The organism is Streptomyces sp. LaBMicrA B280 (assembly GCF_049222185.1).
GTDB classification, from domain to species: domain Bacteria; phylum Actinomycetota; class Actinomycetes; order Streptomycetales; family Streptomycetaceae; genus Streptomyces; species Streptomyces murinus.
Window position 1 is genome coordinate 115344 of the sequence record NZ_JBMJCT010000011.1, and the last position, 223893, is coordinate 339236.

The following is a 223893-nucleotide window of genomic DNA, read 5'->3' on the forward strand; positions in this document are numbered from 1 at the left end:
CGCCGACGGCAACGCCGTGACCGTACTGACCGCCGAGGTCCCGGACGCCACCGGGTACGGCCGGATCGTGCGGGACGAGGCGTCGGGCGCGGTGACCGCGATCGTGGAGCACAAGGACGCGAGCGCGGAGCAGCGGGCGATCCGGGAGATCAACAGCGGGGTGTTCGCGTTCGACGGCCGGTTGCTGGCGGACGCGCTGACGAAGGTGCGCAAGAACAACAGCCAGGGTGAGGAGTACCTGACCGACGTGCTGGGGATCCTGCGGGAGGCCGGGCACCGGGTCGGGGCGTCGGTCGCGGGTGATCACCGCGAGATCGCGGGGATCAACAACCAGGTGCAGCTGGCGCAGGCGCGCCGGATCCTGAACGACCGGCTGCTGACGCTGGCGATGCTGGACGGTGTCACCGTGGTGGACCCGGCGACCACGTGGGTGGACGTGACCGTGTCGTTCGAGCGGGACGCGGTGGTGCACCCGGGTACGCAGCTGACGGGTGCCACGCATCTCGCGGAGGGCGCGGAGGTCGGCCCCAACAGCCGGCTGAAGGACACCAAGGTGGGCGCGGGGGCGCGGGTGGACAACACGGTGTCGGACGGGGCCGTGGTGGGTGCGGGGGCGAGCGTGGGGCCGTACGCGTATCTGCGTCCGGGGACGCGGCTCGGTGCGAAGGGCAAGATCGGGACGTACGTCGAGACGAAGAACGCGCGGATCGGTGAGGGCACGAAGGTGCCGCATCTGTCGTACGTGGGTGATGCGACGATCGGTGAGCACACGAACATCGGCGCGGCGAGTGTGTTCGTCAACTATGACGGGCAGGACAAGCACCACACGACGATCGGGTCGCATTGCCGTACGGGTTCGGACAACATGTTTGTGGCGCCTGTCACGGTCGGGGACGGTGCGTACACCGCCGCCGGGTCCGTGATCACGAAGGATGTGCCGCCCGGTTCGCTGGCCGTGGCCCGTGGTCAGCAGCGGAATATCGAGGGCTGGGTGGCCCGGAAGCGGCCGGGGAGTGCGGCGGCGAAGGCTGCTGAGGATGCCTCCCGGCAGGTCGGTGGCGAGGACTGACCGGAAACGGGTGCGTCAAAGTCGGCGTACCGTGATAAGTGCACATCCGCACGTGTGCACCCGCACCCCTACCAGCTGATTCGGCCTCTCACGCTCGGACGGGAGGCCGGTCGAGACGTCGGCTGGGTTGAGACAACCTCTGAGGAGACAGTGCTGTGACCGGGATCAAGACGACCGGCGAGAAGAAGATGATGTTCTTCTCCGGCCGCGCCCACCCCGAGCTTGCCGAGGAGGTCGCCCAGCAGTTGGGTGTCGGGGTCGTCCCGACGAAGGCCTTCGATTTCGCCAACGGTGAGATCTATGTTCGTTATCAGGAGTCGGCCCGTGGTGCGGACTGCTTCCTGATCCAGAGCCACACGGCTCCGATCAACAAGTGGATCATGGAGCAGTTGATCATGATCGACGCGTTGAAGCGCGCGTCGGCCCGCTCCATCACGGTGATCGTGCCGTTCTACGGTTACGCCCGTCAGGACAAGAAGCACCGGGGTCGTGAACCGATCTCGGCGCGTCTGATCGCGGATCTGATGAAGACGGCGGGTGCCGACCGGATTCTGACCGTGGATCTGCACACGGATCAGATCCAGGGCTTCTTCGACGGTCCGGTGGATCACCTCTTCGCGCTGCCGCTGCTGGCGGACTACGTGGGCGAGCAGGTGGACCGGAACAAGCTGACGGTGGTGTCGCCGGACGCGGGCCGGGTGCGGGTGGCGGACCGTTGGTGCGACCGGCTGGGCGCGCCGCTGGCGATCGTGCACAAGCGGCGTGACAAGGACGTGGCGAACCAGGTGACCGTCCACGAGGTCGTGGGTGAGGTCAAGGGCCGGGTCTGTGTGCTGGTGGACGACATGATCGACACCGGTGGCACGATCTGCGCGGCCGCGGACGCGTTGTTCGCGCACGGTGCGGAGGATGTCATCGTGACGGCGACGCACGGTGTGCTGTCGGGTCCGGCGGCGGATCGGCTGAAGAACTCCCGGGTGAGCGAGTTCGTGTTCACGAACACGCTGCCGACGCCGGCGGAGCTGGGCCGTGAGCAGGACAAGATCACGGTGCTGTCGATCGCTCCGACGATCGCGCGTGCGGTGCGTGAGGTGTTCGAGGATGGTTCGGTGACCAGCCTCTTCGACGAGCAGTGAGGTTTCTTCAGGTCGGCCGTCCCGGCTAGCTGAAGATCCTTTTGGTACGGCCTCCGGGTCCGGGTAAGCTTCTGGAGTTGCTCGGCGAGGGAGGCCGTACGCGTGCGTACGGCGGTCCGTTATCGACGCGCTCTTCGTAGCAGGCCGTTCGTGGCCGGGTGACCACGTCCGTTCCTAGTACTACGAGGAGTGATCCCTATGTCCGAGGTGAAGATCGCCGCCGAGTCCCGCACCGAGTTCGGCAAGGGTGCGGCCCGCCGCATCCGCCGTGAGAACAAGGTCCCGGGTGTCCTGTACGGCCACGGTTCCGACCCGGTGCACCTGACCCTGCCGGGCCACGAGCTGCTGCTGGCGCTGCGTACGCCGAACGTCCTGATCTCCCTGGACATCGACGGCAAGACCAACGAGCTGGCGATCCCGAAGTCGGTCGTGCGCGACCCGCTGAAGGGCTTCCTGGAGCACGTCGACCTGCTGCTGGTCAAGCGCGGCGAGAAGGTCAACGTCGAGATCCCGGTGCACACCGAGGGCGAGCTGGCCCCGGGTGGCAACCTGCTCGAGCACGTCCTGGCCGCGCTGCCGGTCGAGGCCGAGGCCACGCACATCCCGGAGTCGGTCACCGTCTCCGTGGAGGGCCTGGAGGCCGGTGCCTCCGTCCACGCCAAGGACATCAAGCTCCCCAGCGGTGTCTCGCTGGCCGTCGAGGAGGACGCCGTCGTTCTCCAGGTGCTCCAGGCCCAGGCCGAGGAGACCGAGGGCGAAGAGGCCGCGGCCGAGGGCGACGAGGCTGCCGAGGCCTGATCCTCGCCCCTCATCATCTGTTCAGCCGCCGCTCTCCCTCGCGGGGAGCGGCGGCTGGCGCGTATCAAGGAGACATGGACGTGACCACCCCCGCCAGTGACCCCTGGTTGGTTGTCGGGCTCGGGAATCCCGGGCCGGAGTACGCGATGAACCGGCACAACGTCGGTTTCATGGTGGTGGACCTGCTCGCGCGGCGGATCGGGGGGAAGTTCAAGCGGGCGGGGAAGGCGCAGGCGCAGGTCCTTGAGGGCCGGATCGGTCCCGCGGGTCCCGCGAATCGCCGGGTGATCCTGGCGAAGCCGATGTCGTACATGAATCTGTCCGGTGGCCCGGTGAACGCGCTGAAGGACTTCTACAAGGTGCCGGTGGCGAACATCGTGGCCGTGCACGACGAGCTGGACATCGACTACGGCACGCTGCGGCTGAAGCTGGGCGGCGGGGACAACGGGCACAACGGTCTGAAGTCGATGACGAAGGCGATGGGCGCGGAGTACCACCGGGTGCGGTTCGGGATCGGTCGTCCGCCGGGCCGGATGCAGGTGGCGGACTTCGTGCTGAAGGACTTCTCGTCCGGTGAGCGCAAGGAGCTGGACTACTTCGTGGACCGTGCGGCGGACGCGGTGGAGGCGCTGGTGACCGAGGGCCTGGAGCGGGCGCAGGGCACGTACAACTCCTGACTTGTACGGCTTTGCCGCCGGGCCGAGTTGACCGGCCGCAGGGGTATGGCCAATGATCCCGGCCATGTCCCCCACCGCCAGCCGTTCCGCTCGTCAGGCGTCCGTGTCCGCGTTGCGGTTCGGGCGGGTCGCGACGATGGGCGCGATCGCCGCGTTGATCGTGTTCGCGGGGGTGTGGGGTTCCTGGGGGAACGCCCAGCATGTGCTGCTGACCAAGGGCCGCGAGCAGGGCACGGTGAAGGTGACCGCGTGTGCGGACGGTACGTGCAGTGGTGCGTTCACGCCGACGTCGGCGGGGGCGCGGGCCCGTGCGCGGGTGGAGATCGCGGAGGCGGTCGCGGTGCGCAAGGGGCGGACGTACGACGTGGTGCTGAAGCCGGGCGGTTCAAACGCGCTGCGTTCGGGTGCGGCGGGGATCCTGTACGCCTGGGTGCCGCTGGGCGGCGCGTTGCTGCTGGCGTCGGTGGTGGTCGCGGGCGGGATGCGGCTGCGGCGGGTGGCGTGGGGGCTGGGCCTGGCGGGGATCGGGCTGCTGACGGCGGCGTTCATCGCGGTGCAGTGAGGCCCTGACAGGGGGGTGCCCCCGGGGTCGTACGACTCCGGGGGCACCCTCATGTGGTGGGTCAGCCGGTGTTGCGCAGGCCCGCCGCCACGCCGTTGACGGTGAGGAGCAGGGCGCGGGAGAGCAGCGGGTCGGGTTCGCCGCCGGTGGCCGCCTCGTCGCGCTGGCGCTTGAGCAGGGCGACCTGGAGGTAGGAGATGGGGTCCAGGTAGGCGTCGCGGATGGTGAAGGTCTGCTTGAGGACGGGCTGGGCGTCGAGGAGTTCGGCGCCGCCGGTGATGCGCAGGACCTCGCGGACGGTGAGTTCGTGTTCGGCCTTGATGGTGTCGAACACGTGCTTGAGTTCGTCGGGGACGAGGGTGTCGACGTAGTGCTGGGCGATCCGCAGGTCGGTCTTGGCGAGGGTCATCTCGACGTTGGAGACGAAGTTGCGGAAGAAGTGCCACTGTTCGTGCATCTCGTCGAGGACGCCGTCCAGGCCCGCCTCGCGCAGGGCCTTGAGTCCGGAGCCGACGCCGAACCAGCCGGGGACGATCTGCCGGGACTGGGTCCAGCCGAACACCCAGGGGATGGCGCGCAGTCCGTCGAGGGAGACGCCGGAGCCGGGGCGGCGGGAGGGCCGTGAGCCCAGGTGCAGGTCGGCGAGCTGGTCGACCGGTGTGGAGGCGAGGAAGTACGTCGGCAGGTCGGGGTCCTCGACGAGCCGGCGGTAGGCGGCGTGGGCGGCGTCGGAGACGACGTCCATGGCCGCGTCCCAGCGGGCGAGGGCCTCGTCGGACTGGCGGGGCGCGGTGTGCAGGGCGGAGGCCTGGAGGGTGGCGGCGACCGTCAGCTCCAGGTTCTCCCGGGCCAGGGACGGGATCAGGTACTTGTCGGAGATGACCTCGCCCTGTTCGGTGACCTTGATCTCGCCTTCGAGGGTGCCCCAGGGCTGGGCGAGGATGGCGTCGTGGGAGGGGCCGCCGCCGCGGCCGACGGTGCCGCCGCGGCCGTGGAAGAGGCGCAGGCGCACGCCGTAGCGGTGGGCGACGTCGCGCAGTCGGCGCTGGGCGCGGTGGATCTCCCACTGGCTGGTGGTGATGCCGCCGAACTTGGAGGAGTCGGAGTAGCCGAGCATGACCTCCTGGACGTCGCCGCGCAGCGCGACCAGGCGCCGGTAGGACGGGTCGGAGAGCATGTCCTCCAGGATGGTGTCGGCGGCGCGCAGTTCGTCGGTGGTCTCCAGGAGGGGGACGATGCCGATCTTGGCCCAGCCGGCGTGCAGGTCGATGAGTCCGGCCTCGCGGGCGAGGACGGCGGCGGCGAAGACGTCGTCGGCGCCCTGGCACATGGAGATGATGTAGGACTCGATGACCTCGGGTCCGAAGACGTCGAGGGCCTTCGTCACGGTGCTGAAGACGCCGAGGGTCTTGGCGCCGGCGGCGTCGACGGGGGCCGGGGTGGGGGCGAGCGGCCGGCGGGAGCGCAGTTCCTTGGCGAGGAGCTTGGTGCGGTACTCGCGGGGCATGTCGGCGTAGCGCCAGGATTCCTCGCCGAGCCGGTCGAAGAGCTGGCCGAGGGCGTGGTGGTGGGCGTCGGCGTGTTCGCGGACGTCCATGGTGGCGAGCTGGAGGCCGAAGGCGGCGAGGGTGCGGATGGTGCGGGCGAGCCGGCCGTCGGCGAACAGGGCGCCGCGGTGGCGGCGCAGGGATTCCTGGATGAGGCGCAGGTCGGCGAGGAGTTCGGCGGTGCCGAGGTAGTCGCGGCCGTCCTCGTGGGCGGTGCTCCGGGCGAGGCGCTGCTTGGTGTTCTCCAGCTTCTGCCGGATGCAGGTGGCCTTGAGGCGGTAGGGCTCCTCGGCGTTGAGGCGCTTGTAGCGGGGGCTGATCTCGGGCAGCCGGTCGAGGTCGGCGCGCAGGGAGTCGAGGAGTTCCTCGGTGGCTCCGGTGTAGCGGATGGAGTTGGAGAGGAGTCCGCGCAGTTCGTCGATCATCTCCAGGGCGTCATTGATGCCGTGTTCGTGCTGGAGGATGAGGACGTCCCAGGTGACCTGGGGGGTGACGTTGGGGTTGCCGTCGCGGTCGCCGCCGATCCAGGTGCCGAAGGTGAGGGGGCGGGTGTCGTCGGGCAGGTGGACGCCGACGCGCTCCAGTTCGGCGGTGAGGTCCTCCAGGACGTCGCCGACGGCGTCGGCGTGCAGTTCGTCCAGGTAGTAGATGGCGTTGCGGGCCTCGTCGGCGGGTTCGGGGCGGACGACGCGCAGCTCGTCGGTCTGCCACACCAGGTCGATGTTCTCGGCGAGGCGGATGTCGTGGCGGCGGCGGTCGGAGTCCAGGACGGGGGTGTCCAGGAGGGCGGCGATGCGCCGGAGCTTGTTGAGGACGGACCGGCGGGCGGCCTCGGTGGGGTGGGCCGTGAAGACGGGGCGGACGTTGAGGTGGTGGACGGTGGACCGCAGGTGTTCGGGGTCGGCGTCCTTGAGGCGATCGGCCGTACGGGCGATGAGGCCGCCCTCGGCGGCGCGCCTGGCGCGCAGTTCGCGGCCCCGGTGCACCTGTTCGGTGATGTTGGCGAGGTGGAAGTAGGTGGAGAAGGCGCGTACGAGCTTGGCGGCGGTCTCCAGTTCGGTGCCGCGCAGCAGCTCGGCGGCGGCCTCGCCGTCCTCGCGGGTGAGGCGGCGGACCTTCTCGACCAGTTCGAGGAGTTCAGGGCCTTCCTGCCGTACGAGGGTCTCGCCGAGGAGATCACCCAGGCGGCGGATGTCGGCGCGCAGCTCGGTGCTCGTCGTGGTGGTCTGGTCGTCGGCACTGCTCACAGGTGCGGCTCCTTGCAGTGTTGAAGCGTCTCGGGGAGGTACCCGGCCGTCTGCCGCGCGGCCTGTGCCGCATACGGGCCGGAGCGTCCGGGAAGGAAACTTCAGCGGACCGCGCTGTCCGACCGATTCCAAGGATAGGTGTCGATGAGGACGCGCAGGCTCTCAGGGCTCTTGCCGCCGCTCGACTCACTGCCATACTTACGACGCCGTAGGTTACGGAACCGTAGGGATGTACGGACTCCCCGCGTCCGGTTCCGCCGGCCCGGCACACCCACCCCCGACCCTCGACCCCACAGGGGACGCGCATGACCTCACATTCCGATGTGATCGAAGAAGCCCGTAAGGCCACCGACACTTCCCCTCCGCTGGCCACGCTGGGCGGTGAGAAGAAGCGGTCGATCGAGCAGATCACGCTGCTGCTGTTCATCACCGTTCCGTTCCTGGCGCTGGTGGCCGCGGTGCCGCTGGCCTGGGGCTGGGGGGTGAGCTGGCTCGATGTGGGCCTGCTGGTGTTCTTCTACTACCTGGGGTGCCACGGCATCACCATCGGTTTCCACCGCTATTTCACCCATGGTTCGTTCAAGGCGAAGCGGCCGCTGCGGATCGCGCTGGCGATCATGGGGTCGCTGGCGGTGGAGGGGCCGCTGGTGCGCTGGGTGGCCGATCACCGCAAGCACCACAAGTTCTCCGACGCGGAGGGCGATCCGCACTCCCCGTGGAAGTACGGCGAGACGGTTCCGGCGCTGCTCAAGGGCCTGTGGTGGGCGCATATCGGCTGGATGTTCGACGAGGAGCAGACCTCGCAGGAGAAGTACGCGCCGGATCTGGTCAAGGACCCGGCGCTGCGGGCGATCTCCCGGCAGTTCGTGCTGTGGACGGCGCTGTCCCTCGCGCTGCCCGCGCTGATCGGTGGCCTGGTGACGATGTCCTGGTGGGGCGCGTTCACCGGGTTCTTCTGGGGTTCACTCGTGCGGGTGGCGCTGCTGCATCATGTGACGTGGTCGATCAACTCGATCTGTCACGCGGTGGGCAAGCGGCCGTTCAAGTCGCGGGACCGTTCGGGCAATGTGTGGTGGCTGGCGGTGCTGTCCTGCGGCGAGTCCTGGCACAACCTGCACCATGCCGACCCGACGTCGGCGCGGCACGGGGTGATGCGCGGGCAGCTCGACTCCTCGGCCCGGTTCATCCGGATCTTCGAGCGGCTGGGCTGGGCGTACGACGTGCGCTGGCCGTCACGCTCGCGTATCGATTCGCGCCGTAACGACGCGGATGGCGGCTCCCGGCGCCGGAAGGAGGCCGCTGAGGCGGCATGATTGACGCCGTGGCGACCGATTCCAGCAGCAATCCAGGAACTGACAAAGACAACAAGCAGCGGCGGACCCGCCGGACCCGTATGACCGGTGCCGAGCGCCGCCAGCAGTTGCTGGAGATCGGTCGCACGCTCTTCGCGGCGAAGGGGTTCGAGGGCACCTCGGTGGAGGAGATCGCGGCGAAGGCGGGGGTCTCCAAGCCGGTGGTGTACGAGCACTTCGGCGGCAAGGAGGGGCTGTACGCGGTGGTGGTCGACCGGGAGATGCGGCGCCTGCTCGACATGGTGACCGGGTCGCTGACGGCCGGCCATCCGCGTGAGCTGTGCGAGCAGGCAGCGTTCGCGCTGCTCGACTACATCGAGGAGTACACGGACGGTTTCCGGATCCTCGTGCGCGATTCGCCGATCCCGCAGTCGACGGGGTCCTTCGCGTCGCTGATCTCCGACATCGCCACGCAGGTGGAGGACATCCTGGGCCGCGAGTTCAAGTCCCGCGGCTTTGACCCCAAACTCGCCCCCCTCTATGCCCAGGCCCTGGTCGGCATGGTCGCGCTGACCGGCCAGTGGTGGCTGGACGTGCGCCGCCCGAAGAAGGCGGAGGTGGCGGCGCATCTGGTGAACCTGGCCTGGCACGGCCTGGACGGGCTGGAGCAGCGCCCGCGGCTGATAGGCCACCGGAAGAGCTGAGGTTCACCGGAAGGGGGGAGACTGCTGGGCTCGGCAGGCACGATACGGAATCCTGCCGACATGACTCGGATCGCGATCGCTGCCGCCCGTTCGCAGCGGAGGTCCGGCGCATTCTGGGGTTGCACCGGTGACCTATCGCAGTACCCAGGAGCCGGGCACCACGGACCGGGCCGCGCAGTGATTACCCACCTCGGCCGGACCGTCTGACCGGTTCCAGGAATTCCAGCCGGTTGCCGACCGGGTCCTCGGAGTAGCAGCGGAGATGGCCGGGGAGGTTGTCGTCCCAGGTCACGGGGGCGCCGTGGGTGGTGAGCCGGGCGGCGTAGGACGCGATGTCGCGGACCCGGAGGCCCGGGTGGGCCTTCTTCGCGGGGTGGAAGGCGGGGTCGACGCCGAGGTGGAGGCGGACGGGGCCGGCCTCGAACCAGCAGCCGCCGCGGGCCGCGAGCACCGGCGGTTTGGCGACCTCGGTCATGCCGAGGACGTCGACGTAGTACGAGCGCAGCGCGTCCTCCGATCCGGGTGGCGCCGTGAGCTGTACGTGGTCGAGGGCCACCAGCACGGTCAGGCTCCCTTCACGGCGACGGCGAACAGGCGGCGGAAGGGCAGCACGGTGCCGTAGGGGGCCCGCGGGTAGGCCGCGCGGAGCAGGTCGCGGTATTCGGCGAGGAACGCGTCCCGGGCCTCCGGGTCGTCGGCGAGCGCGGTGAGCACGGGCCGCAGACCGGTGCCCTTCACCCAGTCGAGGACCGCGTCCTCGCCCTGGAGGACATGGAGGTACGTGGTCTGCCAGATGTCGGTGGCGCAGCCGAGGCGGGCGAGGCGGTCCAGATAGGTGCCGGGGGTGTGCAGGCGGTCGGAGCCGCGCAGCATGTCGGCGAGCCGGCTCCGCCAGCGCGGGGACGTGCCCAGGTCGCGCATGAGGGCGTGCAGCGGGGCGTCGGCGTTGTCCGGCACCTGGAAGGCGAAGGTCCCGCCGGGCGTCAGGGCGGCGGTCCAGTCGGCGAAGCGGTCGAGGTGCCCCGGCACCCACTGGAGGGCCGCGTTGGTGATGATCAGGTCGTACGACTCCTCGGGCACCCAGACGGCGGCGTCGGCGTGGGCGAAGTCCAGGTGCCCGCCGCCGGGCGTGGGGCCCTCGTGTCCGGTGTGGGCCGCGTCGAGCATCTCCTGCGAGTTGTCGTAGCCCGTGATGCGCGCCGTGGGCCAGCGTTCGGCCAGCGTGGCGGTGACGTTGCCGGGGCCGCAGCCGAGGTCGGCGATGCGCGGCCGGGCGCCCGGCAGGGCGGGGACGCGGACGAGAAGGTCGGCGAAGGGGCGGGCGCGGTGGCCGGCGTGCCGGAGGTACTGCGCGGGGTCCCAGGTCGTTGTCGTCATGTCCTCCACCTTCCCGCTCAATTTATCTCGACGTCAAGAGGCTTGATAAAAAGATACTCGGTTCCAAGAGACTTCACGTCGACACAACCACTACACTGATCTCATGGAGGACGAGGTCGATCGGCTGGTCGCAGCATGGCGCCGGGAGCGCCCGGACCTCGACGTGGAGCCGCTGGAAGTACTCAGCCGGGTGAGTCGGCTCGCCCGGCACCTGGACCGCGCCCGTCGGCTCGCGTTCGCGGAACATCAGCTGGAGCCCTGGGAGTTCGACGTGCTGACCGCGCTGCGGCGCGCGGGCACGCCGTATCAGCTCTCCCCCGGGCAGTTGCTGACGCAGACCCTGGTCACCTCGGGCACCATGACCAACCGGATCGACCGCCTGGCGAAGAAGGGCCTGGTCGAACGGCTCCCCGACCCGAGCGACCGGCGCGGTGTGCTGGTGCGGCTCACCGACACCGGCCGGGACCGCGCCGACCAGTCCCTCGCGGGGCTGCTGGCCCAGGAGCGGGCCATCCTCGGCGAGCTGTCCCCGGCGCAGCGGGCGGAACTGGCGGGTCTGCTACGCCAGTTGACCGCCCCGTTCGACAACATTCCCGGCTAGGTCCACCGGGCCCACCCCGGCCCGGCGGGCGAGGGCGACGGCGGCCAGGGTGGAGTGGACGCCGAGTTTGCCGAGGACGTTCTGCATATGGGTGCGGACGGTGTGCGGGGAGAGGTACAGCCGCTCGGCGACGGCCTTGCGGCCCAGGCCCGCGACCATGCAGCGCAGCACCTCGCGCTCTCTCGGCGTGAGGGACTCCACCAGGCGTTCGCTCTCGCTGCGGTGTCTGCGGGCGGCGGTCAGCTCCTTGAGCACGCCGGTCAGCAGGGCGGGCGGCAGATGCGTCTCGTCGCGCAGCACACCCCGGATCACCGCGAGCAGCCGCGACAGCGAGCAGTCCTTGGCGACCCAGCCGCAGGCACCGGCGCCGAGCGCGAGGGCGGCGCGGCGCGGGTCGTCCTTCCCGGCGAGGACCACGGTGCGGACGGCGGGCTGGGCGGCGCGCACCCCCGCGACCAGCGAGAGCCCGTCGACCAGCCCCTCTTCCTCCGCGTCCCGCACGGGTACCGGCGAGCGCCCGCCGGTCGGCCTGCCGCCCAGGTCGGCGTCCACGAGCAGCACGTCGTAGCGGCGGCCCTCGGCGACGGCCCGCTCCAGACAGCGCAGTGCGGCCGGGCCGCTGCCGGCGGCGGCGACCTCGACATCGGGCTCGGCGGCCAGGGCGGCGGCGAGCGACTCGGCGAAGATGCGGTGGTCGTCCACGACCAGGACTCGGATACGAACCACAGAACCCCCTGAACGGCACCGGCCCCCAACCGGTCGCTGGTATCTCAGCGTACGGATACCGGCACGCAGCGGAAGGAGATTTACAGAACTGGCCGTCCGGCGCGTTTATGGTGTGCCGCATGTTTCGTATCGAGGCGGAAGTCGACAAGGCACGACAGGAACTGCTCCGCAACCGGCTGCTGGACACCAACACGGCGGCCTCCCCGGTCCTCGCGGCCCTGCGCGGCACCCCCGCCGAACGCGAAGTCCCCCTGCACGTCTGGGCCCTCGATCCCGCCGGAGCTCTCGCGGGCGGCCTGGTGGGCCACACCTGGACCGCCTGGCTGCACGTCACCTACCTCTGGGTGGACGCCGCGCACCGCGGCACGGGCCTCGGCTCCCACCTGCTGGCCCGCGCCGAGCACCTCGCCACCGACCGCGCCTGCACCGCCGCCCGCCTGGAGACCTGGGACTTCCAGGCCCCGGCCTTCTACCGCAGACAGGGTTATGAGGTGGTGTGCGAGATCCCCGACTATCCGCCGGGGATCACGGAGTACACGCTGGTGAAGCGGCTGCGCTGACCTCAGACCAGGCGCCGCGCACCCGCCGACGGAACCGCCTCGAACACCCGGGGAGCCTTGAACTCCGCTGCGATGAATGCCGTTTCCAGGGACTCGGTCAGGGCGGGGACCTCGGCGGTGTCGGTGAGGACGATCGCCGAGCCGCCGAAGCCGCCGCCGGTCATACGGGCGCCCAGGGCGCCGTGGGCGAGGGCCGTGTCCACGACCAGGTCGAGTTCCGGGCAGGAGATGCGGAAGTCGTCGCGCAGCGAGGCATGGCCCTCGGTGAGGACCGGGCCGATGGCGCGGGGGGTCCCGGCGCGCAGCAGGGCGACCGTGCGTTCGACGCGCTCGTCCTCCGTGACGACATGGCGGACCAGCCGGCGGATCTCCTCCTCCTCGCCCAGCCGGGCCAGCGCCGCGTCCAGGTCGGCACGGGCGATGTCGCGCAGGGCGTCGACGCCGAGCAGGGCCGCGCCCTTCTCGCAGCCGACCCGGCGCTTGCCGTACTCGCCGCCGCTGTGCGCGTGCTTGACCTGGGTGTCGACCACGAGGAGGCGCAGGCCCTCGGCCGCGAGGTCGAAGGGGATCTGCCGCTGGGACAGGTCGCGGGTGTCGAGGAAGAGCGCGTGGCCCGGCTCGCAGCACGCGGCCGCGGTCTGGTCCATGATCCCGGTCGGCGCGCCGACGTAGACGTTCTCGGCGCGCTGGCACAGCCGGGCGAGCTGCCACTGGGCGAGGTCGAGGCCGTACAGATCGCGCAGCGCGAGGGCGATCACGACCTCCAGGGCGGCGGAGGAGGACAGGCCGGCGCCGGTGGGCACGGTCGAGGAGAGGTGGATGTCCGCGCCGGTGACCGGGTGGCCCGCCTCGCGCAGGGCCCAGACGACGCCCGCCGGGTAGGCCGTCCACGCGGGGTCGGTGCCCGGCGCGAGCGCGTCGAGGCGCAGCTGCACGACGCCTGTGGCCATGTCCGCGGAATGCAGGCGCAGCAGGCCGTCGTCCCGGCGGGAGACCGCCGCGAGCGCCTGGTGGGGCAGTGCGAACGGCATGACGAAGCCGTCGTTGTAGTCGGTGTGCTCGCCGATCAGGTTGACCCGTCCCGGCGCCGCCCACACTCCCTCCGGGCGCGCTCCGTACAGCTCGGTGAAGCGCTCGGCGACCTGCTGTGCCCCCACTAGTTCTCCTTCGACGCGTTCTGCGCGGACTCCGACAGGTGCTGCGCGAACTCCCAGGCGTCCGCGACGATGCCCGCGAGATCCGCGCGGGCCGGGTTCCAGCCCAGCTTCTCGCGGGCGGTGTCCGCGGCGGCGACCAGGACGGCCGGGTCGCCGCCCCGGCGCGGCGCGACGACCTCGGGGATCGGGTGCCCGGTGACCTCGCGGACGGTCTCGACGACCTCGCGGACGGAGAATCCGTTGCCGTTGCCGAGGTTGCAGATCAGGTGTTCGCCGGGGCGCGCGGCCGTCAGTGCCAGCAGGTGGGCGTCGGCGAGGTCGGCCACGTGGATGTAGTCGCGCACACAGGTGCCGTCGGGCGTCGGGTAGTCGTCGCCGTAGACGGAGATGGCGTCGCGGCGGCCCTGGGCGACCTGGAGGACGAGCGGGATGAGGTGCGACTCGGGGTCATGGCGCTCGCCGTACGCGCCGTACGCGCCCGCCACGTTGAAGTAGCGCAGCGAGACCGCCGCGAGGCCGTGGGCGTTCGCCTCGCTGGTGATCATGTGGTCGACGGCGAGCTTGGACGCCCCGTAGGGGTTGGTCGGGCGGGTCGGGGCGCTCTCGGTGATCGGGACCTGCTCGGGCTCGCCGTAGGTGGCGGCCGTGGAGGAGAAGACGAGGGTGCGCACGCCCGCCTCGCGCATCGCGCCGAGCAGCGCGAGGGTGCCGGCGACGTTGTTGTCCCAGTACTTCTCGGGCTTCACCACGGACTCGCCGACCTGGGAGAACGCGGCGAAGTGCAGCACGCCGTGGTACGAGGCGTCGAGCCACTTGGCGGCGTCGCGAATGTCGCCCTCGACGAAGGCGGCACCGGCCGGGACGCCTTCGCGAAAGCCGGTGGAGAGGTTGTCGAGGACGGTGACCTCGTGTCCGGCCTCCAGCAGATGCTGGGCCACCACGCTGCCGACGTATCCCGCGCCACCCGTCACCAGGTACTTCATGAAGTCGCTACCTCTCGCAGTCGCTCGGCCGCGCGTTCCGGCGGCACGTCGTTGATGAACACGTTCATGCCGGACTCGGAACCCGCGAGAAACTTCAGCTTGCCGGAAGTGCGGCGGATGGTGAAAAGCTCCAGATGGAGCGCGAAGTCGTCCCGTGCCACCCCGTCGAGACCGGCCGGCACGGTGAACGGCGCCTGGTGCCAGGCGGCGATGTACGGCGTCGGCGGCTCGCCGGTCCCGAAGATCCGGTCGAAGCGCCTCAAGAGTTCCAGATACACCTGGGGGAATTCTGTGCGCGCGGCCTCGTCCAGGGCGAGCAGATCGGGGACGCGGCGCCTCGGGTACAGGTGGACCTCGTAGGGCCAGTGCGCCGCGTACGGCACGAAGGCCACCCAGTGTTCACCCGCCAGGACGACCCGCTCGTCGGCGAGTTCACGCTCCAGGACGGCGTCGAAGAGGTTCTCCCCGGCGTGGGCCGCCTTGTGGTCGGCGAGCGAGCGGAGCATCAGCGCGGTGCGCGGGGTGGTGAAGGGGTAGGCGTAGATCTGTCCGTGCGGGTGACCGAGGGTCACACCGATCTCGGCGCCGCGGTTCTCGAAGCAGAACACCTGCTCGACACCGGGCAGCTGCGACAGCTCCGCCGTGCGGTCGGTCCACGCGTCCAGCACCAGGCGCCCCTGCTCGGGGGTCAGATCGGCGAAGGAGGCGTCATGGTCGGAGGTGAAGCAGACGACCTCGCAGCGGCCGGAGTCACCGGCGAGCGAGGGGAAGCGGTTCTCGAAGACGACGACGTCGTACGAGGAGTCCGGGATCTCGCTGAGCCGCTCGCCCTCGGTCGGGCACAGCGGGCACTGGTCGGCCGGCGGGTGGTAGGTGCGGCCCTGCCGGTGGGAGGCGACGGCGACCCGGTCGCCGAGCAGCGGATCGCGGCGGATCTCGGAGGTGGTGGCCGTGCGGTCCAGCGGGCGGCGGTCGACGGCGTCGCGCACGGTGTCGTCCCGCAGGTCGTAGTAGATCAGCTCGCGACCGTCGGCCAGCAGGGTCGGGGTCTTCTTCACGCCGGACTCCTCTCAACAGAATCAAACATAACAGACCACAACCCGACACAGAATCAGATCATCACAATCGAACAAAGATCACCATCAGAAGTGTTCATTTTCTAAACACACAGGCGTAGGTTCCGCTCTGATCAGTTCGCGCAACGAAGCGAGTTCTTATGCAAACCACCACATACGCGCATACGTATCTGGCGGCGGCCGGGCTACGGCTCCCGACCAACTGGCTGGATTACACGATCCTGGCGATCTACTTCGTCGTGGTGCTCGGGATCGGTTTCGCCGCCCGCCGCTCGGTCAAGACCAGCCTCGACTTCTTCCTGTCCGGACGCTCGCTGCCCGCCTGGATCACCGGCCTCGCCTTCATCTCGGCGAACCTGGCGGCCACCGAGATCCTCGGCATGGCCGCCAACAGCGCCCAGTACGGCGCCTACACCGTGCACTGGTACTGGATCGGCGCCATCCCCGCCATGGTCTTCCTCGGCCTGGTGATGATGCCCTTCTACTACGGCAGCAAGGTCCGCTCGGTCCCGGAGTTCCTGCTGCTGCGCTTCGACAAGGCAGCCCATCTGCTCAGTTCGATCCTGTTCGCCTTCGCCGCGATCCTGATCGCCGGCGTCAACCTGTACGCCCTCGCGATCGTGGTCGAGGCCCTGCTGGGCTGGCCCCAGTGGGTGGCCATCGTGGTCGCCGGTGCCTTCGTCCTCGCGTACATCACCCTGGGCGGCCTGTCCTCGGCGATCTACAACGAGGTGCTCCAGTTCTTCGTGATCCTGGCCGCGCTCATCCCGCTCACCATCCTCGGGCTGCGCAAGGTCGGCGGCTGGGGCGGGCTGACCCACAAGCTCGCCGAGACCCACGGGCACAACTTCACCACCGCGTGGGGCGGCACCGGGATCGGCAGCACCAACCCGCTCGGCGCGAACTGGCTGACGATCGTGCTCGGCCTCGGATTCGTGCTCTCCTTCGGCTACTGGACCACCAACTTCGCCGAGGTCCAGCGCGCCCTGTCCGCGAAGAACCTCTCGGCGGGGCGGCGCACCCCGCTGATCGCCGCGTACCCGAAGATCTTCATCGTCTTCCTGGTGATGATCCCGGGCCTGGTCGCGGCCGCGCTCGTGCCCAACATCGGCACCAGCGGCTCCGGCCTCCAGTACAACGACGCCATCCCCTACCTGATGCAGGAGCTGCTGCCCAACGGTGTGCTCGGCATCGCGGTCACCGGTCTGCTCGCCGCGTTCATGGCCGGCATGGCGGCCAACGTGTCGTCCTTCAACACCGTGTTCACCACGGACATCTGGGCGAAGTACGTGGTGCGCGGGCGGGAGGACGCGTACTACGTGCGGTTCGGCCGGTGGATCACCGTGATCGGCGTCTGCGCGTCGGTGGGCACGGCGTTCCTCGCGTCGTCGTTCTCGAACATCATGTCCTACCTCCAGACGCTGTTCTCCTTCTTCAACGTGCCGATGTTCGTCGTCTTCATCATCGGCATGTTCTGGAAGCGGGCGTCGGTCAAGTCCGGCTTCTGGGGCCTGCTCGCGGGCACCGTCACCGCGATGGTCAACTACTTCGTCCTCTACAAGAGGGGGATCATCTCCATCCCGTCCGACCAGGGCGCCAACTTCGTCTCGGCGATCGCCGGGTTCGTCGCCGGTGCGGTCGTGATGGTCCTGGTGACCCTGTTCACCGAGCCGAAGCCGGCCCGGGAGCTCCAGGGCCTGGTCTACGGCACCCGGTCGCCGGGGATGTCCGAGCCGCCGGCCCCCGGTGACGACGCGTGGTACCGCAAGCCGGCGCTGCTGGGCTGGGGCGCGGTCGTGCTGGCCGCCGTCTGCTACATCCCGTTCTCGTTCTGACGCGGGAGGATCGAGGGAACATGTCCGAGAACTCCGAACACCATTACACCGAGGGCGAGATCGCGCGCGAGGTCACCGAGCTGGAGAGCAAGTCGGCGACGGCGTCCCGCATCTTCGATCTGCGGCGCATCATCGGCGGGCTCTTCGTGCTCTACGGCGTGATCGTCACGATCACCGGCATCACGGATCCGCAGTCCGCGATCGACAAGGCGCAGGGGGTCAACATCAACCTGTGGACCGGGATCGGGATGCTGCTGCTGGGCGTCTTCTTCCTGGTCTGGCTGAAGCTCCGGCCGGTGGCGCCTCCGCAGGAGGATTAGCGCCGTCGGGGGGGGGCGGCCCGTCCGCCGGGTGCGGCCGCGTCGTGGCTGATCGCGCAGTTCCCCGCGCCCCTTGCGGGGCGCTGCGGCGGGGCCGGGAGCTAGGCTCCCGCCCCCCCGGGAGCTAGGCTCCCGGCCCCGCCGCGCGGTCCAGCAGGCCCGTGCGCGCGGCCAGCGCCGCCGCCTCCAGACGTGAGCCCACGCCCAGTTTCATCAGCACCCGCTGCACATGGGTGCGGGCCGTGCTCGGGGCTATGCGCATGCCGGAGGCGATGACACGGGTGTCCTCGCCGTCGGCGACGCGCACCAGGACCTCGACCTCGCGCGGGGTCAGGACGCCGAGCAGGCGCTGGGCCTCGTCGTCGGGCTGGGCGGTGGGGTTCAGCAGCTCCTCGAACGCCTCCTGGAGAAGCCCGGGGGCCACCGCCGACTCACCCGCGCGGGCCTTCAGGATCGCCCGCTCGACCCCCTCGATGCGCTCGTCGTGCCGTACGTACCCCGACGCCCCGGCGGCGAACGCCGCGGCGATCCCCCGCGGCGAGGGCACCGGGCCCAGCACCACGACCGCCACCTGCGGCCGCTCCCGCTTGATCTTGGCCACCGGGTCGAAGGCGCCCGGCTCGGCCGGGGCGGCCGTACCCAGCAGGCACACCTCGGGCGCCCGCGCGATCACCAGATCGGCGGCGCCCGCGGCGGGCGCGGCCGAGGCGAGCACCCGGTGCCCGCGCAGTTTCAGCGCCGATGCGAGCGCCTCCGCGAGCAGGCGATGGTCGTCCACGACCATGAGCCGTACTCCCATTGAGAAACCCCCCAGTCCCGCCCATGGATGCCCCACTATGGACGTCCACCGGCCCGAAGGACAGAGGGCCCCCCGGCGCCCCGCCCCTGTGCATGCCCCCGGAAGCTACCCGCTTGTTCGAGGCCACGCCGCCCCTGGACAGCAGAAGTGCCCCGGACCGATGACATCCGGGGCACCGCTGACTAAGTCACCCGTTCGGGTGATTGTGTGGCGGCGGTCAGCCGTCCGTGCCGAAGGCCAGCACCAGATACGACTTGTCGTCGTTCGGGTCCGCCTTGTCGACGAAGACGTCGGACATGTACAGCCGGCCGTTCGCGAAGAGGATCTCCGCGTAGTCCGGCAGCATGCTGCCCTCCGCGCGCCGGACGCTCTCCGTGGAGGGGTTCTCCAGGAGCTTGGTCTCCTTGAAGGTGGAGCCGTCGATGCTGACGATCTGGCCGCCCTTGTCGTACGGCGGCTTCTTGTAGGCGATCAGGTTGGCGCCGTCCATGCGCAGCGGCGACAGCAGATAGCCGTCCCCGGCCTCGGCGCGCTGGCCCGTGGGCTTGCCGGTGGCCAGGTCGAAGGCGACGACCTCGTTGGTGGTGCTGTAGGAGGTCCCGCTGCCGTCGTGCTCCTCGGTCGGCACGAACAGCTTGCCGCCGCCGACGACGACCTCGTGGCAGTCCTCGATCCGGGTGATGCCGTCGCAGCGGCCGCCGTAGGTCTTGCCGGGCGCGGAGATCCGGGCGAGCAGCTTGCCGGTCTTGTTGTCGATGGAGAAGTAGTCCGAGATGCCGCTGCCGTCGCCCGCGCTGTCGCCGACGTCGGCGGCCACCACCAGCGGATCGGTGGAGACGACCGAGGCGTACTCGATGCCCGGGTCCATCTTGTACTCGGAGAGGACCTTGCCCGACTTCGGGTCGATGGTCTGGATGGACAGCTGGGTGTTGTCCGAGTCGCCGCAGCTGCGCACCGCGACCAGCTTGGCGCCGCCGCCGTAGCCGGAGTCGTAGCAGTCCTCGCCCGGCTTCGGCTGCCACAGCGGCTTGCCGGAGTCGATGTCGAAGGCCGCGCCGCCGTTGCTGTCGCCGAGCGCGACGGTGTGCTGGGCGACGGTCACATTCTGGTAATTGACCGGGTAGTCACCGACGTTGACGGTCTTCGTCCACAGCTTCTTGCCCGCGTCCAGGTCGATCGCCGCGATGTCGGAGCAGCCCTGGTACTTCTTGTTCGTCGGCTGGTACGTGATCGCGGTCTTGTCGTCGGCGGTGATGTGCCGGCTGGCCGCGCAGACCGGGCCGGGCAGCTTGACCGTCCACAGCTTGCCGCCCTTGACCGGGTCGTAGCCGACGATCTCGTCGACACCGGTCTTGGCGTACACCTTGTCGGTCAGCCAGGAGCCGGAGGTGCTCACCGTGTCCTTGACCGAGGGCGAGGGGACCTGGAAGAGGACCTTGGCCGCCGTGTTCGCGGGCACCTTCTCCTTGCCGCCGGTCGAACCGCCCGAACCCTTGTCCTGGCCGCCGCCGTTGCCGCCGCCGGAGGACGCGGTGTCCTGCTTGGTGCCGCCGTCACCGGAGCCCGCGTACCAGATGCCGCCGACGACGATCAGCGCGATGACGACGACCGCCGCGATGACGATGTACAGCGCGGTGTTGTTCCGCCCGCCACCGGCGCCGCCGCCCTGCTGCCGCATCGGCATGGTCGGGAGCTGGCCCGGATAGCCGTAGCCCGGCTGCCCGGACTGCTGCATGGGCTGGGTGGGCATGGCGTACGGGTTCTGGGGCGGCGCCCCGTAGGGGGCGGGGGGCTGCTGGCCGTACGGGTTCTGGGGCGCGGCGGGGTAGCCGTAACCGGGCGGCGGGGGCGTCGGCTGCGGGTAGCCGTAGCCGGGCGCCGGCTGCTGCGGGGGTCCGGGCGGCGGGGTCTGCTGGGGCGGCTGCGGGGGCTGCTGGCCCGGGGCGCCCGGTGGGGGCGGCGGGGTCGGCGGGCCGAACCCCCCTTGCTGCGGGGGCTGGTTCGGCGGGGGCGGGGGCGGCTGGGTCATGGCTCGGGTACCTCGGTGACACTCGGGAGGCCGGACGGCGGCCGGAACGGGAGAAGGGCGGGGAAGCGGGCCGGGCTCAGTTGCCGAAGGCCATGATCAGCTTCTCCTTCGACTCGTCGTTGCCGTTCAGCCGGCCGGCCGAGATGATGAAGCGCCCGTCGGCCCAGTCGATGACGCCGTTGTAGAAGGTGTCCTCGATCTGCGCGGTGCCCCGCGGGTTCTGGAGCAGCTTCGTCGGGGTGTGGGTGGCGCCGCCGGTCGGGATGGAGACCACCTGGCCGCCCGCGTCGTACGACGGCTGCACATACGCGATGAGCTTGCCGCCCTCGGTCCTCATCGGGGCCATCGGCTCGGCCACCGGGGACTTGACCCGCCACTTCGCGGTGCCGGTGGAGAGGCTGATCGCGACGATCTCGTTGGCGTCGGCGGTCGCGGACGTGGGCAGGTAGAGCGTGTCGGCGTCGGCCGCGACACCCTGGCAGCCCTGGAGGTCGCGCTCCAGGATCGCCCAGCCGCAGCTCGGGGAGAACTTCTCGTCCACCTTGACCTGGGAGCGGAACTTGCCGTCCGAGGTGAAGGTGGAGATGTTCCACGTCTTCTTGTCCTCGTTGGTCAGATAGACCACGAGCGGGTTCATCGAGTACACCCGGCTGACCTGCCAGCCCTTCTTGAGGGGCTGGGTCCACTTCACCTTGCCGGTGGCCGGGTCGAGTTCCTGGAGCTCGTCGTGCTCGGTGCTGGTCGAGGCGGCGCAGGACGCCACCTGGACGAGCTTGCCCGCGCCGCCCGCGTACCCGGCGGGGAAGCAGGCGTTGCCGTAGCGCTTCTTGTCGTACAGCTTCTTGCCGCTGTCGATGTCGTAGGCGGTGCCCGACTCGGAGCGGCCCACCATCAACGTGCGCCCGGCCACGCTCAGTTCGACGTTGAGGGCGCTGTCGAACAGCCCGCCGTCGGCGACCTGGGCGTTCCAGCCCTTCTTGCCGGTGGCGAGGTCGAGCTGGGTGAGCTGGTTGCACTTGGCGTTGTCGCCCGCGCCGTTCATGTACGCCACGACGACCTTGCCGTCGTCCGACTTCTGCGGGGTGACCGCGCAGATCTTCTGCGGGAAGGCGATGGGGCCCCAGGGGGAGGAGCCGTTGCCGGTGTCGTAGGCGAAGACCTGCTTGTACGCCGCCTTCACCACGGTGTTCCCGGCGACCCACATGCCGGGGGCGTCGGCGCCCGAGCCGGGGGCGTCCGGTGCCGACTTGTACCAGAGCACCTTCGCCTCGCCGGACGCGCGGCCCTTGTTGAGGTCCTCGGGGTCGTCGCCGCCGGTGGCGGACGAGGAGGCCGAGGGGGCGCCGGACGAGGTCGGCGCGCCGCTGCCGCTCTGCTCGGCCACGGGCTTCTTCTTGCCGTCGTCGCCGCTGGTGACGGCGTAGACGGTGCCGGCTATGACGAGCAACGCGGCCGCCGCGGCGCCCACGATCAGCACCGTCTTCTTCTTGCTGCCGCCGCCCTGGGGCGGGAAGGGGCCGCCGGGGGCGGTGCCGGGGGCGCCGGGGTACGGCGGCTGCGGCGGGAAGCCGTGACCGGGCTGGGGCTGCTGCCCGTAGGGGCCCGGCTGCTGGGGCTGCGGGTAGCCGTAGGGGCCGGGGGCGGCGGGCGCGCCGTAAGGGGCGGGGGCTCCGTAGGGGCCGGGGGCGCCGGGGGCCGCAGGGGCGGCGCCGTAGGGGCCGGGCTGCTGGGGGTGGGCGGGACCGGGGTCGCGGGCGGGACCGGGGTCGCGGGCGGCTTGGAGAGGACCGTCGGCGGCGGGGCGGCCGGGGCCGCGGGAGCCGTCGGCGGCTGGGCCGGGACCGGCGGCTGATTCCCCGGGTCCCTCGGGTCCCGTGGGTCCCGTGGGTCCCTGGGATCTCTCGGGTCCTGCGGTGCTCCGAAGCCGCCGCTGGGCGACTGGTCGGGCGGCTGAGTCATCAGCGCTCTTCCCCCTCGTTCACTGATTTTTAGCCACGCCCTGAGGTTCTTGACGGACCCAAGGTCGTTGTGGAGACAGTTTTCAGACGGCTCTTTCTATCACCCGGTACGGACAGCACAGCGGGCCGGATCCGCCCTGTTCCCAAGGGAGAACCGGCCCGTGATGCCTCCGTTACGCGCCTTCACGCCCCCTTCACGCGGCGCACGCGCGGCCCGTCGCGCGCCGGGGAGGAGCCGTCCGCCGCACTGGCTGATTCGCGGCGGCGAAGTGCTACGCGTCCTCCGCCAGTTCCAGCCAGCGCAGCTCCAGCTCCTCGCGCTCACCGGCCAGCTCCCGCAGCTGGGCGTCCAGTTCGGCCACCTTCGCGAAGTCCGTCGCGTTGTCGGCGATCCGCGCGTGCAGCTTGGTCTCCTTCTCGGAGACCTTGTCCAACTGCCGCTCGATCTTCTGGAGTTCCTTCTTGGCGGCGCGCTGGTCGGCGGCGCTCTTCTCCTGCGTGGCCGGCTTGGGCGCCGCGGCGGCGTTGCGCTCGGCGACGGCCTCCTCCATGCGCTGCCGCCGCTCCAGGTACTCGTCGATGCCGCGCGGCAGCATCCGCAGCGCGCCATCGCCGAGCAGGGCGAACACCCGGTCCGTGGTGCGCTCCACGAAGAACCGGTCGTGGGAGATGACGATCATCGAGCCGGGCCAGCCGTCGAGGACATCCTCCAGCTGGGTCAGGGTCTCGATGTCGAGGTCGTTGGTGGGCTCGTCGAGGAAGAGAACGTTGGGCTCGTCCATCAGCAGCCGCAGCAGCTGGAGGCGGCGGCGCTCACCGCCGGAGAGGTCGCCGACCGGCGTCCACTGCTTCTCCTTGGTGAACCCGAAGGTCTCGCAGAGCTGACCCGCGGTCATCTCGCGCCCCTTGCCGAGGTCGACGCGCTCACGCACCTGCTGCACGGCCTCCAGGACCCGGCAGGCGGGGTCGAGTTCGGCGACCTCCTGGGAGAGGTAGGCGAGCTTGACCGTCCGGCCGACGGCGACCCGCCCACCGGCCGGCTGCGCCTCGCCCTCGGTGCGGGCGGCCTCGGCCATGGCGCGCAGCAGCGAGGTCTTGCCCGCGCCGTTCACACCGACCAGGCCGATCCGGTCGCCGGGGCCGAGCTGCCAGGTGACGTGCTTGAGCAGCACCTTCGGGCCGGCCTGGACGGTGACGTCCTCCAGGTCGAAGACCGTCTTGCCGAGCCGGGAGGAGGCGAACTTCATCAGCTCACCGCTGTCGCGGGGCGGCGGCACGTCCGCGATCAGCTCGTTGGCGGCTTCGACCCGGAAGCGGGGCTTGGAGGTACGGGCGGGCGCGCCGCGGCGCAGCCAGGCCAGCTCCTTGCGGATCAGGTTCTGCCGCTTGGCCTCTTCGGTGGCGGCGATGCGCTCGCGTTCGGCACGGGCGAAGACGTAGTCGGAGTAGCCGCCCTCGTACTCGTAGACGTCACCACGCTGCACGTCCCACATGCGGGTGCAGACCTGGTCCAGGAACCAGCGGTCGTGGGTCACGCAGACGAGCGCCGAGCGGCGGTTCTGGAGGTGCCGGGCGAGCCAGGAGATGCCCTCCACGTCAAGGTGGTTGGTGGGCTCGTCCAGGACGAGCAGGCCCTGCTCCTCGATCAGCAGCTTGGCCAGCGCGATGCGGCGCCGCTCGCCACCGGACAGCGGGCCGATGACCGTGTCGAGCCCCTTGGGGAAGCCCGGCAGGTCCAGGCCGCCGAACAGGCCGGTCAGTACGTCCCTGACCTTGGCGTTGCCCGCCCACTCGTGGTCCGCCATGTCGCCGATCACCTCATGGCGGACGGTGGCGGCGGGGTCGAGCGAGTCGTGCTGGGTGAGCACGCCGAGGCGCAGCCCGCCGGAGTGGGTGACGCGGCCGGTGTCGGCGTCCTCCAGCTTGGCCAGCATCCGGATCAGGGTGGTCTTCCCGTCGCCGTTGCGGCCGACGACCCCGATCCTGTCCCCTTCCGACACACCGAGCGAGACGCCGTCCAGCAGGGCACGGGTGCCGTACACCTTGCTGACGTTCTCGACATTGACCAGGTTGACGGCCATTTCACTCCTGCTCGCGTGGGTCGGTCAGCCTTCTAGCGTAGGGCCTCGGGGGCGGGGGTGACGCGCGAGGGGATGGTCACTCTTCGTGATGACGTGATCGGGAACGGGCCGCTACCGTAGAGGGCCTTGGCCGGCATCTACCACGATCACGTCGAGATCACCGCCCCCTACGGCATCGGCATCGACCTGACCGCCGTCGACGCCCTCTGAGCCCTACAACACCGTCGCCCCCGCCACCGGTCCCGCCGCCGTCCGTACCGTGCGGCAGGTGCCGGAGGCGGTCAGGGCCGCCGCGACCTTCTCGGCCGTGGCGGCGTCCGGGGTGAGGAAGGCCGTCGTGGGGCCCGAGCCGGAGACCAGGGAGGCGAGGGCGCCCGCGTCGCGGCCCGCCGCCAGGGTGGCCGCCAGTTCCGGGAAGAGGGACAGGGCGGGCGGCTGGAGGTCGTTGGTGACGGCCGCCGCCAGCGCGTCGGCGTCGCCCTTGGCCAGCGCGTCCAGCAGGACCCGCGAGGCCACCGGCTCCGGGATCCGGCGGCCCTCGGCCAGCCGGTCGAACTCGCGGAAGACCGCCGGCGTGGACAGCCCCCGCTCGGCCATCGCGAACACCCAGTGGAACGTGCCGCCGACGTCGAGGCCGGTGAGCCGCTCCCCGCGGCCGACGCCCAGCGCGGCGCCGCCGACCAGGCTGAACGGCACATCGCTGCCCAACTCGGCGCAGATCGCGAGGAGTTCGGCCCGCGAGGCGCCCGTGCCCCACAGCCGGTCGCAGGCGAGCAGCGCGCCCGCGCCGTCCGCGCTGCCGCCCGCCATGCCACCGGCGACGGGGATGTCCTTGTCGATGTGGAGGTGCACGTTCGGCTCGATGCCCCGGCGCGCGGCGAGCGCGAGGGCGGCGCGGGCGGCGAGGTTGGTGCGGTCCAGCGGGACCTGGGCGGCGTCCGGGCCCGCGCAGGTGACGCGCAGTTCGTCGGCGGGGGTGACCGTGACCTCGTCGTACAGGCCGACGGCGAGGAAGACGTTGGCGAGGTCGTGGAACCCGTCGGGGCGGGCGGCGCCCACCGCGAGCTGGACGTTGACCTTGGCGGGGACGCGGACCGTGACGCTCACTGCGCTCCTTGGGCTGTGCGGGCGGCCGGCGTCAGGCGCCGGTCTGGGCGTGCTCGGCGATGCGGGCGAACTCCTCGACCGTCAGCGACTCGCCGCGGGCCTGCGGGGAGATCCCGGCGGCGACCAGGGCGGCCTCGGCGGCGGCCGCGGAACCGGCCCACCCGGCGAGCGCGGCCCGCAGGGTCTTGCGGCGCTGCGCGAAGGCCGCGTCGACCACCGCGAAGACCTGCCGCTTCGTGGCCGTCGTCGCGATCGGCTCGGTGCGCCGCACCAGGGAGACGAGCCCGCTGTCGACGTTCGGCGCGGGCCAGAAGACATTGCGCCCGATGGCGCCGGCCCGCTTGACCTCGGCGTACCAGTTGGCCTTCACGGACGGGACGCCGTACACCTTCGAGCCGGGCGCGGCGGCGAGCCGGTCGGCGACCTCGGCCTGCACCATCACCAGGGTGCGCTCGATGCTCGGGAAGGTGGCGAGCATGTGCAGCAGCACGGGGACGGCGACGTTGTACGGCAGGTTCGCGACGAGCGCGGTCGGGGCGGGGCCCGGCAGCTCGGTGACGTCCATCGCGTCGGAGTGGACGAGGGCGAAGCGGTCGGCGCGGGCGGGCATGCGGGCGGCGACGGTCGCGGGGAGGGCGGCGGCGAGCACGTCGTCGATCTCCACGGCGGTGACGCGGTCGGCGGCCTCCAGCAGCGCCAGGGTGAGCGAGCCGAGCCCGGGGCCGACCTCCACGACGGTGTCGTCGGGGCGGACCTCGGCGGTGCGCACGATACGGCGGACCGTGTTCGCGTCGATCACGAAGTTCTGGCCGCGCTGCTTGGTGGGGCGGACACCGAGCGCGGTCGCGAGCTCGCGGATGTCGGCGGGGCCGAGGAGGGCGTCGGGGGCGGGGCTACTCACGGGACAAGGGTACGGGGCGCCGGTGGGCGCCCCTGACAAGCGCCCCCTGACCTACCCGTGCAGCCGCTCCCCGCAGTGCGGCCAGGGGCTCTCCCCGCGCCGCGCGTACAGCTTCTTCGCCCGGTACGTCTGCTCCGACTCCGACGCGTCCTGGGGCAGTCCCGTACCCCCCAGCGTGTGCCAGGTGTGCGCGTCGAACTGGTACAGACCCCCGTAGGTCCCCGAGGCGTCCACCGCGTGCGGGTCGCCCCCGGACTCGCACACCGCGAGGCCGTGCCAGTTCAGCGCGTCGACCCCCGCGGCCGAGCGCGGCGCCGCCTTCGTGCCGACCTTCACCACCTGCCGCCGCGGCCTGCGCACCACTTCCGTCCCCTCCCGGCGCGGCTCCTGGCGCACCCCGTTGACCGTGCGCAGCAGATACGTGATCCGCCGCAGCCCGGGGCGCCCGGGGCTGGCGACGACCTCGGTGCCCTTGAGCAGCGTGGGGTCGTACGTCCGCTCGGTGCGGAACGGGATCTCCTCCTCGCGCACCTCCCGCCCCCCGGTCACCCGCAGCACGGTGACGGTCTGCCCGTCGCGCGGGAAGCTGTCGGCCGGTACGGAGAGCATGTCGTCGGCGCCCAGGGTGACCCCGGCCTCCGCCACGGCCTCCCCGACCGTCGCCGCGTTGGTGCGGATCGTGCGGGCCCGCCCGTCGGCCATGACCGTGACCGCCCGCTCGGTGCGCACATCGAGGGCGAGCCCGGCGCGGCCGATGCTCTGGGAGCGCGAGGCCGACAGATACGCGCCCTCCGCGCGCACCCCCAGCTCCCGCAGCGCCCCGTCCACGGTCCCCGCCGTCGTCCACACCTGGTGCGGCCGGCCGTCCAGGGTGAGCCGCACGGGGCGGCCGTGGCGCACCGCGATCGCGTCGCCGCCGGAGAGCGGGGTGTCGGGGGCGGGCGCGACCAGATCGTGCTCGCCCACCTGGACGCCCTCCTCGGCGAGCAGCGCGTGCACGTCGTCGGCGAAGGTGTGCAGCGCCCGCGGCCGGCCGTCGACATCGAGCCGGATCGCCCGGTCCTGGGCGACGAACGCGGTGGTGCCACCGGCCAGGAAGGCCACCACCAGCGCCTGCGGCAGCAGCCGGCGCACCACGGAGTCCGGCCGTTCGGCCGCCCGCGCCCCGCGCCGGCGCGCACGCCGGCCACCGCGCCGCTCCGGCGACGCGCATGTCTCCAACCGCCGTTTACCGCTCACGCCGACACGCTCCACAGGGGCCGAAAGGTCCGGATCGGGGGCAGAACCTAGCGGAGCATCGGTCACTCTCCAAAGCGACGCGACTACGGAACGCTACGAAAGTGGGGCTATGCCGGGTAGTCGAAGGCGCGGGCCGTGTTCGTGTTCAGGGCCGTCGCCAGCGCGTCTTCGCCGATGCCGCGTACGGCGGCCATGGCGCGCACGGTGACCGGAACGAGGTACGGCGCGTTGGGCCGTCCGCGGTACGGCGCCGGGGTGAGGAAGGGCGCGTCGGTCTCCACGAGGACCAGTTCCAGCGGGGCGACGGCGAGGGCGTCGCGCAGATTCTGGGCGTTCTTGAAGGTGACGTTGCCCGCGAAGGACATGAAGTAGCCCTCGCGGGCGCAGATCTCCGCCATCTCGGCGTCGCCGGAGTAGCAGTGGAAGACGGTGCGCTCGGGGGCACCCTCCTCCTTGAGCACGCGCAGCACGTCGGCGTGGGCCTCGCGGTCGTGGATGACGAGCGCCTTGCCGTGCCGCTTGGCGATCTCGATGTGCGCGCGGAAGGACCGCTCCTGGGCGTCCTTGCCCTCGGGGCCGGTGCGGAAGTGGTCGAGGCCGGTCTCGCCGACGCCCCGGACGTGGGGCAGCGCGGCGAGCCGGTCGATCTCGGCGAGCGCCTCGTCCAGCGCAGCCTGCCCGCCCGGCTCCCTGGCCCCCTTGCGCGACCAGCCGTCGGGGTCGCCGTGGACGATCCGCGGTGCCTCGTTCGGGTGCAGGGCGACGGCGGCGTGCACGTTCTCGTACGTCCGCGCGGTCTCCGCCGCCCACCGGGAGCCGTCGATGTCGCAGCCGACCTGGACGACCGTGGTGACCCCGACCGACGCGGCCTTCGCCAGGCCCTCCTCGACGGTGCCGGACTGCATGTCGAGGTGGGTGTGGGAGTCGGCGACGGGCACCCGCAGGGGTGCGGGCAGCGGCGGCGCCGCGGTCTTGTCGTCCGGGGAACCGTTCCGGCCGGTGTTCGAAGGCATGTCCCGATCCTACGAAAGGGACGCGGCCCCGGGCTCCGGCGCCCGGGGCCGGGCGGCGGTCAGCTCGCCCTGCGCTGGAAGGGGTGCAGCAGGTCCGACAGATGCCAGTGGTGCGGCGTCCCGGTCGCGGCCCCCGCGCTCTCACCGGCGGCCGGCACCTGCGGCACCTCCACCGGCCCGGCGAGCGGCGCCCCGCGCCGGGTGCCCGTGCCCCGTACCGACGAGACCTGTCCGGCGCGCATGATCCGCAGCACGTGACCATCGCAGTTCTGGCAGCTGGGGCTGCGCAGCGGCGACGGCACGACGTGCCCGTCGGCCACGTACCGCACGTACTGCTGCCCGTCGGCGTCCGTGTGGTGCTCTATCTCGTACGACTGCTCCCAGCCGTGCCCGCAGCGCATGCAGGCGAATGAATACGACTCGTGAACAACGGCTGTGGCCGTACCGCGGAGGCCGGTCCGCCCTGCGATCTCACTCATGCCAGCTCCTCGTTTCCGCTGGACGAGCACCCCTGAGCGGGGTCCCTTCGACCAGTGGACGCCTTCGCCGACGCGAATGCACCAGGGCTGTCGAGTGTTGGAGCCGATTTGAGTCTTCCTTGCCGAAAAGCCCCTGCGGACCGCCCGTGCGCTTTGCCAACGGCGACAGCCTTTTGCCGCCCGTTGGCCGATGCGCTCATCCGAGAAGATCCCTGCTCAGAGGGGGTGTGACGGACGTCCCGAAAGGGGCGCGGGAAACTGCGCGACCGGCCCCGACGCACCCGCACCCCGCAGCGCATCGCACCCCCACGGCGCTGTCGGAACTCCGCCCTCACCCAGCGGAGCGCTTCGCTGCCACAACGGCGTCGAACACGACCCTCTTCGGCAGCCCCGCCTCCACCGCCACCGCCGCGATCGCCTCCTTGCGCCGCTCCCCGGCCTCCTCACGCACCCGCACCCGGCGCACCAGTTCCGCCGCGTCCAGCTCCTCCGGGCCGGTCTCGGGCGCGCCCTCGACCACGACCGTGATCTCGCCGCGCACCCCCTCCGCGGCCCAGCGCGCCAGCTCGGCCAGCGGACCCCGGCGCACCTCCTCGTACGTCTTCGTCAGCTCCCGGCAGACCGCGGCCCGCCGCTCGGCGCCGAAGACCTCGGCCATCGCGGCGAGGGTGTCGTCGAGGCGGTGCGGGGCCTCGAAGTAGACCAGCGTGCGCCGCTCGCCCTCGACCTCGCGCAGCCGGGAGAGCCGTTCGCCCGCCTTGCGCGGCAGGAAGCCCTCGAAGCAGAACCGGTCCACGGGCAGCCCGGACAGGGCGAGCGCGGTGAGCACGGCGGACGGCCCGGGTACGGCGGTGACCCTGATGTCCTTCTCGACGGCCGCCGCGACCAGCCGGTACCCGGGGTCGGACACCGACGGCATGCCCGCGTCCGTGACGAGCAGCACCCGCGCCCCGCCGGTCAGCTCCTCGACCAGTTCGGGCGTGCGCGCCGACTCGTTGCCCTCGAAGTACGACAGCACCCGGCCGCCCGGGGTGACGCCGAGCGCCTGGGTGAGCCGGCGCAGCCGCCGGGTGTCCTCGGCGGCGATGACGTCCGCGGTCTCCAGCTCCTTCACCAGCCGGGGCGGGGCGTCCGCGATGTCGCCGATGGGGGTACCTGCGAGGACAAGGGTTCCAGTCACGCCCCCATCCTCGCAGGGGTCCGCGAGCCGGAGGAAAACGACCGCTTCGCGGCCCGCGCCGCGCATGCGCGGGACTCGCACAGCACCGTTCCCTACGATGGCGCGGTGACCAGTACCGCGTCCTCCATGGATCTGAGGCAGGGCCAGGCGCCGCACGACCGGCGGCCGCCGTGGCAGCAGCGGCTGCGCCGGTTCGGGTACGCGCCGGCGAAGGACACGCCTGAGGGCGATGTCCGGGACCGGCTGGTGCCGCCGTACACGCAGCCCGGTCCCCGGCTGTGGCGGGCGCTCGGCGCCCCGCCCGTCCTGGCCGACCGGATCAACCGCTGGTCGGGCTGGGTGGGGCCGCTGCTGGTGACGCTGGTCGCGGGCCTGCTGCGGTTCTGGAACCTGGGCAGTCCGCGGGCGGTGATATTCGACGAGACGTACTACGCCAAGGACGCATGGGCGCTGGTCCACCGCGGCTTCGAGGTCAACTGGGACAAGAACGCCAACGACGTGGTCCTGCAGACGCACGGGCATCTCGCGATCCCGGCGGACGCGGCGTACGTGGTGCATCCGCCGGTCGGGAAGTACGTGATCGGGCTCGGCGAGCTGATGTTCGGGTTCAACCCGTTCGGCTGGCGGTTCATGACCGCGCTGCTGGGCACGCTGAGCGTGCTGATGATCTGCCGGATCGGGCGCAGGATGTTCCGCTCGACGTTCCTGGGCTGTCTGGCGGGCGCCCTGCTCGCGGTGGACGGGCTGCACTTCGTGATGAGCCGCACCTCGCTGCTCGACGGTGTGCTGATGTTCTTCGTGGTGGCCGCGTTCGGCTGTCTGCTCATCGACCGGGACCGGTCACGGGCGAGACTGGCCGCCGCGCTGCCCGTCGGACCGGACGGCATGGTCCGCCCGGACGCGCGGGTCGCGGACTCCGTCCGGCTCGGCTGGCGCCCCTGGCGCTGGGCGGCCGGGCTGATGCTGGGCCTGGCCATCGGCACCAAGTGGAACGGCCTGTACATCCTGATCGCCTTCTGTGTGATGGCGGTGCTGTGGGACGTCGGCGCGCGCCGGGTGGCCGGTGCCCGCCATCCGCGCCGTGCGGTCCTCAAGCACGACCTCGGCATCACCTTCCTGGCGACGGTCCCGGTGTCCGTCGCCGTCTACCTGCTGTCCTGGCTGGGCTGGATCCTCTCCCCCACGGACGGCACCGGCGGTTACTTCCGCAACTGGGCGATCACCGACGGCCGGGGCGGCGCCTGGTCCTTCCTGCCGGACTGGCTGCGCAGCCTGTGGCACTACGAGCACGAGGTGTACGAGTTCCATCTGCACCTGGACTCCCCGCACACCTACCAGTCCAACCCGTGGAGCTGGCTGGTGCTGGGCCGCCCGGTGTCGTACTTCTACGAGTCCCCCTCCCCCGGCACCGACGGCTGCCCGGCGGACGCGGGCCAGAAGTGCGCCCGCGAGGTGCTGGCCCTCGGCACCCCGCTGCTGTGGTGGGCGGCCTGCTTCGCGATCGTGTACATCCTGTGGCGCTGGGCGTTCCGCCGCGACTGGCGGGCCGGTGCCATCGCCTGCGCGATCGCGGCCGGCTATCTGCCCTGGTTCCTGTACCAGGAGCGGACGATCTTCTTCTTCTACGCGGTCGTCTTCGTGCCGTTCCTGTGCCTGGCCGTGGCCATGATGATCGGCGCGATCATCGGCCCACCGGGCTCCAGCGACACCCGCCGCGTGGCCGGCGCCACCTCGGCGGGCGTCCTGGTCCTGCTGATCGCCTGGAACTTCATCTACTTCTGGCCCCTGTTCACCGGCACGGCGATCCCGATCGACAGCTGGCGGGCGAGGATGTGGCTGGATACCTGGGTCTAGCTGGGCAGACACCACGAGGGCGCGGTCATCGGGCCGCGCCCTCGTGGTCGTTGACGGGTGCTGGTGTGCGCTACTGGCCGCCCTTGGACGGCCCAGAGACGGCCTGCGGCAGATCTGCAGCGGGCTCCCGGGGGATACCGGGGGAGCCCGAGTCTGCGCGGGGATGCACGGGGCGGACAGTAAGCATCACTTCAGTCTGCGTCATCGAGTGAGAACAGAACGTCGGTCGCGGCGATGGACAGTGTGTTCGCTCCCACTACCAGGTCGTATCTGGGACTCAGCGGCATGGAGAAGTTGTTCTTGGATCCCGTGATCATCATGCGCATGGTCTCCAACATGGGTTGCGGCACCACCAGTCGCTCAGGCTGGTCAGGCAACGTGAACGTCTCCGGTCCGCTACGACGGGCAGAGCCGCCACCACGGCTAGTCACCCGAGGCTTGCGCACACCCGGGTACAGGGCAGCGTAGAGCCCGGCGAACAGGTTGACGTGGTTACTGCCTGCGGCGGAGAGGCGACAGATCGCGATGTCGTTGAGATGGCGCTGCTCGACCAGACGTGTGGGCAACATCTGATGGTCCTTGCACAGCAGTCTGGTGACCGTCCAGGTGCCAGCGTCCGAACGCACCGTGGCGTCGACGTTGTGGAGATCGACCAAGAGTTGCCAGAGGTCCGACGGCTGCGCTGAGCGGTGAAATCGTTCCAAGCGCTGGGGTATGCGGGCCAGGTCTCTGTCGTAAATCTCGTTCCAGCGACTCTGGGCGTGGCTCGCACTGGCTTGCCGTGCCCGGTCGGTGTCGTAGTCTGCGATGACCCGCTCACGTTGGGCCCGCACCTGGCTCTGCCGCAGCTCCCCCAACTCGTAGGTGAGGACACGCCGTATGCGTTGAACTGGCCGACCATAGGAGGCGGCCAGTTCAATCAGATTCGGGTCTTCGGGTGACGGCCCCCGCCATGGCCCCGCCTTGGGTACGTAGTACTCAGCCATGGCGACGACCAACTCGAAGGCGCGGGCCTGGCGTCGTCGTACGGCGGGCGTGCGGTCGATGGCGATCTCGATGACGTTGCTCGGCAGCCCCAGGGCGTCGGCGACCTCATCCAGGAACTGCGGGCGACGGCTGGGCACGATGCCCTCGTTCTCGAACCTGCGGTAGTTCTTGACGGAGATGCCGAGGCGATCCACCACGTCCTGCGCCCTCATTCCGTAGGCCCGCCGGAAGTCCGCGAGGGTCCAGGACTTGTATGCGTCATGGTTCATCAACTGCCACGGGTGCACCTTCAGCGCCCGAGCAAGGGCCCGCAGGCGTGGCGGGTCTGGCACTCTGTGCCCATTCTCGTAGGCCAGAATCTGCGCCTTGGTCGCCCCGACAGCGGCTGCCAGCTCCTCGGCCGTCATCGACGACATGTGCGGACGCGCGTAGACATTCATCCGGAGCGCCCGTAGCTCAGAGGGGTTGAAGTCGGCCAGACCTCGTGCCATGCGTGTGCTCTTTCTCGTCGCGGGGACCAGTTTAGAGGTACCATCCGTACGCCACGACCGGATCACAGTGGCGACTATCGTGGCGCCCTGAACTGCACTGCTGTGTTTTTTAGCGGCAGAACTGGTGGAGGCCAACGCGGAAGTGCGCGAAGTTAGTGACCATCGACCGCGCGGTTTGGAGACCGCGGTCCATGTGTTAGCGGTTATGAAAGTGGCCCTGCACCTCCACGGATAGCTACGCCGTTGGCGGAGGCACAGGGCCGGCGTAAGGGAGCGAGCTCCCGGAAGGCTCTCTGTTGGCGCAGGGGGCCTTTCGCCGTTAGAGGTGGCTTTCGATCAGGTGACGTAGCCAGGCACCCAGTGCCTGGAGTATCAGCCAACCCGCCACCTTTTTGGCGATCTTCCGGTTGTCACGCTTCCCGCCATTCGGCGGGTTTTCCATACGCAGCATCTCCTCTCGGCCGTGGAGCCGATCGGCCCCGATCGGGTCGCCCGATCGACGGATTACGCCGCGAGAGAAGATGTTGGGATGAGCTTACCGGGTCCCACATACAACACCGGTCCCTGAGCGAGCACTCCTGTGCCAACTACCGCCGACAATCGCTCCTTGACGGTTAATTGACACCCGACATTCCGCTTCTTGGTCGAGAGCAACCCTTGAACGTACGGTCGAATGAGGGCTGTTGGGGTGCCACTTCATGGGCCTTGACGTTGCGTGCAGTTCAGGGACGAGGGGGCGTCTACAGCATCTGGCCCAGTTACTCGCACTGTGCGATCCACCAAAACTGCCGTCTGTGCGATGCGTCACTATCCGTGTGTCATCGTGTCGCGCTCGCTGCAACCTTGGTTGCGCGAACATTGTGCGGCGCGCCGAGGGTGCAGCGGGCTGTGGTGCGCCCCCTGCGCAGGGCCCTGTCCTGCATAGGCGTTGCCCGGTGCCGGAGGTTAGGGCCGAGGAACACTGGAACGCAGTTGGCGGGAAGGGCGGACCCCTGATCGCCCACCAGGCCCCGAACGGCGACTGGACGGCCCACGACGCCGTACCGGCACGCGCGGACGAGCTCGTGCTCAGCTGTCATGATGCCTGACACGCCCGGAACGACTTCTTCCGCGCGCACTCGGGCGCACTTCCACACGCAGCACGGCATGGCGCTCCCCGACGATCCGGGCGGGAATGTGGAGAGCGGCCGGAGGTGGCGCGGCAACGTGGAGCAGGACCGGCACCGAGGCTCCTTGCGCACCGTGGTGGACAGGCGGAGCCTCCAGAACTGCACAGCGGGCTCACCATCCAGGAGGATCCTGCGATCGCCACCCCGGTGACCGGTGGCTACGACGCGGAGCTCAGTCCCTGGGACAGAGAACCCCGCTGTCATCCACGTCGCCTCGCTGACCAGCCCGCAACTCACGGGTCATTCCATCATGTTCGGCAGGAACGTACTGCTCAGCGACATCCTGACCCGCGACATGGGCGAGGTGCACTTCGTCGCCTGCCGCTTCCTCAAGACCAACCGGCCCGGTACCCGTAACCAAGGCCGACTCCAGGACCACGACTACCCGGGCGAGGGCGGCGACCTCTACATCCCTCGGTACAGCTCTCCTCAAGCGACGCGTCCAAGTTCCGGGCACCCCATATGATCATGGGCATGTCCGAACTGCGTGAGCGTGCCGTGCGCAATCAGCTGGCGTTGGGGGAACAGCTCCTGGCGTACGCCTCCGTCGTGCCCGCGGCCGGTGCCAAGGGTGTCGGTGTGAACCTCGGCGGTGTGCTCGCGAACGATCTGATGAGCCAGGTCGGCGCGCGGGGCGGGATGGCGGGCGGCATCGCGTCACAGATGCCGGGGACGTCCGGGGCGCTGCTGCTGCGCGTCACCGACCAACGGGTCGGGCTGGTGAAGCCGTTGGACGGCACACCGGTGTGGGAGGTGCCCAGGGCGTGGGTGGCGCGGGTCGAACGGCGGCCCCGGCTCCAGCTGATGGCGCGGTTCCGGGTGCACTACGCCGACGGCTCCTGGCTCGCGTTCCTCACCATGCGCCGCCGGAACATCGAGCGGTTCCGCGCTCTCCTGGGCTGATTTTCCGGTCCGATTGTCGCAACCGTGCTACGGAATGACCGGGGACGTCACCCGCCCCGCTCGGGACTTTAGGGTGAGTGCCGTCGTTGGGGAGACGAGGGGCGGGGGACCCTGGGAAGCGCGGAGGAACAGAGGCTGTGGGGAAGAGAAGACGGGCCGCCGAACGGCGCACTGCGCCGCCCGGCGTGATAGGCGGAGTCATCGCCCTGGTCGTGTGCGGCGCCGGACTCACCGCGTACGCGCTGTACGACGGCGGTTCGGCGGCCGGTGAGACGAGCGCCACCGCGCACCACCAGCAGGTCAAGTCCGGCCCCCTCAGCGCGGCCGAGGTGCACACCGCCGCCACCGCCTTCCTCACCTCCTGGCAGCACGGCCGGATCGCCGACGCGGCGGCCGCGACCGACGACGCCTCGGCCGCGACCGCCCTGCTCACCGGCTACGGCAAGGACGCCCACCTCACCGGCCTCACGCTCACCCCGGGCACCGCCACGGGCGCCAAGGTGCCCTTCTCCGTCAAGGCGACGCTGGCCTACAAGGGCGTCTCCAGGCCGCTGGCGTACGGCAGTTCGCTCACCGTCGTACGGCGGGCGAGCGACGGCAAGCCGCTGGTCGGCTGGCACTCCTCCGTCGTCCAGCCCGATCTGCGGGACGGCGACACGCTGGTCACCGGCCATGCCGGCACCCCGCCGGTCAAGGCGCTGGACCGCGACGGCGGCGAGGTGACGGCCGCCAAGTACCCGTCGCTGGGCACCGTGCTGGACGGGCTGCGCGAGAAGTACGGCAAGAAGGCGGGCGGCACGGCGGGCGTGGAGCTGCGCGTGGTGCGCGGCAAGGCGTCGCAGCAGGCGAAGCTGTCCGACAAGACGCTGGTGACGCTGAGCCAGGGCACCCCGGGCACGGTGAGGACGACCCTGGACCCGGCCCTCCAGGCGGAGGCCGAGGGGCAGGTCGGCAAGCGGCCGCACGCCTCCGTGGTCGTCCTGCGGCCCTCCACCGGCGAGATCCTCGCGGTCGCCAACAGCGAGCACGGCTTCAACGTCGGCTTCCAGGGCTCGCTGGCGCCGGGCTCCACGATGAAGATCGTGACGTCGACCATGCTGTTCGAGAAGAAGCTCATCACCCCGGACGCCTCGCACCCCTGCCCCAAGACGTACAAGCTCGCGGGCTGGACGTTCCACAACGACGACGACTCCGAGATCAAGAAGGGCACCTTCAAGACCGCCTTCGGCGCCTCCTGCAACAACGCCTTCATCAACTTCGCGCCCAAGCTGTCGAACAGCGATCTGACCGAGGAGGCCCAGCAGGTCTACGGCCTCGGCAGGGACAACTGGGCCATCGGTGTGCCCACCTTCGACGGCTCCGTCCCGGTGCAGAGCGGCGCGCAGATGGGCGCCTCGCTGATCGGGCAGGGCGGGGTGCGCATGAACCCGCTGAACATGGCCTCCGTCGCGGCCACCGTGCAGTCGGGCCGCTTCCGCCAGCCCTATCTGGTCTCCCCCGACGTGGACCACCGCACCCTGGCGACGGCCGCCCGGACCATGTCCGCGACGACGCGGTCCCAGCTCAAAGAGGTCATGAAGTTCACCGCCGACTACGGCACGGCCGCCAAGGCGATGGCCGGCCTCGGCCCGGACTACGGCGCGAAGACCGGTTCGGCCGAGGTCGACGGGCAGAAGAAGCCGAACGGCTGGTTCACCGCCTACCGGGGCGACCTGGTGGCCGCGGGCGTGGTGCAGGCCGGCGGGCACGGCGGTGACACCGCCGGCCCGATCGTGGCGGACCTGCTCAGGAAGGGCGGCTGACCGGACCGGTCAGCTGTGCACGGGCACGGCCGTGTAGGTCCGGCGCAGGAAGCGGATCAGCGCCTTGGAGTCGAACTGGAGCACGTCGACGCCCTGGTCGGAGTGGAACTCCACGACCGCCTGGACCCGGCCGCACGGCCACACCCGCACCGAGCCGCTCTCGGCCGGTGCCCGCAGCCCGCGCTCCAGCAGGGAGCGGGAGAAGGTCCACTCATGGGCGCCCGGGAGATCGATCCGCACCGAGCGCGGATCGTCCTCGGGGTCGTACCGCAGCCGTACCGGGACGGCCCCCGGGTCCTCGTCATCCGTGACGACATGGGCGCGCGCGTACTGCTCGATCACAGACATGGGAACGCCCTTTCACGCTGAGTAACCCTCACGAAAGCCATTTCGTCCGCTTTCATCCAGTTCCTCTCCAATGTCGCACATTTCGCTCGGCCCGCCCCCGGAGGGAAGAGGCGAGTACCCAGTACTTGCAAAGGGTTCGCAACAAGTGTCTAAAATCGAACGGTGCATGTACCTGACGGATTCATCGACGCCCCCACCTCCGCCGTCACCGCAGTGGTCGCCGCCGGCGCCCTCGCGGTGAGCCTGCGCGGTGCCCGACGGGAACTGGACGAGAAAACCGCACCACTGGCGGGACTGGTCGCCGCCTTCATCTTCGCGGTGCAGATGCTGAACTTCCCCGTGGCGGCCGGCACCAGCGGCCATCTGCTGGGCGGGGCGCTGGCCGCGATACTCGTCGGCCCTTACACCGGTGTGCTCTGTGTGTCCGTGGTGCTGCTGATGCAGGGCGTGCTGTTCGCGGACGGCGGGCTGACCGCGCTCGGCGTCAACATCACGGACATGGCGCTGGTCACCACCGTGGTGTCGTACGCCGTCTTCCGCGGTCTGCTCGCCGTGCTGCCCTGGGGGCGCCGCTCGGTGACCGTGGCCTCCTTCCTGGCCGCGCTCGTCTCCGTGCCGGCCGCGGCCTGCGCCTTCACCCTGATCTACGCGGTCGGCGGCACCACCGACGTCTCGATCGGCAAGGTCGCCACCGCGATGATCGGCGTCCATGTGCTGATCGGCGTGGGCGAGGCGGTCATCACCGCGCTGACGGTCGGCGCCGTGATCGCCGTACGCCCGGACCTGGTGCACGGCGCGCGCGGGCTGCGGCAGCGGCTCCGGCTGCGGGTGGACGGCGAGCTGGTCGACGCGCCCGCCTCGCCCGTCTCCCCCGCGACGGCGCCCGCCTCGCGGCGCAAGGTGTGGGTGACCGGCCTCGTCGCCTCCCTCGTGCTCGCCGGTTTCGTCAGCTTCTACGCCTCCGCGAGCCCCGACGGCCTGGAGAAGGTCGCGCACGACAAGGGGATCGACACCCGGGCGAAGGAGCACGCCTCGGCCGGCTCCCCGCTCGCCGACTACGGCGTCAAGGACGTCTCCGACGCGCGCCTGTCCGGCGGGCTCGCGGGCGTGATCGGGGTCGGGGTCACGGTGGTCGCGGGCAGCGCGGTGTTCTGGGCGGTGCGCAGGCGCCGCGACACCGACGTCCCGCCCGTGAGCCACGGTCTCTGACATGGGTGCGGGCCACGCCCATCGCCTCTACCGGCACGCGGACTCGCCCGTGCACGCGCTCCCGCCGCACACCAAGCTCGCGGCCGTCCTCCTCTTCGTGCTGGTCGTGGTCTCGACCCCGCGCGAGGCGATGTGGGCGTTCGGGGCGTACGCCGTCCTGCTCGCGGCGGTGGCGCGCGGCGCCCGGGTGCCCGCCGGGTTCCTGCTGCGGCGGCTGCTGATCGAGGTGCCCTTCGTGGCGTTCGCGGTGCTGATGCCGTTCGTCGCGGAGGGCGAGCGGGTGCACGTCCTCGGCCTCTCGCTGAGCGTCGACGGGCTGTGGGGCGCCTGGAACGTGCTCGCCAAGGGCACCCTCGGCGTCGCCGCCTCCGTGCTCCTCGCGGCCACCACCGAGCTGCGCCAACTCCTTCTGGGCCTTGAGCGGTTGAAGCTGCCGCCGCTGCTGGTGCAGATCGCCTCCTTCATGCTCCGCTACGGCGATGTGATCACCGACGAGATGCGCCGGATGCGGATCGCCCGCGCCTCCCGCGGCTTCGAGGCACGGGGCGTACGGCACTGGGGGGTGCTCGCCAAGTCGGCCGGCGCGCTGTTCATCCGCTCCTACGAGCGCGGGGAGCGCGTGCATCTGGCCATGGTGAGCCGGGGGTACGCCGGTTCGATGCCGGTCATCGAGGAGGCGACCGCGTCCCCCGCGCAGTGGCGCCGCGCCCTCGCGCTCCCCTGCTCGGCCCTCATCGTCTGCCTGTTGGGATGGACCCTGTGAGTACGACCAGTACGGCCAGTACGACGGGTACGGCCACCGCCTCGCTGGAGGTCTCCGGCCTCGCCTTCGCCTACCCCGACGGCCATCAGGCCCTGTTCGGCGTCGACTTCACCGTCGGACGCGGCGAGCGGGTCGCGCTGCTCGGCCCCAACGGCGCCGGCAAGACCACCCTGGTGCTGCATCTCAACGGCATCCTCGGCGGCGGCGCCGGGACGGTCACCGTGGCCGGGCTGCCGGTCGGCAAGCGGCACATGGCGACGATCCGGCAGAAGGTCGGCATCGTCTTCCAGGACCCGGACGACCAGTTGTTCATGCCGACGGTGCGCGAGGACGTGGCGTTCGGCCCGGCGGCGGCCGGGATCAGGGGCGCGGCCCTGGAGGAGCGCGTACGGGGCGCCCTGGACCGGGTCGGCATGGGGGACTTCGCGGACCGGCCCCCGCACCATCTCTCCTTCGGGCAGCGGCGGCGCGTCGCGGTGGCCACCGTGCTGGCGATGGAGCCGGAGATCCTGGTCCTGGACGAGCCCTCCTCCAACCTCGACCCGGCCTCCCGCCGCGAGCTGGCCGACATCCTGCGCTCGCTCGACGTCACGGTCCTGATGGTCACGCACGACCTGCCGTACGCCCTGGAGCTGTGCCCGCGCTCGCTGATCCTCAGCGACGGCGTGATCGCGGCCGACGGGCCGACGGCGGAGCTGCTGTCCGACGAGGAGCTGATGCGGGCGCACCGCCTGGAACTGCCGTTCGGCTTCGACCCGCGAGCCACGGAGCCCCGGGTGACAGGACCTCGGGTGACGGAACCTCGGGCGACAAAGGTAACGAAAACGGACGCCTGATCTCGCCGAGGAATCGCAGGCCCACACCCGCTGTTGCACCCACTGTCGCAGGCGAGCGGAAGGGAATGCGGGACATGGAGGGCGCGGACGTGGTCGTGAACGGCACGGTGGCCGAGGGCTTCGAGCCGGTCAGGGAGGCGTTCGCAGCGAACTTCGCCCTGCTCGGGGAGCGCGGCGCGGCGGTCGCCGTGTACCGCGACGGACGGCGGGTGGCCGACCTGTGGGCGGGCGCCAAGGACGTGGACGGTACGGCCCCCTGGGAGCCCGGCACCGCCCAGATCGTGCGCTCCGCCACCAAGGGCGTCGTCGCCGCCGGGCTTCTGCTGCTGCACCAGCGCGGGGAGCTGGACCTGGACGCGCCGGTCGGCACGTACTGGCCCGAGTACAAGGCGGCGGGCAAGGAGCGGACCCTCGTACGCCATCTGCTCGCGCACCGCGCGGGCGTGCCCGTCCTGGACCGCCCGCTGACCCCGGCCGAGGCGGCCGACCCGGACCTCGGCGCGGCCGCCGTCGCCGCGCAGGCCCCGGTGTGGGAGCCGGGCACGGACCACGGGTACCACGCGCAGACGTACAGCTGGCTCACCGGGGAACTGGTCCGGCGGGTCACCGGGCGCCCGGTGGGCGAGTGGCTGGCCGCCGAGATCGCCGGGCCGGTGGGCGCCGATCTGTGGCTCGGGCTGCCCGCGGCCGAACAGGGGCGCGTCGGACGGGTCGGGGACATCGAGGCGCCGCGGTCGGCGGGCGCGCTGAAGCTGCGTCCCAAGCGCTCGGTGTCCGCGGCCTACGCCGACCCGGACTCGCTCACCCGCCGCGCCTTCGCCGCGATCACCCCGCTCCCGGACGAGAACGACCCCGCGTACCGCGCCGCCGCCCTGCCCGCCTCCAACGGCATCGCGACGGCCGACGGACTGGCCCGCGTCTACGCGTCGCTGATCGGTGAAGTGGACGGCGGGGTACGGCTGTTCACGCCCGAGACGATGGACCTGGCCCGCGCGGAGCGGTCGGCGGGGCCCGACCGGGTGCTCGTGGTGAACACCCGCTTCGGCCTCGGCCACATGCTGCACGGCAGCGCGTCCCCGCTGCTCGCCCCCGGCTCCTTCGGCCACCCGGGCCGCGGCGGCGCGCTCGCGTTCGCCGACCCGGAGTCGGGCATCGCGTTCGGTTATGTCACCAACGGCTTCCGCAAGAGCGTGACGGCGGACCCGCGGGCGCAGGCGCTGGTACGGGCGCTGAAGGTGGCGCTGGGGGCGTGAACCGGCCGGGCTCGGGGCTCAGACGTGGATCGGGTGCGAGGTGCGCCCCGAATCCGCGTCGATCTCCGTGTGCGCCTTGTTCAGCAGTTCCATGGCGATCTGGTTGAGGGCGCGGGCCCCGGCGATCTCCTCGCCGACCCTGGGCTGGTCGTTGTCGATGTGATGGCGGCTGGCGTGTCCGTGCCCCCGGACCTCGCTGCCGTCGGGCAACCGGACCAGGGCCGCCGCGCGCGTGTGCTGACCGTCCTCCTCGAACTCCAGCTCGACATGCCACCCGACAGCGGTGTGCATCATGGTCTGCGTCTGCTGCATGGTCTGCGTCATGTCGGCCACCTCCGGGCAACGCACGTTCCGGCTGTCTCCAGGGTGCTCCCGGCCGCGGCGCACGTCATCTCGGCGGCCGGGCTCAGTTCCCGTCCGTCTCCTCGAAGCTGGCGAAGTACGCGGCGGCCATGTCCTCCTGGCCGTGCCCCTGGGCGGCGGCGCGGGCGAACCGTTCGGCGGTGGCCTCGGCCACGTCGAGGCGTACGCCGTTCCCCTGGCCCGCGGCCACGATGAGCCGGGCGTCCTTCTCGGCGGTGGTCACCGCGAACGACGCCGGGGTCAGCCTGTCCTCCAGCAGCACCTGGGACTTGGCCCGCAGGTACCCCATGTCGAGCGGGCCGCCGCCGATCAGCTCGAAGAACTTCCCCGGGTCGACGCCGAGGCCCTTGGCGAGGGCCAGCGTCTCGCCGGTGGCCGCGGTGACGGCGAGCACCCAGCTGTTGGCGACCAGCTTCAGCCGACTGGCGCTGCCCTCGGCCCCGTCCGTGCCGGTCCACAGGGTCTTGGCGCCGACCGCGTCGAACACCGGTGTGACCGCCGCGCGCCCCGCCTCGGGCCCGGCCGCGAGCACGGTGAGCTTCCCGGCCTCGGCGGGCTCCTTGGTGCCGAGCACGGGGGCGTCGTAGAAGAGCAGTCCGTGCGCGTCGGCGAAGGCCGCCAGGTCGCCGATCAGCTCGGACCCGGCGGTGGTGGACTGCGCCCAGGCGGCGCCGCGGCGCAGTGCGGGGGCGGCCTCCCGCATGACCTCGAGGACGGTGTTGCCGTCGTAGAGCATCGTCAGGACGACATCGGCGCCCTCGACGGCCGCCCCGGGGGTGTCGGCGATCCGGGCTCCGTCGGCGGCCAGCGGCTCGGCCTTGTCCCGGGTGCGGTTCCAGGCGCGCACCTCCAGCCCCGCCCGGCACAGATTGCGGGCCATGGCGGCGCCCATGATGCCGGTGCCCAGGACGCTGACGATCGGCTTGTCGCTCATGACGCTCCCTGAAGTCATAGTGTGTCGTCTCCAGCTTCCCGTACCACGGGAGGCGCCGCAGGAACCGGAGGACAGATGCGACGCTGCGGACCCGTGTGGCCCGTGTGGCTTCTCGGCGGTGCCGTGGCACCGGCGCTCCTGCTCACCGCCTGCGCCTCGAAGGGCGACCCCGCGCCCCCTTCACCCGCGCCCCCTCACCCGCGGCCACGCACCGAAGCGGCGCGGCGCAGACCGAGAAGAAGCTCACCGACCAGGCGCGGTCCGCGCTCGACGCGGTCACCGACCGGGGCGGTTCCATGGTCGAGTCGGGCGTCGAGCGCGTCGCGGACGGCGTGCACACCCGGCCCGGGCTGACCCATGGCACGGCCTACAAGCTGACCGTGGTGTGCGCCGGGAAGGGGATCGCGCGGATCGTCGTGGCACCGTCCGGGGCGGGCGGGGAGAAGACGGTTCCCTGCGACGGGTCCGTGGTCTTCGAGCGTTTGGCGGCCGAGGGCGCGCTCAAGGTCGATGTGCGGGGGGAGCCCGGCGCGGCGGGCATGATCGCCTGGCGGATCAACGCGGCCTAGCCGTGCGTGGCCGCGCGGGGTAGGGCGGGGTGGGGCAGGTGGCGTCGGGGACCGCCGTCCAGGCGCACGGCGACCAGTTCGGACGCGGGAGTGATACCCACACCGCTGAGGAGCCTCTCATCGCTCTCCGTGCCGTTCCTCCGGGCCCAGTCGGAGCCCAGATCCCTGAGCTGCCGCTTGCTGCGCTGGTCGACCAGCACCCAGTCCCGGCCGTATCTGAACGGCCGGACGAAGCCGTCGAGGGCGTCCGCCCACAGGGCGTCGAGGAAGCCGCTCACCGTCTGGGTGCTGAAGAGCGTGCAGCGGAACGTGTCCCCGGGGGCCTTCGTGATGGGACTGATGTCGACGGTCAGAACGCGCTCGGCGAGGGCCTGTTCGGCGCTGGCCATCGCCTCCTCCAGCACGTCGGAGGCGTCCGAGGGACTCTCCAGAGCCGCCGGCAGCACCACCCGCAGCGTGTCGTTGACGACCGCCTGGATGATGTCGGGATCCTGCGCGGCCCGTCGGCGCATGCCGTCCACGTAGGTGCTGACCGGGACGTGCTCGGGGAAGTCCCCGGGTGCGTACAGCACCTCCGGCCGCTGCCACAGGATGAGGAAGAACACGGCGGACACCAGGACGGGGAACGAGACCGCGAACACCGCGAGCAGCCCCTGCACCCAACCGCTCGACTGGGCGGCGGCGATACCTACCGTGGTCTCCGAGAGCCCCAGGAACAGCGCGATGATCCACAGCGGGTTGAGTACGCGCGGAGGGTGCCCCGGCGGGGGTTCGCTTGCCATCGCACCAGGGTGGCAGGGAGGCACCCCCGAGGGGACCGCTCCATCCGGCGCTGACGCGAACGACTCGCTCACGGCGCGATCACACCCCGTCGGCGGGCCGCTCACGCACATCCACGAGGGTGGCCCGTGCGTGGGTGACGAGTTCCTTCGGTTCGATCGGGAAGACGGCGTACGGCGTCCCCGCGGCGGCCCACAGCACGTCGTGCGCGAGCAGCGAGCGGTCGGCGAGCACCCGGGTGCTGGTGCGGTGCCCGAAGGGCGGCACGCCCCCGATGGCGTAGCCGGTGACCTCCCGCACCACCTGCGCGTCGGCCCGCCCCACCTTCTTGACCCCCAGCTCTTCCCGGACCCGCTCCACATCCACCCGGGACGCCCCGTCCATGAGCACGAGCACCGGCACCCCGTCGGCGGCGAACACCAACGACTTGCAGATCTGGCCGAGTTCACATCCCACGGCCGCGGCTGCCTCCACGGCGGTCCGGGTCCCCTCGGGAAACCTCCGGGCCCGCCCGAGCACCTCCTCCAGGCCCAGTTCCCTCAGCGCTCGCGCGAAACGCGGGTGCGCTCCCGATCCGTCGGCGTCGGTGGCGGCTGTCGTCATAGGGGGCACGCTAGCGCCGAGCGGGGGGCGGAGCGACCGATTTCGCTTCGGCGGGGCCTGTGGCTCACCAGTCGGTGAGATCCACCCGATACCGGCAGTGCGGGTCGTCCACGGCGGCGGTTGTCCGCCATTCCTCGCCGGCTCGAAGCGGGATCTCCTACGCGGTGAGCCGGCCCGGCGCGCACTCCCCTTGTCACCGATGACGACCCGCACCGCGGGGGCACCCAATGGCGCGGGCAGCACCCCGCGTACATGCTGGTCCTCCAGCAGCGGCGCGTAGACGAAGTCCAGCAGAAGAGCGGCCACTTCCACCTGGAGGCCTTCGATCTCGCGGTCGCCCCCGCTCACGAGGTCACGATGCCGCGACAGCGCACTTCAGGAAACCCGACCAGGCGGCCGGGGTGACCGTCAGCCGTGCGACGCCCGAAGTCTTCGAGTCGCGGACGTGCACCATGGCGGGGGTGACAGCTACCTCGACGCAGTCGCCGGGTTCGCCACTGCTGCTGTAGCTGCTCTTGAACCAGTGCAGCTCCGCGGTGCTCATGGTCCTAGCGATGCCCACCGACCTGGGCGACGAAATCCACCCAGGCGGAGGGGGCGACGGTCAGGTGCGCGGTGTGGGGGGTCTTCGAGTCACGGACGTGGACCGTGGCGGGGGTGGCGGCCACCTCGACGCAGTCGCCGGGCTCGTTGCCGTCGCTGTAGGTGCTCTTGAACCAGTGGAGTTCCGGCGTGCTCATAGCCCTAAAGATGCTCGCCGACCAGAACGAGGAAACTCGTCCAGGCAGAAGAGGCCACAGTCAGCTGCGCGGTGTGCGGGCTCTTGGAGTCACGGACGTGGACCGTGGCGCGGGTGGTGGCCACCTCAACGCAGTCGCCGGGCTCGTTGCTGCTGCTGTAGCTGCTCTTGAACCAGTGGAGTTCCGGCGTGCTCATAGTCTCCCCAGCGCGTGCTCGATGAAGGCCCGTGACTCCCTTGGCGGGAGCGCCTGCGTGCGGATCATCCCATAGCGCAGCTCAAGGATCCGAAGGTCTCGGGGGCTTTCGACCGGGCGACCGTTGAAGGCTCCGTCGGACCGGCCGATCGCGGTGCCGTCGGCGAATTTCAGCACCTCCAGCAGGCCGTGCATCCCGGCATGATCCTCCCGTTCGGTAGGCATGACCTGGACCGATACGTTGCGCAACCGGCTGATCTCCAGCAGGTGTTCAAGCTGGTGACGCAGCACCATTTTCCCACCGATCGGGCGCTCCAGCGTGACCTGTTCCTGAACAAAGCTGAGGGAGGGAGCCGGTTCCCGGTCGAAGACCGACTGGCGTCCCGTGCGCCCGGCGACCTCGCGTTCGATGACGTCCCGCGCGAGCGGCGGTTGCCGTACCTCGTAGAGCGCGGTCATGTACTCGGCCGTCTGCAACAACCCATGGATGTTGTGGTTGCTGTACAGCAGCATCTCCACGGCCCGGTCCTCCAGCTCCTTCAGCCGGCGTACCTTCTTCGGGTACCGGGCCCGTCTCATGTCCTCCATGAAGGCCCGGAGATGGCCGTTCGCGTGCAGGACATGGTCGGCCTTGTCCAGGAACTCCGGGCGTGGAATGCGCTGTCCCCGCTCGATCTTCCTGATCAGGTCCTCGCCGTACCCGAGCACTTCCGCCAGCTCACCGGGGCGCAGCCCCGCCGCCTCCCGGCACACCCTCAGCAGCCGCCCCACCGCCTGCACCACCGGTTCGATCTCGTCACCGGGTTCGACGTCCCAACCGGCCTCGTCCACACCGTCGTTCACGTGCCACCTCCCGTCGTCGCCGTACCCGTACAACGCAGCGCAGCGCAGAGCCAGGACAGCACGGGACAGACCCCGGACAAGAAAGAAGCCGGTGAGGGTGCAGCCCCGTCCCCACGGGCACCCTCACCGGCCGTCACAGGCGGCAGTCGTACGTCAGACGCGTACCAGCTCCCGCTCGTCCTCCTTGCCGTCCGCGGCCTGGGCGCGCAGGCCCTCGCCCTCGACGTCCACGTTGGGCAGGATCCGGTCCAGCCACTTCGGCAGCCACCAGGCGCGCTTGCCCAGCAGGGCGAGGACGGCCGGGACGATCGCCATGCGGACGACGAACGCGTCGAAGAAGACGGCGATGGCGAGGCCGAAGCCGATCATCTTGACCATGGACTCGCTGGAGCCGATGAAGCCGGAGAAGACGGCGATCATGATGACGGCGGCGGCGGTGACGACCCGGGCGCCGTGCCGGAAGCCCGTCACCACGGCCTGGGTCGGCTTCTCGCCGTGGACGTACGCCTCCCGCATCCGGGTGACGAGGAAGACCTCGTAGTCCATCGCGAGCCCGAACACCACGCCCACCATGAAGATCGGCATCATCGACATGACCGGGCCGGTCTGCTGGACGTTCATCAGGCCGGACAGCCAGCCCCACTGGAAGACCGCGACGACCGCGCCGAGCGCCGCGAGCACGCTGAGCAGGAAGCCGAGGGCCGCCTTCAGCGGGACGAGGACCGAGCGGAAGACCACGATCAGCAGCAGGAAGGCCAGGCCCACGACCAGGGCCAGGTAGGGCAGGAGCGCGTCGTTCAGGCGCTGGGAGACGTCGATGTTCATCGCCGTCGAGCCGGTCACCAGCAGCTTGGCGTCCGTCTTCGCGGTGATGTCCGCGCCCTTGTCGCGGATCGCGTGCACCAGGTCCTCGGTGGACTTGGAGGACGGCTTGGACTTGGGGACGACCGTGATGATCGCCGTGTCGCCCGCCTTGTTGGGCGTGGCCGGGGTGACCGCGACGACGTCCTTGAGACCCTTGATCTCCTTGCCGACCTCGCTGAAGGCCGTCTTGGGATGGGCGCTGCCCTTGGCGTCGACGACGACCATCAGGGGGCCGTTGAAGCCCGCGCCGAAGCCCTCGGACAGCAGGTCGTAGGCGCGGCGCTGGGTGGTGGAGGTGGGCTGGGAGCCGTCGTCGGGCAGGCCCAGTTCCAGGGAGGAGACCGGGACGGCCGCCGCGCCGAGGCCGATCACGCCGAGGAGGAGGACCGCGACGGGGCGTCGTACGACGAAACTCGCCCAGCGGGTGCCCATGTTGGGGCGGGCTGGCCGCTTCGCCGCGCGCCCGCCGCCGAGCAGCTTGCTCTTCTCACCGGCCGGCTTGACCCTGCGGCCGGCGTAGCCGAGCAGCGCGGGGATCATCGTGAGCGCGATCAGCACGGCGATGGCGACCGTGCCCGCCGCCGCGATGCCCATCTTGGTCAGCATCGGGATGTTGACGACGGACAGGCCGACCAGCGCGATGACGACGGTCAGACCGGCGAAGACCACCGCGGAGCCCGCCGTGCCGACGGCGCGGCCCGCCGCCTCCTCGCGCTCGCGGCCCTCGGCGAGTTCGGCGCGGTAGCGGGAGACGATGAACAGGGCGTAGTCGATGCCGACCGCGAGGCCGATCATCATCGCCAGGGTGGAGGTGGTGGAGCCCAGGTCGAGGGCGGAGGCCAGCGCGGTGATGGAGGAGACGCCGATGCCCACGCCGATGAGCGCGGTCAGCAGCGGCAGCCCGGCCGCGAGCAGCGAGCCGAAGGTGATGACGAGGACGACGGCGGCGATGCCGATGCCGATCAGCTCACCGGCGCCCTCCTCGGGCATCGCGGTGAGCGCGTCACCGCCGATCTCGACGGTCAGCCCGGCGTCCCGTGCCTGCTGCGCGGCCCCCTTCAGCGCGTCGCGCGAGGAGTCCTTCAGCTCCATGCCGGAGACCTTGTACTTCACCGAGGCGTAGGCGATGGAGCCGTCCCGGCTGACGGTGTGCCCGGTGTACGGGTCGGCGACCGAGGCGACCTCGGAGCCGTGGCCCAGCTCGCGCACCGCCTTGTCGACGGTGGCCTTGTTGAGCTTGTCGGTCATCTTCTCGCCGGCCGGCGCCTTGAAGACGACCCGGGCGGTGGCGCCGTCGGCGCTCATCCCGGGGAAGCGCTGCTCCAGCAGGTCGAAGGCCTTCTGGGCCTCGGTGCCGGGGATCGAGAAGGAGGAGTTGCCGGCGGGCGGCGCGGAGGCGGCGCCCACCCCGGCGAGGGTGAGCAGCGCGACCCATATCAGGGCGACGAAGTGCCGTCGCCGGAAGGCGAGCCGGCCGATTCGGTACAGGAATGTGGCCACGGAGGCGTACTCCCGGTCAGGTCGTGGGGTTCATCAGGGCAGGGGTGATCAGCCCGACGACGTGAGCGGTGACGTCAGATGGTGGGCTTGATGGGGGGTGCGAGGAGGGTCAGACGCCGAGGGCGGGGAGGACCACGGCGTCGATGTACGAGGTGAGGAATGCCTGGGTGGGCGGCTGGTCCTCCAGGAGGGTCCTGGTGGCGAAGCCGCCGACCATCATGTGCACCATGAAGTCGATCGCCGGGCAGTCCGGGCGGACCTCGCCCCGGTCCACGGCCCGCTGGAGCATCTGCCGGCCGGTGACGATCTCCGTGTCGACGATCTGCGCCCGGAACGTCTCGCGCAGATCCTCGTTGTGGTGCATCGCCATGGCGATCCCCCGCATCAGGGCGGAGTTCTGCGCCATGGTGCAGTCGTCCTCCATCGCCACGAGGGCGTGCAGGTCGCCCCGGAGGGACCCGGTGTCGATGTCGCCGATGTGGCCGCGCTTGTTGTGCCGCAGCGCCTTGACCACCAGCTCGGCCTTGCCGCCCCACTGGCGGTAGAGCGTGGCCTTGCTGGACCGGGTGCGGGCGGCGACGGCGTCCATGGTCAGGGCGTCGTAGCCGACCTCCCGGAGCAGGTCGAGCACGGCCTCGTACAGCTCGGCCTCGCGCTCGGGGGTGATCCGACTGCGACGTGCAGCCGCGACGGCCTCGGTCATGTCGCCCACCCTTCCGCACCGGGACTTGTCTCCGGGACCTGTTTCCAGGACTTCTTTCCGGAACTTCCTTGCGTACGTCCATCTTCGTACGTCCATGAAGATACCCCTCCCCCTGTACGAAACGAAACCGTTTCGTACGTGGGCTCCATCACGAACGTGAGGAACGTATAAGAACGGCACATAAGTTGCCCGCCCCCAGCGGGCGGAAAAGCATGGGGAGGGTGAGCTATCTGCGCTTCCCCCACCTCAACGGCGATCTGCTGTGCTTCGTGTCCGAGGACGACCTGTGGCTGGCCCCCCTCGACGCCCCCGGCCGCGCCTGGCGGCTCACGGCGGACCGCACCAAGACCGGGCACCCGCGCTTCTCCCCCGACGGGAGCCGGATCGCCTACACGAGCTGGCGCAGTCTGGTCCCCGAGATCCATCTGGTGGACGTCACCGGCGGACCCGCGCGCCAGCTGACGTACTGGGGCAGCACCGACACCCAGGTGTGCGGCTGGTCCCCGGACGACGACATCCTCGCGGTGGCCTCGCACGGGCAGCCGTTCTCGTACTTCACCTGGGCCTACAAGGTGACCCCCGACGGCGACCCGGGCGGCCGGCTGCCCTGGGGCCCGGTCAGCGAGCTCCAGGTCGCCGACCTCGACGGCGAGCGCAAGACCCTGCTGCTCACCGGCACCCCGCCGCACGAACCCGCCTCCTGGAAGCGCTACCGGGGCGGCGCCACGGGCCGGCTGTGGCTGCACGGCGAGCGCCTGCTGCCCGGCATCGACGGCCATCTGGCCAGCCCCATGTACGTCGCCGGGCGGATCGCCTTCCTCTCCGACCACGAGGGCGTCGGCAACCTGTACTCCTGCGCCTACGACGGCACCGATCTGCGCCGCCACACCGACCACGACGCCTTCTACGCCCGGCACGCTTCCAGCGACGGCACCCGGGTGGTCTACCAGTGCGCGGGCGACCTCTGGCTCGTCGACGACTTCTCGCCCCGGGGCACCCCGCGCAGGCTCGACGTCCGCCTCGCCGGGCCCGCCGCGGGACGGCGCCGCTACCAGGTGCCGGCCGCGCAGAACGTCGACGGCATCTCCGTGGACGAGACCGGCCGGGCCAGCGCGGTCGTGGTGCGCGGCAGCCTGTACTGGCTCACCCACCGCGACGGCCCCGCCCGCACCATCGCGGACACCCCCGGGGTCCGGGTCCGGCTGCCGGAGATGCTGGGCTCCATGGGGCAGATCGCCTATGTGACCGACGCCGAGGGCGAGGACGCGGTGGAGATCGCCCAGCTGCCCCGCGCCACCGGCGACCGCCCGCCCCGCAGGCTCGCCCAGGGCTCCCTCGGCCGGGTCCTGGAGATGATCTCCGACCCGGACGGCGAGCGCCTGGCCGTCGCCTCCCACGACGGCCGGCTGCTGCTGATCGACGTGCCCGAGGAGCCCGGCGCCGGGGTCCCGGAGGCGCCCGGCACCGGGGTCGGCCCGGAGTCCGAGGAGGGCGCCGTCACCGAGCTGATCCGCTCCGTCAACGGCCCCGTGCGCGACCTCGCCTTCTCCCCCGACGGCGGCTGGCTCACCTGGTCCCATCCCGGCATCGGCCGCTCCCTGCGCCAGATCAAGCTGGCCCGCATCAAGGACCGGCTGATCGTGGACGTCACCGACGGCCGCTTCGAGGACGAGACCCCCGTCTTCACCCGCGACGGCCGCTACCTCGCCTTCCTGTCCTGGCGCGGCTTCGACCCGGTGTACGACGTGCACACCGGCGACCTGTCCTTCCCGCTCGGCAGCCGCCCCTATCTGGTCCCGCTGTCCTCGGCGACCCCCTCGCCGTTCGCCCTGAACCCCGAGGGGCGCCCGGCGGCGGGCGGGCTGGACCCTTTGGAGGACGAGGAGACCGGGGAGGCGGGCACGGTGCTGGTCGAGGTGGAGGGCCTGGCCAGCCGGGTCACCCCGTTCCCGGTGATCGCCTCCAAGTACTCCTCGCTGTGCCCGGTCGCGGGCGGCGGGCTGGTCTGGCTGCGCTGGCCGATCTCCGGCGCGCTCGGCGAGACCTTCGCCAACCCGGCCGACACCAGCGGCCGCCCCACCCTGGAGTACTTCAACATCACCAAGGCGAAAAAGTCCGAACTCGTCGGCCACCTCGACTGGTTCGCGATGAGCGGCGACGGCACCCGGCTGGTCGTGGTGGACGAGGGCGAGCTGCGCGCGGTGCCCTCCACCGAGGTCGGTGACGCCGACAGCACCGTCTGGATCGATCTGCGCCGCATCCTGCACGAGGTGGACCCGCCCGCCGAGTGGCGCCAGGCGTACGACGAGGCGGGCCGCATCATCCGCGCCTACTTCTGGGACCCGGGCATGAGCGGCATCGACTGGGACGCGGTGCTCGACCAGTACCGCCCGCTCGTCGAACGGGTCGCCGCCCCCGACGAGTTCGCGGATCTGCTGCGCGAGGTCCTCGGCGAACTCGGCACCTCCCACGCCTATGTCACCGCCGCCCGCCGCAACGAGGGCCCGCCCCACTACCAGCGCTGGCAGGGCCTGCTCGGCGCCGATCTGGTGCACCGGGAGGGCGGCTGGACCCTGCGGCGGATCCTGCCCGGCGACTCCTCGGACTCCAAGGCCCGCTCACCGCTGGCCGGTACGGGCATCCGCGAGGGCGCGGTCCTCACCCATGTCGACGGCCGCCCGGTCGACCCCGTCAGGGGCCCCTTCCCGCTGCTGGCCGGCGCGGGCGGTACGACGGTGGAGCTGACCTTCACGCCCGCCGAGGGCACCGGCCGGGCCCGCCGGGTCGCCGTCGTCCCGCTGGTCGACGACCGGCCGCTGCGCTACCAGCACTGGGTGGCCAAACGCCGGGACGTGGTACGGGAGTTGAGCGGCGGCACGTGCGGCTATCTGCACATCCCCGACATGGGCGGCTCGGGCTGGGCCCAGTTCAACCGCGATCTGCGCATGGAGGTGTCCCGGCCCGCGCTGATCGTGGACGTGCGCGGCAACGCGGGCGGCCACATCAGCGAGCTGGTCATCGAGAAGCTGACCCGGACCATCCTGGGCTGGGACCTGACACGCGACGCCCAGCCGGTGTCGTACACCTCGAACGCGCCCCGGGGCCCGGTGGTGGCGCTGGCCGACGAGGCGACCTCCTCCGACGGCGACATGATCACGGCCGCCTTCAAACTCCTCGCGCTGGGACCGGTGGTGGGGCAGCGCACCTGGGGCGGGGTCGTCGGCATGACCGGCCGCCACCGGCTCGGCGACGGCACCGTCATCACCGTGCCCATGAACGCCGCCTGGTTCGACGCCTACGGCTGGTCCATCGAGAACCGCGGTGTCACCCCGGACCTGGAGATCCTCCGCACCCCGCTGGACTGGGCCGAGGGCCGGCACGCCCAGATGGACGACGCGATCCGACTCGCCCTGAAACTCCTCGAATCCGACCCGGCCGCGATCCCCCCGGACTACTCGGACGTCCCGGACCGCTCCCGCCCGAAGCTGCCACCGAGGGCAACTTCCTGAGAAGGGCCGCGTACCGAAGGGGCGCGGGGAACTGCGCGACAAGCCCCGACGCACCCGCACCCGACCACCCGGCGGAGCCACCCCGACAACCGAACGCGGGGCACCCCTCGAAGCGAAGGGCGCCCCGCGTACCCGGCTGAAGCCGAGCGCCGCGGCTACGCGTCGTAGTCGTGGTCCATCCGGTCCTGCATCTCCGTGTCGTCGATGTCCTGACGACCACGGCTGGGCTGCTGCCCCTGCGGGCCCTGCTGACCACGCTGGCCGCGCTGGGGCTGGCCCGGCTGGCCGGGCTGGCCGGCGCGCTCCCGCGCCTGGTCCATCTTGCCCTTGCCCTTCTGCTGCCACTGGCCCTGGTCCTGGTGCTGCTGGTCCTTCGTACCCATGTGGGTTCACTCCTGTGGTGAGTGAGAGTGGGGAGGTCGGCCCCTCAGCGGGGCCACGACCAGATTCACACGGCCCACCACGCCCCGCATGTGGATCAGTTACGTTCCGTGACCCGGGCCGCCTCGTCCGCCGCCCCACCCGCGCCGACCAGCCCCGACCGCATCCCTTCGAGCCGCGGCCCGAACCGCTTCATCTCCCGCTGCCCCACCGACCCGATGAGCCCCGGGAGATACCCGCGCACGCTCTGCATGCCCCGCAGCCACCACTGCGCGTACACATGCGAGGAACGCCGCTCGATGCCCGCGACGATCCGGTCCACCGCGGGCCCCAGCGGATACGTCTTGTTCGACGGCCACGGCAGCCGCTGCCGCAACTCCCGCATGACGTCGTCCTGATCGGCCCCGCGCACCATGTCGGTGTCGGTCCACGACAGATACCCGACGCCGACCCGCACCCCCTGGTAGCCGACCTCGGCCCGCAGGCTATGCGCGTACGCCTCCACCCCGGACTTGGAGGCGCAGTACGCCGTCATCATCGGCGCCGGGGTGATCGCCGCGAGGGAGGCGATCTGGAGCAGATAGCCCCGGCTCTCGACCAGCACCGGCAGGAACGCGCGGGCGGTCACCGCCGAGCCGATGAGGTTGACCTCGATCACCCGCCGCCAGGCGGCCGGGTCGGAGTCGATGAACGGACCGCCCGTCGCCACACCGGCGTTGGCGACCACGATGTCGACCTTCCCGAACCGCTCCTTCACCTCCCGCGCCACCCGGGCCATCACCTCGTGGTCGGTGACATCGGCGTACCAGTGGGCGCTCTCGCTGTGCAGCCGCCCGGAGACCTCCTTGAGGGCCTCCTCCTCCAGCCCGACCAGCGCCACCTTCGCCCCGCGCGCGGAGAGCTTGCGGGCGAGCAACTCGCCGACGCCGCGCGCCGCTCCGGTGACGACCGCGACCTGTCCCTCCAGATCGACCCTGCTCATGCGCCCTCCTTGATCGGCTGGGGAGCGGGCTCGCCGGCCCCCGTGACATACGTGCTGACGAGGTCCCGGATCCGGCCGGTGACCCGCTCGGGCTCCTCGACCGGGGTCATATGTCCGGCGCCGGGCAGCTCGGTGAGTCCCGCGCACCGCGGCAGTTCGGCGACCAGGGCGTGCGCGTGCACCGGGGGCACGAGGCGGTCGGCCGTGCCGTGCAGGACCGCGGTGGGCATGTCCAGCCGCCGTACGCCGTGGTCGAGATCGAGCGAGGCGAGCACCTGGGACCAGGCGTGCCGGGCGCCGGTCGGGCAGCCGTGCACGATCCGCGCGCACGCCTCCACCATCTCCGGTGTCGAACGGGCGCCCATCGTGCCGTACTTGAGGATCCGCCTGGCGAGCGGTGTGACCGGCCCGAGCGGGGCGCGCGAGCCGAGGACACCGGCGCTGAGCCGGGTGCGCAGCGGCCCCTCGCGCAGCGGCAGCACCCGGGCCTCGGCGACCAGCCGTGAACTGCCGGTGCTGGCCAGCAGGACGGCGGCCGCGTGGGCGCGGAAGCGGGGCCGCTCGGCCGCCGCCATGACCGTCATGCCGCCCATGGAGTGCCCGACGACCAGGGCCTGTTCGCCGTCCACGAGCGTCGCGGCGAGCACCGCCTCCAGGTCGTCCGCGAGCGCGCGGGTGGTGCACACGGGGCTCGCGGGACTGCGCCCGTGCCCCCGCTGGTCGTACACGATCACCCGGTGGTCCCCGGCCAGTTCCCGGATCTGCGCCGCCCAGAAGGCGGTCGAGCAGGTCCAGCCGTGGGAGAGGACGACGGCGGGCGCGTCCTGCGGCCCGTGCACCTCGACGTACAGCCGCGCGTCGTCGGTGGAGGGGACGGTGAGTTCCCTGGCCGGGACGGGCGGGGCGTAGACGCCGGAGGTCATGTGGGTGGCGCGGGGGCGGCTCATGCGGCGACCTCGTCGGCCTGGGAATCCTGCGAAGCCTGCGCGTTCGTACGGGATTGGGGGGCCTCGGTGTCCTCGGGGGCCTCCCGTGTCCCGGCCCTGCGGATCACCTCGTACTCCCCGAGGTCCACCTGCCGGGTGGCGCGCCGGAACTCGGTCGTCGTGCCGGGCCACACGGTGGTGTTGCGCCCGCTGGCGTCGAGGTACCAGCTCGTGCAGCCGCCGGTGTTCCACACGGTCCGCTTCATGCGCTCCTGGACCTTGTGGTTCCAGGCCGCGACGGCGCCGGGCCGGGCGTCGAGGGCGGTACGGCCGCCGAGGACGTCGAGCTGGCGCAGATAGTCGGCCATGTAGTTCAGCTGGGACTCGATCATCAGGATCATGGAGGAGTTGCCGAGGCCGGTGTTGGGCCCGATGACCGTCATGAAGTTCGGGAACCCGGCGGCGGTGGCGCCGCGCAGCGCCTGCATGCCGCCCTTCCACGACTCGGCGAGCGTGACGCCCTCCGCGCCGACCACGCGTTCGGCGATCGGCATGTCCGTGACGTGGAAGCCCGTGCCGAAGACGATCGCGTCGACCTCGGCCTCGGTGCCGTCGGCGGCGACCAGGGTCGAGCCCCGCACCTCGCTGAGCCCGCTCGCGACGACGTCGACATGGGGCCGGGCCAGCGCCGGGTAGTAGGTGTTGGACAGCAGGATCCGCTTGCAGCCGATGCGGTAGTCGGGGGTGAGCCGGGCGCGCAGGGCCGGATCCTTGATCGCGCGGGCGATGTTGCGCTTGGCGAGCTGCTCGACCAGGCCGAGTTCGTCGGGGCGCTTGGTGAACGCCTGCACCTGGAGCTCCCGGATGCCCCACAGCAGGCCGCGGCGCAGCTGGGTGGTCAGCGGCAGGGCACGGTGCAGCCAGCGCTCGGCGGGGCTGATCGCCCGGTCCACCCGGGGCATCACCCAGGGCGGGGTGCGCTGGAAGAGGGTGAGCCGGCCGACCTGGGACTGGATGGCGGGCACGATCTGGATGGCGGAGGCGCCGGTGCCGACCATGGCCACGCGCTTGCCGCGCAGGTCGTAGTCGTGGTCCCAGCGGGCGGAGTGGAACACCTTGCCGGGGAAGGAGTCCAGGCCCGGGATGTCGGGCACCTTGGGGTCGGACAGCGGTCCGGTGGCGGAGACGACGACGTCGGCGGTCAGCGCTCCGCGCGTGGTCTCGATGTGCCAGCGCAGATTCTCCCGGTCCCAGCTGAGCAGCTCGACCTCGGCGCCGAAGCGGATCTGCGGGCGCAGTCCGAAGACGTCGGTGACGTGCTCCAGGTAGGCGCGGATGTGCCGCTGCCCGGAGAAGGTGCGCGGCCACTCGGGGTTGGGCGCGAAGGAGAAGGAGTACAGATGGGAGGGCACGTCGCAGGCGCACCCGGGGTAGCTGTTGTCCCGCCAGGTGCCGCCGACGTCCTCGGCCCGTTCCAGTACGACGAAGTCGGTGATCCCCTCGCGGCGCAGCCGCACGGCGGCGCCCAGCCCGCCGAAGCCGGACCCGATCACCGCCACCCTCACATGCTCGTGCTCGGCCATCCCGGAGCCTCCACGCCTCGCCTTGAAATGCCGCCCGTCAATGCTGCCAGTGAACACTGGCACGATGGGACTGTAGAGCAGCTCCGTACCGAGCGGTAGGGGGTGCGGGAAGGAAAGTTACCGGCGGTACACCATAGGCTTCGGGCGTGGCAGCAGACACCGAACACCCGGAGGCAGCCCGTCGGGGCCCGCGCGAGTACCGCACGGAGGAGCTGGCGCGACGGGCCGGCATCACCGTGCGCACCCTGCGCTTCTACCGCGAACGCAAGCTGCTGCCGCCGCCCCGCCGCGAGGGCCGTATCGCCTGGTACGACGACCACCACCTGGCCCGGCTGCGCACCATCGGCGCCCTGCTGGAGCGCGGCCACACCCTGACCGGCATCGCGGAGCTGGCCGAGGCCCTGGACCAGGGCCGGGACGTCGCCGACCTGCTCGGCGTCGGCACCCCCACCGAGGAGGAGCCGATCCGCCTCACCCCGGAGGAACTGGCCGCCCGCTTCGAGGGCGAGGTCACCCCGGAGAACCTGGCCGCCGCGATGGAGCTGGGCTATCTGGGCACCGACGGCGACAAGATCGTGCACATCAGCCGGCGGCTGCTGGACGTCTCCTCCGCCCTGGTCCGCGAGGGCATCCCGCTCGCCGAGGTCCTGGCGGCCGGCGCCCGCGTCCGCGCCCACGCCGAGGCCCTGGCCACCCTCTTCTCCGACCTGATCCTGCGCCACGCCCCCGAAGAGGACCTCCACCGCCTGCGCCCCCTGGCGCGCAGCGTGGTGGAGGCGGAACTGTCCCTGGCGATGGACAGGCAGCTCAACAAGGGGGAATAAAGGGGAGTAGGGGAAGTACGGGGATTGAAGGGATGAAGGGGACTAAGCGCCGTAGGTCACGGTCACCGGTGCGTGGTCGGACCAGCGCTCGGCGTGCGAGGCCGCCCGCTCGACCCGCGCCTTGAGGGCCCGCGCGGCAAGGCCCGGCGTGGCCATCTGGTAGTCGATGCGCCAGCCGGAGTCGTTGTCGAACGCCCGCCCCCGGTACGACCACCATGTGTACGGGCCGTCGACGTCCGGGTGCAGGGCCCGTACGACATCGACGTAGCCGCCCTCCGCCGGGGCGAGGACCCGGCCGAGCCAGGAACGCTCCTCGGGCAGGAAGCCGGAGTTCTTGGTGTTGCCGCGCCAGTTCTTGAGGTCGGCCTCGCGGTGGGCGATGTTCCAGTCGCCGCAGACCACCACCTCGCGCCCCTCGGCGGCGGCGCGTTCGCGCAGCGCCCCGAGGTGGTCGAGGAACTCCGCCATGAAGCGGATCTTCTCGTCCTGCCGCTCGGTGCCGACCTCGCCGGAGGGGAGGTAGAGGGAGGCGACGGTCACACCGGGCAGGTCGGCCTCGACATAGCGCCCGCTGCCGTCGAACTCGGCCGACCCGAAGCCGATCCGCACCCGGTCGGGCTCGCGCCGGGTGTACAGGGAGACGCCCGCGCGCCCCTTGGCGGCCGCCGGGGCGTGCACGACATGCCAGCCTTCGGGCTCGCGCACCTCCTCGGGCAGCTGGTGCGGTTCGGCGCGCACCTCCTGGAGGCAGACGACGTCCGCCTCCGTCCCGGCCAGCCACGGCACGAAGCCCTTCTTGGCGGCGGCCCGCAGCCCATTCACGTTCACCGAGGTCACAGTCAGCACCGGAGCACGATACCGGCACACTGGACGAAGCCCTCACGAGCGAGGGGTCCCTCCCGCACGGAAGCGCGATGCCCAGATGAACATTCGCCGCGTAGGTTTCGACCACCCCGACGCCATAAAGCTCAACGACGCGGTGCAGGCCGAATACGTCCTCCGTTACGGCGACAACGGCGACGAAACCTTCCTCACCCCCCAGGACTTCCTGCCGCCCCGGGGCGTCTACCTGATCGCGTACGACGAGTTTGACCGCCCGGTGGCCACCGGCGGCTGGCGCAGCCAGGAGCGCAACGAAGAGAACTACTCGGACGGCGACGCCGAGCTGAAGCGCATGTACGTGACCGAGGAGGTGCGCGGCCGGGGCCTGGCCCGCCGGATCCTGGCCGCCCTGGAGGAGGACGCCCGCGCGGCCGGTCGCCTGCGGATGGTCCTGGAGACGGGCACCAAGCAGCCGGAGGCCATCGCCCTGTACACCTCCAGCGGCTACACCCTCTGCCCCAAGTTCGGTTTCTACCGCTTCCACGAGGAGAGCCGCTGCTTCGCGAAGGACCTGTAGGCCGGGGCCGAGACCATGGCCCGGGCGGGGCCGGGGCGACGAACACGAAGGCCCCGCCACGGCCGCAGGGCAGCGCGTCCGGCGAAACGGCCCGACAACATGTCAAAGCCCCGGTCGGTTTCCCGACCGGGGCTTTGAGCTGCGTGGACCTGAGGGGATTCGAACCCCTGGCCCCCTCGATGCGAACGAGGTGCGCTACCGGACTGCGCCACAGGCCCTTGCAACGAGTGAAACTCTAGCACCCTGATCGGGGTGCTTGGAAATCCGTTCCCGAACTGGTCAGAGGCGGCTTCCCGGATGCGACGGCCGTCACTCGTTGGCGGCGCGCGGACGGTCGCCGTCCTCGTACTGGTCGAAGAGCGGCGTGCGACCGCGCTCACGGGAGCGGCGGGCGGAGGCGGCGCGGCGCGCGCCACCGCGGCCGTCGGCCGGCCGGTCGCGCCACCGCGGCCGTCGGCCGGCCGGTCCGCCGCGGCGGACGCCTGCCCGCTCTCCTCGGCCACGGGCGCCTGGCCCGTCTCCTCCGGGGCGACCGAGCTGGACCGCGCCGAGCTCCAGGTGTCCGGCCCGCCCAGATCGACGCCGGAGGTGGCCCGCGGCGCGACCGGCGCGGTCACGTACGTGGGCAGGGGCACCGGCACCGGGTCCCAGCTGTCGCCGTGTCCGGGCCGCCGCTGCCGCTCGCGCTGCTGGTCGACCCACTCGGCGTGATCGGTCTGCTCGACCAGGGCGCGCCGGTCGGCGGCGAGCGTGGAGAGGCCGGGGTCCGTGTCGGTCCCTGTGGCCTCCTCCGGTTCGTCGGCGGCGCGGGCGGCCTCCGGGGTCGCGCGGCGGCGCGGCTGGCGCTCACGCAGTCGCTGGGCGGCGGCCTCGGCGTGGCGGCGGTCCATCTGGAAGGCGAAGCGGCGGCGTTCCTGGGTGCGCAGATAGGCGATGTACGCGCTGAGGAGCACGGCGGGCGCGGCGGGCGCCCACAGGAAGGCGAGGCCACCGACGGCGGCGACGATCGCGCCGACGGTGAAGGCGAGGAAGAGCAGCACGGTGGTGCGCCGGCGGCGCGCGAGCACCTTCGTGCGCCGGGCGCGCGCTGCGGCCGCCTGCGCCGAAGGCGCCGAGGGGGGGCGCGCGCTGCGGCCGCCTGCGCCGAAGGCGCCGAGGGGGCGCGCCGGGGTGCCGGTGCGTGCTGCTGTGCCGGGACCGCGGGGGCGTGGCCCCGGTCGGGTTCCGGGCTCCGGGACGCCTCGGGCTCGCCCTCCACCGGGATCTGACGGCGGGTCGGAGGCACGGCGAAGGCCCGGACGTCCACCGAATCGGTGACGGCGTCCGGATCGACGGCGCCCTGCTCCCCCTCGTCGGTGGAGCGCGCCCGCAGGTCCTTGGCGTACCGGCGCTCCATCCCCGCCCGTCCGGAAAGCAGCCGGATGGCGGTGCTGAAGCGTTCCGTCGGACGGGCTTCGTTCAGCTCGTCCTGCCTACGGAGCCACATCGGCACCAAGTAGGCGGCCCAGGCCCCGACAATGACTGCGTAGATGAGGCCGCTGCTGCTCACGCCTCACACGGTAGAGGGGTTTGACCGAAGGGATCCGCCAATTGAGCCGGTGTGTCGCACGATCTGGCTGATATTTCCAGCATTTTTTGCGACCCTTAGGATCAGAATTTCGAACGTATATTCAATTCCTCGGTCCTTGTGCCGCCGACCGCGCCCGCCGCCACCGTCCGATCAGCCCGTCCGGCACCTCCTCGGCGGTCAGCGCGAAGACCAGATGGTCGCGCCAGGCGCCGTCGATGTGCAGATAGCGGGGCCGGGGCCCCTCCTCGCGGAATCCGAGCTTCTCCACCACCCGGCGGCTGGGCCGGTTCTCGGGGCGGATGCACACTTCGATGCGGTGCAGTCCGACGGTGCGGAAGCAGTGGTCCACCACCAGCGCGACGGCCGTCGGCATCACCCCGCGCCCGGCCACCGACTCGTCCACCCAGTAGCCGATGTGCCCGGAGCACATCGACCCCCAGGTGATCCCGGCGACCGTCAACTGCCCGACCAGGCGCCCCTGGTACTCGATGACGAACGGCAGCATCCGGCCCCCGTGCGCCTCCCGGCGCAGATGCCGGACCATCTGCCGGTACGTCGGCCGGTGCGCGACCGGGCCGCTCGGGGTGGGCGGCGGGATCGTGGCCTCCCAGGGGCGCAGCCAGTCCCGGTTGCGGCGGTTCACCTCGCGCCACTCGCGCTGGTCGCGCAGCTTTATCGGCCGCAGGACGACATCGCCGTCCACCAGCACGACCGGCCAGGTCGACCCGTTCAGTTCGCACCCCCCGAGCTGGGTCTGGCGTGGTCGCCGCCGCGGATCTGGTCGACGGCGTGGGCCAGCAGGGGCGCGAGGACGGTCAGTCCGTCCTTCACCCCGCCCGTGGACCCCGGCAGGTTGACGATCAGGGTCCGGCCGGCGACCCCGGCCAGACCCCGGGACAGCGCGGCGGTCGGCACCTTCGCCATGCCGAACGCCCGGATGGCCTCGGCGATGCCCGGCACCTCGTGATCGATGACGGCGCGGGTCGCCTCGGGGGTGCGGTCGGTCGGGGTGAGGCCGGTGCCGCCGGTGGTGACGATCGCGTCGTACCCGGCGGCGACGCCCGCGCGCAGGGCGGCCTCGACCGGCTCCCCGTCGGGCACCACCCGGGGGCCGTCCACGGCGAAGCCGAGGCGCGTGAGGCCGTCGGCGATCAGCGGGCCGCCCCGGTCCTCGTAGACGCCCGCCGCGGCCCGGTTGGAGGCGGTGATCACCAGGGCGCGGTAGCTCATGCCCGGCTCCAGTCGCCCGACTTGCCGCCCGTCTTCTCCAGCACGCGTACGTCCGTGATGACCGCTCCCTTGTCGACCGCCTTGACCATGTCGATCACGGTGAGCGCGGCGACCGTCACCGCGGTGAGGGCCTCCATCTCGACGCCCGTGCGGTCCGTGGTCTTCACGGTGGCCGTGATCTCCACGGCGTCGTCCGCGACCGACAGATCCAGTTTCACACCGGACACCGACAACGGGTGACAGAGCGGGATCAGGTCCGGGGTGCGCTTGGCGCCCATGATGCCCGCGATCCGGGCGGTGGCCAGCGCGTCTCCCTTGGGCACCCCCTCGCCGCGCAGCAGTTCGATCACGCGGGGCGAGACCAGGACACGGCCGCCGGCGCGTGCGGTGCGCGCGGTGACGTCCTTGCCGGAGACGTCGACCATGCGGGCCGCGCCGGCCGCGTCGAGGTGCGTGAGGTGGTCCTGGGCGGGGGATCCGGGGGTCTGCCCCCGGGACGGTTCGGTCATGCTGTGCGGCGCTCCCGGTCCGGGCCCGCGCCGTGCGGTGCGCGGGCCTGCTGTGCGCGACACGGTACCGCCAAGTAGCCTCGCGCAGCCGCCCCGGACGTGCCTCAGCCGAGCGGTACGACCTCCACCTCGGTGCCGGGCTCCACGGACTCCATGTCCTCGGGTACGACGATCAGCGCGTCCGCGTGCGCCAGCGCCGCCACCAGGTGGGAACCGGCGCCGCCGACCGGGGTGACCTCCCCGTCGGCGTACCGGCCGCGCAGGAACTGGCGGCGGCCCTTCGGGGAGCGCAGCGCCTTGTCCGCGGTGAGCGTGGCCCGCACCACCGGCCGGTGCAGATCGGTGAGGCCCATGAGGGCGCGGATCGCGGGACGGACGAACAGTTCGAAGGAGACGTACGACGACACGGGGTTGCCCGGCAGCGCGAGCAGCGGCGTGTGGTCGGGGCCGATGGAGCCGAAGCCCTGGGGCTTGCCGGGCTGCATGGCCAGCTTGCGGAACTCGATGCCGCTGCCCGGCACGTCCTCGTCGCCGATGTCCGCCAGCGCCTCCTTGACCACGTCGTACGCCCCGACGCTCACCCCGCCCGTGGTGACCAGCAGGTCGGCGCGGATCAGCTGGTCCTCGATGGTCGAGCGCAGGGTCTCGGCGTCGTCGGCGACGGCGCCCACCCGGTAGGCGATGGCGCCCGCGTCCCGCGCGGCGGCGGTGAGGGCGAAGCTGTTGGAGTCGTAGATCCGGCCGTGGCCCAGCTGCTCGCCGGGCTGGACGAGTTCGCTGCCGGTGGAGACGACGACCACGCGCGGGCGCGGGCACACCTTCACCGTGCCCCGGCCGATCGCGGCGAGCAGCGCGATCTGCGGCGGCCCGAGGATCGTGCCCGCCTCCAGGGCGCGGTCGCCCGCCTTCACATCGCTGCCCTCGGCCCGTACGTGCGCGCGTGCCTCGACGGGCCGGTGCACGCGCACCTGGCCCTCGGCGTCCTCGGGGGCGAGGCTGCGGGCCCGCATGCCGCCGGCCGGGCCCTCGCCGAGCCCGCCGTCGGTCCACTCGACGGGGACGACCGCCTCGGCGCCGGGCGGCAGCGGGGCGCCGGTCATGATGCGGGCGGCCTGGCCCGGTCCGACGCGCACCGGGTCGTCGGCGCCTGCCGCGACGTCCCCGACGACCTCCAGGGCGGCCGGGAACTCTTCACTGGCGCCCGCGACATCGGCGACCCGTACCGCGTACCCGTCCATCGAGCTGTTGTCGAACGGCGGCAGCGACACCGGCACCGTGACGTCCTCGACCAGGACACAGCCCTGGGCGTCGAGCAGTTGGAGTTCGATGGGCTCCAGGGGCTGGACCGTGGCGAGGATGTCCGCCAGGTGCTGGTCCACCGACCACAGGTCGTCTTCGCCGGTCGGGCGGGTCGCGGCGCTGCTCAACTCTGCTGCATCTCCTCGGCTACGTAACTGCGGAGCCAGGTCCGGAAGTCCGGGCCCAGGTCTTCACGTTCGCATGCGAGTCTGACAATGGCACGCAGATAGTCGCCGCGGTCGCCGGTGTCGTAGCGGCGGCCCTGGAAGACGACGCCGTGCACCGGGCCGCCGGCCTTCTCGTCGTCGGCGAGTTGCTGGAGCGCGTCGGTCAGCTGGATCTCGCCGCCGCGGCCCGGTTCCGTCGTGCGCAGTATGTCGAAGACGTGCGGGTCGAGGACATAGCGGCCGATGATCGCGTAGTGGGAGGGGGCGTCGGCCGGGTCGGGCTTCTCGACCAGTCCGCTGATCTTGACGACGTCGCCCTCGGCGGTGGCCTCGACGGCGGCGCAGCCGTAGAGGTGGATCTGCTCGGGCGCGACCTCCATGAGGGCGATCACGCTGCCGCCGTGCCGCTCCTGGACCTCGATCATGCGCTGGAGCAGGGGGTCGCGGGGGTCGATCAGGTCGTCGCCGAGCAGGACCGCGAAGGGCTCGTGGCCGACGTGCGGGGCCGCGCACAGCACGGCGTGACCGAGACCCCTCGGGTCGCCCTGGCGGACGTAGTGCATGGTCGCCAGGTCACTGGACTCCTGCACCTTGGCGAGCCGGCTCGCGTCGCCCTTCTTCTGAAGGGCCGACTCCAGCTCGTAGTTGCGGTCGAAGTGGTCCTCCAGGGGACGCTTGTTACGACCGGTGATCATGAGAACGTCGTCGAGCCCCGCGGACACGGCCTCCTCGACCACGTACTGGATCGCGGGCTTGTCGACGACCGGGAGCATCTCCTTGGGAGTGGCCTTGGTCGCCGGCAGGAACCGGGTGCCAAGACCCGCCGCCGGAATGACAGCCTTGCTGATCCTGGGGTGCGACTGAGTCATGCCCGCCACCTTAACCGGCGACCCTTGGCGCGACCTGGGGCTGCGCTTGGCCCACCCTTTGACGACGACCATGACGACCATGACGACAGGGACGCCGTGAACGGCGGACGAAACGGCGGACGGAAAGGGTGCGGGAACGACCCGTGGAACACGACGGACGCGTGGACGAGCCTGACAAGAGGACGTTGCGGCGAGGCCTCCTCGCGATGAGGAACGGGCTGCCGGACGATGACGTACGGGAGTCGGCCCGTGCGCTGGCCGCGCGCGCCCTGGAGCTGCCCGAACTGGCGGGGGCGCGCACGGTCGCCGCGTACGTCTCCGTCGGCGCGGAACCCGGCACCGGCGCACTCCTGGACGCCTTGTGCGCGCGGGGCGCCCGGGTCCTGCTCCCGGCGCTGCTGGCGGACAACGACCTGGACTGGGGGGAGTACACCGGGCCCGGCTCGCTGACAAAGGTGCGGCACGGCTCGAAGATGGCCCTCCTGGAGCCCTCGGGCCCCCGGCTCGGCCCGGACGCCGTGACGGGCGCGGACGTGGTCCTGCTGCCCGGACTCGCGGTGGACACGCGCGGGATGCGGCTGGGGCGCGGCGGCGGCTCCTACGACCGGGTCCTGGCCCGGCTGGAGCGCGCGGGCGCGCGTCCCCGCCTCGTGGTGCTGCTCTACGACACGGAGGTCGTCGCGCGGGTCCCCGTGGAGGCGCACGACCGGCCGGTGCACGCGGTGGTGACGCCGTCCGGGGCTCGCCGCTTCACCTGAGCCCGCCGCTTCACCTGAGCCCGCCGGATACGCGGAACGGCCCTCCACGCGCGTGTGGAGGGCCGTTCCGCGTACCGGGTGCGGTGGTTACGGCTTGAGGACGAGGGTGTCGCTCGTGCTCTTGTCGACCGCCTTGGAGGAGTACGACCAGGGCAGCAGCTCGCCCTTGGCCCACTTGTCCGTCTGGTCCGTGTAGTGCGCGCTGAACGCGTGCCCGGAGGCGCCGGTCAGGTTGATCCACTTGGACTTGTCGAGGTCGGCGAGGTTGACGACCATCCGCATCGAGGGCACCCAGACCACGTTGTAGCCGCCCGCGGCGTTCCAGCCGGTCGCGTCCACGGCCGCCTCACCGCCGTTGAGCTTCCAGGGGCCGCGGTTGAGCAGGTACTGAAGCACCTTGGGGCCGTCGGTGCCGAGCGTCTGGTTCTTCAGGAACAGGCGGTGCAGCCGGCCCCAGCTCCAGGTGTCGATGTCCTTGCCGAGCTTGGCGGTCAGCTCCCAGCGGGCGTCGATCATGGCGCGCGCGAAGAGCTGGTCCATGTTGTTCGCCGCCGGGCGGGTGCCCTGCTTGGGCGTCTTCCACCAGTCGCTGTCCGGCTTGTTCATCAGGTTGCGCACGACCTCGAACCAGCGGTCGCCGCCGTCCGGCTGCGCCTGGTCCGCGGGGCGCATGCCGCACTCGCGCACCTTGGTGTTGTCGTCGTCCACCGGGCCGGTGCTGTCGATCTTGTCGACCCACAGGCACTGCCCCTGGACGCGCAGCTCCTTGGGGAGCTTGTTGCCGAAGGCGAGCTTGAGGACGTTGCGCCAGACGGCGTTGAAGTACGCGGCGGCCGCGGAGTCGGAGTCCTGGGTGTAGTCCCAGCCCTCCAGCAGCTTCTGCGCGTCCCGTACGTGCTTGTCGGACAGGTTGATCTTCAGCAGCTTCGGCACCATGAGCTTGGCGATCTCGCTGCTGTCGTCCAGCTGCATCTGCCGCATGTCGTCGGTGGAGATCTTGCCGCCGCCCTTGATCTTGGACTCGATCAGGTCGGTGATCCGCTGGCTGCGGGTGCCGTAGCCCCAGTCCGTCGTCAGGGTGTACGGGTACTTGTCCTTGTCGACCACGGCCTGGTTGGCGGTGACGATGTAGCCGCGCTTGGGGTCGAACTCGTACGGCAGCTCGTCCTGCTGGATGTAGCCGGTCCAGCGGTACTTGGGGTCCCAGCCGGGCGCGGGGACGGATCCGTCGTCCGCGGCGGAGCGCGTCGGGATCTTGCCCGGCAGGGTGTAGCCGATGTGGTTGTGCGTGTCGGCGTAGACCAGGTTCTGCGAGGGCACGTCGAACTTGGCGGCCGCCGCGCGGAAGTCCTTCCAGTCGCCGGCCTTGTCGAGCGCGAAGACGGCGTCCATGGAGGTGCCCGCTTCGAGCGCGGTCCACTTCAGGGCGATGCCGTAGCCGTCGCCGCGATCGGGGGCGGCGGTGGTGACGGTGGCCTTCTTGCCGACCTGGACCAGCTCGTCGTCGCGGTCCGACAGGAGCGGCATCCCGTCCTGGGTCTCGCGCACGACGATCGTCTTGGAGGCGCCGCCTGCGACCTTGATGGTCTCCTGGCGGGTCTTGAAGGGCCGCACCTTGCCGTCGTACAGATAGCCGCCGGCGGTGACCTTCTCCAGGTAGAGGTCGCTGACGTCGACCCCGGAGTTGGTCATGCCCCAGGCGATGTCGGCGTTGTGGCCGATGATCACACCGGGCATCCCGGCAAACGTGTAACCCGTGACGTCGTACTGGCACTTGGCCGAGACGGTCCGGCAGTGCAGGCCCATCTGGTACCAGACGCCCGGCAGGGACGCCTCCAGGTGCGGGTCGTTGGCGAGCAGCGGCTTGCCGGAGATGGTGTGCTGCCCGCCGACCACCCAGGAGTTGGAGCCGATGCCCTGGCCGTTCACGCCGACGGCGGCCGGGAGGTTGTCCAGGGAGCTGTAGAGGCCCCCCAGTTGGCTCGTGAGGCCCGAACCGGAGGTGCCCGAGGGTCCGGAGCCGGTGGCGCCCGTCGTGCCCGCAGACGAGCCCGTGGCGCCGGTGGCACCCGTCGTGCCGGTGGTGCCCGTGGTCCCCGTCGTGCCGGTGCTCGTGCCGGTGCCCGTGCTCGTGCCGCTCGTCGTGCCCGTGCCCACGGGCGTGCCCGCGGCGGCGCTCTGCTCGAAGCTCTTGGTCAGCGCGTCGTACTGACCCTCCTGCACGATCGGCTTGTTCCGGCTGTACGGGTACTCCGGGTACAGGTCCTGGATCTGCTGCGGGCCGAGCCTGCTCGTCATCAGGGCGCGGTCGATCTCGTCCTGCATGTTGCCGCGCAGGTCCCAGGCCATCGCCTTCAGCCAGGAGATCGAGTCGACCGGGGTCCACTGCTGCGGCTTGTAGTCGTTGGTCAGGTTGAGGGCGGCGTACTCCAGGGAGATGTCCTTGCCGCTCTTGCCCTTCAGGTACGCGTTGACGCCCTTGGAGTAGGCGATCAGGTAGCTCTTCGCGGAGGCCGACAGCTTGGTGTCGTACTCCTGCTTCGCGACCCGCTCCCAGCCGAGGGTGCGCAGGAGCTCGTCGTTCTTGACCTGGCTCTTGCCGAACATCTCCGACAGGCGCCCCGCCGTCATGTGCCGGCGCACGTCCATCTCGTAGAACCGGTCCTGTGCCTGGACGTAGCCCTGCGCCATGAACAGGTCCGCGTCGGAGGACGCGTAGATCTGCGGGATGCCGTTGCCGTCCCGCTTGACGTCGACCGGGCCGGACAGCCCGTCGAGCGTGATCGAGCCCGTGGTCTGCGGGAGGGAGGCGCGCACGGTGCTGACCGACCAGTAGCCGCCGTAGGCGATACCCGCGATGACGGCCAGGACCAGCAGCAGGACGAGCAGTCGGGCTTTGCGCCCCTTCTTCCTGCCTGACTTGGCGGGCGCGGCACCGGTGGTGGCGGTGTCACCCGTTGTGGCGGTGGTGTTCGGGGGCATCGCTGTCCTTGCTGTCCTAACGCGAGCGGCAGGTCGGGCCATGACTTTGAATGAGCGCTGGAGCAACCATAGGCGCAGGACCCTGTGCGCCTTGACGCGGAGTCGGGAACCAGCGCGCACGAGCGTTCGATCTTCTCCCCCTAACGTCAAGAAAGCGTCAAGAATTAGGTAAGGTAACGAAGTACTGGATGCGGTGCGCCGCAGCCTCGGATCTTGTGTTCGCGCGTCCGCGCGCCCCGCGCTCGGGCCAAGGAAGGGAACCGCCGCTGACTGTTCACCACCTCAACCAGCTCCTGCTCGTCTGCTCCCTGGTCCTGCTGGTCGCCGTCGCGGCCGTGCGGATCTCCTCGCGCAGCGGGCTCCCCAGCCTGCTCGTCTACCTGGGGATCGGCATCGTCATGGGCCAGGACGGCCTGGGCCACATCCACTTCGACAGCGCCGCCGTGACGCAGGTCATGGGCTATGCGGCCCTGGTCGTGATCCTCGCCGAGGGCGGCCTCGGCACCAAGTGGAAGGAGGTCCGGCCGGTCCTGTCCTCCGCCGCCGTCCTCGCGACCGCGGGCGTCGCGGTCAGCGTCGGCATCACCGCGGCGGGCGCGCACTATCTGGTCGGGCTGGACTGGCGGCAGTCGCTCATCATCGGCGCGGTGGTGTCCTCGACGGACGCGGCGGCCGTCTTCTCCGTACTGCGAAGAATCCCCCTGCCCGCACGGGTGACGGGCACCCTGGAGGCGGAATCGGGGTTCAACGACGCCCCGGTCGTCATCCTGGTCGTCGCCTTCTCCACGGCGGGACCGGTCGAGCACTGGTACATGCTGATCGGCGAGATAGCCCTGGAGCTGGCCATCGGCGCCGCCGTGGGACTCGCGGTGGGCCTGGTCGGCTCCTGGGGACTCAAGCACGTGGCGCTGCCCGCCTCCGGCCTCTACCCGATCGCCGTCCTCGCGATCGCCATCTCCGCGTACGCGGCCGGCGCCCTGGGGCACGGCAGCGGCTTCCTCGCGGTCTATCTGGCCTCCATGGTGCTCGGCAACGCCAAGCTGCCGCACTGGCCGGCCACCCGCGGCTTCGCCGAGGGGCTCGGCTGGATCGCCCAGATCGGCATGTTCGTCCTGCTCGGCCTCCTGGTCACCCCGCACGAACTGGGCGACGACATCGTGCCCGCCCTGGTCATCGGCCTGATCCTGACCATGGTGGCCCGCCCGCTCAGCGTGGTGCTCAGCCTGACCCCGTTCCGGGTGCCCTGGCAGGAGCAGACCCTGATGTCCTGGGCGGGACTGCGCGGCGCCGTGCCCATCATCCTGGCGACGATCCCCATGGTGAACGGCGTGGACGGCAGCCGGAGAATCTTCAACCTCGTCTTCGTCCTGGTCGTCGTCTACACCCTCGTCCAGGGGCCGACGCTGCCCTGGCTGGCGCGCAAGCTGCGCCTGGGCGAGAAGGGCGAGGCGGCCGACCTCGGCATCGAGTCGGCGCCCCTGGAGCGGCTGCGCGGGCATCTGCTGTCCGTGACCATCCCCGAGGAGTCGCGGATGCACGGCGTCGAGATCGCCGAGCTGCGGCTGCCCTCCGGGTCCGCCGTGACGCTCGTCGTGCGCGAGGGGAAGTCCTTCGTGCCGCTGCCCAGCACGGTGCTGCGGCGGGGCGACGAACTCCTGGTGGTCGCCACCGACCCGGTCCGCGACTCGGCGGAGGCGCGGCTGCGCGCGGTCGCCCACGGCGGCAAGCTGGCGAGCTGGCTGGGCACGGACGGGGCGGACGCCGGGGGCGCGCAGGCCGGGGGCCCGAAGCCGGGGAGCGCGCGGTCCGGGGGGTCGCGGTCCGGGGGCTTGCGTTAAGAGCGGGTTTCATACGGTTCACACCTGGCGTACGCGCCGCGGAATCCCAGGCGACCGACCCGATGGTGCTCGCTTTCACAGCCCGCGCGGGGGTGGCCCCTGTACGATGAAGGGGCACCCTGATCGAACCAACTCTGCCTGACGCAGAGCTGGCGCGACCGTATGGCGGCCGCGACGCCCCCCACCTTGCCGTGGGCGCCGGTATCTACCGCAGTCCGCGCAAGAGGACAGCTCTCGGCGCCCGGACCCCACACGGGACGCGCGCTACCAGGCGGCAGAAAGGCACGGGCCGTGGGATCCACGGTCACCGACGACTCGGCGAAGACCTCGACGGCCTCCTCCCGCCCCGGATACGGAGCACTGCTGCGCACCCGCGGCGCCTGGACCTTCCTGCTCCCCGGCTTCGCGGCACGCCAGCCGTTCGCGATGCTCACCCTCTCCATCGTGCTGCTGGTGCAGCACACCACCGGCTCGTACGGCGCCGCCGGCGCCGCCGCGGCCGTCACCGGCGTCTCCATGGCGCTGTTCGCGCCCTACAGCGGGCGCCTGGCGGACCGCTACGGCCAGCGCGCCGTGCTGCTTCCCGGCGTCCTGGTGCACACCCTGTCGGGTCTGTCCCTGACGGCGCTCGCCCTCGCGCACGCCCCGCTGTGGGCGCTGTTCCTGGCGGCCGTGCCGACCGGTGCCTCGGTTCCGCAGGTCGGGCCCATGGTGCGGGCGCGCTGGGGCGTGAAGCTCCAGGGCTCGCCCCTGATGGGCACCGCGACCGCGTTCGAGTCGGTCACGGACGAGCTGACCTTCGTCTTCGGGCCCCTGCTGGCGACCGCCCTGTGCACCACCGTCACCCCGGCGGCCGGTCTGCTCACGGAGGCGGCGCTCACCCTCGTGGGCGGTTTGCTGTTCGCCGCGCAGAAGAGCACGCAGCCCGCGGTGACGGCCACGGGCGGGCCCGCGCACGTGGAGCACGGCTCCGCGCTCCGGGTCCCCGGTGTGCGCGTGCTGATCGTGACCTTCCTCGGCATCGGCTCGGTCTTCGGCGGCATGCAGGTCTCCCTGGCCGCCTTCACCGAGTCGATCGGGGAGCCCGGCCTGAACGGCGTCCTGTACGGCGTCTTCGCCGCGGGAAACATGTTGTCCGGCATCGTCTGCGGCGCGATCGTCTGGAAGACGGCGCCCCAGCGGCGCCTGGTCGTCGGCTACGCCGCGCTCGCGCTGACCGCGTCCGCGCTGTGGACGGCGCACTCGGTGCTGCTGCTCGCCGCGCTCGGCCTGTTGGTCGGCATGTGCATCGCGCCGTCGCTGATCACCGGCTACACGCTGGTCGAGGCCCTGGTCCCGGTCCGGGCCCGCACCGAGGCGTTCACCTGGCTGACCGGCGCGGTCGCGCTCGGCCAGGCCGCCGCGGTCACCGTCGCGGGACAGCTGGAGGACCGGCTGTGGGACGGCTCGGGGTTCCTGGTCCCGATGGGCGGTACGGTGCTCGCTCTGCTGACCCTGGTGGCGCTGCGATCCGCGCTGATCACACGCCAGGAGACGCAGACCGTGGCACGTGGCGTCGGTCACCGCTCGCCGGTGACGGTGGACTGATCCCCGGGAATACGTCACTATGGAGCGTCGTTAGCACTCAATGAGTGAGAGTGCCAGGAGGAAGACAGTGCCGACCTACCAGTACCAGTGCACCGAGTGCGGCGAGGGCCTCGAGGCGGTGCAGAAGTTCACCGACGACGCCCTGACCGAGTGCCCCAGCTGCAACGGGCGCCTGAAGAAGGTGTTCTCCGCGGTCGGCATTGTCTTCAAGGGCTCCGGCTTCTACCGCAACGATTCGCGCGGCTCCACGTCGAGCAGCAGCCCGGCCACGAAGGCGTCCGGCTCCTCGTCGTCCGGCTCGACCTCGACCTCGGCGTCGTCCGACTCGAAGTCGTCGTCGACGTCCACGTCGAGCTCGGCCGGCACGTCCGCCGCCTGAGGCCGTACGCCCCGTCCCTCTTGACGCCCGCCCTGCCGTCCCCCGACGGCGGGGCATTCGGCGTTCTCCGGCAAGGTCTCCTGCCCGGCGTCACGGCCAGCTAATGTCTTGGCCATGGCGAACGCAGAGATCGGCGTAATCGGCGGCTCGGGTTTCTACTCGTTCCTCGACGACGTGACCGAGGTACAAGTGGACACCCCCTACGGGCCGCCCAGCGACTCCCTGTTCTTCGGCGAGATCGCCGGCCGGCGGGTCGCCTTCCTGCCCCGGCACGGCCGCGGCCACCATCTGCCGCCGCACCGCATCAACTACCGCGCCAATCTGTGGGCGCTGCGTTCCGTCGGCGTCCGCCAGGTCCTCGGCCCCTCCGCGGTGGGCGGTCTGCGCGCCGAGTACGGCCCCGGCACGCTGCTGGTGCCGGACCAGTTCGTGGACCGTACGAAGTCCCGGGCCCAGTCCTACTTCGACGGGCTGCCGCTGCCCGACGGCACGGTGCCGAACGTGGTGCATGTGTCCCTGGCCGACCCCTACTGCCCGACCGGACGGGCCGTCGCGCTGAAGGCCGCCCGCGGCCGGGACTGGGAGCCGGTCGACGGCGGCACGCTGGTCGTGGTCGAGGGGCCCCGCTTCTCCACCCGCGCCGAGTCGCTGTGGCACCAGGCGCAGGGCTGGTCGGTGGTGGGCATGACCGGCCACCCCGAGGCGGCGCTCGCCCGCGAACTGGAGCTGTGCTACACCAACCTGAGCCTGGTCACCGACCTCGACGCGGGCGCCGAGACCGGCGAGGGCGTCTCCCACGAGGAGGTCCTCCAGGTGTTCGCGGCCAATGTGGAGCGGCTGCGCGAGGTGCTCTTCGACGCGGTCGCCGCGCTGCCGGTGACCGGGGAGCGGGACTGCCTGTGCGTGAACGCGCTCGGCGGGATGGACCCGGGGTTCGAACTGCCGTAGCCGCCACAGCGGGGCGGGCGGAGAGCCAGGAGGCTGTGGACAAGTCGCCGTGACAGGCGCGGAACCACCCGTTCGGGTGGGCGAGTTGTCCACAACCGGGCGGTGGTCCACCGGCCCCGGCGGGATCCGGCGCGAGCCGTCATCGTAGGCATCGCAAGCCGACGTCCCTCGTCACAGGCGGTGACCCCGATGCCTCTCCCCTCCTTCCCCGCGCCCGCTCCCCGCTCCGCGGCCGCCCCGCGCACCGCGTTCCCCCCTCCGCCGCGCCTGCCCCGCCCCCTCGGCACGGACGCGCCCGCGATCTGCGAGGTACCGCCGTTCCCACCCGTGCGGGTGCGCGGCGGGCGGTACCGGGTGCAGCGGCTCGTCCGGCACCGGGGGCGGGCGGTGACGGCCGGCCTCGCGGTGACGGCGGCCGCGCTGGTGGCCGCGGGCCCCGGGACCTCGGGGAGGGCCTGGTCGCGGCGCCGGTGCGGATCGCCGACGCGGCCACGGTCCGGCTGCTGCGCCCCGGCGACCGGGTCGATGTGGTCGCCGCGCAGGATCCCTCGACCGGGGGCGGCGCCCGGGTGCTCGCGCGCGGAGTGCGGGTGACCCGGGTACCGGAGCCGCTCGACGGCGCGGCGGAGAGCGGCGCGCTGGTCGTGCTGGCGGTGCCGCGCGCCCTGGCGGCCGGGCTCGTCGGTGCGGGTGCCACGGCGCGGCTGGCGGTGACGCTGTGCTGAACCGAGCCGGACTTTTTCCCGGCGGCGCGCTGTCAAGTCGCTCCTTCGGGGGACGGGATTGGACACTATGGCCGTACCGTGCCGTAGGTTGCGGAGCGTTTTGTTCCACAACCTGTCCATGCGAGGAGCGTCCCCGAGGTGAGCGCGAAGAAGGAACCGAGCGTCCTGCAAGGCTTCAAGGCCTTCCTGATGCGCGGCAATGTCATCGACCTGGCAGTGGCGGTCGTCATCGGCGCCGCCTTCACCAACATCGTCAACGCGCTGGTGAAGGGGATCATCAACCCGCTGGTCGGCGCGATCGGCACCCAGAACCTGGACAACTACAGCACGTGTCTGAGCGACTCGTGCCACGGCACGCACGGCATCCAGCTGATGTGGGGTTCCGTCCTCGGCGCCGCGCTGTCCTTCCTGATCACCGCCACGGTGGTGTACTTCCTGATGGTCCTGCCGATGTCGAAGTACCTGGCCCGGCAGACGGCCCGCAGGGAAGCGCGGGAGGGCACCAAGGAGGTCATCGAGGTGTCCGAGCTGGAGGTGCTCAAGGAGATCCGCGACGCCCTGGTCGCCCAGCGCGGCACCGGCCAGGGCGAGCGCTAGCGGTTCAGATGTGGTGGGGCGGCTTCTCGTCGAGGAAGCGCTTGAGGTCGGCGGCGCTGTCGCCGGTCGGCCGCTCGCCCCAGCCGCGGTCGGTGTCGTCCGAGGACTGCTGGTCCAGCGGATCGTCGAAGACCAGCGCGGGCTTCGGGTCACGCGGTCCGGGTGCGGGGGCATCGCTCATGCGTCCAGGGTACGGCCCCCGTCCCGGGGGACCGCCGGCCGCCGGTGAGCGCCCGCGCACGCCTTCGGCCCGGTTTTCTGCTGTGCTGAGAGGCATGACACCGAGTTCCACCCCGGCGCCCGCTGATCCGGGCGCATCCCACCCCGCATCCCACCCCTCCGGCCCCGTGCGACGGCTCACCGCGCGCGGGCGGGACGAGGCCCATCGGGTCTCCTCCCCGCTGGAGCTGCTCTTCGACCTGTGTTTCGTCGTGGCGGTCTCCCAGGCGGGTGTGCAACTGGTGCACGCCGTCTCCGCGGGCCACCCCGGCACCGGGGTCCTCAATTACGCGATGGTGTTCTTCGCCATCTGGTGGGCCTGGATGAACTTCTCCTGGTTCGCCTCGGCGTACGACAACGACGACGTGCTCTACCGGGTCGTCACCCTGGTGCAGATCGCCGGTGTCCTGGTGCTGGCCGCCGGGGTCTCCCGGGCCTTCGAGCAGCACGACTACATGACGGTCTGGCTCGGCTATGTGATCATGCGCCTCGCGATGGCCACCCAGTGGCTGAGAGCCGCGCGGACCGCCGAGGGCACCGAACGCAGGGCGGCGCTGCGCTACGCGGGCGGGGTGCTGCTGTGCCAGGTCGGCTGGGCCGGTCTGGTGGTGCTGCCGCAGCCCGCGCGGCCCTGGGTGTTCCTGGTGATGGCCGTCGCGGAGATGTGCGTACCGCTGTTCGCCGAGCGGGACTACGAGACCTCGTGGCATCCGCACCACATCGCCGAGCGGTACGGACTGTTCACGATCATCGTGCTCGGCGAGACGATCGCCTCCGCCACGGTCGCCGTGAAGTCGGCCGTGGACGAGCACTCGGCGCTGGGCGAGCTGCTGCCGATCGCGGCGGGCGGGCTCCTGATCGTCTTCTCCGCCTGGTGGATCTACTTCGTGGTGCCCATCCACGGCCATCTGCGCTCCAGCGGACGGGCGTTCCTGTGGGGGTACGGCCACTATCTGATCTTCTCCTCGGCGGCGGCGATCGGCGCGGGCCTGGAGGTGGCCGTGGAGGAGACGGTCGGTGCGGCGCACATCTCCACGGCGGCCGCGTCGGCGGCGGTGACCCTGCCGACGGCGCTGTATCTGCTGACCGTCTGGGCCCTGCACGCACGGCACTTCAAGGTGGGCGTCGCCCAGCAGCTGGTGCTGCCGGTCACCGCGCTGCTGGTGCTCTGCTGCACCTTCCTGGGCGGCTGGTCGGTGCTCGCGGCGGGCCTGGTCTGCGCGGCGGCGGTGGCGACCGGGGTGACCCTGACGGCCCGCATGGTCCGAAGGGAGCGCAGGGCGAGCGCCCCGGCCGGCTGAGCCCGGCGGCGGGCGGCCGGGCCCTTCGGCGGCGGGCGGGGCTCGGGCAGACTGGCGGCCATGACAGTTGACGCGCTGACAGATGTCGCCGGGGTGCGGGTCGGACACGCCACCCGGACCGGGGGCGGCCGGCTCACCGGGACCACCGTCGTACTGGCACCGGAGGGCGGGGCCGTGGCCGCCGTGGATGTGCGCGGGGGCGGGCCCGGCACCAAGGAGACCGACGCGCTCGATCCGCGCAATGTGGTCCAGCGGGTCGACGCGATCGTGCTCACCGGCGGCAGCGCCTACGGACTCGACGCGGCGTCCGGGGTGATGGCCTGGCTGGAGGAGCGGGGGCGGGGCGTGCGGGTGGGACCCGACCCGGCGCATGTCGTGCCGGTGGTGCCCGCGGCCTGCGTCTTCGACCTGGGGCGCGGCGGTGACTTCCGGGCCCGTCCGGACGCCGGGACGGGCCGCGCGGCGGTGGAGGCGGCGGCCGCGAGCGCGCCGTGCCGGTTGAAGGTGCGGTGGTCGTTCGCGGCGGTGGAGGCGGCGGCCGCGAGCGCGCCGGGCACCCCGGTGCCGCAGGGCTGTGTGGGAGCCGGTACGGGCGCGGCGACCGGCCGGCTCAAGGGCGGCATCGGCACCGCGAGCACGGTCCTCGCGTCGGGGATCACGGTCGCCGCCCTGGTGGTCGCGAACGCGGCGGGATCGGTGCTGGATCCGGAGACGGGGGTGCTGTACGGCGAGTTGTACGACGGCCGGGTCGCGTACCCGGAGAAGAAGGTGCACGAGGCCGCGCTGCGGCGGCTGGAGGAGTCGGGCGCGGGCCGTACGCCGCCGCCGCTGAACACGACGCTGGCGGTGGTCGCCACCGACGCCGAACTGACCAAGGCCCAGGCCCAGAAGCTGGCCGGTACCGCGCACGACGGCATCGCCCGCGCCGTCCGCCCGGTCCATCTGCTGCACGACGGCGACACGGTCTTCACCCTGGCCACCGGCAGCCGTCAGCTCGCCGCTGACCCCCTCGCCCTCAACGAGCTGCTCGCCGCGGGCGCGGACCTGGTGACCCGGGCGATCGTCCGGGCGGTGCGCGCGGCCGAGCCGGTCGACGGGCCGGGCGGGGCGTGGCCGTCGTACGGGGAGTTGTACGGGCGGTCGTAGGGGGAGCGTGTCGCCGCCGGACGCGGATTGTCGCGGTTCTGTCACGTCGTGGTCTTACGAGGTCTTGGGGGGAACCTCAGGGACTGTTTGCACGCTCTTTCATGACGCATGGGAACGGACCACGCACACCACACGAACCTGGAGCAGCCCGTGACAACGCCGGACATTGCAGCGCGGCGCGCACTGGTGGCCTGTGTCGCCCTGATGGTCGGCACCCTCACCCTGACCGCCTGCGGCGGCGACGCCGACGCCTCGGACAAGGGCGGCGGCAAGGACTCCCCGAAGACCTCGACGGCGAAGATAGCGATCTCGGCGAAGGACGGCGCGACGGACGCGTCCGTCAACGCGACCGGGGTGAAGGTCAGCGACGGCACGCTGACTGACGTGAAGATGACCGTGTCGGGGTCGGCGCAGGCCGTGCCGGGGGCGATATCGGCGGACGGCCACAGCTGGAAGCCGAAGCAGCGCCTGGAGCTCGGCACCAAGTACCAGATAGCCGCGCGGGCGAAGGACGCCGAGGGTCGCCCGGCGGCGGCCAACGCCATCTTCAGCACCGTCAGTTCGGCCAGCAGCTTCATCGGCACCTACACACCGGACAACGGCAGCACGGTCGGTGTGGGCATGCCGGTGTCGTTCACCTTCAACAAGTCGATCAGCGACAAGAAGGCCGTGCAGTCGCACATCACGGTCAACTCCAGCAGTGGCCAGCAGGTGGTCGGGCACTGGTTCGGCGACCGGCGCCTGGACTTCCGGCCGCGGGAGTACTGGAAGGCCGGTTCCAAGGTCACGATGAAGATCGACCTGGACCATGTGCAGGGCGCGCAGGGCCTCTACGGTGTGCAGAAGAAGACCGTCTCCTTCACCGTCGGGCGCTCGCAGGTCTCCACGGTCGACGCCAACACGCAGACGATGACCGTGGTGCGCGACGGCCAGACGCTCAAGTCGGTGCCGATCTCCGCGGGCAGCCCGGAGCACACCACGTACAACGGGCAGATGGTGATCTCCGAGAAGTTCACCCAGACCCGGATGAACGGTTCGACGGTCGGCTTCGGCGGGGAGTACGACATCCCGGACGTGCCGCACGCGATGCGCCTGACGGCCTCGGGCACCTTCATCCACGGTAACTACTGGTACAACAAGGGCAATCCGCCCTTCGGTCGACAGGGCACCAGCCACGGCTGCGTCGGCCTCGCCGATGTGCAGGGCGCGCAGGGCGACACCTCGGCGAAGTGGTTCTTCGACAACACGCTCATCGGCGACGTGGTGATCGTGAAGAACTCCCCCGACACCACCGTCTCCCCGGACAACGGCCTCAATGGCTGGAACATGTCCTGGAGTGCCTGGACCGCCGGAAGCGCCGTCTGAGCGACGGGTTTTGACGGGTTTTGGGGCCGCGCGGGAACATCTCGCGCGGCCCGCACGTTTTTCCGGTGTTCGTTTTCCCCATTCCCGGACATGATGTCCGATCGAGGGGCTACGGTATGCACCCACAAGGTGACATGCAGCAACGCCGGGAGATGCCTTGAGCGTTCCGTACGAGACGGCAGCGCCCGAACCAGCCGAGTCGCCCGAGTCGCCCGAGGAGCACCTCGCGCGACTCCTCGGCCGTGCCCTGAACTCCTTCGAACTGCCCGACGAGGTGATCCGACGGCTCGACTGCGCGCTGGCGTACGACAGTTCGCTGCACTCCGCGCACCACAGCGCCGGGCTGCACCGGGAGACGTACCGGCACACCTGGCTGCTCGCCGACGGCTCGGCGGTCACGCTGTGGGAGCTGGCGCACAACGCCACCCCGGGCGGCGCCCCGGATCATGAGGTGTACACGGACGAGGAGGAGCTCCAGACGGCCACCTCGCGGCTCGGATTACCCCCGGACGCGCCCGAACTGGAGCTGCCCGCGCCGACCTGGCTGTGGGCGGTCCCCGCGCCCCGGCATGTGTTCGCCTGCGGCGACTCCGCCGACCACGCCCGCCGGCTGCTGCGCCGCGCGGAGAACGCGGACCATCCCGGCGACCGCACCGCCACCCTGCTGGCCACAGCGACGGCGCACGAGATCACCCAGGCCTTCGGCCGTCCGGGCCGGGCGGGCCGCTCGGGGCCGAGTTATGTGCTGTACGAGCACGCGTTCCTGCTGCCGGACGACAGCGAGATCTCCCTGTGGGAGGTCGAGCACACGGCGACGCCGGACGGCCGCCACATGTGCGAGGTGTACCTGTCGGAGGACGCGGCCCGTTCCGCGATGGAGCGACGCGCGACGCGCCGGAGCTGACGGGCGGACCGAAGGCGGGGCGGGCGGCGGACAGGCGGGCCGGCCGGGTCGGTCAGCGGTGGCCGAGCTGTCGTATCAGCCCGGCGAAGGCGTCCTGTTCGGCCGGGGTCAGCTCCACCGACTCCCGCAGCGGGCCGGTCCGCTGGGCGGGGAGGAACGGCAGGCGGGCGGCCGCGAGTTCGCGAAGCGCCTGTGCGCGGAACCGGCGCAGCAGACGCAGCACACCGATCGCCCAGACCACGCCGGCCAGGGTGAGGAAGACCGCGGCGACCAGCTGGAGAGTCGACAGATGCTCGGGCATACCCACCAGTACACACCACGGCGGGGCGCTTCGGACCCGGACCGTGACGTATCTCGCAGGTGCCGTGAACAACACACACGGGATCAATCGGACCAAAGGGGCGAGCGGCGGCGGTGCGGCGAGCGCCCGCCTCGACTGGGCCAGGATCTGACCTGGCCGTACGGCATTCTCGTACGCATGACGACCGCCACCCCGGCACGGCTGCTCCAGTTGCTCTCCCTTCTCCAGACGCCCCGTGAATGGCCCGGCGCCGAGCTGGCCGAGCGGCTCGCGGTGTCGCGTCGTACCGTGCGGCGGGACATCGACCGGCTGCGTGGGCTGGGTTATCCGGTGGAGGCGACGAAGGGTTCGGACGGCGGGTACCGGCTGGTCGCGGGCAAGGCGATGCCGCCGCTGGTGCTGGACGACGAGGAGGCCGTCGCCATCGCGGTCGGGCTGCGGGCCGGTGCGGGGCACGCGGTGGCGGGCGTGGACGAGGCGTCGGTACGGGCCCTCGCCAAGCTGGAGCAGGTCCTGCCGGCCCGGCTGCGGCACCGGGTGTCCACCCTGCACGCGGCGACGACCCCGCTGACCCTCGGGGACGGTGCGAGCATCCCGGCGCAGACGCTGACCCTGCTGGCCTCGACCGTGGCGGGCCGGGAGCGGCTGCGGTTCGCCTATCGCGACAAGGAGGGCGGCGCGTCCCGTCGGCTGACCGAGCCGCATCGGCTGGTGTCGACGGGGCGGCGCTGGTACCTGGTCGCGTACGACCTCGATCGCGCGGACTGGCGCACGTTCCGGGTGGACCGGGTGAGCGAGCCGTTCGCCACCGGAGTCCGGTTCGAGCAGCGGGAGTTGCCGACGGGCGGCGCGGCGGAGTATCTGCGGCAGTCGATCGAGCAGTGGCAGGAGGCGTACGCGTTCGAGGTGCGGTTCGCGGCGTCGGCCGCGGAGGTCGCCGAACGGCTCCCGGCGGGGCTCGGGACGCTCACGGACGACGGCGAGGGCGGCTGCGTCCTGGCGGGCGGCACCGGCGATCCCGTGGAGTGGCTGACGGTCCGGCTGGCGCTTGCGGGGTACGAGTTCGCCGTGCGGGGGCCGGATGAACTGGTGGTGTGCGTACGCGAGTTGGGGGGACGGCTGAGCCGGGCCGGGGGTGCCCGGGGGCATCTCGGAAGCCCCTAGCGGGCGCCGTCCCAGTCGAAGCCGCCCAGGGCCTTGAGGTTGCGCAGGGCCAGCGCGGCCGGGCCGTCCGGGCCGGTGGACGGGGCGGCGGTGGCGGCCCAGGACCGCACGGCGACGCGTACGGCACTCCCGGCGACGGCGGCGGCGAAGCGCAGGTCGGGGGTGATCACGGGGACGGCGAGCGGGGGCTCGGCCGGCTCCGTCTCGCCGGCGCCGACGGCTCCCGGCCCGCCCGCGAACGGCGAACCCATATGCTCCCCGCCCCCGGTCGGCCCACTCACGTAAGGCTCCCCCACCAACGGCTCTCCCGCCGAGGCATCACCCTCGTACGGCTCCCCCGCAGGCGCCTCCCCCGCCGCCCCTTCCCCCGCCGCGCCCGCGCCCTCCGCGCACGCCACCCCCCAACCCGGGGTCGCCAGCCGCCGCGCCAGGATCTCCGCCAGCGCCTCCTCCGAGGTCTGGCCCACCTCGGCCCAGACCTTGCGCAGGCCGGGGCTGGTGTCGGTCAGGCGGATCAGGGTGCGGACCCATTCCCAGGAGGCCGCCGAGACCCCGGCGCCGGGGGTGAGGGTGTGCTCGACGGCGTGTTCCAGGGCCTGCGGGACGGTGAGGCGGTCCGGGGCGGTGCGGACGGCCTCGGCCCAGCGCTGCGCGCCCGCGGCGTAGAGGGGCGCGACCGCCTCCTCCTTGGTGGCGAAGTAGCGGTAGAAGGTGCGCGGTGCGATGCCCGCCCGCTGGGCGATGTCCTCGGCGCGGGTGGCCCGCAGTCCCTGGCGGACGAACAGGGCGGCCGCGGCCCGGGCGATCTCCATCCGGGTCTCGGCCTTGCGGCGCTCGGTGAGGGAGGGGGCCGACGCGGCGCCGGAAGGTGACTGCGGGGTGGTGCCGGGGGTGGAGCGGGGGGTAGGACTGGGGGTGGTGCTCATCTCGGCAGGCTATGCCCGTGTGGCAGAATCTGCCATCCGGCGGTTCACCCCGGGGTTCAGGTACGGGGTGGGCCGCCCCTTGCCGCGTTCGCACCGCTTCCCAGCGTCACACGGCCGGGCCGCTCCCGCAGGAGGAGACCGCGCCGGGTCCGCGCCGAGCCGCCAACCGCCTTGCGGGGAACGGCTGGTGTGCCATCCCGCCCTCAAGTGTCCCGGACCGGCCAGGGGTTCGGGCCGCGTGGCGTGGAAATGCCGTTTCGAACCGGTGGGCGGGGTACCCGGGAGCCCGGGAGCGCCCCGGCAAAGGCGCCCTGCCCTCGCGACAGCTGAGCCCCGGACCACCGCCCCGTCCGGGGAAAAGAAGCCGGACTCCGGCGCCCGGGGGGGGTGGGCGCCGAAGCCCGGCTCTGGGAAGTCCCGGCGCCGGGGGGGGATGTGCGCAGGGACATGGCTCGCGTGGGATCGGCCGCTGATGCGTGGGGTCGGCCGGGTGCGGGTCGGTGTGTCGGCTGTGACGAGCAGGTCGACGAGCTGGTTCGGCTGGTCTGCGGGTGACGCGGTGTGGGGAGTGCGGCGTTCGCAGGGCCCCGCTGGCGGGCCCGGAAAGGTTGTTCCCTCGGGCCCGGCGGTTGAAGCGGTCCCGGGGGGCCATGTTTGCGCCGTCTTTCGCCACCCGGCGTACGCGGCCCCGGCCCCCTATGTCACCGACCCCGACGCGCCTCTGTGCCACCGGCCCGGACGCCCCCCTGTGCCACCGCCCCGGACGGCGACGGCCCCCTGTGCGCCACCGGCCCGGAACCCCGTGCCCCTCTCCGCCCCCAGCCCCCGGCCTCTCCCCGGATCCCTTACGCCGCCTTACGCCGCCGCGTCGAACCCGGTGTCCCGCGCCAGCTTCTTCAGCTCCAGCAGGGCGTGCTTCTCGATCTGCCGGATGCGCTCGCGGGTCAGACCGTGCTCCTTGCCGACCTCGGTCAGGGTGCGCTCGCGGCCGTCCTCGATGCCGTACCGCATCTTGATGATGGACGCCGTGCGCTGGTCCAGGCGGCCGATCAGGTCGTCCAGTTCCTCGCTGCGCAGCAGGGTCATCACGGACTGCTCGGGGCTGACCGCGGAGGTGTCCTCCAGCAGGTCGCCGAACTGGGTCTCGCCCTGGTCGTCCACCGCCATGTTCAGCGAGACCGGGTCGCGGGCCCAGTCGAGGACGTCGGTGACGCGCTCCGGCGTGGAGCCCAGCTCCGCCGCGATCTCCGTGGGCTCCGGCTCACGGCCGTGCTCGCGGTTGAACTCGCGCTGCACCCGGCGGATGCGGCCCAGCTCCTCCACCAGGTGGACGGGAAGGCGGATGGTGCGCGACTGGTCGGCGATGGAGCGGGTGATGGCCTGGCGGATCCACCAGGTGGCGTACGTGGAGAACTTGAAGCCCTTGCGGTAGTCGAACTTCTCGACGGCGCGCACCAGGCCCGCGTTGCCCTCTTGGATCAGGTCGAGCAGGGGCAGACCGCTGCGCGGATAGCGCCGGGCGACCGCGACGACCAGGCGGAGGTTGGAGCGGATGAAGACGTCCTTGGCCCGCTCGCCCGCGGCGACCAGGAACTCCAGCTCCTCGCGGGTGGCGTCCGAGGCGGTGTCCTCGAACCCTTCGAGAACCTGTCGCGCGAACACACCCGCCTCGATGGTCTGGGACAGCTCGACCTCCTTGGCCGCGTCGAGCAGCGGTGTGCGCGCTATCTCGTCGAGGTACATGCCGACCAGGTCGCGGTCCGCGATCTCGCCGCCATGAGCGCGAACACTGCTTGCCGAGTCGGCCGTCTCGCCGGAGACGGCGGACTTACGACGGGCGACGGCACGGGTTGCCATGCGTGCTCCCTTGCGATGGTGGGCTGGCGGGTGGTCCTGCTGAACGCTCGGCTCTCCGGGGTGTCCTTGCGGACTCTCCTCTGAGTGCCCTGCATCCGATGGAAACAACGACTGGAATCAGGACAGAATTCCCAACCTGCCCCTCAATTTTTCTGATCATGCAGTACCCTGTTCCGCCGCATGGGAGGCGAGAGGATGCCCGAGCCCACAGAGGCGCAGGTCAGGCCGGGAGTCGAGGGGGATCTCGATGTGCTCACGGAGATCTACGACCACTATGTGCGCGAGACGGCCATCACGTTCGACACCGTCCCTCTCACCCCGCGTGAGCGCCTGCCCTGGCTGCTCTCCCACCCGGAAGACGGCCCGCACCGCCTGATGGTTGCCACCCGGACCGACCCGGACACCGGCGCCGAGCGGATCCTCGGGTACGCCACCTCCGGCCGAGGTGCGGCAGGGTGCCGGTGCCGCACGGCGACCACCCCGGACTACCCCGGCCCACCCGGGACCACCCGGGACCACCCGGGACCACCCGGAACTACCCCGGACTACCCGAACTGCACCGACCGCTTCGCCAGCCCCATCCAGAACCCGTCGATCACCGACGTCTGCGCGTCCAGCTCGCCGCCCGCCTCCGCCGCGCCCATGGCGACGAAGAGCGGGGCGAAGTGCTCGGTGCGCGGATGGGCGTAGCGCCCGGCCGGGGCCTTGCCCAGGAAGTCGAGCAGGGCGTCCCAGTCGCGGTCCGCGAGCGCGCGCCGGCCCCAGTCGTCGAACTCGGCGGACCAGCTCGGCACGCCCCCGCCCGGGTGGCGCAGGGCGGCGAGGTTGTGGGTGAAGAAGCCGGAGCCGACGATCAGCACGCCCTCGTCGCGCAGCGGGGCGAGCCTGCGGCCGATCTCCATGAGCCGCACCGGGTCGAGGGTGGGCATGGAGACCTGGAGGACGGGGATGTCGGCGTCCGGGTACATCTCGACGAGCGGGACGTAGGCGCCGTGGTCCAGGCCGCGGTCGGGGATGTCCTGGACGGGCGTCCCGGGGGCGCGCAGCAGCTTGCGGACCGACTCGGCCAGCTCCGGCGCGCCGGGGGCGTCGTAGCGGACCCGGTAGTAGTGCTCGGGGAAGCCCCAGAAGTCGTACACGAGCGGGACGGTCTCGGTCGCGCCGAGGGCGAGCGGGGCCTCCTCCCAGTGGGCGGAGACCATGAGGACGGCCTTGGGGCGGGGCAGCGTCGCGGCCCAGGCGGCGAGCTGGCCGGGCCACAGCGGGTCGTCGGCGAGCGGCGGGGCGCCGTGGCTGAGGTAGAGGGCGGGCATGCGGTCCTTGGCGGCGGCGAGGGACATGGCGGCGACTCCCGGATGCTTTAACTCTCAAGCTCTACGAGAAACACCGTACGCGCAACTAGTTCAAGTTTCAAAAAGACCTTTCGTAAAGTGGACCCATGAACACGGCACCGGACTCCGCCGCACCGCACCGCTGGCTCACCCCCGAGGAACAGCGCGTCTGGCGCGCGTACCTGCACGCCACCACCCTGCTGGAGGACCACCTCGACCGGCAGCTGCAACGCGACGCGGGCATGCCGCACATCTACTACGGCCTGCTCGTCACGCTCGCCGAGGCACCCAAGCGCCGGCTGCGGATGACCGAACTGGCGATGAAGGCGAAGATCACCCGCTCCCGGCTCTCGCACGCGATCGCCCGGCTGGAGAAGAACGGCTGGGTGCGCCGCGAGAACTGCCCCTCCGACAAGCGCGGTCAGTTCGCGGTGCTCACCGAGGAGGGCGCGGCCGTGCTCGGCCGTACCGCCCCGGGCCATGTCACCGCCGTACGCCAGGCCCTGTTCGACCGGCTCAGCCCGGAACAGCAGAAGGCCCTCGGCGAGATCATGGAGATCGTCGCCGAGGGCCTGCAGCCGGACGAGGAGGGCGCGGACCTCCCCTGGCTCCGCTAGCTCACCGAAGAGGTCAGTGGGCCACCACCGGCACCGGCAGCTCGTCCTCGACACCCGCGCCGGAGGCCACGTGAGTGGTGCCCGGACGGCCGGCGTTGACGAAGGTGAAGGCGATCAGCGACGCGACGCCCAGGATGCCGACGGCGAAGGCGATCGCCGTGCTGTAGCCGTGCACCATGCTCTGGAGCCCAACCAGCTGCTGCTGCGGCTTGGTGGCGGCACCGGCGATGTGGTCCTTGAGGTACGACGTCTTCGCGGACGCGGCGATGGTGTTCAGCAGCGCCGTGCCGATCGCGCCGCCCACCTGCTGCGAGGTGTTGACCATCGCGGAGGCGACACCGGCGTCCCGGGGCTCGACGCCCGTGGTGGCCAGGGACATGGCCGGCATGAACGCGCTGCCCATGCCGAGGCCCAGCAGCACCATCGCGGGCAGCAGCAGGGTGGTGTACGACGAACCGATCTCCAGCTGGGTCAGCAGCAGCATGCCGAGACCCGCGACCAGGAAGCCGGGGCCCATCAGGAACCGGGCCCGCACCCGGGTCATCAGCCGGGCGCCGATCTGGGTGGAGCCGGTGATCATGCCGGCCACCATCGGCAGGAAGGCGAAGCCGGTCTTGACCGGGGAGTAGCCCTGCACGATCTGGAGGTAGTAGGTCAGGAAGAGGAACAGGCCGAACATGCCGATGATGGCGAGGCCGAGCGAGAGGTAGATGCCACCGCGGTTGCGGTCGCGGACCACGCGCAGCGGCAGCAGCGGGGCCTTGACCCGGGACTCGACCAGCACGAACGACACCAGCAGCACCGCGGACGCCACGAACATCGAGACGGTCAGGGCGTCGCTCCAGCCGTTGGACTCGGCGCGCGTGAAGCCGTACACCAGCGCGACCAGGCCGAGGGTGGACAGCAGGACGCCGGGAATGTCGAGCGGGGCGCGGTTGCGGCCGCCCTCCGGCTCGCGGATGACCAGGGTGGCGCCGAGCGCGGCGACGATGGCGAACGGCACGTTCACGAAGAACGTCCAGCGCCAGTCCAGGTACTCGGTGAGGAAGCCGCCGAGGATCAGGCCGACCGCGCCGCCGCCGCCCGCGATGGCGCCGTAGATGCCGAACGCCTTGGCGCGCTCCTTGGCGTCCGTGAACATCACGGCCAGCAGGGACAGCGCGGCGGGCGCGAGCAGCGCGCCGAAGACGCCCTGGAGGGCGCGGGCGCCGAACATCATCGGGCCCGAGACGGCGAGACCGCCGAGCGCGGAGGCCAGCGCGAAGCCGATCAGACCGGCGAGGAAGGCGCGCCGGCGGCCCCACTTGTCGGCGATCCGGCCGCCGAACAGCAGCAGGCCACCGAAGGCGAGGGCGTAGGCCGTGACGACCCACTGCCGGTTGCCGTCGGATATGCCGAGGTCCTTCTGGGCCGAGGGCAGGGCGATGTTCACGATGGTCGAGTCGAGGACGACCATCAGCTGGGCGAGCGCGATGAAGACGAGCGCTTTCCAGCGGTTGGCGTCGCCGGATGGCGCGGCGACGCGGGGGGCCTTGAGGGCGTCGGACATGGGGGTACCCACTTCGGGACTTCGGGAGTTCACGAGTGCGGAGCTTCGTGACCAGGTGACGGAAAAATGACGAGAAAACGGCAGTGAACGGAACGCGTCAGGAAAACGGACGACAAGCGCGTCAGGAAAACGGACGACAAGAGCGGGAACGGCGGAAGCGGCTGGTGTGGCGGGCGGGAGCGGTTCGGACTATGCGGCCGTACCGCACTGACGGAGTTCCCCGACGGTGACGGCGGTGCCCGGCAGCACGGAGCGCGCGGGGGCCCGCAGGCCGTCGAGGAGAAGCTGGAGGTGGCGGTGGACGAACCGGTCGCCCTGCGGGCAGCCGGTGCCGGCCGGGGGCCGGCTCAGCTGGGCCACCGCGATCATCAGGTCCCCCACCCCGACGTCGGGCCGCAGCTGACCGGCCGTCACGGCCCGTTCCATGACCTCCCCCACGAGGCTCTCGACGCGCTCGCGGGCGGCCTCCAGGTCGGGGTGGTGCCGGTCGAAGGTGCTGGAGACCATCGGGCACAGCGCGCTGATCCGCTCGTCGGCGCAGGCGTGCACGAAGTGCTCCAGCGCGGCGAAGGCGTCCCCGGTCTCCGCGAGGGCCCCTTCGGCCGCCTCGGCCGTACGGTCCATCACGGAGCAGACGACCTCGCGGACGAGGGCGTCGCGGTCGGGGAAGTTGCGGTACAGCGTGGCATTGCCGACGCCGGCCCGGCGGGCGATCTCGTCCAGCGGCACGTCCGGGCCGTGCTCGGTGAACATCTCCCGGGCGGCGGTGACGATCCGCTCCCGGTTGCGCAGGGCGTCGGCGCGGGGCCGGGTCACCTTGCGCGGCGCGGGCTTGGTGGCGGTCGTCACGGCGTGCTCCTCGGTCGGTTTCGGTCGGTGTGATGTCGGTGCGATGCCGGTGGGCCCTGATGATCCGGGGACCGGGTCCCCGTTTCGGGCGGACACAGTTCCAAACGGGGAGAGGGTCCCCACTTATTTCCCGTCCGCGGAAGAAGGACCTGTGAGCTGAGCCACATGTGCCGGGGACCCGAATTCACCCTCCCGCCCCCGCACTTCCCACGTTCGGACCCGCCATTCGCACGATCGGTCTCGCCCAGCGCGCGCCCGCCGGGGCCCCGGCACAGGGTGATCGCAAGGGCGCAGCCAGGAGTCCGGCGGCTGCCGTGGAGCGAAGGGTCCGTGCATGCAGCCGCAGCCGCAGTCGCCCCGCCGCATATCCCCCGACCAGGACCCCAGCGGTATATCCGCGCGCCGCATACCCTCGCGCCGGATGGCTCTCGCCGCGGTGACCGCGCTGACCCTCGCGATCAGCACGTCCGCCGGGACCGCCCGCCTCTCGGCGCCCTCCACCGCCGGGCCGACCGGACTCGCCCGCTCCGCCGCCCTCTCCCCCTGCATGATCCGCGGGGGCCCCGAAGTCCAGATGACCGAGGGCGTGCCCACCCCGCACGGCTACGCCCGCTCCACCGGCACCGTGCACGCCCTGACCCTGATGGTCGACTTCTCCGACGCGCCCGGAGAGGGCAGCGCGATGGACCGCTTCCACGAGTTCTTCCCGCGCACCCAGGACTGGTTCCGCGCCTCCTCGTACGGCCGCCTGGACTACCGGCCCGAGACACCGGTGACCGACTGGCTGCGGATGCCGAAGCCGTTCAAGGCGTACGGCATAGAACGCGGCGCGCCCTTCGACCCCGGGTACCGGCAGCTGGTCCAGGACATCGTGGCCGCGGCCGATCCCAAGGTCGACTTCCGCTCGTACGACCTGCTGAACATATTGGTCACTCCGAACGCGGGGCCGTCCGCGCTGGACACGGTGCTGTCGGTGACCTTCGCGGGGAACGCGGACGCGCCGGTGGCCGACGGGGTGCCGGTCGCCAACGCCTCCTTCATCTACTCCCGCCAGGACGACGGCTCCGGCTCCTTCCCGCACACCGGCTACCGGGTGCTGCCGCACGAGAACGGCCACACCTTCGGCCTGCCCGACCTGTACACCCAGGACGGCGGGGGCACGGTCGGGCACTGGGACATCATGAGCGAGGACTGGGGCGCCAACAACGACATGCTCGCCTGGGACAAGTGGAAACTGGGCTGGCTGGACGGCTCCCAGGTGGGCTGCGCGGCGAAAGGCGGCAGCGTCGAGTACTCCCTGACCCCGCTGTACAGGTCGGGCGGCGGCAAACTGGTGATCATCCCGGTGAACGGCCATACGGCGTACGCCCTGGAGGTCCGCGCGCAGGGCGGCAACGACGAGGCGATCTGCTGCCCCGGCGTCCTCATCTACAAGGTGGACGCCACCGTCGACACCGGCCGGGGCCCCATCACCGTCTACGACGCCCACCGCGACAGCGGCGGCTGCACCCGCAGCCCCAATGTCCAGGCCGAACTCTCCGACGCCCCCTTCACCCCGGGCCAGACCTTCAAGGACCCGCGGCACGGGATCGTGGTGCGAGTGGCGGGGGAGGACGACGGGACGTACCGGGTACGGGTGACGCGCACCTGACCTGACCCTGTTCCCCGGGGCCGGGCCCGCGCTGTAGGGTCCAGCGGCTCGCACGCGGCGGGCCGGAGCAGGAGGACCCATGGCGTTCGCCGACTACCAGAACGAGATCTACCTCGAAGGCCTGCGCGGGGTGACACCGCGGCTGCCGATGACCTTCGCCGAGTTGGAGCCGCCCGCGCTGGCCGCGCTGCCGCCCTCGGTACGGTCGTACGTCGCGGGCGGCGCCGGGGACGAGCACACCCAGCGCGCCAACGTCACCGCGTTCGAGGAGTGGGGTCTGGTGCCGCGCATGCTGGTGGGGGCGAAGGACCGCGATCTGTCCGTCGACCTGTTCGGGATGCGGCTGCCCTCCCCCCTGTTCATGGCCCCGGTCGGGGTGATCGGCCTGTGCGCCCAGGACGGGCACGGGGATCTGGCCACCGCCCGCGCCGCCGCCCGTACCGGTGTGCCGATGATCGCCTCCACCCTGACCGTGGACCCGATGGAGGAGGTGGCCGCGGAGTTCGGCGACACCCCGGGCTTCTTCCAGCTCTACACGCCCACCGACCGGGAGTTGGCGGAGAGCCTGGTCCACCGGGCCGAGGCGGCCGGGTTCAAGGGGATCGTGGTCACCCTGGACACCTGGATCACCGGCTGGCGCCCCCGCGATCTGGCCGCGAGCAACTTCCCCCAGCTGCGCGGCCATTGCCTGGCCAACTACACCAGCGACCCGGTCTTCCGCTCCCGCCTCGCCACGTCTCCCGAGGACGACCCCTCGGCCGCCGTCCTGCACTGGGCGCTGACCTTCGGCAACCCCCTCACCTGGGACGACCTGCCCTGGCTGCGCTCGCTCACCGATCTGCCGCTGATCCTCAAGGGCATCTGCCACCCGGACGACGCCCGCCGCGCCAAGGACGCGGGCGCCGACGGCATCTACTGCTCCAACCACGGCGGCCGCCAGGCCAACGGCGGTCTGCCGGCCCTGCACTGCCTGCCCGGCGTGGTCGAGGCCGCCGGCGACCTGCCCGTCCTCTTCGACTCCGGGGTCCGCTCCGGCTCCGACGCCGTCAAGGCGCTCGCCCTGGGCGCGCGGGCCGTCGGCATCGGCCGCCCCTACGCCTACGGCCTCGCCCTGGACGGCACCGACGGCATCGTGCACGTCCTGCGCACCCTGCTCGCCGAGGCCGACCTCCTGATGGCCGTCGACGGCTACCCCACCCTGGCCGCCCTGACCCCGGACGCGCTGCGCCACCTGCGCTGAACCTCTGCCACCCGCCCCGCCCCCCGATCCCGGCATCCACCCAAGCCCCGATCCGGTACCCTGTGGGTCGAGCCCCGCCTTCGTAGCTCAGGGGATAGAGCACCGCTCTCCTAAAGCGGGTGTCGCAGGTTCGAATCCTGCCGGGGGCACCAGGCAAAGGGCCCCGGACCGATCATGGGTCCGGGGCCCTTTGGTGTCTGCTTCTGGCATCAACGGGAACGGTCAGCCACGCACTGCCATGCTAAAAGCGACGTTCCGCCCAGGCCTCTGGCGCGAGTGCTGGATGCACAACATGGACGACCCGCAACCGCCGGAACTCATGGGCTCCTACGACACGTACTCCGAAGCCAAGGCGCACAGCTGGGTGCCCACGGCCCTGCGCACCATCTCGCCAACGCTCGACACGGACGACACCGTGCAAGCCTGGACCCAACTCCACGACCATCGCGCCGACACTCGTCGAGCTCTACTGCGTCGCGAGCTCCGTGCCGTGTCCATCGCCCACGTTCGCACGCGCATCGCAGGTCACGCCCGCGAACGCATACGACTTCATCCCCCACACACCCCGCCAGGACGAGTGAGTTACAACTTTCTCTACTGGTTCAAGGCGGCTCGCTCCAGTCTCCACCCTGCTCCAGCCCGGCCGGCGCCCGTACCGCGCTCATGGAAAGAAGCCGCTTAAGGTGAGAGAAGAGGTACGTCGTGGCTTTGGGCGGTCGGCTCCACGGCTTTAGGCGGCCACTTTGGCGCGAGCCTCGAAGGTCATGGCCTCAACGTCGCGCTTTAGCAGGCAGGTCCACAGACCCGCCCGACGCGGGAGCTTACGGGGCCGTGATCGCTCGCGCCAAAGCAGCTCCAGTTGCTACCACCTCATCGACAGCACAGACCTGGTTGCCCCCGATTGGGGCACTGGCAGGCATACCTGCACTCCCTGGTCGAGTCAGACGGTGTGCCGAGCAAGATTGTCCTTAATCAACGAGCCCTTCGGATTCCTGCATTCCATGACAGAACAAAAGATCTTCGACGCGCGCGCTCTTGGAACTCGCTGACCGAGGCTTCCAGATGATCGTCACCTCGACGCAAATCAGCTGGACCGCTCTCTCCGTGGTTCGCGTCATCAAGATCGACCGAACCGCCCCTCGCACCGTGGCCTTCGATCCAACAAATCTCCCCAAAGGCCCAACGCTGTCGATCTAGATCGTTCGCAAAAGTGGTTCCCAGGACAAACCTTGGTGCCGCTCGTCCCCAAACGAAGGACCCGACCGCGCTGAGCGGTCGGGTCCTTCCTCGATCGAGAGTTGCAGTTGCCGTGATCAGGCGTCGGACGCCGCGTCGTGCTGTCGGCCGTCGCGGGTGCCCGCCACCTTGGGGAGGGCCTTCCACTGGTGGTGGTCGGTGTTCAGGTTGTTCCCCTCGCCCGTGGGCGAGGGGAAGACGTATCCCTTCTTCCCCTACAGGTCTGCAGCTGCCTGCCGCTCCCGTTCCTGCTCCGACCGGTGCCGCGTGGGAAGCGCAAACAGCGGCTGGGAACGCCGATGGCCTAGCCGCCCGCACGGGACTTGGTGTCCTTTGTCTATGGCCGCGTGTTTATCTCCCGTGGGCAGTAGCCGGGCTTGCGTCCGCAGCGGTCCCCCTAGCCGTGCTGGTGGCAGCGCCGGAGTCGCCTACAGCGGACTACCAGGGTGCCGAGGTCGAAGTCGATGCCGGTCCACTTCAGCTGAGCACCTCGCCCTGCGCCGCCTTGTTCAGCCGGATGGCGGCGGCGCAGGTGGGGCGAGGGCTTCTAGGGGCGAGTCGATCGCGCGGCTCACCCGGCCGACGGTTGGGCGGCGCGGGTGACCTCGGCAGCCGTCGCCGAGGCCACCGGCCGCGCGGTCAGATGAGCTCGCGGGCCCGGCGCTCCCAGTCGGCGATCCGGGTCATCGCGGCACTCACCTGCTTAACCGCGGCCGAGATGTCCCGGCCGGGCACCCGCAGCTCCCGGCTCATCTTCGCCACCCATCGCATGCAGACCTCGACCTCACCGAGCACGCTGACCACCTCGTGGGTGGACTCGGCAATGCCGACCATCTGCTCCAGAAACCCGGTCGGCGGCCCGGTGCGCTGCTCGGGCGGCATCGCCGCGATGACGTCGAACGCTGTTTGGGCTGCCGCGTCCATCTCCACCATCTGCCCGGCGAAACGGGTGCACGCCTCCCGGAGACCGGAAGCCGGCTCAGCCATCGCCTTCCCCAACTCGGTCATGGCCGGCAGCCACGCGCCCATCGGCGCCCCTGGCTGGGAGGCCCGATCCATCACGGGACCGATCTGCACCACGGCATCGGTAATCACCGTCATGAACCCGGCGATCGCCTCCGTGGTCTCGGTCACCGCCTCCATCTGCTCCTCCACTCGGGCGAACTGGTCGATCAGCCCGGGCGCCTCTGGATCGTCCGGCTCCGCCTCGACCACAGTCGGCAGCGCCGCTGGCAGCCCGAACAGGATCCGGGCCGGGGTGAGGGGCTCGAACCCGTTGTGCAGAGCACCCTCCAGCGCACTCTCCAGGTCCCGCCGCGCCCTGACCAGCCCGCTCCGGCTGCGCTTGAACATGATCGTCCGGATCAGCGAGAGATCGAGCGGCAGCTGCCCGTTCTCGCCAATGTGGATGATGGGCTTGCCGGTCAGGTGCCGGATCCCGAGCTCATAAGCGACATTGGCATTGCCCCCGGTGAGGTCGGCGATCACGAGGTCGTCCTGCAGGATGTGCCGGCAGACCTGTTCGGTGATCTCGCCCGGGTCGGCGATCCCGTCCGCCCGGACCGGAACGATGCCCTTCTTGGCGCAGGCGGGCAGGATCACCTTCTCGTAGATCTCCAGGTTCTCCTCGAACGCCAGCAGCTCCGGACTCCCATCCGGGGCGTGCTCGTTGCCGATGGGCGCGATGACGAAGCAGGTCGTCATCGGCGCCTCGTCGGGCTCCGGACCAGCGACGGCCACGATGCTCATGCGTAGTCCTCCGTTTCGAACCGCGTTGCTTGGTGGTGCTGTTCCGCGAACTCGACGCCAGCTCGTAGATCGGCCGGGTAGACGGGGCGCTCCTCGATCCCAAGCGCCCGCAGCAGGTCAGCGGTGGGGACCCGGTACTGCCGTCCGAGGCGCAACACCGAACAGGGAAAGCCGCCCTGATGGATGAGCTTGTACGCGGTGGCGGGGCAGAGCCCGAGCGCGCGTGCGGCGGTGCGCAGATCGACGACCAACGGCAGATCGAACGCCTCGCTGAACGACAGCCAGGTGCCGGAGCGTGGGATCATCGCCGCCCTCCGACCGGACGCAGCGACAGGGCGCCGATCCGGCTGCCCTCGCTCGGGCGCCGCGCCCGGTGCACGATCTGCCCGAGGCCCAAGTGCCCTGCCAGTTCACCCAGTCGAAAGCTCTCCAGCCGCTCGGATGAGACGCTGAACCGCACTGTCGCCGACAGGCCGTCAGGCCGGGCAGGCGGCGACACCCGCAGCTCCCAGCCATCCCGCCAGTCGCCGACCGGCGACTCCACGGGTGCCTCCACGGCCAGGTGGGCGGCTGCCAGCGCTGCGATGTCCGCCACCGGTCGCTCCCGGATGCAGGCCTGGGCGAACGCCCACACTCGATTGCCGGCGGGGTTCAGCAGTGCGAGGCCAACCTCCTGGGCTTGCAGATCCACGTCCGCGAGCACTGCCAACAGGGCGAACAGTGACTCGGATTCGAGCTCCCGCCGGTCGATCGGCCACCGGATTGCGACCCGGTAGAGGGTGCCCCGCATCGCGGGCAGGGCCAGCCAAAGCACCAGCAGCCGGTCAGCTCCGGCCGCGTCGGTGTCGCGCTGCGCGGCGCCGATGGCCTCGCGCCAGATCTCCTCGCGGAGCTGCGGGTCCGCCGACCTGCCGTACAGCGCCCGCCGGGCCGCCAGGGCGGAGATCTGGGCCGGACCGTCGGCCGTGGTGACCGGGAAGGGCAGGTCGGCGGTCCGGAACAAGTGCTCCAGCACGTCGAACACCCGGTTGTAGGGGATCAGTCCCATGGCGAAACTCCCGAATCGTCGGTGTCGTCACGCAGGTCGTCCACGATGCGTGAGCAGGCCCGGACGACCCGGTGCAACTCCTCGCGCAGCGTCTCGTAAGGGACCGGCGAGAAGCCGGCCGTGCTCCGCCGCGCGCTCGCGGCGGGATGGTGGCCGCAGGCAGCGGCGTAGTAGTGCACATCGCCGGTCCGGCCCTGGACAGAGAGGCCCCGGGTGGCCTGCTGACGGTTGTGGCCCGCCGCGTTCTCGCACGATGTGCAATCTCCGGCGGACGGGTCGTCGCTCACCGGCCTGCCCCGCCAGGCACCGCCCCGTGGACGATGGATCCATGGATCACGCCCTGGATGGCGGTGCCGTGAACGTCGTGCTGCACGAAGCTCGACTGCCCCCGCTCCTCCACTCGTGCCGGGGCTCGCGGCCCGTCATCGGGCGCACCCGGCCGGAGGCCCCGCGCGCCCTGGGGGTCCACTCCAGGCAACCGGAGCCAGCCATACCCGGCGAACTCCTTCTGTCGCACGTGGATGCGGCGGTACTGCTCCGGGGCGAGTCCGTGGAACCCCGAGCGCACCACGTCCTGGTAGAGCCGGTCGGAGACCACCACGGCCAGGCTCGCCGACCCAGCGGTCGCCAGAGCCTCCTTCACCTCGGGTGCGTTCAGGTAGCGGGCCACCGCGATCGGGGCGGGGCCGGAGAAGCCCAGGGCTGCCGTGGTAGCCACGCCGGTGTCGATAGCCAGACGAAGCCGCATCCGCTCGGCAGGCTGGCGGGTGGCGTTGTAGCCACCGAGCTCGGCCGCCAGGTGCGTGACGTATGCACCCAACACCAGCTGCTCGGGGGTGCCGGGAGGGAGAACCGCGAACTCCAGGTCGCCCTGCGGCTGGGTGGACCACCTGCCGTGGTCCAGTCCGCTGCGGTCGGCCGCCATCCGCAGTACCCGGGCGAGTTGGGCCTGCGCGGTCCGCTGGTCCGGAGTGTCGAAGCGGCTGTACTGCTCGATGTCCGCCGCCAGGCAGAGGCGGCTGGTGACGTCCGGCCGGTGCTTGCCCCAGGGACGGACGGTCGGGTGCGACGTCATGTGAACCATCACCTGCTCAATGAGAGTGGACAGTTGTTTGCGTTGCACGCCCACTGTGCGGCCGGTGGGCCGGTACCTCCGAGCAGACCGCAAAAATGCGGTCCCAATGCCCCGTCAACGACCGGTCATCGACAGGAGTCCGATCGCCCGGAGGCGGTCCAGCTTGATCACCCCCATCTCGCCACCACCGGTGCGGACGATCCCCTGGTCGCGAAAAGACGCCAGCGCCTTCTGTACCGCCCTCAGCTTCGCTCCGATGAGCGCGGCGAGTTCGATCTGCGTGAGGTAGAGACAGATCACGGTGTCCGAGCCGACACGTCGGCCGTAGTTCTCGGCAAGTTCAGCGAGCGCACGGGCCAACCGCACTCGAACGGGGAACTCACCGAACGCGATGCGCCAGGAATTCGCTGTGCGCAGGCGGCGGTTGCTGAGCCGCACGATCTGAATGGCGGCCTCGGGACACTTCTCGAGAAAGCTCCGCATCGCTCGGCCTTGGACGACGTGCGCGGCGACGTCGTCGCACGCCGTCACCGTGGCCGACCTGGGCATGTCGTCGAGCACGGCCATCTCCCCGACCACGTCTCCGCCGACCCGGATGGCGATCAGGGTTTCATGCCCGTTGCCGAGCGTGCCAGTGACCTTCACACAGCCAGCCCTGAGGAGCACCAGATGATCGCCCGCCTCCCCTTCCACCAGGATCTTCTTCCCGGGCGAATACTGCGTTGGGGAACCGATACTCAGCAGTTCCTCCCGGACCGGCCGTGACAGGGTCCAGAGGAAGCGGACAGGACGCCGCTCGCCGATGCCATCCGTGCAACTCCGTGCTGCGCCATGGGTCGCGCGTTCCATGCCCCACCTCGTGGTCGAACCCAAGAGCCGTCCCGTTCAGGGAATCAGAGCCGGATCCGAGCAGGTAGAGCGTGTGCACGGACAGTTACTGCATCAGCGGCTCACGTGATCTCCGAAGCCTCCTCGGTATGAGCGATGCGTGAGCTGGCGGTCCGGCACAGGGTGTTATGAGCGAGACCGGTTCACAAAGCCGAGTGCCGCTGATCAGGTAGAACAGCACCGCGCGACATCGTCGAAAAGCCCTGGCAGGGATTCGTCTCACTCCTAAAGCGGATGTCGCACGTTCGAATCCTGCCGAGGGCACCGGTTCAGAGGGGCCTCACCTACCAATTTTGGTAGGTGAGGCCCCTCTGACATCTACAGCTGGCATCAAGGCGGCCCATGTGGCTCATGGCTTGGCTCTGGGTGTCCTGGGCGACGTGCATGTACACGTCCATGGTGATGCCGATCTGGGAGAGCCCGAGGTTCTCCATCACGACGCGGGGCGCGACTGCCGGCGCCGTGGGGGGGGGAGTGGCAGTGCCGTGGCGGGCATCGTGCCACTGGATGATGCGGAGGCTGGCGGGCTCGGCGGCGAACTTCAGCGGCCGGTCCAGAGTTCCCGTCGCGGTCTCGGCTCGCCGAGCAGGATGCAGCACGCCGAGCTCGGCAGGGCCTGGTATTGAAAACCCCGGGACCACGAAAGGGCCCGTGCTGTCCGTACGGACCGTCCCTCCGGTGGCGCGGTACGCGCTGATGCCGGACGAGACCCGGTGGGTAGGCCGTCCCTTGGGCGGGCAAGCTGCACCCACGCCCGGGAATCCGGCGCTCGTACGGGCCGACGCAGAGGAGCAGACACCATGTCGACCACCACTTCGACCCCGGACCCGTTACAGGTCGGCGAGGCCGGCCCGCATGTCGACACCGCGATTGCGCTCCTGCGCGGGGAGGTGGGCCGCAGCGACGGCAAGGCGGCGCTGCTGTTGGCGTTGACCGGTGCGGCGCTCGCCGCGCTTGTCTCCCTGGGCGCCAGCGGGCACATTCCGTCCCCCGCCCTGGCGGTAGGCGCGGTCGGCGCGGTCGCGCTGCTGGCCGCCACCGTGGTCCTGCTGCTTGCCGTACGCCCTCAGCTGCGCGATACAGGGTGGCCGCAGTGGTCGTCTCTCACCGACGAAGAGCTGCTACGAGAGTTGGCTGCCGGTCAGCAACTGACGTTGGTGAAGGTGCTCGCGGCCTCGGCCCGGACCAAATACGTCCGGATTCGCCTCGCCGTCGACCTCGTGCTGTCCGGGCTGGGATTCCTGACCGTGGCAGCCGTGATCATCGCCGTCACCGCTTGATCGCCGGGCGCGGCTGTCCGGTTGTCGCTTCGCCACCAAACCGCGGACACCAGTGGTCAGACACCGTTCGAGCAGATCAGCGCTGCGGTCGCCCGCGTCTGCTGGTCGCCATGGGCTCCGGCGGTAGCGACGAGGCAGCCGTCCATCTCGGAGGCCCCGGGGCCAGCGGAGGACTTCTTCGAGACCGCCTGATCAGGCAAGACGTGGGCCTTGCCTATCTCCTGCCCCCCGCGGCCTTCGGTCCCACCCGCGCAGGCGGGAGCAACTGCTCCACCAGAGATGACCGGTGAAGCGGCCCGCGAAGTCGGTGGTGGGGATCATGCTCGCCGAACTGCGGCGCGGGACTGAGTACTTGGTTCTGGAGCGACAGGAGAAGGTTCTGCGAGCGCTTCTCGGCTGGATGCTCGACAGGTCCGGTTGGCGAGAGGAGTTCATGTGGAGCAGCGTCGGCGGCTGATCGGACGGGTCAGGTGGCGGGTGGCTCCGGGTGGGTGGGTGCGGCGACGATCCCGTAGGGGCGGGAGCCGAGGGTGAACTCGCCCAGGGGGACCATGCCGAAGCCGTTCACGTGGACTCGCCAGGAGGTCTGGTTGGAGAGTTCGATGAAGGCGATCAGCAGGTCGGCTCGGGCCGCGGCTGACTGGAGGGCTGCGGTGAACAGGCCTCGGGCCACTCCCCTGCCCCGGTAGGCGGCGGCGACCACCACGGGGCCGTAGAGGAGGAAGGGGATGGAGCGGAGGGGCCGGCCCTGCCATCGCAGGGTGTCCTGGGCGGCCAGTAGTGCCTGGACCGGTGGGGGTGGGCTGGTGACGTTGTCCGGGGAGGCCAGGCCCAGGAGGCCGGCCAGGTGGCCGTCGTCGTCCGCGACGAGCAGGGTTCCTTGCCCGGCCATCGAGCGCAGTGACTCCGTGTCGAAGCCGCCCTGTACGAAGCCCCGTTCCGCGCGTTCCCGTTCCGTGAGCGCGTCGTAGTGGTTGGCCGCGAAGAGTTCTGCCATGGCCGGGGCGTCGGCGGCGACGGCATGTCGGTAGTCCATGGTGCTGATCCTGCCCTCCGGGTGGCGGGTCCTCCAGAGGTCCTGGGCTCACGGCGGGGGGTGACGGGCCCTGACCGCAACCGTTCGCGCGAGCGGGGAGTCGTATCCGCCATGGCCGAACCACGCGCGACGCGCACGGAGAGATGGGCGCCCGCTGTCCGCACGGCGGTGGGTGTCGGGGGGATCTGCCTTGCCGCTGTGGCGAGTTGGAGCAGCATGCTGCTGGTGGTGCGGGGGCGGGTGGTTCCCGGGTGGGGGGTCAGCGCGGTGCTGGTCGCCCTGGCGGTTGTTCTCCGGTGGGGGCTCTCCCGGGCGGGGGGCGCCTCGCGGAGCAGGTGGGTGCGGGTCGGGAGTCGGGTGCTGGTCGGCGTGGCCGTGTGCGGCACGGTCTGGGGTGCGGTGGACGACCTCGTCTCGGACGCGAGGTACCACGTGCTGCGGCCCGTGGGACCGGGGGGTTGTACGGCGGTGGTGCGGGAGACGTCCTTTCTCGTGATCGGGAACGGGGAGGCGTACGCGGTGGGGCGTACGGGGCTGGCGCTGGGTGAGGCGGGGTCCTGGACGGTCGACGACGGGTACCGGCCCGTCGCCGGGGGGACGTACACGTTGGACTGGGGGCCGGACGGGGGGTTTCTGCAGGTCAGAGGTACGAGCACCGATCCGGTCGTGCACGGGGGGACGGCGGACATCGACTGCGGGTGACAGCGGCGAGGTATCTGGCAGCCGGCCCGGACGCGGACCTGGGCGGCGGCGGGGCCCGGGGCGCTGAAGAGCACTTCCGAGGGCCGGCCCCGGAAGTAGAGGGCGGCGCCGGTCTCGTGGCCGCCGGGGGCCGGGGCGAGGGTGGCCACCCCTCCGGGAACGGGCGGACGAAGTTCGCCTGCGCCGGGTTCGCTCAGTACCGCTCCGCCTTCGCCACCTCCGGCTTCAGGATCGGCTGTGGCGGCTGGTGGCTGATGGCGTAGGGGTGGACCGTCTGGCCGGGGCGGACGTCCTGCGCGCCGACGTAGCGGGTCTCGACGACCTTGCCGTTCGGGTCGCGGAAGTCGACCTGGACGGCGAAGTTCGCCGTCTTGTCCGTGGAGTTGTGGATGTTGACGTGGGCGGCCTGGAGGTCGTTCACCTGGGCGCGGGGGATGCCGCTCAGCGAGACGTCGGAGGCGGCGTTGCCCCGGCCCTGGACGTTCGCCAGCCGCTTGTGGGCCTCCTGGTTCGCCCGTTCGGCCGCCGCCGAGACCGAGGCCTCGAACTCGTCGGCCCGCGCGGAGGCGGAGGAGGCCGCGGCGGAGGCGGACGCGCGGGCCGAGGCGACGGCGGAGGAGGCGGCCGAGGAGAGGGGGGACGGCGGGGTGCCCGTGAAGGACTCCGTGGCGGGGGGTGTGGGGCGGGGGCTGACGGTCGTACCGCCGCCGTTGCTGTTGCCGCCGCCGCAGGCCGTGAGGGTCAGGGTGCCCGCGGTGGCCAGCACCGCGACGGCCACGCTCGCGCTCCGGACCCGCCGGACCCGCCGGACCCGCAGCAGTCGTCCGCCCCTCGACACGCCGCTACCCATGGCATCCGTTCCCTTCCGGCCGACCCGTCGATGTCCGGTTGATCCGTGATCGCCCGGTTACGGCCTCATGCTGCCCCACGGGGAACGCACCCGCGACCGGGGCGTGGAGGGCGGGGGACGGAAGGGATGGGGAGAAGAGGGGGAGGGGAGGAGTGGAAGAAGAGAGCGCCACCCGTCGGCCGTCCCTGTATTTGCACGCCGGCCACCCCCGCGTTGGAATCGAATGTGAGGCTTTTCGGGAGCAGGGGTGTGTCCGGGGGGCGGCCCGCTCCGGGTTCCGGGGTGGGGCGGAAGGGGCTTCGCGGGGACGCGCTGGGGATGTTCTCCTCGGTCGTCATGGCGCTGGCGTCGACCGGACCGGCGTACAGTCTGGCCGCCACGCTGGGGATCATCGTGGCGGGGGTCGGGCTCCAGGCGCCGATCGTGACCATGCTGGCGTTCGTGCCGATGCTGCTGATCGCGTACGCCTTCCGGGAGCTGAACGCGAGCGACGCGGACTGCGGGACGACCTTCACCTGGGCGACCCGGGCGTTCGGGCCGCGGACCGGGTGGATGGGCGGCTGGGGGCTGATCGTCGCCAACATCATCGTCATGGCGAACCTCGCCACCGTCGCCGGCACCTACGGGTTCCGGCTGGTGGGTCTCGACTCGCTGAGCCAGAGCCGGCCGTGGGTCGCGGTCGCCGGGGTCGTCTGGATCGGGCTGCTCACCGCGATCTGCTACGTCGGCATCACGGTCTCCGCGGCCGTACAGCGCTGGCTGCTGTGTCTGGAGGTCGCCGTCCTGCTGCTGTTCGCCGTCGCCGCGCTGGTCCGCGTCTACACCGATCCGCCCCCGACCGCGATCCATGTCTCCGCGTCCTGGTTCAACCCCTTCGAGGTGTCCTCCGTACGGGCCCTGACCTCGGGCGTCCTCGCGGGCGTCTTCATCTACTGGGGCTGGGACACCGCGGTGTCCGTCAACGAGGAGACCGTCGACAGCACCCGCGTCCCCGGGCGGGCCGCCGTGCTCTCCCCCGTGCTGCTGCTGGTCATGTACGGGCTGGTGGCCACCGCCGCGCAGTCCTTCGCGGGCGTCGGCACCACCGGTGTCGGGCTCGGCAACGCCGATCACCACGACGATGTGTTCTCGGGGCTGGGGGAAGCGGTCTTCGGCACCGGCGACACCGGGCTGTTCCTGTCCCGGCTGCTGATCCTGATGGTGCTGACCTCGGCGCTGGCCTCCGCGCAGACCACCATCCTGCCGCTGGCCAGGACCGTCTTCTCGATGGCCGTGCACAAGGCGGTGCCCGCCCGGTTCGCCCGGGTGCACCGCAGGTTCCTCACCCCGACCTGGGCCACCCTCGGCATGGGTGTGGCCTCCGTCGCGCTGCTCGTCCTGCTGTCGTCGTTCAGCCGCAACGTCCTCGCCGACTCGGTCGACTCCGTCGGCCTCGCGATCGCCTTCCAGTACGGCCTGACCGGCTTCGCCTGCCTCTGGTACCACCGCAAGGTCCTCCTGCGCGGCCCCCGCGACCTGATCTGCAAGGGCCTGATGCCGGGGCTCGGCGGGCTGCTCATGGTGCTGCTGTTCGGGTACGCCGCCTTCGTCGTCTACGCCGAACCGGGGTACGGCGCGAGCACCGTGGACCTCCCCGTGGTCGGGCGGGTCGGCGGGGTGACCGTCCTCGGGCTCGGCACCCTCGCGATCGGTTTCCTGCTGCTGCCGGTCGTCACCCGGGGGCACAGCACGGCGCTCAAGCTCCAGCGCAGCCTGCTGCCGGGCCGGCTGCCCCCGCAGACCGGGTGCGAGACGGCGAGCCGCTATCTGCCCGCCGACAACGGGTCCGGGGTGGGCGGCGACTGGTACGACGTGATCCCGCTGTCCGGCACCCGGGTGGGCCTGGTCGTCGGGGACGTGCTCGGGCACGGGCTGCCCGCCGCCGCGACCATGGGCCGGCTGCGCACCGGGCTGCGGGTCCTCGCCCGCCTCGACCTGGCCCCGGACGAGGTCCTCACCCGGCTCGACGACCTCGCCGAGCAGACCGCCCAGGAGCGCGCACCCGCCCCGAGCGGCACCGCCCCCGTCCCCGGCCATGCCCCGCCCCCCGCCGACGAGGCGATGGTGACCTGCCTGTACGCGGTGTACGACCCGGTCTCCGGATGGTGCAGCATGGCGCGCGCGGGCGGCCCGCCGCCGGTGCTGGTGGCCGGGGACACGGGCCTCGCCCGGAGCCTCGACGTGCCGCCGGGGCCGCCGCTCGGGGTCGGCGGTCCGCCGTATCAGAGCACCGAGCTGCGGCTCGCCCCGGGCAGCGTCCTCGCGCTGTTCACCGCCGGGCTGCTCCAGGCGGCCGATCGGCAGGACGCGGGGCTGCGCCGGCTCGCCGACTCCCTCACCGGCCGTCACGGGTCGCTGACCGAGCTGTGCGAGCAGACGGTGACCGCGATGCTGACCGGCGCGGTGGACGAGGACGCGACCCTGCTGCTGGCCCGCACCCGGCTGCTCGACCGGACCCGGCTCGCCCAGTGGGAACCGGCCGCCGATCCGGCCGCGGTCGCCGCCCTGCGCGGCAGCGTCAGCAAGCAGCTGGACGACTGGGGTCTTGACGAGCTGGCGTTCACCACCGAGGTCATCGTCAGCGAGCTCGTCACCAACGCCATCCGCTATGTCGGCGGTCCCATCCAGGTGCGCCTGATCCGGGACCGCACCCTGACCTGCGAGGTCTCCGACACCGGGCACACCACCCCGAATCTGCGGCACGCGGCGAGCGACGACGAGGGCGGCCGGGGGCTGTTCATCATCGCCCAGATGACCCATCGCTGGGGCACCCGCTACACCCCCACCGGCAAGGTCATCTGGACCGAGCAGACCCTTCCACCGCCGCCGGTGCCGGGGTGATCAGCGGGCCGGGGGTACGACGGCCCGCCGCGGCCAGGACCAGGGTCACGGCGGCCGAGCCCGCCGCCATCAGGGCCATCCCGGTGGCCGGGGTGGTCAGTTGGGCCACCGCGCCCGCGGCCGCCGCGCTCACGCCCTGCATGGTCAGCATGCCGGAGGAGTGCAACCCGAGGGCCTGGCCCGCCAGTTCGCCGGGGGTGAGGTCCATCAGCCGCTCCTGCTGCACGAGGCTCGCGCCGAAGCCGACGGAGGCGAGGGTGACACAGAGCGCGGCGAGCGGCAGCGGCGGGTGTGCGGCGAAGGCCAGGTAGGGCACGGCGAGCAGGAGCAGCAGCGGTGTCGCCAGCCGATGGCGCACCCCGGGCGGCAGCAGCCGGCCCACCGTGACGTCCCCGGCGAACATCCCGAGCGCCCCGCAGGCGAACAGGGTGCCGGCCGCGTGCGGGGCGTACGACACGTACAGGGACTCGCAGCCGACGACCATGCCGTTCGGGAGCCACAGGCCCAGATAGGTGAGGCGGCGCGAACGATCCGACCACAGCTCGGAGTTGGCGCGCCAGGTGGCCGAGGCGGAGGGGCGGCCCGCGCTGCGCGGAGGGCGCGCGGACAGGCCGAGGCGCAGCGCGAGCCCGGCCGCCAGGTACAGGGCCGCCGACAGCAGCAGGCAGACGCGGGGCGACAGCGCGGCCAGCAGGGCGCCGCCGGTGGCGAACCCGGCGATCTGCATCAGCCCGCTCATCATGTGGAACACCGAACGCCCGGGCAGATAGCCGCCCTTGGGGAGGACCTCGTTCAGCAGGCCCCAGCGGACCCCGCCGCCGAGCGAGGCCACCAGGCCCATCGCGAGCAGCACGGCGAAGACCGCGCCGACCGGCAGTCCGGGCAGCGCCTGGAGCGCGGTGCCGGCCGCGAAGACGAGCGCGATCGCGGTCAGGGCCGTACGGGGCGGCAGCCGGTCCGCGCCGGACAACAGGACGGTGGCGCCCAGGACTTGGGCAAGGGAGGGGCCGAACATGCTCACCGCCGACAGCAGCGGGGAGCCGGTGGCCCGGTAGACGAGGGTGGCGAGGGCGAGGCCGCCGACGGTACCGGCCGCCGTCTGGGCGGCCGAGCCGAGGAAGAGCGGGGTGAACTCGGGGGTGCGGAACAGGGATCTGTAGCTGGTCACACCGGGAGTCTCGGCCGGGGCGCGCCGGGGCGTTACTGTTTCGCGGCAGCGCGAAAGGTCGTACCGCGCACGGCGATCCGGGGGTGGCGAACGGTGGGCTGGTGGGAGGTGAACGCGGACACGCTCGCGCGCAGCCGGGGACCCGCGGTGGGGCGCGGTCCCGGTCCGGTGGGACGCGGGCCGTGGCCGCTCGTCGCCGGGGCGGGCTTGGGGGCCGGGCGGCCGCCGCGGCGGGACTCGATCAGGGCCACCGCGTGATCGGGCAGCCAGGCGGAGGCGGTGCCGCTGTCGTCCGAGCCGGAGCCGAAGAGATGCGGTGCGAGCTGGGCCTGGAGATCGGCGGGCGACGGACGGCCGGGGGCCTCCATCTGCATGCAGACCTCGATGAGCGGGCGCAGCTCGTCCGGCAGACCGGTGAGGTCGGGGCCCTCGCGCAGCAGCATGAACACGGTCTCGACCGGGTTGGCGCCGTGGAAGGGCGGGTGCCCGGTGGCCGCGAAGACCAGCATGGAGCCGAGCGAGAAGACATCGCTGGCGCCGGTGACGCTGCGGGAGTCCTTGGCCTGCTCGGGGGACATGTAGGCGGGGGTGCCGACGGCGACGTTCGTCATCGTCAGACGGGTGTTCGAGACGCCGGACGCGATGCCGAAGTCGATCACCCGGGGGCCGTCCTCGACCACGAGCACGTTGGACGGCTTGAGGTCGCGGTGGACCAGGCCGGCGCCGTGGATGGACTGGAGGGCCTCGGCGACGCCCGCGGCGAGCCAGCGCACGGCCTGCGCGGGCAGCGGCCCGCACTCGTTCACTATCTCCTCGAGGGAGGGCGCGGGCACATAGGCGGTGGCCAGCCACGGCACGGCGGCACGCGGGTCGGCGTCGACCACGGCGGCCGTGTAGAAGCCCGAGACCGCGCGGGCCGCCTCCACCTCGCGGGTGAAGCGGACGCGGAAGAGCTGGTCCTCGGCCAGTTCCGTGCGCACCGTCTTGATCGCGACACGTCGGCCGGACGCCGAGCGCGCGAGATAGACCAGCCCCATGCCGCCGGCACCCAGCCGGCCCAGCACCTCGAACGGCCCGATCCGCCGCGGATCGTGCTGCGTCAGCTGATCCACTTGCCTGCCACCTCCCCGTACCGGCCGCGCCGGCCCTTTTTACGCGACCAAAGTGCAGCGTCTCACCACCGCACCGCCATGACGGCACGGACCCCGATTCTTCCTGGCCGGGCGGCCGGTTGCGAACCCGGGGACAAATCGGGATGTCCTACCGCTCCAGCAGGGCGAACGACGCCCCTTGATTGTCGGTGACGACGGCCACCCGTCCGTACGACGCCTCGAACGGGGGCACCTGCACCCGGCCGCCGAGCCGCCGGACGGTGCCGAGCGCCTCGTCGAGGCCGGTGACGCGGAAGTGGGCGAGGAGGTGCGGGGGCATCTCGGCGGGGAAGACGTCGGTGACCTCGGCACGGCCGAAGTCGGGGTCGGCGCCGGGGGCGAACAGGGCGTGGTGGAACAGACCGCCGTAGAAGGTGTTCGCGGCGGTGGTGTCGCGGGTGTACAGCTCGGCCCAGACGAAGGTGCCGGGCGCGTGCCGCAGCCCGAATCCGGGGTGCCGACGCCCCTGCCACAGCCCGAAGACCGCGCCCTCGGGGTCGGCGACGAGGGCGGCCCGGCCGAGTTCGGCGACCGGGTACGGGGCCACGACCAGCTGTCCGCCGGCCGCGGTGATCCGCCGGGCGAGCGTCTGGATGTCCGGCGTGGCGAAGTACACCGTCCAGACGGTGGGCATCCGCCCGTCCGCCTTCCGCCCCAGCTGCGCCACCGGCCGCCCGTCCAGCCTGGCCCACACGGACCCGGCCTCCCCCTCCTGGAAGGTCCAGCCGAAGAGCTCCCCGTAGAACCGCTTGCCGCCCTCGACGTCGGACAGCTGCGCGTCGAGCCAGCAGGGGGTGCCTTCCGGGTAGGGGCCCGGGTCCTCGGCGGGGGCCGGGGGCGGGGCCGCGGCCGGTTTGCCACCCTCGTGTGGCCCTTCGTTCGTGGATGCCCTGTTTTCGGCCATGCCGCCAAAGTAACCGGGTGTCGCGCAGCCCGCAGACCAGGCACACCAGGCTCGGCAGGCCCGCGCACCCCATTTGCAGTCGGCCGAATCGCGCTCCCATCACCCCTCGGTAAGCTGACGGCATGACAGGACAAGTGCGTACCGTCGACGGCCGCGTGGCCGGTAGGCGTGGGCAGGCGACCCGGCAGAAGCTGCTCGACTGCCTCAGCGAGATGCTCAGCTCCTCCCCGTACCGGGACGTCAAGGTCATCGATGTCGCCCGGAAGGCGGGCACTTCGCCCGCGACCTTCTACCAGTACTTCCCGGACGTCGAGGGTGCCGTCCTGGAGATCGCCGACCAAATGGCCGCCGAGGGCGCCGGATTGACCGAGCTGCTGGAGGGGCGCTCCTGGGCCGGCAAGTCCGGCTGGGCGACCTCGCAGGAACTCGTGGACGGCTTCCTGGACTTCTGGAAGAAGCACGACGCGATCCTGCGCGTGGTCGATCTCGGCGCCGCCGAAGGGGACAAACGGTTCTACAAGATCCGTATGAAGATCCTGAACTCGGTGAACAACTCGCTCGCCGACGCGATCGCGGAACTCCAGTCCAAGGGCCGTGTGGACAAGGACGTGAACCCCGCCGCGGTGGCCGGCTCCCTGGTCGCCATGCTCGCCGCGGTCGCCGCCCACCAGAAGGGCTTCTCCTCCTGGGGCGTCAAGCAGGCCGAACTCAAGCCCAACCTGGCCCTGTTGATCCACCTGGGCGTCACGGGGCGCAAGCCGTCGAAATAGCACCGATAGGGATCGGTACGTCCCGTTAACAGTCAAGTCCTGTCTTGCAGGCGGTGGTTCACCCGGGTGAGCCGCCGCCTGCCGTGCTGTCGGGGGCGGTGAGGGACGGCAGGAGGGCGGCAGGGGGGCGGCGAGAGGCTCACGCCGGGAGCGGCCGGTCCCGTACGACGTGCTTCATCACCAGGGTCGACGTCAGCCGCTGCACCCCCGGCAGCGTCGCGAGCCGCTCGTCGTACAGCCGCTGGAAAGCCGCGAGGTCGGCCGTGGCCACCCGCAGGAGATAGTCCGGCTCCCCGAACAGCCGCTGCGCGTCCAGCACATGGTCCAGCTCGCCGACCGCCCGCTCGAACTCGGCCACCGTGTCCCGGTCCTCCTGCCGCATGGACACGAAGACCAGCGCCTCGAAGTTCAGCCCGAGCGCCGTCGCGTCCACCACCGCCCGGTAGCCCTGGATCGCGCCGGAACGCTCCAGCTCACGCAGTCGGCGGTGGCACGGCGAGACGCTGAGCCGCACCCGCGCGGCCAGCTCGGTCACGGTCAGCCGCCCGTCCTGCTGGAGCTCGGCAAGGATTTTCCGGTCCACGTCGTCCATGAAGTAGATATTTGCGCAGAAGCACGGATCATGGGCAAGCTTCGGGAACACTTTCGGGCCGATCGCGCCTAATGTCCCCTTCATGGACTCGGGACTGCTCTTCTCCTTCCTCGTCGTGGACCTGCTGCTGGTGTGCGTGCCGGGCGCCGACTGGGCGTACGTCATCGCGACCGCCCTGCGCGGCACCCGGGTCCCGCGCGCGGTGGCGGGCCTGGTCTGCGGATACGCCCTGCACACGGCCCTGGCGACGGCCGGTCTCGCGGTCCTGGTCGCGGGCTCGCCCCGGCTGCTGACGGCGCTGACCGTGGTGGGCGCCGGGTATCTGCTCTGGCTGGGCTGGGGCGTCCTGCGCCGCCCGGCCACCCCGGAGGCGGGCCCGAGGGGGACCGCCGAGGGGCGTCCCTTTCTGCGCGGGGCCACGATCAGCGGTCTGAACCCCAAGGGCCTGCTGCTCTATCTCTCCGTGCTCCCCCAGTTCCTCACCCTGCGCGGCGCCCATCTGCCGGTCCCCGCGCAGACCGCGGCCCTCGGCCTGCTCCACATGGCGTGCTGCGCGGCCGTCTACCTCACGGTCGGTGTCCTCGCCCGCGCCCTGCTCTCCGCCCGCCCCGCCGCCGCCCGCGCGGTGACCCGCACCTCGGGCGCGGCCATGCTCGGCATCGGCGCGTTCCTGCTGGTGGAGCGGCTGGCGACGCTCTAGCGCCCGGGGGCGCTCAGCGGCCGGACGGCCGCTCGGTCAGCCGGAAGAGCCTGATCTCCCGGCTGATCCGCTTCTGGTACGCGGCGTACGGCGGCCAGAACGCGAGGGCCGCCGCCCAGACCGCCGCCCGTTCCTCCCCCTCCAGGAGCACGGCGGTGACGGTCACGTCCGCGCCCCGCCAGCTGATCGACACCCGCGGCTGGGCGAGCAGATTGTGGGTCCAGGCGGGATGTCCGGGCCGCCCGAAGTTGGACCCGACGAGGATCCAGCTCCGCCCGGCACCGGCCCCGCCCCCGGTCCCGCTCTCCGGCATGCACGCCAGCGGCGTCCTGCGCGGCAGCCCGCTCCGGGCGCCCGTGGAGGTGAGGACCACCCCGGGCAGCATCGCCGTGCTGAGCAGCCTGCGCCCCCGGGTGAGCCGGTGCACGCCCCGGTCGAGCGCCGGGATCACGTAGGGGGCGACCCGGGCGAACCCCCGGCTGGCCGACACCCTGCGCACCACCCGCACCCCGAACCCGGCCCGCGCCCCGGCCCCGGCTTCCGCCGCCGCCCCGGAACCGGCGCCACGCCCCGCGCCCCGCGCGCCCCTCTCACTCTTCACGCCCTTCACGCCCTTCACGCCCCCACCCCGCTGTTCGCCACCTGCGTCCCCGCCGCCCCGAACAGCCCCGCCCGCTCCGCCGCCCGCCCGCGCAGCCGGTGTCCCGGCCCGAACAGCAGCTCGTCCCCGGCCGCCCGCTTGAAGTACAGGTGCGCGTCGTGCTCCCAGGTGAACCCGATCCCCCCGTGCAGCTGGATCCCCTCGGCCGCCGCCGCCCGCAGCGCCCGCAGCGCCTGCGCGAGCGCCGGTCCCCCGAACCCCTCGCCCGCTCCCTCACCCGCTCCCCCCGCCGTCACCCAGGCGGCGTAGTACGCGGCCGACCGTGCCGCCTGCACCCCCACATAGACCTCCGCCAGCCGGTGCTTGACCGCCTGGAAGGAGCCCACGGGCCGCCCGAACTGCTCGCGCTGCCCGACGTACTCCACCGTCCGCTCCAGCACCCGGTCCGCCGCCCCCACCGCCTCGGCGGCGAGCACGGCGGCGACCGGGTCCCCGAGCGCCGCGAACGCCACCCGTACGTCCACCTGCTCCTCCTCTTCCGGCCCCAGCAACTCCGCCCGCACCTGGCGCAGTTGCACCCGCCCCTGCGGCCGCGTCGCGTCCAGTGCCGTCCGCCGGGTCCGCACCACCCCCGCGGCGTCCCCCTCGACCAGGAACAGCCGGGTCCGCGCGCGGGCGTACCCCCCGGTGTGCGCGGCGACCAGCAGCAGGTGGGCGCTGTGCCCGTCGAGGACCTGGTCCACCTGCCCGTACAGCCGCCAGCCGTCGGGGCCGCGCCCGGCCTGCACCCCGCCCGCCCGGCCGCCGCCCGCGGTGTACCCGTCGTTCCCGCCGGTCAGGGCCAGCGCCGTGGCGAGGTCGGGGCCCGGTACGGCGAGCGCCGCGGTGAGAGTGCCCGCGGCGATCCGGGGCAGCAGCCGCGCGCGCTGGGCCTCGGTGCCGAGGGCGAGGAGCAGCGGGGCGGCGAGGACGCAGGTGGCGAACAGCGGGGTGGGGGCGAGGGCGCGGCCCGTCTCCTCGCAGGCGAGGGCCAGTTCGGTGACCGAGCAGCCGACCCCGCCGTACCGCTCGGGCAGTGCGAGGCCCGGCAGCCCGAGCCGCTCGGCCAACTCGGCCCACAGCGAGGGGTCGTACCCGGCCGGGGTGCCGACGGCGGCCCGCACCTCGGCCGACCCGCACCGGATGTGCAGCAGCTCGCGCAGGGACCGGCGGATCTCGTCCTGTTCGGCGGTGAGACGGGTGTCCATGGGCAACCCTTCCGGATCCGGCTCTTCCCTCGGGATCTGACGGACCGTCATATTAGGAGGACCGAAGCGATATGCCCAGGGGCAGGAGGCCTCCCATGACCCGTGTGAGCCGGAACGTCGCCGTGGCCGGTGTGGCGCTCTCCGACTGCGGCCGGGTCCCGGACGCGACGCCGTACGCCCTGCACGCCCAGGCGGCCCGGCGCGCGCTCGCGGACGCCGGTCTGGACCGGTCCCTGGTGGACGGCTTCGCCTCCGCGGGCCTCGGGACACTGGCCCCGGTGGAGGTCGCCGAGTATCTGGGGCTGCGCCCCACGTGGGTGGACTCCACCTCCGTGGGCGGCTCCACCTGGGAGGTGATGGCGGCGCACGCGGCGGACGCGATCGCCGCGGGACACGCACGGGCGGTGCTGCTGGTCTACGGCTCGACCGCGCGCTCGGACATCAAGGCGGGCCGCCGCACGGGCGAGTTGTCCTTCGGGACGCGCGGCCCGCTCCAGTTCGAGGCGCCGTACGGGCACACGCTGATCGCCAAGTACGCGATGGCGGCGCGTCGGCACATGATCGAGTACGGCACGACGATCGAGCAGCTGGCCGAGGTCGCGGTGCAGGCGCGGGCGAACGCGGCCCTGAACCCGGAGGCGATGTTCCGGGCGCCGGTCACCGTGGACGAGGTGCTGGCGGGCCCGCTGATCGCCGACCCCTTCACCAAGCTGCACTGCTGTCCCCGCTCGGACGGCGGCGCGGCGGTGCTGCTGGCCGCCGAGGAGGTCGTACGGGACTGCCGCACGGCCCCCGTCTGGGTGCTCGGCACCGGTGAGCACGTCTCGCACGCGGCGATGTCCGAGTGGCCCGACTTCACCGTGTCCCCGGCGGCGGTCAGCGGCCGGCTCGCCTTCGAGCGGGCCGGGGTGCGCCCCGCCGAGATCGACCTCGCCGAGATCTACGACGCCTTCACCTATATGACCCTGGTGACGCTGGAGGACCTGGGCTTCTGCGCCAAGGGCGAGGGCGGGGCCTTCGTGGCGAAGGGCCGGCTGCGGGTGCGCGGCGGCGAGCTGCCGGTGAACACGGACGGTGGCGGTCTGTCCGCCCAACACCCGGGCATGCGGGGCCTGTTCCTGCTGGTGGAGGCGGTACGGCAGCTGCGCGGCGAGGCCGGGGAGCGCCAAGTGCGCCGCGCCGACGGACAGTTGCCCGCCCTCGCGGTCGCCTCCGGCACCGGGGGCTGGTTCTGCTCCTCCGGCACGGTGGTGCTCGGCCGCTGAGCCCGCCGGGGCCCCTTCAGTCCTCGTCCCGCAGCCGCCGCCAGACACGGGTGCGGTGCAGGACGTAGAACGCGCCGCCGAGGACGATCACCTGGAGGCCGATCGCGAGCAGCCAGAAGACGGCGCGGCTCTCCAGCTCGTCCGTCAGGAAGGCGAAGTTCATGCCGAAGAAGCCGGTCAGGAAGGACAGCGGCAGGAAGATCACGGACACGATGGCCAGCCGGTTGATCACGTTGTTCTGCTCGCCCGCGACGAGCGAGGAGTAGCTGCCGAAGGCCCGGCGGGTGGCCTCCTGGAGGGTCTCGATGTCGGTGAGGACCATGCGGGCCACATGCTGGAACTCGCGGGCGAGCCGCTGCCGTTCGACCGGGAAGTCGGGGTTCATCATCCGGCGGGTGATGACCTCGTCCACCGCCTGGAGGTAGGGCAGCAGCGAGTGGTGCAGCAGGGCGGAGCGGCGGCGCAGCCGGGACAGCCGGTAGACCTGCTCGGGGCGCCGCTGCTGGAACATGTCGTCCTCCAGCTCCTCCACCTCCAGCAGCGCGGCCACCGCGGCCCGGCGGAAGGTGGCCAGGGCGGACTGGAGCACCAGGAAGAGCAGCGCCACGGCGTCCCGGGGCCGTTCCCTGCGTACGTGCGCGGTGATCTCCGGGGCGAGGAACGCGGGGCCCCGGTGGGCGGTGACCAGGTAGCGGTCCCCGGCCACGGCATGGGCGTAGGTCACGCGCTCGTCCTGGACGACGGGGACCACCAGGGCGACGGTGTCGCCGAGGAAGTCGGCGCGGGCGGGTTCGCCGGGGCGCCCGAACCAGTCCAGGTCCGCGTCGCCGAGCCCGAGCCGCTGGGCCAGCCGCTCGCCCTCCTCCGGACCGGTCTCCGGCAGCTCCACGTCCACCAGGAGGTAGCGGGTGGCGGCGAGCCTGCGCCGGGCCTCGGCCAGGTCGGTGCGCACGATGGTGCCCTGTGGCATCGCCACCACCGTTACGATCATCGCCCTCACTCTCGGTCCCGTCGGCCCCGCTCCCAGCCTGGGCGGACCCCGGCGCCCGCGCACCCGGATGCCCTCCTGTGCGCCGCCGGGCGGCCCGAACGGGTGAGCGTGGACGGTGGCCGGGGGCGGGCACGCTCCGGCGGGCTTGGATACTCGGCCCCATGGCACAGAACGATCTCCACGCCCTGCTCCTGACCCAGCGCGTCTGGTCGCCCGAGGTGACCCGGCTGCCGCCGTTCGATCCGGAGACGGCCCCGCCGACCCCGCTGCCGCTGTTCACCAGCTGGTTCGCCGAGGTGGTGGACGCCGGGCAGCCGGAGCCGCACACCATGACGCTGGCCACGGTGGACGAGGAGGGGCGGCCGGACGCCCGGATCGTGATGCTGCACGGCGCCGACCCCGACGGCTGGTCCTTCGCCACCCACACCACGAGCCGCAAGGGCCGCGCCCTGGACGCCCGCCCGTACGCCGCCCTGACCTTCTACTGGCCGGTGCTGGGCCGCCAGGTGCGGGTGCGCGGGCCGGTCGCGGTGGCGCCCGAGGAGGAGAGCCAGGCGGATCTGCACGCCCGCTCCACGGGTGCCCTCGCGGCGGCGCTGACCGGGCACCAGAGCGAGGAGCTGGCCTGCGCGGACGAGCTGCGCCGGGCCTCGGCGGCCGCCTGGGACCGGGCCCGGGCGGACCCTTCGCTGCCCGCCCCCACCTGGGCCCTCTACCGGCTGCGCCCGGACACGGTCGAGTTCTTCCAGGGCGCCGCCGACCGGGCGCATGTCCGACTGGAGTACCGCAGCACGGAGTTCGGGTGGAGCAGGGGGCTGCTGTGGCCGTGAGGGGGCTCAGTCCCCGAAGGCCCACACCGCGAAGTCCGCGACCTCCCGGTAGCCGAGCCGCTGGTAGAGGGCGTTGCTGGTGGGGTTGGCCAGGTCGGTGAAGAGGAGGACCTCGGCCGCCCCGGCGGCGCGCGCGGCCCGGCTCACCTCGGCGGTGACCGCGCCGGCGTATCCCCGGCCGCGCAAGGCGGCCGGGGTGTACACGGGGGCGACGCGCACCTGTCCCGCGATCTCCCTGGTCGCCCCGGCCATGGCCAGCGGTGTGCCGTCGGCGGCCTCCCACAGGGTGATGCCGCCGTAGGAGAGCCGGGCGTCCGCCCACGGTCCCGCGTCCCGTCCGGGGCCTTCGCCCACGGCCTGGGCGAACTCGCCGAACCAGCGCAGCAGCAGCTCCCGGTCGGCGGGCCCGGCGATCCTCGGGCGGCCTTCGGGGGCCGGTTCCGGAACCGTCAACTCATCGAGCCGATAGAGGCGTTGGCGCACGCGCACGGTCGCCTCCCGGCCGGTCCGCCGCGTCCAGGCCGTCGCGAAGGCCGCCGCCGTGTCCCGCTCGGCGGTCACCTCGGGGAACCGGTGGCCGAGACCGGCCAGCCGCTCGGCCAGCGCCTCGGCCTGCTCGGGGGTGAGGGGGGTGAGGCAGAGGCCGTGCGGAGGCGTCCGGGTCAGCGTCGCGAGCACCGTGCCGTCCGCCGCCGTGAGGGTGCCGAAGAGGGGGGTGCCGGGGCCGTAGTAGTGGAGCCCGTGCCTGCGGAGCGTGTCGGTCACCGTCAGGGGCACGGTGTGCGGCGCCGGGCGGGAGCGCAGGAAGCCGCCCGCGCGGGCGAGGAAGTCGTCGAGGTCGTCGGTCAGCTGCCAGGACTCGGGATGCATGGACTCATGATCGGTTCAACTCCCCGGCCGGAAAACCGGTTTACCGTCCGTGAACGCCACCCGCAGCGGCATCCCCGCCGACAGCTCCGCCTCCCCTGCGTCCACCACCTGCGTCATCATCCTCGGCCCCTCCGCGAGGTCGACCACGGCGGCGATGTACGGGGTGCGGGCGGCGAAGGGGGGCAGGTCATTGCGGTGGACCGTGGACCAGGTGTAGAGGGTGGCGCGGCCGGTGGCCTGCTCCCAGGCGACGTCCTCGCTCCAGCAGTGGGGGCAGAACTCGCGTGGATAGTGGTGGGCCCGGCCGCAGGCGGCGCAACGGCGGATCAGGAGGCGGCCGTCGGCGGCGGCCGCCCAGTAGGGACGGGTGAAGGCGTCGGCCTCGGGGAGGTCGGGGCGCGGACCATCGCTCATCGGATCCATGGATCTGACGCTACGTCAGAACTGCGTCCTTGCCGACCCCTTCACCCGCCATCCGGGTACACACTCCGCACATCCGTGATCAATCCGGAACCAATTCCGGTCTTGACCGAGACCCATCAAGCGGGTGGATGATTACGCTCCCGCTCATGGCTGTCTCCCGCCCCACCCCCACGCACCCCTCACCGACCCACGCCGAGCACCCGGTGTACGTCATCGGCGCAGGTCCCGGCGGTCTCGCCGCCGCGTACGCACTGCGGGCGCGCGGCATACGGGCGGTGGTACTGGAGAAGTCCGGCGCGGTCGGCGCGTCCTGGCGGCGCCACTACGACCGGCTCCATCTGCACACCACCCGCCGGCTGTCCGCGCTGCCGGGCCTGAAGATCCCGCGCCGCTTCGGCCGCTGGGTGTCGCGCGACGACCTGGTGCGCTACCTGGAGAAGTACGCCGAGCACCATGAGCTGGAGATCGTCACCGGCGTCGAGGTGCACCGCGTCGAGCGGGCCGCGGACGGCACCGGCTGGCTGCTGCACGCGTCCGGCGGCCGGGAGCTGACCGGCAGCGCGGTGGTCGTCGCCACCGGCTACAACCACACCCCGCGCATCCCCGACTGGCCCGGACGGGAGTCGTACGACGGCGAGCTGCTGCACGCCGGGGACTACCGCAACGCGGAGCCGTACGCCGGGCGGGACGTGCTGGTGGTCGGGGTCGGCAACACCGGCGCCGAGATAGCCGTGGACCTGGTGGAGGGCGGGGCCGCGCGGGTGCGGCTCGCGGTGCGCACCGTCCCGCACATCGTGCGCCGCTCCACCCTCGGCTGGCCCGCGCAGTACACGGGTGTGCTGGTACGACGGCTGCCGGTGCGCCTGGTGGACCGGCTGTCCCGGCAGCAGGCCAGGCTGGCCCTGCCGGACCTGTCCGCACAGGGGCTGCCGCGCCCGGACACCGGCCTGTACAGCAGGGTGCGGCAGGGCGCGATACCGGTGCAGGACGTGGGCCTGCTGGACGCCGTGCGGCGCGGGAAGGTGGAGGTCGTCGCGGCCGTGGAGTCCTTCGAGGCCAAGAAGGTGGTCCTGGCGGACGGCTCCCGGATAGAGCCGGAGGCGGTGATCGCGGCCACGGGGTACGCGCGCGGCCTGGACGGGCTGGTCGGTCATCTGGAGGTGCTCGGCGCGGACGGAAAGCCGGTGGTGCGGGGCGGCCGGACGGCGAAGTCGGCGCCCGGTCTGTACTTCACCGGATACACCAACCCGATCAGCGGAATGCTGCGCGAACTGGCCCGGGACGCGGAGCGGATCGCGAAGGGCCTGGCGGGTCGCGGGGCGCGAACTCGCCCCACCCGTCGGTAACTTTCCCTCCCCGCCCCATTCCTGACATCCGCCCGGTTCGTTAATCTGACACAGCGTCAGTTCACGTGTGCTGTCTCATGCTGTCTCACAGGAGCGGGGCGGACCGATGCTTGGATCAACCCACGGGACACTCACCACCGACTCCCGCCGCGCCCGGGTGATCGCCTGCGGGGAGCGGCGGCCCGGGCCCGCCGTGCACGGCCGGGTGGACGACCTGGACGTCGGCGGACGCCCGCTGCACGCGGACGTGCCGGACCTGAGCCGCTTCTTCCGGCCGCAGTCCGTCGCCGTGATCGGCGCCTCCGACGCGGAGGGCCGTCCCAACACCGGCATGACCCGGCAACTGCTGGCCTGGGCCGAGCGCGTCGGCGCCCGGGTGCACCCCGTGCACCCCACCCGCCCGGCCGTCTTCGGCGTCCCCTGCGCCCCGTCCGTCGCCGCGCTGCCCGAACAGGTCGACCTGGCCGTCCTGTTGATCGCCGACCCGCTCCCGGTGATCGGTGAACTCGCCGAGGCCAAGGTGAAGTTCGCCGTCGCCTTCGCGTCCGGCTTCGCGGAGACCGGCGAGGCGGGCGCCGCGGCCCAGCGGCGGCTCACCGAGGCCGTGCGCCGCTCCGGGCTGCGGCTGCTCGGCCCGAACACCAATCTGAACGCCTTCGAGCGCTTCCGGGACGACCTCACCGGACCGGCGATCGCCCTGATCACCCAGTCCGGCCACCAGGGCCGCCCGGTCTTCGCCCTCCAGGAACTGGGCATCCGCCTGACCCACTGGGCCCCGACCGGCAACGAGGCCGATCTGGAGAGCGCCGACTTCATCTCCTGGTTCGCCGAACAGCCCGAGGTCGGCGCCATCGCCGCGTACCTGGAGGGCCTCAAGGACGGCCGCGCCTTCCTGCTGGCCGCCGACCGCGCCGCCCGCCGGGGCGTGCCGGTGGTCGCGGTGAAGGTGGGCCGCACCGAGACCGGCGCCCGTACGGCCGCCTCGCACACCGGCAAGCTCACCGGCGCCGACGACGTGGTGGACGCGGCCATGCGCCAGTACGGCGTGCTCCGCGTCGACACCCTCGACGAACTCCAGGACACCGCGGCCCTGTTGGCGCGGGCCAGGCCCCCGCTCGCCGAGGGCGTCGCCGTCTACTCCATCTCCGGCGGCACCGGCGCCCATGTGGCCGACCTCGCCACGGCGGCCGGACTGTCCCTGCCGGCTCTCTGCGCGGCGAAACAGGCCGAACTGCACCAGTGGATACCGGAGTACCTGAGCGTCGCCAACCCCGTGGACAACGGCGGCCACCCGGTCGGCGACGCGCGCGGCCGGAAGATCATCGACGCGCTGCTCGCCGACCCCTCGATCGGCGCCCTGATCTGCCCGGTCACCGGCCCCTTCCCGCCGCTCAGCGACAAGCTGGTGCGCGATCTGGTGGACGCGGCGGAGCGGACGGACAAGCTGGTCTGCGTGGTCTGGGGGTCGCCGGTCGGCACCGAGCCCGCGTACCGGGACGTCCTGCTCGGCTCCTCCCGGGTCGCCACCTTCCGCACCGTCGGCAACTGCCTGCGGGCGGTGCGCTCCTGGCTCGACCACCACCGCTTCACCGCCTCCTACCGCTCCCCCTTCGACGAGGCCCCGCGCACCCCCTCCCCCTCCTTCCGCAAGGCGGCCGCGCTGATGAGCCCCGGGCGGCAGCTCAGCGAGCACGCGGCCAAGCAGCTGCTGCGCGCCTACGGCATCCGGGTGCCCCGCGAACAGCTGGTGACCAGCGCCGCGGCGGCCGTGCGCGCGGCGGCGCAGATCGGCTACCCGGTGGTGATGAAGGCCTCCGGCGACCGGCTCGCCCACAAGACCGAGCTGGGCCTGGTGCGGATCGGACTCACCTCCGCCAGCCAGGTGCGCGACGCCTACCGCGAGTTGAACGACATCGCCCGCTACGAGGGCGTCCCGCTGGACGGCATCCTGGTGTGCCAGATGGTCGAACAGGGCGTGGAGACGGTCGTCGGGGTCACCCATGACGAGCTGTTCGGGCCGACCGTGACCGCCGGGCTCGGCGGCGTCCTGGTCGAGGTGCTGCGCGACACCGCCGTACGCGTCCCCCCGTTCGGCGAGGACCAGGCCCACGCCCTGCTCAGGGATCTGCGCGGCCGGGCCCTGCTGGACGGCGTCCGGGGGCGGCCGCCCGCCGATGTGGACGCCCTGGTGGAGGTGATCCTGCGCGTCCAGCGCATGGCCCTCGAACTGGGCGACCACATCGCCGAGTTGGACATCAACCCGCTGATGGTGCTGCCCCGGGGCCAGGGCGCGGTGGCGCTGGACGCGCTGGTGGTGTGCCGATGACCGGGCTCGACCACGAGGTGCGCGACCACGTCTCGTACCTCACCCTGAACCGCCCCGAGACCCTGAACGCCCTCACCCCCGCGCTGCGCGACCGCCTCGTCGGCCTGCTCACCGAGGCGTCCGCCGACCCGGCCGTGCGCGCGGTGGTCCTCACCGGCACCGGCCGGGGCTTCTGCGCGGGCGCCGACCTGCGCTCGGGGACGGACGGCCCGCCCGCCACCCGGATCCCGGGCGATGTCGCGCGCACCCTGCGCACCGGCGCCCAGCGCCTGATCGCCGCCGTCCTCGACTGCGAGAAGCCGGTGATCGCGGCGGTGAACGGCACGGCGGCGGGCCTCGGCGCGCATCTCGCCCTCGCCTGCGATCTGGTGCTGGCCGCCGAGTCGGCCCGCTTCATCGAGGTCTTCGTACGCCGGGGCCTCGTACCGGACGCGGGCGGGGCCTACCTCCTGCCCCGGCTGACCGGCCTCCAGCGGGCGAAGGAGCTGATGTTCTTCGGCGACGCGCTGTCCGCGCCCGAGGCGGAGCGACTCGGCCTCGTCAACCGGGTGCTTCCGGACGGGGAGTTGGCGAAGACGGCCCGCGAGTGGGCCACCCGGCTCGCCACCGGCCCGACCCGCGCCCTCGCCCTCACCAAGCACCTCCTGAACTCCTCCCCGGACGGCGACCGCGCGTCCGCATTCGCGGCGGAGGCGTGGGCGCAGGAGATCAACCTGACGACACAGGACGCCGGGGAGGGACTGCGGGCGTTCGCGGAGCGAAGAAGCCCTGAGTTCAAGGGCCGTTGAGGCGGTCCCGCGGTTCACAGACCCCTGCCCTAGGGTGTCGCGCCATGGGACGGGGACCGTGGCGCAAGAAGGACGGGCCGGTCGCGAAGGAGCCGGTCGGGCCGAAGGAGTCGCTGGCGCTGAGGCTGGTGGCGGAACGGCTCGGCGGGCTCGGCGGGCTCGGCGGAGCTGCCTGGGAGGTCGCCGGGGACCGGGTGCGGGGCCCTGGCCGGGTGGCCGTCGTACTCGGGCACGACCACGAGGAGTCCGAGGGGCATGTCGACCTCACCTTCGTGCTGGACACCGACCGCCCGGAGCAGACCTCGCTGCCGGACTGCGTCTCCGGATTCGGGCCCCCACCCGAGGCGAAGCTCGAACGGGCCGCGCGGATGCGGGCGGCGACCACCGGCGCGGCCGTACTGGAGATGCTGGAGCAACACGGGCGGCACGGCGCCCACTTCCCGGCACAGGACCCGGACGGCTTCCCGGCCGGCACGCGATCCAGGGCGGCATCGTCGGCTGGGGGGGCCGGGCCCGAGCACGGCTCGGTCCAGCGGTGGGCCGCCGACCGGGCACTCCTGCCGCTGATCGCCCCGGCCCTGACCGCCGAGGGCCTGCCCCGCCAGGAACTGATCGGCGTCAAGCTCCTCTTCGGCACCTACCCGTCCTGACCCGCCCTGACCCTTCACACCCCTTCACGCCCCTTCCGGCCTGACGCGGCGTCAGCTTCAATGGAGGGGTGATGGGACACGCAGGAGCCGCCGCCGCAGCCGTCCGCTATCTGGGCCTGAACCCGGTGGATCCGCTGCCGCGCCCGGAGTTGCGCTGTGTGCGGGAGGACGAGCGGGCGCCGGTGGACCAGGGCGAGTTCCGCCGCGTCCTCGGCACCTTCGCGAGCGGGGTCACGGTGATCACGGCACCGGCCGCCGAGGGCGAGCGCGGCCCGGCCGGTTTCGCCTGCCAGTCCTTCTCCTCGCTCTCCCTCGACCCGCCCCTGGTCTGCTTCATGGTGGCCCGTACGTCCACCACCTGGCCCCGCATCGCCCGCGCCGGCGTCTTCTGCGTCAACATCCTCGGCGCCGACCAGGCCGAGCTGTGCCGGGCCTTCGCGGTGCGCGGCGCCGACAAGTTCGCGGGCGTCCCGCACACCCCCGCGCCCCGTACGGGCTCCCCCAGGCTCCTGGGCGCGACCGCCTGGATCGACTGCACCGTGCACGCGGTGCACCCCGGCGGCGACCACCTGATCGTGACCGGCCGGGTCGACGCCCTCGGCACCACCGACGACCCCCCGGCCCCGCTCCTCTTCCACCGGGGCCGGTTCGGCCGGCTCGCCCTCTAGGGGCCCCGGGTCAGCCGATGGCGAGGGCCGGCTCGGGCGGGCGGACCCTGCGGATCACCAGGGACATCAGCGCGGCCGCCGCGCACAGCGTGCCCGAGGCGTACCAGACGAGGTCGTAGGAGCCGAAGACATCACGGGCGAGGCCGCCGAGGTAGGCCACGAGCGCGGCGCCGATCTGGTGGGAGGCCAGCACCCAGCCGAAGACGATCGCGCTGTCCTCGCCGAACCGCTCACGGCACAGGGCGAGGGTGGGCGGGACGGTGGCCACCCAGTCGAGGCCGTAGAAGACGATGAAGAACAGCATCGGCGGGTGGACCGAGGGGGCCAGCAGCATCGGCAGGAAGACCAGGGACAGGCCGCGCAGGGCGTAGTAGACGGCCAGCAGGCGGCGGGGTTCGAAGCGGTCGGTGAACCAGCCGGAGGCGATGGTGCCGACGACGTCGAACACCCCGACCACCGCGAGCAGCGAGGCCGCGGTCGTCACCGGCATGCCGTGGTCGTGCTCGGCGGGCACGAAATGGGTCTGGATCAGGCCGTTGGTGGAGGCGCCGCAGATCGCGAAGGTACCGGCGAGGAGCCAGAAGGTGCCGGTGCGCACGGAGGTCGACAGGACCTTGAGGGTGCGCCGGGCGGCGCCCGTCGCCGGGGGCGGCTTCGGGAGGAACTCCGCGGACCCGTAGGGGTTCTGCCCGACGTCCGCCGGGTGGTCGTACAGCAGCAGCCAGACGAAGGGCACCACGGCCAGGGCGGCGAGGGCGACGGTCACGGCGGCGGGCCGCCAGCCGTGGTGCTCGACCATCCAGGACAGCAGCGGCAGGAAGACCAGCTGTCCGGAGGCGGACGCGGCGGTCAGGATCCCGGTGACCAGGCCCCGGCGCGCGGTGAACCAGCGGTTGGTGACCGTCGCCGCGAAGGCCAGCGCCATCGAGCCGCTGCCGAGCCCGACGAGCAGCCCCCAGCACAGCCACAGCTGCCATGCCGCCGTCATCCACACGGTCAGCCCGGAGCCGACCGCGATCACGGTCAGCGCCACCGCGACCACCCGCCGGATGCCGAAGCGGTCCATCAGCGCGGCGGCGAACGGCGCGGTCACGCCGTAGAGCGCGAGATTGAGGGAGACGGCCGCGCCGATCGTGCCGTGCGACCAGCCGAACTCCTGGTGCAGCGGGTCGATCAGCAGACCGGGCAGGGAGCGGAAGGCGGCCGCGCCGGTGATCGTGACGAAGGCGACGGCCGCGACGAACCAGGCGCGGTGCGGGCGGGTGCGCGCCGGGCGCGGTTCGGGCGGGGCGGCCTGGACGGGGACGGCGGCGGGGTTTGTCTGAGTCACGTCGTCCAGCGTCCGCATTTCGTTCCCACGCATCGAGTGGCCCGAGGGACAGCATTCGCTAGGATCGGGCCATGCGTGTGAATCGAGCCATGAGTGCGGATCGGGCCTTGCACGTCGACCGGGCCGCGCGCACCGCCGGGGGGTTCCGTCCGCACCGGGTCGCCGTCCTCGCCCTGGACGGGCTGCTCCCCTTCGAACTGGGCATCCCGCACCGCGTCTTCGGCCGCCCCAGGGACGCCCGGGGCCGGCCGCTGTACGAGGTGTTCACCTGCTCGGTACGGCCCCCGGGCCCGGTGGAGACGGACGCCGACTTCGCCGTCCAGGTGCCGCACGGCCCCGAGGCGCTGGCCCGCGCCGACACGGTGATCGTCCCGGCGTCGTACGAGCTGGGCCCGGTCTTCGAGGAGGGCCGGCTGACCGAGGAGCTGGCCGCCGCGCTCGCCCTGATCCGGCCCGGCACCCGGCTCGCCTCCATCTGCACCGGGGTGTACGTCCTCGCCGCCGCCGGACATCTCGACGGCCGCCGGGCGACCACCCACTGGGCCGAGGCGGACCACTTCCAGCGGCTGTTCCCGAGGATCGAGGTGGACGCGGACGTGCTGTTCATCGACGACGGCGACGTGCTGACCTCGGCCGGGGTGGCCGCCGGGATCGACCTGTGCCTGCACATGGTCCGCCGCGACTTCGGCACGGCCGTCGCCAATGACGTGGCCCGGCGGATGGTCGTCCCGCCGCACCGCGACGGCGGCCAGGCCCAGTACATACAGCGCCCGGTGCCCGACCCCCAGCTCGCCACCACCACCGGCGCCCGCGCCTGGGCACTGGCCCGGCTGCACGAGCCGATCCAACTGCGCGACCTGGCCGAGCAGGAGGCCATGTCGGTCCGCACCTTCACCCGCCGCTTCCGCGAGGAGGCCGGCGTCAGCCCCGGCCAGTGGCTCACCGGACAACGGGTCGAACGCGCCCGCCAGCTGCTCGAATCCACCGACCTCCCCATGGACCAGGTGGCCCGGGCATCGGGCTTCGGCACGGCCCAGTCGATGCGCCAGCACATGCAGCAGGCACTGGGGGTGACCCCGACGGCGTACCGACGGACGTTCAGGGCGCTCGCCGTGGATGCCTGACGGTGCGCGTCCGCATCGCCTTGCGGTATCGCTCCGAACCGGCGACAAGCCGCACGGTCCCGTAACAGGTTCGCCGTCGCCCAGGTGATCGCTCTATGCTTCCAGCGAGGAACTTAGCTGACATATCGGGGCGGTTCGAAGCAGAAGGCCACGCTCAGCAGCATCCGGCGTCGACCGTCGGCACACGCAACAGGGGGGCATCCGTGTCCAAGTGGGACATCGACGTGGAATCTGTCCGTGGCGTCCTCGGCAAGGCCATGGACACGGCGGGAAAGTTCGAGGACGAATTCACGTCCTACAGCGATGGCTTGGCGAGCGCCGCCAAGTCGGCCGGCACGATGGCCCCCGGAGCCAAGCCCAAGAGCGGCACGCCGGGCCCCGTCGCCGCAGCGCTGGAGGAGTTCGCGGACAAGACGTTCAATGATCTTCGCTATCTCCCCGCGCGTGCGGCCACGTCGATCGGCGGCGCGGCGAAGGCCACCGAGGAGTACGTCACCGGTGACCTGAAGATGGCGGCCAACGCCCAGCACGACGCCATTCCGGATCCGAAGCTGCCTCCGGTCAAGACTGAAGGGAGTAAGGGCAAGTGATCGGCGATCTGAGCGAGATCCCCGAATTCAGCGGTGATCTCGATCAGTTGGAGAAGGACGCCGGCACGCTGAAGAAGGCCGCGTCCGATATCCGCGACACCGGCCGGGACGTCCACAACGACTTCCAGGGCCTGGTGTCCTGCTACACGGCCCCGGAGGCCGACCAGCTCTTTCACACCACCGCCCCGGTCAGGGACAAGGCCGACGCCTTCGCCACGAAGCTGGAGACCGTCAGCGGCGCCCTGTCGGGATTCGCCAAGGACGCCCGGCCGCTCGTCCAGCGGATGGAGCAGCTCAGGAGTGAGGCGGCCGCCTTCCGCACGTCGGTCGAGGGCGACCACGACTGGCGCAAGGATCAGAAGAACGTCGACAAGAACACGCACCTGGTCCACGAGATCGGCCGTGTCTGGGGCGAGTTCCAGGAGCTCGAGCGCTCGACCGCGACGAAGATCGACGGACAGGTCGGCGGCACGCGGTGGATCGCCGACGACGGCTCGCACAAGAAGGGTATGTACGGCTTCAAGGCCGAGGACGCGGCCAAGGCAGACGACACCCCCTGGGGCAAGGTCGAGGACCGCGAGTACACCGGCCTGGCCGCTGCCTGGCACTGGACGAAGCACAATGTGGGCGGTGCCCTCAAGGGCTTCTTCGTCGACGGTGTCTGGGGCACCATCAAGGGCCTCGGCCACATGGTCAATGTCTTCGACTGGGACACCTTCACGAAGACGCGGAAAGGCATCGGGGACGTCTTCGGCGGCATCAGCGCGTACATCATGACGCCTTACGACTGGGCCATGGACAAGATGTTCGGCCCGGTCGACCACAGCGGCACCGACCGCCAGAAGAAGGCTCTGCGCGACTTCGGCAAGTCCCTCGTCGCCTACGACGAATGGGGAACGAACCCCGCCCGCGCGGGCGGCACCGTGGTCTTCAACGTCCTCACCCTGGGTGCCGGCACGGCCCTCAAGCTCGGCAAGGCCGGTACCCTGGCCGCCGAGACCGGCGAGGCGGGCGAGGCCGCCGCCTCGGTCAGCCGCGTCGCCAAGGTCGCCGACGCCTTCGGCAAGACGGGCCGGCTCGTGGACCCGATGACCTACGTCGGCAAGGGCGCGGGCTTCGCCAAGCTCAAGGTCGGCGACATGATGGCGGGCTTGAGAGGACTCCACTCCGGCGCCGCGGGCGACTTCCTCCACGGCACCGGTCCGCACACCGGCGTCACCGTCTCGGACAAGTCCGTCCGCTACCCGGACGGCTCGATCCTCCACGAGAACGGCACCATGACCTCCCCGGAGGGCAACCCGCACCAGACCCCGATCCCGGTCGAATCCTCGGCCGCGGACCGGGTGGCGCGGCCCGGAGTGGAGTCACGGGCGCATGCGCCCTCGGCATCGGATGTGCCGGTTCATACCGACCGGCCTCTCCCGGCGCACGTCGGCGGCGGTGAACCGCACGCCGCCCCGCACGTCGACAGCAGCTCCGGCGAAAGCCACCACGTGGCATCGCACGGCGCTCACGAAACACCGACGGATCACTCGGGCCGCGGCGCCGGCGGCGACACCGGGCATCCTGCAGCCCAGGATCACGGTCATGGCCACGTGGAGCACGCGCCAGATCCCGCACACACCATGCGCTCGGACTACGTCCCGCCGGACGCGCCGGAATCCAAGCTCCCCGCTCCCCCGAAGGAGCACGGTGACGTCCTCCTCACGACTGGTGACCACGTCTATCTCCAGCCGCACTTGACTACAATCGGCTACGACAGCATGACCCAACTGAACCGGGAGTTCACGAAGCGACTCGACGGCTACCACGATGTCATCGTTCACGGCAATGACAAGGGATTCTTCATGCCCGGCAGAAAAAATGCCGCAGGAGTCGATTTCCCGCCCGGCGAAGTGCATCCCAGCCACATAATCGAGGCCATCAGGAACAACCCCAGTTACAGAGGAGAGCCCATCAGGCTCATCTCTTGCCATACAGGACGGATTCGTGACGGCGTAGCAGATATCCCCGCAGCGCAGCAACTGGCGAACGAACTGGGCGTTCCGGTCAAGGCTCCGACGGACGAAGTGGGTATCTACCCCTCACGGCCGAAGGGCCAAGAACCGGAGGTACAGAACGGTGGATACTGGAGGACCTTCCTCCCCGTAGCCAATTAATCATTGAAGGGAAGTACCAAGGTGAAGGTCCTCGGCTTCTACAGCGAGCTTTGGCCATCGAGTCCGGAGGCCACCAGCAGCATCCGCTCGTTCGTGGCGGACACACCGCAGCCGAACGAGAGCAAAATTGCCTCTTATCTCCGCAGTGGGCACATGCTCTTCGCTTCCATGGGTGTCGTCGACGACGTGCTCGGATCGGGCGAAAACATCATGGGCGGGGGATCGTTGTACACAGACGGAGAGTGGGTCTGGCGTGGTGATCTCTGGTTCTACGTCTCCAGGCACCACGTCGTACTCCCGGATGATTTCCGGTCCAAGGTCGAGTCTTTGGACTACGCGGTTCCCTCTGTCGAGCAAGAGCGTCTCATGACTCTCACGGACGAACTACAAGCTCTCCGTTCCGGACACCGGAAGTAAGTCAGCCCACCCAGAAGAAGGGACTGAACCTGTGACGCAAACAGGTTCCGCGGAGTCGATGGTCAATCGACTGACCGCCATCAACTGGGCCGACTACGCCGCAGGAGACAGGAATGCCGCCTCTCGCACCCTGTTGATGCGTGAATTTCTTCGACGTGCTGCCCTATGGGTGGAGTATCTGGGCGGCAGCCAACGCTGGCCCTTCTTCGACATCGCCGAACGCATCGACCCCTCGACACGAGCCGATCCGGGGTTGATCGAGCGCCTGGATGAGTTCACCAGCGAAAACGTGCCGGAATTCATCGCCCGTCGCATGTGCCGCGCGGCTGTTCACTGGGCCGAACTGCGTGAATCCACCAAGGTGGAGCTCCCGGATCTACTGGATCCCTATGAGCCGCTCGTCGTGCTGTACGAGCGCGGCGGTGTGTTCTTCGTCGAGAACGGAGTGGCCGACTTCGAGTTGCGGCGCGTGCCGCTGCGCGATTGGCAGGCCAATCTTGCCCCGGAGCCCGTGGTCGAGATCGACCCGGCGGTGCTGGACCTTGTGGACCGAGAGGCGAATTGACCTGAGCACCGCGGCGGCACCTGACCGTACTTGGCATTGAACCAGGACCTGGTGAAGACGCCACAGCGGGTCCAAGTCTTCGGTCGCCCAGCACTCGCCGAAGAGCCGACGACCGACGACGAGGACCACGGGGGTACCAAGTGACCAAAGACGTGATCGCGCTGACCGACCGCATGCCGGACCCGTGGAGCGTCCTCGCCGGTCTTCTCGCCGGTGGTCCCGATCTCCATGTCCGGTCCGTCGCCGAAGGCGCGGTCGTCCAGCTCTGCGACGTCGAGGGCCGCCCCCTTGTCTCGATCGAGGCCCCGCTGCTGCTTCATGTGCCCGAAGAAGCACAGCGGCTGCTCGGCAACACACGCGCCGACGACAAGCCGAAGTGGTGGACCGAGGCCCGCGCCTCGACCGCGGTGCCCGGGGCCGAACGGCTCGCGGGGACCTTCGCCGCGCGCCTCACGACCCTGCTCGGCGGCACCGTCTGGCCGCCGGACGCACCCGGCACCGACGACCCGGCCCACCCCGTCGACACCTCCGGGATCACGGCCGTCCCCGCTCCCGCCGCCGCACAGCCCGCCGTCGACGTGCTCACCGAGAAAGTCGCCGTGGTCCTCCAGGACCGACCTGTCATCGGCATGACCAGCTGGCTCTCCGAGGCCCTGCGCGCCACCCTCGCGAGCGAACGCGCCCTCCAGATCGTCACGCCGCGCCACTGCAGGCTCACCCTGCCCACCAGTACAGCGCTCACCGGCCCACCCACACGCTGGGTCGTCCAGGACCCCGACTGCGGCTACTACGACGGCTTCTCCGGCGCCGTCCTGCGCTGGCGGGACGGCGCCTTCCAGGTCGCCGAGGACACCGACGGCGAGACACCGGTCGCTCCCGCCTTCGTGGACGTCACCCGCACCGGGGAGCGCCAGCTCCTCCTCGGCTTCCGCACGGTTCACCAGCCTGACGCCCGCCTGGTCCTCGGCGGTGCCCTGGAAGCCGCCTGGCAGTACCTGACCGGCGAACTCCCGACCGGCTGGGGCACGGCCGAGCCGGCCAACCTGCCGTGGTCGCGGCGCAGCCTCACCGACCTGGCGTACGAGCGCGCGCCCCAACCGACATGGGCCGTCGTCGTCGGCTCCGCCGACCGGCCCGCCCTCGCCACCCTGCGCGTGCTGCGTACACCGGACGGAGTCGAGGAGGACGTCACCCTCGCCGTCGGCTTCCGCGACGGCGAGAAGCCGCCGGTGTCCGTCGTCGGGGACCTGGCCGCCGAACTCACCACGCGGTACGGCCTGCGCACCCTCCTCGCTCGCCTGCGCGAGGCCCGTGCGGACCTCTCCGTGCCGCCGCGCTTCGAACGGCCGCCCATCCCCTTCGGCTACGCCCTGGGCCCCACCGAGGTCGCCGAGGCGGGCGCCGGCATCGCCGCCCGCCCGCCGCTCCCCGCCGCCCCTGTACAACTCGGCACCAAGGCAAGGCCGGGCTACTTCTACCCGCTGGGGGACGGCGAGTCGATGGAGGGCTGGGCCCTGTTCGAGACATTGCTTCGTCATCTGCGGAGCGCCGCGGGGCAATCGTGATCGAGCCGACCGGCCCCCACCAGCTCAGAACGTGAGCACCGCCCTCGCCACCCGTCCCGACTCCGCGTCCGCGCGGGCCTTTTCGAAGTCTTCCACCGGGTAGACCGCCGACACCAACTCGTCGAGCAGCAGGCGGCCTTGGCGGTACAGGTCGGCGTACAGGGCGATGTCGTGCTGGGGGCGGGCGGAGCCGTAGCGGCAGCCAAGGATCGACTTGTCCAGGTAGAGGGTGGAGACGAGGAAGGACGCCTCGGCGGTGGCCGGGGGCACGCCGAGGAGGATCGCCTGGCCGTGCCGGTCGAGCAGGTCGACGGCCTGCCGGATCAGCTCCACCCGGCCGACGCACTCGAAGACGTGGTCGGCCCCCGTCGGCAGCAGTTCCCGCACCGCGTCCGCCGACGTCAGGAAGTCGGTCGCGCCGAACTCCCGGGCCATCGCCGCCTTCGCCGGGTTGGCGTCCACGGCCACGATCCGCAGGGCGCCCGCGAGCCGTGCCCCCTGGAGCACGTTCAGACCGATGCCGCCGGTGCCGATGACGACGACGCTGTCCCCGCACCGCACCCGCGCCCGGTTCAGTACGGCGCCCACCCCGGTGAGCACCCCGCAGCCGATCAACGCGGCCGATTCCAGGGGGATGTCGCGGGGGATGCGGACCGCCTGGACGGCTCGGACGACGGTGCGTTCCGCGAAGGCGGAGTTGGCGGCGAACTGGTGGACGGGCTCCGCCCCCGCCAGGGTGAAGGGCCGCCCCGGCCGCCCGATCGCCCGCCGGCACATCGTCGGGCGGCCCCGGTCGCACTCCGGGCAGGTGCCGCAGTTGGCGAGCGTGGACAGGGCCACATGGTCGCCGGGCGCGACATGGGTGACCCCCGCGCCGACCGCCTCCACCACACCGGCGCCCTCGTGCCCGAGCACCACCGGCACCGGGAACGGGATGGTGCCGTCCACCACCGACAGATCGCTGTGGCACAGCCCCGCCGCCGCGATCGCGACCAGCACCTCGCCCGGCCCCGGCTCCCGTACCGCCAGATCGTCCACGACCCGTACCCGCCGCCCGTCGAACACCACACCCCGCATCACCTGACCCCCTTCGGCTCCCTGGGCAGACCGAGCACGCGCTCGGCGATGATCGTGCGCTGGATCTGGTCCGAGCCGCCGTAGATGGTGTCGGCCCGGGAGAAGAGGAACAGGTGCTGGTCCGGGTCCATCCGGTACGGCTCCTCGGCCGACCACTCCCCCGGTCCTACGGCCGCCTCCGCGCCCCGCACCTGCATCGCCAACTCACCCAGCCGCTGGTGCCAGTTGGCCCACAGCAGCTTGGCGACGCTGGGCGCGGCGGGCTCCTTCGCACCGCCCAGGGTGCGCAGGGCGTGCCAGCGCATGGTGCGCAGCTCGGACCACTGGCGGACGAGACGGTCCCGCAGGAGCGGGTCGCGCACGGCCCCGGTGCGTACGGCCGTCTCCACGACCCTCCGCAACTCCTCCCCGAACCCGATCTGTTGCGCCAGCGTGGACACCCCCCGCTCGAAGCCGAGCAGGCTCATCGCCACGCGCCACCCGTCGCCCTCCGCGCCGACGACGTGCTCCGCCCTGGCGCCGTCGAAGAAGACCTCGTTGAAGTCACTGGTCCCGGTCAGCTGCCGGATCGGCCGCACCTCGATACGGCCCGGCTGATCCATCGGCACGAGCAGGAAACTCAGCCCGTGATGCCGCCGCGACCCCTCCTCGGTCCGCGCCAGCACGAAGCACCAGTCGGCCTCATGGGCGAGCGAGGTCCAGATCTTCTGCCCGGTGACCCGGTGATGGTCCCCTTCGCGTACGGCCCTCGTCCGCACCGCCGCGAGATCGGACCCGGCACCGGGCTCGCTGTATCCCTGGCACCACAGCTCCTTCCCGGCCGCGACGGGCGGCAGGAAGCGCCGCTTCTGCTCCTCGGTGCCGTGCTGGATCAGCGTGGGCGCGAACAGGTTCTCCCCGATGTGCCCCGACCTGGGCGGCGCTCCGGAGCGGGCGTACTCCTCGGCCCAGACGACCTGCTCGGTGAGCGACCCGGTCCGGTTCCCGTACCCGCCCTCCGCCCAACCGAGCCCGATCCAGCCGTCTTTGCCGAGGGTCCGTTCCCAGTCCCCGCGGCCGACCGCAGGATCGACATGGCCCGCGAGCCACTCCCGCGCCTCACCTCGAAAGGCCTCGTCCTCTTCGCTGAACCCGAAATCCATACTCCCCGCCTCCATTCAGACACCGGGACCGGCAGCGCCCCTCCAGCGGCGCTATCGGGCGTTCGGCCGCGCCCCCGACCGCGCCGCCTCCTCCATCGCCGAAAGCCGGGACAGCATCGGCATCGGATCCACCCCCACCGCCCCCGGCAGGAACTCCGCTATCCGCTCCGGCGTCCAGGACCCGCCCTCGGCGTACGCCGACCGCAGCTCCACCGGCTGGGCCCACACCGCGATCTTCGCCCCCGCCACCGAATACACCTGCCCGGTGATCCCCTCCTCCGCCGCCCGGTCCGAGAGCAGGTACACCACCAGCGCCGCCACATCCTCCGCGGACCCCATCCCGGCCAGCTCCATGGGCACGTTCGCCGACATCCGCGTCCGCGCCACCGGCGCCACCGCGTTGGCCGTCACCCCGTACTTGTGCAGCCCGAGCGCAGCGCTGCGCACCAGCGAGATGATCCCGCCCTTGGCCGCGCTGTAGTTCGCCTGGGACACCGAGCCCTGATGGTTGCCGCTGGTGAATCCGATCAGCGTCCCTGACCGCTGCCGCCGCATCACCGCGGCGGCCGCCCGGAAGACGGTGAACGTGCCCTTGAGGTGGGTCGCGATGACCGGGTCCCACTCCTCCTCGGTCATGTTGAACAGCATCCGCTCGCGCAGGATCCCGGCGACGCACACCACCCCGTCGAGCCGCCCGTACGCGCCCATCGCCATGTCCACGACCCGCTGTCCGCCCGCCATCGTGGAGATGTCGTCGGCGACGGCCACCGCCTCCCCGCCCGCCGCCTCGATCTCCTTCACGACGGCCGTGGCGACCTCGCTGCTCGGCGCGGTGCCGTCCGCCGCGACGCCGTAGTCGTTGACGACGACCCGCGCCCCCTCCCCCGCCGCCGCCAGCGCGACCGCCCGTCCGATCCCCCGCCCCGCGCCCGTGACGGCGATGACCTTGCCTGCCAAGAAGTTCCCCACGCCCGGCCCCTTCCCGCGGTTTCTGACGGTCCGTTAGATTCTATGGCCCGGCTCACGCGCGGACACAAGCCCCGGGGAGGCACCGGATGACACTGCCGCAGGAGTTCCACGAGATCGCCGAGCGCGTGAACAACTGGGGGCGCTGGGGCGCCGGGGACGAGATCGGCACGCTCAACCTGATCACCGACGAGGTGGTGCGCGGCGCCGTCGCCGAGGTGCGCACGGGTCGTCGTGTCCCGCTCGCGCTGCCCCTCACCCACGACGGCGTGCAGACGGGCGTGATCCCGGGCCGGGTCGATCCGCTGCACGCGATGACGCAGCTCAACCAGGAGCTGTTCGGGCCCGGCACGGTGGCGTGCAGCGACGACGTGGTGACCCTGGGCCTCCAGGCGGGCACGCACTGGGACGCGCTGCCCCATGTCTCGCACGGCGGACGGCTCTACAACGGCCGCCCCGCCGCCACCGTGACCGCGCACGGCGGCGCCGAGTTCTCCGGGATCGACAAGGTACGGCCGGTCGTCTCGCGCGGGGTGCTGCTGGACGTCGCGGCGGCGCTGGGCGTGGCGCGACTGGCCGGGGGGCACGCGGTCACGCCGCAGGAGCTGGAGCGGGCGGAGGAGTTCGGCGGGGTGCGGGTGCGGGCCGGCGACATCGTGCTGGTGCGCACCGGCCAGGTGCGGGTGCTGCTCGGCGGGGACCGGCACGGGTACGGCTATCCGTCCCCCGGCCTCTCGATCCGTACGCCGGAGTGGTTCCACGCCCGCGATGTCGCCGCCGTCGCCAATGACACGCTCACATTTGAGATCTTTCCGCCCGAGATCGACAATCTATGGCTGCCGGTGCACGCGCTGCACCTGGTGGAGATGGGGATGCTCCAGGGCCAGAACTGGAACCTGGAAGAGTTGTCCACAGCCTGTGGAGAAAGCGGGCGGTACGCGTTCCTGCTGTCGGCGATGCCCGAACCGTTCGTCGGCGCGACGGGATCGCCGGTGGCACCGGTCGCGCTCCTCTGAGGCTCGACACGTGACGGCCAACGCGCCGCGCGGGCAGGCCGGTTGGCGGCGCGGTCGCCCCCTGTGCCGCACGCCCGCGCCGCCGTCCGGTGCGACCCGCTCTCGGCGAGGACCCCTGGCCGCCGCCCGGCCCTCGCCGTCCCCTCACGGCGAATCGACGCACACCAGCGTGTTCAGCCGGGCACGGATCGTCAATGCCGGGGCGGCAATTCAGGACATGCGGCCGGTTCACGACGCCCGCGCACGGAGGCATCCCCCGGCGCATCGCGACGCCCCGGGGCTACACCGCCTCGAAGGCGAAATCCTCGTACGCGGACGGACCGCCTCCGTACGCCACCGCCGCGCTCCCCTCGCGGCGCGCGCCGCCGTCCACCTCGCACCAGATGCTCTTGCCGCCGCCCTCGCGGCTCCAGCCCCAGCGGTCAGCGAGGCAGTCCACGAGGGCGAGACCCCGGCCGCCGGTGGCGTCACCGCCGACGCAGCGCGGCACCGGGGCCCGGGAGCAGGTGTCGGTGACCTCCACGCGCACCGTGGGCGAGGGCGCGGTGGGGGCCTGGGGGCCCGGCAGGGAGAGTCTGAGGACCGCCGGACGGCCGGTGTGCACCACGGCGTTGGTCACCAGTTCGGAGACGAGCAGGACCAGCGTCTCGGCCACCGGCTCGTCGGCCGCTATGCCCAGCCCGTCGAGCCGCGAGCGGGCCCACTTCCTGGCACGCCCCACTTCCGCGGGGTCGGGCCGGATCTCCAGCTGCACTTGAAGCACCTGCACCGCTCACACCATCCGAACCGGCGAGACCGCGACCCCGCGCCACCGAACCGCCCCGGCGCGAGCCGTGACGACGCTGACGGGGGCCACGATCGTAGCCATTTCCTGCATGGCCTGGACAACAGCCAGAGCAAGGGTCACGGAACGTGATCTCCTTGCCTCACAGCATGGTTGACGTACAGTCACCCCAACAAGCGCTTCGGGCATATTCCCTCGCGAAGGAGTACGCGTAGGGCATACTGTGCGACGCTTGCGCCGGGGAGTCGAACAGCCGGGGGCCTCGCCCCGGTCCGCCCCGCGAGCAGCGGCGCGCACCGTGTGTCCCGGCGCCGCCCCAGGGGCACCGCCGGCATCGCCCGCGTTCGCAGCCACTCGCATCCCACACAAGGTACCGGAGCACCCATCGACTCCGGGCCGTGACGAGCCCTCGCGAAGGACACAACCCGGTATCAACGCTCTGTGATTCCGAGGCGCCACGATCCGCGACATCTTGGGCCATGGCTTTGCTCTCGGCGCAGGGCAACAGCGTTCGGGGCGGCGTTCAGGAGAGCAGCCCTGCGGCAAGCAGCTCCTCACTCTCTGTGACCCCACCGTTGCGTCGTGCACGCGCCCACGCCCGCTTCAGATGCAGATGCACGTCCGCTTCCCAGGTGAAGCCCATGCCGCCGTACACCTGGAGGCAGTCGCGGGCGCCGCGCACGGCGGCCTCGTCGGCGAGCAGCCGGGCGGCCGCGATGTCGCCCGGGTCCCCGGTGACGGCGGCCGCGTAGACGGCGGCTCGCGCGGTCTCGGCGCGCACCAGGAGGTCCGCGCACAGATGCTGGACGGCCTGGAACGCCCCGATCGGCCGCCCGAACTGCTCACGGGTCCGGGCGTGTTGCACCGCCAGTTCGTTCATCCGTACGGCGCTGCCCAGTTGTTCGGCCGCAGTGAGCAGGACGGCGAGCGGACCGGCGGCTGCCGCGCGCGGGACCCGGTGCAGGGGGGTCAGCGGATCGACCGACCGCAGCGGTACGGCTCCGGTGGCGTCCCCCCGTACGACGTCCGCCGCGTCCAGCCACTCCACCAGCCGCCCGGCGACCGCGGTCACGACCACCTCCCCCTCCGCCGCGCCCGGTACGGCGCCTGCCGCGAGGTGCGTGGCCACCAGCGGGCCCGGCAGCAGCGCCCGCCCGGCCTCCTCGAAGGCGAGCACGGCCTCGGGGCGCCCGAGCCCCACCCCGCCCGCCGTCTCCGGCAGCGCGAGCGCGAAGAACCCGGCCGCCCCGAGCGCCCGCCACAGCTCCCGGTCGAGCCCCCCGGGGGCGTCCACGGCCGCGCGCAGCGCCTCCCGGGGAAACCGCCGCTCCAGCAGCCGCCGCACACCCGTCTTCAACTCACGCTGGTCCTCGGTCAGTTGGAACCGCACCCTCATCTCCCCTTCGGCAGCCCCAGCATCCGCTCGGCCACGATGTTGCGCTGAATCTGCGAGGTGCCGGCCGCGATCGTGTACGACAGCGAGGACAGCCGGTCGAGCACCCATGGCCGGTCCAGGTCGAGGGCGTCCGGGCCGAGGACGTCCGCGGCGGCGTCGTACAACTCCTGACGGGCCACCGAGTACCGGAGCTTGAAGACGGACCCGCCGACCCCCGGCACTCCCCCGCCGGCCGTCGCCTCGCTGACGTTCCACTGGGTCAGCCGCCACAGCGCGCGGAACTCGGCGTCGAGCCGCCCGAGTCGGCGGCGCAGCGCCGCATCCTCCCAACCGCCGTTCTCCCGTGCCGCTTCGGCGAGCTGCCGGAGCACCCTTCGGCAGGCGACGACCTCCCCGACGAAGGCGGTGCCGCGCTCGAAGGAGAGGGTGACCATGGTGACCCGCCAGCCGTCGTTCTCCGCGCCGACCCGGTTGGCGGCCGGCACCCGTACCTCGTCCAGGAACACCTCGGCGAACTCGGTGGACCCGGCGAGCGTGCGCAGCGGCCGTACGGTGACCCCCTCGGCGTCCATCGGCAGCGCGAGCCAGCTGATGCCGTGGTGGCGGGGCGCGTCCGGGTCGGTGCGGACGAGGAGTTCGCACCAGTCGGCGACCTCGGCGTGCGAGGTCCAGATCTTGGAGCCGGTGACCACGTAGTCGTCGCCGTCCCGGCGGGCGCGGGTGCGCAGCGCCGCGAGGTCGGAACCGGCGTCCGGTTCGCTGAACCCCTGGCACCACACCTCCTCGCCGCGCAGGATCGGCCCCAGCCAGCGCGCCCGCTGGGCGTCGGTGCCCTCGGCGGCGATGGTCGGACCGGCGTGCAGCAGCCCGACGAAGTTCGCCCCGACATAGGGCGCGCCCGCCTTCTCGGACTCCTCCAGGAAGATCATCCGCAGTGCCGGGGAGGCGTCCCAGTGGACGTCGGCGTACCCGGCGTCGTACAGCGTCCGCTGCCAGCCGAGGTCGCGGGCGCGGCGCGCGGGCCAGTCGGCCGGATCCGGCACGGGCCCGACGGAGGGCAGCACCTCGGCGAGCCATTTCCGCAGCCGCGCCCGGAACTCCGCCTCCTCCGGGGTGTCGGAGAGGTCCATCAGCGGTCCAGGTCGAGGCCGAGCATGCGGATGGCGTTGCCGCGCATCAGCTTGTACACGGTCTCCTCGTCCAGCCCCCGCACATGGTCGAGGGCGATCTCCTCGGTGTGCGGGAAGGTCGAGTCGACGTGCGGGTAGTCGGTCTCGAAGGTGGCGTTGTCGCGGCCGACGACGTCGATCGAGGCGACGCCGTGCTTGTCGCGGAAGAAGCAGCAGTAGATCTGGCGGTAGTAGTACGTCGACGGGGGCTCGGGCACCAGATCGCGCACCCCGCCCCAGGCGCGGTGCTCGGCCCACACGTCGTCGGCGCGCTCCAGGGCGTACGGCACCCACCCCATCTGCCCTTCGGAGTACGCGAGTTTGAGCCGCGGGAACCGCACCAGGACCCCGCTGAAGAGGTAGTCCATCATCGAGGCCATCGCGTTGTTGAAGCTCAGGGACGCCTGGACGGCGGGCGGGGCGTCCGGGGAGGCGGCGGGCATCTGGGAGCTGCTGCCGATGTGCATGTTGACGACCGTGCCGGTGTCCTGGCAGACGGCGAAGAACGGGTCCCAGTAGCCGGTGTGGATGGACGGCAGCCCGAGGTGCGTCGGGATCTCGGAGAAGGTGACGGCCCGCACCCCGCGCGCCGCGTTCCGCCGTATCTCCTCGACGGCCAACTCCACGTCCCACAACGGGATCAGGCACAGCGGGATGAGCCGCCCCCCGCTGTCGCCGCACCACTCCTCCACCATCCAGTCGTTGTAGGCGCGCACACAGGCGAGGGCGACCTCCTTGTCGTGCGCCTCGGCGAAGGTCTGCCCGCAGAAGCGGGGGAAGGTGGGGAAGCACAGGCTCCCCTCCACATGGTTGAGATCCATGTCCTCAAGCCGCGCCTTGGGATCCCAGCACCCCCGCCGCATCTGCTCCCGGGTGATCCCCTCCAGCGTCATCTCGTCACGGTCGAAGCCGACGGCGGCGATGTTGCGCTTGTACGGGAACTTCAGATCCTCGTAGATCCACCAGTCCGTCGAGGGCCCCTCGGGATCCATGGTGATCTGATACTTCCCGCCCACATAGGCGAGTTCACCGATCCCGGCGGTGAGCGGCTGCGGCCCCCGCTCCCGGTACCTCGCCGGCAGCCAGGTCTCGAAGAGGTGGGCGGGCTCGATCACGTGGTCGTCGACGCTGATGATGCGGGGCAGTTCGATCGCCATGGTTCCCCTCCGCCGGACCGGTCCAATCTGATGGAGCGTCAGTTAGCATGCCACAGACCTGACGATCCGTCAGTAACGTGTTCCCGGGCGGCAAAAGGCAGGTGGCGACCATGGACGACCCGTCCCCTCTGGCATCCGTGAACGAGACCGCGCGCTCCCTGAGTTGTGCCCGCACCCTGTGGGAACTGGCCGCCCGCCGCGCCGCCCGCACCCCCGACCGCCCGGTCTTCCTCCAGTCGTCCCGCTCGCTGACCTTCGGCGAGCTGTGCGCGCGGGCGGAGCGGGTGGCGGCGGGCCTGTACGGCATGGGGGTGCGCCCCGGCACGGTGGTGGCCTGGCAGCTGCCGACCCGTATCGAGACGGCCGTACTGTCCCTGGCGCTGGCCCGCCTCGGCGCCGTCCAGTCCCCCCTGATCCCCTTCTACCGGGACCGGGAAGTGACCTTCGCACTACGGCGGTCGGGGGCGTCGTTCTTCGCGGTCCCGGGGGTGTGGCGCGGCCACGACCACACGGCGATGGCCCACCGCCTGGGCGCCCCCGGCGTCTTCCCGGCCTACGACACCCTCCCCACCGGCGACCCTTCCACCCTCCCCGCCCCACCCCCCTCCGGCACCCAGGTCCGCTGGATCTACTGGACCTCGGGCACCACGTCCACCCCCAAGGGCGTCCTGCACTCCGACCGCTCCCTGATCGCGGCGGGCTCCTGCCTGGCCCACGCGCTGCGGCTGCGCCCGGACGACGTCGGCTCGATCGCCTTCCCCTACGCGCACGTGGGCGGCGCGGACTACCTGGTGATGCTGCTGCTGTACGGCGTCCCGGCGCTGCTCCTGGAACACTTCGCGCTCCCGGACTCCCTGCCGGAGTACCGCCGCCACGGCGTGACGGTGGCCGGCGGTTCGACGGCCTTCTACTCCCTCTTCCTCACGGAGCAACGCAAGCGGCCCGGCACCCGGCTGATCCCCACCCTCCGCCTCCTCGCGGGTGGCGGCGCCCCCAAGCCGCCCGAGCTGTACCACCAGGTGGTCCGCGAACTGGGCGTCCAGCTCACCCACGGCTACGGCATGACCGAGGCCCCGATGATCACGATGGGAGACCCCGCGGACACCCCCGCCAACCTGGCCACGACGGAGGGCCGCCCACCCGCGGGCATGGACATCCGCATCGTGGACGGCGAAATCCACCTGCGCGGCGAGGCCGTCTGCCACGGCTACCTCGGCGCCTCCCCCTTCACCCCCGACGGCTACCTCCCCACCGGCGACCTCGGCCACCTCACCCCCACCGGCCACCTCATCCTCACCGGCCGCGCCAAGGACGTGATCATCCGCAAGGGCGAGAACATCTCCGCCAAGGAGATCGAGGACCTGCTGCACGGGCATCCGGGGGTGGGGGACGTGGCGGTGATAGGTCTGCCGGATGCGGAGCGGGGGGAGTTGGTGTGCGCGGTGCTGGAACGGCGCCTGGGCGCGGCGGAGTTGACCTTGCCGGAGGTCGTCTCGTACCTCCGCACGCGCGGCTTGGCAGCGCACAAGCTTCCCGAACGACTGGAGGTGGTGGCGGAGTTGCCTCGGAACGGACCGTTGCGGAAGGTTCTCAAGTACACATTGCGCGAGCGGTTCTCTTCGACGTGAGGCAGGATGCTGATCTATGACGGCTCCACGCCAGGACCACCACCAAGGGGTCTTCGACGATCTGCCCGGGATCATCCGCACCCTGGTCGTCGATCGCACGCCGTACCAACCCGCTTTCAAGGGGCTGGTGATCACCGGCATCGACCGCATGCGGCTGTACCTCACGGCCCCCGACGGAAGCCGCACCTACGGCACCGACGTGATCATCAGCCACACCGGCCCCGGCCTGCTCGCCGGAATCATCTCCGGCTTCCTCGACAACGAGCACTTCCAGAATCCGTCGGACGACCCCCTGTGCGACGTGGTCGTAGACCTGACCAGCTACTGAAGGCCGCGTCTGTCACGTCAGCGATGCCTCGATGGCTTCAAATACATCCGCGTCGGTCTCCTGCTGCCAGCCGGGCAGCTCGGGCCAGTCGGCGACGTATCCCGGCTTCGGGTCCTCGAAGTGCTTGAACATCTGGGCCGTCCAGCACGTCGCCACGAAGCGGCTCTTCTGCTCGCGCGACAGCCGGGCCGTGCGCCCACCACTGACCTCGACAAATTGCCGGACCTGCTCATAGACCACCCCTGCGGCCTCCCGCTCCCACTGCGGGGTGTCCTCTCACGGCGTGACGTACCTGGCCTTCGGTTCACCGGGAAAGTGCTGTCGGACTCCGGCGATCCAGGCTTCCCGGAACAGTCGTGCGCCTTCGGTATTCGACATGCCCATCCCTCTCGCCGTGGCTCGTTCAAAGCGGCGATCTCGGCCTCCAGCGCCGCCACGCCGTTGTCGCGGCCCAAGGAGCCGAACTCCTCGCATTAGTCCGGAGTCTACGAGCGGCCCACCTTGAACGGCCCGCTCGACTTCCGCCGCTGGGCGCCGACGGCCAGGTAATTGGACACGGCCTCAGGTCATCCGCACAACTTGATCTGGGTTCTTATCCACCGTGCGGTCCACATCGTCCACTGAGTCAGTTCGGCGCTACCTGCGGACCTGCAAGATCAACGCTTGCGCGAGGTGGGGAGCAACCTCCGCAGCACCAGCTCCGAGAGCGGCAAGAGTGACGGACTCATCGGGCTCGGTCCGGAGAGGGCGCCGCGAGCGCCCGAAGCCTATCGGTTGCGCAGACCGGCGGGACTGCCGAGGGTCAAAGGTGTCGACACTCATGACTGCCCCGGTCGACACGCCAGCCGCCACCACGATGCGGTCCTCCTGGACGATATTAAGCGCCCCAGAAAACCTCAGTAGGTCGGCGACCTGCTGAGGCAGCGCATCAGGGTCCAAGATTGCGCCCAGGCCGTCTCGGGGCAGCGTAGCCCGGATGGAGAGCTGCCCAGTCTTATACAGACGGCACTCCGCAAGCTCGCCTCGTTGGGGTGCGCCCCACGACCGTGGCCGACTGGCAGGGATTCCGACGGCTACATACTCATCCGACCTGATGGGGTTCAGCGCGACATCGCTCCCGATCGTCCGAGTAGCTCGGACTCGGTCCATCAGAGATGCACCCAGTTGATCCAGCTCCCGTGTCGAGTATCCGGGGAACTCCAGTGGCATGACGTGTAGTTCCAGCATGGATTCGTGGCTGCCGGCGGTCTGGAAAGCCGTACTGTCCGAGATCCAATGGATGGTCGGTTGCTGCACAAGCTTGGCGAAGGCCAAAGGAGACGCGGCTGACTCCAGCTCTTTAACCTTTTGTACCACCTTGGTCATCAGGTCTGTTGAAGTGCGGAAGTAGTTGCGGAAAACTCCAGTGGCATAGGCCTCCACGAGCCGAACGAACTTGTGCTGCTCTGGTTCGAACACCACGTCTTGCTTACGGTAGACGATCCTTGGCATGCCTGCTGCCTGCGCAGCCACCCACTCATCGTGCGTAGCCGATTGCCCTGTCTCAGGGAAGACGTGGCCGTAGAACGGGCCGAGGAGGAGGAGACATACATCCGCGGATGCCAGGGCCCTCAGACACGCCTCCCGGCTAGGAGTGGTCTGTGCGGAAAAGTCCTCGAACCGCACAGGAGTGTGACCCAAAGCGCGGATCAATCCGTCGAGGGCATCGCGCTCTGCCTCAAGTCCTGTGCGGGCGCTGCTGATGAAGATCTTCACGCTACGGTATCTCCACTGCTGCGGGTTCGCCATCGCGGCGAAGCGGTTGGCTCGTGTGTCTAGTGTGCCAATGCTGGGAAGGAGTTGCTTCATGCCCAACGCTTCAGACGAGGCGATACGCGCCTACTGGAAGGAGCACCGAGAGCAGCTACGGCAGTGTGAAACGCAACGCTCCACGCTGACGAACCTCCTCATTGTCGTTACGGCTGCTCTGAGCGCTCTGATCGTGCAGCAGAAGTTCACGCTCAACGTCATACCCCTATGTATCTTCGTCGTGTTGACGGGCGTATACGGGGCTGTTGCCGTATCTAAGTACTACGAACGAGCTTCCTACCACCTCTCTCAGGCACGGGCATTGACCGCAGACCTGGTGGCACGAGGAGTGCTGGGGTCCAAAGAGGGACTCATACAGGCGCGAGACGAACACAACAGTAGATTTCCTAGGATGCACCGCATCCGGCTGCATCGCCTATGGGTGATGCTGCATCTCGCTATTGCGTTCTACGGCGTGTCCCTCTTCTGCGTGTGTGTGGTGGTGGCTTGAGGGCAGCGATCCGAAGGGGTACGGGGTACCAGGGCTCATCGACAGACGAGCATGCCGCCAAGACAGCCGATGCGGAAGGCGCCCTCCGCCTGAATGATCTCGTTGACCCGCTCCCGCGCGCGCTCGATCGTCTCCCGGAACGGGACGCCCATCTTGTCCGCCCAGGCTTCGTACGAGGCCAAGTGCGCGACGACCGGTTCAGCGTCGGTCACCTCGATCACGCCGGGGAGGGGGATCGTGCGGATCTCGCCGAAGACCGTACCGAGAATCCCTGGCGCGTCCTCCAGGGTGAACCGTGCGGACAACTGCACTCGGGCCGGTCCCTCCTGGATGCCCAGCACATCGCCCGCGGCCTGACGCCAGAGGTGCTCCAATTCCCGCTTGTCGGTCTGACTGTTCGTGGAGACGATCGCTGTACCGCCGGGTGCCAGTACGCGGCCCAGCTCTCGAATGGCCTGGTCCTGGTCCTGGACGTGGTACAGCATGTGCAGCGCAAGGACCGCGCCGAGGGCTCCATCAGCGATGGGGAGCTGTTGGACGTCGGCGACGACGGCTCCCGGTATGCCGCCGAGGATGCCGTGAGAGACGTCCATGGGAAGCACGGACAGGTCGGGACGGGTTTCTCGCACCCGGGCGACGAACTTCCCGTTACCGCAACCCACGTCCGCGACCACGCCACGCGCCCCGGCCAGTTCGTTCACGACGATGCCCGGAAGGTCATGGCGCGGCGTCTGCCACCGGTAGAGGGACTGGCGGGCGGCCAGGTGCTGGCCCGTGCCATACGCCTTGGTGGAAAGAAGACTGCGGTCAGTGGCCAGGTGATCACACGCGGACTGGTCGGTCATCAGGGCTCCGTAGGGTTACTGGCGAGAGCGGGCCGGGCGGTCACCTCGTGAATGTGCGTGCGGAGATCGACTGCCGCCTGTGCGCCACGGTACGGCTCGCTTCCGAGGAGCGCGGCCAGATTGCGGAGCCTGATGGTGATGCTCGCCGTGAATCCCTCGGCGGTGAACACCTCCGAGAGCGTTGCACCGGCTCTGTCGATCTCGCCACTCGCAAGGTAGGCCGTGGCCATGTCCAGGTGGGCGGCTTGTAGATCACCGGGGGAACGGTCGTCTTCCGGCCCGGCGTAGTACAGCTCCACGGCACGATTGGAAGCGCTTATGGCGTGGCGTGTCTGCTCGGCGCCCCCGACGGCCAACAAGGTGGTACCGGCGTAGGCCCACTGCTTGGCCTCGGGAAATGAGAAGATCCCGGGCAACTCGTCGGGTCCCGCAGCGACCCGTGCCTCATTGGCCAGTGCGAGTATCCGCAGCGCGCTGTGGTTGTCCCCTTCGGCTGCACGGGCACGGGCCTCCAAGCTCAGCAGCCGGGCCTTGATCGTGCCCGTGCCGGGCCCTCGACCCTCGCTATGTCCGGCCTGCGCGAGATCGCCTGCCCGCCGGTAGTCCCCCGCCCAGTAGGCGACCAGTGACTGGAACGACCGCGCCCACGCACGTAGCTGTGAGTGCTCCGAGATCTCCGCGCACTGCACCACGGTGCGGGCATGAGTAGCTGCGCCGGTACGGTCCCCCAGGTCCAGCGACACATGCGCCGCGAGACCGGATAACCACCCCGCGACCACGTAAAGGTGACGGGTCTGGCTGGGGTGCTGGCGACCCTCCAGTAATCGGAACACCGCACCCCGAGCCATACGAATCTCCGGGACCAGAAGAGGCAGAGGCCGGCTGACGAAGTCCCGGGCAAGTCGTTCGACGTCAGCGTCGAACTGCTCCAGCACGAGCGTATTGACGTTGGTCTCCGCCGCGTGCCGAGCCAGTCGGGTGGACAGCTCCGTATCGGCGGCCAGGGATCGGACATCGTCTGACGGAACCCCTGCGGCCGGCCTTTCCTTTGGTGCGGCGGACCCCTTCGGAAAGAGGCCCAGCTCCGCTTCGCTGGCGACCTGGAACACCGCGCACAGGGCTGCCCTGTAGTCACCGGAAGGCCACGTGATGGCTCCTCGCTCAAGGCGGGAGACCCAATTCGCATCGAGCTCCGGATCACGCCCGGTGGCTGCCTGGACCTGAGCGCACACGCGTTCCGCGACCTGGGTCTGAGTCCACTGCCGAGCGTTTCTGTGTCTGCGAAGAGCTTCGTTCGCCATCATCCCGCCGTCCGCTGGTCGAGTCGGGCGCCGAAGAGCGTAGCCGCAATCTGCCTTCCGAGTGCCTACAACGTGCCTAGAGAAATGCCCTGTTGGGCTTCTGGCCAGCGGAGTTGACTGGTCTCAGCCGCCGGGAGGCAGTCTCCTCCTCGCAGCGGGCCGTAGGGCCGTCCGCAACGTCCCACCTGGGGCCCGCTGTGTCCAGCCTGGAACGCGGCTGACCGCCCGCCCCCTGGGGCTGGCGTCAACAGCTCGCCGTCCTCTTGTACGTCTTCGCCGTCAGTGTCCTGGTGGTCGCCCTGGTCGTAGCCGGAGACCCGGGGAGCTGACCCCACAGATTTCCCGCCGGAGCCCCGGCGGGACCCATCGAGATCAGGAAGGAGTACGGATGAACGAGAACGCTCCCACCGAGCAGACCAGCGGCCTGCTCATCGGTGTTCGCCGCATCGCTGCGGCCCGCTCGCGTGCCGAGGATGCCTCGGACAACACCGGCGGCAAGTCGGACATGAACGACACCTGATCGACGCAGGAGACCCACGGTGATTGATTCCGCATCGTGGGCCGAGCGTCTGGGCGGGGACACGTTCCTCGCCCAGACGTGCTCCCGGGCCCACAAAGTGATCCGCTCCAATGGCAACGCTCGCCCCTTGCTGCTGGCCTGGGACGACCTCAACGAGATCGTGGCCACTCACCGGCTCGAACCGCCTCGGATGCGGCTTTCCCGCATCGGTGAAGCCGTCCCCGCAACGGCGTACTCGATCCTCCGTACGAACCGTCGCGGGGTGTCCTGGCATCAGCCGCAGCCTGTCGAATTCCACGCCCGGCTTGCCGAAGGCGCGTCCTTGGTCATCGACGCGATCGACCAGATCCACCCGCCCGTCCGGGAAGCCGCAGCTGGCCTCGAACGGTTCTTCCGCACGCCCGTGCAGGTCAACGTGTACGCCTCATGGACCGCCGAGGAAGGCTTCGGCACCCACTGGGACGACCACGACGTGGTGGTGCTCCAGCTCGAAGGCTCCAAGCGGTGGAAGATCTACGGCCCCACCCGGCAGGCTCCCGCCTGGCGAGATGTCCAAGCCCCAAAGGCCCCGGCGGGCGACCCGATCGCGGACGTCGTGCTGACGCCCGGCGACGCGCTCTACCTGCCACGCGGCTGGTGGCACGCCGTGAGCGCCGACCAGGGCACCGCCTCTCTGCACCTCACTTTCGGACTCGCCACTCAGACCGGCGCCGAGTTCCTGGGCTGGCTGTGCGACGACCTCCGGGCGAGCGTGACCGTCCGGGCCGACGTACCGCGTTTCGGCACTCCGGAGGAGCGGGCGGACTACCTGGCTGCCGTACGGCAGGAGGTGCTGACCGCCCTGGACGACTCTGCTGTTCTGAACCGCTGGGAAGAGTCCCTTGATAAGACGCACCCCGGGTACCCGCGGCTGTCTCTGCCCCACCTCACCGCCGTTCCCGCCGAACCGGGCATCACCGTGCAGACCACGGCGCCTCGTGCGCGGATCGAACAGGACAGCCAGGCCGTCACCTTCGCCGGGGCGGGGAAGGAGTGGACCTTCGCCCTCCCTGTCGCCCCGGTCCTCCGCCTTCTCGCTGGTGGATCGCCGACAACCCTCGCGGGCTTGGCCGCCGAGTCCGATCTCACCCTCGTGCAGGTGGCCGAGGTCGTCTCCACGCTGGTTGCCGGTCAAGTTGTCGCCGTGGTCGGGGGCTCCTCATGACCGCTTCCCTCGGACTTGGGACGTACCGGGTGCGCGCCGTCGAAGAGGCGGCCCGCACCGCGTGCGCCGACGGGGTCGTGTGGATCGACACCGCTCCCAACTACGGCGGTGCCCACCAGGCGCTCGGCTTCGTCATCGCCGACCACCCACGCGCCATGGTGGCGACGAAGACTGGGTTCTTCACCCCAGATGAAGGCGGAGCAGCTCTCCGAGCCGGGCTGCTCGCCACTGCCCAGATTCGGGCCGGACACAGCCTCGACCCCGGCTTCATCCGCTGGCAGACGGAGAGGTCTCTGGCCACTCTCGGCCGCATCGACCTCGTGTTCGTCCACAACCCGGAGCGCGCCCGCCTCCGTCCCGTAGAGCTTCACGCGGCGCTTCGTGAGGTGTTCGCGGTCCTGGAGGAGTTCGCCTGTGCAGGAAGGATCGGTGGGTACGGCGTGGCCACCTGGTCGGGGTTCATGCATGACGCCTTCTCCGTATCCGAACTCCTGGAGCTGGCCATCGAGGCCGCCGGCTCGGGTGAACATCACCTGCGGGCCGTCCAACAGCCGGTCAGCCTCGTCATGGCAAGGCCGATCGTCCTTGCCCTCGATGGCCGGGGCCCCCTCGTCCTGGCTCGTGCGGCGGGCCTGATCACCTTCGGGTCCTCACCTCTGCACGGCGGCGAACTGCCTCGTCTCGTCACGCCCGAACTCGCCGAGCTCATCCGCCCGGGAGCCTCGCCGGGCACCGCCTGTCTTCTCGCTGCAGCCTCCTGCCCGAGCCTGGACGTGGTACTGCTATCTGCTGGAACCGCCGACCATTGGGCCGCTGCCAAGGCCGCCGTCGCCGCCCCGCTTGATCCGGGACACCTCAGAAAGGTCACCGATGTACTCGCCCAGGGATGAGACCACTAGGGCACGCATGGAGGACGCCTTGGCCCTCGCCGCTGTCCGTCTGTCCACCACGCCAACGGGAGTGCCGGTCTGGGGGTGGCTCGGCCGGACCATCGGCAGCCGCACCGCAGACGGTCACTGGCTCCGTGTCCACTGCGGCGAGGCGGCCAAGACCCCCACCACCCGGAACGAGGGGATCGCCCTCGCCGAGGAACGGGTGTCCGACAAGGTGCCCCGCCCGCACCTGCACGACCTATACCGCTGGGACGGCGGCGAGTACATCTTCGAAGCCGAGCTGATCGACTACATCGCCCATCCCGTCATCTCCCCGGAAACACCCGACCTGACCGCGGATCCGCGCCTGCCGGACTCCTGGTGGGCGACCCTGCGGGAGAGCCTGGACGCCCTCAGCACCGCCGAACCGCCCCGCGAGACCATCCGCCAGTCCTGGGCCGACCGGGTCTTCCCCGAGTTCCTGGGGATCACCGCCCCGGCCATCACCGAACGCGTCACCGGGCACGCCGACCTTCAGTGGGCCAACCTCACCCACGCCCCCCTTGTCATCCTGGACTGGGAGCGCTGGGGCGCCGTCCCCGTCGGCTACGACCCCGCGATGCTCTACGTGAACAGCCTCCGCGTCCCCGCCGTCGCCGAGCGCATCCGTGCCGAGTTCACCCATGTCCTCGACACCCCCGCCGGCCGGATCGGCGAACAGGTCGCCCTCGCTGAAATGCTTCAGGCCGTGGGCCGTGGCTGGTACGTCGAGCTGGCCCCGCTCCTGCGCCGACGCGCGGAGTACCTGACGGGGATCCGTCCTCCGGCTCCGTCCCCCGCCCATCCGACCGCCTGATCAGCGCCTCCTGGCCCGTCCAGAAGACCATGATCCGGATTCCGGCCCGCCTGGTGCCGACACTGAAGGAATGCCTGCGATGCCGCAGAAGGTGCCCAGCTTTGACGAACTGATGGAGGCCGCCCAGCACTCGGCGGTCCACCTCGAAATGCGTGACCAGTACGCGGTAGGCGACGAGGCCGACGACTTCAACGCATGGCTCGGCACGGGCCACAGGGACCTTGACCCTGCCTCGGAGTACTGGGCGCCCTGGGTGGATCTGATCTCCGGTGCGGTCGCCCGGGGCGTCGTCGTACGGCGTACCCGTGTCGTCTCCGAGCCGGTCACCGACTACATCCGCTACGAGCACGCGGCGACGGCCGTCAATGTCGCGGCCGGCGAGCAGGTGCGGTGGCTGCCCCGGAGCCGGGCCGTCGATCTGATGCTGCCGGGTGCGGATCTGTGGATCTTCGACGGGGTGAAGGTGCTCTTCAATCACTTCACCGGCACCGGCGAATGGGCGGATCCGGCCATGGAGTTGCGTACCGAGCCGGGCATCGTCAAGCAGTGCTCGGACGCCTTCGAGGCGGTCTGGGAACGTGCCGTCCCCCACGAGGTCTACGAGATCCGCTGACCGACACCCGTACGCGCCCTCGGCCGCGGTCACATCCTGCTCAACGACGCCGTCGCATACAGCACATCCCTGATCGCCTCCTTGTCGCCGAGTTGGCCCGCCGCCGCTTCCTCCGGGAGGAGGTGGCCCGCGGCCAGGTGGCAGAACTCGACGGAGTCCAGGGCGACGTGGGCGACCTCCAGGTCGGTGGAGGGGGTGGCGGACGGGGAGTCGAGGGGGATCAGCCAGTTGCCGCCGGCGGGGCCCTCGATCTCCAGGCGGAGGGTGCGGCCGGGGTGGCCGGCGGGGGCCAGGTGGCGGATGGTGCGGGGCGGGGTGGAGAGGCCGGAGCGGCGGCGGGCGGCCAGCGCGCCCGGGAGGAGGCGGACGGCGAGGTCGATCATCTTGTTCAGATGGCGCGGGGCCGGTGGACGGTACGGGTAGTCGACCGCGTCCGCGATGTCCTCCGCGTGCACCCAGCAGCCGAACGCGCGGTCCAGCATCGCGTCGTGCAGCGGGAGTTCGAAGCCGCCGTAGGGGACGGTGAGTCCGCGCGCGTTGCCTCCGGTGAAGGACGCCGTCCGCACCAGGGCGTGGGTCTGCTCGCGCCAGGGCGCGTGCACCGCGCAGGTCTGCGGGAACGGGGTGGACCGCCAGTACGCCTCCGTGCGGGCCGACGGGCCCGTCGCCCCGGGCGCGTGGCCGAGCGGGTCGTCCAGGCCGAGCGCCGTCGCGATCACTCCGTCGACCGCCAGGAGGTGCGCGATCACGCCCGCGACGGTCGTACGACGGGTCGTCCGGGCGTCGTCCTCGAACCAGCGCAGCCGCACCGGCGCATGCCACTCCGCGTCCCCGAAGTCCTGGAGCAGCGCGTCCAGGCGGGCGGTCTCCGCGTCGTAGGGCGCGGCCCACTCCGGTACCGGGATGCGCGGCGGCCGGCGGTCGAGGCAGGCGTCCAGGACGCGGGTGCGCAGCGCCGGGTCCAGGTCGAGGGTCTCGGGCTGGTGCAGCAGGCCGACCGCCTCGCGCAGTCGGCGGGCCTCGTCGGCGCAGCCGCCGCAGTCGCCCAGGTGGTGCTCCACCGCGTCCGTCTCCGCCGCCGAGCACGCGGCCAGCGCCCACGCGCCGAGCAGCGACTTCAGCACGTCGTGCGGCAGATCGAGCGGCACGGGCACCTCCTCGCCCCGGCCGACGGGGTCGGGCAGCGGGCGGCCGCCGTCCTCCACGGAGGCGCGGGGCGTCGGTATCCGCCGCTCATGGGGCTCTCCGTACTCCGCCCGGAACTCCTCCGCCCCGCTCATGCCGCACCGCCGTAGCCCGGGGGCGCCCCCGCGTCATGGGCGGTGGACAGCAGTTGCAGGCCGAGGCGGAGCCGACGGCGCGCCTCGTCCTCGGTGACGCCCAGGTCGGCGGCGGTCTGGCGGTAGTCGCGGCGCTGGAAGTACGCCAGTTCGAGGGCGCGGCGCAGCGGGACCGGCATGGAGTGCACGATGTAGTCGGCGCGGGCGGCCACGGAGGCGCGGCGCACCTTGCTCTCCAGATCCTCATCGCCGCCCGGCAGGTCCTCGGCGCCGTCCGGTCCCTCGTCCCGTCTCCGTTCCTCCCGGTCCCGCAGGCGCTGGACGGCCACCCGGTGCGTCACCGCCGCGATCCAGGTGCGCAGCGGGCCCTGCTTCGGGTCGTACGTCTCGGGGTGTTCCCAGATGTGCGCGAAGACCTCGCGGGTGACGGCGTCGGCGGCCTTCTCGTCGCCGAGGACACGGTGGGCCAGGCTGTGCACCAGGGACGCGAACCGGTCGTACGCCTCGCCCAGGGCGGCCGCCTCACCGCGGGCGAGCCGCTGCTGCATCTTGCGGTCCCAGCGCGGTGGCGCGTCCTTCTTGGCCATGGGGTCCCCTCCCCTCGCCCGTCGTGTGGCCCGCCGGTGTCCATCCGTCCGTGCGTCCGTTGTCCCGAATGTAGTCGGCGCCACCGACAGGGCACGTCTGTTTGTGCCAAAGGGCGCCGCGGAAGCGCCGCAGGTGATAGTGCCCTCTTCACACTTTCCCCACAGACGCTACGTGTATATCTGATCGAAGTGGATCGGTAGTGACTGAAACAAGTCCCTAAACGATCGTGTGCTGTTTGCCGCATTGAGTTTCGGGGAAACGCGGCTGGGCAGCCGCGCGGAATGAAACGTAGGAACGGCTTCCGGTTCCGGGCGGTTCCGGGAGAACCCGCGAGCGGAGGGGCTGGGCCGTGGCATTCAATGTGACCGGCGTCGAAAGAGGCGAATGGGCCGTGCTCCAGGTGCGCGGCGAACTGGACCTCATGACCTCCCCGGTGCTGCGCCAACGCGTGCACGACGTCGTGGCCGAGGGCCACCACAGCCTGGTCGTGGACCTCTCCGACGTCTTCTTCTGCGACTCCAGCGGCGTCGGCGTGCTCATCGCGGCCCGTCGGCTGATCCGCTCCTGCCAGGGGCAGCTGCGGCTGATCCTGCCCGACCGGGGCGCCGACGACGGCTCGCACGTCAACCGGGTGCTCGGGGCGCTCGGCGTGCGCCGCCTCTTCGACTGCCACCCGGACCTCGACACCGCCACGACCGACGAAGCGGACCCCCTGTCGGCCTGAGCCGCCGTGCCCGAACACGTCCCCGTCGTCCGTGTCGCGGAATTCCCCCAGTCTTGGCACAACCCTCTGTTTTCCGTCACTTTGCCGTCACCCACGCCGTACGCTCCGTGCGAGTAACGCGAGTAACGCGAGTAACGCGAGATCACCCCCACGCACATGTAAGGCGGCACGAACAGACATGGTCAGCACCGAGTACGAGCGCAGGATCGCCGCCCGGTTCGCCACCTTCGACCAGGACGGCAACGGATTCATCGCCCGCGAGGACTTCAACTCGGTGGCCAAGGCGCTGCTCGCCGAGTTCGCCGTGACCGCCCGCTCCGACCGCGGGCAGGCGCTGTACGCCGGTGCCGAGGCGTTCTGGCAGGGCATGGCCGGGATCGCGGACCGCGACGGCGATCAGCGCATCACCCGCCAGGAGTTCGTCGGCGGCGCGGTCAAGCGGCTGCGCGACAACCCCGACCGGTTCGCCGAGATCGCCCGCCCCTTCCTGGGCGCCGCGCTGGCCGTCGCGGACGCCGACGGCGACGGCCGGGTCACCGTCGAGGACACCGCGCGGCTGCTGCGGGTGTGCCAGGTGCCCCAGGAGATCGCCGGGCCCATCGCCGCGGCGCTGGACACCGACGGCGACGGCGAGATCGACGAGCGGGACGTCGTACCGGCGTTCGCGCGCTACTTCACCGTCGCCGAGCAGTAAGACGGAGGGGACGGGGGGCGGGACGGCGGGCGGCCGGCCGAGCCGCAGGCTCGACGGCTCAGGCGAAGACGACCGTACGGCGTCCGTTCAGCAGGATCCGGCGCTCCGCGTGCCACTTCACCGCGCGCGCGAGCGCCTGGCACTCCACGTCCCGGCCGATCGCCACCAGCTGGTCCGGGGTCACCCCGTGCCCGACCCGCTCGACCTCCTGCTCGATGATCGGCCCCTCGTCGAGGTCGGCCGTCACATAGTGCGCGGTGGCGCCGATCAGCTTGACGCCCCGGGCGTGCGCCTGGTGGTACGGCTTGGCGCCCTTGAAGCTCGGCAGGAAGGAGTGGTGGATGTTGATGATCCGGCCGCTGAGCTGCTTGCACAGGTCGTCCGAGAGCACCTGCATATAGCGCGCGAGCACCACCAGCTCGACCCGCTCCTCGCGGACGAGGTCGAGCAGCCGGGCCTCACCCTCCGCCTTGGTGTCCTTGGTGACCGGGATGTGGTGGAACGGAACGCCGTAGGAGCCGACCAGCTCCTCGAACTCCGTGTGGTTGGAGACCACGCCGGCGATCTCCACCGGCAGCGCGCCGATCCGGGCCCGGAACAGCAGATCGTTCAGGCAGTGCCCGAACTTGCTGACCATCAGCAGGATGCGCATCTTCTGGTCGCCCCGGTTGATCTGCCAGTCCATGCGGAAGGAGTCACCGATCGCGGCGAAGCTCGCGCGCAGCTTGTCCACGGTGACCGGCTCCTCGGCCGTGAAGTGGACGCGCATGAAGAACAGACCCGTGTCGTGGTCGCCGAACTGCTGGCTGTCCTCGATGTTGCAGCCGGTCATGAACAGATAGCTGGACACGGCGTGCACGATCCCCTTCTTGTCCGGGCAGGACAGGGTGAGGACGTACTGGTCGGCCGGGGCGGCGGCGGGCGCGGACTGCTCGTTCATGCGACTCAGGGTCCCACACACGGCCCCGGCGACGGGCCGCCGTCCGCTCCCCGGACCGGGTCACGACGGGCGGACCCGGGCCACGATCACGCGGAGCGCGTCACGATCCGCAGCACTTCCAGGCTCTTGGGCGGCGTGTCCGGCTCCTCGCCGTCGCTCGCCGCCATCCGCACATGCGCGTCCCGGGCCGCCCGCACGGCCTCCGGCCAGCCCGGATGGTCGACGTAGGCGGAGACCGGCGCGTCCGGGCCGACCTGGTGCATGATCCGCAGCACCCGCAGCACGGCGGTGTCGACGAGCGCCGCCTCCTGCGAGTCGCGGAAGATGGTGCCCACGTATTTCTCCGCCGACCAGTTGTCCAGCCAGGTGTCCTCCACCAGCCGGTACACGGCGTCGGTGACGTCGCCGTAGCCGTCGACGCCGGCCAGCCAGACGTCCCGCTGGAAGACGGGGTCGGAGAGCATGTGCAGAGCCGATCGCACGTGCGTGCGCCAGCGCCACCACGGCATGTCGTTCAAAGGCATGCCGCCCATGGTGGAGGAGCGACGGCCGCGACGGGAAGAGTTCTCCGAACCTTGCACGGTCACCGATCGTACGTTCATCGGCCCGCGCGCCGCATCGACCCCCGCAATTCACCCGGGAGTCACCTTCCGTTGACCGTGGATCACTCGCGGGTTAGCGGTGTGAGGGAATCGTGCGGGTCCATGACCGGCAGGCCCCGCACCACCCGCACGTCCCCCCTTCCCTCCGCCTCCCCCACGGCACCTTCCGCCCGCCCCGGCAGGGCGTCCGCCCTGTCCCTGGGCGCGCTGGCCGTGTGCGCCGCGCTCACCGCCGGATGCGGGGTCCTCCCCTCCGTCACGGGCTCCGCGGACCCCGTCAAGGTCATGACCTGGGCGCCGCAGGACACCGACGCCACCAACAAACCGGGCATGCCGGCGATGGCCCTCGCCTACGCCAAGTGGATCAACTCCCAGGGCGGCCTCGGCGGCCGCAAGATCCAGGTCCTGACCTGCAACGACCACAACAACAGCGTGGACGCCGCCAAGTGCGCCCGGCGCGCGGCCGACGAGGACGTGGTCGCCGTCGTCGGCTCCTACAGCCAGTTCGGCGACTCCTTCCTCGCCCCGCTGGAGAGCGCCGGCATCCCCTATATCGGGGGCTACGGCGTCACCACCGACGAGTTCACCGGGATGATGTCGTACCCGGTCAACGGCGGTCAGCCCGCGCTGCTCGCCGGTCTCGGCCGGGCGCTCTCGGAAAGCTGCGGCCCGGTCTCGCTGGTCCGCCCCGACAGCATCGCGGGCGACGAGCTGCCCGCCCTGCTCGACTCCGGCCTGAAGGCGGGCGGGCACCCGCAGGCGCGGGACCAGCTCGTGGCGGAGGACCTCACCGAGTACGGCACCCCGTCCGACAAGTCGCTCCGGTACGCGGCCGGCGACCCGCTGAAGAAGGGCTGTGTGGTGCCCGCGCTCGGCGACCGCACGGACACCTTCATGGACTCCTTCCGGCGCGAGCGCGCGGGCTATCCGGCGGTGCGGCTCGGCACGGTGCTGGGCAGCGTCGACCAGACGATGATCAACGCGACCGGCGGCTCCTCGGGGCCGTACGAGGGGGCGTACGTCACCGGCTGGTACCCGCCCTCGAACGACGCCCGCTGGAAGCAGATGAAGCAGGTGATCAACAAGGAGGCGTTCGGCGACAACCGCATCGACCCCGCGGACGCCGGGGTGCAGACCACCTGGATCGCCTACACCGTGCTGAAGGCCGTACTGGAGAAGATCGGCGACGGCGAGGTGAGCGCCGACTCCGTGCGCAAGACGCTGGACGGCGGGCTGGCGGTCTCCACCGGGGGCCTCACGCCCACCCTGCGCTGGCCCTACGAGGGCAAGCTGGCCTCGGTCGGCTTCCCGCGGATGGTGAACGCGGACGTCACCCTCCAGGTGGTGCAGGACGGCGAGCTGGTCGCGGCCCGCAAGGGCGTCGGCGGGATCGACGGCACCACCGACATGACCGGCACGCTGGAGGACGCGGACGTGGAGTAGCCCCACGCCCGCGTGCCCCGGGGCCGGTACGGCTCAGAGCTGGGTGGGCTGGCGCTGGGTCAGGCCGTACTTCACGGCGATGGCGTTCCACAGCGCCGCCGCCTTGGCCTTCTGCTGGCTCGCGGTGCCGCTCTCGCGGTTGCCGGCCTGCGCCTCGTTCGTGGTCTTCGCGTGCCCCTTGTGGCAGGTCTTCTTGCCGCCGCCCTTGACCTGGTCGGCCCAGGCCGCGTAGTGGTTGTCGGCCGCGGCCGAGGCCTGCCACGCCTTGGTCAGGGCGGCCGTCAGGGCGGCGTTGTCCGGCAGCTTGTCCACGCTGAGCTTGCCGAGCCGGGTGACCAGCTGGCCGCGCTGGCCGGCCGCGCCGCGCAGATTGGTGGCGGCGCCGTCCAGGCTCGCGCACTGCTTGACGTCGGCCACCGACTTGATCACCGTGGCACGGCTGCTGCCGCTGTCGGCGAGCAGCTTGTCCAGCTCGACCGCCTGGGCGCGCGCCGGGTCGGCGGCGGGCGCGGAGTTCTGCGGGGCCGCGGAGGTGGCGGCCACCGTCTTGTTGTCGTCCGTGCTGTCCGAGGAGCCGCCGCCCTTGCTGAGCAGCGCGCCCGCGCCCACACCGACCACGACGATGCCGACGCCGACGGCCGCGATCAGGGGCACCTTCGACGGGCGGCGCCGGGGCCGCTCGTCCTGCCCGTCGTCCTGGCGGGTGTACGGCGAGGGGGGGCCGTCGTACGCGGGCTGGTAGGCGTCCGGCTGATCAAGGCGCGGGAGCTGCTGGGTGGAGCCGGCCGGGGCGTCAGCGGCCGGGCCGCCGCGGAAGAGGTTGTCGAACTCGGCGGGCGGCTGGCGGTCCCCGCCCTGCCCCTGCGCCGGGTTCTGGCCCTGGGCCTGGGCCTGGGCCTGGTACGGCGGGATGTACTGGGTGGCGTCGGCGTCGGACGACGCGGGCGGGGTCTGCTGATTGCCCCCGAGGTAGCGGGTCTCCTCGCCGGGCGACTCGGGCGGCAGCGCCCCGGCGGTCACCGGCGGTATGTACTGCGTGGCGCCCTCGTCGGCGGGGGCGGCGGAGACCGGCGGCAGATAGTGGGTGGCGTGGTCCGCGGCCGGGGGCAGCGGGGCCGGGTGGCCGGGGGCCGGGTACTGCGGCTGCTGGTGCTGTGGCTGCTGCTGCGCGTGGTGCTGGGGCTGCTGGTGGCCCTGCTGCTGGTACGGGTCCTGCGCCCCGTAGCCCGGCTGCTGACCGCCGTGGCCGCCGTACGACGCCTGCTGCTGTCCTCCGTACGAGGGGGCCGGTGCGCCCTCCGGGGGCAGCGGGCCCGCGGTGGGGGGGGGGGGGGGGGGGGGGGGGGGGGGGGGGGGGGGGGGGGGGGGGGGTTTTCGGGGGGGGGGGGGGGTTGCTCTGTTGGGGGGCGGAGGACCCGCGCCGGTCGGCGGCTGGGCGCCCTGGGCGCCGTGGTCGCCCCACTGCTGGGCGGCCGCCGGGGGCCAGCCCTGGCCCTGCGCTCCGGGCTGGGGCGTCTGCTGCTCGGGCCCCCAGGATCCGCCCCAGGCCTGCCCGCCGGCGGGCGTGGCGTTCATGCCCGGCAGCAGGGGCTCTCCTCCGTCGGAGGGCAGCACGATGCCTTCGCGCGCGGGCTGCGCCGGAAGCTCCTCGCCCTGTCCACTCTGCGTCACCGGGACTCCTACCAATGGGGGACCTTGTGAATCGTCGGGCCACGCTACCGGGTCCCCGGAGCCCCTTGCCACGCACCTCGGTCCGCGGCCCGCCCACCTGTGACGGCAGTAACGGAACGGCCCCGCGCGACGCTGTATATGGCACCCGGTGCGCTCCGGGGTGGTGTTCGCCACACGTTCACGTATGCGCGGGGCCGGTGTTCACGCGGCCTGCTGGAGATCCAGCCGGGCCCCGAATTCCCTTACGACCGCCTCGTCCTTGAAGGGTTCGAGGCGCTGCTGGAGGTCGTCCAGATACTCCGCGCCCCGGTTCGAGCGCAGCGTCTCCAGCAGTTCCACCGCCTTCATGCCGGTGGCGCAGGCCTGTTCGACCTCGCGCTGCTGCACCTGGGCGGTGGCGAGCAGCACATAGCCGATCGCGCGGCGGCGGGCCCGGGACTCGGGGTGTCCGGCGAGGGACTGCTCGGCGTAGCGCGCGGACTGCTCGGGCTGGCCGAGATCCCGGTGGCAGTGCGCCAACTCGTCGGCCAGATAGGCCCCGTCGAAGTGCCGGATCCACACCGGGTCGTCCCCGGAGTCGCCGTCGCACTGCTCCATCGCGGAGACCGCGCGCGCGGTCGCGGCGCCCGCCGCGCGCCCGTCCCCGAGCAGCGCACACCGGTTCGTCCCCGGATTCGCCGTCGCACTTCTCCATCGCGGAGACCGCGCTCGCGTTCGCGGCGCCCGCCGCGCGCCCGTCCCCGAGCAGCGCGTGCCCGCGCGCCTCGGCCGCGTGGAACATCGCCTCCACCCGGGGGGTCGCATGCCCGCGTGCGCCCTCCTGCGCGGCGCGCGCCAACTGGGCGATCTCGCGCGGGTTTCCGAGCTGGGCGGCGAGATGGCTCATGGACGCGGCCAGGACATACCCGCCGTAGCCGCGGTCCCCGGCGGCCTGGGCGAGGCGCAGCGACTGGATGTAGTACCGCTGGGCCAGGCCGGGTTGGCCGGTGTCCACGGCCATGTAACCGGCGAGCTCGGTCAACCGGGCGACGGCGGCGAAGAGTTCGCGTCCGGTCGACTCGCGGTACGAGCCCGCGAGCAGTCCGGAGACGACGCTGTTGAGGTAGTGCACCAGGACCGGGCGCACATGGCCGCTGCCGAACTGGTGGTCCAGGTCGGTGAGGGCCTGGGTCATGGACCGCACGGCCGCCACGTCGGACTGGCCCACGCGCGGGCCCGCCTGCCGGGCCACCTGGGCGTCGGGCGCGGAGATCAGCCAGTCGCGGCTGGGCTCGACCAGCGCGGACGCGGCCACCGAGGAGCCGGAGAGGAAGTCCCGGCGCCCCACGTCGCTGCGCCACAGCTCGCAGACCTGCTCGATGGCGCCCAGCACCGTCGGCGAGAACTGGAGGCCGACCCCGGAGGCGAGGTTCTTGCCGTTGGCCATGCCGATCTCGTCGATCGTGACCGTGCGCCCCAGCTTGCGGCCGAGGGCCTCGGCGATGATGGCGGGCGCCCGGCCCCGGGGCTGCTGGCCGCGCAGCCAGCGGGCCACGGACGTCTTGTCATAGCGCAGATCGAGGCCGTGCTCGGCGCCGCACATGTTGACCCGCCGGGCAAGTCCGGCGTTGGAGCACCCCGCTTCCTGGATGAGTGCCTGCAGCCTTTCGTTCGGCTGCCTCGCGACGAGAGGCCTTGCGGCCATGTGCTACCCCCTGCGAACCCCTGGAGCGTGACCTTTCGGAAAGATCACTGCCCAGCTGACATACCGTCAATGCGTGACATGTGCGGTTTGCCGGGTACCGGCTGATGCCAACCCCACTCCTGGCTACCCAACTCACGCCCCGCCTCCTACCGCGCGCCCCCACCGGTGCACCCATGCGCCCCGGACGGGCAGGCGATGCTCCTCCCCCGGCGGGGCAACGGCCGTAACTCCAGGTGGGTGCGGGAGTTGAGTGGGGCGTGGAAGAGACGATCGCGGCCGCCGAAGACAGTCAGATTGCCGGGCAGATTCCGCAGCAGCGCGGGGATTCGCCGCAGGAGACCGCCGTGCGCTACGCCGAGGAACGGCACTGGGACGTGTTCCCGGGGACCTGGCTGGAAGCCGTCCGCGGTGTGCCGCGCTGCTCGTGCGGCGAGGCGTCCTGCCCTGCGCCGGGTGCGCACCCCGCGCGCCCCGACTGGTCGACCCAGGCGACGGGGAGCGCGACGGTGGTACGGCGGCTGTGGCAGAAACAGCCCACGGCGGCGGTGCTGTTGCCGACGGGGCGCACGTTCGACGCGCTGTCCGTCCCGGAGACCGCGGGGTTCCTGGCGCTGGCCCGCCTGGAGCGGATGTCGCTGACGCTCGGGCCGGTCGCGCTCTCTCCCGACCGGCGGATGCAGTTCTTCGTGCTGCCGGGCGGTGCGGTGAAGGTGCCGGAGCTGGTGCGGACGTCGGGGTGGGTGCCCGCGTCGCTCGATCTGGTGGCGCTGGGCGAGGGCGCATACGTGGCGGCGCCGCCCACGCGGTTCGGGGGGCGGGGGGCGGTGCAGTGGGCTCGGCGGCCGACACCGGCGAACCGCTGGCTGCCGGATGTGGAGGAGCTGATCTCGACCCTCGCGTATGCGTGCGGCAGGGATCGGTAGCGGGTCGGCGCCGAACGGGCCGCCGTAGGCTTCATCGCATGACCAATGCCGCGGTATGTATACGGGGGCTCTGGAAGCGGTTCGGGCAGCAGGTGGCTGTCGGGGGGATCGATCTGGAGCTGCCCGCGGGGAAGTTCATCGGGCTGGTGGGCCCGAACGGCGCCGGGAAGACGACCACGTTGTCCATGGTGACCGGGCTGCTGCGGCCGGACGAGGGCACCGTGGAGGTCGTCGGGCACGACGTCTGGCGGGACCCGGTGGCCGTGAAGGCGCGGATCGGGGTGCTGCCCGAGGGGCTGCGGCTGTTCGAGCGGCTGTCGGGGCGCGAACTCCTGGGCTACACCGGGCGGTTGCGCGGGCTGCCGGGCGCCGAGGTGGACAAGCGGGCCACCCAGCTGCTGGACGTGCTCGACCTGGCCGGTTCCCAGCACAAGCTGGTCGTCGACTACTCGACCGGCATGCGCAAGAAGATCGGTCTCGCCGCGGCCCTGCTGCACAACCCGGAAGTGCTGTTCCTGGACGAGCCGTTCGAGGGCGTGGACCCGGTGTCCGCGCAGACCATCCGGGGCGTCCTGGAGCGGTACACGGCCTCCGGCGCCACGGTCGTCTTCTCCTCCCATGTCATGGAGCTGGTCGAGTCGCTGTGCGACTGGGTCGCGGTGCTGGCGGCCGGCCGGATCCGCGCCGCCGGGCCGCTCGCCGAGGTGCGCGGCGCACATCCCACGCTCCAGGACGCGTTCCTGGAGCTGGTCGGGGCGAACGGGCGGCAGGCCGGGTCCGATCTGGACTGGCTGGGCGGCGGGGCGCCCCGATGACGAACCTCACCGGCACCGTCGTACGCCTGAAGCTGTCGCTGCTGCGGGGCGGGCTGCGGCAGTCGCGGGGGCGGCGGGACGCGTTCATCGTCTCCAGCTCCTTCGCGCTGCTGTTCGCGCTCGCCCAGCTGCCGGGCATGGTCCTGCTCAGCCGGCAGCCGCACGGCGAGGTGGTCTCCGTGACCGCCACGGCCGTACTGGCGCTGGGCTGGGCCTTCCTGCCGCTGTTCTTCCCGACCGGCGACGAGACGCTGGACCCGACCCGGCTGGTGATGCTGCCGCTGCGGCCGCTCCCGCTGATGCGCGCGCTGCTGGTGTCCTCCCTGGTCGGCGTCGGCCCGCTGGTCACCCTGCTGTTGCTGCTCGGCTGTGTGCTGGTACCGGCGCGGGGCGCGGTGGGCCGGCTCACCGCGGTCGTCGCGCTGGTGCTCGCGCTGCTGGTGTGCGTGGCGCTGGCGCGGGCCGTGGCCGCCGCCAACGTGCGGCTGCTCACCAGCCGCAGGGGCCGGGATCTGGCCGTGCTCAGCGGGCTGGTGATCGCGATCGGCGGCCAGTTGGTCAACTTCGGGGCGCGGCGCCTCGGTTCGGGCGGTCTCGGGCAGCTGCGGCCGGTCGCGGACGTGCTGTCCTGGGTCCCGCCCGCGTCGGCGGTGGCGGCGGTGCGCTCGGCGAGCGAGGGGTCGTACGGCAGCGCGCTCGCCCAACTGGCGCTCACCGCCGCCGCGTTGGTGGCGCTGGTCGTCGGCTGGGCGCGGAGCATGACCAAGCTGATGACCACGCCGGACGGGTCCACGCTCCAGGCCGCCGACGGCGGGCGCGCGGAGCGCCGGGGCACGGGCGGGCTCACCCGGCTGCTGCCCGCCGGGCGCACCGGCGCGGTCATGGAGCGCACCCTGCGCTATGTGTGGCGGGATCCGAAGACCAAGGCCGGCTGGGTGACCTCGCTGGCGGTCGGGCTGCTCATCCCGGTGTTCTACGCGCTCCAGCACACCGGTTCGGTCTACTTCGCGTGCTTCGCCGCCGGGATGCTCGGCCTCCAGATGTACAACCAGTTCGGGCAGGACACCTCCGCCTTCTGGATGGTGGCCCTGACCGTCTCCTCGCCCCGGGACGCGTACGAGGAACTGCGCGGCCGGGCCCTCGCGCTGCTGCTGATCACCCTCCCCTACGCCGCGCTCGTCACCGTGCTGAACGTCGCCCTGCTGGGCGCCTGGCCGATGCTGCCGCGGGTGCTGGGGATGTCCCTGGCGCTGCTCGGGGCGATGCTGGCGGCCGGGGCGTGGGCGTCGGCGCGGTATCCGTACTCCATCCCGCAGGAGGGCCTCAAGAGCGTCGTCCCCGGGCAGGCGGGCCTCGCCTGGATCGGCATCTTCGGCGGGATGCTCACCGCCGCCGTCCTGTGCGCCCCTTACATCGCGCTCACCGTGTGGCTGACCCATGGCGCGGACGGCGCCTGGTCCACCTGGCCGCTGCTGCCCGTCGGGGCGGTGTACGGCGCCGGGATCGCGCTGCTGGGGCTGCGCCTGGCGGCCCCGCGGGCGGCGGGGCGGCTGCCGGAGATCCTGGCGGCGGTCAGCAAGGGGTGAGTGCCGCGGCCCGCGTCACGGCCGCTCGTCCCGCGCCCAGGGCCCGAGCTTCTCCGGATTGCGGACGACCCAGATCCGGGACACCCGGCCGCCGGTGATCTCGAACGAGGCGACGGTCAGCACGACCCCGGCGCGCCGGGCCACCAGGCCCGGGGTGCCGTTGACCGGCCGTTCCAGGAGTTCGAGGCCGGGGGCCCGGTCGGCGATCGCGACCATGTACTGGGCGATGCGCGCGCCGCCCTCGACCGGGCGCAGCGCGGCTCCGGCCAGGCCACCGCCGTCGGCGGTCAGCACGGCGGCCGGGTCGAGGAGGCCGACGAGGGCCGAGACGTTCTTGGCCTCCCATGCCTCCTTGACGTGCCGTACCGCCTCGGCGAGCCCGGCCGTCGGCTCCGGGGGCCGGGCGGCGTCCACCCGGCGCCGGGCGGAGGCCGCCAGTTGCTTGCAGGCGCCGGGGGTGCGGCCGAGGACCTCGGCGATCCGGGCGAAGGGGTACCGGAAGACGTCGTGCAGGACGAACGCCACCCGCTCGGCGGGCGTCATCGACTCCAGGATGACGAGGAAGGCCATGGTCACCGACTCGTCCAGGACGATCTGGTCGGCGGGGTCGGTGCCGCCCGGCGGACCGCTCCCGTCGCGGCCCGGCAGGGGGTCGGGCAGCCAGGCGCCGACATAGCGTTCGCGGCGGGCCCGCGCCGAGCCGAGCACGTCCAGGCAGACGCGGCCGGTCACCGTCGTCAGCCAGGCGCCCGGGTTCACGATCCCGGCGCGCCGGTCGCCCGGCAGCGCGTACCAACGCGCGTACGCCTCCTGCACGGCGTCCTCGGCCTCGGCCAGCGAGCCGAGCAACCGGTAGGCCATGTTGAGCAGTTGGCGCCGCTCACCGGCCGCCGCCCCCTCGGTGTCCGCCCCCGTCGCGCCCATCCCCCGACCGCCTCCTCGCCTTACCTTTCACGGGCCCGCGTCGTCGGGCTGATCGGACCTTATCGATCCACCGATCCACTGCCCACGGGCGGACAAGGGGAGCGTGACATGGCCAACCAGCCGACGGCACAGCGGACTTACTCGTTTCTGAGGTTCGCGATCGCCCTGCAGACCCTGACCATCTTCTGCCAGGCGGTCTCCGCCGGGCTGCTGCTGACGGTGTCGTACGGGCATGCGGTGCACGGCATCGGCGCCCGGGTGATGTACGGCGCGGCGATGCTGTACGTGCTCGCGGCGGTGCTGGCGTGGAAGCCGGGCGGTGGCTCGCCCCGGCCCATCTGGCACGCGACCGGCTTCCTCGTCCTCGCCTCGGCGCAGGTCGTGCTCGGCATCGCGCACGTCCCGTCCGTCCATGTCCCGCTGGGCGTCCTGATGTTCGGGCTGAGCGTGCTGGCGCTGGCCCGGCAGTGGGGACCGGCGCGCGGTCTCGCCCCGCGCGGCCCGGGTGCGTAAGGTACCTGCGGCCCGGAGCCGCGCGGACGGCATGGCCGGGATCCGGGACGGGGGTGTCGGGGATGACGGACGCGACGGTCACCAGACCTGCGGACGACGAGGGCGACGAGGGCGACGAGGGGGTGATCGCCGAGGGGCGGCCCGCGCCGCTGGACCGGCGGGTGTACGCCGTCGCGGCGGCGGTGTTCGCGCTGCTGATGGCGTTCTCCGCGCGCTACGGCCTCCACCGCGACGAGCTGTACTTCCTGGACTGCGCCCGGCATCTCCAGGCGGGCTATGTGGACCAGCCGGTGCTGGCGCCGCTGCTGGCCAGGGTCTCGCTGGAGCTGTTCGGGGTCTCGGCGACGGGCCTGCGGCTGTTCCCCGCGCTGGCCGCGGCGGGCACGGTGGTGGTGGGCGCCCTGACCGCGCGGGAGTTCGGCGGCGCGCGGCGCCCGCAGCTGCTCGCGGCGGTCGCGACGGCCACCATGCCGGTGCTGCTGGGCAGCGCGCACATCGCCAACACCACGTCGTACGAGACGCTGGCGTGGGCGGCGATCGCGCTGGTGGTGGTGCGGATCGGCCGCACCGGCGACACCCGGTGGTGGCTCGGGGCGGGGGCGCTGGTCGGGGTCGGCGCGGAGTTCAACCACCTCGCGGCGATCTTCGGGGCGGTCCTGCTGGCCGCGGTGCTGCTCGGCCCGGCCCGGCGGACCGCGGCCGACCGACGGCTGCTGTGGGGCGCGCTGATCGCCGTCCTCCTGGTGCTGCCCGACCTGTGGTGGCAGGCGCGGCACGGCTGGGCCATGTTCGAGATGACGCGGGCGCTGAACGCCGAGCACGGCGGGCCGGGGAACATCGTCACCTGGATCGTGGGCCAGCTCGGCATGTCCTGTCTGGCGATGATCGTGGTGTGGGTGGCCGGGCTGCGGTTCCTGTGGCGGTCCGGGCGGCCGCTGTGGCGGTGCCTGGCGATCGCGTACGGCGTGCTGTTCGCGCTGTTCGCGGTGACGACCGGGGCGCAGGTGTACTACCTGGCCGGGCTGTACGTGTGCCTGCTCGCGGCCGGCGCGGTGGCGGTCGACGGGACGCTGTACGCCGACCGGGAGCGGCTGCGCGGCCTGGTGCTCGGCACCGCCGTCTCGACCGCGGTGGCCGCCGTGATCGTGCTGCCGGTGCTGCCGCCGTCCGAGGTGGCCTGGACGTACGGCATCAGCCCGATCTCCGGGGAGACCCAGGGCTGGCCCCGGCTGGTGGGGACCGTGCGGCAGGTGTGGACCGGGCTGCCGGCCGGGCGGCGCGCGCACGCGGTGATCTTCGCGGCGGACTACGGGGAGGCGGGCGCCGTCAACGAGCTGGGGCGCGGCACCGGGCTGCCGACGGCCGTGGGCGCGCAGAACACCGACTGGTGGTGGGGCCCCGGCGACGCGCGGGCCACGACGGTGGTGGCGATCGCGCCCAACCCCCGGTACGTCCCGGGGTACGAGGCCGAGCTGCGCCGGTACTTCCGGGACGTCCGCGAGGTGGCGACGCTGTCCGAGCCCGGGGGCGTGCCGAACATCGAGCGGGGCGGGCATGTGTATGTGTGCGACGGGCCGCGGCGGGCGTGGGGGGAGATCTGGCCGGAGCTGCGGAAGTACGCGTGAGCGCACGGCCCATCCGGACGCGCCACTCCGGACGCGCCCTTTTCGCGAACGAGTGTTCGAAAATACTGCCCCTGCGGACAACACCGCTCATTCGAGTGACACCGCGTCAGGAATGATCGCCGTCGCGGCGGGGATCTTTCTGGCGGGAGGCGGACCGCTCGGGGAAAAACGGTCCGAAGGGGACTGACCCTGGGAGCTCGGGGCTCCGGGTCAGCGCAGGGGAGGACAGGCCCCGGCGCCGAAAGGCGCCGGGGCCCTCTGCCGTCCGGGGGGCCCGGTGCGGCTCAGTCCTTGGCCCAACGCTCGGCCCAGTGCTCGGCCCAGCGCTCGGCTCAGCGCTTGGCGACGAACACGTGGGAGGCGATGTCGGCCTCCAGCTCGGCCGCCTCGCCACCGCTGCCGACCAGCACCCCGCCCGCCGACTCGGTCACGCTCACCACGGAACCGGGCTGCACACCGGCCCGGCGCAGGGTGTACATCAGCTGCGCGTCCATCTGGATGGGTTCGCCGATCCGGCGTACGACGACGGTCTTGCCGTCCGTGCCCGCGTCCAGGTCGGCGAGCGAGACCATGCCCTCGTCCAGGAACGGATCGGCGCCGTCCTTCTCGCCCAGCTCCTCGAGGCCGGGGATCGGGTTGCCGTACGGCGACTCGGTCGGGTGGCGCAGCAGCTCCATGACGCGGCGCTCGACGGCCTCGCTCATCACGTGCTCCCAGCGGCAGGCCTCCGCGTGCACCTGCTCCCACTCCAGGCCGATCACATCGACCAGCAGGCATTCGGCGAGGCGGTGCTTGCGCATCACCCGGGTGGCGAGCCTGCGGCCCTCGCCGGTCAGCTCCAGATGGCGGTCGCTGGCGACGGCGACCAGGCCGTCCCGCTCCATCCGCGCCACCGTCTGGCTCACCGTCGGCCCGCTCTGGTCGAGCCGCTCCGCGATCCGGGCGCGCATGGGGACGACGCCTTCCTCCTCCAGTTCGAGGATGGTGCGGAGATACATCTCCGTGGTGTCGATCAGTCCGGACATACGTGCCCCTCGATTACCTCTGCCGGCACCTGGCGCGTGCGCTGGCCTCAACCCAATTCTGCCGGATCCCACTGACAAGCGGGTGGCACCGGGGGGAACGGGGCGGATTCGGGGCGCCGGGGCGGGCCCCGGCACCGGAATGGGCAACGCCGTATTGACACCGCGCTGGTCCAGACCGCACCGTGATCCGCGACACAGACGCTGCGAAGGGGCACCGCATGAGCGACGGCACGCCTGCCGACCTGTTCTTCGACGCCGCCATCAACCTCCTGCAACGGCTCAGGGAGGAAGAGGCGGAGGCGATCGAGTCCGCCGGTGCCCTGCTCGCCGACACCGTCGAAAGAGGCGGCCGCCTGTTCGCCTTCGGTGCCGGGCACTCCTCGCTCGCCGCCCAGGACGTCGTCTACCGCGCGGGCGGACTCGCCCTGATGAACCTGCTCACCGTCCCCGGCGTGGTGGGCGTGGACGTCACCCCGGCCACCCTCGGCTCCGCGCTCGAACGTGTCGACGGGCTCGCGAGCGCCGTGCTCGACACCTCGCCGCTGCGCCCCGGCGACGCCCTTGTGATCATCTCTCTGTCGGGGCGCAACGCGCTGCCCGTCGAGATGGCCCAGCGGGCCCGCGCCCTCGGCATCAAGGTGATCGGGGTGACCTCGGTGGCGTACGCGGCGCAGACGACGTCCCGGCACTCCTCCGGCACGTTCCTGAAGGACCACTGCGATCTCGTCCTCGACTCGAAGATCGCGGTCGGCGACGCGGAGCTGACCCTGGACACCATCCCGGCCCCCTTCGCCCCCGCCTCCACCGTGGTCACCACGGCGCTGATGCAGGCCGTCCTCGCCACCACCGCCGCCACCCTCGCCGACCACGGCATCGAACCCCCGCTGCTGCGCTCGGGGAACGTGGACGGCGGCCATGACTGGAACAACCGCGTGATGGACGAGTACGGCGACCGGATCTTCTACCGCCGCTGACCCCCTGACCCGCGCGGGGCCTCAGCGCTCCCGCGTCGCCCCCGCGAGGTCCAGCGCCGCCGCTATCCGCAGCGCCACGTCCTCGGCGTACGACGCGTCGGAGCGCTCGAAGGGGGTGCGCGCGGCGCCGCGCAGGAAGGTCACGACGCCGAGCGTGCGGCCCCGGCTGCGCAGCACCGCGCACAGGGCGTGCACCGCGTCACCGGGCCACTGCCGGCGCAGCGCCCACTCCCGGGCCAGCTCGGGCGGCACCGAGCCGGCCCCCGCGCGCACGCACCCGGTGCGCTCCACACAGCTCAGCGCCGGATGCCCCGGCTCGTAGCGCACGGGCAGTCCGGCGGCCCCGGTGAGCACGCTCGGGCCCGGCGCCCCGGCGGGCGTGGCGGCGAGCCGTACGAGTCGTACCGCGCCCGCGCCGCCCGCGTCCGGTGTGCGCGGCGCGTCGGCGAGCCGGTCGATCAGGGCGTGGTCGGCGAACCCGGCGAGGGCGTAGTCGAGATGGACGGTGGCCGCCTCCAGCGGGTCCTCGCACTCGGCGGCGGCGCGGGCCGCGCGGTGCGACTGCTTGGTGCGGAAGCGCAGCAGCGCGGCCTCCTGCTCGCCCCGCTTGGCCTCGGTGACGTCCGTGAAGAGCCAGCCGACGCCGAGCGGCACGGGCTCCTCGGCGAGCGGGGAGGCGAGCGGCAGGAAGGCGTTGCGCCAGCACCGGCGCTGTTCGCCCTCGGCGGGGTTCCGCAGGGTGACCCACACCTCGGCGGGCGCGGGCGGCGCGCCCTCGGCGAGCACATGGGTGAGCGCGGCCTCCAGTTCCTCCACGCCCTGCGCGAGCAGTTCGCCGAGCGGCCGCCCGAGCGCGGAGGCGCGCCCGACGCCGAGGGCGCGGGAGGCGTGCGCGTTGACGACGGCGGGGCGCAGATCGGCGTCGACCAGGACGACACCCCACTCGGCGTCCTCGAACAGGGCCTCGCTCAGGGCGATGGACCGCTCCAGGTCGATCTGCGCGTGCACCTCGCTGAAGGCGCAGTAGACGCCCGCGGGCTCGCCGTCGGCGCCCCGTACGGCGGCCGACTGGGTGCGCACGAGGACCCGGCCGCCGTCCTTGGTCAGCAGCGCGAATTCGTGCACCTGCCGTCCGTGCGCCCGCATCGCGGAGAGCAGCCGGGTCTGGACCTGCTCGGCGTCGGCGCTGCGCACGGCCCAGCCGGCGAAGCCGGGCCGCCCGACCGCGTCCTTGGCGCTCCAGCCGAGGATCCGCTCGGCCTCGCGGTTCCAGTGGGTGACGACGCCGTCCGCGTCGAAGGCGCACAGGGCCGCGTCCATGCCGTCGAGCAGCGCGGCCAGCAGATCGGACCCGCCGCTCTCCCCCGACGCGCCGGGCTCGTCGGGCCCCAGCTCATCGGTGGCCCCACTTCGCCGGGAAGCACTCACCTGGACCCCCTGCACGCTGCGTCGGCGCACGTAAGGCGCCCGTTCCGCTCACTGCCCCTCATTCAACTCGAACGTGACGCAGCCCACATCCTGTTCCCTCAAGATGGAGGGAATCAATCCCCGCCCCCCGGCACCAGAAGTCGCAGGTCGACCCATTCGTCCCGCTCTCCGTCCAGCACGTAGCGCTCCACCTCCTCGAATCCCCGCCGCAGGGCGAACCGCAGTCCGTCGCCGTTCGCCGCCAGCACGCAGGTCTCCACGGTGCCCGCGCCCAGCGCGCGGGCCCGGTCCAGCGCGTTCCCGTAGATCACCGTCCCGAACCCCCGGCGCCGGAATTCGGGCAGCACCCGCGCGATCACGGTCGCCACCCGCTCCTCGCCCACCGGCGGGCGCACGGTGGAGCAGCCGACGAGGACGTCACCGGCGTACGCGTTCGCCAGCAGGTACCGCTCCCTGCGCACCCGGGCCTGCGCCGGTGACATCGCGGCGGGCGGCACCACCGCGTTGTGCACGAGCCGCCACTGCTCCAGCATGTCCTCGCCCTCGACCGGGGCCGTTCGAAGATCGTTCACAGCGAGGAGTCCTACCACCGATCCGGCTCATCCATTCGGGCGATCGGGGGACGGCGGCGACCGCCCGGAAAAAACAGTTGAGCCCGCCGCGGCCCCTTCCTAGGCTGTAGGCACACAGAAGGGAGGTGGTTCGGCGAATGTATGGATACCGGACGCGTGAGGTGGCTGCGGGCTAGCGGCTCGTCACCACGCTCAGTGCGGTGCCGGACCGGCACGTGAGAGATACGTGCAGCCGGCCCAATCCCAAGCAGTCACCCGACCCGCGAGCTGCCGGTACGTCCGGCCGGCTCCTCCCCGGAGGAACCCAGCTCGCGGGTCGTCTGCGTTTCCGAAGGCCCTCAGGGGCCGAGGCGCTCGACCGCCCAGGTGCCGTCCGGGCGGGCGGTGTAGCGCAGCCGGTCGTGCAGCCGGTTCTCCCGGCCCTGCCAGAACTCCACGCTCTCCGGTACGACGCGGAAGCCGCCCCAGTGCGGGGGCACCGGCACCCGCTCGTCCTCGGGGTAACGTTCCGCCAACTCGGCGTAGGCGGCGTCCAGTTCGGCGCGCGAGCCGATCACCGCGGACTGCGCGCTGGCCCAGGCGCCCAGCTGGGAGCCGTGCGGCCGGGTGCGGAAGTAGGCGGCCGTCTCGTCCCGCCCGGTGCGCCGGACACCGCCCGTGACGATGACCTGCCGGGCCAGCGGATGCCAGGGGAAGAGCAGCGAGACGTACGGGTTCGCCGTGAGGTCCCGGCCCTTGCGGGAGTCGTAGTTCGTGTAGAAGACGAAGCCCTCGGTGTCGAACTGCTTCATCAGCACGGTGCGTGAGCTGGGCCGCCCCTCGGCGTCCGCCGTGGCGACGACCATGGCGTTCGGCTCGTAGAGCGTGCCGTGGAGGGCCGCCCGGGCCGCGTCCTCGAACCAGCGTGCGAACTGGTCCATGGGGTGCGTGGCGAGGTCCTGTTCGGCGAGTCCGTCGGCCCGGTACTGCTTGCGCATCGCGGCGGGATCGAGGACGGGATCCAGGAGTGGTTCGCGGTCGGTCACGCGGTCATCTTGCCGTATCTAATGGGCCTGCTGGCACCCAGTGTCGTCAAGTCTCTCCAAGAGACGCATACGGGGTTATCGTGCTGATTCCAGGCCCGTTCAGAGCCGCGCCGCCCGCCCAGACGAGGAGCCGCCTGATGTCCGACTTCGTACCCGGGCTCGAAGGAGTCGTAGCGTTCGAGACGGAGATCGCCGAACCGGACAAGGAGGGCGGTGCCCTGCGCTACCGGGGCGTCGACATCGAGGACCTGGTCGGCCATGTCTCCTTCGGCAATGTGTGGGGCCTGCTGGTCGACGGCTCCTTCAACCCGGGGCTGCCGCCCGCCGAGCCCTTCCCCATCCCGGTCCACTCCGGCGACATCCGCGTGGACGTCCAGTCCGCGCTCGCCATGCTGGCCCCGGTCTGGGGCCTCAAGCCCCTCCTCGACATCGACGGGCGCCAGGCGCGCGAGGACCTGGCGCGGGCCGCGGTCATGGCCCTGTCGTACGTCGCCCAGTCCGCGCGCGGGCAGGGCCTGGCGATGGTGCCGCAGCGGGAGATCGACAAGGCCAGGTCGGTCGTGGAGCGGTTCATGATCCGCTGGCGCGGGGAGCCGGACCCCCGGCATGTCGCGGCGGTCGACGCGTACTGGACATCGGCCGCGGAGCACGGCATGAACGCGTCCACGTTCACCGCGCGGGTCATCGCCTCCACCGGCGCGGACGTGGCCGCCGCGCTCTCGGGCGCCGTCGGCGCGATGTCCGGCCCGCTGCACGGCGGCGCGCCCTCCCGGGTGCTCGGGATGATCGAGGAGATCGAGCGCACCGGGGACGCGGAGGGCTATGTGAAGCGGGCCCTGGACCGGGGCGAGCGGCTCATGGGGTTCGGGCACCGGGTGTACCGGGCCGAGGACCCCCGGGCGCGGGTACTGCGGCGTACGGCACGGGAGTTGGGGGCGCCGAGGTTCGAGATCGCGGAGGCGCTGGAGAAGGCGGCCCTGCAGGAGCTGCACAGCCGCAGGCCGGACCGGGTGCTGGCGACGAACGTGGAGTTCTGGGCGGCGATCATGCTGGACTTCGCGGAGGTGCCGGCGCACATGTTCACGTCGATGTTCACGTGCGCGCGCACGGCGGGCTGGTCGGCGCACATCCTCGAGCAGAAGCGGACGGGCCGGCTGGTGCGGCCGACGGCCCGGTATGTGGGGCCGGGGCCGCGGCGGCCGCAGGACATCGAGGGGTACGCGGACATCGCCCGGTAGCGGGGGCGGCGGAGCCGGGGACCGGCTCCGCCCGGCGCCGCCGGGGCGTCGTCTAGGCCGGGGTCAGCAGGCTCGCGTGATGCCGCTCCGCCACCAGCGGATGCGCCCGCAGCTTGCCCTTGAGTTCGTTGTAGCCGTACTCGGCGAACAGGGGGTTGGTCGGGTCGGTGGTGATGCCCGGGGCCTGGGTGGCGCCCGGGAAGGGGAGGGGGGCGACCTTGCCGTCCAGGCGGGGGTTGTAGAAGAACGGGATGGAGAAGCGTTCCGTCGCTCCGGCCGGGCTGACCACGCGGTGGTTGGTGGCGAGGAGGTAGCCGTCGGTGGCGACCTCCAGGAGTTCGCCGAGGTTGACGACGAAGGCGTCCGCCAGCGGCGGCACCTCGTGGAAGCGGCCGTCCTCGCGCTGGACCTGGAGACCGCCGACGGTGTCCTGGAGGAGCAGGGTGAGGAAGCCGTAGTCCTTGTGCGCGCCGACGCCCTGGTCCGCGCCGTCGCCCGCGCTGCCGGGGTAGCGGACCAGCTTGAGGTGCGGGTGGGCCCGGTCGCCGAAGATCGGGTCGTAGAAGTCGGCGGGGGCGCCGATGGCGGTCAGCAGCTCGTGCAGCAGGCGCTGGGCGACCGCGCTGAGCCGCTCGATCCAGGCGAGGGCGGCGGTGCGCAGTTCGGGCAGGGCGGCCGGCCACTGGTTGGGGCCCTGGAGCCACCAGTACGGCGGCTCACCGGGGCCGGGCACCCGGGCGGGCCGCTCGGCGCCGATGTCGAGCTGGTCGCGCCAGTCGCGGGCGCCGCCGGTGCGCTCGTCGCCGGTGCGCGTATAGCCGCGGAAATGCGGGGAGTTGACGTTGTCCAGCGCCAGCCGGTCGGCCTCCGGGAGCTCGAAGAAGGCACGCATGGCGGTGCTCAGCGCGTCCGTCTCGGCCCTGGTCACGCCGTGCCCGACCAGCTGGAAGAAGCCGACGTCGTGCGCTGCGCTGTGCAGCCGGGCGTGCAGCAGCTCCCGGCTCCGGGGGCCGCGGTCGGCGGCGGAGAGGTCGATGACGGGCAGCTGGTCGTACGACGCGGTCGTCGCGATGTGCGAGGTCATGGTGTGTCCGCAGGGTGTACGGGGCACGGGTGGCCGCAGGGGTACGCGGCCCCCGGGTGCCGGAACAAGGAAGAGTGCAGAACGCAGAGCGAGTTGGGGGCTGGATCAGGCGGTGTGGCGCCGACAGCCCATGCTCGTGACGCGCACGTAGTCCACGTGGCGGCGTCGAACGAGCATCGGAAGCATGCGCCCAGAGTACTGCGCGCGCCGCGATAGGGATGTGGCCCATCTCACTTCGCCGGAACCCGGCGAGGCCCCCGGCTCAGCCGAGCGACGCCTCCACCAGGGCCGCCCACTGGGCGACGACGCGTTCGCGGCGGGCCGTGTCGTCGGTGAGGACGTTGGCGAGGCCGAGGCCGCGGGCCATGTCGAGGAGGCCCTGGACGGTCTCGCGGACGCCGGGGCGGGACTCGTCGGCGCGCAGCAGGTCGACGGCGATGCGATGGGTCTCGCGGCCGACGCGGGCCTCCAGTTCGGTGACCCGGCCGCGTAGTTGCTCCTCGTTGGAGGCGGCCACCCACAGTTGCAGGGCGGCCCGGAAGAGGGGCCCGGTGTAGAGGTCGACCAGGGCGGTGACGACGGCCCGGCGATCGCCCCGCACGCCGTCCGGGAACAGGTCGCGCAGCGCGCTGGAGCGTTCCTCGGCGACGTACTCGACGGCCGCGGTGAACAGGTCCTCGCGGGTCGGGAAGTGGTGCTGGGCCGCGCCCCGGGAGACCCCGGCGCGCTCGGCGACGACGGCGACCGTGGAGCCCGCCCAGCCGTGTTCGGCGAGACAGGCGACGGCGGCCTCCAGGAGGCGCTGCCGGGTGGCCCGGCTGCGGTCCTGCTTGGGCTGCCGGTCGCGGTCCGCCCGTGGCCCGCGGGCGCGGTCCGCCGTCGTGCTCATCTGCTCACACCACCCATGCCGGATCCCGCTTCTCCAGGAAGGCCGTCATCCCCTCCCGGGCCTGGTCGGAGGCGAACAGGCGGGCCGAGAGCGCGGTGAGGTCCGCCGCGTCCCGGTCGAATGTTTCCAGCACCCTAGCCGTGAGCAGCCGTTTCGTCTCCGCCAGGGCCTCGGGCGCGGAGCGGCGCAGCCCCTCCAGGGCGGGTGCCAGGGCCTCGTCCACATCGTCGGCGGCGGCCGTGAGCAGCCCGGTGCGCACGGCCTCCCCGGGTCCGAAGCGCTCCCCGGTGAGGTAGTGGCGGGCCAGGGCGCGCGGATCGGTGCGCGGCAGCAGCGGCAGCGAGATCACCGCGGGGGCCACCCCGATGCGCACCTCGGTGAAGGCGAAGGTGGCCGCCGGGCCGGAGAAGGCCAGGTCGCAGGCGGCGAGCAGGCCGAGGCCGCCCGCGCGGACATGCCCGGTGACCCGGGCGAGGACCGGCTTGGGCAGTGTGACCAGCTGCCGCAGCAGGGCGACCAGCGCGTCCGGGTGCGGTGGTTCGCGCAGGTCCGCGCCGGCCGAGAAGGTGGTGCCGGTGTGGGTGAGGACGACGGCCCGTACGTCCGGGTCCTCGCCGCACTCGGCCAGCGCGGCGGCGAGGGCGGCGACGAGGCGCGCGGACAGCGCGTTGCGGGTGCCGGTGGCGTCCAGGCTGAGGGTCTCGACGCCGCGGGTGCGCGAGCGTCCGATGATCGTGGTCATATCCGCTCCCTGAGCTCGCGCCGCAGGATCTTCCCGGAGGCGGCGCGCGGCACGCTGTCGGTGAAGGTGACCTTGCGGACGCGTTTGTACGGTGCGACGCGCTCGGCGACATGGAGGAGCACGTCGTTCTCGGTGGGTTCGCCGCCGTCGGAGCGGCGGACGACGAAGGCGTGCGGCACCTCGTTGCCGTCCTCGTCGTAGTCGCCGACGACGGCCGCGTCGGCGATGCCGGGGTGGGTGAGCAGCAGGGCCTCCAGTTCGGCGGGTGCCACCTGGAAGCCCTTGTACTTGATGAGTTCCTTCACCCGGTCCACCACGAACAGCCAGCCGTCGCCGTCGACTTGGCCGACGTCGCCGGTGTGCAGCCAGCCGTCCGCGTCGATCAGCGCGGCGGTGGCCTCGGGCCGGCCGAGGTAGCCCTTCATCACCTGGGGCCCCCGGATCAGGATCTCCCCCCGCTCGCCCGCGCCGAGGTCGCGGGCGGGGTCGGCCAGGTCCACGATCCGCATCTCGGTGCCCGCGATCAGCTTGCCGACGGTCCCGGCGGGCGCGTCGTGCAGCCGGTCGAGCGGGACGACATGGCTGCCCGGGGACAGTTCGGTCATGCCGTAGGCCTGGCCGATCGGGGGCAGTCCGAGGCGGTGCGCGCAGGCGCGGGCGAGCGCGGCGTCCAGCGGGGCGGCGGCGCACAGGACGTACTGGAGGCAGGAGAGGTCGTAGCGGGTGACCGCGGGGTGCTTGGCGAGGGCGAGGACGATCGGCGGGGCGACGTAGAGGCCGGTGATGCGGTGCTTCTCGATCGCGGCGAGGAAGGTCTCCAGGTCGAAGCGGGGCAGTACGACGACCGTGCTGCCGAGGCGCAGGGGCGCGTTCATCAGCGCGGTCAGGCCGTAGATGTGGAAGAACGGCAGGACGGCGAGGATGCGCTCGCCGGGCCCGGTGGGTGCGGCCGACTGCAACTGGGCGAGGTTCGTGCCGATCTGGCGGTGGGTGAGCATCACCCCCTTGGGCACGCCGGTGGTGCCGGAGGAGTACGGCAGCACCGCGACGTCCTCCGCCACGTCGAACGGCAACTCCGGTTCGGGTGCCGCCGTGCCGAGCAGGTCGATCAGCGAGCGGTGCCCGGGCGCGCTGTCGCACACGAAGATCTCCCGTAAGCCGCCCGCGAGTTCGGCGGCGCGGCGGGCGGTGGCCAGCAGCGGGGAGACGGTGACGAGCCAGCGGGTCCCGCTGTCCCGCAGCTGCTTGGCCAGCTCCTCGGCGGTGGCGAGCGGATGGGCCGTGGTGACGGTGGCGCCCGCGCGGGTGGCGGCGTAGAAGGCGACCGGGAAGGCGATGGTGTTGGGGCTGTGCAGGGCGAGGACATCGCCCTTGCGCACGCCCGCCTCGGCGAAGGCGGCGGCGAGCCGCCGGTGGAACCGGTCCAGCTGCTCGTACGTGAGCGTGGTCCCGTCCGTGCCGTCGACCAGCGCGGGCCGCTCGCCGAATGCGGCCGCGTGGCCCAGCACGGCGTCATGGACGGGGAGTTCGACGGGCGGGACGCTTGCGTACTCGCTGCGGAACACGGTTCCTCCAAGCGGCTGCGGCTCAGTACGACTTGGGCAGGCCCAGGCTCTGGTGGGAGACGTAGTTGAGGATCATCTCCCGGCTCACCGGCGCGATACGAGCCACCCGCGCGGCCGTGATCAGCGAGGCGAGCCCGTACTCGCGGGTGAGTCCGTTGCCGCCGAGGGTGTGCACGGCCTGGTCGACGGCCTTCACGCACGCCTCTCCGGCCGCGTACTTGGCCATGTTGGCGGCCTCGCCCGCGCCGATGTCGTCGCCCGCGTCGTAGAGCCGGGCCGCCTTCTGCATCATCAGCCGGGCCAGCTCCAGGTCGATGTGCGCCTGCGCCAGGGGGTGCGCGATCGCCTGGTGGGCGCCGATGGGCGTCTTCCAGACGGTGCGGTCGCGGGCGTACTCGATGGCCCGGCCGAGCGCGTACCGGCCCATCCCGATGGCGAACGCGGCGGTCATGACGCGCTCCGGGTTGAGCCCCGCGAACAGCTGGAGCAGGCCCGCGTCCTCGTCGCCGACGAGTGCGTCCGCGGGCAGCCGCACGTCGTCCAGGACCAGCTCGAACTGCTTCTCGGCGGCCTTGAGTTCCATGTCGATCGGGCGTTTCTGGAAGCCGGGCGCGTCCGTCGGCACGATGAAGAGGCAGGGCTTGAGGCGGCCGGTGCGGGCGTCCTCGGTGCGGCCGACGATCAGTACCGCGTCGGCCATGTCCACGCCGGAGATGAACACCTTGCGGCCGGTGAGCAGCCAGTCGGCGCCGTCGCGGCGGGCCGTGGTGGTGATGCGGTGGCTGTTGGAACCGGCGTCGGGTTCGGTGATGCCGAAGGCCATCAGCCTGGTGCCGTCGGCGAGACCGGGGAGCCAGTCGCGCTTCTGCGCCTCGGTGCCGAAGCGGGCGATCACGGTGCCGCAGATGGCGGGGGACACGACGAGCATGAGGAGGGGGGAACCGGCGGCGCCCAACTCCTCCAGGACGATGGAGAGTTCGGTGATGCCGCCGCCGCCACCGCCGTACGTCTCCGGCAGGTTGACGCCGAGATAGCCCAGCTTCCCGGCCTCCGACCAGAGTTCGGTGAGGGGCTTGCCCTCGGCGAGGGTGCGGGTGAGGTAGTCGCGGCCGTAGCGGTTGCCGAGGGCGGATACGGCCGAGCGGAGCGCCTTGTGTTCCTCGGATTCGATGAGAGTGGTCATGCGATTCCTCCGGATGCGGGTTGTATGTGGGTCGGCTGCACGACCGCCAGCAGCAGGCCGGGCTCCACCTGCTGTCCCGGCTCGGCGTGGAGGGAGGTCAGGGTTCCCGCGGCGGGGGCCGAGATCTGGTGCTGCATCTTCATCGCCTCCAGCCAGATCAGGGGCTGTCCTGCGGTGACCGTCGCGCCCTCCGTCAGGCCCTCGGCGACCCGTACGACCGTGCCGGGCATCGGCGCCACCAGGGAGCCCGGAGCGAGCTGGGCGGTGGGATCGGGAAAGCGGGGCAGCGCGATCAGCCGCTCGGCGTTCACGTACACCTCGTCGCCGTACCGCGTCACCGTGAACGCGCGCCGTACGCCGTCCACTTCGAGCACGACCGTGCCCGCGTCGGCGCGGAGGACCCGCACCCCGTCCGCCGCCAGGCCCGCGCGGGTGTGCCGGTAGTGGACCTCGATCTCCTGTCCCGCCGCCTCGTACTGCTTGACCTGGTCCTGGGACGGCACATTGCGCCAGCCGCCGAAGCGGGAGCGGCCATGGGCGTCGGCGAGGGCGGCGGCGAGCGGGGCGAGGGGGTCGGGGGCGGGTGCCGTGAGGGCGGCCAGGTGGCGGTCGTAGAAGCCGGTGTCCATGCGGCCGGAGGTGAACTCCTCGTGGCGCAGGGAGCGGACGAGCAGATCGCGGTTGGTGGCGGGGCCGTGGATCACCGCCGACTCCAGGGCGCCCGCGAGCCGCCGTACCGCCTCCGCGCGGGTCGGGGCGTGGGCGACGGCCTTGGCGAGCATCGGGTCGTAGTGGACGCCGATCGGGTCGCCGTCGCCGTAGCCGGTGTCGAGGCGGACGCCGGGCGGTACGGCGAGCCGGTGCAGGGTGCCGGTCTGCGGGGCCCAGTCGCGGGCGGGGTCCTCGGCATAGAGGCGGACCTCGATCGCGTGGCCGCGCGGGCTCGGCGGGTCCTTCTCCAGGGCGTGGCCCTCGGCGATGCGGAGCTGCTCGGCGACCAGGTCGAGCCCGAACACCTCCTCCGTCACCGGGTGTTCGACCTGGAGCCGGGTGTTCATCTCCAGGAAGTGCGCGCGGCCGTCGGCGACCAGGAACTCGACGGTGCCCGCGCCGACGTAGGAGACGGCGCGCGCGGCCCGTACCGCCAGCGTCCGCAGCTCCTGCGCGAGCCGCTCGGGCAGGCCGGGTGCCGGAGCCTCCTCGATCACCTTCTGGTGGCGGCGCTGGAGGGAGCAGTCCCGGGTGCCGAGCGGCCAGACGGTGCCGTGGGTGTCGGCGAGGATCTGCACCTCGATGTGGCGGCCGTTCTCGATGTACGGCTCCACGAACACCTCGCCGTCCCCGAAGGCGCTCGCGGCCTCGGCGCGCGCCCCTTCCAGGGCGTCCCGGAGCTCGTCCAGACGGCGCACGATCCGCATCCCGCGCCCCCCGCCGCCCGCCGCCGCCTTCACCAACACCGGCAGGTCCCTCTGGGTGACCTCCCCCAGGGGTTCCAGGCCCATCAGCCGCTTGGCGCGCGTCTTGGAGGCCATGGCCTCGATGGCCTCGGGGGACGGCCCGATCCAGGTCAGACCGGCGTCCAGGACCGCGCGGGCGAAGTCCGGGTTCTCGGAGAGGAAGCCGTAACCGGGGTGCACGGCGTCCGCGCCGGCCGCGAGGGCGGCCTTCACGATCAGGTCGCCGCGCAGATAGGTGTCGGCGGGCGCCGCGCCCGGCAGTCGTACCGCCGCGTCCGCCCGGCGGGTGTGCAGGGCGCGCTCATCGGCGTCCGAGTACACGGCGACCGTGCGGATGCCCAGGTCGGAGCAGCTGCGGAAGATACGGCAGGCGATCTCGCCGCGATTGGCGACCAGCAGTGTCTGGATCATGGACCTCACATCCGGAAGACGCCGAAGCCGCCGCGCGCGCCCTCGTAGGGGGCGGTGTGGATCGCGGAGAGGCACAGGCCGAGGACGGTACGGGTGTCGCGCGGGTCGATGACGCCGTCGTCGTAGAGCCGCCCGGACAGGAACATCGGCAGCGACTCGGACTCGATCTGCTGCTCCACCATGGCGCGCAGGGCGGCGTCCGCGTCCTCGTCGTACGGCCGCCCCTTCGCCGCCGCCGACTGCCGCGCCACGATCGACAGCACCCCCGCGAGCTGCTGCGGGCCCATGACGGCGGACTTGGCGCTGGGCCAGGCGAACAGGAAGCGGGGGTCGTAGGCGCGGCCGCACATCCCGTAGTGGCCGGCCCCGTAGGAGGCGCCCATGAGGACGGAGAGGTGCGGGACCCGGGAGTTCGACACCGCGTTGATCATCATCGCGCCGTGCTTGATGATCCCGCCCTGCTCGTACTCCCGCCCGACCATGTAGCCGGTGGTGTTGTGCAGGAAGAGCAGCGGGATGTCGCGCTGGTTGGCGAGCTGGATGAACTGGGCGGCCTTCTGCGACTCCGCGCTGAACAGCACTCCTTGGGCGTTGGCGAGGATGCCGACGGGGTAGCCGTGCAGGGCAGCCCAGCCGGTCACCAGGCTGGTGCCGTACAGCGGCTTGAACTCGTCGAAGTCGGAGCCGTCCACGATCCGGGCGACGACCTCGCGCGGATCGAAGGGGATCTTGAGGTCGCCGGGGACGATGCCCAGCAGTTCCTCCGGGTCGTACTTGGGGGGCTCGGCGGGGCCCGGATCGGCGCCCGCCTTGCGGTGGTTGAGCCGCGCGACCACCCGGCGGGCCTGACGCAGGGCGTCCCGCTCGTCCACGGCGAAGTAGTCGGCGAGCCCGGAGACGCGGGCGTGCATCTCGGCGCCGCCCAGGGACTCGTCGTCGCTCTCCTCGCCGGTGGCCATCTTCACCAGCGGCGGCCCGCCGAGGAACACCTTGGCCCGCTCCTTGACCATGATCACGTGGTCGGACATGCCGGGGACGTAGGCGCCGCCCGCCGTGGAGTTGCCGAAGACGACGGCCACGGTCGGGATCCCGGCGGCCGAGAGCCGGGTGAGATCACGGAAGATGGCGCCGCCGGGGATGAAGATCTCTTTCTGCGAGGGCAGATCGGCGCCGCCGGACTCCACCAGGCTGACGCAGGGCAGCCGGTTGGCGAGCGCGATGTCGTTGGCGCGCAGGGCCTTCCTCAGGCTCCAGGGGTTGCTGGCGCCGCCGCGCACGGTCGGGTCGTTGGCGGTGATCAGGCACTCCACGCCCTCGACCACGCCGATCCCGGTGACGAGGGAGGCGCCGACGGTGTACTCGCTGCCCCAGGCGGCGAGCGGGGACAGTTCAAGGAACGGGGTGTCCGGGTCGAGGAGCAGCTCGATGCGCTCCCGGGCGAGCAACTTGCCGCGTTCGCGGTGCCGTTGGACGTACTTCTCGCCGCCGCCCGTGAGCGCCTTGGCGTGTTCGCCGTCCAGCTCGGCGAGTTTGCCGAGCATGGTCGCGCGATGGGCCGTGTAGTCGGGGTGGTGGGTGTCCAGGGCCGTGTCGAGGACGGTCACAGCAGGGCCTCCGGGATGTCCAGGTGGCGGGAGCGCAGCCATTCGCCGAGGGCCTTGGCCTGCGGGTCGAAGCGGTGCCGGGAGGCGACACCGGCGCCGAGGACGCCGGTGACGACGAAGTTCAGGGCGCGCAGCGCGGGGAGCGGGTGGCGGGTGACGGGCAGGTCGCGGCTCTCGGGGATCAGCTCCCGGAACCGGTCCACCGTCAGCTCGTGCGCGAGCCAACGCCATGCCTCGTCGGTACGGGCCCACACCCCCACATTGGCGTTCCCGCCCTTGTCCCCGCTGCGGGCACCGGCGACGAGACCGAGGGGGGCGCGGCGGGTGGGGCCGTGCTCCGGGGGTGCGGGGAGTCCGGCGGCGGGCGCCTCCGCCAGGGGGCGGGTCTCGGGGGGCGGGGGAACCCTTACGGGCCGTCCGTCGGGGAGCACGGCCGTGTGCGCCACGTCCTCCTGCGGCACGTACGCGTCCTCGAAGATCCCGTAGGGGTCGCCCCTGCCGGGCGGGGCGAGCACATGGAAGCCGGGGTAGCTGGCCAGCGCCAGCTCGATGGCCGCCCCGCTGAGCGCCCGCCCGACGGCCTTCTGGTCCGGATCCCGTACGACGAGACGCAGCAGGGCGCTCGCGGTCTCCTCGGTGCCGGCGTCGGGGCGGTCGGTGCGGACGAGTTCCCAACGGGTCTCGGCGGGCGGTGACTTGGCCATCTCCGCCGTCAGCTGGTCCTTGACGAGGTCCGCCTTGGCCTCGATGTCGAGCCCGGTGAGCACGAAGACGACCTCGTTGCGAAAGCCCCCGAGCCGGTTGAGCCCGACCTTGAGGGCCGGCGGGGGCGCCTCCCCCCGCACCCCGTCGATCCGCACCCGGTCCCGGCCGTCCTGGCGCAGCCGGACGCTGTCCAGGCGGGCGGTGACATCGGGCCCGGCGTACCGGGCGCCCCCGGTCTCGTACAGCAGCTGCGCGGTGACCGTGCCGATGTCCACGAAGCCGCCGGTGCCGGGGTGCTTGGTGATGACGCTGCCGCCGTCGGCGTGGATCTCGGCGAGCGGGAAGCCGGGCCGTCGTACGTCGCCCTCCTGGAAGAACGCGTAGTTCCCGCCGGTGGCCTGCGTCCCGCACTCCAGGACGTGCCCGGCGACGACGGCTCCGGCCAGCTTGTCGAACTCGCCCGGCCCCCAGCCGAAATGGGCCGCGGCGGGTCCGGTGACGAGAGCCGCGTCGGTCACCCGCCCGGTGACGACGATGTCCGCGCCCGCCCGCAGGCACTCGGCGATGCCGAACCCGCCGAGGTAGGCGTGTGCGGCGAGGGCGCCGGGGTGGGCGGCGGTCAGGTCGTCGCCCTCGACGTGCGCGACGCGCAGGGGGATGCCGAGCCGGTCCACCAACTCGCCGATGTGCGCGGCGAGTCCGGCGGGGTGGAGGCCGCCCGCGTTGGTGACGATCCGCACCCCGCGCTCCTGGACCAGCCCGAGGGCGCCCTCCAGTTGGCGCAGGAAGGTGCGGGCGTATCCGGCGCCGGGGTCCTTCAGCCGGTCGCGGGCGAGGATCAGCATGGTGAGTTCGGCGAGGTAGTCACCGGTGAGGACGTCGAGCTCACCGCCGGTGAGCATCTCGCGCAGGGCGTCGAAGCGGTCGCCGTAGAAGCCGGAGAAGTTGCCTATCCGCAGGGGGTTCACCGGCCGGATCCCGCCGCCGGACCGGCCGCCTTCTCCGCCGCCTTCGGCTCTGCTTTTGGCTCTGCCTTCGGCTCCCGGCCGCGTCCCGGTGGGCCCGCGAACGCCTGGGCGATGTCCAGCCAGCGGTCCGCGTCCGGGCCCACGGCGGTCAGGTCGAGGTCGTCGCGGTGGGCGCGCTGGGTGACGAGGAGGCAGAAGTCGAGCGCCGGTCCGGTGACACGCTGCGGGGCGTCGTCGGGGCCGTGGCCCCACACGGCACCGCTCGGCGCCGTCAACCGGATACGGAACTCCCCGGCGGGCGGGGTGAGTCCGTGCACCGCGTACGCGAAGTCCCGTGTGCGCACGCCGAGTCGGACGATGTGGGCGAGGCGGTCGGTGGGGGCGCGGGTGACACCGAGCGCGTCGGCGACGTCCAGGCTGTGCGCCCAGGTCTCCATGAGGCGGGCGGTGGCCATCGAGGCGACGGCCATGGGCGGCCCGAACCAGGGGAAACGGGCGCCGGGTTCGGCCGCGCGCAGGGCCAGATCGAGGGCGTCGCGGCCGGACCGCCAGTGGGCGAGGAGTTCCGCGGGCGGCAGCCCGACGCTCTCCTCGGCGCCCTCGTCCACGAAGGAGTCGATGCGGCCGAGGGCCTTCTCGGCCCGTGCGCGGAACGCGTCCGCGTCGGTGACGGCGGCCAGCGCCGCGCGGTCGGTCCAGGCGAGGTGGGCGATCTGGTGGGCGACGGACCAGCCGGGCGCGGGAGTGGCGAGCGTCCACTGCTCGGGCGTCAACCGGGCGACGAGCCGGTCCAGTTCTTCGCTCTCGGCACGCAGGTCGTCGATGACGGGCGTCGGGTCGGCCATGAGGGGAGCATCGCAGCGGGTACGGAAACAATCAAGCGTGCTTGCATGATTTATTGAGCCGAATGTGGCCGACGCCGCTTCGGCCGACGCCACCGGGATCGGTGGCGGGCCTTTTCGGGGCAGGGACTTTCGGGGCAGGGACTTTTCGGGGCAGGGACTTTTCGGGGGCGAGCCCGGGTTCACCCCAGGAGTGAGGCGAGGGACTCGGTGAAGGAGTTCGCCGAGTACTCGGCGTGCGCGCGGATCCGCTCGGCCACGGCGGCCGCTCCCCCGCCCTCCACCAGCCTGACGATCCGCTCGGCCCGCCGCTCGTGCCCCTCGGGGCTGTCGGCGACGGTGGGGAGGTAGAAGTCGGCCGCGTCGTACGCCATGTGCAGGACGTGCTTCTTCACATCGCTGAGCGTCAGGTAGTCGCGGTCGGTCGTCGGCACCGGCTCGGGCGCGCCGACGCAGACCACCGGGGTGCCGGCGCCCCAGGCGTTGACGCACAGGTGGTAGGTGTCGGTGATGACGAGACGGTAGCGGGGCAGGACGCCGAGCAGGTCACCGACCGTGGGGTCGCCGGGGCGGGTGGGGAGGTGCCCGACCTCCCGCGGGACGGCCCCGTCGAACCAGGGGATCCACTCCAGGGGCGCGTCCAGCCGCTCCGCGAGCCCCTGACAGAACCCGGGGAGCCAGTCGGGGATCTTCGTACGGGCACCCAGGAACACCCCGATCGCGCCGCCGTCCGGGAGGTCCTGGGACCAGGGCGTGACGGGGAGGCAGGCGAGGTCGCCGGGGCGGTTCAGCAGGGCCGCGTCGGAGCCGAAGTGGTCGGTCGGGCGGTCCCCGCGCAGATGCCCGAGCTTGGCCGCCGACAGCGGATCGCGCACCCAGATCCGCCGGCTCCGCGTCATCAGCCGCGTGAACAGGGGGCCGTACTCCTTGTCCTCGTAGTCCGACTGCGTGTTGTGCAGGATGGTGCCGCCGTAGCTGAGGGTGCGGTCGAACAGCTCGTCCGGCTGGTCGGCGAGCAGCAGCGTCCGGTTGAGCAGGGCGCGGGCGGCACCCCGGTCCTTGACCAGCCCGTAGTCGAGGAGCCGGTTGGAGGCATCCTGGGTGAGGTAGTGCCGGGCGTGCAGGAAGTCGCCCCAGAACACGACCGCGTCATGCTCGCGCAGGGTGTCGACCTCGTCGATCAACGACCGGAACCGGAAGGGAAGTTCCGCGCCCCGCACGCCCTCCCGCAGCCCCCGCAACGGCACGGTCTGCGGCAGATGCAGCGTGTACCAGCTCGCCTCGAACCCGTCCCCCATCCGCCGCCGCATCGCCTCGAAGGCCAGGTCGACGGTCAGCATCCCGGTGTTGCGGTAGCCGATGTTGGGCGCGGTGATGACGGCGACACGTGCCATGCGTTCCTGTTCCCCTGCCTGTTGCCGACGCCCCCGAGGACGCCGTGGACCCTCCCCGCCAACGTACACATCACCGCCGCCCCCGGACCGGTCCACCCCCGCCCATCCGGCCAACCCGCCACCGGGAAATCCGGGCGCGGGGCGGGCGGTGGGTGCCGTACTTTCGGCGGATGACCGATGAGGACGAGTACGTCGACGGGGACGGGCACTTCGGGGACGGGCACTTCGGAGAGGCGGTCGCGGCGGGGTACGACGCCTCGTCCGCGGAGATGTTCGCGCCGCGGGTCGTGGAGCCGGCCGTGGAGTTCCTGGCGGGGCTCGCCGGGGAGGGGGGCCGCGCGCTGGAGCTGGGGGTGGGGACCGGGCGGATCGCGCTGCCCCTGGCCGGGCACGGGGTGCGGGTGCACGGGGTCGATCTGTCGCGGGCCATGGTGCGGCGGCTGCGCGCCAAGCCGGGCGGGGCGGCGGTCCCGGTGACCATCGGGGACTTCGCCACGACCAGGGTGCCGGGCGCCTTCGACCTCGCCTATCTGGTCTTCAACACGATCATGAACCTCACCTCCCAGGACGCCCAGGTCGACTGCTTCCGCACCGCCGCCGCCCATCTGGAGCCGGGGGGCTGCTTCGTCGTGGAGGTCGGGGTGCCCGAGCTGCGGCGGCTGCCGCCGGGGCAGGAGGCGGTGCCCTTCCGGGTGGACAGGCGGCGGCTGGGGTTCGACGTGTACGACGTGGCGACCCAGTCGGTCACCTCGCACCATGTGGAGGTCGCGGACGGGCGGGGCACCTCTCGGGCGATCCCCTTCCGGTACGTCTGGCCGGCCGAACTGGACCTCATGGCCCGGCTCGCCGGGATGCGGCTGCGGGAGCGGTGGAGCGACTGGGAACGGTCCCCGTTCACCGGCGAGAGCCGCCGGCATGTGTCGGTGTGGGAGAAGACCGGCGCGTGGTGAGCGGTGAACCGCTGCGCTCCCCCGCCCCCTACACGTCCAGGACCGGCGCCCTGGACCTGCCCACCTGGGTGCGCACCGCGCCGATGCTCGCGGCGATGACCAGGGCGATCGCGGCGATCTCCGGGCCGGAGAGGGCCTGGCCGAGGATGAGGAAACCGGCGGTGGCGGCGAGGGCCGGATCCAGGCTCATCAGGATGGCGAAGGTGGCGGCGGGCAGGTTGCGCAGGGCCAGGAGTTCCAGGGTGTAGGGCAGGACCGAGGAGAGCACGGCCACCGCCGCGCCGAGGCCGAGCGTGGTCGGGTCGAGCAGGCGGTCGCCGGAGGAGGCGATGCCGAGCGGCAGGACGAGCAGCGCCGCGACCGCCATGGCCAGCGCCAGCCCGTCCGCCTGCGGGAAGCGCCGGCCGGTGCGCGCGGCGAAGACTATGTACGCCGCCCACATCACGCCCGCGCCCAGCGCGAAGCCCACCCCCACGGGGTCCACCCCGCTGAAGCCCCCGCCGCCGAGCAGGAACACCCCGCCCAGGGCGAGCGCCGCCCACACGACGTTGACCAGGCGGCGGGAGGACACGACCGAGAGCGCGAGCGGGCCGAGCACCTCGAGGGTGACGGCGGGGCCGAGCGGGATCCGGGCCACGGCCTCGTAGAACAGGCTGTTCATACCGCCCAGCGCGATGCCGAAGGCGATCACCGTGCCCCAGTCGGCGCGCGAGTGGCCGCGCAGCCGGGGCCGGCAGAACAGCAGCAGGACCACGGCCGCCGCGACGAGCCGGAGCGTCACCACGCCCAGCGCGCCCGCCCTCGGCATCAGCGTCACCGCGAGCGCCCCGCCGAACTGCACCGACACCCCACCGGCCAGCACCAGCCCCACCGGCCCGAACGAGCCGAGACGGCCCGGGGTGCCCGGGGACCCGGGCGTCGTCGCGGACGCCCCGGAAGTGGCGCTGGAGGTGTTGACGGTGCTCACGGCGGTCCCGGTGCTCGACTCGGATCATGTACAGCCCCCTGTACTACCTGGTCCAGGGTAGTGGACCCCGTCAGGAGTGTGAACCTCTTATGTCACTGTCCTGGATGCTGGGATACTCCCCTCTCGCATGTCGCCGCCCGGCCGCCGACGCCCTCAGCGGCGCGCCATATACACGTCGAACGCCTTGTGCAGCAGGCGGTTCAGCGGGAAGTCCCACTCGCCCACGTACTCCGCGGCCCCGCCGCCCGCGCCCACCTTGAAGCGGAGCAGTCCGAGGTGGGGGTCGGACTCCGCCAAGGTGTCGGTGATGCCCCGGAAGTCGTAGACATGGGCGCCCAGCTCATGGGCGTCGCACATCATCCGCCACTGCATCGCGTTGTTGGGCTGCACCTCCCGCCTGCGGCTGGTGGAGGCGCCGTACGAGTACCAGACATGGCCGCCGACGATCAGCATCGTGGCCGCGGCGAGCACCTCGCCGTCGTGCTGCGCGAGGTAGAGCCGCATCCGGTCCGGGTGCTCGGCGGTGAGCGCCGTCCACATCCGCTGGAAGTAGGACAGCGGGCGCGGGATGAAACGGTCCCGCTCCGCCGTCTCCGTGTACAGCTCGTAGAAGGCCGGCAGATCCTCGTAGTCCCCCCGTACGACCTTCACCCCCGCCTTCTCGGCCTTCTTGATGTTGCGCCGCCACTGCTGGTTGAGCCCGCGCTGGATGTCCTCCAGGGACCGCCCGGCATACGGCACCTGGCAGACGTACCGGGGCTGCCCCGCGGCGAAGCCGTCCTCGCCGCCGGGCTCGGTCTGCCGCCAGCCCATCCGGCGCAGCCGGTCGACGAGGGCGAGCGCCCCCGGCTCCTCGGAGGTCGGCGGCGCGTCCCGCAGCCGGTGCGCGTCCGGGTCGGCGATGGCCGCCTTGACCGCCTCGGGGCTCCACCGCCGCACCACCACGGGCGGGCCCATCTTCACCGAGAAGGCGCCCAGCCCCTTGAGGTGGGCCAGCATCGGGTCCAGCCAGCGCTCCAGGTCGGGCGCCGCCCAGTCGATGACCGGGCCCTCCGGCAGATACGCCAGGTACCGCTTGACCTTGGGCAGCGGCCTGAGCAGGACCAGCCCCACCCCGATGAGCCGCCCGTCCGCCTCGAACCACCCGAGGCTCTCCGCCCGCCAGTCCGGCTTCACGTCGCCCCAGGACGGCAACTGGAGGTGGCTGGCCGAGGGGCGGCCCGCCACGAAGGCGAGATGTTCGGCCCGGGTGACCGGACGGACGCTGAGGCTCATACGCGCTGCTCCTTCACGACTCACTGATCACTGATCACTGATCGCTGATCACTGATGGCTGATGGCTGATGGCTGATGGCTGATGGCTGATGGCTGATGGCTGATCACTTCACCCTAGGGAAGCGGCCGTCCACCGGCGGGCTGTCATTACCCCTCCCCCGCGGTCGTGTCCCGCTCCGGCGTGCCGGTGTGCCGCTCCCTCCCGGCCGTGTCCCGCTCCAGCGCCTCGGCCAGCACCTCCGCGAGGTGCCGCCCCTTCACCCCGCCCAGTTGCTCCAGCTGGGTGCGGCAGGAGTAGCCGTCGGCCAGGACCACGGTGTCCGGAGCCGCCTCCCGTATCGAGGGCAGCAGCTGGTCCTCCGCGCAGGCCCGGGAGACCTCGAAGTGGCCCTTCTCGAAGCCGAAGTCGCCGGCCAGGCCGCAGCAGCCGCCGGAGAGTTCCCCGGTGAGGCCGGCCGACTCGCGCAGTCGGCGGTCCGGGGCGTCGCCGAGGACCGCGTGCTGATGGCAGTGGGTCTGACCGGCGACCGGGCGGTCCACGGCGGGCGGGGTCCACTGTGGGGCGTGCCGCTCCAGGGCCTCGGCGAAGGTCAGCACGGCGGCGGCGAGCCGGGCCGCGCGCGGGTCGTCATGCAGGAGTTCCGGCAGGTCGGTGCGCAGGGCGGCCGCGCAGCTCGGTTCCAGCACGACGACCGGGACGCCCGCGCGCAGCACCGGCTCCATCAGATCGAGCGTGCGGCGCAGCACCGCCCGGGCGCGGTCCAGCTGGCCGGTGGAGACATAGGTCAGCCCGCAGCAGACACGGGCGTGGCGGGCCGGGAGGGGGGCGGGGGCCGGGGCCTCGGCGCCGGATCGCACGAGTGGGCTCCGACGGGGCAGCCGGGTCGGGGGGAGGGTCACCCGCAGCCCGGCGGCCTCCAGGACGCGGACGGCCGCGCGGCCGACCGAGGGGGACAGATGCTCGGTGAAGGTGTCCGGCCAGAGGACGACCAGGTCCCCGGCGCCCTGGATCCGCGCGGGTTCGCGACGCCGCCACCAGCCGGTGAAGGTCCTCGGGGCGAGCCGGGGCAGCCGCCGCTCGGGCGCGATCCCGGCGAGGTGTTTCGCGACGGCCGCCAGGGGCGGGACGCCGGCGAGCGCGTTGAGGAGAGGAGCCGTACGGGTGCGGGCGATCCGGCGCAGCCACTCGGGGAGGCGGCCCATGCTGTGGTGGGCGGCGGGGCGGCGGCGGTCCTTGTAGTGGTGGTGCAAGAACTCGGCCTTGTAGGTGGCCATGTCGACGCCGACCGGGCAGTCGGTGCGACAGCCCTTGCAGGCGAGGCAGAGATCGAGGGCGTCGCGGACCTCGGTGGAGCGCCAGCCGTCGGTGATCAGCTCGCCCGCCAGCATCTCGTGCAGCAGCCGGGCCCGGCCCCGGGTGGAGTGCTCCTCCTCGCCGGTCGCCCGGAACGACGGGCACATCACGGCGGGTCCCGCCCCCGTGGTCGTACGGCACTTGGCCACGCCGACGCAGCGGCGGACGGCCGCGCGGAAGTCACCGCCGTCGGCCGGGTAGCCGAAGGCCACGTCCACGGGCTTCGCCGGGAGCACGGAGAAGCGGAGGTTGCTGTCCAGGGGGGCGGGGCGGACCAGCATGCCGGGGTTGAGCAGGTCGTCCGGGTCCCAGAGGGCCTTGGCGCGCTCGAACAGCCGGACCGTCTCGGCGCCGTACATCCGCGGCAGCAGTTCCGCGCGGGCCTGGCCGTCGCCGTGCTCCCCGGACAGTGAGCCGCCGTGGGCCACCACCAGATCGGCCAGTTCCTCCGAGAAGCGCCGGAAGCGGCCGATGCCGGGCTCGGTGAGCAGGTCGAAGTCGATGCGGACGTGGATGCAGCCGTCGCCGAAGTGGCCGTAGGGAGTGCCGCGCAGGGCGTGGGAGGAGAGCAGGGCGCGGAAGTCGCGCAGGTAGGCGCCGAGCCGGGCGGGGGGCACCGCGCAGTCCTCCCAACCGGGCCATGCCTCGGAGCCGTCCGGCATCCGGGTCGCCGTGCCGCTCGCGTCCTCGCGGATGCGCCACAGGGTCCGCTGGGCGGCGGGCTCGGTCACCACGAGGGCGTCCACGGCATCGGCGGCCCGGACGATCTCCTCCGCGCGGGCCCGGGCCTGCGCCCCCGTCTCCCCGCCCGTCTCCACGAACAGCCAGGCGCCGCCCCTGGGCAGTCCGGCGCCCGGCGGCACCAGGTCGGCGGCCATGCCCTCCACCGTCAGCGGGGCGCCCGGCAGCAGACCGGCGGCGGCCTCGGCGGCGGCGCTCTCGTCGCCGTACCCCAGCACCGCGAGGGCGCGGGCGGGCGGGGCCTCGACCAGGCGCACGACCGCCTCGGTGAGGATGCCGAGGGTGCCCTCGGAGCCGCAGAAGGAGCGGGCCACGTCGGCGCCCTTCTCCGGCAGCAGCGCGTCCAGTGCGTACCCGGAGATGCGGCGGGGCAGGTCCGGGAAGCCGGTGCGCAGCCGGGCCGAGGCGCCCTCCGCCAGCTCCCGCAGCCCCTCGGGCGCGCCCGCCCAACCGGGCCCGAGCCGCAGCCGCCGGCCGCGCGCGGTGAGCACGTCCAGCTCCGCGATGTTGTCGGCGGTCGTCCCCCAGGCCACCGAGTGGGAGCCGCAGGAGTTGTTGCCGATCATTCCGCCGAGGGTGCAGCGGCTGTGCGTGGACGGATCGGGGCCGAAGCGCAGGCCGTGCGGGGCGGCGGCGCGCTGGAGGCGGTCGAGGACCAGGCCGGGCTGCACGACGGCCGTGCGCGTGCCGGGGTCCAGCTCGATCAGGCGGTCCATGTGGCGTGTGAAATCCAGTACGACCCCTGTGCCGGTGGCCTGCCCGGCGATCGATGTACCCCCGCCACGGGCGACCACCGGCACCCCGCGGGCCCGGCACACCTCCAGTGCCGCCGTCACGTCCTCGGCGTCCCGCGGGGAGACCACGCCCGCGGGGACGCGCCGGTAGTTGGAGGCGTCCATGGTCATGAGCGCGCGGGCGGTGGCGTCGAAACGGACCTCGCCGCGGAGGCAGGCGCGCAGCTCCGCCTCAAGAACCGAGAGGGCCGAGGGAGCCGCGGGGGCCGAGGAGGTCGAGGAGGTTGAGGAGACCGAAGAGGCGGAGGCGGAGGCGGAGGAGGCGGAGGGATTCGTCATGCGTTCAGGATGCATCCGATCACCGTCCGTCATCGAAAGTTATCCACAGCCCCGCCTCGATCGTCGTACAAACCCATCCGTGATCGTCGTACGACATGACAAGTCTGTGTCCTGAAGTTCTCGTCTCATCCGACGGACATGGTTCCGTCCCGTTTCGCCCACCCGATACCCTCCGAGTCGTGGCCGACATCCAGATTCCCGCTGACATCAAGCCCGCCGACGGACGTTTCGGCGCGGGCCCCTCCAAGGTGCGGACCGAGGCGCTCGACGCGCTCGCCGCCACCGGAAGCTCCCTGCTCGGTACCTCCCACCGCCAGGCGCCCGTCAAGAACCTGGTCGGTAAGGTCCGCGAGGGGATCTCCGAGCTGTTCTCCCTCCCCGAGGGCTACGAGGTCGTTCTCGGCAACGGCGGCTCCACCGCGTTCTGGGACATCGCCACCCACGGGCTGATCGAGAACAAGTCCCAGCACCTCAACTTCGGCGAGTTCTCCTCCAAGTTCGCCAAGGCCGCCAAGCTCGCGCCGTGGCTGGCCGAGCCGACGGTGATCGCGACCGACCCGGGCACCCACCCGGAGGCGCGGGCCGAGGCGGGCGTCGATGTGTACGCCTTCACCCACAACGAGACGTCCACCGGTGTCGCCATGCCCATCCAGCGGGTGGCCGGCGCCGACGAGGGCTCCCTCGTCCTGGTGGACGCGACCTCCGGCGCGGGCGGTCTGCCGGTCGACGTCGCCGAGACCGACGTCTACTACTTCGCCCCGCAGAAGTCCTTCGCCTCCGACGGCGGCCTGTGGATCGGCGTCTTCTCCCCCGCCGCGATCGAGCGCGCGGAGCGGATCCACGCGTCCGGCCGGCACATCCCGGAGTTCTTCTCGCTGCCCACGGCGATCGACAACTCCCGCAAGAACCAGACGTACAACACCCCCGCGCTCGCCACGCTCTTCCTGCTCAACCAGCAGCTGGAGTGGCTCAACGGCCAGGGCGGCCTGGACTTCGCGGTCCGCCGCACCGCCACCTCGGCGCGCACGCTGTACAACTGGGCCGAGGACGTCAAGTTCGCCAGCCCCTTCGTCACCGACCCGGCGAAGCGCTCCGCGGTCATCGGCACCATCGACTTCTCCGACGACATCGACGCCGCCGCCATCGCCAAGGTCCTGCGCGCCAACGGCATCGTCGACACCGAGCCCTACCGCAAGCTCGGCCGCAACCAGCTGCGTGTCGCCATGTTCCCGGCGATCGACCCGGCCGATGTCGAGGCGCTGACCAAGTGCATCGACTACGTCATCGAGAAGCTCTGACTTCTCGGGTACGACGGTGAGGGGCGCCCGGCGATCGTGCCGGGCGCCCTTCGTCGTCGTGCGCCCGATGGGGTGCGACCTGCTCCGCTGGGCTCAGGTGGCGGCGGCCTCGCGTTCGAACGGCCGATCGATGATCGCGACACCGAGGCAGCCGAGCGCGATCACGCAGAACGCGGTCCGGACGGCGTGGGCGATCTGCCAGCGGTCCCGGACACCCGCCCAGTCCGCCGGGGGTGCCTGCGCGTTCCAGTCGAACTGGTCGAGGTTGATGGGGGCGTTGACCACGAACGTGACGACCAGGGACAGCACGAGCAGTACGAGCGCCGCGGCGGCGGGCCGCAGCGCCGGGCTGTCGGCCCTGCGCGCGAGGAACACCAGCACCACCACGGCGATGAACGTGGGCACGAAGACGACACCGATGAACCACGGGAAGTAGTCGTGCTCCGCCTGCCGCACCTGAATATAGGCCGACGCGCCCAGTCGCCGCAGGGCCAGTTCCAGCACGAACGTGGTCAACGCGCCCCCGGTGAGCACACCGCCGCCCAGCAGGCAGACGTAGCGCGTGATCTTGAGCAGCAGGGCGTTCGTCATCGCGTGCTCCCGTCGGACTCCAGCCGTCACGTCCTCGGACTACCACGACCCGGGGCGGACCCGGACCCCACGTATATCGATTCGTGGAGTTCTTAGCCGCAATGGCGGTCCGTCCGGGTCTGGTCCTGCGGGAGACGGTGAGGAGGGGGCCGTTGTCCAGCTTGCTGTCGCAGACGGCTCGGCCGATGGGAGGGGCCGTAACGGCGGAGCTCGTACGCCGGGTAGGGCACCACCACCCCGCCCTCCGCGTGAAGGTCGGACGTGCCGACGCAAGTGAATCCGGCCTTGGCCAGGACCCGGCCGGAAGCAGGGTTGGCTGGGTGGTGCTTGGCCTCCAGGCACTCCAGATCGGTGTGGGTGAAGGCGAAGGCGGCGACGCGCCGGACGGCCTCGGTGGCGTGGCCCTGACCCCAGGCGTCCTGGCGGAGGATGTAGCTGACGGTTCCCATTCCTGGTTCCCGGACGCGGAGAGCGATCACGCCGACCACGTCGTCGGCGACGAGGAGCGAGAAGTCCCAGCGAGGACGCGGGATTTCCTGGGCCAGGGTCAGGGCCTCGGTGATGCGGCGGTGGGCATCCTCCACCGTCATGCGGTAGCCGTCGCCATGCGTGAAGCGGACGGACTCGCCGCTGTAGACGCGCTGGACAGCCGGAGCGTCGCTCAAGGAAAGCTCTCGCAGGGTCAGCATGTTTCCGCCAACTCGGCAGCCGTAGGGCGGGCGGCGGGATCGGCGTTCATACAGGACGCGATCAGCATCTCGAACTCCGGGAACGGCCAGGGGCGTACGGCATTGAGATCAAGCGAATGCCCCTGCGCGACGGCGCGCAGCTTGTCCTCTCGCTTCGCGTCGTCCTCGTAGCGCACCGGTCGGTGTCCCGTCCAGCACCAGAACAGGGAAGCGCCCAGGCCCCAGACGTCCGCCGACGGTGCGGCCTGGATGTGGGTGCCGTCGTCGGTGGAGAGGACGGCATCGGCGATCTCGGGAGCCGTGGTGTGGGTGAGTGCGCCCCGGTACGGAAGGCGCTCCGTCGGGTCGGGGCCGCAGGCCAGGGCGTAGTCGATGATCTCGGTGGTTCCGGCCCTGGTGACAAGGGCGTTGGTGGGCTGCACATCGGCGTGGGCCCAGCCGACGGCATGCAGCCGGGCGAGGCGCTGGGCCCAGGTGCGGGCGATGCCCAGCATCCAGGGTCGTACGGAAGGGCGGTCGCCCTCGGGGCCGCGAGTATCCGAGAGGGCCCGCCACAGGGGGACACCGTCGATCCATCGCACGGCGAGCCAGTGGCCGTCGTCCCAGCGGCCGGAGTCGATCCGGTATCCCTGGTCGATGGCGCCGACCTCACCGAGCCGGCGGAGGTAGCGGTTCTCCTGCTCCAACTCCACAGTCTTGTCCCGGGCGTTCCCGGAGCCCGGATCGTTGGCCTTGAGCGCCATGGTCCCCGACCCGGTCCTGATCTTCCATGCCCGGGAGCCCCGCCGGTCGCTGAGCAGGTCGTAGGTGAGCGGGCCGAAGCGGTCTTCCAGCGTTCTCACTGCCCCGGCAGGAGGTGGTACGCCCATTGCTTGATCTCCTTCCATGCGCGCGGAACGCCCGCGAAGACATCCCGGCCGTCGTCCACCGCTACCGCCATGGCGGCGGAGAGGTCCGGCGTCCGCCTCAGGAAGTGCGCGTCGCGTGACCGTACGGCCAGACGCACCGGAAGGAACGACACGGGCGGCGCCGGGACGCGGCGGCCGTACCGGTCCGTCCGTCCCTCACCCGCCGAGAACTTGCCGAACATCAGGCCCACCGGACCGTAGAGGTGCTTCAGGACCCAGTGGGGCCATTCCAGCGCTTCCTGGCCGGCGCCGAGGACGACGACGTTCTCGCACACGAGTGCGCCATGCGGCCGGTTCGCCAGGGGACGTACCCACTCGGCGGCCTGCACGCAGGCATGGAACACCCCTGCCTCGGCGCACTCGGTTCCTCCGAGCGCCTCGTACACCGTCCAGCCGGTCAGCCCACGCTCCACTGACGGCGCGAGCCAGGGGCAGTGGGCGGCGACAGCGGCCACATATTCGGTGACATTCACCGTCTTGGGGTCGGTGGTCCTGCCCTCGACGAGACGGAGCGCCCCGGTACCGGTCCGGAGCGCTCCCCCGATGTGCGCGAGGGTCACCGCGCCGAGGCCCTCACCGGTTCAGGCGTGATGTCTCCGCCGTCACCCGGGACCGGCGAGCAGTCCCATTCCGCGGCCACGGTGCCGGTCTCCCGGTAGCGTGTCAGGGCCTCCCGGTCGACCCGCCCGTCCCGGTCGGTGAACCAGAGCGCGGGCAGCGGTCCGAACATCTCCTCGTACATGGGTGTCCAGGGGATCTCCCCGACGCCCTTCAGCGGACGATGGCCGATGGTCCGTCCGACGTGCTCGACGCAGAATCCGGCATAACCGGATGTCTCCATGAGCCGGTGCCATTCGCGGTCGATGGCAGTGGAGAACATCTCCGGCGCGGTGTGCCCGGACTCGAACCGCCGGGCGCTGATCGTGAAGAACCGGACCAGTTCGACCTGTTCCGGAGTCATGGTGCCGTACACGGTGTGCCCCTCTCGATACGTTCGCCTGACCGGACGTTAGGGATGGGCGGTCGGCACACGCCATGCGATGTTCGCGAATGTTCTCGCAAGCGGCCCGATTGGTCTCCCAAGGTCTCCGGCGGAGGGCTTCTCGGTGTGGTCCAAGACGCGGATTCCGGTGGATGCTGGATGCCGACCGAGCCCGTACGGCGAGGAGTTGACCATGACACGACGACTGCGTTTCACCGGAACGGACAGCAAGAACGGCGCCTGCCCGGCACTCCACGAAGATCTCGACACCGGTGAGATCGTCGTGCAGGGAAGCCCGCTCACCGATCCCCTGGAGCTGGGTCAGTTACAGCACCTCGGCCCCGACGACACCGCGGTCGTGGTGCCGCGCGAACTGCTGGTCAACCACGGCCCAAAGGAGGTCACGCGCGTGCGCCGCCTGATCGACCTGGACGAGTTCGGACGGCTCTTCGAGACCTTCGAGCACTCGGCATGGCACCTTGAGACACGGCGCGGTTACGCGTCGGACCGGGAGGACCCGTCCTACGCGGCGTTCATGGCGACGGGCACGGCCACCTGGGACACGGACAACGCCTGGTGCACGAACATCCACCGCCAGACGTCGCTGGGCAAGTACGTCGGCCGCGTGCGCGTCGTGGACGATCCGCCGACCACAGGGCAGCTGTTCCTGCTCGACTACGCGAAGTGCAATGCGGCCACGGGCGAGGATGTGCGCAACCTGTGGCGCGCGGAGGCGATGCGAGCGCGGCTGCCCGGTGAGGATTTCTGGATCTTCGACAGCAGGCTGGTGACCGTACTCGACTTCGATGACGACGACACCTTGCTCGGCATCGAGGTCATCACGGAGCCCACGGAAGTGCTGCGATACTGCCAGGTGCGTGATGCCGCGATGCATCACGCCATTCCCTACGACGAGTTCGCGGCACAGGTGGCAGCGGACAACCAGTGAGCGGAGCCGGTGAGCACAGACTTCCAGCAGGCGCGGGAGGCACTCGGAGTCCGTCTCCGGGAACTGCGGCTCTCGGCGCCCGAAGGCAGGCTCACCGGCACCCGCCTCGCTCAGCGGCTCGGCTGGCCGCACTCCAAGGTCTACAAGCTGGAGAACGGCCGCCAGACCGCGACGACCGACGACGTGCGCGCCTGGGCCGAAGGCGTCGGTCGGCCCCACGCCTTCGCCGAACTCGACGCGCACCTCAAGGGCTTCGAGTCCCGTACCCGTTCATGGCGCCGCCAGCTGACCGCAGGACACCGACCGGTCCAGGACAACTGGAACGCGGAGGTCACCAAGTCGGCGGTCATCCACGCCTGGGAAGAGGCCGTCATTCCCGGCATGCTGCAGACGGCCGAGTACGCGCGGCACATCTTTCTGCGCTACTCGGAACTGCAGAACTCGGTTCGTGACACCGATGCCGCGGTCCGTGCGCGGATGAAACGGCAGGAGTGGCTCTACCAGGGCGGCAGGACGTTCCATGCACTCGTCTGGGAACCCGCGCTGCACGCCCGGTACTGTCCGCCGTCGGTCCTGGCCGGCCAACTCGACCGCTTGGCGGGCGTGATCGGGATGGACACCGTGGAGCTCGGCATCGTCCCATTAGGTGCGCCCCTCAAAATTCCCGCGGCCAACGGCTTCTGGATCCTGGACGAGCGACTGGTGATCACCGAGGACTGGCATGCGGAACTGTGGCTGAACGACCCGGACAGCATCGCCCTCCATACGCGGGTCTGGAGAACGCTTCAGGAGTCCGCGGCGTACGGCGCCGAGGCCCATAGCATCATCAACGGGGCCCGGCGGGCGCTGAACCCGCACTGAGCAACCGGCGCGATACGCCCTCATCGGCCGGCTCGTCACTCACCGTCGCCGTCGCAAACGCCCCAACCCGAACAGCCCCGCCACCACGACCACCAGCGCCACCGCGCCCCATTTGACGTTCGACCCGCCGGTCGCCGCGCTGTTCGGTGAACCGTTTCCCGGGGTCGAGGAGGGCTTCGGGCTGTCCGGGGCGTCCTTGGCGACGACCTCGCTGTCGGCGCCCTCGCTGCTGTAGAGGAGTTTCGTGCCGTCGGCCGAGTAGCTGATGCCCTCGCCCTGGCCCTGGAGGGGGACGTCGAGCATCTCGGTGCGTTTGGGGTGGCCGTCGTTCCAGGAGTAGTAGATGCCGCCGAGGTAGCCGCGGACGGCGAGGTGGTCGCCGTCGGGAGAGAAGGTGGCGTCCGTGGCCCAGAGGTCGATGGGGGCGATCGGCTTGAAGATGTTGGCGCCGCTGGTGGAGAGGGTCGCGGGGCCCTCGTAGAGGTGGCCGCCGTCTTCCTTCTTGTCGATGATGTAAACCCGGCCGGTCTTGGGATGGACCAGCAGCGACTCCGCGTTGCGGGGGCCGTTCGAGTACTTCACCACGTACTGGGTGGCCGTGATCGTCTGGTCCTTCAGGACCTTCGGCTCCGGGAGGCGGTAGATCCACACATAGGGCCAGCGGCCGTCGAAGTTGTCGCCGATGTCGCCGACATAGATCTCGTTGTGCGGCCCGATCGAGATCGCCTCGACGTCGCGCGGGGTGCCGACGCCCCGCAGCGTCACCCGGGCCACCGTCTTCCCGGTCGCGCCGTCCACGGCGTAGATGTACGGGCCGTCGCCGCTGTCGTTGTGCGTCCAGTAGATCCCGGGGTGGAGGTGGGACGCGGCCAGGCCGCTGGACTCCGTGATCCTCGGGTCCTTGAGCGTGAACCCGCTGTCCCCCGCGCTCACGGTGCTCCCCGTGCCCTCCGCGGCGGAGGCGGGCAGCGTGCAGGCGCCGGCGAGCAGGACGGCGGCGAGGACGGCGAACGGTCGGCGCATCCCCCAAGCCTGCCATCCCCGCCGGGGGTTCACCCCTGCGGCCACCGTGCGGGCACCCCCACGTGGCAGGCCTCACACCCCACCCGTCGCGGTGATCGTCCATGATGAGCGGATGCTCAGGTTCATGCCCGTGGGCGACTCCATGACGATCGGGAGCGCGGGCGAACACACATGGCGTCACCGGCTGTGGCAACTCCTTCGCGGTACGTACGACCCCGCCGTCACGCTCGTCGGCCCGCGCGAGACGCTGTACGACCAGCAGACCGGCGCCCCGACATCCCTGGCCTACGCCGACCCGGACCCCGACTTCCCCCGCGCCCATCTCGCGGGCTGGGGTGAGGGCTGGCTGCACATGGCCCCGCTGATCGGCGACGCGATACGGGACTGCCGGCCCGACGTCCTGCTCGTCTCCCTCGGCCTGATCGACCTCGGCTTCTACACCAACGCCGAGCAGACCGCCGAGAACGTCCGCGCCTTCGTCGCCGCGGCCCGCGCCGCCGACCCGCGCGTCCGCATGGTCCTGCTGCCGGTGATCCCGAACGTCCGGGCCGAGTCCGACGCGCCCTTCGCCGAGCAGGTCGCCCTCTTCAACGTCCTCCTCGGCAAGGCGGTCGCCGACCTGGACGAGCCCCGGTCGCCGATCCTGCTGGCGTCGCCGCCGCGGTCGTACGACATCCACGCCGACACCTACGACGGCACCCACCCCAACGCGAGCGGCGAGCAGCGGATCGCGGAGGCGTTCGCGGGGGCGATGCGGGAGGCGTGGGGAATCGGACGGGCGTGCGCGGCTAGAACAGTCTGAGTGGTTTGGCTGGATTCCGACGTCACTTCGTCACCGTGCGTATCGTTGTACCGCGCGGCTGCATCTTTTAGCTGGCAGCCGGGGAGGAGCGCCACGATGACCGTCCTTGAAGACAGGATCGAGATGGCCGACGCCGACGCCAAAGCCATGAACCTGGACGAGTGGTTCGAGCGCCTCGAGCGGATGCCCGTCCCCGAAGGATTCAGGGTCGAGATCGTCGGGGGCAACGTCTACGTGACGCCGCAGCGGGACACTCACTGGGGAATCATCCGCCGTATCGTGCGGGCGCTGGAGGACAAATTCGGGATGGAGGTGCCGGTGTTCTCGGACGTCCGTATCGACTTCCCCGGCGAGGCCAACGGCTTCTGTCCGGACGTCGCCATGCTCGACGAGGCTGCGAAGAAGGACGACACGGGCCATTGGCGCCACCAGGACGTCCGATTCGTCGCCGAGGTCATCTCGAAGGGCACGGCGGCGAACGACTACGGCCCGAAGAAGACGGCGTACGCCACCGCCGGGGTGCCGGTCTACCTCGTCGCCGACCCCTACCAGGGCAAGTGCCATGTCTACTCCGAGCCCAAGGACGGTGAGTACCTCAGCGAGCTGACGGTCGCCTTCGGAACGGACGTCGATCTGACCGCTGCCCTCGGCCTCACCCTCAAGACCGGCACGTTCCCGCGCGACTGACCCCGCCCGCCCTTGCCTTGAGCCCACTCCAAGTCGTTGGCTTACGACCATGAAGTACACGCAGCTTGGACGCACGGGACTCAAGGTCAGCCGGCTGGTTCTCGGGACGATGAACTTCGGGCCGCAGACGGACGAAGCCGACAGTCACGCGATCATGGACGCGGCGCTGGACGCGGGCATCAACTTCTTCGACACCGCCAATGTGTACGGGTGGGGGGAGAACAAGGGCCGGACCGAGAGCATCATCGGGAACTGGTTCGCCAAGGGCGGTGACCGCCGGGACAAGGTCGTGCTCGCCACCAAGGTCTACGCCAACATGGCCGCCGAGGGCGACGCCTGGCCGAACCACGACAAGCTCTCCGCGCTGAACATCCGGCGCGCGGTGGACGCCAGCCTCAAGCGGCTCCAGACCGATCACATCGACCTCTACCAGTTCCACCACATCGACCGGAACACCCCCTTCGAGGAGATCTGGCAGGCGATCGACACCCTCGTCCAGCAGGGCAAGATCCTCTACGTCGGCTCCTCCAACTTCCCCGGCTACAAGATCGCCCAGGCCAACGAGGCCGCCGCCCGCCGCGGGGGCACCATCGGCCTGGTCAGCGAGCAGTGCCTGTACAACCTCGCCGAGCGCCGCGCCGAGATGGAGGTCATCCCGGCCGCGCGGGAGTACGGCCTCGGGGTCATCCCCTGGTCCCCGCTGCACGGCGGGCTGCTCGGCGGTGTGATCAAGAAGGAGGTGCAGGGCGGACGCCGTGCCTCCGGGCGCGCCGCGGACACCCTCGCCGACCCGGCCGCCCGCGCGCGGATCCAGTCGTACGAGGATCTGCTCGACAAGCACGGCCTGGAACCCGGCGAGACCGCCCTGGCCTGGCTGCTCACCCGCCCCGGCGTCACCGGTCCGATCGTCGGCCCGCGTACGGCGGAGCAGCTCCGGTCGGCGCTGCGGGCCGTGGAGCTGGAGCTGAGCGAGGAGCTGCTGGCCGACCTGGACAAGATCTTCCCCGGTCCGGGGCCGTCCCCGGAAGCCTTCGCCTGGTAGACACCCCCGGGGTCCAGGCGCCTCCAAGGGGCGCGGGGCTGTGTCCGACACGCGGCTCCGCCCCCTGGGGCGGCCACCGGCCGACCGCTACCTCACGGCAGCGGCCACGGCGACAACCACCAACATAAGAACAAGCGCACCGGCCATGATCCGGTTCCGGGTTTTCGGGTCCACGCATCGAGCCTAACCGGACGCCCCGCACACCCATCGCCCGACCGCCTCGTACCGCGGCTGCTCACCCCGTACCCCCGACCTCGGCAGGTCGCTCCGCACCAGCGCCAGATCGGTCACCCGCCAGCTCCGGCCGGCGAACTCGCGCAGCAGCTCCACGTACGGTCCCACGTCCACCGCCTCCCGGCCGCGCGCCAGCGTGAGGTGGGCCTGGTAGCGGCGGTGCTCCGCCATCCGCAGCCCCGCCTTGCGGCCCGCCGCCTCCGCCCGGCCCGCCAGCAGGCGCAGCGCGTCCACGTCACCCGTCGCGCCGGCCCACAGCGCACGGCCGTGGCCGAACTGGCCGCCGCCGCCGAGGGCCAGTTCGAAGGGGTCGGTGTGCCGGGCCGCGCGGGCCAGGCGGGCCGACAGATCGGGTACGACGGCCTCGGCGACCTCGCCGTAGAAGGCGAGGGTGAGGTGCCAGCCGGGGCGGCCCGTCCAGCGCAGCCCGTCGGCGCCCGGCAGCCCCCGCAACCGGTCGACCTCCAGGGCCAGTTCGGCGGTGATGTCCTGCGGCGGCAGCACGGCGGCGAAGAGTCTCATGCCTTCACGATCCCAGAGCCGCCCGGGCATGATGGCCGCCATGACGATCACGATCCGCGCGGGCGGCCCCGACGACACTCCCCTGATCCTGGCCATGCTGGACAGCTGCGTGGAGTGGCTGGTGGCCCAGGGGCGCCCCCGCCAGTGGGGCACCGAGCCGTGGTCGGCGAATCCCAGGGCGGTGGAGACGGTGCGGCGGTACGCCACCACGGGCACGCCGTACTTCGCCGAGATAGACGGTGTACCGGCCGCCACCCTCACCCTCACCGACGCCCCCGGCGCCTATCTGGAGGCCGCCGACGAGCCCGAGCGGTACATCCATCTGCTGGCCTCGGACCGCCGGTTCAAGGGGCTGGGCGCCGGTGCCGCGCTGCTCGCGCACGCGGCCGAGGTGACCCGGCGGGCCGGGGTCTCGCTGCTGCGGGTGGACTGCTACGCGGGCGACGACGGCAAGCTGGTCGCCTTCTACGAAGGGAACGGCTTCGTCCGGACCGAGACCTTCAGCCACGGTCCGGACGAGTGGCCGGGACAGGTACTGGCCCGGAGGGTGCGATAGTCACACCGGCCGGCGCCCCCAAGCACCGGCACCCTCCGGACAGCCACGCCGACGGGGACGGTCACGCCGCCGTGGCGAGCTCCTCCCGCTGCCGCGGCACGAACCGCAGCCGCGGTGTGCCCCGCTCCCAGCCCACCGACAGGCGCAGGCCGCCGACGCGGGCGAGGACCAGGCCGATGGCACCGGCCGCGACCGCGGAGACGACACCGCCGAGGGCGAAGCCGACGCGGGCGCCGTAGGTGTCGGTGATCCAGCCGATGACCGGGGCGCCGAGCGGGGTGCCGCCCATGAAGACCATCATGAACAGCGACATCACCCGGCCGCGCATGGCCGGGTCGGTGGCCATCTGCACGGTGGTGTTCGCGGTCACGTTGACCGTGAGGCCGCAGATCCCGATCGGCACCATCAGCACCGCGAACAGCCAGTACGAGGGCGCCAGCGAGGCCACGATCTCCAGCGCCCCGAAGGTGAGCGCGGCGAAGATCAGCAGCCGCATCCGGGCCGAGCCGCGCCGGGCGGCCAGCAGGGCGCCGCCGAGGGAGCCCGCGGCCATCAGGGTGTTGAGGAGGCTGTAGCCACCGGCGCCGACGTGGAAGACGTTGTCGGCGAAGGCGGACAGCCACACCGGGAAGTTGAAGCCGAAGGTCCCGATGAAGCCGACGAGGACGACGGACCAGATCAGTTCCGGGCGCCCGGCGACGTACTGGAGGCCCTCCCGCAGCTGGCCCTTGCCGCGCGGGGCCCGCTTGACCGGGTACAGCTCGCGGGCGCGCATCAGGAGCAGACCGGCGATCGGCGCGGCGAAGGACAGGCCGTTGGCGAGGAACGCCCAGCCGGTGCCCACGCCGGTGATCATGAGGCCGGCGACGGCGGGACCGACGAGGCGCGCGGACTGGAAGTTCGCGGAGTTCAGGCTGACCGCGTTGTGCAGCTGGTCGGGGCCGACCATCTCGGAGACGAAGGACTGCCGGGCGGGGTTGTCGACCACCGTGGCGAGTCCGACGAAGAACGCGGCGAGATAGACGTGCCAGACCTGGACCTGGCCGGTGAGGGTCAGCGCGGCGAGCGCGAGACCGCTGAGGGCCATCGCGGACTGGGTGACCAGGAGCGCGGGGCGCTTGGGCAGCCGGTCGACGAGGACACCGCCGTAGAGACCGAACAGGAGCATCGGCAGGAACTGCAGGGCCGTCGTGATGCCGACGGCCGCGGAGGACCCGGTGAGGCTCAGGACGAGCCAGTCCTGGGCGATGCGCTGCATCCAGGTGCCCGTGTTGGAGACGACCTGGCCCATGAAGAAGAGGCGGTAGTTCCTGACCTTCAGCGAGCTGAACATCGAGGACGTGCGGGCGGGGGTAGTAGGGGCGGTCGGTGCGGGGGCGGAAGGTGTTCCGGATCCCGTACTCAAACGGATTCGCCTCCTCAGGCTGCTGCTTTACAGGTGTGCGAGTTTTTCCAGCACGGGGGCGGCGGCGCGCAGCTTCGCCCACTCGTCCTCGTCGAGGCCGTCGGCGAGGTTCGCCAGGAACGCGTTGCGCTTGCGGCGGCTCTCCTCGAGCATCGCCTCGGCCTGCTCGGTCTGGGTGACGACCTTCTGGCGCCGGTCCTCCGGGTGCGGTTCGAGACGCACCAGTCCCTTGGCCTCGAGCAGCGCGACGATGCGGGTCATCGAGGGCGGCTGGACATGCTCCTTGCGGGCCAGCTCGCCCGGCGTGGCCGAGCCGCAGCGGGACAGGGTGCCGAGCACCGACATCTCGGTGGGGCTGAGCGACTCGTCCACCCGCTGGTGCTTGAGCCGACGGGACAGCCGCATCACGGCGGAGCGAAGGGAGTTCACGGCGGCAGCATCGTCGCCATGGTTGAGGTCCGGCATGTCCTTAGCGTAACTCATTACCCTAACTAAAGACCACCATGGCGCGCCCCCATGCCCGTGACGCCCGCCACTGAAGCATTCCATCACCCATATGAGTGAGTCGCTGCCGGAAAGTGACGCATCCGCGGGGCGGCAGTGGCGACCCTCGTACCCATGGGGACCACTGTGCTCAGCCTGCGGATAGACGGGGAGCTGCTCGAACGGCTCCGGCAGCACGCGGCGAAAAGAGGAATGAGCGTGCAGGACTATGTGGTCCGCACGCTCATTCGGGACGACTTCGACCAGCGGTTCCGGACCGCCGTCGAGGAGACGGAGAGGTTCTACGGCGTCAACGGCGTCAGATGAGACGCCGCGGGGCCGGGAGGGATCAGGTCAGGCCCAGGGCCGGCATCAGGTAGTAGAAGGCGAAGACCGCCGAGACGACGTACATCGCCACCGGGATCTCGCGGTACCGGCCCGCGGCCAGGCGCAGCACGGTGAAGGTGATGAAGCCCATGCCGATGCCGTTGGTGATCGAGTAGGTGAACGGCATCATCAGCATGGTCACGAACGCCGGGATCGCGATCGTGTAGTCGGCCCAGTCGATCTCCTTGATGGAGTGCGACAGGATCAGGAAGCCGACCGCGATCAGCGCCGGGGTGGCCGCCTGGGACGGCACCATCGTGGCGATCGGGGTGAGGAGCAGCGAGATGGCGAACAGGCCGCCCGTGACGATGTTCGCGAAACCGGTGCGGGCGCCCTCGCCGACACCGGCGGTGGACTCCACGAAGGCGGTGGTGGCCGAGGCGGAGCCGGCGCCGCCGGCCGCGACCGAGAGGCCGTCCACGAACAGCACCCGGTTGATGCCGGGCATGTAGCCCTCGGCGTCGGTGAGCTTGGCCTCGTCGCTGATGCCCATGATCGTGCCCATCGCGTCGAAGAAGCACGACAGCAGGACCGTGAAGACGAAGAGGATGCCGGTCAGCACGCCGACCTTGGAGAAGCCGCCGAACAGGCTGACCTGGCCGACCAGGCCGAAGTCCGGGGTGGAGACCGGGTTGCCGGGCCACTTCGGGACCGTCAGTCCCCAGGAGGGGATCGTGGCGACGGCGTTGATGATCATCGCGAGGACGGTCATGCCCACGATGGAGATCAGGATGGCGCCCGGCACCTTGCGCACGATCAGCGCGAAGGTGAGCAGCGCGCCCAGGATGAAGATCAGCACCGGCCAGCCGGTGAGGTGACCGCCGGTGCCCAGCTGGAGCGGGACGGTGGTCTGGGCGACGTCCGGGATGCGGCTGACGAAGCCGGAGTCCACCAGGCCGATCAGCATGATGAACAGGCCGATACCGATCGCGATCGCCTTGCGCAGACCGAACGGCACCGCGTTCATCACGCGCTCCCGCAGGCCCGTGGCGACCAGCAGCATGACCACGAAACCGGCGAGGACGACCATGCCCATCGCGTCCGGCCAGGTCATCCGGGGCGCCAGCTGGAGGGCGACGACCGAGTTCACGCCGAGGCCCGCGGCCATGGCGATCGGCACATTGCCGATGACACCCATCAGCAGGGTGCTGAAGGCGGCCGTCAGCGCGGTCGCCGTCACCAGCTGGGCGTTGTCCAGATGGTGCCCGTACATGTCCTTCGCGCTGCCCAGAATGATCGGGTTCAGCACGATGATGTACGCCATCGCGAAGAAGGTGGCGAGACCGCCCCGGACCTCCCGCGCGACGGTGCTGCCGCGCTCGGAGATCTTGAAGTAGCGGTCGAGAGGGCCGCCGGCGAACGCGCCGCCCGGCTTCTCGGGGGTGGGGACCTTGGCAGGCGCCGAGGTGGACATGCGGGACCTCATCACCAGAGGGTTCCCCCGAGCCCTCTTGGAGTTTCCTACGATTAGAAGCGGTCAAAGACAAACGGTTTCAGTATGAACGTATGACTACTAGATCGCTATCTCCGCGCGTAGAACGTAGGCAGTCCTGGTGCGGATCCGGTCGCCCTCCGGTCGATCTCCGGTCGCTCTCCGATCCCCTCCGCTCGCCTCGTAAGCTGTCCGGCATGGCCAAGTGGATCCCCCAGCACGAGGCGCCCGAGCCCCTTGAGGGGCCCGTGGTCGCCACCATCACCGGCGGCACGATCGTCTGGTTCGTCCTGTTCCTCGTACAGCTCCCCTTCTACGGCTGGTTCCACGACCACGGCCATTTGTGGTGGCTGTGGACCTGCCTGGCCGGGGGCGGGCTCGGGCTGATCGGCGTCTGGTACGTGCGGGGGCGGGACGCGGCGCTCAAGCGGGCGGCGCGGGAGCGGCCGGAATCCACCCCTGTGGAGTAGCCCCGGGCACCCCTCTGCGGCAGCCCCCGGGTCCGAACGGCCCCGTACTGCCGACGGAAGGCCGGGTGGGCGGCCGCGCAAAGGCCACGTACCGTCGGATACATGAGCCATACAGACGCCGGCGCCGAACTCGATCCGGTGCACCCCGTGGCCCTGCCCACGACCCGGGCGACGGGGCTGACCGGCGCGGAGGTCGCCGAGCGCCGGGCGCGTGGCCAGGTCAACGACGTACCCGTGCGCAGCAGCCGCTCGCTCGGGGAGATCGTCCGGGCGAACGTGTTCACCCGGTTCAACGCGATCATCGGCGTGCTCTGGGTGATCACCCTGTTCGTCGCGCCGATCCAGGACAGCCTGTTCGGGTTCGTGATCCTCGCCAACACCGGCATCGGCATCGTGCAGGAGTGGCGGGCCAAGCAGACCCTGGACTCGCTCGCGGTGATCGGGGAGGCCCGGCCGACCGTGCGCCGGGACGGCGCGGCCGTGGAGATCGGCACCGACGAGATCGTCCTGGACGATCTGATCGAGATCGGACCGGGCGACAAGGTCGTCGTGGACGGGGTGTGCGCGGAGGCCGACGGGCTGGAGATCGACGAGTCGCTGCTCACCGGTGAGGCCGACCCGGTGGTCAAGCGGCCAGGCGATCCGGTGATGTCCGGCAGCTTCGTGGTCGCGGGCGGCGGCGCCTTCGCGGCGACCAAGGTGGGCCGGGAGGCCTATGCCGTCAAGCTCGCCGAGGAGGCGTCGCGCTTCACGCTCGTCCACTCCGAGCTGCGCACCGGTATCTCCACGATCCTCAAGTACGTCACCTGGATGATGGTCCCGGCCGCGATCGGCCTGGTCGTCACCCAGCTCGTGGTCAAGAACGACGATCTCAAGGGCGCGGTCGCCCGCACCATCGGCGGCATCGTGCCGATGGTCCCGGAGGGCCTGGTGCTGCTCACCTCGGTGGCCTTCGCGATCGGGGTCATCCGGCTCGGCCGCAAGCAGTGCCTGGTGCAGGAGCTGCCCGCGATCGAGGGCCTCGCCCGGGTGGACACCGTCTGCCTGGACAAGACCGGCACGCTCACCGAGGGCGGCATGGACGTCACCGAGCTGCGCACGCTCAACGGCGCGCAGGAGCCGTACGTGCGCAAGGTGCTCGGCGCGCTCGGCGAGTCCGATCCCCGGCCCAACGCCTCGCTCCAGGCGATCATCGACGCCTACCCCGACAACGACGACTGGCGCTGCGTCGAGTCGCTCCCCTTCTCCTCGGCCCGCAAGTACAGCGGGGCCGCGTTCAGCGAGGGCGACGGGGAGACCAGCACCTGGCTGCTGGGCGCCCCCGACGTGCTGCTCGGCGCCGACGACCCGGCGCTCGCGGAGACCGAGCGGCTCAACGAGCAGGGGCTGCGGGTGCTGCTGCTGGCGCGGGCCCGCCGGGACCTGGACGACGCCGCGCCGGCCAAGGGCGCCCGGCCCACCGCCCTGGTCGTCCTCGAACAGCGGCTGCGCCCGGACGCGGCCGACACCCTGCGCTACTTCGCCGAGCAGCGGGTGGCGGCCAAGGTGATCTCCGGGGACAACGCGGTCTCGGTCGGCGCGGTCGCGGCCAAGCTGGGCCTCGACGGGACGGCGACGGACGCGCGGCGGCTGCCCGAGGACGAGGCGGAGATGGCCCGGGTGCTGGACGCGGGCACCGTCTTCGGGCGGGTCACCCCGCAGCAGAAGCGGGACATGGTGGGCGCGCTCCAGTCGCGCGGGCACACGGTGGCGATGACCGGCGACGGTGTGAACGACGTGCTCGCCCTCAAGGACGCCGACATCGGTGTGGCCATGGGCTCGGGCTCGGAGGCGACCCGGGCGGTGGCGCAGATCGTGCTGCTGGACAACAGCTTCGCGAGCCTGCCGTCGGTGGTCGGCGAGGGCCGCCGGGTGATCGGCAACATCACGCGGGTGGCGACGCTGTTCCTGGTGAAGACGGTCTACTCGGTGCTGCTCGCGGTGCTGGTGGTCTGCTGGCAGGTGGAGTACCCGTTCCTGCCCCGCCATCTGACCCTGCTGTCCACGCTCACCATCGGCGTCCCGGCCTTCTTCCTGGCGCTGGCGCCCAACAACGAGCGGGCCAGACCGCACTTCGTGCACCAGGTGATGCGGTACTCGATCCCGGGCGGCGTGGTGGCCGGGGTGGCGACCTTCGTGACGTACCTGATCGCCCGGCACCACTACACGGGGCCCGGGCAGCTGGCGGCGGAGACCAGCGCGGCCACGCTGACCCTGTTCCTGATCTCCATGTGGGTGCTGGCGATCGTCGCCCGCCCCTACACCTGGTGGCGGGTGATCCTGGTGGCCTCGATGGCCCTCGCGTTCCTGCTGGTGCTCGTCGTCCCCGCGCTCCAGGACTTCTTCGCGGTACGGCTGGTGGGGCTCGCCATGCCGTGGACGGCGGTGGCGGTCTCGGTGGTGGCGGCGGCCGCCCTCGAGTTCCTGTGGAAGTGGGTCGACCGCCGCTTCCCCGGCTAGCGGGGCTTGCTCCAGCTGCTTACTTCACGTCGACGTAGTCACCCGTGGCGGTGGTCGCCGGGGTGGTCGTGGTGCCCGCGAAGGCGTAGCGGAAGTAGCCGTCGACCGTGGCGGTGGTCGTGGTCTTCAGGGCGCCCGTGGAGTTCGTCTTGACGGTCTTCAGCGTGGTGTAGGTGCTGGAGCCGCTCTTGCGGAACTGGAGCTTGACCGGCTGGTCGGCGTAGCCGTGGTACTTGCCGTCCTCCCAGTCGGCGCGGGCCAGCTTGCCGGAGACCGTGACGGTCTTGCCCTTCTTCACCGGCTCCGGGGCGGCGTCGGTGTTCAGCGTCGCCCAGCGCTGGAGGTTGTAGGAGTTGGTCGGGTCCTTGACGGCCACGCCCACCTTGGTCATGTCGGCCGGCTTGGTGGGGTTCTGGCCGTTGAACGCGACGGCGTAGGCGGCGGCCTTCCAGGCGCCGGCGTCCTCGCTGAGCAGCTCGGTCGGGTCGATGGCCACGGTGGACTTACAGGAGGCCACCGTCTTGGAGGTGTCCGTGCAGGTCGAGACCGCGCTGTCGAAGTAGAAGATCGAGTCGTCGAAGGAGGTGCCGCGGTACAGCTCGACGGCCGCGACGAAGTCCTTGGCGTGGATGTTGACCTCGGTGCCGTGCGTCAGCGTGAAGGAGACGGGCACCTTGACGAGGTTGGTGGTGCCGGCGGCGATGTTCTTGCCGTTGTTCACCTTCACGGCGGAGAAGGTGGCGTTCAGCTGGTAGGGCGTGCCCGAGGCGGCGACGGCGAAGGTCGCGCGGCCCGGGTGCTGGGCGGCGTGGGCGACCTTGCTCGCGGAGTTCCCCGCGGGCACCCGCTCCTGCCCGGCGGCGTGCGCCGCGGGCAGGGCGAGGGCGGAGATGGCCAGGGCGCCGGAGACGGCGGCCACGGTGGCACGAATACGCATGTGCGGTTCCCCTGCGTACGAAGTAGACGGGAGTCGGACGACTCCGGAAGATCAGACCGCGCAGGCAGGGGAACGGTTGTACGGAACTTGTGGGTTTCGTGAGAGTCGTCCGGAGATCCGGGGCGGCGTCCGGAGGTCAGTCGAACCAGCGGTCCCGGGCCAGTTCGGCCGTCCGGGACGGGTCCTCCAGCAGGGCGGCGACCTCGAAGCGGCGCGGCCACTGCCGGGCCGCCCAGGCGAGTCCGGCGGCGACGCCCTCCAGGGTGGCCGCGTGCAGCACCCCGTCGTCGGTGAGCCGCCAGTCGATCTCCACGCCGTCCACGACCAGTTCGTCGTGCTCGACGTAGGTCTCCGGCGTGCGCGGGCCGAGGAGCACCCGCAGCGGCTCCGGTACGTCGTGCTCGGCGCCCTCGGAGTGCACCTCCCCGGTGACGGACTCGCTGAGCCGCCGTACCTGGAACAGCTCGGCCAACTCGGCGGCGCGGGACGGCCGTACGGGCAGCAGGGGCACGCCGGAGGTGAAGGGCAGCAGGTCAGGGGAGTCGACGACCACGGCGTCGGCGGCGTCCACCACCGTCACCCGCCCGTCGGTCACGGCCCTCAACTCGTCCGGCAGGGTGACCTGTTCCGGGTCGATGTCGGCCAACGCGCCGTACAGGCCGTGCAGTTGGGCGCCGGTGACCGGGCGGTCCGGGTCGGCGAGCCGGTCCAGGAGTTCGGCGGCGCCGCCGGGTTCGTCCAGCAGGGCGCCGACCGAGGTCCGTACGCCGAGGGCGCGCAGCACCTGTTCGTCGTCAAATCCGGTGGCGTCGGCCTCGTCGTACAGGCCGCGCAGCAGCGGGTCGCCGCCCGCCGCGAGCAGGCCCGCGGGGCGCCGGCCGTCCAGCACCGGGTGCCCGCGCAGCCACCAGGCGGTGTACGGCCGTACGACCTCATGGGTGCCGTCGGGCAGCAGGACGCGCACCGGCTGGGTGAGGGCGTCGCGCAGCGGCGGGCGGGCGAGCAGGGTGAGGGCCTCGGGCCAGTGGTCGTCGTCCACGAGGTCGAGGTCGCGGACGGCGACGAGTTCGGTGGCGACCGGGGGGACCGGGCTGTCCGGGAAGCGGTCGAGGATGTCCTCGCACCACACGTCCACGGCGTCCAGCAGTCCGGCGTCGTCCGGCTCGGCGAAGTCGCCCTCGCGGGGCTCCAGTTCGTCCGGGTCGAGGACGACATCGGTGGCGCGGACCAGCGCGAAGGTGGCGAGCACCCCGCAGGCGGTCAGCGGCTGTTCGCCCCACTTGTCCGCCAGCTCCTGCTCGACGGCGGCCAGTTCGTCCTCGCGGATCACCCGGGCGAAGGGGCTCCCGGGGAACACCAGCTCGCCCGCGGGGGCGAGTTCGCCGTCCTCGTCGGGCAGCGCGAGGGCGCCGAGCCAGGGTTCGTCACCGGGTTCCAGGCCCGCGTCCCGCACCAGGGCGAGGACGGTGTCGGCGAGTTCCTCCGCGTCGGGCGCGTCCTCCTCCCAGCCGAGGGCGCCCCCGTCGTCCAGGGAGGCGGCGACGGCGGCCCGCACCTGGGGGGTGGTGAGCACCGCGCGCGGGGTGGCGGGCAGCGCGCCCAGCTTCTCCAGCAGCGGATGGGCGGCGTCCTCATGGGCGACCTTCAGGCCGAGCCGGGCGAGCACGTCCGCGTCGATCCGGGCGCCGCCGGGGGTGGGCAGCAGCACCTGGCGCGGGCCGATGGTCGTGCGCCCGTCCGCCAGCGGCACCGGCAGCCCGGAGAGCCGCTCCACGTCCACGCCCGCGAGGCTGTCGTAGAGCCGCCACCACCAGTCGGGGTCCTTCTCCAGGCCCGCGAGCCGGTCCACGGCGTCGGCGAGCGGGAGCCGGGCGACACCGAGGGTGCGCAGCTCGGCGCGGCGCTCCAGACCGGCGGGCAGCAGGGTGGGCAGCACCTCGGCGAGCACCCGCACGGTCTCGGCACCGGCGCCCTCCACGATCTCCGCGTCCCGGGGCCGCAGCGCCTCGGGCAGCTCGTCCTCGCCGCCGTCGCCGGGCAGCGCGGGCGGCAGGAACGCGGTGCGCGGCAGCCGCTCCAGCAGGGCCTGGCGCAGCGCGCCGTCCAGCTCGCCCTTGCCCAGCGGCCCGGGTACGAGGTCGACGGCGGACTCGGTCACCGGGCGCCAGCCGGCGAGGAGTTCGGTGTACACGTCGGCCGCGCGCCGCACCAGGAAGTCGGTGAGCGGGCCGGGCGCGGTGTGCCGCCGGGTGGTGTCGAGCGGGAAGGAGGCGATGAGGAGGGCGGGCACGCCGAGGGGTTCGTCGCTCGGGGTGGGGGCGTGCACGACGGGGGACGTGCGGGGCCGCACCGGGCGCCCCTGCTCGTCGGTCGGCACGGCCCAGGTCACCGACCAGTGGGGCCGCAGCCGCTCCTCCACCGGCCGGTCGGCGAGCAGCTCCGGGTCCAGCGGTCCGTGCGCGGCGGCGGTACGCCAGCGGGTGGTGCCCTCCCGTGAGTCCTCGACGACGGTGACGGCGCCCTCGGCGCTGCGGCGCAGGGTGCGGGGCGCGTCGTCGCCGACCTCGATGACGACCTCCGCGAGTCCCGGGAGGGTCAGGAGGAGCGCGTCGTCCACGGCGTCCAGCAGGCGCTCGGCGAGGTCGGCGGCCGCCGCGTCGCGCAGCGGCAGGATGACGGCGGTGTCGTACGGGTCGGGGGCGGTGCCCTCGGCGGCGAAGGGCAGCCGGAGCAGCGGGACATGGCCCGCGCGGCGCCGGACCTCGTCGCCGAGTCCGGGGCTGTGCCGGGCGGTGTCGGCGGCCAGCTCGCGCGCCTCGGCGAGGGACCAGCGGACGCCGCCGTGCCGGCCGACCAGGGCGGGCTCGTCGGTGACCGAGAGGACGGCGGCGAAACCGACGCCGAAGCGGCCGACGGAGCCGTGCGTGGAGTCGGCGTCGCGCTTGGCGGAGGCGCGCAGCGTGGACAGCGACTCGACGCCGGTGGCGTCCAGGGGGGCGCCGGTGTTGGCCGCGATCAGCACGCCGTCGCGGAGGGTGAGGCGCAGCCGGCCCGGCACCCGGGCGCGGGCGGCGGCGTCGGCGGCGTTCTGCGCCAGCTCGATCACCAGGCGGTCCCGGTAGCCGCCCAGGACGAGGTCCTCCTCGGCGTTGGCGTCCTCGCGGAAGCGGGCGGGGCTGGTGGCCCAGGCGTCGATGACACCGCGACGCAGCCGGGCCGTCCCGAAGGGATCGGCGCCCTCGGCCGCCGGCCGCACGTACTTGCTGCTCACGTTCACACTCCTCGTCGACGTGAGGAAGAAGGTACAGCGCGGCGCTGACATCCCGGTTTCTCGCCCACCCGCCCGACTCGGCGGGCCGGCGGGCGGACGGGGAGGACCGGCCGGACACGGCACCCCGTCAGCGGGCAGCCCTCAGCGAAGGAGGCGGCGATAAACCTGCCGGGAGCCGCCCTCTGGTCCCGGGTCGGCCGGTTCGGCCGGAGTGAAGGAGAGGGACTCGTAGAAGGCGCGGGCGCCGCTCGACCGGGCGCCGGGGTGGTCCGGTCCGAAGGTGACGACCTCGATGGTGGCCGGGGGGCGGACGAAGCGATCGATCGCGTCGGCCAGCAGGGCGCGGCCCACGCCCCCGCCCCGGGCCCGCTCCGTGACGACCAGCCAGTGCACCTTGTGCACAGGGGGGTTGCCGCCGAAGAGGAGGGCGCCCAGGAGATCCCCGGACCCGGCCGGGGCCACCAGCGCCGCGCCGCTGCCGATGCTCCGCTCCACGGCCCCGGTGAAACCGGGGTCGTCCACCATCGGGCCGAACCAGTGCTCCACCTCGGCCGCCAGGGCGAGGAACCCGGGGAGATCCGCGTGCCGCGCGAGGCGGACCGGGGTCACGAGTGGCCCAGTTCCGCCGTCTCCTCGTCCGTCGTCTCCGGGACCGAGCCGGAGTCGCGGGCGGGGTGCAGCGGGAAGGGCTCCACCCGGGTCTCGTCGATGACCGGCGCGGCCGGCTGCGGAGGCTTGGGCATGACCGCCGCCTCGGAGTGGCCGCCGCAGCCGTAGGCGAGGGAGACCACCCGGCCGTCCGCCGGGGCGAACTCATTGGCGCACACACCGAACGCCTGGCCCAGCGAGCCACCGATGGGCGCGAGGAAGCCACAGGTCAGACAGGTGGCCGGGGCCGCCTGGGCCATCGGCGTCTGCGGACCGAACGCCTCCTCCCAGCGGTCGGCCGCGCTGTGCAGGCCGTACCGGGACAGAACCCGCGCCCTGCGCATGCCCAGTTCCTCGGCGACCGAGGCGATGGAGCCGCGGGTGGGCACCGTCGGCTGGACGGCCGGCGCGCCCGGGCGCACTTCCGCGTCCTCGGCCTCCGCGAGCTCCGCCATCTCCTCGGACACCGGGGAGTCGGCCGGCGGCTGGTCCTCGCCGGTGTAACCGGGCTCGAGACGCAGGTCGTCCTGGTCGGTGGGGAGCAGATCGCCGGGCCCGAGGTCACCCGGGCGCAGCCGCTCGCTCCACGGCACCCACTCCGGCGCGAGCAGCGCATCGGGCCCGGGGAGCAGCACCGCCTCGTCCAGGGTGACGAGCTTGGCGCGGGAGGCGCGGGCCACGGTCACGGCCCAGCGCCAGCCCCGGTAGCCCAGTTCCTTGCACTCGAAGAAGTGCGTGACAACACGGTCGCCCTCGGAGACGAGGCCGGAGTGCTCGCCGACCACACCGGGCGCGGCTGCCTCCTCGGCTGCGGCACGGGCGAGGTCGACCGCCTCGGCGCACAGGCGGTCGGGGGTGCGGCTTCGCGTTGTCGCTGCGCTCACAGGTATCGCTTCTCTCCTACGCCGTCTCGTCAAGGCGGCTGCCTTAGGCGGGTTGGCCGACGGAGCGGACCTCAGGACCGCATCGACGTCTGCATCATCCGCGCGCTCGGGCGCACCTCTGCCATCCATTCTGCGTTATGGCTGAGATACGCACGCTACACCGAACAGGATTCATTGCCGCTCGGCGGCATTCTCCCCCACTTCACCCGCTCCTCCCGCCCCCTCGGCGGGCACGGTTCGCCGCCATACGTGCCGTATCCGCACTATCCGGCGGCATCTCGGGGCACTATGAACCTCGTGGCAACCGCGGACAGGAGTGGGGTTCGGGGTGGCGGCGCGCGCCGGGTGGGCGGTGCCGCCCGGTCCGTCGGGCGTGCCCTGCACCTCCCCGTCACCGGTGCCGCGCGCGGCATCCGCCGGGCGACACACGCGCACGGCGCGGGCGAGTCGGGCCTCGGCAAGCTGATCGAACTGCACGCGGTGAACGGCGCCGGGGACGTCATGATCACCGTGGCCCTCGCCTCCACCGTCTTCTTCTCCGTGCCGACCGACGAGGCGCGCGGGCGGGTCGCGCTGTACCTGGCGATCACCATGGCGCCGTTCACCGTCCTCGCCCCGGTCATCGGCCCGCTGCTCGACCGGCTCCCGCACGGGCGCCGGGCCGCGATGGCGGCGGCCATGCTGGCGCGGGCGCTGCTCGCCCTGCTGATCTCGGGCGCGGTGGCGACCGGGAGCCTTGAGCTGTATCCCGCGGCGCTGGGCGTGCTGGTCGCGTCCAAGGCGTACGGCGTGGTGCGCAGCGCGGTCGTACCGCGGCTGCTGCCGCCGCTGTTCTCGCTGGTGAAGGCCAACTCCCGGGTCACCCTGGCCGGGCTGCTGGCCACCGGGGTGGCCGCGCCGATCGCGGCGGGGCTGCACCGGCTCGGCGATCCCTGGCCGCTCTACGGCGCCTTCGTGATCTTCGTGGCGGGCACCGCGCTGTCCTTCTCGCTGCCGCCCAAGGTGGACTCGGCGCGCGGCGAGGCGGTGGCGCTGCTCGCCGCCGACGAGACGCGGCTGCCGAGGACCAGGGTGAAGCGGCCCGGTCTGCGCACGGTCGGGCCCGCGGTGACCCACGCCCTCGGCGCCAACGCGGCCCTGCGCTGCCTGTCCGGCTTCCTGATCTTCTTCCTCGCCTTCCTGCTGCGCGAGCACCCGCTCGGCGGCCGGAGCGCGGTGGTCTCGCTGGGCCTGGTGGGCGTCGCGGCCGGCACCGGCAACGCGCTGGGTACGGCGGTGGGGGCGTGGCTCAGATCACGGGCGCCGGAGATCATCATCGTGACCGTCGTCGCGGCGGCGCTGGGCATGGCGCTCGTGGCCGCGGTGTTCTTCGGGACCGTCCTGGTGACCTGTCTGGCGGCGGTCGCCGGGTTCGCGCAGGCGCTGGCCAAGCTGGCGCTGGACGCGCTGATCCAGCGGGACGTGCCGGAGCTGGTGCGCAGCTCTGCCTTCGCCCGCTCCGAGACGCTGCTCCAGATGGCGTGGGTGTTCGGTGGCGCGGTCGGCATCGTGATGCCGCTCAACGGCACGGTGGGGCTGCTGGCGGGTGCCGCGTTCGTGGCGGTGGGCTGGCTGAGCACCCTGCGCGGTCTGATCGCCTCCGCGCGGTACGGCGGCCGGCCCCGGGCCCGGGTGGCGTGAGCGGGCGCGCCGACGTGACGGGGCGAAGTCGTAGAAGTCGTAAAGGGGCGATGTCGTAAAGGGGCAGGTGGCGTGACGAATCCGGACACGCTCCGGTTGTCGCGGGCACGACTGGCGTAACGAACCGGGCACGCCGCACCCCGCGTGGGCGGACGGCTCCGGGCGACCGATAATCTTTCGACCATGACCACGCTGCCCCGCGGCGAAGCCGCTGAAGTACACCGCGTCGCGCGGCGCCGCCGCGCCGTCGCCGCCGCCGGCGCCGTTGCCGCCGGACTGCTCGTCCTGTCCGCCTGCGACAAGCCGACGCCCACCGCGACGATCACCGTCGGCCGGGACACCGTGAGCTCCGAGGCGGTCTGCTACAACGACGGCGACGCGCTCGACGCCAAGGCCCTGACCGAGTGCGCCAAGAAGGCAGGCGACGCCAAGGCGATCTCGGTCGGCGAGGACTCGACGGTCCGGATCGGCGTCGACCCGAAGATCGCGGACGCCGGGTGGGCCGTGCTGGTCAACGGCCGTCCCTTCACCAGCCTGAGCAAGGAGACGTACCGCACCCTGCCGGGCAACGCGTTCTTCAACGAGCAGTACGGCACCGGCGGCAACTCCAACACGCTGGTGATCCAGATGGGCTCCAACCCGACCAAGGGCGTGTGGTCCTTCAAGCTGAAGAAGGCCTGATCACGACGTCTGTGCGGGTCCTCGTGGCCACCGCGGTCCCCGCCGAACGGGACGCGGTGGCACGGGCGTTCCCCGAGCCCGGGGAAGAGGTACGGCTGCCGGGCGCGCTGCTGTTCCGCACGGCTGGCGGTGCCGCCGTGGTCGATCTGCTCGCCGCCGGGGTCGGACCCGCGCGGGCCGCGGCCGCAACCGGTGCCGCGCTCACCGCGGCCGCGCTCACCGGCGCCCCCTACGACCTGGTCGTCTCGGCCGGGATCGGCGGCGGGTTCGCGCCCGGGGCGCCGCTCGGCTCGCTCGTCGTCGCCGACGCGATCACCGTCGCCGACCTGGGCGCCGAGACCGCCGACGGCTTTCTCCCGGTCACCGAACTGGGCTTCGGGACCGTCACCCACCGCCCGCCGGAATCACTCGTACGGGCCGTGGCCGAGGCCACCGGCGCCCGCACCGGCACGGTCCTGACCGTGTCCACCGTGACCGGCACCGCCGAGCGCGCCGCCGCGCTGCGCGCCCGGCACCCCCGCGCGCTCGCCGAGGGCATGGAGGGCTTCGGGGTCGCCGAGGCGGCCGACGCCCAGGGCGCGCCGGTGCTGGAGGTCCGCGCGATCTCCAACCCGGTCGGCCCGCGCGACCGCGCCGCCTGGCGCATCGGCGACGCCCTCGCCGCCCTCACCGCGGCCTTCGGGAAGTTCGCGCCCGCATTGGAGAGTTGGAAATCCGTATGACCAGTGAGCCCTTGCAGATCGCGTACTCGCCCTGCCCCAACGACACCTTCGTCTTCGACGCCCTCGCCCACGGCCGCGTCCCCGGCGCCCCCGCGCTGGACGTGACCTTCGCCGACATCGACCTCACCAACGGCATGGCCGAGCGCGGCGAGTTCGATGTGCTGAAGGTGTCGTACGCCGTCCTGCCGTACGTCCTCGACGAGTACGCGCTGCTGCCCTGCGGCGGCGCGCTCGGCCGGGGCTGCGGGCCGCTGGTGCTCACCCGGGAGGCCGGTGTCGACCTGACGGGCCGTACGGTCGCGGTGCCGAGCGAGAAGTCGACGGCGTATCTGCTGTTCCGGCTGTGGGCGGCCGACACGGTGCCCGGCGGGGTCGGCGAGATCGTGGTCATGCCGTTCCACGAGATCATGCCCGCCGTGCGGGACGGCGAGGTGGACGCGGGCCTGGTGATCCACGAGGCCCGTTTCACCTACCAGAACTACGGGCTGCACAAGCTCGCCGACATGGGCGAGCACTGGGAGCGGACGACCGGGCTGCCGATCCCGCTGGGCGCGATCCTGGCCAAGCGGTCGCTGGGCGCCGAGGCGCTGAAGGGGCTCGCGGAGTCCGTGCGCGCCTCTGTGCGGGCCGCGTGGGACGCGCCCGAGGTCTCCAGGCCGTACGTCATGGCGCACGCCCAGGAGATGGACCCGGCGGTGGCCGACCAGCACATCGGGCTGTACGTCAACGAGTTCACCGCCGACCTCGGCGAGGACGGCTACGCGGCGATCCGCGGGCTGCTCACCCGGGCCGCGGCCGAGGGACTGGTGCCGCCCCTCGGCCCGGACGCGCTCGCGTTCCCCTGAGGGGGGCCGGACGCCGAGCGGCTCAGACGTCCAGCTGGTCGGCGACCGCGCGGAGCAGCCCGGCGATCTTCTTGCCGGAGGCCTTCTCGGGGTAGCGGCCCTTCTCCAGCATCGGGGTGATGTTCTCCAGGAGGGTCGTCAGGTCCTGCACGATCGAGGCCAGCTCATCGGGCTTCTTGCGCTGGGCGGCGGCCACGGAGGGCGTCGGGTCGAGCACGACCACCGAGAGCGCCTGGTCGCCGCGCTGGCCGGCGACCACGCCGAACTCCACGCGCTGTCCCGGCTTGAGCACATCGACTCCGGCGGGGAGAACCGAGGAATGGACGAAGACGTCACCGCCGTCGTCGCGGGAGAGAAAGCCGAAGCCCTTCTCGCTGTTGAACCACTTGACCTTGCCGGTAGGCACGTCTGTCCTCGTCCTCGTACTCGTCGGGAAAACTGCTCGGAAACGGCTCTTGATAGCACTGCAGCGGGTCGCCGTGACCCGCTGTCATCAAGGCTAATGGTCTGGGACCCGGTGACAAGACGTCCCCCGGTCGTTCTCTCGCGCAGGAACTACCCTGGTCCGGTGCGTGACAAAACCCAAGCGAATTCCGCCGGGCCCGGCGACGGACTGATCCGTGCCGGCGCCATCGTGTTCTTCGTCGGAGCCCTGGCCACCCTGGTCACGATGGTCCCGTTGTTCCTCGGAACCAAACCGTTTCCGACCTACATGTACGGACTGTGCATGCTCATGGGCGTCGGCTTCCTCGTCGCCGGTGCGGGGGTGCTGCGGTCGATCGCGGCCGGCCGGCGGCAGGCGAGGAGTGCCGCGGCGTCCCGGTAGCGACCGGGTCCGCGGCCGGTCCAAAGGGCCGCCGGACCCGGCTCCGTCAGGGGCGGTAATCGGCCAGCCAGGCCGGGAAGGCGGCCAGGTCGTCCAGGACGACATCCGCCCCGGCCGCGCGCAGCTCGTCCGCGGGGCAGGGCCCGGTCGCCACCGCGACCGACAGCGCGCCCGCTGTGCGCGCCCCGCGCACATCGCCGGTGTGATCGCCGACGTACACGCCCGCGCCGTACTCGCGCAGCGCCCGCGCCTTCTGCTCGGCCCACAGGTCGCCCACGACCACGTCCGGCTCGATGCCCAGATGCGCCAGGTGCAGCTTCGCGTTCGGCTCGTACTTGGCGGTGACCACCATGGTCCGGCCGCCGGCCGCGCGCACCGCCGCCATGGCCTCGCGGGCGCCCGCCATGGCGGGGGTCGCGGCGATGGCTATGGACGGGTACATCTCCCGGTACAGATCGGCGATCTCGGGCAGCCGCTCGGCCGGGAACCAGTGCACCAGCTCGTCCGCGAGCGGCGGGCCGAGCCGGGTGACCGCCAGGTCGGCGTCGATGTACGTACCCGTACGCTCCGCCAGCGCCACGTAGCACGCGCGGATGCCCGGCCGGGAGTCGATGAGGGTCATGTCGAGGTCGAAGCCGACGGTGAGGGAGGCCATGGGGGACATGGTGCCAGGCGGGTACGACAGCGCACCGACCCCCATTCGGCCGTTGCGCCCCGGGCGCCAGCACCTGCGCCGCGCGCGTCAGCCTCCGTACCGCGCGCGTCAGCCCCTGCGCTGCGAGCGCCAGAGCACGTAGAGCGCCGAGGCGACGGCCGCGCCCCGCACCACCCAGGGCCAGGTCTGCGCGACGGCGTCGTTCATCTGCCCCTGGGCGATCGGGTCGCCCCAGCGGCCGTTCTGCCGTCCCCACAGCCACACCAGGCCCGCGGCGACCGCGGTGCCGGGCAGCACGAGCACCGCCCACTTGCTCTCGGACGGGCTCAGCCGCCGGGAGGCGTAGGCCATCGCCCAGCCCGCGAGCAGCGCGAACCAGTTGCCGAGCACCGCCCCGGCGACCAGCGCGGCGGCGGCCAGCAGCAGGAACGGGTTGGACCAGCCGCCCGCGGGACCGGGCAGCAGACGGCGGGTGGGGACGGCCGCCTCGGCGTCCGGGGCGAGGTCGGGGGCCTTGTCCGGGGCCGGGGCGGTGGCCTGCGCACGGCGCGGGAACAGCCCGAAGCGCCGGGCGGGGGCGGGGAGCGGGGCCTGTGCCGCCTTCTCCCTCTTCTCCCGTTCTTCCCGCTCCTCCCGCTCGCGCCGCTCCTTCTCGATCTCGTGCGCCGGGCGGCGGAGCAGGTCCGGGATCTCCACCCCGCCGACGAAGCCCGGCACCGGGTCGGTGTCCAGGAAGGGGCTGTTCCCGGCGCCGCCGAAGGGGCCGCCCGCGGTGCGCCACCAGTCGGGGTCGGGCGCCGGCGCGGCCTCCCACAGCTCGTGCGAGGCGGCGGGCGGCACGTCCCTGGGCACGGACGGCTCGGGCCGCGACTCGGTGGGACGCGGCCGCGGTACGACCCGGCGCAGACCCCGCGGCCGTTCGTCGGACGGCGAGGCGCGCTCCGGCTCCCGCTCCCGGGGCACGGGCTGCGCCGGTACGGCGGCGGACGGACGGCCCGCGCCGTCGGCGGACCCGGCGCCGCCCGCGGCCTCGACCACCTCGTCGGGAGTGCCCAGGCGGTCCAGGATGCGGCGGACCGCGGCGGGACTGTCCACCGTCGCCCTGGCCCGGTCGCGGTCGATCTCGTTGCGCAGCTCCGAGACCAGCCGCATGCGCGCGGACGACGGCAGCTGCCGCTGCGACGCGATGTCCCCGACGCGGCTCAGGTACTCGTAGACGACCTTGTCGCTCTCGATGCCCACGGAATCCCTCCGGGGTGACGCCGACTGAAACCCCGTGAGGACGGTAGCGCAGAGCGGGGGCCGCCCGGCACGGCTGAACCGCCCGGGGTAACCCGCTACCGTTGGCCGGATGAGCCAAGAGGCCAACCCAGCCCCTCGGTCCCTCGCGGAGGCGCTCCGTGCCAGGGACGACGCCTCCCTGGCCGCGCTGTTGCGCAGCCGCCCGGACCTCATCACGCCCGTCCCCACCGATCTGACCCAGCTGGCCACCCGGGCCGGCACCCGGGCCTCGGTGCTGCGGGCCCTGGAACGGCTGGACCGCTTCGCGCTGCAGACCGCCGAGGCGCTGGCCGTGGCCCCGGACCCGGCCTCCGGCACCGCCCTGCTCGGGCTGATGGCCGGGGACGCCGGTGACGACACGGTGGCCGCCGCGCTCCCCCGCGCCCTCGCCACCCTGCGCGAACAGGCCCTGGTGTGGGGCGACGACGAGCGGCTGCGTCTGGTGCGCACCGCCCGCGAGCTGCTCGCGCCCTCCCCGGGGCGCCCCTCGCCGACCGGGCTCGGACCCACCGTGCACGAGGCCGCCTCGGGCATGTCCCCGGGGCGGATCCAGGAGATCGTGACCACGGCCGGGCTGGCCTCGACCCATGACTCGGTGTCGGCGCTGACCGCGCTGACCGCGCTGTTCACCCACCGCAAGAAGATGGCCAAGCTGCTCTCCGGGGCGCCGGAGGGCTCCCTTGAGGTGCTGTCCCGGCTGGTGTGGGGGCCGCCGTACGGGCAGGTCACCCCGGAACCGGCCGCCCATCTGCGCTGGCTGCTGGACCGGGGCCTGCTGCTGCCGACGGCTCCCGGCACCGTCGTACTGCCCCGCGAGGTGGCCCTGCATCTGCGCGCGGGCCGCGCCCACCGGGAGCCCGAGCCGCTGCCGCCCGCGGTGGAGCCGGCCGCGACCCACCGTCCACAGGGTGTGGACGCGGCGGCGGCCGGCCAGGCGCACACCGCGCTCGCCACCGTCGAGGAGCTGCTGAAGGACTGGGACGAGGGCGGGCCCGCGGTGCTGCGGGCCGGCGGGCTCAGCGTGCGCGATCTCAAGCGGACCGCCGTCGCCCTGGACGCGCCCGAGCCGGTCGCCGCGTTCTGGGTCGAACTGGCCTATGCGGCGGGCCTGTTGGCTTCCGACGGCGAGGCCGACGAGCGGTACGCCGCCACCCCCTTCTACGACGAGTGGCAAGAGCGCCCCCCGGCCGAGCGCTGGGCGCTGCTCGCCGGGGCCTGGCTGACGGCGACCCGGGCACCGGGCCTGGTCGGCGGGCGGGACGCGAAGGACCGCACCCTCTCCGCGCTCGGCCCCGGCCTGGACCGCTCGGCCGCGCCCGAGGTACGGCACCGGGTCCTGACCCTGCTGGCCGGTCTCCCGGCGGGCGCCGCCCCCGCCCCGGAGTCGGTCCTGACCCGCCTCCACTGGGAACGCCCCCTGCGGGGCGCCGCGGGCACCCCCCGCCCCGCCCGGGACACCCCCGCCGAGGACCTCCGCACCCGCCTCGCCCGCTGGACCCTCGCGGAGGCGGAACTCCTGGGCGTGACGGGACGCGGCGCGCTGTCCACGCAGGGCAGGGCGCTGCTGGGGATGCCGGGGCCGGGGGCTTCGGGTGGCCCGGCCGGTGCCGGTGAGCCCGGTGGCCCCGGGGACAAGCTCCCCGTCCGTCACCACCGCGCATCCGCCCCGGCAACAGCCCCGGCCGCCCTCGCCCCCGCCCCTCTCTCCCCCGCCGAGCGGGCCGCCGCCACCGCCACCGCCGCCCGGCTCCTCGCCCCGCTGCTGCCCGAACCCCTCGATCACGTCCTCCTCCAGGCCGATCTGACGGCGGTCGCGCCGGGGCCGCTGGAGCGCCCGCTCGCGGAGACGCTCGGGGTGCTCGCGGACGTGGAGTCGAAGGGCGGCGCGACGGTGTACCGGTTCACTCCGGAGTCGGTGCGCCGGGCCCTGGACGCCGGGCGGACCGCCGCCGATCTGCACGACTTCCTCACCCGGCACTCGCGCACCCCGGTCCCGCAGCCGCTCGCCTATCTGATCGACGACGTGGCCCGTAAGCACGGCCATCTGCGGATCGGCGCCGCCTCGGCGTACGTCCGCTGCGACGACGACGCCCTGCTGACCGAGATCCTCGCCGACAAGCGCGCCGCCGCCCTGCGCCTGCGCCGCCTCGCCCCGACCGTGCTGGCCGCTCCGTCCGACCCGGCCGCCCTGCTGGAGGGCCTGCGCGCGATGGGCTTCGCGCCCGCCGCCGAGTCCGCCGAGGGCGATGTGCTGATCACCCGCGCGCACGCCCACCGCACCCCGCCCCGCACCGCGCCCGAACCGGTGCCCGACGGCCCGCCGCCGCCCGACGGCACCCTCCTGTCCGCCGCGATCCGCGCGATCCGGGCCGGTGACCTGGCCGCCACGGCCCCCCGCAAGCCCACCGGCACCGACCCCGCGGCCGGTGAGCTGCCCCGCACCTCGGCCGCCGAGACCCTGGCCACCGTGCAGGCGGCCGTGCTCACCGGTGACTCCCTGTGGATCGGCTACGTCAACGCCGAGGGCGCCGCCAGCCAGCGCGTCATCGCCCCGATCCGCGTGGAGGGCGGCTTCGTGACGGCCTACGACCACACGGCGGACGAGGTCCGCACCTACCCGCTGCACCGCGTCACCGGAGTCGCCGAACTCGCCGAGGAGTGAGCGGGCACGGTCACGGTCGCCCGCGACCCTCCGCGAGTGTCCCCGGATGGGGCACACTGGACGTTTGGTCCCGGTGAAGGCCGTAGTGGAAAGGGTGTGCCGCGCGTGAACGGTCCACTGATCGTCCAGTCCGACAAGACCCTCCTCCTGGAGGTCGACCACGAGCGGGCCGACGACTGCCGGCGGGCCATCGCGCCGTTCGCCGAGCTGGAGCGGGCGCCCGAGCACATCCACACCTACCGGGTGACGCCGCTCGGGCTGTGGAACGCGCGGGCCGCGGGGCACGACGCGGAGCAGGTCGTGGACGCGCTGGTGGAGTACAGCCGGTACCCGGTGCCGCACGCGCTGCTCGTGGACATCGCCGAGACGATGGACCGCTACGGCCGCCTCACCCTCTCCAAGCACCCCGCGCACGGACTGGTCCTGACGACCACCGACCGGCCGGTGCTGGAGGAGGTCCTGAAGTCCAAGCGGATCAGCCCGCTGGTCGGCGCGCGGATCGACCCGGACACCGTGGTGGTGCACCCCTCCGAGCGCGGGCAGATCAAGCAGACGCTGCTCAAGCTCGGCTGGCCGGCCGAGGACCTCGCCGGTTACGTGGACGGCGAGGCGCACCCCATCGACCTGCGCGAGGACGGCTGGACCCTGCGGCCGTACCAGAAGCAGGCCGTGGAGAACTTCTGGCACGGCGGCAGCGGTGTCGTCGTGCTGCCCTGTGGTGCGGGCAAGACGCTGGTGGGCGCCGCCTCCATGGCGGAGGCGAAGTCGACCACGCTGATCCTGGTGACCAACACCGTCTCCGCCCGGCAGTGGAAGCACGAGCTGGTGAAGCGGACCTCGCTGACCGAGGACGAGATCGGCGAGTACAGCGGGACCCGCAAGGAGATCCGCCCGGTCACCAT

General features: G+C 71.8%; 207 protein-coding genes, 2 tRNA genes and 7 pseudogenes (2 of these 216 running past the window's edge). 96 read left to right on the forward strand and 120 right to left on the reverse strand.

Translation table 11 applies throughout. The features are described from left to right. From glmU to ACLF5H_RS10735, 5 genes are all read left to right on the forward strand, one after another. Positions 1–1069: the 3' portion of a bifunctional UDP-N-acetylglucosamine diphosphorylase/glucosamine-1-phosphate N-acetyltransferase GlmU gene (glmU, locus tag ACLF5H_RS10715; protein WP_421675825.1), read on the forward strand. It extends 380 nt beyond the left edge of the window; the window shows 1069 of its 1449 coding nt (coding positions 381–1449); its start codon lies off the left edge, out of view; the stop codon is at positions 1067–1069. A 155-nt stretch (positions 1070–1224) separates the two neighbouring features. After that, positions 1225–2205 carry a ribose-phosphate diphosphokinase gene (locus tag ACLF5H_RS10720; RefSeq protein WP_037653747.1) on the forward strand — a complete coding sequence of 327 codons (981 nt, stop codon included), beginning with the start codon at positions 1225–1227 and terminating at the stop codon, positions 2203–2205. Between the two features lie 198 nt (positions 2206–2403). Continuing rightward, on the forward strand, positions 2404–3003 hold the full coding sequence (locus tag ACLF5H_RS10725) for a 50S ribosomal protein L25/general stress protein Ctc (RefSeq protein WP_421675826.1): 600 nt from the start codon (positions 2404–2406) through the stop codon (positions 3001–3003). A gap of 74 nt (positions 3004–3077) precedes the next feature. Then, positions 3078–3680 (forward strand): aminoacyl-tRNA hydrolase, encoded by a 603-nt coding sequence (pth, locus tag ACLF5H_RS10730; protein ID WP_421675827.1) that lies wholly within the window; start codon positions 3078–3080, stop codon positions 3678–3680. 52 nt (positions 3681–3732) lie between these two features. Beyond that, the gene (locus ACLF5H_RS10735; protein ID WP_421675828.1) at positions 3733–4242 is read left to right on the forward strand and encodes a hypothetical protein; all 510 of its coding nucleotides are present in this window, start codon (positions 3733–3735) and stop codon (positions 4240–4242) included. 61 nt (positions 4243–4303) lie between these two features. Here the strand turns inward: ACLF5H_RS10735 and ppc are convergent, their stop codons facing one another. Then, a complete protein-coding gene (gene ppc / locus ACLF5H_RS10740; protein ID WP_421675829.1) occupies positions 4304–7036 on the reverse strand; it encodes a phosphoenolpyruvate carboxylase in 2733 nt (910 codons plus the stop codon). A gap of 305 nt (positions 7037–7341) precedes the next feature. Between ppc and ACLF5H_RS10745 the strand changes: the two genes are divergently transcribed. Together ACLF5H_RS10745 and ACLF5H_RS10750 are read left to right on the forward strand one after the other, a co-directional pair. Further along, complete coding sequence (locus ACLF5H_RS10745) at positions 7342–8349, forward strand: acyl-CoA desaturase (protein WP_421675830.1); 1008 nt, start codon at positions 7342–7344, stop codon at positions 8347–8349. Beyond that, a complete protein-coding gene (locus ACLF5H_RS10750) occupies positions 8346–9032 on the forward strand; it encodes a TetR family transcriptional regulator (protein WP_421675831.1) in 687 nt (228 codons plus the stop codon). Before ACLF5H_RS10745 ends, ACLF5H_RS10750 begins: the two co-directional genes overlap by 4 nt. A gap of 181 nt (positions 9033–9213) precedes the next feature. On the opposite strand, the gene ACLF5H_RS10755 is transcribed toward ACLF5H_RS10750, so the two are convergent. After that, a complete protein-coding gene (locus tag ACLF5H_RS10755; protein WP_421675832.1) occupies positions 9214–9594 on the reverse strand; it encodes a VOC family protein in 381 nt (126 codons plus the stop codon). Positions 9595–9596: 2 nt separating this feature from the next. After that, complete coding sequence (locus tag ACLF5H_RS10760) at positions 9597–10409, reverse strand: trans-aconitate 2-methyltransferase (protein WP_421675833.1); 813 nt, start codon at positions 10407–10409, stop codon at positions 9597–9599. 103 nt (positions 10410–10512) lie between these two features. On the opposite strand from ACLF5H_RS10760, the gene tamR reads away from it, so the two are divergent. Further along, the gene (gene tamR / locus ACLF5H_RS10765; protein ID WP_421675834.1) at positions 10513–11010 is read left to right on the forward strand and encodes a MarR family transcriptional regulator TamR; all 498 of its coding nucleotides are present in this window, start codon (positions 10513–10515) and stop codon (positions 11008–11010) included. On the opposite strand, the gene ACLF5H_RS10770 is transcribed toward tamR, so the two are convergent. Then, positions 10969–11736, reverse strand: a complete 768-nt coding sequence (locus tag ACLF5H_RS10770; RefSeq protein ID WP_421675835.1) for a LuxR C-terminal-related transcriptional regulator — start codon at positions 11734–11736, stop codon at positions 10969–10971. The two genes, tamR and ACLF5H_RS10770, sit on opposite strands and share 42 nt — an antisense overlap. 119 nt (positions 11737–11855) lie before the next feature. Here ACLF5H_RS10770 and ACLF5H_RS10775 point away from each other — a divergent pair, with 119 nt between their 5' ends. Further along, a complete protein-coding gene (locus ACLF5H_RS10775; protein ID WP_421675836.1) occupies positions 11856–12296 on the forward strand; it encodes a GNAT family N-acetyltransferase in 441 nt (146 codons plus the stop codon). Between the two features lie 2 nt (positions 12297–12298). On the opposite strand, the gene galK is transcribed toward ACLF5H_RS10775, so the two are convergent. The 3 genes from galK to galT are packed head-to-tail and all read right to left on the reverse strand — an operon-like array spanning position 12299 to position 15494. Further along, positions 12299–13453: a galactokinase gene (galK, locus tag ACLF5H_RS10780; protein WP_421675837.1), complete on the reverse strand. Its 1155-nt coding sequence runs from the start codon at positions 13451–13453 to the stop codon at positions 12299–12301. Then, complete coding sequence (galE, locus tag ACLF5H_RS10785; protein WP_421675838.1) at positions 13453–14436, reverse strand: UDP-glucose 4-epimerase GalE; 984 nt, start codon at positions 14434–14436, stop codon at positions 13453–13455. The genes galK and galE overlap by 1 nt, the downstream gene beginning before the upstream one ends. Further along, on the reverse strand, positions 14433–15494 hold the full coding sequence (gene galT, locus ACLF5H_RS10790; protein ID WP_421675839.1) for a galactose-1-phosphate uridylyltransferase: 1062 nt from the start codon (positions 15492–15494) through the stop codon (positions 14433–14435). The genes galE and galT overlap by 4 nt, the downstream gene beginning before the upstream one ends. Positions 15495–15652: 158 nt before the next feature. Here galT and ACLF5H_RS10795 point away from each other — a divergent pair, with 158 nt between their 5' ends. Both ACLF5H_RS10795 and ACLF5H_RS10800 read left to right on the forward strand, forming a co-directional pair. Then, on the forward strand, positions 15653–17347 hold the full coding sequence (locus tag ACLF5H_RS10795) for a sodium:solute symporter family protein (protein ID WP_421675840.1): 1695 nt from the start codon (positions 15653–15655) through the stop codon (positions 17345–17347). 20 nt (positions 17348–17367) lie between these two features. Beyond that, the gene (locus ACLF5H_RS10800) at positions 17368–17667 is read left to right on the forward strand and encodes a hypothetical protein (RefSeq protein ID WP_421675841.1); all 300 of its coding nucleotides are present in this window, start codon (positions 17368–17370) and stop codon (positions 17665–17667) included. A 124-nt stretch (positions 17668–17791) separates the two neighbouring features. Here the strand turns inward: ACLF5H_RS10800 and ACLF5H_RS10805 are convergent, their stop codons facing one another. The 3 genes from ACLF5H_RS10805 to ACLF5H_RS10815 all read right to left on the reverse strand — a co-directional run bounded on the left by ACLF5H_RS10805 (position 17792) and on the right by ACLF5H_RS10815 (position 21972). Further along, positions 17792–18466, reverse strand: a complete 675-nt coding sequence (locus tag ACLF5H_RS10805) for a helix-turn-helix transcriptional regulator (RefSeq protein ID WP_421675842.1) — start codon at positions 18464–18466, stop codon at positions 17792–17794. 217 nt (positions 18467–18683) lie between these two features. Then, positions 18684–20495: a PQQ-binding-like beta-propeller repeat protein gene (locus tag ACLF5H_RS10810; protein WP_421675843.1), complete on the reverse strand. Its 1812-nt coding sequence runs from the start codon at positions 20493–20495 to the stop codon at positions 18684–18686. A 76-nt stretch (positions 20496–20571) separates the two neighbouring features. Beyond that, positions 20572–21972 (reverse strand): PQQ-binding-like beta-propeller repeat protein, encoded by a 1401-nt coding sequence (locus tag ACLF5H_RS10815; RefSeq protein ID WP_421675844.1) that lies wholly within the window; start codon positions 21970–21972, stop codon positions 20572–20574. A gap of 93 nt (positions 21973–22065) precedes the next feature. Between ACLF5H_RS10815 and ACLF5H_RS10820 the strand changes: the two genes are divergently transcribed. Continuing rightward, positions 22066–22347: a hypothetical protein gene (locus ACLF5H_RS10820; RefSeq protein WP_421675845.1), complete on the forward strand. Its 282-nt coding sequence runs from the start codon at positions 22066–22068 to the stop codon at positions 22345–22347. A gap of 378 nt (positions 22348–22725) precedes the next feature. On the opposite strand, the gene ACLF5H_RS10825 is transcribed toward ACLF5H_RS10820, so the two are convergent. The 7 genes from ACLF5H_RS10825 to rsmI form a co-directional block, all read right to left on the reverse strand. After that, a complete protein-coding gene (locus ACLF5H_RS10825; RefSeq protein WP_421675846.1) occupies positions 22726–24534 on the reverse strand; it encodes an ABC-F family ATP-binding cassette domain-containing protein in 1809 nt (602 codons plus the stop codon). A gap of 213 nt (positions 24535–24747) precedes the next feature. Beyond that, positions 24748–25641, reverse strand: coding sequence for a 4-(cytidine 5'-diphospho)-2-C-methyl-D-erythritol kinase (locus ACLF5H_RS10830; RefSeq protein ID WP_421675847.1), 894 nt, complete (start codon positions 25639–25641; stop codon positions 24748–24750). A 31-nt stretch (positions 25642–25672) separates the two neighbouring features. Then, positions 25673–26542, reverse strand: coding sequence for a 16S rRNA (adenine(1518)-N(6)/adenine(1519)-N(6))-dimethyltransferase RsmA (rsmA, locus tag ACLF5H_RS10835; protein WP_421675848.1), 870 nt, complete (start codon positions 26540–26542; stop codon positions 25673–25675). Positions 26543–26593: 51 nt separating this feature from the next. Then, positions 26594–27847, reverse strand: coding sequence for a ubiquitin-like domain-containing protein (locus ACLF5H_RS10840; RefSeq protein ID WP_421675849.1), 1254 nt, complete (start codon positions 27845–27847; stop codon positions 26594–26596). 41 nt (positions 27848–27888) lie between these two features. Next, complete coding sequence (locus tag ACLF5H_RS10845; protein WP_421675850.1) at positions 27889–28794, reverse strand: TatD family hydrolase; 906 nt, start codon at positions 28792–28794, stop codon at positions 27889–27891. A 59-nt stretch (positions 28795–28853) separates the two neighbouring features. Then, complete coding sequence (locus ACLF5H_RS10850) at positions 28854–29273, reverse strand: hypothetical protein (protein WP_421675851.1); 420 nt, start codon at positions 29271–29273, stop codon at positions 28854–28856. Positions 29274–29604: 331 nt separating this feature from the next. Then, positions 29605–30453 (reverse strand): 16S rRNA (cytidine(1402)-2'-O)-methyltransferase, encoded by an 849-nt coding sequence (gene rsmI / locus ACLF5H_RS10855; protein ID WP_421675852.1) that lies wholly within the window; start codon positions 30451–30453, stop codon positions 29605–29607. Between the two features lie 105 nt (positions 30454–30558). On the opposite strand from rsmI, the gene ACLF5H_RS10860 reads away from it, so the two are divergent. Further along, a complete protein-coding gene (locus ACLF5H_RS10860; protein WP_421675853.1) occupies positions 30559–32307 on the forward strand; it encodes a dolichyl-phosphate-mannose--protein mannosyltransferase in 1749 nt (582 codons plus the stop codon). 191 nt (positions 32308–32498) lie between these two features. Here ACLF5H_RS10860 and ACLF5H_RS10865 read toward each other — a convergent pair whose 3' ends face one another. Next, positions 32499–33785: a helix-turn-helix domain-containing protein gene (locus tag ACLF5H_RS10865; protein WP_421675854.1), complete on the reverse strand. Its 1287-nt coding sequence runs from the start codon at positions 33783–33785 to the stop codon at positions 32499–32501. A gap of 1643 nt (positions 33786–35428) precedes the next feature. Here ACLF5H_RS10865 and ACLF5H_RS10870 point away from each other — a divergent pair. Continuing rightward, positions 35429–35857: a hypothetical protein gene (locus ACLF5H_RS10870; RefSeq protein WP_421675855.1), complete on the forward strand. Its 429-nt coding sequence runs from the start codon at positions 35429–35431 to the stop codon at positions 35855–35857. 137 nt (positions 35858–35994) lie between these two features. Further along, complete coding sequence (locus tag ACLF5H_RS10875) at positions 35995–37659, forward strand: penicillin-binding transpeptidase domain-containing protein (RefSeq protein WP_421675856.1); 1665 nt, start codon at positions 35995–35997, stop codon at positions 37657–37659. 9 nt (positions 37660–37668) lie between these two features. Here ACLF5H_RS10875 and ACLF5H_RS10880 read toward each other — a convergent pair whose 3' ends face one another. Then, positions 37669–38007, reverse strand: a complete 339-nt coding sequence (locus tag ACLF5H_RS10880) for an SsgA family sporulation/cell division regulator (protein ID WP_421675857.1) — start codon at positions 38005–38007, stop codon at positions 37669–37671. 162 nt (positions 38008–38169) lie between these two features. Between ACLF5H_RS10880 and ACLF5H_RS10885 the strand changes: the two genes are divergently transcribed. The 4 genes from ACLF5H_RS10885 to ACLF5H_RS10900 all read left to right on the forward strand — a co-directional run bounded on the left by ACLF5H_RS10885 (position 38170) and on the right by ACLF5H_RS10900 (position 42068). Further along, positions 38170–39216: an energy-coupling factor ABC transporter permease gene (locus tag ACLF5H_RS10885; RefSeq protein WP_421675858.1), complete on the forward strand. Its 1047-nt coding sequence runs from the start codon at positions 38170–38172 to the stop codon at positions 39214–39216. Position 39217: 1 nt separating this feature from the next. Continuing rightward, on the forward strand, positions 39218–39979 hold the full coding sequence (cbiQ, locus tag ACLF5H_RS10890) for a cobalt ECF transporter T component CbiQ (RefSeq protein ID WP_421675859.1): 762 nt from the start codon (positions 39218–39220) through the stop codon (positions 39977–39979). Beyond that, positions 39967–40815 carry an energy-coupling factor ABC transporter ATP-binding protein gene (locus ACLF5H_RS10895; RefSeq protein WP_421675860.1) on the forward strand — a complete coding sequence of 283 codons (849 nt, stop codon included), beginning with the start codon at positions 39967–39969 and terminating at the stop codon, positions 40813–40815. The genes cbiQ and ACLF5H_RS10895 overlap by 13 nt, the downstream gene beginning before the upstream one ends. Positions 40816–40889: 74 nt before the next feature. Further along, a complete protein-coding gene (locus ACLF5H_RS10900) occupies positions 40890–42068 on the forward strand; it encodes a serine hydrolase domain-containing protein (protein ID WP_421675861.1) in 1179 nt (392 codons plus the stop codon). An 18-nt stretch (positions 42069–42086) separates the two neighbouring features. On the opposite strand, the gene ACLF5H_RS10905 is transcribed toward ACLF5H_RS10900, so the two are convergent. Next, positions 42087–42362 (reverse strand): DUF1876 domain-containing protein, encoded by a 276-nt coding sequence (locus ACLF5H_RS10905; protein ID WP_085568571.1) that lies wholly within the window; start codon positions 42360–42362, stop codon positions 42087–42089. A gap of 112 nt (positions 42363–42474) precedes the next feature. Beyond that, positions 42475–43365 carry an NAD(P)-dependent oxidoreductase gene (locus tag ACLF5H_RS10910; protein WP_421675862.1) on the reverse strand — a complete coding sequence of 297 codons (891 nt, stop codon included), beginning with the start codon at positions 43363–43365 and terminating at the stop codon, positions 42475–42477. 104 nt (positions 43366–43469) lie between these two features. Between ACLF5H_RS10910 and ACLF5H_RS10915 the strand changes: the two genes are divergently transcribed. Next, on the forward strand, positions 43470–43934 hold the full coding sequence (locus ACLF5H_RS10915) for a hypothetical protein (RefSeq protein ID WP_421675863.1): 465 nt from the start codon (positions 43470–43472) through the stop codon (positions 43932–43934). On the opposite strand, the gene ACLF5H_RS10920 is transcribed toward ACLF5H_RS10915, so the two are convergent. From ACLF5H_RS10920 to ACLF5H_RS10955, 8 genes are all read right to left on the reverse strand, one after another. Next, positions 43931–44716, reverse strand: a complete 786-nt coding sequence (locus ACLF5H_RS10920) for a hypothetical protein (RefSeq protein ID WP_421675864.1) — start codon at positions 44714–44716, stop codon at positions 43931–43933. The genes ACLF5H_RS10915 and ACLF5H_RS10920 overlap by 4 nt on opposite strands. A 79-nt stretch (positions 44717–44795) precedes the next feature. Then, positions 44796–45317 (reverse strand): YbaK/EbsC family protein, encoded by a 522-nt coding sequence (locus tag ACLF5H_RS10925; protein WP_421675865.1) that lies wholly within the window; start codon positions 45315–45317, stop codon positions 44796–44798. Between the two features lie 352 nt (positions 45318–45669). Beyond that, positions 45670–45861: a DUF397 domain-containing protein gene (locus tag ACLF5H_RS10930; RefSeq protein ID WP_402148263.1), complete on the reverse strand. Its 192-nt coding sequence runs from the start codon at positions 45859–45861 to the stop codon at positions 45670–45672. A 4-nt stretch (positions 45862–45865) separates the two neighbouring features. Then, the gene (locus tag ACLF5H_RS10935; protein ID WP_421675866.1) at positions 45866–46057 is read right to left on the reverse strand and encodes a DUF397 domain-containing protein; all 192 of its coding nucleotides are present in this window, start codon (positions 46055–46057) and stop codon (positions 45866–45868) included. Between the two features lie 4 nt (positions 46058–46061). Beyond that, positions 46062–46253 carry a DUF397 domain-containing protein gene (locus ACLF5H_RS10940; protein ID WP_421675867.1) on the reverse strand — a complete coding sequence of 64 codons (192 nt, stop codon included), beginning with the start codon at positions 46251–46253 and terminating at the stop codon, positions 46062–46064. After that, positions 46250–47095 carry a helix-turn-helix domain-containing protein gene (locus ACLF5H_RS10945; protein ID WP_256640596.1) on the reverse strand — a complete coding sequence of 282 codons (846 nt, stop codon included), beginning with the start codon at positions 47093–47095 and terminating at the stop codon, positions 46250–46252. The genes ACLF5H_RS10940 and ACLF5H_RS10945 overlap by 4 nt, the downstream gene beginning before the upstream one ends. Before the next feature lie 153 nt (positions 47096–47248). Continuing rightward, the gene (locus ACLF5H_RS10950; RefSeq protein ID WP_421675868.1) at positions 47249–49459 is read right to left on the reverse strand and encodes an MMPL family transporter; all 2211 of its coding nucleotides are present in this window, start codon (positions 49457–49459) and stop codon (positions 47249–47251) included. A 109-nt stretch (positions 49460–49568) separates the two neighbouring features. Next, positions 49569–50162 (reverse strand): TetR/AcrR family transcriptional regulator, encoded by a 594-nt coding sequence (locus tag ACLF5H_RS10955; RefSeq protein ID WP_421675869.1) that lies wholly within the window; start codon positions 50160–50162, stop codon positions 49569–49571. Between the two features lie 221 nt (positions 50163–50383). Between ACLF5H_RS10955 and ACLF5H_RS10960 the strand changes: the two genes are divergently transcribed. Then, positions 50384–53671 carry a S41 family peptidase gene (locus ACLF5H_RS10960; protein WP_421675870.1) on the forward strand — a complete coding sequence of 1096 codons (3288 nt, stop codon included), beginning with the start codon at positions 50384–50386 and terminating at the stop codon, positions 53669–53671. Between the two features lie 155 nt (positions 53672–53826). Here the strand turns inward: ACLF5H_RS10960 and ACLF5H_RS10965 are convergent, their stop codons facing one another. The 4 genes from ACLF5H_RS10965 to ACLF5H_RS10980 form a co-directional block, all read right to left on the reverse strand. Further along, positions 53827–54054 carry a hypothetical protein gene (locus tag ACLF5H_RS10965; RefSeq protein WP_086806709.1) on the reverse strand — a complete coding sequence of 76 codons (228 nt, stop codon included), beginning with the start codon at positions 54052–54054 and terminating at the stop codon, positions 53827–53829. Between the two features lie 95 nt (positions 54055–54149). After that, positions 54150–55034 (reverse strand): SDR family oxidoreductase, encoded by an 885-nt coding sequence (locus ACLF5H_RS10970; protein ID WP_421675871.1) that lies wholly within the window; start codon positions 55032–55034, stop codon positions 54150–54152. Further along, positions 55031–55981, reverse strand: a complete 951-nt coding sequence (locus ACLF5H_RS10975) for an alpha/beta fold hydrolase (RefSeq protein ID WP_421675872.1) — start codon at positions 55979–55981, stop codon at positions 55031–55033. The genes ACLF5H_RS10970 and ACLF5H_RS10975 overlap by 4 nt, the downstream gene beginning before the upstream one ends. Beyond that, the gene (locus ACLF5H_RS10980) at positions 55978–57543 is read right to left on the reverse strand and encodes a flavin-containing monooxygenase (protein ID WP_421675873.1); all 1566 of its coding nucleotides are present in this window, start codon (positions 57541–57543) and stop codon (positions 55978–55980) included. The genes ACLF5H_RS10975 and ACLF5H_RS10980 overlap by 4 nt, the downstream gene beginning before the upstream one ends. Before the next feature lie 146 nt (positions 57544–57689). On the opposite strand from ACLF5H_RS10980, the gene ACLF5H_RS10985 reads away from it, so the two are divergent. Beyond that, the gene (locus ACLF5H_RS10985; RefSeq protein WP_421675874.1) at positions 57690–58367 is read left to right on the forward strand and encodes a MerR family transcriptional regulator; all 678 of its coding nucleotides are present in this window, start codon (positions 57690–57692) and stop codon (positions 58365–58367) included. A gap of 42 nt (positions 58368–58409) precedes the next feature. Here ACLF5H_RS10985 and ACLF5H_RS10990 read toward each other — a convergent pair whose 3' ends face one another. Further along, positions 58410–59204 carry an exodeoxyribonuclease III gene (locus ACLF5H_RS10990; RefSeq protein WP_421676175.1) on the reverse strand — a complete coding sequence of 265 codons (795 nt, stop codon included), beginning with the start codon at positions 59202–59204 and terminating at the stop codon, positions 58410–58412. A gap of 85 nt (positions 59205–59289) precedes the next feature. On the opposite strand from ACLF5H_RS10990, the gene ACLF5H_RS10995 reads away from it, so the two are divergent. Next, positions 59290–59766, forward strand: coding sequence for a GNAT family N-acetyltransferase (locus tag ACLF5H_RS10995; RefSeq protein WP_421675875.1), 477 nt, complete (start codon positions 59290–59292; stop codon positions 59764–59766). Between the two features lie 144 nt (positions 59767–59910). Here ACLF5H_RS10995 and ACLF5H_RS11000 read toward each other — a convergent pair. From ACLF5H_RS11000 to galU, 7 genes and pseudogenes are all read right to left on the reverse strand, one after another. Continuing rightward, positions 59911–59984 (reverse strand) — tRNA-Ala (locus ACLF5H_RS11000). Positions 59985–60075: 91 nt separating this feature from the next. Further along, a pseudogene (gene glpR, locus ACLF5H_RS11005) lies at positions 60076–61315 on the reverse strand (gephyrin-like molybdotransferase receptor GlpR). 121 nt (positions 61316–61436) lie between these two features. Then, on the reverse strand, positions 61437–62045 hold the full coding sequence (locus tag ACLF5H_RS11010; protein WP_421675876.1) for a GNAT family N-acetyltransferase: 609 nt from the start codon (positions 62043–62045) through the stop codon (positions 61437–61439). A 20-nt stretch (positions 62046–62065) separates the two neighbouring features. Further along, positions 62066–62566 carry a MogA/MoaB family molybdenum cofactor biosynthesis protein gene (locus ACLF5H_RS11015; RefSeq protein ID WP_421675877.1) on the reverse strand — a complete coding sequence of 167 codons (501 nt, stop codon included), beginning with the start codon at positions 62564–62566 and terminating at the stop codon, positions 62066–62068. After that, on the reverse strand, positions 62563–63075 hold the full coding sequence (moaC, locus tag ACLF5H_RS11020; protein WP_145490707.1) for a cyclic pyranopterin monophosphate synthase MoaC: 513 nt from the start codon (positions 63073–63075) through the stop codon (positions 62563–62565). The genes ACLF5H_RS11015 and moaC overlap by 4 nt, the downstream gene beginning before the upstream one ends. A 104-nt stretch (positions 63076–63179) precedes the next feature. Continuing rightward, positions 63180–64502: a gephyrin-like molybdotransferase Glp gene (glp, locus tag ACLF5H_RS11025; protein ID WP_421675878.1), complete on the reverse strand. Its 1323-nt coding sequence runs from the start codon at positions 64500–64502 to the stop codon at positions 63180–63182. Further along, a complete protein-coding gene (gene galU / locus ACLF5H_RS11030) occupies positions 64499–65410 on the reverse strand; it encodes a UTP--glucose-1-phosphate uridylyltransferase GalU (protein ID WP_421675879.1) in 912 nt (303 codons plus the stop codon). The genes glp and galU overlap by 4 nt, the downstream gene beginning before the upstream one ends. Positions 65411–65553: 143 nt before the next feature. Here galU and ACLF5H_RS11035 point away from each other — a divergent pair, with 143 nt between their 5' ends. After that, a complete protein-coding gene (locus ACLF5H_RS11035) occupies positions 65554–66168 on the forward strand; it encodes a 5-formyltetrahydrofolate cyclo-ligase (protein WP_421675880.1) in 615 nt (204 codons plus the stop codon). An 87-nt stretch (positions 66169–66255) separates the two neighbouring features. Here the strand turns inward: ACLF5H_RS11035 and ACLF5H_RS11040 are convergent, their stop codons facing one another. Next, a complete protein-coding gene (locus tag ACLF5H_RS11040) occupies positions 66256–69150 on the reverse strand; it encodes a penicillin acylase family protein (protein WP_421675881.1) in 2895 nt (964 codons plus the stop codon). A gap of 215 nt (positions 69151–69365) precedes the next feature. On the opposite strand from ACLF5H_RS11040, the gene ACLF5H_RS11045 reads away from it, so the two are divergent. From ACLF5H_RS11045 to mscL, 6 genes and pseudogenes are all read left to right on the forward strand, one after another. Then, a complete protein-coding gene (locus tag ACLF5H_RS11045) occupies positions 69366–70988 on the forward strand; it encodes a potassium/proton antiporter (protein ID WP_421675882.1) in 1623 nt (540 codons plus the stop codon). 291 nt (positions 70989–71279) lie between these two features. Continuing rightward, the gene (locus tag ACLF5H_RS11050; RefSeq protein WP_421675883.1) at positions 71280–72575 is read left to right on the forward strand and encodes an MFS transporter; all 1296 of its coding nucleotides are present in this window, start codon (positions 71280–71282) and stop codon (positions 72573–72575) included. A 67-nt stretch (positions 72576–72642) separates the two neighbouring features. Continuing rightward, a complete protein-coding gene (locus ACLF5H_RS11055; protein ID WP_421675884.1) occupies positions 72643–72954 on the forward strand; it encodes an FmdB family zinc ribbon protein in 312 nt (103 codons plus the stop codon). A 114-nt stretch (positions 72955–73068) separates the two neighbouring features. Then, the gene (locus ACLF5H_RS11060; protein ID WP_421675885.1) at positions 73069–73902 is read left to right on the forward strand and encodes an S-methyl-5'-thioadenosine phosphorylase; all 834 of its coding nucleotides are present in this window, start codon (positions 73069–73071) and stop codon (positions 73900–73902) included. Between the two features lie 327 nt (positions 73903–74229). Next, a pseudogene (locus ACLF5H_RS11065) lies at positions 74230–74627 on the forward strand (hypothetical protein). Between the two features lie 138 nt (positions 74628–74765). Next, entirely contained in the window at positions 74766–75224 is a 459-nt protein-coding gene (gene mscL, locus ACLF5H_RS11070; protein ID WP_421675886.1) for a large conductance mechanosensitive channel protein MscL, read from the forward strand. A 4-nt stretch (positions 75225–75228) separates the two neighbouring features. On the opposite strand, the gene ACLF5H_RS11075 is transcribed toward mscL, so the two are convergent. Next, the gene (locus ACLF5H_RS11075) at positions 75229–75405 is read right to left on the reverse strand and encodes a hypothetical protein (RefSeq protein WP_421675887.1); all 177 of its coding nucleotides are present in this window, start codon (positions 75403–75405) and stop codon (positions 75229–75231) included. A 94-nt stretch (positions 75406–75499) separates the two neighbouring features. On the opposite strand from ACLF5H_RS11075, the gene ACLF5H_RS11080 reads away from it, so the two are divergent. The 4 genes from ACLF5H_RS11080 (at position 75500) to ACLF5H_RS11095 (ending at position 80159) form a co-directional block, all read left to right on the forward strand. Then, positions 75500–76744 (forward strand): low temperature requirement protein A, encoded by a 1245-nt coding sequence (locus ACLF5H_RS11080; RefSeq protein WP_421675888.1) that lies wholly within the window; start codon positions 75500–75502, stop codon positions 76742–76744. Between the two features lie 60 nt (positions 76745–76804). Further along, positions 76805–77890, forward strand: a complete 1086-nt coding sequence (locus ACLF5H_RS11085) for a P1 family peptidase (protein WP_421675889.1) — start codon at positions 76805–76807, stop codon at positions 77888–77890. 150 nt (positions 77891–78040) lie between these two features. Next, positions 78041–79255, forward strand: coding sequence for a L,D-transpeptidase (locus ACLF5H_RS11090; protein WP_421675890.1), 1215 nt, complete (start codon positions 78041–78043; stop codon positions 79253–79255). A 157-nt stretch (positions 79256–79412) separates the two neighbouring features. Beyond that, positions 79413–80159, forward strand: a complete 747-nt coding sequence (locus ACLF5H_RS11095) for a DUF6227 family protein (protein WP_421675891.1) — start codon at positions 79413–79415, stop codon at positions 80157–80159. Positions 80160–80211: 52 nt separating this feature from the next. Here the strand turns inward: ACLF5H_RS11095 and ACLF5H_RS11100 are convergent, their stop codons facing one another. Further along, positions 80212–80460, reverse strand: coding sequence for a hypothetical protein (locus ACLF5H_RS11100; protein ID WP_046421631.1), 249 nt, complete (start codon positions 80458–80460; stop codon positions 80212–80214). Between the two features lie 177 nt (positions 80461–80637). Here ACLF5H_RS11100 and ACLF5H_RS11105 point away from each other — a divergent pair, with 177 nt between their 5' ends. Then, on the forward strand, positions 80638–81624 hold the full coding sequence (locus ACLF5H_RS11105) for a helix-turn-helix transcriptional regulator (RefSeq protein ID WP_421675892.1): 987 nt from the start codon (positions 80638–80640) through the stop codon (positions 81622–81624). On the opposite strand, the gene ACLF5H_RS11110 is transcribed toward ACLF5H_RS11105, so the two are convergent. Both ACLF5H_RS11110 and ACLF5H_RS11115 read right to left on the reverse strand, forming a co-directional pair. Beyond that, positions 81621–82550 carry a TetR/AcrR family transcriptional regulator gene (locus tag ACLF5H_RS11110; protein ID WP_421675893.1) on the reverse strand — a complete coding sequence of 310 codons (930 nt, stop codon included), beginning with the start codon at positions 82548–82550 and terminating at the stop codon, positions 81621–81623. The genes ACLF5H_RS11105 and ACLF5H_RS11110 overlap by 4 nt on opposite strands. 855 nt (positions 82551–83405) lie before the next feature. Beyond that, positions 83406–84407: a sigma-70 family RNA polymerase sigma factor gene (locus tag ACLF5H_RS11115; protein ID WP_421675894.1), complete on the reverse strand. Its 1002-nt coding sequence runs from the start codon at positions 84405–84407 to the stop codon at positions 83406–83408. A gap of 195 nt (positions 84408–84602) precedes the next feature. Between ACLF5H_RS11115 and ACLF5H_RS11120 the strand changes: the two are divergent. Then, positions 84603–84845 (forward strand): annotated as a pseudogene (locus ACLF5H_RS11120) (GNAT family N-acetyltransferase); the annotation flags it as partial. Between the two features lie 107 nt (positions 84846–84952). Here ACLF5H_RS11120 and ACLF5H_RS11125 read toward each other — a convergent pair. Beyond that, positions 84953–85720 (reverse strand): dioxygenase, encoded by a 768-nt coding sequence (locus ACLF5H_RS11125; protein WP_421676176.1) that lies wholly within the window; start codon positions 85718–85720, stop codon positions 84953–84955. A gap of 125 nt (positions 85721–85845) precedes the next feature. Here ACLF5H_RS11125 and ACLF5H_RS11130 point away from each other — a divergent pair, with 125 nt between their 5' ends. After that, positions 85846–86355 (forward strand): MarR family winged helix-turn-helix transcriptional regulator, encoded by a 510-nt coding sequence (locus ACLF5H_RS11130; protein WP_085565180.1) that lies wholly within the window; start codon positions 85846–85848, stop codon positions 86353–86355. A gap of 13 nt (positions 86356–86368) precedes the next feature. Here ACLF5H_RS11130 and ACLF5H_RS11135 read toward each other — a convergent pair whose 3' ends face one another. After that, entirely contained in the window at positions 86369–87904 is a 1536-nt protein-coding gene (locus ACLF5H_RS11135; RefSeq protein ID WP_421675895.1) for an MFS transporter, read from the reverse strand. Positions 87905–88093: 189 nt separating this feature from the next. After that, on the reverse strand, positions 88094–88753 hold the full coding sequence (locus ACLF5H_RS11140; protein ID WP_421675896.1) for a TetR/AcrR family transcriptional regulator: 660 nt from the start codon (positions 88751–88753) through the stop codon (positions 88094–88096). A gap of 334 nt (positions 88754–89087) precedes the next feature. Here ACLF5H_RS11140 and ACLF5H_RS11145 point away from each other — a divergent pair, with 334 nt between their 5' ends. The 3 genes from ACLF5H_RS11145 to ACLF5H_RS11155 all read left to right on the forward strand — a co-directional run bounded on the left by ACLF5H_RS11145 (position 89088) and on the right by ACLF5H_RS11155 (position 91796). Next, positions 89088–90404 carry a M6 family metalloprotease domain-containing protein gene (locus ACLF5H_RS11145; protein WP_421675897.1) on the forward strand — a complete coding sequence of 439 codons (1317 nt, stop codon included), beginning with the start codon at positions 89088–89090 and terminating at the stop codon, positions 90402–90404. Positions 90405–90483: 79 nt separating this feature from the next. Further along, a complete protein-coding gene (locus ACLF5H_RS11150; RefSeq protein ID WP_421675898.1) occupies positions 90484–91644 on the forward strand; it encodes an alpha-hydroxy-acid oxidizing protein in 1161 nt (386 codons plus the stop codon). 76 nt (positions 91645–91720) lie between these two features. Continuing rightward, positions 91721–91796, forward strand: a tRNA-Arg gene (locus ACLF5H_RS11155). 1723 nt (positions 91797–93519) lie between these two features. Here ACLF5H_RS11155 and ACLF5H_RS11160 read toward each other — a convergent pair. From ACLF5H_RS11160 to ACLF5H_RS11190, 7 genes and pseudogenes are all read right to left on the reverse strand, one after another. After that, a complete protein-coding gene (locus ACLF5H_RS11160) occupies positions 93520–94629 on the reverse strand; it encodes a hypothetical protein (RefSeq protein ID WP_421675899.1) in 1110 nt (369 codons plus the stop codon). After that, positions 94626–94934, reverse strand: coding sequence for a helix-turn-helix domain-containing protein (locus ACLF5H_RS11165; protein ID WP_421675900.1), 309 nt, complete (start codon positions 94932–94934; stop codon positions 94626–94628). The genes ACLF5H_RS11160 and ACLF5H_RS11165 overlap by 4 nt, the downstream gene beginning before the upstream one ends. Next, a complete protein-coding gene (locus ACLF5H_RS11170) occupies positions 94931–95677 on the reverse strand; it encodes a hypothetical protein (RefSeq protein WP_421675901.1) in 747 nt (248 codons plus the stop codon). The genes ACLF5H_RS11165 and ACLF5H_RS11170 overlap by 4 nt, the downstream gene beginning before the upstream one ends. Further along, positions 95668–95964, reverse strand: a complete 297-nt coding sequence (locus ACLF5H_RS11175; protein WP_421675902.1) for a hypothetical protein — start codon at positions 95962–95964, stop codon at positions 95668–95670. Before ACLF5H_RS11175 ends, ACLF5H_RS11170 begins: the two co-directional genes overlap by 10 nt. After that, positions 95961–96752, reverse strand: a complete 792-nt coding sequence (locus ACLF5H_RS11180) for a hypothetical protein (RefSeq protein ID WP_421675903.1) — start codon at positions 96750–96752, stop codon at positions 95961–95963. The genes ACLF5H_RS11175 and ACLF5H_RS11180 overlap by 4 nt, the downstream gene beginning before the upstream one ends. A gap of 114 nt (positions 96753–96866) precedes the next feature. Next, entirely contained in the window at positions 96867–97601 is a 735-nt protein-coding gene (locus tag ACLF5H_RS11185) for a Crp/Fnr family transcriptional regulator (RefSeq protein WP_421675904.1), read from the reverse strand. A 323-nt stretch (positions 97602–97924) separates the two neighbouring features. Next, positions 97925–98173: pseudogene (locus tag ACLF5H_RS11190) on the reverse strand (site-specific integrase); the annotation flags it as partial. Between the two features lie 267 nt (positions 98174–98440). Here ACLF5H_RS11190 and ACLF5H_RS11195 point away from each other — a divergent pair. Together ACLF5H_RS11195 and ACLF5H_RS11200 are read left to right on the forward strand one after the other, a co-directional pair. Beyond that, on the forward strand, positions 98441–98920 hold the full coding sequence (locus tag ACLF5H_RS11195) for a Pycsar system effector family protein (protein WP_421675905.1): 480 nt from the start codon (positions 98441–98443) through the stop codon (positions 98918–98920). A gap of 319 nt (positions 98921–99239) precedes the next feature. Then, positions 99240–99377: a hypothetical protein gene (locus tag ACLF5H_RS11200; protein ID WP_421675906.1), complete on the forward strand. Its 138-nt coding sequence runs from the start codon at positions 99240–99242 to the stop codon at positions 99375–99377. 9 nt (positions 99378–99386) lie between these two features. Here the strand turns inward: ACLF5H_RS11200 and ACLF5H_RS11205 are convergent, their stop codons facing one another. Continuing rightward, positions 99387–99956 (reverse strand): GNAT family N-acetyltransferase, encoded by a 570-nt coding sequence (locus tag ACLF5H_RS11205; protein ID WP_421675907.1) that lies wholly within the window; start codon positions 99954–99956, stop codon positions 99387–99389. A gap of 339 nt (positions 99957–100295) precedes the next feature. On the opposite strand from ACLF5H_RS11205, the gene ACLF5H_RS11210 reads away from it, so the two are divergent. Beyond that, the gene (locus ACLF5H_RS11210; protein WP_421675908.1) at positions 100296–100658 is read left to right on the forward strand and encodes a hypothetical protein; all 363 of its coding nucleotides are present in this window, start codon (positions 100296–100298) and stop codon (positions 100656–100658) included. Between the two features lie 193 nt (positions 100659–100851). Here the strand turns inward: ACLF5H_RS11210 and ACLF5H_RS11215 are convergent, their stop codons facing one another. Further along, positions 100852–101508: an FxLYD domain-containing protein gene (locus tag ACLF5H_RS11215; RefSeq protein WP_421675909.1), complete on the reverse strand. Its 657-nt coding sequence runs from the start codon at positions 101506–101508 to the stop codon at positions 100852–100854. 318 nt (positions 101509–101826) lie between these two features. On the opposite strand from ACLF5H_RS11215, the gene ACLF5H_RS11220 reads away from it, so the two are divergent. Next, a complete protein-coding gene (locus ACLF5H_RS11220; protein WP_421675910.1) occupies positions 101827–104388 on the forward strand; it encodes an amino acid permease in 2562 nt (853 codons plus the stop codon). On the opposite strand, the gene ACLF5H_RS11225 is transcribed toward ACLF5H_RS11220, so the two are convergent. The 3 genes and pseudogenes from ACLF5H_RS11225 to ACLF5H_RS11235 form a co-directional block, all read right to left on the reverse strand. After that, the gene (locus ACLF5H_RS11225) at positions 104342–105556 is read right to left on the reverse strand and encodes an MFS transporter (protein ID WP_421675911.1); all 1215 of its coding nucleotides are present in this window, start codon (positions 105554–105556) and stop codon (positions 104342–104344) included. The genes ACLF5H_RS11220 and ACLF5H_RS11225 overlap by 47 nt on opposite strands. Before the next feature lie 71 nt (positions 105557–105627). Continuing rightward, positions 105628–106668: pseudogene (locus ACLF5H_RS11230) on the reverse strand (serine/threonine-protein kinase); the annotation flags it as partial. A gap of 148 nt (positions 106669–106816) precedes the next feature. Further along, a complete protein-coding gene (locus ACLF5H_RS11235) occupies positions 106817–107611 on the reverse strand; it encodes a VOC family protein (protein ID WP_421675912.1) in 795 nt (264 codons plus the stop codon). Positions 107612–107733: 122 nt separating this feature from the next. Here ACLF5H_RS11235 and ACLF5H_RS11240 point away from each other — a divergent pair, with 122 nt between their 5' ends. After that, a complete protein-coding gene (locus tag ACLF5H_RS11240) occupies positions 107734–108381 on the forward strand; it encodes a TetR family transcriptional regulator (RefSeq protein ID WP_172427555.1) in 648 nt (215 codons plus the stop codon). 139 nt (positions 108382–108520) lie between these two features. Here the strand turns inward: ACLF5H_RS11240 and ACLF5H_RS11245 are convergent, their stop codons facing one another. Then, the gene (locus tag ACLF5H_RS11245) at positions 108521–108973 is read right to left on the reverse strand and encodes an Lrp/AsnC family transcriptional regulator (protein WP_037657809.1); all 453 of its coding nucleotides are present in this window, start codon (positions 108971–108973) and stop codon (positions 108521–108523) included. A gap of 82 nt (positions 108974–109055) precedes the next feature. On the opposite strand from ACLF5H_RS11245, the gene ACLF5H_RS11250 reads away from it, so the two are divergent. Next, a complete protein-coding gene (locus tag ACLF5H_RS11250; protein ID WP_421675913.1) occupies positions 109056–109673 on the forward strand; it encodes a LysE family translocator in 618 nt (205 codons plus the stop codon). A gap of 13 nt (positions 109674–109686) precedes the next feature. On the opposite strand, the gene ACLF5H_RS11255 is transcribed toward ACLF5H_RS11250, so the two are convergent. Together ACLF5H_RS11255 and ACLF5H_RS11260 are read right to left on the reverse strand one after the other, a co-directional pair. Beyond that, the gene (locus tag ACLF5H_RS11255) at positions 109687–110181 is read right to left on the reverse strand and encodes a nitroreductase/quinone reductase family protein (RefSeq protein WP_421676177.1); all 495 of its coding nucleotides are present in this window, start codon (positions 110179–110181) and stop codon (positions 109687–109689) included. Between the two features lie 107 nt (positions 110182–110288). Further along, entirely contained in the window at positions 110289–111521 is a 1233-nt protein-coding gene (locus tag ACLF5H_RS11260; protein WP_421675914.1) for an acyl-CoA dehydrogenase family protein, read from the reverse strand. Between the two features lie 95 nt (positions 111522–111616). Between ACLF5H_RS11260 and ACLF5H_RS11265 the strand changes: the two genes are divergently transcribed. Continuing rightward, on the forward strand, positions 111617–112786 hold the full coding sequence (locus tag ACLF5H_RS11265) for a thiolase C-terminal domain-containing protein (protein ID WP_421675915.1): 1170 nt from the start codon (positions 111617–111619) through the stop codon (positions 112784–112786). Between the two features lie 16 nt (positions 112787–112802). Here ACLF5H_RS11265 and ACLF5H_RS11270 read toward each other — a convergent pair whose 3' ends face one another. Next, entirely contained in the window at positions 112803–113777 is a 975-nt protein-coding gene (locus ACLF5H_RS11270; RefSeq protein ID WP_421675916.1) for a CorA family divalent cation transporter, read from the reverse strand. A 161-nt stretch (positions 113778–113938) separates the two neighbouring features. Between ACLF5H_RS11270 and ACLF5H_RS11275 the strand changes: the two genes are divergently transcribed. Beyond that, on the forward strand, positions 113939–114607 hold the full coding sequence (locus ACLF5H_RS11275; RefSeq protein ID WP_421675917.1) for a pyridoxine/pyridoxamine 5'-phosphate oxidase: 669 nt from the start codon (positions 113939–113941) through the stop codon (positions 114605–114607). A 6-nt stretch (positions 114608–114613) separates the two neighbouring features. Here the strand turns inward: ACLF5H_RS11275 and ACLF5H_RS11280 are convergent, their stop codons facing one another. Both ACLF5H_RS11280 and ACLF5H_RS11285 read right to left on the reverse strand, forming a co-directional pair. Beyond that, positions 114614–115477, reverse strand: a complete 864-nt coding sequence (locus ACLF5H_RS11280) for a GNAT family N-acetyltransferase (protein WP_421675918.1) — start codon at positions 115475–115477, stop codon at positions 114614–114616. A gap of 15 nt (positions 115478–115492) precedes the next feature. Further along, positions 115493–115891 (reverse strand): Zn-ribbon domain-containing OB-fold protein, encoded by a 399-nt coding sequence (locus ACLF5H_RS11285; protein ID WP_421676178.1) that lies wholly within the window; start codon positions 115889–115891, stop codon positions 115493–115495. Between the two features lie 155 nt (positions 115892–116046). Between ACLF5H_RS11285 and ACLF5H_RS11290 the strand changes: the two genes are divergently transcribed. The 5 genes from ACLF5H_RS11290 to ACLF5H_RS11310 all read left to right on the forward strand — a co-directional run bounded on the left by ACLF5H_RS11290 (position 116047) and on the right by ACLF5H_RS11310 (position 121678). Further along, positions 116047–117246, forward strand: coding sequence for a flavin-containing monooxygenase (locus ACLF5H_RS11290; protein ID WP_421675919.1), 1200 nt, complete (start codon positions 116047–116049; stop codon positions 117244–117246). Positions 117247–117352: 106 nt separating this feature from the next. Continuing rightward, on the forward strand, positions 117353–119572 hold the full coding sequence (locus ACLF5H_RS11295) for an acetate--CoA ligase family protein (RefSeq protein WP_421675920.1): 2220 nt from the start codon (positions 117353–117355) through the stop codon (positions 119570–119572). Beyond that, entirely contained in the window at positions 119569–120360 is a 792-nt protein-coding gene (locus tag ACLF5H_RS11300) for an enoyl-CoA hydratase/isomerase family protein (protein WP_421675921.1), read from the forward strand. The genes ACLF5H_RS11295 and ACLF5H_RS11300 overlap by 4 nt, the downstream gene beginning before the upstream one ends. 44 nt (positions 120361–120404) lie before the next feature. Beyond that, positions 120405–121010: a DUF6348 family protein gene (locus ACLF5H_RS11305; protein WP_421675922.1), complete on the forward strand. Its 606-nt coding sequence runs from the start codon at positions 120405–120407 to the stop codon at positions 121008–121010. 71 nt (positions 121011–121081) lie between these two features. Next, entirely contained in the window at positions 121082–121678 is a 597-nt protein-coding gene (locus ACLF5H_RS11310) for a flavin reductase family protein (RefSeq protein ID WP_421675923.1), read from the forward strand. Between the two features lie 10 nt (positions 121679–121688). On the opposite strand, the gene ACLF5H_RS11315 is transcribed toward ACLF5H_RS11310, so the two are convergent. After that, the gene (locus ACLF5H_RS11315; protein ID WP_421675924.1) at positions 121689–123008 is read right to left on the reverse strand and encodes an MFS transporter; all 1320 of its coding nucleotides are present in this window, start codon (positions 123006–123008) and stop codon (positions 121689–121691) included. Positions 123009–123097: 89 nt separating this feature from the next. Between ACLF5H_RS11315 and ACLF5H_RS11320 the strand changes: the two genes are divergently transcribed. The 6 genes from ACLF5H_RS11320 (at position 123098) to ACLF5H_RS11345 (ending at position 129428) form a co-directional block, all read left to right on the forward strand. Then, a complete protein-coding gene (locus ACLF5H_RS11320) occupies positions 123098–124132 on the forward strand; it encodes a GlxA family transcriptional regulator (RefSeq protein ID WP_421675925.1) in 1035 nt (344 codons plus the stop codon). Between the two features lie 203 nt (positions 124133–124335). Then, positions 124336–124722 (forward strand): DUF6507 family protein, encoded by a 387-nt coding sequence (locus ACLF5H_RS11325; protein ID WP_421675926.1) that lies wholly within the window; start codon positions 124336–124338, stop codon positions 124720–124722. Beyond that, positions 124719–126881 carry a hypothetical protein gene (locus tag ACLF5H_RS11330; RefSeq protein WP_421675927.1) on the forward strand — a complete coding sequence of 721 codons (2163 nt, stop codon included), beginning with the start codon at positions 124719–124721 and terminating at the stop codon, positions 126879–126881. Before ACLF5H_RS11325 ends, ACLF5H_RS11330 begins: the two co-directional genes overlap by 4 nt. 21 nt (positions 126882–126902) lie before the next feature. Next, positions 126903–127298, forward strand: a complete 396-nt coding sequence (locus tag ACLF5H_RS11335; RefSeq protein ID WP_421675928.1) for a hypothetical protein — start codon at positions 126903–126905, stop codon at positions 127296–127298. A gap of 58 nt (positions 127299–127356) precedes the next feature. Further along, the gene (locus ACLF5H_RS11340; RefSeq protein WP_421675929.1) at positions 127357–127863 is read left to right on the forward strand and encodes a hypothetical protein; all 507 of its coding nucleotides are present in this window, start codon (positions 127357–127359) and stop codon (positions 127861–127863) included. 140 nt (positions 127864–128003) lie between these two features. Beyond that, positions 128004–129428: a DUF6177 family protein gene (locus ACLF5H_RS11345; protein WP_421675930.1), complete on the forward strand. Its 1425-nt coding sequence runs from the start codon at positions 128004–128006 to the stop codon at positions 129426–129428. A gap of 24 nt (positions 129429–129452) precedes the next feature. Here ACLF5H_RS11345 and ACLF5H_RS11350 read toward each other — a convergent pair whose 3' ends face one another. Genes ACLF5H_RS11350 through ACLF5H_RS11360 form a run of 3 tightly spaced genes read right to left on the reverse strand, consistent with a single transcriptional unit; the run spans position 129453 to position 132616 of the window. Then, positions 129453–130505, reverse strand: a complete 1053-nt coding sequence (locus ACLF5H_RS11350) for a Zn-dependent alcohol dehydrogenase (protein WP_421675931.1) — start codon at positions 130503–130505, stop codon at positions 129453–129455. Next, positions 130505–131647, reverse strand: a complete 1143-nt coding sequence (locus ACLF5H_RS11355; protein ID WP_421675932.1) for an acyl-CoA dehydrogenase family protein — start codon at positions 131645–131647, stop codon at positions 130505–130507. Before ACLF5H_RS11355 ends, ACLF5H_RS11350 begins: the two co-directional genes overlap by 1 nt. Positions 131648–131698: 51 nt before the next feature. Then, positions 131699–132616, reverse strand: coding sequence for an SDR family NAD(P)-dependent oxidoreductase (locus ACLF5H_RS11360; RefSeq protein WP_421675933.1), 918 nt, complete (start codon positions 132614–132616; stop codon positions 131699–131701). An 86-nt stretch (positions 132617–132702) separates the two neighbouring features. Here ACLF5H_RS11360 and ACLF5H_RS11365 point away from each other — a divergent pair, with 86 nt between their 5' ends. Beyond that, positions 132703–133629 carry a cyclase family protein gene (locus ACLF5H_RS11365; RefSeq protein WP_421675934.1) on the forward strand — a complete coding sequence of 309 codons (927 nt, stop codon included), beginning with the start codon at positions 132703–132705 and terminating at the stop codon, positions 133627–133629. Positions 133630–133909: 280 nt separating this feature from the next. Here ACLF5H_RS11365 and ACLF5H_RS11370 read toward each other — a convergent pair whose 3' ends face one another. The 4 genes from ACLF5H_RS11370 to ACLF5H_RS11385 all read right to left on the reverse strand — a co-directional run bounded on the left by ACLF5H_RS11370 (position 133910) and on the right by ACLF5H_RS11385 (position 138135). Further along, positions 133910–134383: an ATP-binding protein gene (locus tag ACLF5H_RS11370; RefSeq protein ID WP_421676179.1), complete on the reverse strand. Its 474-nt coding sequence runs from the start codon at positions 134381–134383 to the stop codon at positions 133910–133912. A gap of 553 nt (positions 134384–134936) precedes the next feature. Continuing rightward, positions 134937–135803: an acyl-CoA dehydrogenase family protein gene (locus ACLF5H_RS11375; RefSeq protein ID WP_421675935.1), complete on the reverse strand. Its 867-nt coding sequence runs from the start codon at positions 135801–135803 to the stop codon at positions 134937–134939. Positions 135804–135805: 2 nt separating this feature from the next. Beyond that, positions 135806–136939 (reverse strand): acyl-CoA dehydrogenase family protein, encoded by a 1134-nt coding sequence (locus tag ACLF5H_RS11380; protein WP_421675936.1) that lies wholly within the window; start codon positions 136937–136939, stop codon positions 135806–135808. Next, the gene (locus ACLF5H_RS11385; protein WP_421675937.1) at positions 136939–138135 is read right to left on the reverse strand and encodes an amidohydrolase family protein; all 1197 of its coding nucleotides are present in this window, start codon (positions 138133–138135) and stop codon (positions 136939–136941) included. The genes ACLF5H_RS11380 and ACLF5H_RS11385 overlap by 1 nt, the downstream gene beginning before the upstream one ends. 110 nt (positions 138136–138245) lie before the next feature. Between ACLF5H_RS11385 and ACLF5H_RS11390 the strand changes: the two genes are divergently transcribed. Together ACLF5H_RS11390 and ACLF5H_RS11395 are read left to right on the forward strand one after the other, a co-directional pair. Then, on the forward strand, positions 138246–139763 hold the full coding sequence (locus ACLF5H_RS11390; RefSeq protein ID WP_421675938.1) for a class I adenylate-forming enzyme family protein: 1518 nt from the start codon (positions 138246–138248) through the stop codon (positions 139761–139763). Positions 139764–139779: 16 nt separating this feature from the next. After that, a complete protein-coding gene (locus ACLF5H_RS11395) occupies positions 139780–140091 on the forward strand; it encodes a hypothetical protein (protein ID WP_421675939.1) in 312 nt (103 codons plus the stop codon). Between the two features lie 12 nt (positions 140092–140103). Here the strand turns inward: ACLF5H_RS11395 and ACLF5H_RS11400 are convergent. Next, positions 140104–140469: pseudogene (locus ACLF5H_RS11400) on the reverse strand (hypothetical protein). Positions 140470–140727: 258 nt separating this feature from the next. After that, complete coding sequence (locus ACLF5H_RS11405) at positions 140728–141846, reverse strand: DUF4062 domain-containing protein (RefSeq protein ID WP_421675940.1); 1119 nt, start codon at positions 141844–141846, stop codon at positions 140728–140730. Positions 141847–141937: 91 nt separating this feature from the next. Between ACLF5H_RS11405 and ACLF5H_RS11410 the strand changes: the two genes are divergently transcribed. Further along, a complete protein-coding gene (locus tag ACLF5H_RS11410; protein WP_421675941.1) occupies positions 141938–142390 on the forward strand; it encodes a hypothetical protein in 453 nt (150 codons plus the stop codon). Between the two features lie 35 nt (positions 142391–142425). Here ACLF5H_RS11410 and ACLF5H_RS11415 read toward each other — a convergent pair whose 3' ends face one another. Continuing rightward, the gene (locus ACLF5H_RS11415; protein WP_421675942.1) at positions 142426–143235 is read right to left on the reverse strand and encodes a class I SAM-dependent methyltransferase; all 810 of its coding nucleotides are present in this window, start codon (positions 143233–143235) and stop codon (positions 142426–142428) included. Further along, positions 143235–144539: a helix-turn-helix domain-containing protein gene (locus tag ACLF5H_RS11420; protein WP_421675943.1), complete on the reverse strand. Its 1305-nt coding sequence runs from the start codon at positions 144537–144539 to the stop codon at positions 143235–143237. Before ACLF5H_RS11420 ends, ACLF5H_RS11415 begins: the two co-directional genes overlap by 1 nt. A 385-nt stretch (positions 144540–144924) precedes the next feature. On the opposite strand from ACLF5H_RS11420, the gene ACLF5H_RS11425 reads away from it, so the two are divergent. The 5 genes from ACLF5H_RS11425 (at position 144925) to ACLF5H_RS11445 (ending at position 148601) form a co-directional block, all read left to right on the forward strand. Next, on the forward strand, positions 144925–145056 hold the full coding sequence (locus ACLF5H_RS11425; protein WP_421675944.1) for a hypothetical protein: 132 nt from the start codon (positions 144925–144927) through the stop codon (positions 145054–145056). Between the two features lie 19 nt (positions 145057–145075). After that, a complete protein-coding gene (locus ACLF5H_RS11430; protein ID WP_421675945.1) occupies positions 145076–146260 on the forward strand; it encodes a cupin domain-containing protein in 1185 nt (394 codons plus the stop codon). Further along, complete coding sequence (locus ACLF5H_RS11435; protein WP_421675946.1) at positions 146257–147150, forward strand: aldo/keto reductase; 894 nt, start codon at positions 146257–146259, stop codon at positions 147148–147150. Before ACLF5H_RS11430 ends, ACLF5H_RS11435 begins: the two co-directional genes overlap by 4 nt. After that, positions 147131–147988, forward strand: coding sequence for a hypothetical protein (locus ACLF5H_RS11440; RefSeq protein WP_421675947.1), 858 nt, complete (start codon positions 147131–147133; stop codon positions 147986–147988). The genes ACLF5H_RS11435 and ACLF5H_RS11440 overlap by 20 nt, the downstream gene beginning before the upstream one ends. Positions 147989–148067: 79 nt before the next feature. Further along, entirely contained in the window at positions 148068–148601 is a 534-nt protein-coding gene (locus ACLF5H_RS11445) for a DUF6879 family protein (RefSeq protein WP_421675948.1), read from the forward strand. 29 nt (positions 148602–148630) lie between these two features. On the opposite strand, the gene ACLF5H_RS11450 is transcribed toward ACLF5H_RS11445, so the two are convergent. Further along, positions 148631–149881 carry an MDMPI N domain containing protein gene (locus ACLF5H_RS11450; protein ID WP_421675949.1) on the reverse strand — a complete coding sequence of 417 codons (1251 nt, stop codon included), beginning with the start codon at positions 149879–149881 and terminating at the stop codon, positions 148631–148633. Next, the gene (locus ACLF5H_RS11455; RefSeq protein WP_421675950.1) at positions 149878–150468 is read right to left on the reverse strand and encodes an RNA polymerase sigma factor; all 591 of its coding nucleotides are present in this window, start codon (positions 150466–150468) and stop codon (positions 149878–149880) included. The genes ACLF5H_RS11450 and ACLF5H_RS11455 overlap by 4 nt, the downstream gene beginning before the upstream one ends. 350 nt (positions 150469–150818) lie before the next feature. On the opposite strand from ACLF5H_RS11455, the gene ACLF5H_RS11460 reads away from it, so the two are divergent. Both ACLF5H_RS11460 and ACLF5H_RS11465 read left to right on the forward strand, forming a co-directional pair. Beyond that, positions 150819–151193 (forward strand): STAS domain-containing protein, encoded by a 375-nt coding sequence (locus ACLF5H_RS11460; protein WP_421675951.1) that lies wholly within the window; start codon positions 150819–150821, stop codon positions 151191–151193. 178 nt (positions 151194–151371) lie between these two features. Beyond that, positions 151372–151887, forward strand: coding sequence for an EF-hand domain-containing protein (locus ACLF5H_RS11465; protein WP_421675952.1), 516 nt, complete (start codon positions 151372–151374; stop codon positions 151885–151887). Positions 151888–151945: 58 nt separating this feature from the next. Here the strand turns inward: ACLF5H_RS11465 and purU are convergent, their stop codons facing one another. After that, positions 151946–152827 carry a formyltetrahydrofolate deformylase gene (gene purU / locus ACLF5H_RS11470; RefSeq protein ID WP_421675953.1) on the reverse strand — a complete coding sequence of 294 codons (882 nt, stop codon included), beginning with the start codon at positions 152825–152827 and terminating at the stop codon, positions 151946–151948. 86 nt (positions 152828–152913) lie between these two features. Beyond that, positions 152914–153414, reverse strand: coding sequence for an SCO4402 family protein (locus ACLF5H_RS11475; protein WP_078967678.1), 501 nt, complete (start codon positions 153412–153414; stop codon positions 152914–152916). A gap of 117 nt (positions 153415–153531) precedes the next feature. Between ACLF5H_RS11475 and ACLF5H_RS11480 the strand changes: the two genes are divergently transcribed. Beyond that, on the forward strand, positions 153532–154872 hold the full coding sequence (locus ACLF5H_RS11480; protein ID WP_421675954.1) for an ABC transporter substrate-binding protein: 1341 nt from the start codon (positions 153532–153534) through the stop codon (positions 154870–154872). Between the two features lie 33 nt (positions 154873–154905). Here the strand turns inward: ACLF5H_RS11480 and ACLF5H_RS11485 are convergent, their stop codons facing one another. Both ACLF5H_RS11485 and ACLF5H_RS11490 read right to left on the reverse strand, forming a co-directional pair. Continuing rightward, a complete protein-coding gene (locus ACLF5H_RS11485; RefSeq protein ID WP_421675955.1) occupies positions 154906–155892 on the reverse strand; it encodes a hypothetical protein in 987 nt (328 codons plus the stop codon). An 852-nt stretch (positions 155893–156744) separates the two neighbouring features. Next, positions 156745–158227: pseudogene (locus ACLF5H_RS11490) on the reverse strand (transcriptional regulator). Positions 158228–158484: 257 nt separating this feature from the next. On the opposite strand from ACLF5H_RS11490, the gene ACLF5H_RS11495 reads away from it, so the two are divergent. Genes ACLF5H_RS11495 through ACLF5H_RS11505 form a run of 3 tightly spaced genes read left to right on the forward strand, consistent with a single transcriptional unit; the run spans position 158485 to position 161551 of the window. After that, the gene (locus tag ACLF5H_RS11495; protein ID WP_421675956.1) at positions 158485–159150 is read left to right on the forward strand and encodes a bifunctional DNA primase/polymerase; all 666 of its coding nucleotides are present in this window, start codon (positions 158485–158487) and stop codon (positions 159148–159150) included. 38 nt (positions 159151–159188) lie between these two features. Then, complete coding sequence (locus ACLF5H_RS11500) at positions 159189–159965, forward strand: ABC transporter ATP-binding protein (RefSeq protein ID WP_421675957.1); 777 nt, start codon at positions 159189–159191, stop codon at positions 159963–159965. After that, positions 159962–161551, forward strand: a complete 1590-nt coding sequence (locus ACLF5H_RS11505; protein WP_421675958.1) for a transporter — start codon at positions 159962–159964, stop codon at positions 161549–161551. The genes ACLF5H_RS11500 and ACLF5H_RS11505 overlap by 4 nt, the downstream gene beginning before the upstream one ends. Positions 161552–161566: 15 nt before the next feature. Here ACLF5H_RS11505 and sigJ read toward each other — a convergent pair whose 3' ends face one another. After that, positions 161567–162475 carry an RNA polymerase sigma factor SigJ gene (gene sigJ / locus ACLF5H_RS11510; protein WP_421675959.1) on the reverse strand — a complete coding sequence of 303 codons (909 nt, stop codon included), beginning with the start codon at positions 162473–162475 and terminating at the stop codon, positions 161567–161569. 108 nt (positions 162476–162583) lie between these two features. Between sigJ and ACLF5H_RS11515 the strand changes: the two genes are divergently transcribed. Both ACLF5H_RS11515 and ACLF5H_RS11520 read left to right on the forward strand, forming a co-directional pair. Next, entirely contained in the window at positions 162584–162988 is a 405-nt protein-coding gene (locus ACLF5H_RS11515) for a hypothetical protein (RefSeq protein ID WP_421675960.1), read from the forward strand. Positions 162989–163050: 62 nt separating this feature from the next. After that, positions 163051–164613 carry an ArnT family glycosyltransferase gene (locus tag ACLF5H_RS11520; RefSeq protein WP_421675961.1) on the forward strand — a complete coding sequence of 521 codons (1563 nt, stop codon included), beginning with the start codon at positions 163051–163053 and terminating at the stop codon, positions 164611–164613. 332 nt (positions 164614–164945) lie between these two features. Here ACLF5H_RS11520 and ACLF5H_RS11525 read toward each other — a convergent pair whose 3' ends face one another. Next, complete coding sequence (locus tag ACLF5H_RS11525; RefSeq protein WP_037662230.1) at positions 164946–165638, reverse strand: metal-dependent transcriptional regulator; 693 nt, start codon at positions 165636–165638, stop codon at positions 164946–164948. A gap of 218 nt (positions 165639–165856) precedes the next feature. Between ACLF5H_RS11525 and ACLF5H_RS11530 the strand changes: the two genes are divergently transcribed. Further along, the gene (locus ACLF5H_RS11530; RefSeq protein WP_421675962.1) at positions 165857–166612 is read left to right on the forward strand and encodes an SIS domain-containing protein; all 756 of its coding nucleotides are present in this window, start codon (positions 165857–165859) and stop codon (positions 166610–166612) included. Positions 166613–166633: 21 nt separating this feature from the next. On the opposite strand, the gene ACLF5H_RS11535 is transcribed toward ACLF5H_RS11530, so the two are convergent. From ACLF5H_RS11535 to pdxH, 3 genes are all read right to left on the reverse strand, one after another. Next, a complete protein-coding gene (locus ACLF5H_RS11535) occupies positions 166634–168040 on the reverse strand; it encodes a PAS domain-containing protein (protein WP_421675963.1) in 1407 nt (468 codons plus the stop codon). Positions 168041–168153: 113 nt separating this feature from the next. Next, entirely contained in the window at positions 168154–168612 is a 459-nt protein-coding gene (locus ACLF5H_RS11540; protein ID WP_421675964.1) for a GNAT family N-acetyltransferase, read from the reverse strand. Positions 168613–168950: 338 nt separating this feature from the next. Then, a complete protein-coding gene (pdxH, locus tag ACLF5H_RS11545) occupies positions 168951–169637 on the reverse strand; it encodes a pyridoxamine 5'-phosphate oxidase (RefSeq protein WP_421675965.1) in 687 nt (228 codons plus the stop codon). Between the two features lie 137 nt (positions 169638–169774). Here pdxH and ACLF5H_RS11550 point away from each other — a divergent pair, with 137 nt between their 5' ends. Next, a complete protein-coding gene (locus ACLF5H_RS11550; protein WP_421675966.1) occupies positions 169775–170875 on the forward strand; it encodes a citrate synthase 2 in 1101 nt (366 codons plus the stop codon). Between the two features lie 52 nt (positions 170876–170927). Here the strand turns inward: ACLF5H_RS11550 and ACLF5H_RS11555 are convergent, their stop codons facing one another. The 10 genes from ACLF5H_RS11555 to ACLF5H_RS11600 all read right to left on the reverse strand — a co-directional run bounded on the left by ACLF5H_RS11555 (position 170928) and on the right by ACLF5H_RS11600 (position 183719). Then, a complete protein-coding gene (locus ACLF5H_RS11555; RefSeq protein ID WP_421675967.1) occupies positions 170928–171959 on the reverse strand; it encodes an isopenicillin N synthase family dioxygenase in 1032 nt (343 codons plus the stop codon). A gap of 262 nt (positions 171960–172221) precedes the next feature. Next, positions 172222–172848 carry a TetR/AcrR family transcriptional regulator gene (locus ACLF5H_RS11560; RefSeq protein WP_128790564.1) on the reverse strand — a complete coding sequence of 209 codons (627 nt, stop codon included), beginning with the start codon at positions 172846–172848 and terminating at the stop codon, positions 172222–172224. Between the two features lie 4 nt (positions 172849–172852). Continuing rightward, positions 172853–173590 (reverse strand): enoyl-CoA hydratase family protein, encoded by a 738-nt coding sequence (locus ACLF5H_RS11565; RefSeq protein ID WP_421675968.1) that lies wholly within the window; start codon positions 173588–173590, stop codon positions 172853–172855. Then, positions 173587–175155: a 4-coumarate--CoA ligase family protein gene (locus tag ACLF5H_RS11570; RefSeq protein ID WP_421675969.1), complete on the reverse strand. Its 1569-nt coding sequence runs from the start codon at positions 175153–175155 to the stop codon at positions 173587–173589. The genes ACLF5H_RS11565 and ACLF5H_RS11570 overlap by 4 nt, the downstream gene beginning before the upstream one ends. Before the next feature lie 22 nt (positions 175156–175177). After that, complete coding sequence (locus tag ACLF5H_RS11575) at positions 175178–176338, reverse strand: acyl-CoA dehydrogenase family protein (protein WP_421675970.1); 1161 nt, start codon at positions 176336–176338, stop codon at positions 175178–175180. Continuing rightward, positions 176335–178206 (reverse strand): acetyl/propionyl/methylcrotonyl-CoA carboxylase subunit alpha, encoded by a 1872-nt coding sequence (locus ACLF5H_RS11580; RefSeq protein ID WP_421675971.1) that lies wholly within the window; start codon positions 178204–178206, stop codon positions 176335–176337. Before ACLF5H_RS11580 ends, ACLF5H_RS11575 begins: the two co-directional genes overlap by 4 nt. Before the next feature lie 5 nt (positions 178207–178211). Beyond that, positions 178212–179810 carry an acyl-CoA carboxylase subunit beta gene (locus ACLF5H_RS11585; protein ID WP_421675972.1) on the reverse strand — a complete coding sequence of 533 codons (1599 nt, stop codon included), beginning with the start codon at positions 179808–179810 and terminating at the stop codon, positions 178212–178214. After that, on the reverse strand, positions 179807–181483 hold the full coding sequence (locus ACLF5H_RS11590) for an acyclic terpene utilization AtuA family protein (protein ID WP_421675973.1): 1677 nt from the start codon (positions 181481–181483) through the stop codon (positions 179807–179809). The genes ACLF5H_RS11585 and ACLF5H_RS11590 overlap by 4 nt, the downstream gene beginning before the upstream one ends. Next, positions 181480–182328, reverse strand: coding sequence for a TIGR03084 family metal-binding protein (locus ACLF5H_RS11595; protein ID WP_421675974.1), 849 nt, complete (start codon positions 182326–182328; stop codon positions 181480–181482). Before ACLF5H_RS11595 ends, ACLF5H_RS11590 begins: the two co-directional genes overlap by 4 nt. A 179-nt stretch (positions 182329–182507) precedes the next feature. Next, positions 182508–183719: a hypothetical protein gene (locus ACLF5H_RS11600; protein WP_421675975.1), complete on the reverse strand. Its 1212-nt coding sequence runs from the start codon at positions 183717–183719 to the stop codon at positions 182508–182510. A 170-nt stretch (positions 183720–183889) separates the two neighbouring features. Between ACLF5H_RS11600 and ACLF5H_RS11605 the strand changes: the two genes are divergently transcribed. Next, positions 183890–184669: a class I SAM-dependent methyltransferase gene (locus ACLF5H_RS11605; protein WP_421675976.1), complete on the forward strand. Its 780-nt coding sequence runs from the start codon at positions 183890–183892 to the stop codon at positions 184667–184669. Between the two features lie 28 nt (positions 184670–184697). Here the strand turns inward: ACLF5H_RS11605 and ACLF5H_RS11610 are convergent, their stop codons facing one another. From ACLF5H_RS11610 to ACLF5H_RS11620, 3 genes are all read right to left on the reverse strand, one after another. Continuing rightward, positions 184698–185636 (reverse strand): EamA family transporter, encoded by a 939-nt coding sequence (locus tag ACLF5H_RS11610; protein WP_421675977.1) that lies wholly within the window; start codon positions 185634–185636, stop codon positions 184698–184700. Positions 185637–185789: 153 nt separating this feature from the next. Then, entirely contained in the window at positions 185790–186911 is a 1122-nt protein-coding gene (locus tag ACLF5H_RS11615; protein ID WP_421675978.1) for a lipid II:glycine glycyltransferase FemX, read from the reverse strand. A 147-nt stretch (positions 186912–187058) separates the two neighbouring features. Further along, positions 187059–190079 (reverse strand): FAD-binding and (Fe-S)-binding domain-containing protein, encoded by a 3021-nt coding sequence (locus ACLF5H_RS11620; protein WP_421675979.1) that lies wholly within the window; start codon positions 190077–190079, stop codon positions 187059–187061. Positions 190080–190258: 179 nt separating this feature from the next. On the opposite strand from ACLF5H_RS11620, the gene serC reads away from it, so the two are divergent. Beyond that, the gene (gene serC, locus ACLF5H_RS11625; protein WP_421675980.1) at positions 190259–191377 is read left to right on the forward strand and encodes a phosphoserine transaminase; all 1119 of its coding nucleotides are present in this window, start codon (positions 190259–190261) and stop codon (positions 191375–191377) included. Between the two features lie 93 nt (positions 191378–191470). On the opposite strand, the gene ACLF5H_RS11630 is transcribed toward serC, so the two are convergent. The 5 genes from ACLF5H_RS11630 to ACLF5H_RS11650 form a co-directional block, all read right to left on the reverse strand. Further along, on the reverse strand, positions 191471–191968 hold the full coding sequence (locus tag ACLF5H_RS11630) for an anthrone oxygenase family protein (RefSeq protein ID WP_421675981.1): 498 nt from the start codon (positions 191966–191968) through the stop codon (positions 191471–191473). A 92-nt stretch (positions 191969–192060) separates the two neighbouring features. Beyond that, positions 192061–192633, reverse strand: coding sequence for a GNAT family N-acetyltransferase (locus ACLF5H_RS11635; RefSeq protein WP_421675982.1), 573 nt, complete (start codon positions 192631–192633; stop codon positions 192061–192063). Between the two features lie 17 nt (positions 192634–192650). Continuing rightward, on the reverse strand, positions 192651–193499 hold the full coding sequence (locus ACLF5H_RS11640) for a protein kinase domain-containing protein (protein ID WP_421675983.1): 849 nt from the start codon (positions 193497–193499) through the stop codon (positions 192651–192653). Beyond that, positions 193496–194125, reverse strand: coding sequence for a hypothetical protein (locus ACLF5H_RS11645; protein WP_421675984.1), 630 nt, complete (start codon positions 194123–194125; stop codon positions 193496–193498). Before ACLF5H_RS11645 ends, ACLF5H_RS11640 begins: the two co-directional genes overlap by 4 nt. Then, complete coding sequence (locus tag ACLF5H_RS11650) at positions 194122–194538, reverse strand: hypothetical protein (RefSeq protein ID WP_421675985.1); 417 nt, start codon at positions 194536–194538, stop codon at positions 194122–194124. Before ACLF5H_RS11650 ends, ACLF5H_RS11645 begins: the two co-directional genes overlap by 4 nt. Positions 194539–194740: 202 nt before the next feature. Between ACLF5H_RS11650 and ACLF5H_RS11655 the strand changes: the two genes are divergently transcribed. Together ACLF5H_RS11655 and ACLF5H_RS11660 are read left to right on the forward strand one after the other, a co-directional pair. Continuing rightward, a complete protein-coding gene (locus ACLF5H_RS11655; protein ID WP_421675986.1) occupies positions 194741–195496 on the forward strand; it encodes a DUF6879 family protein in 756 nt (251 codons plus the stop codon). Between the two features lie 9 nt (positions 195497–195505). Further along, on the forward strand, positions 195506–196357 hold the full coding sequence (locus tag ACLF5H_RS11660) for a helix-turn-helix domain-containing protein (protein WP_421675987.1): 852 nt from the start codon (positions 195506–195508) through the stop codon (positions 196355–196357). A 39-nt stretch (positions 196358–196396) separates the two neighbouring features. Here ACLF5H_RS11660 and ACLF5H_RS11665 read toward each other — a convergent pair whose 3' ends face one another. Further along, positions 196397–197380, reverse strand: a complete 984-nt coding sequence (locus ACLF5H_RS11665) for a WD40 repeat domain-containing protein (protein WP_421675988.1) — start codon at positions 197378–197380, stop codon at positions 196397–196399. 112 nt (positions 197381–197492) lie between these two features. On the opposite strand from ACLF5H_RS11665, the gene ACLF5H_RS11670 reads away from it, so the two are divergent. The 3 genes from ACLF5H_RS11670 to ACLF5H_RS11680 all read left to right on the forward strand — a co-directional run bounded on the left by ACLF5H_RS11670 (position 197493) and on the right by ACLF5H_RS11680 (position 199911). Next, complete coding sequence (locus ACLF5H_RS11670) at positions 197493–198182, forward strand: GDSL-type esterase/lipase family protein (RefSeq protein ID WP_421675989.1); 690 nt, start codon at positions 197493–197495, stop codon at positions 198180–198182. 96 nt (positions 198183–198278) lie between these two features. Further along, complete coding sequence (locus tag ACLF5H_RS11675; RefSeq protein WP_421675990.1) at positions 198279–198869, forward strand: Uma2 family endonuclease; 591 nt, start codon at positions 198279–198281, stop codon at positions 198867–198869. A gap of 49 nt (positions 198870–198918) precedes the next feature. Further along, positions 198919–199911, forward strand: a complete 993-nt coding sequence (locus ACLF5H_RS11680) for an aldo/keto reductase (protein ID WP_421675991.1) — start codon at positions 198919–198921, stop codon at positions 199909–199911. Between the two features lie 183 nt (positions 199912–200094). Here ACLF5H_RS11680 and thpR read toward each other — a convergent pair whose 3' ends face one another. Then, entirely contained in the window at positions 200095–200667 is a 573-nt protein-coding gene (thpR, locus tag ACLF5H_RS11685) for an RNA 2',3'-cyclic phosphodiesterase (protein WP_421675992.1), read from the reverse strand. Between the two features lie 40 nt (positions 200668–200707). Here thpR and ACLF5H_RS11690 point away from each other — a divergent pair, with 40 nt between their 5' ends. Continuing rightward, positions 200708–201223: a GNAT family N-acetyltransferase gene (locus ACLF5H_RS11690; RefSeq protein WP_365201052.1), complete on the forward strand. Its 516-nt coding sequence runs from the start codon at positions 200708–200710 to the stop codon at positions 201221–201223. Positions 201224–201284: 61 nt separating this feature from the next. Here ACLF5H_RS11690 and ACLF5H_RS11695 read toward each other — a convergent pair whose 3' ends face one another. Then, positions 201285–202556 carry an MFS transporter gene (locus ACLF5H_RS11695; RefSeq protein WP_421676180.1) on the reverse strand — a complete coding sequence of 424 codons (1272 nt, stop codon included), beginning with the start codon at positions 202554–202556 and terminating at the stop codon, positions 201285–201287. A 99-nt stretch (positions 202557–202655) separates the two neighbouring features. Then, positions 202656–203093 carry a MarR family winged helix-turn-helix transcriptional regulator gene (locus tag ACLF5H_RS11700; protein ID WP_037653316.1) on the reverse strand — a complete coding sequence of 146 codons (438 nt, stop codon included), beginning with the start codon at positions 203091–203093 and terminating at the stop codon, positions 202656–202658. Between the two features lie 153 nt (positions 203094–203246). Between ACLF5H_RS11700 and ACLF5H_RS11705 the strand changes: the two genes are divergently transcribed. Then, positions 203247–203438, forward strand: coding sequence for a ribbon-helix-helix protein, CopG family (locus tag ACLF5H_RS11705; RefSeq protein WP_421675993.1), 192 nt, complete (start codon positions 203247–203249; stop codon positions 203436–203438). 22 nt (positions 203439–203460) lie between these two features. On the opposite strand, the gene ACLF5H_RS11710 is transcribed toward ACLF5H_RS11705, so the two are convergent. Then, a complete protein-coding gene (locus ACLF5H_RS11710) occupies positions 203461–204912 on the reverse strand; it encodes an NCS2 family permease (protein WP_421675994.1) in 1452 nt (483 codons plus the stop codon). Between the two features lie 215 nt (positions 204913–205127). On the opposite strand from ACLF5H_RS11710, the gene ACLF5H_RS11715 reads away from it, so the two are divergent. Both ACLF5H_RS11715 and ACLF5H_RS11720 read left to right on the forward strand, forming a co-directional pair. Beyond that, on the forward strand, positions 205128–205400 hold the full coding sequence (locus ACLF5H_RS11715) for a DUF2530 domain-containing protein (protein ID WP_421675995.1): 273 nt from the start codon (positions 205128–205130) through the stop codon (positions 205398–205400). Between the two features lie 102 nt (positions 205401–205502). Beyond that, the gene (locus ACLF5H_RS11720; RefSeq protein WP_421675996.1) at positions 205503–207899 is read left to right on the forward strand and encodes an HAD-IC family P-type ATPase; all 2397 of its coding nucleotides are present in this window, start codon (positions 205503–205505) and stop codon (positions 207897–207899) included. A 19-nt stretch (positions 207900–207918) separates the two neighbouring features. Here the strand turns inward: ACLF5H_RS11720 and ACLF5H_RS11725 are convergent, their stop codons facing one another. The 4 genes from ACLF5H_RS11725 to ACLF5H_RS11740 all read right to left on the reverse strand — a co-directional run bounded on the left by ACLF5H_RS11725 (position 207919) and on the right by ACLF5H_RS11740 (position 213639). Continuing rightward, entirely contained in the window at positions 207919–208836 is a 918-nt protein-coding gene (locus tag ACLF5H_RS11725; RefSeq protein ID WP_421675997.1) for a hypothetical protein, read from the reverse strand. A gap of 136 nt (positions 208837–208972) precedes the next feature. Next, on the reverse strand, positions 208973–212158 hold the full coding sequence (locus ACLF5H_RS11730; protein ID WP_421675998.1) for a sacsin N-terminal ATP-binding-like domain-containing protein: 3186 nt from the start codon (positions 212156–212158) through the stop codon (positions 208973–208975). A 90-nt stretch (positions 212159–212248) separates the two neighbouring features. Beyond that, a complete protein-coding gene (locus ACLF5H_RS11735; RefSeq protein ID WP_421675999.1) occupies positions 212249–212716 on the reverse strand; it encodes a GNAT family N-acetyltransferase in 468 nt (155 codons plus the stop codon). Beyond that, the gene (locus ACLF5H_RS11740; protein WP_421676000.1) at positions 212713–213639 is read right to left on the reverse strand and encodes a DUF3027 domain-containing protein; all 927 of its coding nucleotides are present in this window, start codon (positions 213637–213639) and stop codon (positions 212713–212715) included. The genes ACLF5H_RS11735 and ACLF5H_RS11740 overlap by 4 nt, the downstream gene beginning before the upstream one ends. A gap of 288 nt (positions 213640–213927) precedes the next feature. Here ACLF5H_RS11740 and ACLF5H_RS11745 point away from each other — a divergent pair, with 288 nt between their 5' ends. The 4 genes from ACLF5H_RS11745 (at position 213928) to ACLF5H_RS11760 (ending at position 217567) form a co-directional block, all read left to right on the forward strand. Further along, the gene (locus ACLF5H_RS11745) at positions 213928–215319 is read left to right on the forward strand and encodes an MFS transporter (protein ID WP_421676001.1); all 1392 of its coding nucleotides are present in this window, start codon (positions 213928–213930) and stop codon (positions 215317–215319) included. A 183-nt stretch (positions 215320–215502) separates the two neighbouring features. Continuing rightward, a complete protein-coding gene (locus tag ACLF5H_RS11750; protein WP_421676002.1) occupies positions 215503–216000 on the forward strand; it encodes a DUF2771 domain-containing protein in 498 nt (165 codons plus the stop codon). A gap of 11 nt (positions 216001–216011) precedes the next feature. Continuing rightward, positions 216012–216722: a futalosine hydrolase gene (locus ACLF5H_RS11755; RefSeq protein ID WP_421676003.1), complete on the forward strand. Its 711-nt coding sequence runs from the start codon at positions 216012–216014 to the stop codon at positions 216720–216722. Beyond that, positions 216719–217567, forward strand: coding sequence for a 1,4-dihydroxy-6-naphthoate synthase (locus ACLF5H_RS11760; protein ID WP_421676004.1), 849 nt, complete (start codon positions 216719–216721; stop codon positions 217565–217567). The genes ACLF5H_RS11755 and ACLF5H_RS11760 overlap by 4 nt, the downstream gene beginning before the upstream one ends. 22 nt (positions 217568–217589) lie before the next feature. On the opposite strand, the gene ACLF5H_RS11765 is transcribed toward ACLF5H_RS11760, so the two are convergent. Then, positions 217590–217973: a cold-shock protein gene (locus ACLF5H_RS11765; protein ID WP_037653330.1), complete on the reverse strand. Its 384-nt coding sequence runs from the start codon at positions 217971–217973 to the stop codon at positions 217590–217592. A gap of 162 nt (positions 217974–218135) precedes the next feature. On the opposite strand from ACLF5H_RS11765, the gene ACLF5H_RS11770 reads away from it, so the two are divergent. Beyond that, positions 218136–218393 carry a hypothetical protein gene (locus ACLF5H_RS11770; protein WP_037653331.1) on the forward strand — a complete coding sequence of 86 codons (258 nt, stop codon included), beginning with the start codon at positions 218136–218138 and terminating at the stop codon, positions 218391–218393. Between the two features lie 46 nt (positions 218394–218439). Here the strand turns inward: ACLF5H_RS11770 and ACLF5H_RS11775 are convergent, their stop codons facing one another. After that, entirely contained in the window at positions 218440–219057 is a 618-nt protein-coding gene (locus ACLF5H_RS11775) for an HAD family hydrolase (protein ID WP_421676005.1), read from the reverse strand. 99 nt (positions 219058–219156) lie between these two features. Next, positions 219157–220290, reverse strand: a complete 1134-nt coding sequence (locus ACLF5H_RS11780) for a hypothetical protein (RefSeq protein WP_421676006.1) — start codon at positions 220288–220290, stop codon at positions 219157–219159. Between the two features lie 109 nt (positions 220291–220399). On the opposite strand from ACLF5H_RS11780, the gene ACLF5H_RS11785 reads away from it, so the two are divergent. Both ACLF5H_RS11785 and ACLF5H_RS11790 read left to right on the forward strand, forming a co-directional pair. Then, a complete protein-coding gene (locus ACLF5H_RS11785; RefSeq protein ID WP_421676007.1) occupies positions 220400–222991 on the forward strand; it encodes a helicase-associated domain-containing protein in 2592 nt (863 codons plus the stop codon). A gap of 105 nt (positions 222992–223096) precedes the next feature. Further along, positions 223097–223893, forward strand: partial view of a DNA repair helicase XPB gene (locus ACLF5H_RS11790; RefSeq protein WP_421676008.1) — the beginning only. It continues 871 nt past the right edge of the window; 797 of the gene's 1668 nt are visible here — the first part of the coding sequence; the start codon lies at positions 223097–223099; its stop codon lies beyond the right edge, outside the window.

Excerpts from the sequence above, each read along its gene's own strand:
- ACLF5H_RS10725 (WP_421675826.1), top strand. The coding sequence starts at position 2,404 with ATGTCCGAGGTGAAGATCGCCGCCGAGTCCCGCACCGAGTTCGGCAAG.
- pth (WP_421675827.1), top strand. The coding sequence starts at position 3,078 with ATGGACGTGACCACCCCCGCCAGTGACCCCTGGTTGGTTGTCGGGCTC.
- ACLF5H_RS10735 (WP_421675828.1), top strand. The coding sequence starts at position 3,733 with ATGATCCCGGCCATGTCCCCCACCGCCAGCCGTTCCGCTCGTCAGGCG.
- ACLF5H_RS10745 (WP_421675830.1), top strand. The coding sequence starts at position 7,342 with ATGACCTCACATTCCGATGTGATCGAAGAAGCCCGTAAGGCCACCGAC.
- ACLF5H_RS10750 (WP_421675831.1), top strand. The coding sequence starts at position 8,346 with ATGATTGACGCCGTGGCGACCGATTCCAGCAGCAATCCAGGAACTGAC.
- ACLF5H_RS10760 (WP_421675833.1), bottom strand. The coding sequence starts at position 10,409 with ATGACGACAACGACCTGGGACCCCGCGCAGTACCTCCGGCACGCCGGC.
- tamR (WP_421675834.1), top strand. The coding sequence starts at position 10,513 with ATGGAGGACGAGGTCGATCGGCTGGTCGCAGCATGGCGCCGGGAGCGC.
- ACLF5H_RS10775 (WP_421675836.1), top strand. The coding sequence starts at position 11,856 with ATGTTTCGTATCGAGGCGGAAGTCGACAAGGCACGACAGGAACTGCTC.
- galE (WP_421675838.1), bottom strand. The coding sequence starts at position 14,436 with ATGAAGTACCTGGTGACGGGTGGCGCGGGATACGTCGGCAGCGTGGTG.
- ACLF5H_RS10795 (WP_421675840.1), top strand. The coding sequence starts at position 15,653 with ATGCAAACCACCACATACGCGCATACGTATCTGGCGGCGGCCGGGCTA.
- ACLF5H_RS10800 (WP_421675841.1), top strand. The coding sequence starts at position 17,368 with ATGTCCGAGAACTCCGAACACCATTACACCGAGGGCGAGATCGCGCGC.
- ACLF5H_RS10805 (WP_421675842.1), bottom strand. The coding sequence starts at position 18,466 with ATGGGAGTACGGCTCATGGTCGTGGACGACCATCGCCTGCTCGCGGAG.
- ACLF5H_RS10810 (WP_421675843.1), bottom strand. The coding sequence starts at position 20,495 with ATGACCCAGCCGCCCCCGCCCCCGCCGAACCAGCCCCCGCAGCAAGGG.
- ACLF5H_RS10825 (WP_421675846.1), bottom strand. The coding sequence starts at position 24,534 with ATGGCCGTCAACCTGGTCAATGTCGAGAACGTCAGCAAGGTGTACGGC.
- ACLF5H_RS10845 (WP_421675850.1), bottom strand. The coding sequence starts at position 28,794 with ATGCCTTCGAACACCGGCCGGAACGGTTCCCCGGACGACAAGACCGCG.
- ACLF5H_RS10850 (WP_421675851.1), bottom strand. The coding sequence starts at position 29,273 with ATGAGTGAGATCGCAGGGCGGACCGGCCTCCGCGGTACGGCCACAGCC.
- ACLF5H_RS10865 (WP_421675854.1), bottom strand. The coding sequence starts at position 33,785 with ATGGCACGAGGTCTGGCCGACTTCAACCCCTCTGAGCTACGGGCGCTC.
- ACLF5H_RS10870 (WP_421675855.1), top strand. The coding sequence starts at position 35,429 with ATGTCCGAACTGCGTGAGCGTGCCGTGCGCAATCAGCTGGCGTTGGGG.
- ACLF5H_RS10880 (WP_421675857.1), bottom strand. The coding sequence starts at position 38,007 with ATGTCTGTGATCGAGCAGTACGCGCGCGCCCATGTCGTCACGGATGAC.
- cbiQ (WP_421675859.1), top strand. The coding sequence starts at position 39,218 with ATGGGTGCGGGCCACGCCCATCGCCTCTACCGGCACGCGGACTCGCCC.
- ACLF5H_RS10895 (WP_421675860.1), top strand. The coding sequence starts at position 39,967 with ATGGACCCTGTGAGTACGACCAGTACGGCCAGTACGACGGGTACGGCC.
- ACLF5H_RS10900 (WP_421675861.1), top strand. The coding sequence starts at position 40,890 with ATGGAGGGCGCGGACGTGGTCGTGAACGGCACGGTGGCCGAGGGCTTC.
- ACLF5H_RS10905 (WP_085568571.1), bottom strand. The coding sequence starts at position 42,362 with ATGATGCACACCGCTGTCGGGTGGCATGTCGAGCTGGAGTTCGAGGAG.
- ACLF5H_RS10910 (WP_421675862.1), bottom strand. The coding sequence starts at position 43,365 with ATGAGCGACAAGCCGATCGTCAGCGTCCTGGGCACCGGCATCATGGGC.
- ACLF5H_RS10920 (WP_421675864.1), bottom strand. The coding sequence starts at position 44,716 with ATGGCAAGCGAACCCCCGCCGGGGCACCCTCCGCGCGTACTCAACCCG.
- ACLF5H_RS10925 (WP_421675865.1), bottom strand. The coding sequence starts at position 45,317 with ATGACGACAGCCGCCACCGACGCCGACGGATCGGGAGCGCACCCGCGT.
- ACLF5H_RS10930 (WP_402148263.1), bottom strand. The coding sequence starts at position 45,861 with ATGAGCACCGCGGAGCTGCACTGGTTCAAGAGCAGCTACAGCAGCAGT.
- ACLF5H_RS10935 (WP_421675866.1), bottom strand. The coding sequence starts at position 46,057 with ATGAGCACGCCGGAACTCCACTGGTTCAAGAGCACCTACAGCGACGGC.
- ACLF5H_RS10940 (WP_421675867.1), bottom strand. The coding sequence starts at position 46,253 with ATGAGCACGCCGGAACTCCACTGGTTCAAGAGCAGCTACAGCAGCAGC.
- ACLF5H_RS10955 (WP_421675869.1), bottom strand. The coding sequence starts at position 50,162 with ATGACCGAGGCCGTCGCGGCTGCACGTCGCAGTCGGATCACCCCCGAG.
- ACLF5H_RS10965 (WP_086806709.1), bottom strand. The coding sequence starts at position 54,054 with ATGGGTACGAAGGACCAGCAGCACCAGGACCAGGGCCAGTGGCAGCAG.
- ACLF5H_RS10970 (WP_421675871.1), bottom strand. The coding sequence starts at position 55,034 with ATGAGCAGGGTCGATCTGGAGGGACAGGTCGCGGTCGTCACCGGAGCG.
- ACLF5H_RS10975 (WP_421675872.1), bottom strand. The coding sequence starts at position 55,981 with ATGAGCCGCCCCCGCGCCACCCACATGACCTCCGGCGTCTACGCCCCG.
- ACLF5H_RS10980 (WP_421675873.1), bottom strand. The coding sequence starts at position 57,543 with ATGGCCGAGCACGAGCATGTGAGGGTGGCGGTGATCGGGTCCGGCTTC.
- ACLF5H_RS10995 (WP_421675875.1), top strand. The coding sequence starts at position 59,290 with ATGAACATTCGCCGCGTAGGTTTCGACCACCCCGACGCCATAAAGCTC.
- ACLF5H_RS11015 (WP_421675877.1), bottom strand. The coding sequence starts at position 62,566 with ATGAGCTACCGCGCCCTGGTGATCACCGCCTCCAACCGGGCCGCGGCG.
- moaC (WP_145490707.1), bottom strand. The coding sequence starts at position 63,075 with ATGACCGAACCGTCCCGGGGGCAGACCCCCGGATCCCCCGCCCAGGAC.
- galU (WP_421675879.1), bottom strand. The coding sequence starts at position 65,410 with ATGACTCAGTCGCACCCCAGGATCAGCAAGGCTGTCATTCCGGCGGCG.
- ACLF5H_RS11040 (WP_421675881.1), bottom strand. The coding sequence starts at position 69,150 with ATGCCCCCGAACACCACCGCCACAACGGGTGACACCGCCACCACCGGT.
- ACLF5H_RS11060 (WP_421675885.1), top strand. The coding sequence starts at position 73,069 with ATGGCGAACGCAGAGATCGGCGTAATCGGCGGCTCGGGTTTCTACTCG.
- ACLF5H_RS11075 (WP_421675887.1), bottom strand. The coding sequence starts at position 75,405 with ATGAGCGATGCCCCCGCACCCGGACCGCGTGACCCGAAGCCCGCGCTG.
- ACLF5H_RS11080 (WP_421675888.1), top strand. The coding sequence starts at position 75,500 with ATGACACCGAGTTCCACCCCGGCGCCCGCTGATCCGGGCGCATCCCAC.
- ACLF5H_RS11085 (WP_421675889.1), top strand. The coding sequence starts at position 76,805 with ATGACAGTTGACGCGCTGACAGATGTCGCCGGGGTGCGGGTCGGACAC.
- ACLF5H_RS11100 (WP_046421631.1), bottom strand. The coding sequence starts at position 80,460 with ATGCCCGAGCATCTGTCGACTCTCCAGCTGGTCGCCGCGGTCTTCCTC.
- ACLF5H_RS11105 (WP_421675892.1), top strand. The coding sequence starts at position 80,638 with ATGACGACCGCCACCCCGGCACGGCTGCTCCAGTTGCTCTCCCTTCTC.
- ACLF5H_RS11110 (WP_421675893.1), bottom strand. The coding sequence starts at position 82,550 with ATGAGCACCACCCCCAGTCCTACCCCCCGCTCCACCCCCGGCACCACC.
- ACLF5H_RS11115 (WP_421675894.1), bottom strand. The coding sequence starts at position 84,407 with ATGGCAACCCGTGCCGTCGCCCGTCGTAAGTCCGCCGTCTCCGGCGAG.
- ACLF5H_RS11125 (WP_421676176.1), bottom strand. The coding sequence starts at position 85,720 with ATGCCCGCCCTCTACCTCAGCCACGGCGCCCCGCCGCTCGCCGACGAC.
- ACLF5H_RS11130 (WP_085565180.1), top strand. The coding sequence starts at position 85,846 with ATGAACACGGCACCGGACTCCGCCGCACCGCACCGCTGGCTCACCCCC.
- ACLF5H_RS11135 (WP_421675895.1), bottom strand. The coding sequence starts at position 87,904 with ATGTCCGACGCCCTCAAGGCCCCCCGCGTCGCCGCGCCATCCGGCGAC.
- ACLF5H_RS11145 (WP_421675897.1), top strand. The coding sequence starts at position 89,088 with ATGCAGCCGCAGCCGCAGTCGCCCCGCCGCATATCCCCCGACCAGGAC.
- ACLF5H_RS11150 (WP_421675898.1), top strand. The coding sequence starts at position 90,484 with ATGGCGTTCGCCGACTACCAGAACGAGATCTACCTCGAAGGCCTGCGC.
- ACLF5H_RS11160 (WP_421675899.1), bottom strand. The coding sequence starts at position 94,629 with ATGAGCATCGTGGCCGTCGCTGGTCCGGAGCCCGACGAGGCGCCGATG.
- ACLF5H_RS11165 (WP_421675900.1), bottom strand. The coding sequence starts at position 94,934 with ATGATCCCACGCTCCGGCACCTGGCTGTCGTTCAGCGAGGCGTTCGAT.
- ACLF5H_RS11170 (WP_421675901.1), bottom strand. The coding sequence starts at position 95,677 with ATGGGACTGATCCCCTACAACCGGGTGTTCGACGTGCTGGAGCACTTG.
- ACLF5H_RS11180 (WP_421675903.1), bottom strand. The coding sequence starts at position 96,752 with ATGACGTCGCACCCGACCGTCCGTCCCTGGGGCAAGCACCGGCCGGAC.
- ACLF5H_RS11185 (WP_421675904.1), bottom strand. The coding sequence starts at position 97,601 with ATGGAACGCGCGACCCATGGCGCAGCACGGAGTTGCACGGATGGCATC.
- ACLF5H_RS11195 (WP_421675905.1), top strand. The coding sequence starts at position 98,441 with ATGTCGACCACCACTTCGACCCCGGACCCGTTACAGGTCGGCGAGGCC.
- ACLF5H_RS11200 (WP_421675906.1), top strand. The coding sequence starts at position 99,240 with ATGCTCGCCGAACTGCGGCGCGGGACTGAGTACTTGGTTCTGGAGCGA.
- ACLF5H_RS11205 (WP_421675907.1), bottom strand. The coding sequence starts at position 99,956 with ATGGACTACCGACATGCCGTCGCCGCCGACGCCCCGGCCATGGCAGAA.
- ACLF5H_RS11215 (WP_421675909.1), bottom strand. The coding sequence starts at position 101,508 with ATGGGTAGCGGCGTGTCGAGGGGCGGACGACTGCTGCGGGTCCGGCGG.
- ACLF5H_RS11220 (WP_421675910.1), top strand. The coding sequence starts at position 101,827 with ATGTTCTCCTCGGTCGTCATGGCGCTGGCGTCGACCGGACCGGCGTAC.
- ACLF5H_RS11235 (WP_421675912.1), bottom strand. The coding sequence starts at position 107,611 with ATGGCCGAAAACAGGGCATCCACGAACGAAGGGCCACACGAGGGTGGC.
- ACLF5H_RS11240 (WP_172427555.1), top strand. The coding sequence starts at position 107,734 with ATGACAGGACAAGTGCGTACCGTCGACGGCCGCGTGGCCGGTAGGCGT.
- ACLF5H_RS11245 (WP_037657809.1), bottom strand. The coding sequence starts at position 108,973 with ATGGACGACGTGGACCGGAAAATCCTTGCCGAGCTCCAGCAGGACGGG.
- ACLF5H_RS11250 (WP_421675913.1), top strand. The coding sequence starts at position 109,056 with ATGGACTCGGGACTGCTCTTCTCCTTCCTCGTCGTGGACCTGCTGCTG.
- ACLF5H_RS11260 (WP_421675914.1), bottom strand. The coding sequence starts at position 111,521 with ATGGACACCCGTCTCACCGCCGAACAGGACGAGATCCGCCGGTCCCTG.
- ACLF5H_RS11265 (WP_421675915.1), top strand. The coding sequence starts at position 111,617 with ATGACCCGTGTGAGCCGGAACGTCGCCGTGGCCGGTGTGGCGCTCTCC.
- ACLF5H_RS11270 (WP_421675916.1), bottom strand. The coding sequence starts at position 113,777 with ATGATCGTAACGGTGGTGGCGATGCCACAGGGCACCATCGTGCGCACC.
- ACLF5H_RS11275 (WP_421675917.1), top strand. The coding sequence starts at position 113,939 with ATGGCACAGAACGATCTCCACGCCCTGCTCCTGACCCAGCGCGTCTGG.
- ACLF5H_RS11280 (WP_421675918.1), bottom strand. The coding sequence starts at position 115,477 with ATGCATCCCGAGTCCTGGCAGCTGACCGACGACCTCGACGACTTCCTC.
- ACLF5H_RS11285 (WP_421676178.1), bottom strand. The coding sequence starts at position 115,891 with ATGAGCGATGGTCCGCGCCCCGACCTCCCCGAGGCCGACGCCTTCACC.
- ACLF5H_RS11290 (WP_421675919.1), top strand. The coding sequence starts at position 116,047 with ATGGCTGTCTCCCGCCCCACCCCCACGCACCCCTCACCGACCCACGCC.
- ACLF5H_RS11295 (WP_421675920.1), top strand. The coding sequence starts at position 117,353 with ATGCTTGGATCAACCCACGGGACACTCACCACCGACTCCCGCCGCGCC.
- ACLF5H_RS11300 (WP_421675921.1), top strand. The coding sequence starts at position 119,569 with ATGACCGGGCTCGACCACGAGGTGCGCGACCACGTCTCGTACCTCACC.
- ACLF5H_RS11305 (WP_421675922.1), top strand. The coding sequence starts at position 120,405 with ATGGGACGGGGACCGTGGCGCAAGAAGGACGGGCCGGTCGCGAAGGAG.
- ACLF5H_RS11310 (WP_421675923.1), top strand. The coding sequence starts at position 121,082 with ATGGGACACGCAGGAGCCGCCGCCGCAGCCGTCCGCTATCTGGGCCTG.
- ACLF5H_RS11320 (WP_421675925.1), top strand. The coding sequence starts at position 123,098 with ATGAGTGCGGATCGGGCCTTGCACGTCGACCGGGCCGCGCGCACCGCC.
- ACLF5H_RS11340 (WP_421675929.1), top strand. The coding sequence starts at position 127,357 with ATGGTCAATCGACTGACCGCCATCAACTGGGCCGACTACGCCGCAGGA.
- ACLF5H_RS11350 (WP_421675931.1), bottom strand. The coding sequence starts at position 130,505 with ATGCGGGGTGTGGTGTTCGACGGGCGGCGGGTACGGGTCGTGGACGAT.
- ACLF5H_RS11355 (WP_421675932.1), bottom strand. The coding sequence starts at position 131,647 with ATGGATTTCGGGTTCAGCGAAGAGGACGAGGCCTTTCGAGGTGAGGCG.
- ACLF5H_RS11365 (WP_421675934.1), top strand. The coding sequence starts at position 132,703 with ATGACACTGCCGCAGGAGTTCCACGAGATCGCCGAGCGCGTGAACAAC.
- ACLF5H_RS11380 (WP_421675936.1), bottom strand. The coding sequence starts at position 136,939 with ATGGACCTCTCCGACACCCCGGAGGAGGCGGAGTTCCGGGCGCGGCTG.
- ACLF5H_RS11385 (WP_421675937.1), bottom strand. The coding sequence starts at position 138,135 with ATGGCGATCGAACTGCCCCGCATCATCAGCGTCGACGACCACGTGATC.
- ACLF5H_RS11390 (WP_421675938.1), top strand. The coding sequence starts at position 138,246 with ATGGACGACCCGTCCCCTCTGGCATCCGTGAACGAGACCGCGCGCTCC.
- ACLF5H_RS11395 (WP_421675939.1), top strand. The coding sequence starts at position 139,780 with ATGACGGCTCCACGCCAGGACCACCACCAAGGGGTCTTCGACGATCTG.
- ACLF5H_RS11410 (WP_421675941.1), top strand. The coding sequence starts at position 141,938 with ATGCCCAACGCTTCAGACGAGGCGATACGCGCCTACTGGAAGGAGCAC.
- ACLF5H_RS11415 (WP_421675942.1), bottom strand. The coding sequence starts at position 143,235 with ATGACCGACCAGTCCGCGTGTGATCACCTGGCCACTGACCGCAGTCTT.
- ACLF5H_RS11420 (WP_421675943.1), bottom strand. The coding sequence starts at position 144,539 with ATGATGGCGAACGAAGCTCTTCGCAGACACAGAAACGCTCGGCAGTGG.
- ACLF5H_RS11425 (WP_421675944.1), top strand. The coding sequence starts at position 144,925 with ATGAACGAGAACGCTCCCACCGAGCAGACCAGCGGCCTGCTCATCGGT.
- ACLF5H_RS11435 (WP_421675946.1), top strand. The coding sequence starts at position 146,257 with ATGACCGCTTCCCTCGGACTTGGGACGTACCGGGTGCGCGCCGTCGAA.
- ACLF5H_RS11440 (WP_421675947.1), top strand. The coding sequence starts at position 147,131 with ATGTACTCGCCCAGGGATGAGACCACTAGGGCACGCATGGAGGACGCC.
- ACLF5H_RS11445 (WP_421675948.1), top strand. The coding sequence starts at position 148,068 with ATGCCGCAGAAGGTGCCCAGCTTTGACGAACTGATGGAGGCCGCCCAG.
- ACLF5H_RS11450 (WP_421675949.1), bottom strand. The coding sequence starts at position 149,881 with ATGAGCGGGGCGGAGGAGTTCCGGGCGGAGTACGGAGAGCCCCATGAG.
- ACLF5H_RS11455 (WP_421675950.1), bottom strand. The coding sequence starts at position 150,468 with ATGGCCAAGAAGGACGCGCCACCGCGCTGGGACCGCAAGATGCAGCAG.
- ACLF5H_RS11465 (WP_421675952.1), top strand. The coding sequence starts at position 151,372 with ATGGTCAGCACCGAGTACGAGCGCAGGATCGCCGCCCGGTTCGCCACC.
- purU (WP_421675953.1), bottom strand. The coding sequence starts at position 152,827 with ATGAACGAGCAGTCCGCGCCCGCCGCCGCCCCGGCCGACCAGTACGTC.
- ACLF5H_RS11480 (WP_421675954.1), top strand. The coding sequence starts at position 153,532 with ATGACCGGCAGGCCCCGCACCACCCGCACGTCCCCCCTTCCCTCCGCC.
- ACLF5H_RS11500 (WP_421675957.1), top strand. The coding sequence starts at position 159,189 with ATGACCAATGCCGCGGTATGTATACGGGGGCTCTGGAAGCGGTTCGGG.
- ACLF5H_RS11505 (WP_421675958.1), top strand. The coding sequence starts at position 159,962 with ATGACGAACCTCACCGGCACCGTCGTACGCCTGAAGCTGTCGCTGCTG.
- sigJ (WP_421675959.1), bottom strand. The coding sequence starts at position 162,475 with ATGGGCGCGACGGGGGCGGACACCGAGGGGGCGGCGGCCGGTGAGCGG.
- ACLF5H_RS11515 (WP_421675960.1), top strand. The coding sequence starts at position 162,584 with ATGGCCAACCAGCCGACGGCACAGCGGACTTACTCGTTTCTGAGGTTC.
- ACLF5H_RS11520 (WP_421675961.1), top strand. The coding sequence starts at position 163,051 with ATGACGGACGCGACGGTCACCAGACCTGCGGACGACGAGGGCGACGAG.
- ACLF5H_RS11525 (WP_037662230.1), bottom strand. The coding sequence starts at position 165,638 with ATGTCCGGACTGATCGACACCACGGAGATGTATCTCCGCACCATCCTC.
- ACLF5H_RS11530 (WP_421675962.1), top strand. The coding sequence starts at position 165,857 with ATGAGCGACGGCACGCCTGCCGACCTGTTCTTCGACGCCGCCATCAAC.
- ACLF5H_RS11550 (WP_421675966.1), top strand. The coding sequence starts at position 169,775 with ATGTCCGACTTCGTACCCGGGCTCGAAGGAGTCGTAGCGTTCGAGACG.
- ACLF5H_RS11555 (WP_421675967.1), bottom strand. The coding sequence starts at position 171,959 with ATGACCTCGCACATCGCGACGACCGCGTCGTACGACCAGCTGCCCGTC.
- ACLF5H_RS11560 (WP_128790564.1), bottom strand. The coding sequence starts at position 172,848 with ATGAGCACGACGGCGGACCGCGCCCGCGGGCCACGGGCGGACCGCGAC.
- ACLF5H_RS11565 (WP_421675968.1), bottom strand. The coding sequence starts at position 173,590 with ATGACCACGATCATCGGACGCTCGCGCACCCGCGGCGTCGAGACCCTC.
- ACLF5H_RS11575 (WP_421675970.1), bottom strand. The coding sequence starts at position 176,338 with ATGACCACTCTCATCGAATCCGAGGAACACAAGGCGCTCCGCTCGGCC.
- ACLF5H_RS11580 (WP_421675971.1), bottom strand. The coding sequence starts at position 178,206 with ATGATCCAGACACTGCTGGTCGCCAATCGCGGCGAGATCGCCTGCCGT.
- ACLF5H_RS11595 (WP_421675974.1), bottom strand. The coding sequence starts at position 182,328 with ATGGCCGACCCGACGCCCGTCATCGACGACCTGCGTGCCGAGAGCGAA.
- ACLF5H_RS11600 (WP_421675975.1), bottom strand. The coding sequence starts at position 183,719 with ATGGCACGTGTCGCCGTCATCACCGCGCCCAACATCGGCTACCGCAAC.
- ACLF5H_RS11605 (WP_421675976.1), top strand. The coding sequence starts at position 183,890 with ATGACCGATGAGGACGAGTACGTCGACGGGGACGGGCACTTCGGGGAC.
- ACLF5H_RS11615 (WP_421675978.1), bottom strand. The coding sequence starts at position 186,911 with ATGAGCCTCAGCGTCCGTCCGGTCACCCGGGCCGAACATCTCGCCTTC.
- ACLF5H_RS11620 (WP_421675979.1), bottom strand. The coding sequence starts at position 190,079 with ATGACGAATCCCTCCGCCTCCTCCGCCTCCGCCTCCGCCTCTTCGGTC.
- ACLF5H_RS11630 (WP_421675981.1), bottom strand. The coding sequence starts at position 191,968 with ATGACGAACGCCCTGCTGCTCAAGATCACGCGCTACGTCTGCCTGCTG.
- ACLF5H_RS11655 (WP_421675986.1), top strand. The coding sequence starts at position 194,741 with ATGACACGACGACTGCGTTTCACCGGAACGGACAGCAAGAACGGCGCC.
- ACLF5H_RS11665 (WP_421675988.1), bottom strand. The coding sequence starts at position 197,380 with ATGCGCCGACCGTTCGCCGTCCTCGCCGCCGTCCTGCTCGCCGGCGCC.
- ACLF5H_RS11670 (WP_421675989.1), top strand. The coding sequence starts at position 197,493 with ATGCTCAGGTTCATGCCCGTGGGCGACTCCATGACGATCGGGAGCGCG.
- ACLF5H_RS11675 (WP_421675990.1), top strand. The coding sequence starts at position 198,279 with ATGACCGTCCTTGAAGACAGGATCGAGATGGCCGACGCCGACGCCAAA.
- ACLF5H_RS11680 (WP_421675991.1), top strand. The coding sequence starts at position 198,919 with ATGAAGTACACGCAGCTTGGACGCACGGGACTCAAGGTCAGCCGGCTG.
- thpR (WP_421675992.1), bottom strand. The coding sequence starts at position 200,667 with ATGAGACTCTTCGCCGCCGTGCTGCCGCCGCAGGACATCACCGCCGAA.
- ACLF5H_RS11690 (WP_365201052.1), top strand. The coding sequence starts at position 200,708 with ATGACGATCACGATCCGCGCGGGCGGCCCCGACGACACTCCCCTGATC.
- ACLF5H_RS11695 (WP_421676180.1), bottom strand. The coding sequence starts at position 202,556 with ATGTTCAGCTCGCTGAAGGTCAGGAACTACCGCCTCTTCTTCATGGGC.
- ACLF5H_RS11700 (WP_037653316.1), bottom strand. The coding sequence starts at position 203,093 with ATGCCGGACCTCAACCATGGCGACGATGCTGCCGCCGTGAACTCCCTT.
- ACLF5H_RS11705 (WP_421675993.1), top strand. The coding sequence starts at position 203,247 with ATGGGGACCACTGTGCTCAGCCTGCGGATAGACGGGGAGCTGCTCGAA.
- ACLF5H_RS11710 (WP_421675994.1), bottom strand. The coding sequence starts at position 204,912 with ATGTCCACCTCGGCGCCTGCCAAGGTCCCCACCCCCGAGAAGCCGGGC.
- ACLF5H_RS11715 (WP_421675995.1), top strand. The coding sequence starts at position 205,128 with ATGGCCAAGTGGATCCCCCAGCACGAGGCGCCCGAGCCCCTTGAGGGG.
- ACLF5H_RS11720 (WP_421675996.1), top strand. The coding sequence starts at position 205,503 with ATGAGCCATACAGACGCCGGCGCCGAACTCGATCCGGTGCACCCCGTG.
- ACLF5H_RS11725 (WP_421675997.1), bottom strand. The coding sequence starts at position 208,836 with ATGCGTATTCGTGCCACCGTGGCCGCCGTCTCCGGCGCCCTGGCCATC.
- ACLF5H_RS11730 (WP_421675998.1), bottom strand. The coding sequence starts at position 212,158 with ATGTCAGCGCCGCGCTGTACCTTCTTCCTCACGTCGACGAGGAGTGTG.
- ACLF5H_RS11745 (WP_421676001.1), top strand. The coding sequence starts at position 213,928 with ATGAACCTCGTGGCAACCGCGGACAGGAGTGGGGTTCGGGGTGGCGGC.
- ACLF5H_RS11750 (WP_421676002.1), top strand. The coding sequence starts at position 215,503 with ATGACCACGCTGCCCCGCGGCGAAGCCGCTGAAGTACACCGCGTCGCG.
- ACLF5H_RS11760 (WP_421676004.1), top strand. The coding sequence starts at position 216,719 with ATGACCAGTGAGCCCTTGCAGATCGCGTACTCGCCCTGCCCCAACGAC.
- ACLF5H_RS11775 (WP_421676005.1), bottom strand. The coding sequence starts at position 219,057 with ATGTCCCCCATGGCCTCCCTCACCGTCGGCTTCGACCTCGACATGACC.
- ACLF5H_RS11785 (WP_421676007.1), top strand. The coding sequence starts at position 220,400 with ATGAGCCAAGAGGCCAACCCAGCCCCTCGGTCCCTCGCGGAGGCGCTC.